This window comes from Exiguobacterium sp. OS-77, assembly GCF_000414195.2.
GTDB classification, from domain to species: domain Bacteria; phylum Bacillota; class Bacilli; order Exiguobacteriales; family Exiguobacteriaceae; genus Exiguobacterium_A; species Exiguobacterium_A indicum.
On sequence record NZ_DF239008.1, the window covers coordinates 459,715 to 690,400 of the forward strand.

General features: G+C 46.9%; 209 protein-coding genes, 3 riboswitches and 1 other annotated feature. Of the genes, 143 read left to right on the plus strand and 66 right to left on the minus strand.

What is annotated here, in order from left to right; genetic code table 11:
• Positions 1-208: 208 nt before the first annotated feature.
• The 4 genes from EXG77_RS02255 (at position 209) to EXG77_RS02270 (ending at position 5,726) form a co-directional block, all read left to right on the plus strand.
• Positions 209-1,924 carry a hypothetical protein gene (locus EXG77_RS02255; RefSeq protein WP_035395978.1) on the plus strand — a complete coding sequence of 572 codons (1,716 nt, stop codon included), beginning with the start codon at positions 209-211 and terminating at the stop codon, positions 1,922-1,924.
• 387 nt (positions 1,925-2,311) lie between these two features.
• Positions 2,312-4,267, plus strand: coding sequence for a DUF1430 domain-containing protein (locus tag EXG77_RS02260; RefSeq protein WP_035395981.1), 1,956 nt, complete (start codon positions 2,312-2,314; stop codon positions 4,265-4,267).
• Positions 4,264-4,875 carry an ABC transporter ATP-binding protein gene (locus EXG77_RS02265; protein ID WP_035395983.1) on the plus strand — a complete coding sequence of 204 codons (612 nt, stop codon included), beginning with the start codon at positions 4,264-4,266 and terminating at the stop codon, positions 4,873-4,875. Before EXG77_RS02260 ends, EXG77_RS02265 begins: the two co-directional genes overlap by 4 nt.
• 311 nt (positions 4,876-5,186) lie before the next feature.
• Positions 5,187-5,726 (plus strand): hypothetical protein, encoded by a 540-nt coding sequence (locus EXG77_RS02270; protein ID WP_035395984.1) that lies wholly within the window; start codon positions 5,187-5,189, stop codon positions 5,724-5,726.
• A gap of 108 nt (positions 5,727-5,834) precedes the next feature.
• Here EXG77_RS02270 and EXG77_RS02275 read toward each other — a convergent pair whose 3' ends face one another.
• Entirely contained in the window at positions 5,835-6,509 is a 675-nt protein-coding gene (locus tag EXG77_RS02275) for a DUF3298 and DUF4163 domain-containing protein (RefSeq protein ID WP_035395986.1), read from the minus strand.
• Between the two features lie 466 nt (positions 6,510-6,975).
• Between EXG77_RS02275 and EXG77_RS02280 the strand changes: the two genes are divergently transcribed.
• Genes EXG77_RS02280 through EXG77_RS02290 form a run of 3 tightly spaced genes read left to right on the plus strand, consistent with a single transcriptional unit; the run spans position 6,976 to position 10,531 of the window.
• Positions 6,976-8,361 (plus strand): hypothetical protein, encoded by a 1,386-nt coding sequence (locus EXG77_RS02280; protein ID WP_035395987.1) that lies wholly within the window; start codon positions 6,976-6,978, stop codon positions 8,359-8,361.
• 20 nt (positions 8,362-8,381) lie between these two features.
• Positions 8,382-8,804, plus strand: a complete 423-nt coding sequence (locus EXG77_RS02285; RefSeq protein ID WP_035395989.1) for a zinc ribbon domain-containing protein — start codon at positions 8,382-8,384, stop codon at positions 8,802-8,804.
• On the plus strand, positions 8,771-10,531 hold the full coding sequence (locus tag EXG77_RS02290) for a zinc ribbon domain-containing protein (RefSeq protein ID WP_081637355.1): 1,761 nt from the start codon (positions 8,771-8,773) through the stop codon (positions 10,529-10,531). Before EXG77_RS02285 ends, EXG77_RS02290 begins: the two co-directional genes overlap by 34 nt.
• 42 nt (positions 10,532-10,573) lie before the next feature.
• On the opposite strand, the gene EXG77_RS02295 is transcribed toward EXG77_RS02290, so the two are convergent.
• A complete protein-coding gene (locus EXG77_RS02295) occupies positions 10,574-11,257 on the minus strand; it encodes a hypothetical protein (RefSeq protein ID WP_035395993.1) in 684 nt (227 codons plus the stop codon).
• Positions 11,254-11,973 (minus strand): LITAF-like zinc ribbon domain-containing protein, encoded by a 720-nt coding sequence (locus EXG77_RS02300; RefSeq protein ID WP_145981724.1) that lies wholly within the window; start codon positions 11,971-11,973, stop codon positions 11,254-11,256. Before EXG77_RS02300 ends, EXG77_RS02295 begins: the two co-directional genes overlap by 4 nt.
• Positions 11,974-12,088: 115 nt before the next feature.
• On the opposite strand from EXG77_RS02300, the gene EXG77_RS02305 reads away from it, so the two are divergent.
• Both EXG77_RS02305 and EXG77_RS02310 read left to right on the plus strand, forming a co-directional pair.
• Positions 12,089-13,321 carry a J domain-containing protein gene (locus EXG77_RS02305; protein WP_035395999.1) on the plus strand — a complete coding sequence of 411 codons (1,233 nt, stop codon included), beginning with the start codon at positions 12,089-12,091 and terminating at the stop codon, positions 13,319-13,321.
• Positions 13,322-13,729: 408 nt separating this feature from the next.
• Complete coding sequence (locus EXG77_RS02310; protein ID WP_035396002.1) at positions 13,730-14,476, plus strand: creatininase family protein; 747 nt, start codon at positions 13,730-13,732, stop codon at positions 14,474-14,476.
• A 6-nt stretch (positions 14,477-14,482) separates the two neighbouring features.
• Here the strand turns inward: EXG77_RS02310 and EXG77_RS02315 are convergent, their stop codons facing one another.
• The gene (locus EXG77_RS02315) at positions 14,483-14,698 is read right to left on the minus strand and encodes a helix-turn-helix domain-containing protein (RefSeq protein ID WP_081637356.1); all 216 of its coding nucleotides are present in this window, start codon (positions 14,696-14,698) and stop codon (positions 14,483-14,485) included.
• Between the two features lie 206 nt (positions 14,699-14,904).
• Entirely contained in the window at positions 14,905-17,220 is a 2,316-nt protein-coding gene (locus EXG77_RS02320) for an EAL domain-containing protein (RefSeq protein WP_238987909.1), read from the minus strand.
• 292 nt (positions 17,221-17,512) lie between these two features.
• Here EXG77_RS02320 and EXG77_RS02325 point away from each other — a divergent pair, with 292 nt between their 5' ends.
• From EXG77_RS02325 to galU, 8 genes are all read left to right on the plus strand, one after another.
• Positions 17,513-18,184 (plus strand): response regulator transcription factor, encoded by a 672-nt coding sequence (locus EXG77_RS02325; protein ID WP_035396004.1) that lies wholly within the window; start codon positions 17,513-17,515, stop codon positions 18,182-18,184.
• Positions 18,181-19,566: a HAMP domain-containing sensor histidine kinase gene (locus tag EXG77_RS02330; RefSeq protein ID WP_035396007.1), complete on the plus strand. Its 1,386-nt coding sequence runs from the start codon at positions 18,181-18,183 to the stop codon at positions 19,564-19,566. The genes EXG77_RS02325 and EXG77_RS02330 overlap by 4 nt, the downstream gene beginning before the upstream one ends.
• Positions 19,567-19,661: 95 nt before the next feature.
• A complete protein-coding gene (locus tag EXG77_RS02335) occupies positions 19,662-20,438 on the plus strand; it encodes a DUF3919 family protein (protein WP_035396010.1) in 777 nt (258 codons plus the stop codon).
• Entirely contained in the window at positions 20,435-21,424 is a 990-nt protein-coding gene (locus tag EXG77_RS02340; protein WP_052017082.1) for an ABC transporter substrate-binding protein, read from the plus strand. Before EXG77_RS02335 ends, EXG77_RS02340 begins: the two co-directional genes overlap by 4 nt.
• Positions 21,425-21,459: 35 nt before the next feature.
• On the plus strand, positions 21,460-22,869 hold the full coding sequence (gene uhpT / locus EXG77_RS02345) for a hexose-6-phosphate:phosphate antiporter (RefSeq protein WP_023469436.1): 1,410 nt from the start codon (positions 21,460-21,462) through the stop codon (positions 22,867-22,869).
• 179 nt (positions 22,870-23,048) lie between these two features.
• A complete protein-coding gene (locus tag EXG77_RS02350) occupies positions 23,049-24,578 on the plus strand; it encodes an FAD-dependent oxidoreductase (protein ID WP_035396013.1) in 1,530 nt (509 codons plus the stop codon).
• Positions 24,579-24,713: 135 nt separating this feature from the next.
• Complete coding sequence (locus EXG77_RS02355; RefSeq protein ID WP_035396016.1) at positions 24,714-26,186, plus strand: glycosyltransferase; 1,473 nt, start codon at positions 24,714-24,716, stop codon at positions 26,184-26,186.
• 17 nt (positions 26,187-26,203) lie between these two features.
• Positions 26,204-27,070 carry a UTP--glucose-1-phosphate uridylyltransferase GalU gene (galU, locus tag EXG77_RS02360; protein ID WP_023469433.1) on the plus strand — a complete coding sequence of 289 codons (867 nt, stop codon included), beginning with the start codon at positions 26,204-26,206 and terminating at the stop codon, positions 27,068-27,070.
• A 124-nt stretch (positions 27,071-27,194) separates the two neighbouring features.
• Here the strand turns inward: galU and EXG77_RS02365 are convergent, their stop codons facing one another.
• Together EXG77_RS02365 and EXG77_RS02370 are read right to left on the minus strand one after the other, a co-directional pair.
• Positions 27,195-28,220 (minus strand): GGDEF domain-containing protein, encoded by a 1,026-nt coding sequence (locus EXG77_RS02365; protein ID WP_052017083.1) that lies wholly within the window; start codon positions 28,218-28,220, stop codon positions 27,195-27,197.
• A gap of 233 nt (positions 28,221-28,453) precedes the next feature.
• Complete coding sequence (locus EXG77_RS02370; protein ID WP_235147602.1) at positions 28,454-29,245, minus strand: endo alpha-1,4 polygalactosaminidase; 792 nt, start codon at positions 29,243-29,245, stop codon at positions 28,454-28,456.
• A 106-nt stretch (positions 29,246-29,351) separates the two neighbouring features.
• A riboswitch (cyclic di-GMP riboswitch) is annotated at positions 29,352-29,436 on the minus strand.
• Between the two features lie 71 nt (positions 29,437-29,507).
• Between EXG77_RS02370 and EXG77_RS02375 the strand changes: the two genes are divergently transcribed.
• Genes EXG77_RS02375 through pelG form a run of 5 tightly spaced genes read left to right on the plus strand, consistent with a single transcriptional unit; the run spans position 29,508 to position 36,327 of the window.
• Positions 29,508-30,734 carry a GAF domain-containing protein gene (locus EXG77_RS02375; RefSeq protein ID WP_023469427.1) on the plus strand — a complete coding sequence of 409 codons (1,227 nt, stop codon included), beginning with the start codon at positions 29,508-29,510 and terminating at the stop codon, positions 30,732-30,734.
• Positions 30,731-31,639, plus strand: coding sequence for a hypothetical protein (locus EXG77_RS02380; protein WP_023469426.1), 909 nt, complete (start codon positions 30,731-30,733; stop codon positions 31,637-31,639). Before EXG77_RS02375 ends, EXG77_RS02380 begins: the two co-directional genes overlap by 4 nt.
• Entirely contained in the window at positions 31,636-33,471 is a 1,836-nt protein-coding gene (locus tag EXG77_RS02385; RefSeq protein ID WP_035396018.1) for a DUF2194 domain-containing protein, read from the plus strand. Before EXG77_RS02380 ends, EXG77_RS02385 begins: the two co-directional genes overlap by 4 nt.
• A complete protein-coding gene (gene pelF, locus EXG77_RS02390; RefSeq protein WP_035396020.1) occupies positions 33,468-34,886 on the plus strand; it encodes a GT4 family glycosyltransferase PelF in 1,419 nt (472 codons plus the stop codon). The genes EXG77_RS02385 and pelF overlap by 4 nt, the downstream gene beginning before the upstream one ends.
• Positions 34,867-36,327 (plus strand): exopolysaccharide Pel transporter PelG, encoded by a 1,461-nt coding sequence (gene pelG / locus EXG77_RS02395; RefSeq protein WP_035396025.1) that lies wholly within the window; start codon positions 34,867-34,869, stop codon positions 36,325-36,327. The genes pelF and pelG overlap by 20 nt, the downstream gene beginning before the upstream one ends.
• Before the next feature lie 128 nt (positions 36,328-36,455).
• Here the strand turns inward: pelG and galE are convergent, their stop codons facing one another.
• Together galE and EXG77_RS02405 are read right to left on the minus strand one after the other, a co-directional pair.
• The gene (gene galE, locus EXG77_RS02400; protein WP_035396028.1) at positions 36,456-37,463 is read right to left on the minus strand and encodes a UDP-glucose 4-epimerase GalE; all 1,008 of its coding nucleotides are present in this window, start codon (positions 37,461-37,463) and stop codon (positions 36,456-36,458) included.
• A 73-nt stretch (positions 37,464-37,536) separates the two neighbouring features.
• Entirely contained in the window at positions 37,537-38,517 is a 981-nt protein-coding gene (locus tag EXG77_RS02405) for a hypothetical protein (RefSeq protein WP_035396030.1), read from the minus strand.
• Positions 38,518-38,621: 104 nt separating this feature from the next.
• On the opposite strand from EXG77_RS02405, the gene EXG77_RS02410 reads away from it, so the two are divergent.
• The 3 genes from EXG77_RS02410 to EXG77_RS02420 all read left to right on the plus strand — a co-directional run bounded on the left by EXG77_RS02410 (position 38,622) and on the right by EXG77_RS02420 (position 42,338).
• Positions 38,622-39,323 carry a tyrosine-protein phosphatase gene (locus EXG77_RS02410; RefSeq protein ID WP_052017084.1) on the plus strand — a complete coding sequence of 234 codons (702 nt, stop codon included), beginning with the start codon at positions 38,622-38,624 and terminating at the stop codon, positions 39,321-39,323.
• Positions 39,324-39,793: 470 nt separating this feature from the next.
• Positions 39,794-40,813: a fatty acid desaturase gene (locus EXG77_RS02415; protein WP_035396031.1), complete on the plus strand. Its 1,020-nt coding sequence runs from the start codon at positions 39,794-39,796 to the stop codon at positions 40,811-40,813.
• A gap of 166 nt (positions 40,814-40,979) precedes the next feature.
• A complete protein-coding gene (locus tag EXG77_RS02420) occupies positions 40,980-42,338 on the plus strand; it encodes an ankyrin repeat domain-containing protein (RefSeq protein ID WP_052017085.1) in 1,359 nt (452 codons plus the stop codon).
• 45 nt (positions 42,339-42,383) lie between these two features.
• On the opposite strand, the gene EXG77_RS02425 is transcribed toward EXG77_RS02420, so the two are convergent.
• Positions 42,384-44,501 (minus strand): 5'-nucleotidase C-terminal domain-containing protein, encoded by a 2,118-nt coding sequence (locus tag EXG77_RS02425; protein ID WP_035396037.1) that lies wholly within the window; start codon positions 44,499-44,501, stop codon positions 42,384-42,386.
• Between the two features lie 784 nt (positions 44,502-45,285).
• On the opposite strand from EXG77_RS02425, the gene EXG77_RS02430 reads away from it, so the two are divergent.
• Both EXG77_RS02430 and EXG77_RS02435 read left to right on the plus strand, forming a co-directional pair.
• Positions 45,286-46,095 carry an ABC transporter permease gene (locus EXG77_RS02430; RefSeq protein ID WP_023469416.1) on the plus strand — a complete coding sequence of 270 codons (810 nt, stop codon included), beginning with the start codon at positions 45,286-45,288 and terminating at the stop codon, positions 46,093-46,095.
• A gap of 15 nt (positions 46,096-46,110) precedes the next feature.
• Complete coding sequence (locus EXG77_RS02435) at positions 46,111-47,064, plus strand: ABC transporter ATP-binding protein (RefSeq protein WP_035396040.1); 954 nt, start codon at positions 46,111-46,113, stop codon at positions 47,062-47,064.
• A 159-nt stretch (positions 47,065-47,223) separates the two neighbouring features.
• Here EXG77_RS02435 and EXG77_RS02440 read toward each other — a convergent pair whose 3' ends face one another.
• Positions 47,224-47,805 (minus strand): TIGR00730 family Rossman fold protein, encoded by a 582-nt coding sequence (locus tag EXG77_RS02440; RefSeq protein WP_035396042.1) that lies wholly within the window; start codon positions 47,803-47,805, stop codon positions 47,224-47,226.
• Positions 47,806-47,877: 72 nt separating this feature from the next.
• Here EXG77_RS02440 and EXG77_RS16395 point away from each other — a divergent pair, with 72 nt between their 5' ends.
• Both EXG77_RS16395 and EXG77_RS02445 read left to right on the plus strand, forming a co-directional pair.
• A complete protein-coding gene (locus EXG77_RS16395) occupies positions 47,878-48,051 on the plus strand; it encodes a hypothetical protein (protein ID WP_023469413.1) in 174 nt (57 codons plus the stop codon).
• Positions 48,052-48,341: 290 nt separating this feature from the next.
• Positions 48,342-48,845, plus strand: coding sequence for a hypothetical protein (locus EXG77_RS02445; RefSeq protein WP_035396044.1), 504 nt, complete (start codon positions 48,342-48,344; stop codon positions 48,843-48,845).
• Here EXG77_RS02445 and EXG77_RS02450 read toward each other — a convergent pair whose 3' ends face one another.
• Positions 48,846-49,739 carry a helix-turn-helix domain-containing protein gene (locus EXG77_RS02450; protein WP_035396046.1) on the minus strand — a complete coding sequence of 298 codons (894 nt, stop codon included), beginning with the start codon at positions 49,737-49,739 and terminating at the stop codon, positions 48,846-48,848.
• Positions 49,740-50,110: 371 nt separating this feature from the next.
• Between EXG77_RS02450 and EXG77_RS02455 the strand changes: the two genes are divergently transcribed.
• From EXG77_RS02455 to EXG77_RS02465, 3 genes are all read left to right on the plus strand, one after another.
• Positions 50,111-51,307 carry a hypothetical protein gene (locus EXG77_RS02455; protein WP_035396048.1) on the plus strand — a complete coding sequence of 399 codons (1,197 nt, stop codon included), beginning with the start codon at positions 50,111-50,113 and terminating at the stop codon, positions 51,305-51,307.
• Positions 51,300-52,037: a hypothetical protein gene (locus tag EXG77_RS02460; protein WP_035396050.1), complete on the plus strand. Its 738-nt coding sequence runs from the start codon at positions 51,300-51,302 to the stop codon at positions 52,035-52,037. The genes EXG77_RS02455 and EXG77_RS02460 overlap by 8 nt, the downstream gene beginning before the upstream one ends.
• A 141-nt stretch (positions 52,038-52,178) precedes the next feature.
• Positions 52,179-52,490 (plus strand): hypothetical protein, encoded by a 312-nt coding sequence (locus tag EXG77_RS02465; RefSeq protein WP_023469407.1) that lies wholly within the window; start codon positions 52,179-52,181, stop codon positions 52,488-52,490.
• A gap of 48 nt (positions 52,491-52,538) precedes the next feature.
• Here EXG77_RS02465 and EXG77_RS02470 read toward each other — a convergent pair whose 3' ends face one another.
• Positions 52,539-52,958, minus strand: a complete 420-nt coding sequence (locus EXG77_RS02470) for a helix-turn-helix domain-containing protein (protein ID WP_023469406.1) — start codon at positions 52,956-52,958, stop codon at positions 52,539-52,541.
• A 203-nt stretch (positions 52,959-53,161) separates the two neighbouring features.
• Here EXG77_RS02470 and EXG77_RS02475 point away from each other — a divergent pair, with 203 nt between their 5' ends.
• Both EXG77_RS02475 and EXG77_RS02480 read left to right on the plus strand, forming a co-directional pair.
• Positions 53,162-53,686 carry a VanZ family protein gene (locus EXG77_RS02475; protein ID WP_035396052.1) on the plus strand — a complete coding sequence of 175 codons (525 nt, stop codon included), beginning with the start codon at positions 53,162-53,164 and terminating at the stop codon, positions 53,684-53,686.
• 16 nt (positions 53,687-53,702) lie between these two features.
• Positions 53,703-54,698: an ATP-grasp domain-containing protein gene (locus EXG77_RS02480; protein ID WP_035396054.1), complete on the plus strand. Its 996-nt coding sequence runs from the start codon at positions 53,703-53,705 to the stop codon at positions 54,696-54,698.
• A gap of 60 nt (positions 54,699-54,758) precedes the next feature.
• On the opposite strand, the gene EXG77_RS02485 is transcribed toward EXG77_RS02480, so the two are convergent.
• Together EXG77_RS02485 and EXG77_RS02490 are read right to left on the minus strand one after the other, a co-directional pair.
• A complete protein-coding gene (locus EXG77_RS02485; protein ID WP_023469403.1) occupies positions 54,759-55,517 on the minus strand; it encodes a homing endonuclease associated repeat-containing protein in 759 nt (252 codons plus the stop codon).
• 28 nt (positions 55,518-55,545) lie between these two features.
• The gene (locus EXG77_RS02490) at positions 55,546-56,814 is read right to left on the minus strand and encodes an O-antigen ligase (protein WP_035396057.1); all 1,269 of its coding nucleotides are present in this window, start codon (positions 56,812-56,814) and stop codon (positions 55,546-55,548) included.
• A gap of 338 nt (positions 56,815-57,152) precedes the next feature.
• On the opposite strand from EXG77_RS02490, the gene EXG77_RS02495 reads away from it, so the two are divergent.
• The 13 genes from EXG77_RS02495 to EXG77_RS02555 are packed head-to-tail and all read left to right on the plus strand — an operon-like array spanning position 57,153 to position 71,596.
• Positions 57,153-57,788, plus strand: coding sequence for a YveK family protein (locus EXG77_RS02495; protein WP_238987910.1), 636 nt, complete (start codon positions 57,153-57,155; stop codon positions 57,786-57,788).
• A 21-nt stretch (positions 57,789-57,809) separates the two neighbouring features.
• Positions 57,810-59,675: a nucleoside-diphosphate sugar epimerase/dehydratase gene (locus tag EXG77_RS02500; RefSeq protein ID WP_023469400.1), complete on the plus strand. Its 1,866-nt coding sequence runs from the start codon at positions 57,810-57,812 to the stop codon at positions 59,673-59,675.
• A 15-nt stretch (positions 59,676-59,690) separates the two neighbouring features.
• Positions 59,691-60,950, plus strand: a complete 1,260-nt coding sequence (locus EXG77_RS02505) for an oligosaccharide flippase family protein (protein WP_035396062.1) — start codon at positions 59,691-59,693, stop codon at positions 60,948-60,950.
• Positions 60,951-60,962: 12 nt separating this feature from the next.
• On the plus strand, positions 60,963-62,249 hold the full coding sequence (locus tag EXG77_RS02510; RefSeq protein ID WP_035396064.1) for a glycosyltransferase family 39 protein: 1,287 nt from the start codon (positions 60,963-60,965) through the stop codon (positions 62,247-62,249).
• Positions 62,239-63,273, plus strand: a complete 1,035-nt coding sequence (locus EXG77_RS02515; protein WP_035396066.1) for an NAD-dependent epimerase — start codon at positions 62,239-62,241, stop codon at positions 63,271-63,273. Before EXG77_RS02510 ends, EXG77_RS02515 begins: the two co-directional genes overlap by 11 nt.
• Positions 63,263-64,612: a phenylacetate--CoA ligase family protein gene (locus EXG77_RS02520; protein ID WP_023469396.1), complete on the plus strand. Its 1,350-nt coding sequence runs from the start codon at positions 63,263-63,265 to the stop codon at positions 64,610-64,612. The genes EXG77_RS02515 and EXG77_RS02520 overlap by 11 nt, the downstream gene beginning before the upstream one ends.
• A 12-nt stretch (positions 64,613-64,624) precedes the next feature.
• Positions 64,625-65,968 carry a nucleotide sugar dehydrogenase gene (locus tag EXG77_RS02525; RefSeq protein ID WP_023469395.1) on the plus strand — a complete coding sequence of 448 codons (1,344 nt, stop codon included), beginning with the start codon at positions 64,625-64,627 and terminating at the stop codon, positions 65,966-65,968.
• Positions 65,956-67,065 (plus strand): glycosyltransferase family 4 protein, encoded by a 1,110-nt coding sequence (locus tag EXG77_RS02530; RefSeq protein WP_035396069.1) that lies wholly within the window; start codon positions 65,956-65,958, stop codon positions 67,063-67,065. Before EXG77_RS02525 ends, EXG77_RS02530 begins: the two co-directional genes overlap by 13 nt.
• 15 nt (positions 67,066-67,080) lie before the next feature.
• Positions 67,081-67,701, plus strand: coding sequence for a sugar transferase (locus EXG77_RS02535; protein WP_035396072.1), 621 nt, complete (start codon positions 67,081-67,083; stop codon positions 67,699-67,701).
• Positions 67,682-68,755, plus strand: coding sequence for a GNAT family N-acetyltransferase (locus tag EXG77_RS02540; protein ID WP_035396075.1), 1,074 nt, complete (start codon positions 67,682-67,684; stop codon positions 68,753-68,755). The genes EXG77_RS02535 and EXG77_RS02540 overlap by 20 nt, the downstream gene beginning before the upstream one ends.
• Positions 68,752-69,903 carry an aminotransferase class I/II-fold pyridoxal phosphate-dependent enzyme gene (locus EXG77_RS02545; protein WP_035396078.1) on the plus strand — a complete coding sequence of 384 codons (1,152 nt, stop codon included), beginning with the start codon at positions 68,752-68,754 and terminating at the stop codon, positions 69,901-69,903. Before EXG77_RS02540 ends, EXG77_RS02545 begins: the two co-directional genes overlap by 4 nt.
• Complete coding sequence (locus EXG77_RS02550; protein ID WP_023469390.1) at positions 69,900-70,670, plus strand: hypothetical protein; 771 nt, start codon at positions 69,900-69,902, stop codon at positions 70,668-70,670. Before EXG77_RS02545 ends, EXG77_RS02550 begins: the two co-directional genes overlap by 4 nt.
• A gap of 29 nt (positions 70,671-70,699) precedes the next feature.
• Complete coding sequence (locus tag EXG77_RS02555) at positions 70,700-71,596, plus strand: LCP family protein (RefSeq protein ID WP_023469389.1); 897 nt, start codon at positions 70,700-70,702, stop codon at positions 71,594-71,596.
• Between the two features lie 239 nt (positions 71,597-71,835).
• Here EXG77_RS02555 and EXG77_RS02560 read toward each other — a convergent pair whose 3' ends face one another.
• Both EXG77_RS02560 and EXG77_RS02565 read right to left on the minus strand, forming a co-directional pair.
• Positions 71,836-72,441 (minus strand): AmiS/UreI family transporter, encoded by a 606-nt coding sequence (locus tag EXG77_RS02560; RefSeq protein ID WP_035396083.1) that lies wholly within the window; start codon positions 72,439-72,441, stop codon positions 71,836-71,838.
• 146 nt (positions 72,442-72,587) lie between these two features.
• Positions 72,588-73,799, minus strand: a complete 1,212-nt coding sequence (locus EXG77_RS02565) for an SH3 domain-containing protein (RefSeq protein WP_238987911.1) — start codon at positions 73,797-73,799, stop codon at positions 72,588-72,590.
• Between the two features lie 163 nt (positions 73,800-73,962).
• On the opposite strand from EXG77_RS02565, the gene EXG77_RS02570 reads away from it, so the two are divergent.
• On the plus strand, positions 73,963-74,868 hold the full coding sequence (locus tag EXG77_RS02570) for a Gfo/Idh/MocA family protein (protein ID WP_035396088.1): 906 nt from the start codon (positions 73,963-73,965) through the stop codon (positions 74,866-74,868).
• A gap of 74 nt (positions 74,869-74,942) precedes the next feature.
• On the opposite strand, the gene EXG77_RS02575 is transcribed toward EXG77_RS02570, so the two are convergent.
• The 3 genes from EXG77_RS02575 to EXG77_RS02585 form a co-directional block, all read right to left on the minus strand.
• The gene (locus EXG77_RS02575) at positions 74,943-75,479 is read right to left on the minus strand and encodes a hypothetical protein (protein ID WP_035396089.1); all 537 of its coding nucleotides are present in this window, start codon (positions 75,477-75,479) and stop codon (positions 74,943-74,945) included.
• 74 nt (positions 75,480-75,553) lie between these two features.
• Positions 75,554-76,237 (minus strand): hypothetical protein, encoded by a 684-nt coding sequence (locus tag EXG77_RS02580; RefSeq protein WP_035396091.1) that lies wholly within the window; start codon positions 76,235-76,237, stop codon positions 75,554-75,556.
• A 152-nt stretch (positions 76,238-76,389) separates the two neighbouring features.
• Complete coding sequence (locus tag EXG77_RS02585; RefSeq protein ID WP_035396093.1) at positions 76,390-79,899, minus strand: CDP-glycerol glycerophosphotransferase family protein; 3,510 nt, start codon at positions 79,897-79,899, stop codon at positions 76,390-76,392.
• 123 nt (positions 79,900-80,022) lie between these two features.
• Here EXG77_RS02585 and EXG77_RS02590 point away from each other — a divergent pair, with 123 nt between their 5' ends.
• A complete protein-coding gene (locus tag EXG77_RS02590; RefSeq protein ID WP_035396094.1) occupies positions 80,023-81,093 on the plus strand; it encodes a glycerate kinase in 1,071 nt (356 codons plus the stop codon).
• A gap of 63 nt (positions 81,094-81,156) precedes the next feature.
• Positions 81,157-81,726 carry a hypothetical protein gene (locus EXG77_RS02595; protein ID WP_035396096.1) on the plus strand — a complete coding sequence of 190 codons (570 nt, stop codon included), beginning with the start codon at positions 81,157-81,159 and terminating at the stop codon, positions 81,724-81,726.
• A 46-nt stretch (positions 81,727-81,772) separates the two neighbouring features.
• On the opposite strand, the gene EXG77_RS02600 is transcribed toward EXG77_RS02595, so the two are convergent.
• Positions 81,773-82,252, minus strand: a complete 480-nt coding sequence (locus EXG77_RS02600; RefSeq protein ID WP_023469380.1) for a glutathione peroxidase — start codon at positions 82,250-82,252, stop codon at positions 81,773-81,775.
• Between the two features lie 170 nt (positions 82,253-82,422).
• Between EXG77_RS02600 and EXG77_RS02605 the strand changes: the two genes are divergently transcribed.
• The 6 genes from EXG77_RS02605 to EXG77_RS02630 all read left to right on the plus strand — a co-directional run bounded on the left by EXG77_RS02605 (position 82,423) and on the right by EXG77_RS02630 (position 88,686).
• Entirely contained in the window at positions 82,423-82,617 is a 195-nt protein-coding gene (locus EXG77_RS02605; protein ID WP_023469379.1) for a hypothetical protein, read from the plus strand.
• Positions 82,618-82,858: 241 nt separating this feature from the next.
• Positions 82,859-83,012: riboswitch (cyclic di-AMP (ydaO/yuaA leader) on the plus strand.
• Positions 83,013-83,233: 221 nt separating this feature from the next.
• A complete protein-coding gene (locus EXG77_RS16655) occupies positions 83,234-83,314 on the plus strand; it encodes a potassium-transporting ATPase subunit F (protein WP_071908832.1) in 81 nt (26 codons plus the stop codon).
• A gap of 23 nt (positions 83,315-83,337) precedes the next feature.
• Positions 83,338-84,978, plus strand: a complete 1,641-nt coding sequence (gene kdpA / locus EXG77_RS02615) for a potassium-transporting ATPase subunit KdpA (protein ID WP_035396098.1) — start codon at positions 83,338-83,340, stop codon at positions 84,976-84,978.
• Between the two features lie 20 nt (positions 84,979-84,998).
• Positions 84,999-87,065, plus strand: a complete 2,067-nt coding sequence (kdpB, locus tag EXG77_RS02620; protein WP_370448376.1) for a potassium-transporting ATPase subunit KdpB — start codon at positions 84,999-85,001, stop codon at positions 87,063-87,065.
• A gap of 14 nt (positions 87,066-87,079) precedes the next feature.
• On the plus strand, positions 87,080-87,601 hold the full coding sequence (gene kdpC, locus EXG77_RS02625; protein WP_023469375.1) for a K(+)-transporting ATPase subunit C: 522 nt from the start codon (positions 87,080-87,082) through the stop codon (positions 87,599-87,601).
• Positions 87,598-88,686 carry a universal stress protein gene (locus EXG77_RS02630; RefSeq protein ID WP_023469374.1) on the plus strand — a complete coding sequence of 363 codons (1,089 nt, stop codon included), beginning with the start codon at positions 87,598-87,600 and terminating at the stop codon, positions 88,684-88,686. Before kdpC ends, EXG77_RS02630 begins: the two co-directional genes overlap by 4 nt.
• A 316-nt stretch (positions 88,687-89,002) precedes the next feature.
• On the opposite strand, the gene EXG77_RS02635 is transcribed toward EXG77_RS02630, so the two are convergent.
• Both EXG77_RS02635 and EXG77_RS02640 read right to left on the minus strand, forming a co-directional pair.
• Positions 89,003-92,374, minus strand: a complete 3,372-nt coding sequence (locus tag EXG77_RS02635) for an SH3 domain-containing protein (RefSeq protein WP_035396105.1) — start codon at positions 92,372-92,374, stop codon at positions 89,003-89,005.
• A 200-nt stretch (positions 92,375-92,574) separates the two neighbouring features.
• Positions 92,575-94,605 (minus strand): thioredoxin domain-containing protein, encoded by a 2,031-nt coding sequence (locus tag EXG77_RS02640; protein WP_035396108.1) that lies wholly within the window; start codon positions 94,603-94,605, stop codon positions 92,575-92,577.
• A 600-nt stretch (positions 94,606-95,205) separates the two neighbouring features.
• Between EXG77_RS02640 and EXG77_RS02645 the strand changes: the two genes are divergently transcribed.
• Positions 95,206-95,385, plus strand: coding sequence for a hypothetical protein (locus tag EXG77_RS02645; protein WP_035396111.1), 180 nt, complete (start codon positions 95,206-95,208; stop codon positions 95,383-95,385).
• A gap of 129 nt (positions 95,386-95,514) precedes the next feature.
• Positions 95,515-98,265, plus strand: coding sequence for an FN3 associated domain-containing protein (locus EXG77_RS02650; protein WP_035396114.1), 2,751 nt, complete (start codon positions 95,515-95,517; stop codon positions 98,263-98,265).
• Between the two features lie 12 nt (positions 98,266-98,277).
• Here the strand turns inward: EXG77_RS02650 and EXG77_RS02655 are convergent, their stop codons facing one another.
• Positions 98,278-98,634 carry a hypothetical protein gene (locus EXG77_RS02655; protein WP_023469370.1) on the minus strand — a complete coding sequence of 119 codons (357 nt, stop codon included), beginning with the start codon at positions 98,632-98,634 and terminating at the stop codon, positions 98,278-98,280.
• A gap of 348 nt (positions 98,635-98,982) precedes the next feature.
• Between EXG77_RS02655 and EXG77_RS02660 the strand changes: the two genes are divergently transcribed.
• Both EXG77_RS02660 and EXG77_RS02665 read left to right on the plus strand, forming a co-directional pair.
• Complete coding sequence (locus tag EXG77_RS02660) at positions 98,983-99,861, plus strand: CAP domain-containing protein (protein WP_023469369.1); 879 nt, start codon at positions 98,983-98,985, stop codon at positions 99,859-99,861.
• Positions 99,862-99,946: 85 nt separating this feature from the next.
• On the plus strand, positions 99,947-100,447 hold the full coding sequence (locus tag EXG77_RS02665) for a GNAT family N-acetyltransferase (protein ID WP_238987912.1): 501 nt from the start codon (positions 99,947-99,949) through the stop codon (positions 100,445-100,447).
• 59 nt (positions 100,448-100,506) lie between these two features.
• Here EXG77_RS02665 and EXG77_RS02670 read toward each other — a convergent pair whose 3' ends face one another.
• From EXG77_RS02670 to EXG77_RS02685, 4 genes are all read right to left on the minus strand, one after another.
• Entirely contained in the window at positions 100,507-101,322 is an 816-nt protein-coding gene (locus EXG77_RS02670) for a MetQ/NlpA family ABC transporter substrate-binding protein (protein WP_023469367.1), read from the minus strand.
• Between the two features lie 27 nt (positions 101,323-101,349).
• A complete protein-coding gene (locus EXG77_RS02675) occupies positions 101,350-102,015 on the minus strand; it encodes a methionine ABC transporter permease (protein ID WP_023469366.1) in 666 nt (221 codons plus the stop codon).
• Positions 102,005-103,018 (minus strand): methionine ABC transporter ATP-binding protein, encoded by a 1,014-nt coding sequence (locus EXG77_RS02680; RefSeq protein WP_035396117.1) that lies wholly within the window; start codon positions 103,016-103,018, stop codon positions 102,005-102,007. Before EXG77_RS02680 ends, EXG77_RS02675 begins: the two co-directional genes overlap by 11 nt.
• Before the next feature lie 84 nt (positions 103,019-103,102).
• Positions 103,103-103,208, minus strand: a riboswitch (SAM riboswitch).
• A gap of 62 nt (positions 103,209-103,270) precedes the next feature.
• Positions 103,271-104,458, minus strand: a complete 1,188-nt coding sequence (locus EXG77_RS02685) for an aminotransferase class I/II-fold pyridoxal phosphate-dependent enzyme (protein WP_035396120.1) — start codon at positions 104,456-104,458, stop codon at positions 103,271-103,273.
• A 148-nt stretch (positions 104,459-104,606) separates the two neighbouring features.
• Between EXG77_RS02685 and EXG77_RS02690 the strand changes: the two genes are divergently transcribed.
• On the plus strand, positions 104,607-106,217 hold the full coding sequence (locus EXG77_RS02690) for an alpha-glucosidase (protein ID WP_035396123.1): 1,611 nt from the start codon (positions 104,607-104,609) through the stop codon (positions 106,215-106,217).
• Positions 106,218-106,481: 264 nt separating this feature from the next.
• Here EXG77_RS02690 and EXG77_RS02695 read toward each other — a convergent pair whose 3' ends face one another.
• Both EXG77_RS02695 and EXG77_RS02700 read right to left on the minus strand, forming a co-directional pair.
• Positions 106,482-107,219, minus strand: coding sequence for an MBL fold metallo-hydrolase (locus EXG77_RS02695; protein ID WP_035396125.1), 738 nt, complete (start codon positions 107,217-107,219; stop codon positions 106,482-106,484).
• 127 nt (positions 107,220-107,346) lie between these two features.
• Positions 107,347-108,153, minus strand: a complete 807-nt coding sequence (locus tag EXG77_RS02700; RefSeq protein WP_023469361.1) for an SMP-30/gluconolactonase/LRE family protein — start codon at positions 108,151-108,153, stop codon at positions 107,347-107,349.
• A 262-nt stretch (positions 108,154-108,415) separates the two neighbouring features.
• Between EXG77_RS02700 and EXG77_RS02705 the strand changes: the two genes are divergently transcribed.
• Positions 108,416-110,536: a phosphodiester glycosidase family protein gene (locus EXG77_RS02705; protein WP_203229905.1), complete on the plus strand. Its 2,121-nt coding sequence runs from the start codon at positions 108,416-108,418 to the stop codon at positions 110,534-110,536.
• A 91-nt stretch (positions 110,537-110,627) separates the two neighbouring features.
• On the opposite strand, the gene EXG77_RS02710 is transcribed toward EXG77_RS02705, so the two are convergent.
• Positions 110,628-110,891, minus strand: a complete 264-nt coding sequence (locus EXG77_RS02710) for a metal-sensitive transcriptional regulator (RefSeq protein ID WP_023469359.1) — start codon at positions 110,889-110,891, stop codon at positions 110,628-110,630.
• Between the two features lie 227 nt (positions 110,892-111,118).
• Between EXG77_RS02710 and EXG77_RS02715 the strand changes: the two genes are divergently transcribed.
• The 3 genes from EXG77_RS02715 (at position 111,119) to EXG77_RS02725 (ending at position 114,631) form a co-directional block, all read left to right on the plus strand.
• A complete protein-coding gene (locus EXG77_RS02715) occupies positions 111,119-111,682 on the plus strand; it encodes an RNA polymerase sigma factor (protein WP_023469358.1) in 564 nt (187 codons plus the stop codon).
• Positions 111,663-112,400: an anti-sigma factor domain-containing protein gene (locus EXG77_RS02720; protein ID WP_035396129.1), complete on the plus strand. Its 738-nt coding sequence runs from the start codon at positions 111,663-111,665 to the stop codon at positions 112,398-112,400. The genes EXG77_RS02715 and EXG77_RS02720 overlap by 20 nt, the downstream gene beginning before the upstream one ends.
• A gap of 188 nt (positions 112,401-112,588) precedes the next feature.
• Positions 112,589-114,631, plus strand: a complete 2,043-nt coding sequence (locus EXG77_RS02725) for a bifunctional diguanylate cyclase/phosphodiesterase (RefSeq protein ID WP_035396131.1) — start codon at positions 112,589-112,591, stop codon at positions 114,629-114,631.
• Between the two features lie 230 nt (positions 114,632-114,861).
• Here the strand turns inward: EXG77_RS02725 and EXG77_RS02730 are convergent, their stop codons facing one another.
• From EXG77_RS02730 to EXG77_RS02740, 3 genes are read right to left on the minus strand one after another with little or no spacing between them, the layout of a single operon-like run.
• A complete protein-coding gene (locus tag EXG77_RS02730) occupies positions 114,862-115,209 on the minus strand; it encodes an iron-sulfur cluster biosynthesis family protein (protein WP_023469355.1) in 348 nt (115 codons plus the stop codon).
• Positions 115,210-115,260: 51 nt separating this feature from the next.
• Positions 115,261-115,992 (minus strand): tryptophan-rich sensory protein, encoded by a 732-nt coding sequence (locus tag EXG77_RS02735; RefSeq protein WP_023469354.1) that lies wholly within the window; start codon positions 115,990-115,992, stop codon positions 115,261-115,263.
• Positions 115,993-116,051: 59 nt separating this feature from the next.
• Entirely contained in the window at positions 116,052-116,897 is an 846-nt protein-coding gene (locus EXG77_RS02740; protein ID WP_023469353.1) for a DegV family protein, read from the minus strand.
• Between the two features lie 169 nt (positions 116,898-117,066).
• Here EXG77_RS02740 and EXG77_RS02745 point away from each other — a divergent pair, with 169 nt between their 5' ends.
• The 6 genes from EXG77_RS02745 (at position 117,067) to EXG77_RS02770 (ending at position 122,093) form a co-directional block, all read left to right on the plus strand.
• Complete coding sequence (locus EXG77_RS02745; protein WP_035396133.1) at positions 117,067-117,630, plus strand: helix-turn-helix domain-containing protein; 564 nt, start codon at positions 117,067-117,069, stop codon at positions 117,628-117,630.
• A gap of 13 nt (positions 117,631-117,643) precedes the next feature.
• Complete coding sequence (locus tag EXG77_RS02750; protein WP_023469351.1) at positions 117,644-118,738, plus strand: ABC transporter ATP-binding protein; 1,095 nt, start codon at positions 117,644-117,646, stop codon at positions 118,736-118,738.
• Complete coding sequence (locus tag EXG77_RS02755) at positions 118,735-119,544, plus strand: ABC transporter permease (protein ID WP_029342588.1); 810 nt, start codon at positions 118,735-118,737, stop codon at positions 119,542-119,544. Before EXG77_RS02750 ends, EXG77_RS02755 begins: the two co-directional genes overlap by 4 nt.
• On the plus strand, positions 119,544-120,344 hold the full coding sequence (locus EXG77_RS02760) for an ABC transporter permease (protein ID WP_029342587.1): 801 nt from the start codon (positions 119,544-119,546) through the stop codon (positions 120,342-120,344). Before EXG77_RS02755 ends, EXG77_RS02760 begins: the two co-directional genes overlap by 1 nt.
• Before the next feature lie 3 nt (positions 120,345-120,347).
• Positions 120,348-121,421 carry a PotD/PotF family extracellular solute-binding protein gene (locus EXG77_RS02765; protein WP_023469348.1) on the plus strand — a complete coding sequence of 358 codons (1,074 nt, stop codon included), beginning with the start codon at positions 120,348-120,350 and terminating at the stop codon, positions 121,419-121,421.
• Positions 121,422-121,583: 162 nt separating this feature from the next.
• On the plus strand, positions 121,584-122,093 hold the full coding sequence (locus EXG77_RS02770) for a hypothetical protein (protein WP_035396136.1): 510 nt from the start codon (positions 121,584-121,586) through the stop codon (positions 122,091-122,093).
• Between the two features lie 30 nt (positions 122,094-122,123).
• On the opposite strand, the gene EXG77_RS02775 is transcribed toward EXG77_RS02770, so the two are convergent.
• The gene (locus EXG77_RS02775) at positions 122,124-122,732 is read right to left on the minus strand and encodes a YktB family protein (RefSeq protein ID WP_035396138.1); all 609 of its coding nucleotides are present in this window, start codon (positions 122,730-122,732) and stop codon (positions 122,124-122,126) included.
• Between the two features lie 133 nt (positions 122,733-122,865).
• Here EXG77_RS02775 and EXG77_RS02780 point away from each other — a divergent pair, with 133 nt between their 5' ends.
• Positions 122,866-124,563 carry a GGDEF domain-containing protein gene (locus EXG77_RS02780; RefSeq protein ID WP_035396140.1) on the plus strand — a complete coding sequence of 566 codons (1,698 nt, stop codon included), beginning with the start codon at positions 122,866-122,868 and terminating at the stop codon, positions 124,561-124,563.
• Between the two features lie 97 nt (positions 124,564-124,660).
• Here the strand turns inward: EXG77_RS02780 and EXG77_RS02785 are convergent, their stop codons facing one another.
• The 4 genes from EXG77_RS02785 to EXG77_RS02800 all read right to left on the minus strand — a co-directional run bounded on the left by EXG77_RS02785 (position 124,661) and on the right by EXG77_RS02800 (position 128,860).
• Entirely contained in the window at positions 124,661-125,311 is a 651-nt protein-coding gene (locus EXG77_RS02785; RefSeq protein WP_023469344.1) for a homing endonuclease associated repeat-containing protein, read from the minus strand.
• A 268-nt stretch (positions 125,312-125,579) separates the two neighbouring features.
• Positions 125,580-127,229, minus strand: a complete 1,650-nt coding sequence (locus EXG77_RS02790; protein WP_023469343.1) for a peptide ABC transporter substrate-binding protein — start codon at positions 127,227-127,229, stop codon at positions 125,580-125,582.
• Between the two features lie 329 nt (positions 127,230-127,558).
• Complete coding sequence (gene bcp, locus EXG77_RS02795; protein WP_023469342.1) at positions 127,559-128,008, minus strand: thioredoxin-dependent thiol peroxidase; 450 nt, start codon at positions 128,006-128,008, stop codon at positions 127,559-127,561.
• 12 nt (positions 128,009-128,020) lie between these two features.
• Positions 128,021-128,860 (minus strand): hypothetical protein, encoded by an 840-nt coding sequence (locus tag EXG77_RS02800; protein ID WP_035396142.1) that lies wholly within the window; start codon positions 128,858-128,860, stop codon positions 128,021-128,023.
• Between the two features lie 122 nt (positions 128,861-128,982).
• Here EXG77_RS02800 and EXG77_RS02805 point away from each other — a divergent pair, with 122 nt between their 5' ends.
• The 9 genes from EXG77_RS02805 to rlmD all read left to right on the plus strand — a co-directional run bounded on the left by EXG77_RS02805 (position 128,983) and on the right by rlmD (position 139,780).
• Positions 128,983-129,270 carry a HesB/YadR/YfhF family protein gene (locus tag EXG77_RS02805; RefSeq protein ID WP_023469340.1) on the plus strand — a complete coding sequence of 96 codons (288 nt, stop codon included), beginning with the start codon at positions 128,983-128,985 and terminating at the stop codon, positions 129,268-129,270.
• Positions 129,271-129,399: 129 nt separating this feature from the next.
• Positions 129,400-130,944 carry an L-glutamate gamma-semialdehyde dehydrogenase gene (gene pruA / locus EXG77_RS02810; protein WP_023469339.1) on the plus strand — a complete coding sequence of 515 codons (1,545 nt, stop codon included), beginning with the start codon at positions 129,400-129,402 and terminating at the stop codon, positions 130,942-130,944.
• Positions 130,945-131,022: 78 nt separating this feature from the next.
• Positions 131,023-132,534 carry a sodium/proline symporter PutP gene (gene putP, locus EXG77_RS02815; RefSeq protein WP_035396144.1) on the plus strand — a complete coding sequence of 504 codons (1,512 nt, stop codon included), beginning with the start codon at positions 131,023-131,025 and terminating at the stop codon, positions 132,532-132,534.
• Between the two features lie 111 nt (positions 132,535-132,645).
• A complete protein-coding gene (locus tag EXG77_RS02820; protein ID WP_074668410.1) occupies positions 132,646-133,890 on the plus strand; it encodes an Nramp family divalent metal transporter in 1,245 nt (414 codons plus the stop codon).
• Positions 133,891-134,089: 199 nt separating this feature from the next.
• Positions 134,090-134,380, plus strand: coding sequence for an Asp-tRNA(Asn)/Glu-tRNA(Gln) amidotransferase subunit GatC (gene gatC / locus EXG77_RS02825; protein ID WP_023469336.1), 291 nt, complete (start codon positions 134,090-134,092; stop codon positions 134,378-134,380).
• Between the two features lie 15 nt (positions 134,381-134,395).
• Positions 134,396-135,838: an Asp-tRNA(Asn)/Glu-tRNA(Gln) amidotransferase subunit GatA gene (gene gatA, locus EXG77_RS02830; protein ID WP_023469335.1), complete on the plus strand. Its 1,443-nt coding sequence runs from the start codon at positions 134,396-134,398 to the stop codon at positions 135,836-135,838.
• A 14-nt stretch (positions 135,839-135,852) separates the two neighbouring features.
• The gene (gene gatB, locus EXG77_RS02835) at positions 135,853-137,286 is read left to right on the plus strand and encodes an Asp-tRNA(Asn)/Glu-tRNA(Gln) amidotransferase subunit GatB (protein WP_035396151.1); all 1,434 of its coding nucleotides are present in this window, start codon (positions 135,853-135,855) and stop codon (positions 137,284-137,286) included.
• Between the two features lie 147 nt (positions 137,287-137,433).
• Positions 137,434-138,396, plus strand: a complete 963-nt coding sequence (locus EXG77_RS02840; RefSeq protein WP_023469333.1) for a diacylglycerol kinase — start codon at positions 137,434-137,436, stop codon at positions 138,394-138,396.
• Between the two features lie 25 nt (positions 138,397-138,421).
• The gene (rlmD, locus tag EXG77_RS02845; RefSeq protein WP_035396153.1) at positions 138,422-139,780 is read left to right on the plus strand and encodes a 23S rRNA (uracil(1939)-C(5))-methyltransferase RlmD; all 1,359 of its coding nucleotides are present in this window, start codon (positions 138,422-138,424) and stop codon (positions 139,778-139,780) included.
• A gap of 48 nt (positions 139,781-139,828) precedes the next feature.
• Here the strand turns inward: rlmD and EXG77_RS02850 are convergent, their stop codons facing one another.
• From EXG77_RS02850 to EXG77_RS02860, 3 genes are all read right to left on the minus strand, one after another.
• A complete protein-coding gene (locus tag EXG77_RS02850; protein ID WP_081637358.1) occupies positions 139,829-141,970 on the minus strand; it encodes a bifunctional glycosyltransferase family 2 protein/CDP-glycerol:glycerophosphate glycerophosphotransferase in 2,142 nt (713 codons plus the stop codon).
• 101 nt (positions 141,971-142,071) lie between these two features.
• Positions 142,072-143,208 (minus strand): helix-turn-helix domain-containing protein, encoded by a 1,137-nt coding sequence (locus tag EXG77_RS02855; RefSeq protein ID WP_235147598.1) that lies wholly within the window; start codon positions 143,206-143,208, stop codon positions 142,072-142,074.
• A gap of 142 nt (positions 143,209-143,350) precedes the next feature.
• Positions 143,351-145,624: a methyl-accepting chemotaxis protein gene (locus tag EXG77_RS02860; protein ID WP_035396155.1), complete on the minus strand. Its 2,274-nt coding sequence runs from the start codon at positions 145,622-145,624 to the stop codon at positions 143,351-143,353.
• A 173-nt stretch (positions 145,625-145,797) separates the two neighbouring features.
• On the opposite strand from EXG77_RS02860, the gene EXG77_RS02865 reads away from it, so the two are divergent.
• Both EXG77_RS02865 and EXG77_RS02870 read left to right on the plus strand, forming a co-directional pair.
• On the plus strand, positions 145,798-146,220 hold the full coding sequence (locus tag EXG77_RS02865; RefSeq protein ID WP_023469329.1) for a CBS domain-containing protein: 423 nt from the start codon (positions 145,798-145,800) through the stop codon (positions 146,218-146,220).
• A gap of 136 nt (positions 146,221-146,356) precedes the next feature.
• Positions 146,357-149,143, plus strand: a complete 2,787-nt coding sequence (locus EXG77_RS02870) for a bifunctional diguanylate cyclase/phosphodiesterase (protein WP_035396158.1) — start codon at positions 146,357-146,359, stop codon at positions 149,141-149,143.
• A 104-nt stretch (positions 149,144-149,247) separates the two neighbouring features.
• Here EXG77_RS02870 and EXG77_RS02875 read toward each other — a convergent pair whose 3' ends face one another.
• A complete protein-coding gene (locus EXG77_RS02875) occupies positions 149,248-150,954 on the minus strand; it encodes a M3 family oligoendopeptidase (protein ID WP_035396159.1) in 1,707 nt (568 codons plus the stop codon).
• A gap of 175 nt (positions 150,955-151,129) precedes the next feature.
• Between EXG77_RS02875 and EXG77_RS02880 the strand changes: the two genes are divergently transcribed.
• The 8 genes from EXG77_RS02880 (at position 151,130) to EXG77_RS02915 (ending at position 159,541) form a co-directional block, all read left to right on the plus strand.
• Complete coding sequence (locus tag EXG77_RS02880) at positions 151,130-151,633, plus strand: PTS glucose transporter subunit IIA (protein ID WP_035396161.1); 504 nt, start codon at positions 151,130-151,132, stop codon at positions 151,631-151,633.
• Between the two features lie 157 nt (positions 151,634-151,790).
• Positions 151,791-152,552, plus strand: coding sequence for an ABC transporter ATP-binding protein (locus EXG77_RS02885; protein ID WP_035396163.1), 762 nt, complete (start codon positions 151,791-151,793; stop codon positions 152,550-152,552).
• Positions 152,539-154,455 (plus strand): ABC transporter permease, encoded by a 1,917-nt coding sequence (locus EXG77_RS02890; protein ID WP_035396165.1) that lies wholly within the window; start codon positions 152,539-152,541, stop codon positions 154,453-154,455. Before EXG77_RS02885 ends, EXG77_RS02890 begins: the two co-directional genes overlap by 14 nt.
• Before the next feature lie 96 nt (positions 154,456-154,551).
• Positions 154,552-155,238: a response regulator transcription factor gene (locus tag EXG77_RS02895; protein ID WP_023469323.1), complete on the plus strand. Its 687-nt coding sequence runs from the start codon at positions 154,552-154,554 to the stop codon at positions 155,236-155,238.
• Positions 155,235-156,227: a HAMP domain-containing sensor histidine kinase gene (locus EXG77_RS02900; protein ID WP_023469322.1), complete on the plus strand. Its 993-nt coding sequence runs from the start codon at positions 155,235-155,237 to the stop codon at positions 156,225-156,227. The genes EXG77_RS02895 and EXG77_RS02900 overlap by 4 nt, the downstream gene beginning before the upstream one ends.
• Positions 156,220-156,984: an ABC transporter ATP-binding protein gene (locus EXG77_RS02905; protein ID WP_023469321.1), complete on the plus strand. Its 765-nt coding sequence runs from the start codon at positions 156,220-156,222 to the stop codon at positions 156,982-156,984. Before EXG77_RS02900 ends, EXG77_RS02905 begins: the two co-directional genes overlap by 8 nt.
• Complete coding sequence (locus EXG77_RS02910; protein WP_035396168.1) at positions 156,950-158,881, plus strand: FtsX-like permease family protein; 1,932 nt, start codon at positions 156,950-156,952, stop codon at positions 158,879-158,881. Before EXG77_RS02905 ends, EXG77_RS02910 begins: the two co-directional genes overlap by 35 nt.
• Before the next feature lie 30 nt (positions 158,882-158,911).
• On the plus strand, positions 158,912-159,541 hold the full coding sequence (locus EXG77_RS02915) for a helix-turn-helix domain-containing protein (protein ID WP_023469319.1): 630 nt from the start codon (positions 158,912-158,914) through the stop codon (positions 159,539-159,541).
• Between the two features lie 45 nt (positions 159,542-159,586).
• Here the strand turns inward: EXG77_RS02915 and EXG77_RS02920 are convergent, their stop codons facing one another.
• The 3 genes from EXG77_RS02920 to EXG77_RS02930 form a co-directional block, all read right to left on the minus strand.
• Complete coding sequence (locus EXG77_RS02920) at positions 159,587-160,024, minus strand: hypothetical protein (RefSeq protein WP_035396170.1); 438 nt, start codon at positions 160,022-160,024, stop codon at positions 159,587-159,589.
• Between the two features lie 66 nt (positions 160,025-160,090).
• Positions 160,091-161,290 (minus strand): ABC transporter permease, encoded by a 1,200-nt coding sequence (locus EXG77_RS02925; protein ID WP_023469317.1) that lies wholly within the window; start codon positions 161,288-161,290, stop codon positions 160,091-160,093.
• Complete coding sequence (locus tag EXG77_RS02930) at positions 161,280-162,173, minus strand: ABC transporter ATP-binding protein (protein ID WP_035396172.1); 894 nt, start codon at positions 162,171-162,173, stop codon at positions 161,280-161,282. Before EXG77_RS02930 ends, EXG77_RS02925 begins: the two co-directional genes overlap by 11 nt.
• A 178-nt stretch (positions 162,174-162,351) precedes the next feature.
• Between EXG77_RS02930 and EXG77_RS02935 the strand changes: the two genes are divergently transcribed.
• Together EXG77_RS02935 and EXG77_RS02940 are read left to right on the plus strand one after the other, a co-directional pair.
• On the plus strand, positions 162,352-163,284 hold the full coding sequence (locus EXG77_RS02935) for a VOC family protein (protein ID WP_035396175.1): 933 nt from the start codon (positions 162,352-162,354) through the stop codon (positions 163,282-163,284).
• Positions 163,281-163,874 (plus strand): alpha/beta hydrolase, encoded by a 594-nt coding sequence (locus EXG77_RS02940; RefSeq protein ID WP_035396177.1) that lies wholly within the window; start codon positions 163,281-163,283, stop codon positions 163,872-163,874. The genes EXG77_RS02935 and EXG77_RS02940 overlap by 4 nt, the downstream gene beginning before the upstream one ends.
• A gap of 64 nt (positions 163,875-163,938) precedes the next feature.
• On the opposite strand, the gene EXG77_RS02945 is transcribed toward EXG77_RS02940, so the two are convergent.
• Together EXG77_RS02945 and EXG77_RS02950 are read right to left on the minus strand one after the other, a co-directional pair.
• A complete protein-coding gene (locus tag EXG77_RS02945; RefSeq protein WP_035396179.1) occupies positions 163,939-164,406 on the minus strand; it encodes a hypothetical protein in 468 nt (155 codons plus the stop codon).
• Positions 164,407-164,750: 344 nt separating this feature from the next.
• Positions 164,751-165,491 carry an SGNH/GDSL hydrolase family protein gene (locus EXG77_RS02950; RefSeq protein WP_023469311.1) on the minus strand — a complete coding sequence of 247 codons (741 nt, stop codon included), beginning with the start codon at positions 165,489-165,491 and terminating at the stop codon, positions 164,751-164,753.
• Positions 165,492-165,533: 42 nt separating this feature from the next.
• Here EXG77_RS02950 and EXG77_RS02955 point away from each other — a divergent pair, with 42 nt between their 5' ends.
• The 3 genes from EXG77_RS02955 (at position 165,534) to pgmB (ending at position 167,831) form a co-directional block, all read left to right on the plus strand.
• Positions 165,534-166,595 carry an acyltransferase family protein gene (locus EXG77_RS02955; protein WP_035396182.1) on the plus strand — a complete coding sequence of 354 codons (1,062 nt, stop codon included), beginning with the start codon at positions 165,534-165,536 and terminating at the stop codon, positions 166,593-166,595.
• 57 nt (positions 166,596-166,652) lie between these two features.
• On the plus strand, positions 166,653-166,985 hold the full coding sequence (locus EXG77_RS02960; RefSeq protein ID WP_035396186.1) for an Asp23/Gls24 family envelope stress response protein: 333 nt from the start codon (positions 166,653-166,655) through the stop codon (positions 166,983-166,985).
• A 183-nt stretch (positions 166,986-167,168) separates the two neighbouring features.
• The gene (pgmB, locus tag EXG77_RS02965) at positions 167,169-167,831 is read left to right on the plus strand and encodes a beta-phosphoglucomutase (protein ID WP_023469308.1); all 663 of its coding nucleotides are present in this window, start codon (positions 167,169-167,171) and stop codon (positions 167,829-167,831) included.
• A gap of 148 nt (positions 167,832-167,979) precedes the next feature.
• Here pgmB and EXG77_RS02970 read toward each other — a convergent pair whose 3' ends face one another.
• On the minus strand, positions 167,980-169,506 hold the full coding sequence (locus EXG77_RS02970; protein ID WP_035396188.1) for an N-acetylmuramoyl-L-alanine amidase: 1,527 nt from the start codon (positions 169,504-169,506) through the stop codon (positions 167,980-167,982).
• A 334-nt stretch (positions 169,507-169,840) separates the two neighbouring features.
• Here EXG77_RS02970 and EXG77_RS02975 point away from each other — a divergent pair, with 334 nt between their 5' ends.
• From EXG77_RS02975 to chrA, 6 genes are all read left to right on the plus strand, one after another.
• Complete coding sequence (locus tag EXG77_RS02975) at positions 169,841-170,209, plus strand: hypothetical protein (protein WP_238987913.1); 369 nt, start codon at positions 169,841-169,843, stop codon at positions 170,207-170,209.
• 212 nt (positions 170,210-170,421) lie between these two features.
• A complete protein-coding gene (gene secA2, locus EXG77_RS02980; RefSeq protein ID WP_035396192.1) occupies positions 170,422-172,797 on the plus strand; it encodes an accessory Sec system translocase SecA2 in 2,376 nt (791 codons plus the stop codon).
• A complete protein-coding gene (locus tag EXG77_RS02985; RefSeq protein WP_052017086.1) occupies positions 172,790-173,599 on the plus strand; it encodes an SLAP domain-containing protein in 810 nt (269 codons plus the stop codon). The genes secA2 and EXG77_RS02985 overlap by 8 nt, the downstream gene beginning before the upstream one ends.
• Positions 173,600-173,684: 85 nt before the next feature.
• Positions 173,685-174,728: a glycosyltransferase family 4 protein gene (locus EXG77_RS02990; RefSeq protein ID WP_023469304.1), complete on the plus strand. Its 1,044-nt coding sequence runs from the start codon at positions 173,685-173,687 to the stop codon at positions 174,726-174,728.
• Between the two features lie 138 nt (positions 174,729-174,866).
• A complete protein-coding gene (locus EXG77_RS02995) occupies positions 174,867-175,889 on the plus strand; it encodes a DUF418 domain-containing protein (protein WP_238987914.1) in 1,023 nt (340 codons plus the stop codon).
• A 52-nt stretch (positions 175,890-175,941) separates the two neighbouring features.
• On the plus strand, positions 175,942-177,093 hold the full coding sequence (chrA, locus tag EXG77_RS03000; RefSeq protein WP_035396197.1) for a chromate efflux transporter: 1,152 nt from the start codon (positions 175,942-175,944) through the stop codon (positions 177,091-177,093).
• A 60-nt stretch (positions 177,094-177,153) separates the two neighbouring features.
• On the opposite strand, the gene EXG77_RS03005 is transcribed toward chrA, so the two are convergent.
• From EXG77_RS03005 to EXG77_RS03015, 3 genes are all read right to left on the minus strand, one after another.
• A complete protein-coding gene (locus EXG77_RS03005; RefSeq protein WP_023469302.1) occupies positions 177,154-177,570 on the minus strand; it encodes a GNAT family N-acetyltransferase in 417 nt (138 codons plus the stop codon).
• A complete protein-coding gene (locus tag EXG77_RS03010) occupies positions 177,545-178,576 on the minus strand; it encodes an LCP family protein (RefSeq protein WP_023469301.1) in 1,032 nt (343 codons plus the stop codon). Before EXG77_RS03010 ends, EXG77_RS03005 begins: the two co-directional genes overlap by 26 nt.
• Positions 178,577-178,643: 67 nt before the next feature.
• Positions 178,644-179,285, minus strand: coding sequence for a YigZ family protein (locus EXG77_RS03015; protein ID WP_023469300.1), 642 nt, complete (start codon positions 179,283-179,285; stop codon positions 178,644-178,646).
• Positions 179,286-179,382: 97 nt separating this feature from the next.
• Here EXG77_RS03015 and EXG77_RS03020 point away from each other — a divergent pair, with 97 nt between their 5' ends.
• The 14 genes from EXG77_RS03020 to EXG77_RS03085 all read left to right on the plus strand — a co-directional run bounded on the left by EXG77_RS03020 (position 179,383) and on the right by EXG77_RS03085 (position 190,328).
• The gene (locus EXG77_RS03020; protein ID WP_023469299.1) at positions 179,383-180,555 is read left to right on the plus strand and encodes a sensor histidine kinase; all 1,173 of its coding nucleotides are present in this window, start codon (positions 179,383-179,385) and stop codon (positions 180,553-180,555) included.
• Positions 180,552-181,247, plus strand: coding sequence for a response regulator transcription factor (locus EXG77_RS03025; protein WP_023469298.1), 696 nt, complete (start codon positions 180,552-180,554; stop codon positions 181,245-181,247). Before EXG77_RS03020 ends, EXG77_RS03025 begins: the two co-directional genes overlap by 4 nt.
• A 130-nt stretch (positions 181,248-181,377) precedes the next feature.
• The gene (locus EXG77_RS03030; RefSeq protein ID WP_023469297.1) at positions 181,378-182,220 is read left to right on the plus strand and encodes a DegV family protein; all 843 of its coding nucleotides are present in this window, start codon (positions 181,378-181,380) and stop codon (positions 182,218-182,220) included.
• Positions 182,221-182,370: 150 nt separating this feature from the next.
• Positions 182,371-183,615, plus strand: coding sequence for a helicase-related protein (locus EXG77_RS03035; protein ID WP_081637359.1), 1,245 nt, complete (start codon positions 182,371-182,373; stop codon positions 183,613-183,615).
• Between the two features lie 86 nt (positions 183,616-183,701).
• Positions 183,702-184,250 (plus strand): ComF family protein, encoded by a 549-nt coding sequence (locus tag EXG77_RS03040; protein ID WP_238987915.1) that lies wholly within the window; start codon positions 183,702-183,704, stop codon positions 184,248-184,250.
• Positions 184,251-184,364: 114 nt separating this feature from the next.
• Positions 184,365-184,673: a hypothetical protein gene (locus EXG77_RS03045; protein ID WP_145981725.1), complete on the plus strand. Its 309-nt coding sequence runs from the start codon at positions 184,365-184,367 to the stop codon at positions 184,671-184,673.
• A 66-nt stretch (positions 184,674-184,739) separates the two neighbouring features.
• On the plus strand, positions 184,740-184,958 hold the full coding sequence (locus tag EXG77_RS03050; protein ID WP_241492300.1) for a flagellar biosynthesis anti-sigma factor FlgM: 219 nt from the start codon (positions 184,740-184,742) through the stop codon (positions 184,956-184,958).
• A 121-nt stretch (positions 184,959-185,079) separates the two neighbouring features.
• Complete coding sequence (locus EXG77_RS03055) at positions 185,080-185,487, plus strand: flagellar protein FlgN (RefSeq protein WP_023469292.1); 408 nt, start codon at positions 185,080-185,082, stop codon at positions 185,485-185,487.
• A 12-nt stretch (positions 185,488-185,499) separates the two neighbouring features.
• Positions 185,500-187,050 carry a flagellar hook-associated protein FlgK gene (gene flgK, locus EXG77_RS03060; protein ID WP_023469291.1) on the plus strand — a complete coding sequence of 517 codons (1,551 nt, stop codon included), beginning with the start codon at positions 185,500-185,502 and terminating at the stop codon, positions 187,048-187,050.
• 18 nt (positions 187,051-187,068) lie between these two features.
• Positions 187,069-188,046, plus strand: coding sequence for a flagellar hook-associated protein FlgL (flgL, locus tag EXG77_RS03065; protein WP_035396201.1), 978 nt, complete (start codon positions 187,069-187,071; stop codon positions 188,044-188,046).
• A gap of 13 nt (positions 188,047-188,059) precedes the next feature.
• Positions 188,060-188,638, plus strand: a complete 579-nt coding sequence (locus tag EXG77_RS03070) for a DUF6470 family protein (protein ID WP_023469289.1) — start codon at positions 188,060-188,062, stop codon at positions 188,636-188,638.
• A gap of 4 nt (positions 188,639-188,642) precedes the next feature.
• Complete coding sequence (gene fliW / locus EXG77_RS03075) at positions 188,643-189,083, plus strand: flagellar assembly protein FliW (RefSeq protein ID WP_035396203.1); 441 nt, start codon at positions 188,643-188,645, stop codon at positions 189,081-189,083.
• Positions 189,083-189,307 (plus strand): carbon storage regulator CsrA, encoded by a 225-nt coding sequence (csrA, locus tag EXG77_RS03080; protein ID WP_023469287.1) that lies wholly within the window; start codon positions 189,083-189,085, stop codon positions 189,305-189,307. Before fliW ends, csrA begins: the two co-directional genes overlap by 1 nt.
• 196 nt (positions 189,308-189,503) lie before the next feature.
• Complete coding sequence (locus tag EXG77_RS03085; protein ID WP_023469286.1) at positions 189,504-190,328, plus strand: squalene/phytoene synthase family protein; 825 nt, start codon at positions 189,504-189,506, stop codon at positions 190,326-190,328.
• Between the two features lie 57 nt (positions 190,329-190,385).
• Here the strand turns inward: EXG77_RS03085 and EXG77_RS16285 are convergent, their stop codons facing one another.
• The 5 genes from EXG77_RS16285 to EXG77_RS03105 all read right to left on the minus strand — a co-directional run bounded on the left by EXG77_RS16285 (position 190,386) and on the right by EXG77_RS03105 (position 196,630).
• Complete coding sequence (locus tag EXG77_RS16285; RefSeq protein ID WP_156357207.1) at positions 190,386-190,553, minus strand: hypothetical protein; 168 nt, start codon at positions 190,551-190,553, stop codon at positions 190,386-190,388.
• Between the two features lie 15 nt (positions 190,554-190,568).
• A complete protein-coding gene (locus EXG77_RS03090; RefSeq protein WP_035396205.1) occupies positions 190,569-191,465 on the minus strand; it encodes an alpha/beta hydrolase in 897 nt (298 codons plus the stop codon).
• 23 nt (positions 191,466-191,488) lie between these two features.
• Positions 191,489-192,370 carry a YitT family protein gene (locus tag EXG77_RS03095; protein ID WP_035396207.1) on the minus strand — a complete coding sequence of 294 codons (882 nt, stop codon included), beginning with the start codon at positions 192,368-192,370 and terminating at the stop codon, positions 191,489-191,491.
• 86 nt (positions 192,371-192,456) lie between these two features.
• The gene (locus EXG77_RS03100) at positions 192,457-195,261 is read right to left on the minus strand and encodes a GGDEF domain-containing phosphodiesterase (protein ID WP_238987916.1); all 2,805 of its coding nucleotides are present in this window, start codon (positions 195,259-195,261) and stop codon (positions 192,457-192,459) included.
• A 217-nt stretch (positions 195,262-195,478) separates the two neighbouring features.
• Complete coding sequence (locus tag EXG77_RS03105; protein ID WP_035396212.1) at positions 195,479-196,630, minus strand: hypothetical protein; 1,152 nt, start codon at positions 196,628-196,630, stop codon at positions 195,479-195,481.
• Between the two features lie 130 nt (positions 196,631-196,760).
• On the opposite strand from EXG77_RS03105, the gene EXG77_RS03110 reads away from it, so the two are divergent.
• On the plus strand, positions 196,761-197,417 hold the full coding sequence (locus EXG77_RS03110) for a response regulator transcription factor (protein ID WP_035396214.1): 657 nt from the start codon (positions 196,761-196,763) through the stop codon (positions 197,415-197,417).
• A complete protein-coding gene (locus EXG77_RS03115; RefSeq protein ID WP_035396217.1) occupies positions 197,414-198,679 on the plus strand; it encodes a HAMP domain-containing sensor histidine kinase in 1,266 nt (421 codons plus the stop codon). Before EXG77_RS03110 ends, EXG77_RS03115 begins: the two co-directional genes overlap by 4 nt.
• A 79-nt stretch (positions 198,680-198,758) precedes the next feature.
• On the opposite strand, the gene EXG77_RS03120 is transcribed toward EXG77_RS03115, so the two are convergent.
• Positions 198,759-199,262 carry a hypothetical protein gene (locus EXG77_RS03120; RefSeq protein WP_023469278.1) on the minus strand — a complete coding sequence of 168 codons (504 nt, stop codon included), beginning with the start codon at positions 199,260-199,262 and terminating at the stop codon, positions 198,759-198,761.
• 136 nt (positions 199,263-199,398) lie between these two features.
• On the opposite strand from EXG77_RS03120, the gene EXG77_RS03125 reads away from it, so the two are divergent.
• The 11 genes from EXG77_RS03125 (at position 199,399) to EXG77_RS16400 (ending at position 209,679) form a co-directional block, all read left to right on the plus strand.
• Positions 199,399-199,881 (plus strand): hypothetical protein, encoded by a 483-nt coding sequence (locus tag EXG77_RS03125; RefSeq protein ID WP_035396220.1) that lies wholly within the window; start codon positions 199,399-199,401, stop codon positions 199,879-199,881.
• A gap of 64 nt (positions 199,882-199,945) precedes the next feature.
• Positions 199,946-200,776 (plus strand): GNAT family N-acetyltransferase, encoded by an 831-nt coding sequence (locus EXG77_RS03130; RefSeq protein WP_035396223.1) that lies wholly within the window; start codon positions 199,946-199,948, stop codon positions 200,774-200,776.
• Between the two features lie 288 nt (positions 200,777-201,064).
• Positions 201,065-201,457: a hypothetical protein gene (locus EXG77_RS03135; protein ID WP_035396226.1), complete on the plus strand. Its 393-nt coding sequence runs from the start codon at positions 201,065-201,067 to the stop codon at positions 201,455-201,457.
• Between the two features lie 62 nt (positions 201,458-201,519).
• Positions 201,520-201,757, plus strand: a binding site (T-box leader).
• A gap of 94 nt (positions 201,758-201,851) precedes the next feature.
• Positions 201,852-203,360 carry a peptide ABC transporter substrate-binding protein gene (locus EXG77_RS03140; protein WP_035396228.1) on the plus strand — a complete coding sequence of 503 codons (1,509 nt, stop codon included), beginning with the start codon at positions 201,852-201,854 and terminating at the stop codon, positions 203,358-203,360.
• Positions 203,361-203,545: 185 nt separating this feature from the next.
• Positions 203,546-204,808: a methyl-accepting chemotaxis protein gene (locus EXG77_RS03145; RefSeq protein WP_235504907.1), complete on the plus strand. Its 1,263-nt coding sequence runs from the start codon at positions 203,546-203,548 to the stop codon at positions 204,806-204,808.
• A 215-nt stretch (positions 204,809-205,023) separates the two neighbouring features.
• Positions 205,024-206,655 (plus strand): flagellin, encoded by a 1,632-nt coding sequence (locus tag EXG77_RS03150; protein ID WP_035396235.1) that lies wholly within the window; start codon positions 205,024-205,026, stop codon positions 206,653-206,655.
• Between the two features lie 151 nt (positions 206,656-206,806).
• Positions 206,807-207,163 carry a flagellar protein FlaG gene (locus EXG77_RS03155; RefSeq protein WP_035396237.1) on the plus strand — a complete coding sequence of 119 codons (357 nt, stop codon included), beginning with the start codon at positions 206,807-206,809 and terminating at the stop codon, positions 207,161-207,163.
• A gap of 20 nt (positions 207,164-207,183) precedes the next feature.
• The gene (fliD, locus tag EXG77_RS03160) at positions 207,184-208,737 is read left to right on the plus strand and encodes a flagellar filament capping protein FliD (RefSeq protein ID WP_035396239.1); all 1,554 of its coding nucleotides are present in this window, start codon (positions 207,184-207,186) and stop codon (positions 208,735-208,737) included.
• Between the two features lie 19 nt (positions 208,738-208,756).
• Positions 208,757-209,125: a flagellar export chaperone FliS gene (gene fliS, locus EXG77_RS03165; protein ID WP_035396241.1), complete on the plus strand. Its 369-nt coding sequence runs from the start codon at positions 208,757-208,759 to the stop codon at positions 209,123-209,125.
• Entirely contained in the window at positions 209,122-209,475 is a 354-nt protein-coding gene (locus EXG77_RS03170) for a flagellar protein FliT (protein ID WP_035396244.1), read from the plus strand. Before fliS (EXG77_RS03165) ends, EXG77_RS03170 begins: the two co-directional genes overlap by 4 nt.
• Before the next feature lie 27 nt (positions 209,476-209,502).
• The gene (locus EXG77_RS16400; RefSeq protein ID WP_200904903.1) at positions 209,503-209,679 is read left to right on the plus strand and encodes a hypothetical protein; all 177 of its coding nucleotides are present in this window, start codon (positions 209,503-209,505) and stop codon (positions 209,677-209,679) included.
• Positions 209,680-209,717: 38 nt separating this feature from the next.
• Here EXG77_RS16400 and EXG77_RS03175 read toward each other — a convergent pair whose 3' ends face one another.
• The 8 genes from EXG77_RS03175 to EXG77_RS03210 form a co-directional block, all read right to left on the minus strand.
• Entirely contained in the window at positions 209,718-211,451 is a 1,734-nt protein-coding gene (locus EXG77_RS03175) for a GGDEF domain-containing protein (RefSeq protein WP_035396245.1), read from the minus strand.
• Between the two features lie 29 nt (positions 211,452-211,480).
• Positions 211,481-212,149 carry a DUF2225 domain-containing protein gene (locus tag EXG77_RS03180; protein WP_035396248.1) on the minus strand — a complete coding sequence of 223 codons (669 nt, stop codon included), beginning with the start codon at positions 212,147-212,149 and terminating at the stop codon, positions 211,481-211,483.
• Positions 212,150-212,173: 24 nt separating this feature from the next.
• Positions 212,174-212,614 carry a YaaR family protein gene (locus EXG77_RS03185; RefSeq protein ID WP_035396250.1) on the minus strand — a complete coding sequence of 147 codons (441 nt, stop codon included), beginning with the start codon at positions 212,612-212,614 and terminating at the stop codon, positions 212,174-212,176.
• 16 nt (positions 212,615-212,630) lie between these two features.
• Entirely contained in the window at positions 212,631-213,518 is an 888-nt protein-coding gene (locus EXG77_RS03190) for a flagellin (protein WP_035396254.1), read from the minus strand.
• A complete protein-coding gene (fliS, locus tag EXG77_RS03195; protein WP_035396256.1) occupies positions 213,515-213,907 on the minus strand; it encodes a flagellar export chaperone FliS in 393 nt (130 codons plus the stop codon). The genes EXG77_RS03190 and fliS (EXG77_RS03195) overlap by 4 nt, the downstream gene beginning before the upstream one ends.
• Positions 213,904-214,194, minus strand: a complete 291-nt coding sequence (locus EXG77_RS03200; protein WP_035396258.1) for an EscU/YscU/HrcU family type III secretion system export apparatus switch protein — start codon at positions 214,192-214,194, stop codon at positions 213,904-213,906. Before EXG77_RS03200 ends, fliS (EXG77_RS03195) begins: the two co-directional genes overlap by 4 nt.
• An 11-nt stretch (positions 214,195-214,205) precedes the next feature.
• Positions 214,206-216,047, minus strand: a complete 1,842-nt coding sequence (locus EXG77_RS03205; RefSeq protein ID WP_035396260.1) for a hypothetical protein — start codon at positions 216,045-216,047, stop codon at positions 214,206-214,208.
• A 94-nt stretch (positions 216,048-216,141) separates the two neighbouring features.
• A complete protein-coding gene (locus EXG77_RS03210; RefSeq protein ID WP_023469249.1) occupies positions 216,142-216,648 on the minus strand; it encodes a competence protein ComK in 507 nt (168 codons plus the stop codon).
• Positions 216,649-216,900: 252 nt separating this feature from the next.
• Between EXG77_RS03210 and EXG77_RS03215 the strand changes: the two genes are divergently transcribed.
• From EXG77_RS03215 to EXG77_RS03275, 14 genes are all read left to right on the plus strand, one after another.
• Positions 216,901-217,101, plus strand: a complete 201-nt coding sequence (locus tag EXG77_RS03215) for a cold shock domain-containing protein (protein WP_023469248.1) — start codon at positions 216,901-216,903, stop codon at positions 217,099-217,101.
• A 281-nt stretch (positions 217,102-217,382) separates the two neighbouring features.
• Entirely contained in the window at positions 217,383-217,946 is a 564-nt protein-coding gene (gene hpf, locus EXG77_RS03220) for a ribosome hibernation-promoting factor, HPF/YfiA family (protein WP_023469247.1), read from the plus strand.
• A gap of 84 nt (positions 217,947-218,030) precedes the next feature.
• Positions 218,031-218,159, plus strand: coding sequence for a hypothetical protein (locus EXG77_RS16600; protein WP_255343755.1), 129 nt, complete (start codon positions 218,031-218,033; stop codon positions 218,157-218,159).
• A 3-nt stretch (positions 218,160-218,162) separates the two neighbouring features.
• The gene (gene secA / locus EXG77_RS03225) at positions 218,163-220,682 is read left to right on the plus strand and encodes a preprotein translocase subunit SecA (RefSeq protein ID WP_035396263.1); all 2,520 of its coding nucleotides are present in this window, start codon (positions 218,163-218,165) and stop codon (positions 220,680-220,682) included.
• A 68-nt stretch (positions 220,683-220,750) separates the two neighbouring features.
• Positions 220,751-221,851, plus strand: coding sequence for a peptide chain release factor 2 (prfB, locus tag EXG77_RS03230; protein ID WP_023469245.1), 1,101 nt, complete (start codon positions 220,751-220,753; stop codon positions 221,849-221,851).
• A gap of 60 nt (positions 221,852-221,911) precedes the next feature.
• Positions 221,912-222,679, plus strand: coding sequence for a bifunctional 2-polyprenyl-6-hydroxyphenol methylase/3-demethylubiquinol 3-O-methyltransferase UbiG (locus EXG77_RS03235; RefSeq protein WP_035396267.1), 768 nt, complete (start codon positions 221,912-221,914; stop codon positions 222,677-222,679).
• Positions 222,679-223,182, plus strand: coding sequence for a GNAT family N-acetyltransferase (locus tag EXG77_RS03240; protein ID WP_035396270.1), 504 nt, complete (start codon positions 222,679-222,681; stop codon positions 223,180-223,182). The genes EXG77_RS03235 and EXG77_RS03240 overlap by 1 nt, the downstream gene beginning before the upstream one ends.
• A 97-nt stretch (positions 223,183-223,279) precedes the next feature.
• Positions 223,280-224,149 carry a YitT family protein gene (locus EXG77_RS03245; protein WP_035396273.1) on the plus strand — a complete coding sequence of 290 codons (870 nt, stop codon included), beginning with the start codon at positions 223,280-223,282 and terminating at the stop codon, positions 224,147-224,149.
• Positions 224,150-224,265: 116 nt separating this feature from the next.
• Positions 224,266-224,637 (plus strand): cytochrome c551, encoded by a 372-nt coding sequence (cccB, locus tag EXG77_RS03250; RefSeq protein WP_119182604.1) that lies wholly within the window; start codon positions 224,266-224,268, stop codon positions 224,635-224,637.
• A 195-nt stretch (positions 224,638-224,832) separates the two neighbouring features.
• Entirely contained in the window at positions 224,833-225,519 is a 687-nt protein-coding gene (ftsE, locus tag EXG77_RS03255) for a cell division ATP-binding protein FtsE (RefSeq protein WP_023469240.1), read from the plus strand.
• Entirely contained in the window at positions 225,509-226,408 is a 900-nt protein-coding gene (gene ftsX, locus EXG77_RS03260; protein WP_023469239.1) for a permease-like cell division protein FtsX, read from the plus strand. The genes ftsE and ftsX overlap by 11 nt, the downstream gene beginning before the upstream one ends.
• Before the next feature lie 40 nt (positions 226,409-226,448).
• Positions 226,449-227,834 carry a M23 family metallopeptidase gene (locus EXG77_RS03265; protein WP_035396277.1) on the plus strand — a complete coding sequence of 462 codons (1,386 nt, stop codon included), beginning with the start codon at positions 226,449-226,451 and terminating at the stop codon, positions 227,832-227,834.
• Between the two features lie 94 nt (positions 227,835-227,928).
• Entirely contained in the window at positions 227,929-229,353 is a 1,425-nt protein-coding gene (locus EXG77_RS03270) for a S41 family peptidase (RefSeq protein WP_035396280.1), read from the plus strand.
• A 22-nt stretch (positions 229,354-229,375) separates the two neighbouring features.
• Positions 229,376-230,539: a PDZ domain-containing protein gene (locus EXG77_RS03275; RefSeq protein WP_035396282.1), complete on the plus strand. Its 1,164-nt coding sequence runs from the start codon at positions 229,376-229,378 to the stop codon at positions 230,537-230,539.
• The last annotated feature ends 147 nt before the right edge of the window (positions 230,540-230,686 follow it).

The following is a 230,686-nucleotide window of genomic DNA, read 5'->3' on the forward strand; positions in this document are numbered from 1 at the left end:
AGGATTTTTTCTGTATTTAAGAGTGAACGTATCGTAAAAGATGAGAAAACCGTTGGCACGATTCAAAAAAGTGACGTTGAAAGCCGAGGATAACTCTACTTATCCTCGAACGTGTTCGAAAAAAGATTTATTTTTGGAAAAAGAAGGCAAATATTGAGAATTTCATTATACTTATGAATAAGACACTACTAAAAAGGAGAAACTACATATGAAAAAATTGATCGTCGGTCTTGCTGCGACCGTATTGTATTCTGCAACGTCGATCCATTCGTCGGCAGAAGTCAAAATTCCGTTCGTCACGTCACTCACTCCGTCATCCGCTTTTCAAGTCGTACCGAATGAGTCACGCGTCTGGCGGTGGGGGACTTATGAAGCACCACGACTCTTCGATTTCGAGCAAGCGCGTGACTTACAGGTACTATCGACTGAAGAAGGAGCACCGATACAAGACTTCACGGTCTCGGACGATCAACAACGATTCGTCTTTGTGAAGGATCAAGTGCTTGAGGTACGTGACGCGACAGGGAACGTGCTGCGCGTCATCGATCAGATCAAGACACCTGCAGGAACGCTCCAGTCGTTCACTCGTGCTCGTTTCTTCCCAGACTCACATCTACTTGCTGTGAGTGCGAAACAAGAGGGGGTCGAGCACACAGCCGTTTACGATTTAGATACAACAACCGTTCGTTTTGTCCAAGAGACGACAGGAGCAAAAGCGATTCGGACGTCGACTGCTTATTTAGCGATCATCCGTGAGACAAGCGTTGACGTCTACGAGAAAGACGGAACGCTCGCGAAACGTCTCACGCATCCATCCGGCTACGCCGCCTATGAGATGGGACGCGAGGGCACACTCGTACTCGCGAAGGCGAATGACCGCCGTCTGTATGTCTATGATGGAGCGCATCAATTCAAGGAAAGCACCTCCTCGCAGTTCATCACGGGGATGACCGGAACGTATAAAGATATCGCGGTCGATGAGAGTGGGACGTTCATCGGTGCCTTGTATACGGGACGGGACGGTTACTTCGCCTTGTTCGAGAAAAACGGTCACCGGATCGAGACATCGCTGGATCGGGATGATTCCGTCAGTTACTCGTCTGTGCTCGGCATGACGAAAGGAGCCCGCTACCTCATCGCGAATGCCGATGGTGGTGAGCGGACGAACATGTACGATGGTCGCCTGTTAGTCGAGCGACCGGTCGCGCTTTCGATCCCGTCTTCCTTCAAGGAAGTGAAGGTCGGATCACCTGAGCCACTTCTTCTCAATGTCACGCAAGCAGACGGCAAGAAAAAACAAGTCACGGCAAAAGTGAAGTGGATTTCGGATCAACCAACGATCGCGAGCGTCTCGTCCGGAAAACTATACGGGAAAAAAGCGGGAGCCTACACGTTACGAGCATCCTACGGAGGCTACACTGCGACACTCAAAGGAAAAGTCATCCCGTTACCGAAGCTTTCGACTGTCTCCGACAGAAGTTGGTTGAAACGTCAAAAGCAGGCGATGCAAGAGAAGCAAGGGTTTGAAGGATCGCCGCGCGTCGGAGCTAGTTATGTCTCGTGGACAGGTACGTCCGGTAGCCTCGTTCAAACAGGAGAAAAGGTCCTCAACGGAAAGTGGAAAGGTCGTCATTTTGTAGCCCGTTATCCGCGTTTCGGCAGTCAAATCGACCGGATTGATCTCGTCACGCTTGCACCAGCGCTTGAGAAACGGACGCTGACGAAAGCAGAAGTCAGCGCCGTGTTCGGGAAACCAACGTTCAAGGAAACGTATGCGACATCTTACTCGCAACGCGTCGTCGAAGGCAAAACGACACGCGCGACATACGCGATCCGCAGCATCTATGAATATCGGATCGGACAAGTGACGTGCCAGTTCGCCTTTGACGCGAAAGGAGTAGCACGTTTGATTCATGTGAATTAATCGAGTGATGCAGTTGAAAAAGCGTGCCTTCTCTTATGCCTAAACGTACAGGCGAAGAGAAGGTATGCTTTTATTTAGTATGGTGTTCAAAGCGTTGGCGTAGACTGTTTTGCTAATCCATAATGTGGAGCATTTAGCTGTAACAAAGGGGCTGCACTCTTTGATTGAACTCTATATGGAGGTAGAAGCTGTTTATATTTCGTAAAGTGATAGTATTGATTTTTGTATCTGCGCATTACATATTAAATCAACATGAAAATAAATTCCAAAAAATGTTTTTTGACAAAAAGGTTATTCCTCATTTTATTGATATGATACATAGAGAAAAAATACGGTGCGCTATTTCAGCTATTCATTTGCAATCCGATGAGGAAAGGAGGAAGCTGAATGAAACGTTTGAAGTTGATGATTCTGACCGTGATGGTGTTTACGAGTCTGTTCATCATCGGAGAAAGCCGGATGTTGACGCTCGAAGGATTCGCGGAGCCGTTCATGTCGACGACAATCTATCCGAATCCAAAAATTTCGGAGCAACAGATGCTAGTGGATATCGAGAGAGCCGCGATGAAACATCAGGTCGATGTCTTCACTTATGAAGAGACGCCGAATCGGACGCTCTCGAGTACGAAGACGATTTACGGGACAACTGGTGTAGAAGCGGCATTTGCATCCCGCTCGATCAAACAAAGGATCTATCAAAGCGTATTTCTCGGTGATATCACATTCCAGTTCAAGCCGTTATCCGAACATCCTGCCATTGCCTATACGCCGAACTTCTACGGGATTGGTTCAGCCGCTGCCATAAAGGCGTTTAAGATGGAATTGATCGATACATACGCGGGGAATCATCCGCAACCTGGTTATAACGAGTCTGCAGAACTTTACCGTATCTTAGGCGTATTCGCACTTGTTGCGATCATCACCGTGTTACTGACCTTCTATGAGCTGGCTGTCGTCAGAAAGGAATTGCTTGTTCGTCTATCGATGGGTGAATCGTTAGCCCGTTGGATGACGCGTTCGATTCTAATGGACTCCGGCATTTTGTCGCTTGCGTTCATCGTCAGCTTTGTGACACTCCGTTCGTTCACACCGATTGATCCATACCTGATGCTGTTCAGTGGCTTGATGGTTGGGGTGATCGTTTTAAACGGACTCGTCTATCTGCGCTTACGACGCTTGACGATCAAAGAAGCCTTCTCGAACGGTCAGCGTTCGAACAGGCTACTTGCCTTTACATATGGCATGAAATTCGCGACGGCCTTCTTGACGATCTTGATGCTCTCGAGCAGCATCACGGTCATCGCCGAAGCCGTGACGATCTACAAACAACGTCCATTCTTTGAAGCGAAGAAAAATTATTCCTATACTTACATCGGTCACAAGGTAACGTCTCCGCGTTACTCGGATGAAAAAAGTTCCGACATCTCGGAACGAATCCAGACGGAATTGTACACACGCTTTTATGAGGACTTTAAAGTGACATTGAGTACCCCGATTAACAGCTTCGCGACGGCAGATCAACCGACCGTCTTGATGAACTGGACGGCATTTGATGAGGTTGCCGAACAATTTGCGAATAGTGCCTCCGTCTTTGCGAATGAGCTGACGTTCTTTGCGCCAGAGGGGATTGCGATTCCAGCGAAGTCGACCATTGATAGTGGTCTTCGTGAACTCGGACTCGCAGCGTATCTTGCAGACTCCTATCCGGTCGTCCGTTATCAGGAAGATTTCGAAACCGTCGCAATTGATCAAAATCTCACTAGCGGCAGTACGCTTATCAATAATCCGTTACTCATCGTCGTCAATGAAGCAAAACAATCGAAAGCACCGAAACAACTGTCCAATGTCTTACTCGCTGACGTCATGTATGACCTGGACCAAGAAGCCTTTCAAGACTATGTGGCGGAGAAACAGATGACGAATGAACTCGTTTTACAGACGAATGCGTGGGAGAAGTATCTCGGTATCTGGGCAGCGGCGAAACGATTGATGAACATGAACCTGATCTTTGCCGTACTGATTCTTAGTCTCGAGTTACTCGTCATCTGGACGGTGCTACGACTCGAGTATCAAGTGAATGCGATCGAGTTATCGGTTCAGAAGGTGATGGGATACAGCATCTGGCAGAAGAATCGACGCCTGATCGTGTCGACGATGGGGATTACGCTTGTCAGTACACTGGCTGTAGCGCTTACTGCTTATATCCTTGAGTTTTCTTCGCCAGGGCTATTGTTAGCTGGCGGAGGACTCTTGCTACTGGCAGAGGGAATTTTACTGATTTGGCTGATTCGAAAGATTGAACGAGCGAACGTCCAGCGTATCTTAAAGGGGGGAAATCTATGATTGAAATCCGAGAACTGACCAAGTCGTTTCAAGGGAAGACTTTATTCGAAAACCTATCGTTAACGATTTCTCAAGGAGACTTCGTCATCTTTTCCGGTCCGAGTGGGTGCGGGAAAACGACGCTACTTAACATGATTGGGGCGCTAGAGCCAATCGATACCGGAACGATCGTCGTCGATGGGAAGGATATCACGAACAAGCGCAATCAACTGGCCTACTTCCGAACGAAGCTTGGTTTCTTATTTCAGAATTTCGCACTCGTCGACCAAAAAACGGTCCGGCAGAATCTTGAGATCGTGCAAAAACGGTATCGTTCTGGTAAGACGATTGAAGAAGTGCTGACTTCTGTTGGACTGAGTGACAAAATCGATCAAAAAGTTTTCATGTTGTCAGGTGGGGAACAGCAACGGGTCGCATTAGCTCGATTGATGCTGAAGAAATGTGACATCATCTTAGCGGATGAACCGACGGGCTCGCTCGATCAAGCGAACGCGGAGCGGGTGATGGCACTTTTGCAAGAATTGAACGACCAAGGAAAAACGGTCATCCTCGTCACACATGACGAAGCGATTAAACGACAAGGTAAAAGGTTAGTGGAGATTCGTTAACGAACAGAACAAGAGACGAACTCTAAATAGGAACAATGGATGGAATCAAAAATGAAGAGAGTGTGTAACTGGCTTCATGATATGAAACATCTATAACTTGTTAAATCAGGCTACTGATACACCGTATATGAATGGTGTCAGGTAGCCTGTATTTTTTTGAGATTTGTTTGTGATGGATGAGATCGAAAGAGGAAATAGTCCATTAAAAAATAGTTCAGCATAAAATTAACTTTATTAGCTTTTTTAATGACTGAAATAATGGTATATTTTTGAATAATCTATCGGTTATATCAACAAGGATGGTGCAAATTTTGAAAAAGAATATGATGAAGTATACGGTGATTGCAATCATCGTACTGTTTGTTGCTGCCATAGCCATTCGTTACATGTATCCGTATAGCACTCTCAGCATCAACAAAAAAGTTGAAGTGGATTCGGACCAAACAACGAGTCGTTATCACAACAACCTTCAAAAGTTGTCTTCACACGTTCCGACTCTGTCGGAAGATGAAGAATACAATGAAAAAATAAAGGCGCAGGTGGAGAACGTCCTCGCTTCTTCTGCATTAAATGAGAAAGATGTACGTAAAGCGGATATACTACAATTATTGAATGACATGAACGGTTTAGTGAAAAGCATAGGACATCACGTCAGATATCAACCAGATTATTTTAATGAAGAGCAGCGATCGTATCTGATTGCATTCAAAAATCATCTTCAAGCGAACTCCTATAATACGAATCAAATCATTGAAGACTCCTTTTCAAGCAACGATGAAATCGTCACTTCAATTCATGAGTTGTACAAAGGGATGAATCAAGACATCGAAGCCTTGTTACAGCTGAGTTGAATCGTTTTTACGTCAAAGCAAAGCATCTGTGTCCATTTTAATCATGAGATTAAATAACTCAAAAACACCTCCACCTTTTAGCCAAGTAGAGGTGGAGGAAACTCAATTTTATTGATATACGGATTTAGGGACATAAATTTCTGGTTGTCCCATGACATAAGGGGCAATCGCATATTCTTGGAAAATCACCTTCATACCGTTTTTAGTAAAGTAGAACTCAGATGTGTTCGATACATCAATATCACTCAAATGATCCACGAAATAATTCTCATTGTTTTTGAGACGATCATAAATGTATCGTTCTACCTTTTTCATTTGTGTGGAAGTTTTTAGTACGGATGTGATCCGTATTTCTTTTCCGGTTTTCAAAGAGTAATTGACACCGAATTTGTAGGTAGATCCATGTGCGCCACCAAGGTAAGTGTGATTTTGCACGGTGAAGCTTAGATAAGAAGCATTATCTCCGACCCGTTTATACGAGCTATCGAAAGTGAAGTTACAAGTGGCGGGTAACTCCTTGCAATAATCCTTCTTTTTTTCTTGTTTTTCAAAGGCTTCTGTATCGAGATATGTTTGATAGAGAAATTTTGAATACCCCGTCAAATCGGCGTTGATCGTCTTTCTTACTGACGTAGTCAATCCTTTAGACACATAAGGGTACTTCAGATTTTTTTTATCGTGGGCATACTTTGTAACGACGGTTGCTTTCGAAGCAGCATCGACAGAAATCGAGGTAGGCAACAAAAGGGATGTCGCAAGAAGTGGAAGAAGCAACTTATTCATAAAAAGCCTCCTAATTAAAATGATTTACAAATTCATCTAAATTATACAATGTTTTTCATTGAAATCCTAATCTATTTAGGATGAATGAAAATTGATGAAGTAAAAATGATTTCATTAAAAAATAGTGAAGTGAATAAATTGGCAAGAATGATATCCGATTGTTATTTTAGAATTCAAGAAAGGATTCAACACGATGACCAGCGCTATACATTAAAAATAATCACTGAGGAAAGATAAGGGTGGCAGATCATCATTCTGCCACCCTTATCTTTGTGTAGCTCGACTTTTGAGTTAATCCTTTTATCCGTACAACTGCATTTGGTAAACAGTTTTTACATTTTTTATTTGATATTAAAATTAGATTCTAAAATATTCTGATGAAATATAGTAAAAAAGTTGAATGCATGTTAGTATTTTCTATGGTTATTTTTTACTATAAATAGATGACGAGTGAGGAGGACATCGAATGGCATGTGTGAACTGTTCGGATGCCGCAAGACGTGGACTGAAATTTTGTCCAAGTTGCGGTGATGCCCTAGAAAAACATGTAGAACACCCAGAACCTGTGAAAACAGAACGGGATGCGAGACCCGCGCGCTCTAAAAAGATGAGCAAGTCTGCGAAAGCAATTCTTCTGTCTGTCGTGTTAGTGGTCGTAGCAGGCGGCGCCTATTATGGACTCGCTACGCAATGGTTCACAGTTGAAGCGACGACGAATGAAGTACGTGACGCGATTCGCTCAGGTGACGCTGCGTTACTTGCTGAGCATACAGAATTTAATGGAAAGCCGATTGACCAAAAAATGGCACAACGCTTTTTAGATGCCTTGAAAGAGACGCCGGAACAAAAGAAATCATTCATGGATTATTTATTGATGGCTGGTGCGTCGATTCAAGCAGAAAACGAAAGTGACGTTCCTGGTCAAATCGTAGCAAACGGTCGTCAGCTCGGTATTTTCAAGGATTACCGACTCCGTCTGGATACGGTCAAAACGGAAGTCGTCAGTAATTTTAAAGGAACAAAGGTCACACTCGTGAATCCGGTCGGGACGGAAAGCAGCAAGGCGTCGGAAGAAGGCATCATGATGGACGGTGTCTATCCGGGATTGACCGATGCGAAGATTGCGTATGACGGTGAATATGGAAAAGAAACGAGTGAGGTCACGATCAACCCGTTGACGCTGGATGCGTCGGATCGCAAATTCGAAATCACGTTAAAAGGGGATGCAATCGAACTGGATCAGACCTATCCGGATGCCTATTTGATCGTTGACGGGAAGTCGACTTCTAAACAAGTGTCGGACTTGAAGAACTACGGACCGATCCCGAAAAACGGAATCAAGCTCTCAGTCGAGAATGACTTCCCGTGGGGAGAAGAAACGTCAGATGAGATTCTCGTCAAACCCGATACGAAAAAAGCGACCTTCACATTCAAACCGTCTGAAGCCGTTTTAAACGAACTTCAGGGAGTCGTCGAAGCGCATGCATCTGACTGGGTCGATGCAGCGATCTATCAGGATACGAGTTACTTCTCGCTCGTTGATGATGCGTCATATCTCGCAAAACAACAAAAGAACTATGACGATTGGAGCCGGAAGGACTTGGAGTGGGACGGTGAATTCATGAACGCATCGATTGATCGTTCTTCAGCGAAGTTCGTCGAATATGGCGATACGGTCGGCATCGAAGTCATGGCGACGACATACATCCGGGGTGAAATGTACACACCGGATAGTGAATCACCAGGAAAATCGACCGCAAAATCCCTCTTCCGTTATCTCTTCACGTATACGAGTGGTGAAGATAGTTATGAAGAAGAGTTCCGAATTCAGCAAGCAACGAACATCAAATGAACATAAGGGAGGCTATACAGATGATGGATTGGCAATCAGTCAAATCACGTTTTCAAGGAATGACAGCAAAAGAATTACAGGAACAGGCCGAGCAAGCACGACGTGAGAAAGGGCGCTTGTTGTATGAAATCGGTGAGCGGCATTACATGAAGCTCCGAAGTGAAGGACGTCGTCAAGAAATCGAGGAGATTCTTGCGCAAGAAGTACTCGTATTCGGTGCCTTGTCACGGATCGACGAGATGGAAGTCGAAGCGGCTCAAAAACAATGCAAGTCATGCCGTACGACGCTTGAGCCAGGCGCGAAGTTCTGCGGGAAATGCGGTACGTCCGTCCCGCGCGAGAACGAACAAGCGAAAGTTGAATGCATGACGTGCCACACGCCACAACGAAGTGAGCAACACTATTGCACATGTTGTGGATCGGAAATGGGGCAACGTCTATGAAATATTGTTCGACCTGTGGACAAGCGCATGCTCCGCACGCCCAGTACTGCGAAGTAGACGGAACACCCTTAGACAAGCAGGGTCGTCCTATCCGTTTTGAACAAGCTGCGCATTTCTGTGTCGGTTGCGGTACACAAATGGATGGTCGTTCGTCCTACTGTCCGAATTGTGGACATTCGCGTCTTGTCGCCGCGACATCGGAAGAATCGCTCGTGGATCGTCTACCGGGCATGCACGATATTCGACAAAAGCTAAAGTCGCAAGATTGGAATGTGAATCTTCCGTGGAAAGAGCGGGGACGAGCATTCTTATCGCGATTCGATCTATCACTCGGGAATCCGAGTCTTGCGATTGGTAGTATCACTGGGGTCATCTTTTTTGCTGCCATCATCGTCTTCTTATTCATCATGCTGGGTCTTCTCAGCGATAATCCGGCACTCGAAGGAGTCAAGACGGTGCAACAAAACATGGGAGACGACTTTAGTACGTTCGGTATGTTCTTCTTCCTCGCATTCGTTGCCCTTGCTGGTCTACAACTGACATCGAGTGAAGACTTGAAGTCGCGCTTTCTGACGGAAGTGACAGGCAACGATACGGAATATTTCTCTGAAATTCAAAAAGCCGTCAATCAGCTTGATTTTCATATTTTCTCAGGGCACTTCTTGTTGTCCTTGCCGGGGTTATTTCTTCTTATCGGAAGTGCCTGGTTACTCGAACGCGGTGGTGTCATCGGAATCAAGGCGACATCGTGGAATGAACGCATTGAACGTGCTGTCGTATTCGCCCTGACGTTATCAGTGATCACGCTGGTCGTCGGATTGTTTGCGACGGACTTCGGAATCTTCGATCTGCATCTGTTCGCTGGGATGATTCGTATTTTCATTCTATCGTTTGCTGGTGTCCTCTTATTCCAATTCATTGGTCAAACGAATCTCGACGGTTCTTGGCAGGTCGGACGGATTGCCGCGACGACGTTGATGAGCATCTACTTGCTCGGTGTCCTTCTGACATCGTTCGGGCAACTGTATTACATTAATCAGATGGATGAACTGGACGAAGTCGAATTCGGTGAATCCGCAAGCCTTGTTCTGTTGAGTGGCGCATCTCCGTTTTACGCGATGTCACAAGCAGGACAAGTCGACTTCAAGATGACTGTCTTGACGGAAGACTTCCATCTAGGTGCTGCCTTATATGGCGAAGACCGCTTAAGTGATCTTCAACGGCCGGTCGAAGAAGCCGGAGAAGCATCGAATCTCGGTCGCATTCAAGGAATCATCTACAATCAGATTGAAAATGGAGAAGAGCCGACACTCGATCCGAAAGTGACACGTTTCGATGAGACCGTGGATGCGGGACTGTTGACACGCTTCGCACAAATGGCAGATGCCTCCACGTCGTTCGAAGAAGAACAACTTGTCAATTCAAGTGTCGCCCCGTACGGCTTGATTGCTTTAATTCTGATGTTCGTCATTCACGTCGGAATCGGTTTCCGCTGGATCCGGACGTTACCTGGTGTTGCAATTTATGCTGGTGTGTTCTTGGTCGGTGGACTTCTTTTGGCTTACTTCACACAAGCGCGACTTGAAATTCAATGGGACAACGATTTATTAGCCGGTATCGTCGTCTCTACGTTGACATGGTGGAATGCGTTCATGCTCTTCCTCTTCCCGTTCCTCGGCGGATTAGCAGGGTATGGATTGAGCCGCTTCAAAGATACAAAAGGATGATTCAAAAAACGCTTGTCTCCGTTTTCGAAGACAAGCGTTTTATCATAAGGATTGTTTGGTCGTCTGTTCAAAGTCGATCGTCGAGTCCTGCTCGATTCCTGTGTCGTGGAATGTCAGACTGCCGTCTTCATTAAACGTGATCTCTAAAGCTGACTCATAAAAGTAGAGCATCAAGCTGTTATCGGAATTAAAACGTCCGCTGTATGAATAGTCATCGAGGGGTTGTCCTTCATAATCACGGGCATCATGAACCGTCAATGTCGCCTCACGATTCGGACGTGTCACGACATCGATCGTCGCATCGGTATAATCTTGCTCGTACTCGCCTTGATTGCTCGTAGAGTAAGTATAGGTTCCTGCCACGTCACGAAACGCCTTCTCTACTTTATTAAGAGTCCGGTGGCGGCGTGCGGCTTCGTTCGCGAGTGCCGGGTCACCAAACGTCTGATTCATGACCCGTTCCGCGTAACGTACAGCATCGGTCGTCTGATTCATGAATAAAGCGGCTTCTAGGTCGTGAAACGCTTTTTGTTGTTGTGTCAGCGCAATCAGACGTTTATCCGTCGCTCCTTCTGCACGAGCTTTCTCACGCCATTGTTGTTCTTCGTAAAGGTCTCCGGAAAGCGTGCTTTGAGCACTTTGCTTTAAGTAAAGATCCGCTGAATCCTTGTTACAGCCACTTAGTACGAGAGCTGTAAAGAGAAGAGGAAGTACACGTGACATCATGAGGTAGCCTCCTTCTTGAACGTTCGTTTAATCGATGTGATGTAATACTGTTCGTCATCGAACGTGATTTCATATTCGACGCTGGCACGATGAGATGGCTGGTTTTCCATATCGAAGTCTCGTCGATCGTATGTTTCGGTCGTCTCGACATGGAAGTGTGTTTCATCAATGGCTTTTATGACGTCGAACGTCATATTCTGTAAGGCGACGTGGCTCGTTGGACTTTCTTCTGAAAAGGCGAGTCGATTGCCGAAGGACTCGCGTTCGTCCTCCGTCAAATCATCGTCTCCATAGAACAAGTCGGCATACGGTATGTATTCATCGAGTGACGAGTCGTAGTATTCCCAGTCACCGCCCGTTTCGTTTCCGATCGAAGGAAGACGCTCGGCATACGTACTCAAAAAGTGGTATAGCGAATCAGGTGATGCCGTATCAAACGTGAGGAAATCCTCAAGTTCGTCATCTGTAAGCTGGTTTCGTTGAGTCGATGAGAAACCTTCCGGCAAGACCTGATCGACATCCGCAGCGGACCGCGTCAGTTCACTTGTTTTAAACAACGGTTGTGCAGCTTGATATTTCAAGTAACCGAACGTACCTCCACCGATACAAAGCATGAGAAGTAACAATCCGATGAACCATGATTTTTTAGATGAACGGGACCGCGTCCGATGATTCTTTTGACCACAGACCGGACAATAGATCATCTGGTCATTCATCGGGGTTTGACAATTCGAACAATGTGACACAAAAAAGCACTCCTTTCTTACCTTTGTCATTATAATGTAAAATAAAGATAAAAAATAACAATATTTTTAAAAAGGAGAGGGAATTATGGATCCATATGAACGATTAGGGATATCGCGTACCTCATCGATGAAAGAATTGGAGCAAGCGTACGCTGAAAAGTTAGAAGCGCATCCAGACGAATCTGAGGAACGGACGGAAATCGAACGAGCATACGTCGTCATCAAGTATGAGAAAAAACAAAAGAATAAGCGGAATAAGCGAACGGTTGGAATCGGAGCGCTCGTTCTTCTGCTCGCTGCCGGTGGAGGGACATATTTCTTCTTGAATCAGGAAGAGACACCTCAAGCGGTCGAGCGTAAAAAACAGAATGCTTCATTCGTCATTGGTGAGGAAGAGAAGAAGAGTGAGGAGAAGACGGATTCGAAATCGTCGCAAGATCCGGAAACACAGCAAAAACCAGACTCGAAGGCAGTATCGGAACAAGACTATAAAGATATCCAAGATATTTCGACACTCTTCTTCCGAGAACTCGAAGATGCATTGACAGACCGAAGTGTCAAAGGACTTTCCGTCAGCACCGATACGTACAATCAGACATTCCAAGGAAGCTTGAATGACTTAGTCACAGGCGGATACATCTTTGACGGAGAGCTCAGCGTCAAGGACATTCCTCAAAACGACATCACGATTAAAGGAGACCAAGCAACGGTCAAAGCGACGGTCGACTATTCCTCTCGGTCGTACCAACCCTATCTACATGAACGTCCGGAATCGAGTACGATCGTCTGGGAATTGAATCTCGTCAAGTCCGGGAAAGACTGGCTCGTCAATCAGCGGAAATCTCTCTCGGATTCAGCGGACGGTAGAGGGATGGAAGTCCGGGAGTCCGTCAAAGGAGATATCATCGATACGGTTCACCAGCATGCGAAGGAATGGGAGCAGGCATATATCGATAAAGACACGTCTGCGTTCACGTTATTCACGTCGGCTGCTTACTTGAACAAACAACAAAGTTATTATGCCAGCATGAACAAACGTGGTGTCTATTGGGAGGGATACCTCGATTCGGTCGAATATTCACCGGCATCGATCACGGTCAGCGAAAAAGCAACGGATTTATCGGCTACGGTCGAAGCACTCTGCTATTACGAGGGTGATTATTATCGAGAAGAGGATGATTCGCTTGAGGAGAGCGACCCAGGAGAAGACATTCCGTTCAAGTATTATCTGAAATATGATGTGAAGAATGAACGCTGGTACATCGTTGATTCACAACCACTGAAATCATTTAGCCAAAACGATACGACGACCTATTAAATCAGAGAAGGACTTCTCTTGAGAAAAATCATAGTAGTATCGACACTTGCTCTTATGCTCAGCTCGAAGACGTAGAACTCCCTAATGCCCTAGCAGCGGTCATCTACAAAGAACATGATGCATCAGGAGCATGGAAATACAAAATGGCAAATGACTACAAATCAATCAGATAAAGTTTGTGAAAACGGTCGGGATCGACCGTTTTTTTCGTGCTTAGCTCTGCAGCAACGGTAACATTGCGAGAAATTGTCATGTCACGAAAGAATGATGATCTTTTATTTAGATATGTAAGAACACCATACTATTTGTATGGCATCGCATTAACAATAAATGGTTTTTTGGTGGTATAGTCGAATTATTCAGTCTTTCTAAATAAGACTTTTATAAAAATCATCAACGGGGGTACGTATGTTAAGTTTTAAAAATTCAACAACAGAAGTGAGTGACAGTGGAACAGATATTGCTATTTTATCAGTTGGAGCGACAGAACAATTTGGACCATACTTGCCAATGCATTTAGATACATTGATCGCAGAAAAATATGCCGAACACTACGGAGAAGTATTAAACGCTTATGTGTTACCAACTATTCCATTTAATACTTCAGAAGAACATGCCAATTGCAAAGGTACTATTACAGTAAGTCCAACAGTTTTGACAACAATGCTAGAAGAAATAATCGTTAATTTGAACAGACAAGGATTCAAAAAGTTCGTCCTTTGTAATGGACACGGAGGTGCATATTGGGAATCTTCATTCGTTAAACATATGAACTACAAATATCCAGAACTACTTGTAATTACTACATATCGTTATTTAGCGTGGGAAGAAGCGTTAGAAGAAGTAAATTTAGAAGGTCACAATGAGATGCACGCAGGGTTATTATCTGTTTGTGCTGCAATGTGGCTATGTCCGGAATTAGTTAAGCTGGAATCTATGGGTTCTGATGTGACTCCAGAAAACAGAAAGTTTGCTGACTATGTGTTTTGGGATAAATTAACCGAAGATGGTTGTTGGGGTAAGTTCGATAAAGAAACATACTCTCCAAATCAACTAGCTGAAATTGGAGAAAAATTTTGGACTTCCTTTATTTCTAAAAGAGGTGAAAACTTGAAAGATATTCTCGAAGAAGCATATCTAAAAAAAATGAATTAAAGATTGCTACCGCACTTCGGTTTCGGTGTTTACGCATTCACTTCGTTTGCTGGCGTACTGAGGAACGTTGATCGCATTGTAGGAAGGATTCCGTTTTAGCTCACGTGAGATCGTAGACGGCTGTCGTCCAAGGTGCTGAGCGATCTTTCTCATTAAAAAACCAATCTCTAGATAAGCTTCTATTTTGACTCTTTCTGATATTGTAAGATGAACATAGCTCATAACGAATCCTCTGTTGAAGTTTGTGTGGTAACTCGATTCTACACGAGGTCGTTATGAGTTTTTTTGTGTTTTCAGCTAGTTGTTACACTTAATATTACAATTCGTCTACGAATAAAGATGCTTTACTTGTTGCGCGAATGAGTACTGGCTATTGATTCATAAGGATCATGGCTATTCTAATGTAACTTCGAGAATCAAAAATATAGTCATGCACTTCCATTCGATCGAAGCATTCTTAAATATCGAAATAAGTCTTCTTCTTTTAGTGGGCGACTAAAGTAATAGCCCTGGAAGTAATCGCAACCTTCTCGAGCGAGCCAGTCTGCGTGTTCGATCGTCTCCACTCCCTCGATCAAAACTTCCATTTCCAAATTATGTCCGAGTTGAATCATCGATTGAACGATTGCTTGTTGATTCTTACCGTCAAATAATGAACTGATGAAAGAACGATCAATTTTTAACAACTGAATCGGTAAAGAACGGAGCTGTTTAAAAGACGAGTAACCGGTACCGAAATCGTCCAGTGAGACACGAATGCCCAGTTCTTGTAGTCGCGCAAGCTTATCATACGTCGTCGTCTCATACGATAAGGCGGCAGACTCCGTAATTTCGAGCTCTAGATACATGGGGTCCATCCCTGTCTCAGCAAGAATTGCCTCAACACGCATTAGAAACTTTTGACTTGCAAACTGTAGAGGTGAAACGTTGACGGCAATCGAGAACGGTCCAGGCGTGACATCTTGCCATGCCACCCATCGAAGGCAGGCAGTCCGTAACACCCAGTCACCGAGGGCATGGATTGCGCCAGTATTTTCAGCGACCGGAATGAATTCTGCTGGCGAGACAAAGCCGAGTTCATCGTGCGTCCATCGTGCTAAAACTTCAACACCTATCATTTGTTCCGTAGCCACCATGATTTTCGGTTGATAGACGAGCTCGAACTCTTCTGTTTCAAGTGCTTCAGTAATGAATTTTTCAATCTGTACGGTCCGTAAAATATCATTTCGATTCTCAATCTTGAACTCCTTAATCGTATGTTGTGCTTCATTGAACGAAGCGTGCATTGCTAGTTTTGCATACTCGATCAACTCTTGTGCGATTGTTGTGTCTTCCGGATAATGGCTAATGCCAGCTCGCATCGTAAGCGTGATGACCGTTCCATCAATATCAAACGGTTGCGATAAGGCGGCGTAACATTTCTCGGCTTTCTGTGTCGCGAGTTGACTCCGTTCGTCGCTGAGGATGACGAGAAATTCGGACGAATCGAGTCGCGCTAGGACATCTTTTTCATGAATCACCGATTGCAGTCGTTCTGCAATTTGAAGTATTAGGCTCTCTACACCTTGATGTCCGAGCATGTCACTGAGGAAACGCCAGCGGTCTACACTGAGTGCCAGACATGAAATCGGAATTGCTTGTTTGATTTGTTCTTCAATGAACAGGGTGACTTTGTCTCGATTCGGTAAATCCGTCAACCGATCGTGAAAGGCGAGATACTCGAGCTGACGCTGAGATGATACTTGATCCGTAATGTTTCGGAAGAACCAAAGCGTCTGATTCAAGTTCTCTCCCTTGAGCGGATGATTGACGACTTCAAGAATACATTTGTCGACGTGTAGTATCTGACGCGTATGATTCGGAACATCGAGACATAGAGCAGAACTATGTTCGGTTAAATACAAATGACGTTCAGGAAAGAAATGATAGAATAGTGAATTTGCATATTGAATCGTTCCATCTGGATTCGTCGTTACGACACCGTCTTCGGTTGATTCAAGAATCGTCGCTTGGACGAGATCCCGCTTGCGTAGCTGGAGATCAAATAAAACAGAAGCGAAGAAGACAATGAACAAAAACAGAGTGACAACCGAAACAAGAGTCAAAAGCATTGTCGGTTCGATCACTTGATCACTCATGAACGATGGAATCATACGAAATTTTAAACCAAGCATACCGACGTGATGCATCCCAAAAATTGCAATTCCCATGACAAAGGCAAAGAAAACTTTTGTCTGAATCATCATCTGTTGCTTCGCATATCGAGAGAAGAAGCCAATCCAGAGCGCAGTCCAAGAAGCTGCAATCGCAATTAAAATCGATAGCAAGACATATCCTAGGTGATATTGAAGCGTCATTCCTTGCAAAGCCGCAATCCCAACATAATGCATCCCTGCGATCGCACTGCCCATTAAAAAGCCACCGAGGACGAATGATTCACGGGACATCTGGCGTGAGACAAGATAAAATCCTAAAATACATCCAATCATCGCGATAATGACGGACAGAAAGACGAGCGGAAAAGAATAAGTGGCATCCTTCAAGGTACCATGTCCAAGCATCGCGACGAAGTGCATCGACCAGATGCCAAGACCTAAAATTGATCCACCGGCAATTAGCCAAACATGTTTTGAACGATTAGTTGCCGTTTTGACGCGACCAGCGAGCTCGATTGCGATGTAAGCGGATGTCGCTGCAATGAGATACGACAACGTGATGAGTAAAAAGTCAGTATGAGAATGCATCGTGTGGGTTGGCATGATGGACGAAGTCACCTCGACAGAGTGGAATGATTAATCGAATTATAAAGGTGTAATCTAGATACCCTTTTTTGAGGGATCGTATACATGTTATGCGTCTTCTAAAAATGTATAAAAAAGTATCAAACTTATGAGGTTTTATCAAGCAATCCTACAGGTGATGAGACGTTGATTATCCAAAGCATATTTATAGTTATGATGAAAGTGAGCTGACCGTGTAAACGATTCCATGATACGCTAGGGGACAGAAAAGATTGTTTAGAAAGAAGGAATTCCTATGCATATTCTTGTCATTGATGATGAGGCGAGCATCCGACATCTCGTCAAACTCCAACTTGAGCTCGATGGTCAGACGGTCGAGACGGCAGCGGACGGGGCAACGGCACTCGCATTGCAAGAGACGCAGACGTTTGATTTGATCGTCCTCGATTTGATGCTCCCGGATACGACCGGCTTCGATTTGATTCCCAAGCTGCGGAAGACGACACCTGATTTACCGATCTTGATGCTGACAGCACGTGATCAAATGAATGATAAGATCATCGGTCTGCAGCTCGGAGCGGATGATTATATGACGAAACCGTTTAATGGAACAGAGCTCGTTTTACGTGTGAAAAATCTGTTGAAACGTGTAAAGACGGTCGCACCACCCATGCCTGTCTTGACGGATCCCTTCTTATCGGTTGATCCGGAAGAACGGGTCATCCGTCTCGATGGTCAACCGTTACCGCTGACGTACCGAGAGTATGCGTTGCTCGCACTCTTCCTGACCCATCCGAAACGGGTCTTCGAGCGTGACGAACTGCTCGAACAGGTCTGGGGCTTTGACTTCTCCGGTCAGACCCGTGCCGTCGATATTATGGTCCAGCGCTTACGGAAGAAACTCGGAACGCAAGGGGAGCGGATCAAGACGATTTACGGTGTCGGCTACAAGTGGGTCGACGCATGAAGCTACGTCAAGTCATCACGGAAAACTTCGTTTTGCTCCTCGTTCCGGCACTGCTCGTTCTCTTCTTGATTCTTTATGCCTTCATCCAATCGAACCTCTATGAGAACGCTGTCGAGTCTGTCCAAAAACTGAGTCGGGAAGCAGAACTCTATACAACAAACTATCTCGCGAGCGAAGAGACGGACTCGCTCGCCGATACGGCTGTCCCAATCGCTTCATACTTAGCAGACCGGTTTGACGCGCGCGTCCAACTGTTCGGACCGAATGCGGAACTACTCGCCGATTCGGAGCGCGATCAATTACCGCTTCTCGCAGGGGACATTGATCAAGCCTTAAAAGGAAAATCGAGTTATCTGTTCCTCAAAGAGACCGATGTTCCTGTACTATTCTTCTCGAGCCCGCTGTATGGTGAGACAGACGTCATCGGTTCAGTCCGCTTTCTCGTCGATCTCCGGACGGAAGCGGAACTGCTTCGACAATTTACCTATGTCTTCACCGGTGTGTTTCTGATGTTGATTGTGATTGCCGTTTGGACGGCCCGTCGAATGGCGAAGACGTTAATCGGACCAATCGACGATTTACGTAGCGTCTCGCATGCCTTGACGAAGGGGCATTATGCAAACGCACTTCCAGCCTATCCATACGAAGAACTGAATCGACTGGCAGCGGACTTTTCGACGCTTGCTGACGCGATTCAGCACAACATCGGACAACTGGAACAACAACGAAACGACCAACAGACGTTCATTGATCACATCACCCATGAACTCCGGACGCCGATGACGGCGATCATGGGCTATGTCGAGTTAATTCCGAAACTACCGCCAGACGAAGCAGCGCACTGTTACCACTACATCGAGATCGAGAGCCAGCGCTTATTGCGACTCGTCTCACACAATCTTGAACAGGCGAAACAACAACGCAACGAACGCCACGCGACGTCGACGATGTTCGCACTCGATGCCTTGCTCGCAGATGCCTTATTCATCATGCAACTTCGACTTGACGGACAAGGGATTCAAGTCGAACAAGATGTTCCTTCTATTTACGTGCTCGGACAACCGGATCAGACGAAGCAAGTCTTGTTAAATCTTCTCGAGAATGCCGTCAAGTACAGTGACGCGATGTCGGTGACGTTCGCAGCAGTCAGTACGGACACGAGCTTACAACTTCTCATGACAGATGACGGAATTGGTATGGATCCAGCCGTCCTTACCGAATGGAAGGAGGAGCAACATAGTCTGACGACGGCGAGCGGGAATGGACTTGGTCTACCGCTTTGTCGGCGTTTGATGCAGGAACAAGGCGGTGATTTTGCACTGGAAAGTGATGCGAGTGGCACACGTATCACACTCACCTTCCGATTAGCCGACCAAACATGATGTAATCGCTTACAAATGATACATTTACGAAACATTTCGACCGGATTTACGAAACAATTGCCCCGTAATCTAAGAATCAAGCAAGGAGAGGAATCATGAAAGCATCGACCATCGCCTATCTCTTCCTGATGGGGGTCTTGTTTGCCCTCGGTCTTCTTTTGCTTCAGCAGACGGTCTTCGGACGCTTACATGTCCTCGATGGACCAAAACGACTGAATGCTTCCGATGACTCGCTGCCGACGGAGTTGACATTACGTCACCGGGCATGGGGGGAGCAGACGGTAGAAGACGGAACGGAAGTCCAGCGCATCACGACGCTATTGAAGCAAATGAAGACGGTGACAAACGGGACCTGTCCGGCGGGTACGGCGACGTTTACCGGAACGCTTCGTTTCTTAAACGGAACGACGTGGACGTTCTCGCTCGGGGAAAGCATGACACTGAATGGACAATGTGTTGCAAAACGTCCCAGCACCCAAACGACGACATTAAAAGCACGGTTCTTAAACGCCTATCACGAACCGGAACAGCTCGCGCGTCAGTTTGCTGAGGCGGAAGTCGTGACATGGTATGCAGCGGGACGGTCGCGTACTCTAACCGCACGCGAGCGTGAAGACGTCAAGCGTCGCCTGGCGCAAGCAGAGCCGATGACGGACTACGAAGAAGTCGGTCAGGCACTTGATGCGAGTCAGCGGCAGCCGCGCATTCTCAAGCTCCAGCGGTTCAAGGGTGAGCAGAATACGCGTGCCAATCTGCTGAATATCACCGTATACGAGACATTGTTTAGCGTCCAGTACATGGATGATGACAATGGAAACACCTTCTATTTAAAAGGACAACTCCTGCCGACCGGGAAGGAGGCAGATCGATGAGAAAAGGAATGCTCTTCTTGCTGAGTATCATTTGTCTCATGAGCATTTGGATCGTCCGCAACAATGAACAGACGAAGCAAGGAACTGCAGCGCGGGAAACCGTCCCGCATTTGACGGCGTATGTCTCCGCGAAAGAGGATATCGGTCGCGCCTTGCTGTCATCATATTGTGAGCAGGCGGGTTGTACGTATGAGTTCGTGCGTCTTTCGACAGAAGAACTCGTCCGGCGTGTGACGAAGGAAGCGGATCACCCGCGCGCCGACGTCATCATCGGCGGAACGTGGGATGCCCACCAGACGCTCAAACAACGCGGCTTGTCGACACCGTTCCCAAGCGACATGGATCAAGCGGAACTGCAGGATCCGGATCGCTACTGGATCGGCTATGAAGTCGAACGCTTAGCGATCGTCATTAATACAGACGTTTGGAACGAGCGGTTCGGGGGAGCAGCTTATCCGAAGACGCTCGCTGACTTGACGGCGAAGCGGTATCAGGACGAGTTGATTTTGCCGGATCCGAACCATTCCGGTACCGGTGCGACGATCTTGCAAGCGGTCTTTGACGGATACGGGACGAAAGCGGAAAACGTCTTACGCCAGCTAATCGAGCGAACGCGACTGTTCACGGCGAACGGCTTTGCACCGACGTCGTATGTCGCAAGTGGGGAAGCGATGCTTGGGGTCAATTTCATCGGGGATCAACAATCGCTGCGCGAAAAGTATTATCCGGTCAAAAGCATTCCACTCGATACGTACTCGATCAACGCGATTTCAAAGCTGAAAGGACGGACGCAACAAAAGCAGGCGAACGCCTTCATGCGTTTCGTGCTTTCAGCAGACGGTCAGGCCATCTTGCGGAAAGTCTCGTTTGGTACGCCGACCTATGCGATCGCGAAGACACAACCGATCCAGCAAAACGTCGGACAGGATATCGTCGCCGATTACCGGGATTATCTCCGTCGATTCAATCAGCTCCAGGACAAATGATGCGAAGACTCTGATTCAGATAGGGGAAATGGAAGATGGGCTTCTTCAGCATCAAAAAATTGCCGAATGCCGGCATACCAATCGAAGTACAACGGAAACAATGGTTACAACAATTCTTAAAGGCCTTCTTAGTCGTCTTCTTCTCATACATGGCGATGTATCTCATCCGGAACAACTTCAAGGCAGCGCAACCGCTCTTGAAAGAGGAACTCGGCTTTACGACGACGGAACTCGGATATATCGGCTTCGCCTTCTCGATTACATACGGAATCGGGAAAACGTTACTCGGTTATTTCGTTGACGGGAAAAACACGAAACGTGTCATCTCGTTCTTATTGATCTTATCTTCTCTAATTGTCACCGCGATGGGACTGTTGATGAGTGCCGGTGGAAGTCCAGTCGGTCTCTTGATGGTTTTATGGGGACTCAGTGGGTTCTTCCAATCGGTTGGGGGACCGTCGTCGTACTCGACGATTGCTCGCTGGACACCGTTTGAAAAACGCGGACGCTACCTCGGCTTCTGGAACGTTTCGCACAACATCGGTGGAGCGATTGCCGGTGGTCTCGCCCTTTGGGGAGCGAACGTCTTCTTTAACGGCAGTGTCGTCGGGATGTTCATCTTCCCAGCTGCGATCGCGCTCGTCATCGGGATCGTCGGTCTGTTCATCGGGAAGGATGATCCGGAGGAACTCGGATGGAATCGGAGTGAAGAAATCTTCGAGGAACCGATCGAACCGGAAAATATTGCTGCAGAAAGCATGACAAAATGGCAAATCTTCAAGACATACGTTATCTCGAACCCCTGGATTTGGACGCTCTGTATCGCGAACGTCTTCGTCTATATCGTCCGGATCGGGATTGATAACTGGGCACCACTCTACGTCACGGAACACTTGCACTTCAGCACGGAGAGTGCCGTCAATACAATCTTCTTCTTTGAAATCGGTGCGTTATGCGGCAGTATGATTTGGGGTTACGTGTCCGATTTACTCAAAGGACGCCGGGCGCTCGTTGCCGCGATCTGTCTTTTGCTGACGGCTGTCGCGGTCCTCGGTTATCGTTACGGTACGAGTGAACTCATGATTTATGCGTCATTGTTCGCACTCGGTGCGCTCATCTACGGCCCGCAGCTCTTGATCGGTGTCTCGGTCATCAGCTTTGCACCAAAACAAGCGACGACAGTCACGAACGGGATGGTCGGAACGTTCGGTTACTTGTTCGGTGATTCGATCGCAAAAGTCGGTCTCGCAAAAATCGCTGATCCGGAAACGAATGGTCTAACGATCGGTTCCGTTACATTGCACGGTTGGAGTGACACGTTTGTCATCTTTAATGCTGCGTTACTGTTCGGTTTGATCGCCCTCGCCATTGTCGCCGTCGTCGAGGAGAAAAAGATTCGCCGCCTCGGACTGCTGGAACGCCAAGCGGACAAACTAAGTTCATGAATATGGACAGCCTCTTGATTAAAAAGGGGCTGTTTTTCGTTGCTCATATTTAAGGTTCAAAAACTTCGGATGACGTTCTTATATAAAAAATATCTTTTGTGCATGTTTTGTCGCAGACAGGGAAGCACTAATACTATCGAAGTTGATCGTTGTGCCTGTTTGAAGAGAGGAGTTTTTGTATGTCTGAATTATCCGGTTTCCCGTCATCGTATTGGAAAGCATCATCTGCTGGTGTATCGTATCCACCCCTTGAGACAGACGCAAAACATGATGTCGTCATCGTTGGAGCTGGCATTGCCGGTTTAGTCACCGCTTTGCAACTCGCAGAACGAGGGTATGACGTGGGTGTTATTGAAGCAGAAGAGGTGGCAGCTGGTACGACTGGATATACGACGGCAAAGGTGTCGTCTCAACACGGTCTCATCTATGATCAATTGATCAAAAGTGTAGGAGAGGACAAAGCACGACTTTATTATCAAGCAAATGAAGAAGCCATTACGTTTCTTCGTCATCAAGTCGAACGTCTTGATCTAGCGTGTGAGCTTGAGACCCAAGACGCGTATCTGTATGTCTCTTCTTCAAAAGAGAATGCGATGGATCGTGAAATCAAAGCGTATGCTCGTCTTGCGATAAACGGTGGCGATGCGACAGATGAAGTACAGAAGAAGTTGCCGTACACCGTGAAGCGGGCGGTCGTTCTGCGCGATCAAGCACAGTTTCATCCCGTCAAGTACTTACAGGGCTTAGCAGAACATTTCGTCCGACAAGGTGGGACGCTGTATGAAAAGTCACGGGCGACGACGATTGAAAGTAATCGAACACCGACGATCGTCCTTGAGAATGGACATCGTATTGAAGCTAAGAAGGTCGTGATCGCAACCCATTTTCCGTTTCATGATTTCAAAGGATTATATTTTTCGAAGCTTGAAGTTCATCGATCGTACATCGTTTCAGGATTCGTCGACGATTCGTTTCCTGACGGTATGTTCATGAGTGCCGATCAACCAAGTCGTTCTTTACGACACACACGTACTTCGGACGGTCGTCGATTAGGACTGTTTGGTGGTGAAAATCATTTATCGGGTCACGAAACGGAAACGATGGCACGTTATCAGCACTTAGCTGATTTTGCGACGAACACCTTTCAAGTGGAAACGTTCGACCGATTTTGGTCGGCGCAGGACTTGATTACACTGGATCACATCCCGTATGTCGGTCAAATGACAGCAGATGACCCGAACGTCTTTGTCGCAACCGGATTTGCAAAATGGGGCATGACGAATGGTATTGCGGCAGGACTGTTACTCAGTGATCTTTTAACTGGGACACCGAATCGGTTTCGACATCTGTTTGATCCGACGCGATCAAAACTTAAAGCAGTCGACGCGACCCAATTCATCAAGAATAACGCGGATGTCGCGATCGAACTCGTAAAAGGGAAAGTATCAAAAGCACATCGTGACGCAAAAGATCTTCAGCCTGACGAAGGAGGACTTGTGCGGCATCATGGAAAGACAGTCGGGGGATATCGTGATCCTGCCGGAAGGCTTCATCTCGTTTCAACGACGTGTACCCATATGGGATGTGATACGAAGTGGAATGCAGCCGAACGCTCATGGGACTGTCCGTGCCATGGTTCGCGCTTTGCACACGACGGGGCAGTGATGGAAGGACCTGCTGTTAAACCGTTAAAAAAGAGGGAAGAGTAAACAATATGCTCGTTGAAGTTTCTGAGAGAGGCAGATCGGAAATAATAAAAGATGCTGAAATATGAAAAAGAAAACAGGCGACTGTCTGTCTTAACAGAGAATAGTTCGGAGAACGGGAAAAAGGAAGTGTGAATCATGCTGTATACGATGACTTCGACATTACCGGCACAACATGGGGGACGCACGAAGTCGCTCCTCAGTCGAATCGCAATGATCGAAAAACACCTTGGCTATGCGACAACGATCCTTACAACCAACTATGATGCAGCATACGATCGTATCGTACAAATCTTTAGAGAAAAGAACATTTTAAGCGAGACGACGCAAATCGAGAATATCTACGAATGGCTCTCCGGAAATCGATTATATGAAGCTACGACACCGTTTGTGACTTCCCGGGAAATCGAAGGATTACGAGCTGTGCAGGTAGACACAGACACAGTCCGGTACTATGACGGGGACACATATGTCTTATACCGGAAGTACCATGAAGCGAGTGATCAGCTGTCATTTGAAGATTTCATGAGTCCTGCATCGAAGAAAAAAGTCGAACGTTGGCAATATAACGATAACGGTCGATTGCATCGCAAGATTCGATACTCACCAAAAACGCATAAAAAAATTCATGAACAGTTCTATGATCAAGAAGGTCATATCTACTGCGAAAAACATTATGAGGAACAAAAACGGAATAAATTGATTTCGATTCAAACCTACCAACTTGGACGTCCTGTCCATACCTTTCAGACTGAAAAGGATTTATTTCTCTACTACTTCAATCATCGTTTGACGGATGGAGATATCGTCTTTAACGATGCGCGACTTCTCGACTGGTCATTGCTCAACTGTCAGGTAAGGACAAAAAATATTCTCGTGTTCCATAATTCTCATTTGGAATTAGATCAGCAACGAATCAAAAAATCTTACCAAACCGCTCTCGAAGGATCGGATCGTGTGGCAAAATATCTCGTCTTGACGACACATCAAAAAGACGAGATTCAAGCGCGTTTTCCGATACCGGATGATCAGTTCGCAGTCATTCCGCACTCGATCAAACCGGTCGAGATCGACCGGACGCATGTAGAGGATCAATTCTGTTTTATCGGACGCTTTGGAAAACAAAAGCAACTCGAGCACTTGCTCCGCAGTTACGCAATCTTCAAACGATCGGGACATCCGACGAAGCTTGCGCTGTATGGCGCGGATGAGGATGGACAACTAGCATTGATGAAGCAGATGATGTATTTACTGAATATCGAGGAAGATGTTCTCATTCACGACTTCACATCGACACCGGACCAAGTCTTCGCTGCGTCCCGTGCGTCGTTATTGACGAGTCGCTTTGAAGGATTCGGATTAACCGTCATGGAAAGCATTAATGTCGGCTGTCCTGTCATTGCTTACGACGTTCGGTACGGACCGCGTGAAATCATCGAAGATGGTCAAAATGGTTACCTCGTCCCTGAAGGAGACGTCACGGGATTCGCAGAAAAGATGGTCGAAATCGTCGAACGACCACTCCCACATGTGCGGACGAAACCTGGGTTATATGAAACACAAGGCATCGAAAATTACCGCAACCTGATGAACTGGCTGCATACTGAATGATCGAAGGAGCGAATGTCATGAAAAAACCAATCAAAAAAGCCATTATTCCAGCTGCGGGGCTCGGCACACGTTTTTTACCGGCAACAAAAGCCATGCCAAAAGAGATGTTACCGATTCTCGATAAACCGACGATCCAATACATCGTTGAAGAAGCCGCTGCCGCAGGAATCGAAGATATCATCATCGTGACCGGGAAACACAAGCGTGCGATCGAGGATCATTTTGATCATCAATATGAACTAGAAGCCGCACTTCAGGCGTCGGGAAAAACGGAGTTACTTGAAAAGGTATGTGCTTCGACGAATCTGGCGAATATCTTTTATGTTCGTCAAAAAGAACAGAAAGGACTCGGTCATGCGATTTGGACGGCTCGTCAATTCATCGGCGACGAACCATTCGCCGTCTTGCTCGGTGATGATATCGTCGAATCGGAGACGCCGGCGATCCGGCAGTTGATGGACGCCTACGAAGAGACCGGTCAGTCCGTCATCGGTGTCCAAGAAGTCGAACCGAAAGAAACACACCGCTACGGAATCATCGATCCGCTCGATAAAGAGGGACGACTTTATCCGGTCCGCCGATTCGTCGAGAAACCGGAGTCCGGGACGGCGCCTTCGAATCTTGCCATCATGGGTCGATACGTCTTGACGGCGGATATCTTTGATTACTTGGAAAACCAGTCGGAAGGCGCTGGGGGCGAGATTCAATTGACCGATGCGATCGAACGGTTGAATGCGGACCAAGCGGTCTATGCGTTTGATTTCGAGGGGAACCGTCATGATGTCGGTGAGAAACTCGGTTTCGTCAAGACGACGATTGAATATGCGATGAAGGATCCTGAAATGCATGAAGAATTAAAAGCGTTCCTGAAACGATTCCAGTGAAGCAGACGTGTACGCCCGAGGGGGTGTACACGTTTTTTGATTAATTATAAACAGCAAAAACTCCACCTTATACGTCGGACGATGTGTCCTCTGTAAGGTGGAGTTCGCGTAAGCGTCGAACTCTTTATAGTAGATGACTTGCAATCCGAACGATGTTTCGTCCCGATCGTTTTGCTTGATAGAGTGCTTGATCCGATAGTTCCATCGAGTGCTGGACAGGGATGCCGCGTTTTCCGGAAGAGAGTCCGATTGATGTCGTGACGTGAATCGAAGAGCCGTCTAGCAAACGGAACGTATGCCGTTCGACTTCCTGACGGATCCGTTCAGCGATGGTAGTCGCTTGTTCTGCCGTCAAATCGGTCAGGAGCACGATGAATTCTTCGCCACCCATCCGGGCGACTAAATCTTCTGGGCGTGTATTGCGCTCTAAAATTTTTGCGAACTGTTCCAACACGGCATCACCATTAGAGTGACCATATTGGTCGTTCACTTGTTTGAACTGATCCAAATCAAGGATGATCAAGTGATAGGTCGAAGATTGACCGGCGAGTGTCTTGGCACGTAATTCCCATGCCCGCCGATTAGCAAGCCCCGTCAACGCATCATACTCCGCTAAATGTTGATAGACCTCGAGCTGTTTTCGGTGGCGTTGCTGCAGCGGCAACAGATAGAGGAATATACCGTACATCAATAACGTGAGACTTACATGAAAGACGATCGTGGAAAGCGTTCGATCCGGTAGAAAGAACAAAATGATACTTCCAATCAGAAGATGGAGCATACCTAAGCGTAAAGCGAGATATGTCTTTTGCCGTAAAAGTAATGATAGAATCACGATTCCTGCTGATGCGAGCAGTACAGCATCGCCATTTGCATGGATCGCTAGATGGATAAGCGTGATGATCGCTACACCGATAAATGACTCTTTTTCTCGGTGATAGGCCAGTATAACAAAAGGAATGACTTGCCAGATCAATGCATATGATAAAAATAAGACGTCGATGACCAACAAGTAACTGCCAAACCAGAGAATCAGGATGACAGTGCCTGCGATTTCACTATTTCTATTACGAATCAGTTGGTATGTGGCTAAAAGGAGATACGTCAGGGCGAATATCATGGACCCTTGAATCATCCAGTTTTGAATCATATATAAGACATCCAATCTATACAAATAGTTTTCTAAAATATATAATTAAAAACAAGTAGTGTCAAATACTGTATATCAGTATTTGACATAATAGATTTCTATCGAGACAAAAAGGACCATTTTCCTCAGATTTTAGAGGGAAATGGTCCTTCATCTTCGAAGTAAAGCATATGCCAGATACTTGACAAGTGATGGGATTCACTGTCATTTTATAAGGTGGTATATGAAAGGGTTTAGAATTTATTGTAATTCAAATCGACGTTTGATTTCATGTGAAGGAATCCATTCTTTTGAGCGAGTGTCGCACTTTTTGTTCCTTGTACAGAAGAAATCGTCAATGTTTTGATGTCTTGAGATTGACTCAATTTTTGGAGGTCTGTCATCCGATCCTTTGACCACTGATCGTTGGCGACCGTTGAATAATTGAAGTTCTCCCACATGATGCCGTCGACATAAGGATACGTATGATATTTCAACGTTCCGAATCCCCAGTTTTGGATCAGTGATAGAGACGCATGTTTTGTTTTTAGTGATTTTAAGAAGTTTGTCATTCCTACCCGTTGTTGTTCAAGAACGGCAGGCTGGTCGGCATGTTCGTTATCGATGTTACCGACTGTATCGAGGAAAACGCCATCTAGTCCTTTTTGGACGATTTGTTTCTCGACTTCTTTCATTAAAACAGCTTGGTAGTGCTTCGATGTAATATCCGTTAAGTACGAATCCCATTCAGCGTAATGAATACGCTGACCATCGCGATGGAAAAAGTCTGACTCGACGAGTTGTCCCATCAAATCCGTATTCCAGTTGTCTGCTTCCATCGTGTTGATGTAGCCGTATACTTTTGTACCGTTTTGTTGGATCTGTTTAATTTGTGCAGCGGAATAAAAGACGGGTTCGATGATCATGACATCGTATTGTTGCATCTTTTTGATTTTCGCTGCTGACGGTGCGTCGTAGTAAACTTTGTACGACTTCGCATTGTCCAATGGATTGGATTTTTCTGCTTTTGCGTCTAGTGACGACATGAAGAACACTCCTAATAAAAGAATGCACAAAATAGACGTCATGCGCTTGAGTGAGATAATACCCATGTTGATAGCCTCCTGATTAATTATCAGAGAGCGGCCGCGGCATTGCAGACTGGCGATCGGTATCCGTAGATCGACGACCCATGTCTTTGCGCCCTTACTTTTCAGTAAGTTTGCCCTTCTCGATATGAAATTGTAGTGTTCCAACGATACATTTCTTCCATCTTCATACCGATAAAAAACAAAAGGAGTGAATAAAATGATATATACTCAGCACCGGCAAGGCATCAAGTGGATTGAGATGATCGTTAGTATTCTTATTATCGGCACTTTAGACTATATGTTTAACCTTTCGATCTTAAAATGGACGATTGATCCGCTTATTTTTTATATTTTACTTTTTTCTCTCCGTTATGGACTCCTCGGAGCATTCGCGAGTTTTCTGTTTACGATGATTTATCACCTGAGTTCTCTCGCCTGGGCGGGAGAAGACGTCTTACTCTTCGTTTATGATCGTGGCGAATTGTCATGGATCATTTTGCACTTCTTAGTCGCGATTTCATGCGGCATGTTCAGTACTTCTTTCCAAGAACGTTATCTATCCTTACGCTTACGACAAGAGGAAGTGACAGAAGAGAACGAACGGTTGCGCGATACGCTCGAAAAATTGCGCGTTGCGCAAGAGGCAATGCGTAACAAAGTGCTTGAATCCAATCACACGTTGACGAACATTTACCGGATCGGAACAGAACTTGATCAATCCGTCGCGGACATCGTACGCGATAAGCTGTTGCAAATCTTACAGGATTCCTTCGATGCGAAGGAAATCGCGATCTATCACGTTGATGCGTCACGTCGTACGCTTCGTTTGCATATTCGTTTTGGTGATAAGGAACTGTTGCCGCAAACGATGTTCATCGATCCGGAACAAGGCATCTATCAACGGATGTTCCAGAAACAGGCGATTGCCATCCGGACAATTGATGAGACAGATGTCCCGTTACTGATTGCACCAATCCGTTATGACGGACGCATCCAGGAAGTCGTCGTCATTCAATCGATCGCCTTCGAACGTTTGACGAACTATGAGATGCACGTCATGCAATTGATCGTCGATTGGACAGGGTCGCGCATCGAGAAAGCGATGCTGATGGAATGGATCGAGACGCGTCATGAATTGATCGAAGGCACGCGCATCTTTAAACGGGAGCACTTCGAGGAGAAAGTGAAGTATCAAGAATATCGACGCGAGCATTATGGTCAGCCATATAGTCTCGTTCAACTTGATATTCGAAATACACCGTTCTCTCTGATTGAACTGGAATTGATCTTGCGACAATCGATGCGTGAAATTGACCTGATCGGTTTTGATGAAAACACGGAGCACCTCCAATTCTTATTACCCGGAACACCTCAAGAACATGCGAACCGATTCCTCGAACGAATCAAGGCTGTGTACGTTCAAAAAGGAGGGCGTGTCCAATGACGGCACTCCTGCTCATTCTTTATGTACTTCATCTTTTACTCATCGTATTGGCTTATCGTGTACTCGTCTTTCGATTGCCAGAGCAAGAGCGAGGGATCTTAACGTTCGTGTGCTTGTTCAGTGCCGTCCTACCACTTCTCGGTGAAGTACTAGGGGGACTGGCTTATCTGATTTCCCGTCGTTTTGCTTCTTCCGATACGTTACTGGATTACGATGAATATGTGCAGTTCGACGTGATGAATCTCGAAGGACTTCAACAGCAAGCTGCAGACAATATGGAGATGGTTCCGATCAAGGAGGCATTGAACATGGATGCGAAACGCCGGAAGCAATCGATGATTCATTTGACGACATCGTCCTTGAAGGAGACTGGGAAGTATTTGCAATACGGACTTGATCATGATGACTCGGAAACCGTCCACTACGCAGCGACGGTCCGAAATTCCTTATTTGACCGTTATGAAGCAAATCTTCGGCTACGGGAACAACAACTCAATCCGGTAGACGTGACGACGTATCATCTGTTCATTCAGGAATGTAAAACCTTCCTCGACAGTGGTCTATTAGATGAAGGCGGTATCGGTCGACTCGATGAGCGACTTCACCTCGTGCTAGAACAAATGCGCGCTCTCTATCCGACGGATCTCGTCCGGATTGAAGCGGAAGCGGAAATGGCGATACGTCAAGGCGAAGAGGAAAAAGCGATTTCCTTCTACGAAGAGATGATTCAGATCCATCCGACGTTGCCAGACGGATATTTAGCGTTGATTCGTTATTACTTTCAACGGCAGGACTGGACTTCGATCGGTCCGGTGCTCCATCAGTTAAGAACAACAGTAGCAGAAGAGGATATTCCAGAAGAGCATCGCTTCATATTGGAACGTTTGGAAGGAGGAGACCAATGAATAAGAAACCTTATGGCTATCTCATTGGATTATTTGTCGTCTTATTCGTGACGATGGGCATCGTACAGCTGTTTCGTCTCGATTATCCACATCGACTGATTCCTTCTGAAAAAACGAAGGTCCGTTCATTCGAGACAGCAAACACGAAAACGACTGAAGCAAAAGGGGAAGCACTTCGTGTCTACCTGCTTCAAAACGATAGCGATCTATCAAAAGGCGCAATCGAAAATTTCTCGTACGCATTGAAATATGCGAAAATCGATCACCAACGGATTCGCACATCAGACATCAAGATGCTTCAACCGAGTGACCGGACCGTACTAGTCTTATCTGGTGAACATACGAAAGAATGGCCGTACGAGACCATTCGGAAATTCGTCCAACAAGGCGGTCGCTTGTACATCGCCGGTCGCTTCATTGATCCGAAATGGGGCGACTTAGTAGGGGTAGAACGCTTTGGTGATTTTAAAGAGAATGTTAACGGGATGACATTCAAAAAAGATTTATTTCCCGGGTATATCGATTTACCGAAGACTTCTACTTTGTTTGTCCATAGTATTGCGGATGTGACGTTAAAAGATGCCGACGTCAAAATCGAGGCTGATGGGAATCCAATTTTATGGACCCATGAATACGGAAAAGGAGAGGTCTTGTTCTGGAATACTTCTTCGTTACTCGAAAAAAACTCGCGTGGTCTACTCGTCCAGTCCCTGTCATTACTGTTTCCGACATTCGTCAGTCAGCAAGTCGCTGTAAAGCTAGCGCACTTCGATGATTTCCCGGCACCCGTACCAGATGCCTCCAATCCAGCGATTCAGAAAAACTATGATTTGACCGTTAAAGATTTCTTTGCAGAAGTCTGGTGGAAAGACATGCAACGGGTCGCGAAGGAACAGGATGTCATTTATTCCGGATTCATCATCGGAAGCTACAAGAATGCGATTTATGATACGGAAAAACAATTGATTGAAAACATTCGTTTTCCGATGCTGAACTTCGGACGCGGATTATTGAAGATGGGTGGAGAACTTGGTTTACATGGATATAACCACCAACCACTCATCATTAACGGGGAAACGATGGATCCGAGTCTCGGATATATCACTTGGGAGAACCGTAAGCAGATGATGAAAGGTATCGAAGAAGTGAAAACGGCACATCAGTATTTCTTCCCGAACGAGCAATTGCGCAGCTATGTACCACCTTCGAACATCATTGGTCCGACCGGTTTATCCGTCTTAAATGAAGCATTTCCGGATGGATTAATTATCGCGTCTCTTTATATTGGAGACCCATCAAAAGGAAGTTACATTCAGGAGTTCGAACCAGATTCGACCTATAAGAATCTCTATAATTTCCCACGGATCACAAGCGGATATAATGAATCGCCTGAAGACATGTTTGTCTTAGCAGATGCGGTCGCGAACTTCGGACTTGTCTCGCACTTCATCCACCCGGATGACGTCCTTGATGAACGACGCTCAAAAGGGCAAGGATGGCCGACGATGGAACGTTCGATAGAAAAGATGTTCAAAACGATCCATACGGATTATCCGTATCTCGAGAGCATGACACAGTACGATGGCTACAAAAAAATGAAGTTGTATCAAGAATCGAAAATCGATGTTCGTTATTCTAAAACAGCGATTGAGATTTCCGGTAGTCAAATGCTCCTTCCTTCGAAGATGGTCGTTCGTGTCAATGAAGGAAAACTAGCGACCGGGTCCTTCGCGTACGGGCAAGTGCGAAAACTTGGAGATGCGGACGATTTATACGAAGTAGAACTCAAGAAGAACTTCGCGCGCATACCGGTACTGGAGGGATCCCAATGAAGATTGGTTTAGTGTTAGAAGGGAGTTACCCTTATGTCAGTGGTGGCGTCGCTAGTTGGGCACATATGCTGATTCAACAAATGACAGAGCATGAGTTCGAGCTGATCACGATCACACCTACACGCATGACGGAAGCAGAGTTCCGTTACACGCTTCCCGCGAACGTCGTTGGTGTGACGAACCTTCCACTCGATCAAACGCATGAGACGCGTCCGCTAAAACAGACGTTGACGCCGGAGCAGGAAGAGGATATCAAACGATGGATGCGATTCCAAGCGACGAACACGTCGATTTTCCCACTCTTCGGTCAGGCGATCGGAACATCGACGCAATTTTTCTCAAGTCGTCTCTTTTTTGATCTCGTCAAGACGAGTTACCGGGAAGAACGACAAGCTGGCTCCTTCATCGATTATTTATGGATGTGGCGTAGCATGTATGCGCCTGTTCTGGAACTGCTCCAAGCCGACTTACCGACCGTCGATTTGATCCATTCCGCGTCGACGGGATATGCGGGACTCGTCGCAGCGGCGATCAAACAACGCCAACACGTCCCGTTCGTCCTAACGGAACACGGGATCTACTCCCGTGAACGAGAAGAGGAGCTCGTCCAAGCGATGTGGATTCCACAAGAATACCGCATGCACTGGGTGCAGTTCTTCCATCACTTATCACGCGAAGCCTACGCTGGGGCGGACAATATCATCACGCTCTTTGACCGAAACGGTGAATTGCAGCGTGAACTTGGAGCACCTGCCGAAAAAATTCGCGTCATCCCGAATGGAATTGATGCGACAGGACTTGCTGCGTTAGGACATACTCCAAAGCAAGATGTACTCCGGATCGGCGCAATCGTCCGCATTGTTCCAATCAAGGACATCAAGACGATGATCCATGCCGCGAAGGTTTTACAGGAAATGCACGTTCCATTTGAAATGACGATCATGGGTCCGCTTGAAGAGGATCCGGAATACGCCCGTGAATGCCAAGACCAAATCGATCTCTTTGAACTATCAGAGAGTGTGAAACTCGTCGGAAAGGTCGATATCCGGAGCTATCTGCCATCATTTGATGTCTGCTTGTTGACGAGTATTTCCGAAGGTCAACCACTGGCTGTCCTAGAAGGCATGGCTGCAGGGATACCGTGGGTCGTCACTGATGTCGGTGCATGTTCCGAGCTGATCAACGGACGTGAGGATGATCCTTACGGGCCGGCTGGATTCGTCGTGCCACCGGTCAATCCTCGCCGGATCGCAGAACGGTGTGCCTGGTTCCAGTCACATCCGGAAGAAGCGATTCGCTTTGGACGAAATGGGAAAGAACGCGCGCTTGCGTATTACCAGACGCACCGCTTCATCTCGGAGTATCAAACATTGTATCAAGAGAGGGGGGTGACGTATGGCGGGCATCGGGTTTAAGCTTCAAAAATTGTTTCAAGAGGACTATTTCTCATCTCGGTTAAAGGCATATGCTTTCGCTGGACTCGTCACGTCCGGTCCATGGCTCATCGTCATCTTGACGATCGCTGTGACCCAGTGGCTGACGACGTTCCTGTCGATTGCTTCTTTTGAAGAACGGACGACCTTCAATCTGGTCGTCTCATACAGCTTCATTTTTTCACAAGTGTTGCTCGGTATTCAGCAACTCGTCGTCACGCGCTATTTGGCGGACTGTTTCTACGAGAAACGATATGAAGATCTGTTTCCTGCATTTCTAGGTATGACGAAGATGACGATGGCGTTAGGCAGTATCGCCTTTCTCATCTTCCTCAGCTTCTCAAAACTTCCGTTCTTGTTGAACGGGCTGATCTTCATATTGTTCATGACGATCAATTTGATCTGGGTGCATTTCCTATTCTTAAGTGCCGCGAAGTTCTATCAGGCTGTCGCATACAGCTTTTTGATTGGCGGTATCGTAGCTGTCGGATCGGTCTTACTGATTGATCGGTATCTGATGGAGTATGTAACGGGTATCGTGACACCAAGTCTTGCCTTAACGGCAGGTTTCACATTCGGCATGATCATCACGTTATTCGGTCTATTCACCTCGATGTTGTTGACGTTCCCGCAACGCGGGACGAAAAATCAGTTTACCTACTTGAGTTATTTTGATCGTTACCCGGCGCTTTTTTGGACAAGTTTTCTCTACAATATCGGGGTGTGGGTCGGGAACTGGGTCATCTGGTTCTCTGACGGCGGTGCTGTTCATCTCGGGACATTCCGTTATCATCCGTTATACGATACGGCAATCTTCTTATCCTATTTGACGGTCATCCCGACGATGACGATCTTCGTCGTTTCCGTCGAGACGCGTTTCTATGAACGGTATCGCATCTTCTATGGATACGCGAACGAGGGCGGAACGCTGGATCAAGTTGAAAAAGCGCGGGACGCGATGTTACTCGTCTTACGACAGGAGTTACAACGACTGTTTCGAAATCAAGGATTGTTTACGCTGTTCACCTTATTGTTCGCCTCGACGTTGCTCGGTTACCTCGCATTACCTGAAGCAACGATTAGCATCTTCCAAATGACGACGATCGGTGCGTTCTCGAATGCGATGGTTCTCGTCTTGACCCTCTTGTTACTGTATTTTGAAGATCAAAAAGGAGCGGCATGGATTTCATGCGTGTTCTTCTTCTCTAATGGGATTTTAGCCTTGTTGATCGCGCCGTTCGGTTTTTCCGGATACGGTCTCAGCTTCGCGATCGGATCGACCTTGACGTTTGCGTTTGCGCTCATGCGACTCATCCATTATGTCTCGGATATTGATTACCATACGTTTTGTCGGATGGTGTTACCGCCACGCTCGATGCGTTTTACGCGATGGAGTGAACGATTGAATCGTTCGTGGATGTGAAGCGATTAAAGGTTCTTTTGAGTAGATCAATAGCATGTAGGCTAATTTGAAAAGGCGATCCATTTCCGAATTCGTATCGGAAGTGGATCGCCCTTTTTAATTGCAGGTAAAACGATTTATCCTACCTATTATTTTTGATACCCGTCTGGATTTTTAGATTGCCAGCGCCAAGCATCCTTACACATATCATACAAGTCTTTCTCCGCTTTCCATCCGAGGAGGCGTTCTGCTTTTGAAGCATCCGCATAACACGATCCGACATCACCCGGACGTCGTGCCGTGATCTTTCGATCGATTTGCAGAGACGTCGCATCTTCGAACGTCGCGACGAGTTCAAGCACACTTGTCCCTTGTCCCGTTCCTAGATTGAATGCCTCGATCCCGGAATGATCATGATAGAGTGCCTTGATATGTCCTTTCGCTAAGTCGACGACATGGATATAATCGCGGACACCCGTACCATCATCCGTATCGTAATCATTTCCGAAAATTTGAAGGGTGTCGAGTTTTCCAGCAGCAACTTGTGTCACATATGGCATCAAGTTGTTCGGAATACCGTTTGGATCCTCACCGATCAAACCGCTCATATCGGCACCAATCGGGTTGAAGTAGCGGAGTAATGTGATATCCCACGTCGGATCAGCGAACGCGATGTCTTCAAGCATCTGCTCGATCATCAGTTTCGTCGCACCATAAGGATTCGTCGCGGAGCGCGGAGCAGATTCGGTGATCGGTGTCGTCTCCGGCACACCGTAGACGGTCGCAGATGAACTAAAGACAAGTTTTTTGACATCATGCCGGTCCATCACTTCGAGTAGGACGAGCGAACTGATCAGGTTGTTTTGATAGTAGAACAACGGGCGTGATACCGATTCACCAACCGCTTTTAAACCGGCAAAATGAATGACAGCATCAATCGAATGGTTTTGGAAGATCCGTTCGAGTGCCGATTCATCCCGCACGTCCGACTCATAGAATGTGACCGTCCGGTCCGCGATGTGTTCGACACGTTCAAGGGCACTCCGATGACTGTTACTTAAATTGTCGACGACGATGACTTCATGACCCTCTCGTAGCAGTTCGAGACAGGTATGGCTGCCGATATAGCCAGCACCTCCTGTTACTAAAATGTTCATAGGATACCCTCCGTTAAATTCCATTATTTATCTAATAATAGCATAAAGAGAGCGGTTTTTTCTTGATTTTGCTTTACATCCGTTTTGTTAGACGAATCAGCTGAATACGCGACTCGGACTCGATGATCTGGAGATGATAATGGGTGCTTATGCGCAGTCGTCCCGCTGTATTCGTTCGCTGGAACGTCCCAAGACGCGCCAACTCTTTTTGGGAAAGGCGTGGGCTCTTCCAATCGATGGCGTATGCGCGATCATCGATGAGGTGTACGGTGAATGACTCATACGTCCATGTTTCATCTACAGCCGTTTTGATTTTTTGTTTCGGCGTTCCGAGACCGACCCATGTCGTAGCGGGATCATCCAATAGATCGGCCGCTCGTGTTTGTTTCGGGAGTGTCATATATGCGTCCGTCCATTTCAACAGCGCCTGATCCGTCATCATGGAACCAATCGTTTTTTCGGATAGGTCGCTCGCTTTCATATAAGCCTGCGTCCGGTCAGGGAGCTGGATACGCGCACGATCCTTGACGATATCGAGGACAGGGAATGCATCACCAAAGTCGGCGGATTGAAGAACGGTCGAGGAATCAGGATGACGATAAATCGGACTCGATTTCGTGGAGACGAAATGATAGATTACGTCTTTCTTCGCCCATGTCTGATATCCCCATGTAGCAAGCGCACCAATACAGAAGCAAGCGAGCGCGAGGAGGACGAGTCGCCAGGACAAGACTTGCTTTTTCGGTACTGCAGTGGGCGTCGTCTGTTCGAGCGGCATCTCGTCTCCTTCATCTAGTAAAGGAACAGATGTAAGGAAACCATAAAAGTCAGCGATGCTCTCGTGTGGATGACCGTCCAAAAATCGTTGCCACTCTTCTGGACGAACCGTATCTTGTTGAAACGGTCGCGAGGGTGCTATCCCTGTCAGATGAAGGCAGGTCGCATGAAGAGAGGAAGAGGTAGATAAGGACAAGTGGATTCGTTCGTGAAGACGTTTGACATCGGTTTCCGTGTGCGAAGTATAGAATTGTAAAGCGGATAAGGCGCGATGCATAAGGCATCCTCCTTCCTTCTAACGTCAGGATATGTATGAATTTTCCGTTTCCTTTTATGATATCATTTTTTATGGAACGACGAATGAGAAAAGGGGGAAGGACGATGATCGATATTCATAATCATCTCTTGCCGTTGATCGATGAGGGAGCGACTCATGTCGAAGAGACAATCCGCATGGCACGGCGTGCTGTTGCGGAAGAGGTGCGCCGAATCATCGCAACACCATATGCGACGCATGCGACAGCAGAAGAAGTCCAATTGGTCGTAGCAGAGCTGAATGTTTTACTGGCCCAGCGACAGATTCCTGTCCTCGTCTATCCGGGACAACAGACGCGTTTGACACTCGGATTGCGTGATGCGGTCAACCAAGGGCACGTCTTGACTTTAGCGGATACCGCCTATCTGTTAATCGATTGCCCCGACGATCCGCTACCGGTCTATACGGAAGAAATCATGACCGGGTTAATCGAAGACGGGTATTTGCCAATCCTTGCGCAACCGGAAGATAACGCAGAACTTCTCGAGCATCCTGAACGTTTGGTCCAGCTAATTGAAAAGGGCGTGCGTTGTCAACTGGCGACACACAGTATTCTCGGTCATCACGGAGAAGAAAAGAAGCTATTTTGTCAGCGTGCCATTCAAAAAGGATGGGTACACTTCATCGCATCCAACGCTAAAAAAGCAACAGACCATCTTCATCTTATGCCGGCGTATCAACAGATTGAACAGTGGTCTGGAGCGAATGTCGTCAATCGATTAAAATGGAACGCTGAACAAATCTTGGTGTCACCGCCAATTGTCTAATACATGACAGTGAGGATGACTCAACAGTCAGTCTCTACAAAGGTAAGGGTGGCAGAGTGATGAGCTGTCACCTTTACCTCATAACAAAAAGAGTGACGCGTCATACGCCACTCCTACAGGAAAATGCGTATGTTTGCGCTATCAGGGACAAACAAGCCCCAATTTCATGCCTGAATAAGGCAGGAAAACTGACTTGAGTCTCGCCTGAGGAAAGGGCGTGAAAAGAAGCGTCATTCTTTTTTGTCAGCCTCATTTTTTAAAAACTTTTCTAATAAATCAAAATCCTGATAAATATATGATATGATATCATTACTTGGTACTAAAAATATTCAAGCGATTAATCAATATGGGCATGATTACGTTCGAATCTCCGAGGACATCGTCACGTACGCCGCTCAATTCTTTCATTTTTTAGGCATCATCATCATTAGCGTCGTGAACGCTGGAACAACCCGAGGAGGAAGTAATACATGAGTAAAGAAAAAATCGCACAGCTGCGCAAACATGTCTCGCCTTTTGAGAAGGCAGACATCAAGGCCAGCATCCGACAGATGATCAATACGATCCTGCCGTTTCTCGTCATTTGGTTTTTGGCGTATCAAGCACTTCACGTGTCAGCCTGGCTCGCAGTACCGCTTGCGATGATCGCTGCGGGATTCGTCGTGCGGATGTTCATCATCTTCCACGATTGTACACATGGTTCGTTTTTCAAAAACAAAAAAGCGAATGCAATCGTAGGAACCATTACAGGTGTGCTAACGCTATTTCCATACGAAAAGTGGAAACGAGAACATGCGATTCATCACGCTTCAAGCGGTAACTTGGACAAGCGGGGCGTCGGTGATATTTGGGTAATGACAATCGAAGAATGCATTGCGTCATCGAAATGGACGCGATTGAAATATCGACTCTATCGGAACCCGCTCGTCATGTTCGGGCTAGGTCCGTTGCTGTTGATTTTGGTGACAAGTCGTTTCAACCGGAAAGACGCACGGAAGAAAGAGCGTCTTAACACATATCTGATTAACGTATCACTGATCGTTTTGTACGGTCTCTTAATTTACTGGATTGGCTGGCAAGCATTCTTGATCATCCAAGGGACGACGATGTTCACAGCGGGCGTACTCGGTATCTGGTTGTTTTATGTCCAACATACATTCGAAGATTCTTATTTTGAAGATGAAAGCGAATGGGATTACGTCAAGGCTGCGATTGAAGGCAGTTCATATTACGAACTCCCTAAAATATTACAGTGGGTGACAGGAAACATCGGTTTCCATCATGTCCATCACCTGAGTCCACGTGTACCGAACTATCATCTAGAGAAGGCACACGTCTCGACGCCACCCCTTCAAAAGGCGACGACGATCGGTTTGTTCTCTAGCTTAAAATCTTTACGCTATAAACTATACGATGCAAAAAATAAGACGTTCGTCACGTTCCAGGACATCAAGCATCTCCTGCGTGAACCGAAACCGTCATCACTTTAAGCCTGTAGCACTTTATCTTTTTTGAGATAAGGTGCTTTTTGCTTTGAAATCACAAGAAGTTGACCGATAAAGAGTAAGGAATGGAAAAATATAGGCACGACAAAATTGAAAATGTTACTCTAAACTAAAGAATAAAGAGAAGAGACACATAGAAAGAAGGACTGGCATGAAAGGAAAAATATACTTCTGGCTTTTGTTTTTAAATGCGATTGCGACAGTAGGGGCACTGGTCTACCTGTCTTTTGAACTGGGCGCTTTGGGCCTTGTCTTAATGGGGCTAACAATTGTCTGGATCGCCTGGAAAATATTACGACTCTTTTCCTCGGTGATCCGATTGCAACAAGAAGGCATTGAGGTAACCGAATATCGTTTTCCGGAACTATATCATGATATCGCGTCGTTATCGGAACGTTTGAATTTAAAGACACCACGCATCTATATCGTCGGAGACGACGTATCGCCGATTAGAGGCGTGAGTCTGTTCCGAACGAACGTGTTTTTTTTACCAGAGAAAGCCATGCGGGAGCGAAATGAGTTCGAACGAGTTCGAGAGTTACTTCGTCTGAAGCATAATGACGAGGAAAAACGCTTCGCATTACTACTAGGCAGTTGGATTCCGTTTTTAAGACCGGCTTATTTACGAACGATATCCTTATACCGAGATCGTCAAGCCATGCATCTTGTAGACGATCCAGATAGTGTCATGCAGAGTATTCTAAAAGAAAACGGGCGGCACCAATTGATCAATGAAATCGATGTAACAGCATATTTAGCTGAAAAGAGGCAGATTACGCTAGCTGAAGTCGTTAGCGAAATGGTCTACACGACACCGACGACAGACAGACGATTGATTGAATTAGGCTGGATGTCACGCGAGACTCCTACTGGGCAGCATGCTGTTCGATTCTTGTTGGTAGCATCGAGTATAGTAGCATTCGTTTTGATTGGCTGGAGTGTCCAGAACGTTTCGTTTTCAAATGAAACCGCAAAAGCTGTCGTCACCTCATCGGATGAATCAAAGGCGAATGGATTGCAGGAAACGAAGTTGATGGCTGCCATTCAAAAAGGTACGTTGGAAGAAGTTCAGAAGGAGTTACCGGACGGTGACATGAAGGCAGTGGACGCGGATGGCGATACGGCACTGCACTATCTGGGATACCGGAAGTCAAGTAAAGGATTAAAGGAAATCTTTGACGCGTTAATCAAGCAAGGAAGTGATGTGGACGCAATCAATGACTTCGGAGAACGTCCATTCATCACAGCAGTATATAGTAACAATAATGAATTAGTAGAACTGTATTTAAAGAACGGTGAAAACATCAATCAGCTTGATGATCAAAAGTACACACCTTTACATCATGCGGTGGAAGGGGAAGGCGTTCAAACCGTGAAAGTATTGCTAGAGCAAGGGGCAGACGTCTCGATTAAGAATAAGGATGGTTTGACGCCTTTGATGTTGGCACAGCAATATGAATTAGACGACATCATTCGATTGTTAAAGCAACATACGTCTCAAACGTTATAAGAAAAATGCTCCTCCCGAAATCGGGAAGGAGCATTTTTTATGAACTTATTTACCTTGAAGAGCTGGATCCACGTTAAGGATACGTCCTTCAATTTTATAATCGATTGTTTTCTTCGAAATCGCGTAGTCGCGGAATGTTTCCCAGTCAGAGAGACCGAGGTCTTTCACACGTCCTGATTTATACGCATCTTCAAATGGTGTCAAGAAGTCGCTTCCTTTAGCAGTGAAAGCGTTTGTAGCAACTGTGTACGTTTTGGCTGGATCAATGGCCTCTTCTACACCGCCATCTTTCGTAATCGTCATTTTCGTAACACGTTGTCCCTTCGCTTTTGAACCATCGTACTCAAGTTTCATACCTGATACTTGTAAGAATCCACCATTTTCAAGTGGTGCAAGTCCAACACTGATTTCAAAGAGATCTTTAAGTTGTGAACCGTTCATTGTCACGAGTGCAAGTGTGTTACCGAATGGTAAAGTAGTTAAGATTTCACCAGTTGTAAGTGGACCTGCATCGATCGCGGCACGAATTCCACCACTGTTTTGAACAGCGATGACGGTTTCTGGGTTAATTGATTTCGCTTTTGCAAGCATACCGTCCGTAATTAAGTTTCCGAGAGCTGTTTCACTATTTCGAACGCTCACTGTGTTAGTGCCACCAGTACGTGGGTTTGGAAGGGCAGATACAATATTAACCCCAACTTCTTGGTTTTTGATTGCTGTAATTTTATCCGCGTAAGGTTTGAGAATAGCAGCGGCTCCAGGATCTGCTGCATACGGTTTTACTTCAATCGTCGAACCACTGTATGATTTGACTTTTCCTTTGTAATCAAACGTTACGTTGACATCTCCAAGGAATTCACTATATTGAGAAGCTTGGGCGATGACTGTAGGCTCTTTTTTCTTTGTTTCTTCACTCGCAGGAATCAGTACTGGTTTAGTAAGATTCGTATGAGTATGACCACCGATAATGACATCGATACCATCAACGTTTTGTGCAAGCAATGGATCGTTATCAATTTCAGAATTATCATCGTAACCGATATGTGTCAACGCAACGATTTTATTGATACCGCGTGCTTTGAACTTATCAACGGTCGCTTGAGCGCTTTTGATATAGTTTGAGAATGCAATCGTACCAGGGCTTGAAATACCAACTGTTTCTTCTGTCGTCAAGCCGAAGAAACCAACTTCTTCACCGTTGATTTTTTTGATGACACCTTGGTAGATCCGTCCATCTTCCGGACCAGACGTTATTGTTTTCTTTTGCATCCCGTTGAAGAGCGGATTTTTACTGAAATCAACGTTTGCTGTAATGAATGGGAAGTCCGCACCAGCAACGAAGGCTTGTAAAGCAGCACCTTGATCTTGGTCACCCAAATCAAATTCATGGTTACCGAACGTCATCATGTCATATTTCATGTAGTTCATGAGTTCGAGATCAGCTTGTCCTTTGAACTCGTTGAAGTAGAGTGATCCTGAGAAGACGTCACCAGCATCAAGAAGAAGCGACGGTGTACCTTCGGCGCGGTAAGCGGCACGACGCTCTTTAATGACAGTCGCACGTTTTGGAGCGTTATCGAGTGCAGCGTGTGTGTCGTTCGTATGGAGCAAGGCAAGGCTGAAATCATCTGTATTGATGTCACGGACGATGATTTTTGCTTTTGTCGTGACCGTCTTGCCTTTATGCGTCAAGCTACCTGTCGCATAGTAAGTACCTGACTCACTCGTATCAACTTTGCTCCATTTGATTTCTTTATCGTAGACTTTGCCGTTAGCGTAAAGAACAGCTAGTTTTTTAGGAAGGACTGGTTTTTGATCGACTGAAATCACTTGTTCCTTAACGGACTCAATGATTTTGATCACATAATTCTCGACGTGAATCTTTACTTCGATTGGGAGCTTTTTCTTACCATATGTGCCATGAACCGTTTGGTAGCGATTGAAGATGTGCTTATTGTATGCACCCCATGAGATTTTTTCTCCCTTGTATGTAGCCGGAAATTTAACAGGCTCACCCTTCGTGAAAGTGAGAGACTTCAATTTGACCGTCTTGACTTTGACATGTGTTGCAGCAGATACGGTCGTTTGTGCAGCCGGCACGATTGCCGATGTCGTCAATGCGACAGCTACTGCTGCCGCGTAAAGCGGTTTTGATTTGTACATAAATAAAAATCCTCCCTCGAGATGATATGAGGTCAACCAGCGATCGGTAACCTCTTCTTCTACTATAAATGCTTAACGGACAATCGTGTCATGAACCTTTTGTAAAATGCGTAAATTCTTAGGTCCGACGACAATACAACTCTTGCAAGTCGTTTGTTTTCTTCTACCTAAAAGAAGAAAAGATAAATGATTGCGCTTACATTATATCTTGTTCCTCCTTCAAAAGAAACGTAGATTATAATAGATTGTAGGAAATTGTCCTCATTTTGAGAGAATCGCGTAGTAAACATTTTCAAAAAAATGTATAATTTACTATATGAAAAATATGCGATGGGGAGGCGGGAGTACGAATGGATGAAAAGATACGTAGGAGTCTACTCGTAGGTATACTTTGTATAATGGGAATCTTGATTATATGGGGGCTCGCCTCTCCACCGACGACAATTGAATTTCCTAACTTTACACATACCTAATCCTGTGAATGGATCGGCAAGGAGTCCTTGTCGATTTTTTTGTTTCAACGGGAAAGCTACAGTTTGGTGTCGGTTCACGCTATACGTTGACACGCTTTTTACGGATGGCTAGAATTGATTAAGTGTACTTCGTGTATACACAATTGAAAGATAAACGAGGAGGGATGGATAATTAGACATGATATATCATGTCGATCGGAGGAATGTTCGTTTGAGGAATCGCGGACAGAACCCGTTTTTTGTTTGAATTTGATCCAGAATTCATTGAATTACAAATACATGCACCATGAAATCGGAAGGAACTTACACTTATGTTGAAAGAAATGAAAAGTATCATCCGGGAACAGGTTGAAAACTTTCCTTTGATTCGCCGGCTCGCGCGATATGAAATTAAGTCCGCACACGCAGAACAACGCCTTGGCCTCTTATGGGAACTCCTCAATCCGGGTCTCCAAATTTTCATCTACTGGTTCGTCTTTGGTGTCGGTCTTCGGGGAAATGAAAATGTCGATGGAAACATTCCATTCATCGTATGGCTTCTCTGTGGGATCGTCGTTTGGTTCTTTATCAACGATGCTTTATTACGTGGATCGAACTCGATCAATAGTCGACTTGCGATGGTGACGAAGATGCGTTTCCCGATGAGTGCCATTCCGTCATACGTTATTTTGTCACGGATGTATCAACACTTCGCAATGCTTGTGATCGTATTCATCGTCATCCTCGCAAATGGGATTCCGATTACATGGAAACTACTTCAGTTGCCTTATTACATGATTGCGACATACATTTTCGTCTACGCATTTTCACTTTGTTTTTCAACGCTCATTACGCTCGTCAAAGATATTCAGCTCTTCTTGCAATCGATGATGCGGATGCTTTTTTATATGACACCGATTCTTTGGAATATTGAGCGGTTCCCGGACGCCCTGCACGGTGTCCTTCGCCTGAATCCGGTCTACTATCTCGTCGAGGGATACCGGGCGAGTCTGCTCGGAGGACATTGGGTCTGGCAGGAATGGCCAACTGGACTGTACTTCTGGAGTGTGACGCTCCTCTTGTTCACAGCCGGAACATTCTTGCATATCAAGTTCCGTAAATCATTCACTGAGCTCGTCTAAGGGAAGGAAATCGCCATGTCTATGATTAAACTCGACCATGTCACGAAACGCTTCGACATGGTCACGACTACTAAAGAAAAATTCAAGCTCTTGTTCAAGAATCAAAGCAAGAGCGTTAAAACATTCACTGCACTGCGAGATATCTCGCTTGAAATCGGCTCGGGTGAAGTCGTTGGACTCGTCGGAATCAACGGTTCCGGTAAATCTACACTCTCGAACTTGATTTCAGGCATCATCTATGCAAACGAAGGAGACGTCGCCATTAATGGTGAAGTCGCGATCATCGCCGTCTCACAAGGATTAAAGAATGTCCTGACAGGGCGAGAGAACATTCGCTTGAAGTGTCTCATGCTTGGGATGGATGATGCGGAAATCGAGCGTCGGATGCCAGGCATCATCGATTTCGCTGATATCGGTGATTTCATCGATCAGCCGATCAAGAAGTACTCGAGTGGGATGAAGTCGCGCCTCGGCTTCGCGATCGCGGTCAACGTCGACGCCGACATTCTGATCGTTGACGAAGCCCTTTCCGTTGGTGACCAAACCTTCTATAATCGTTGTATCGATAAGATGAACGAGTTCAAGGATGAAGGAAAGACGATCATCTTCGTCAGCCACTCATTGTCACAAATCAAGAGTTTTTGTGAACGCGTCATTTGGCTCGAATATGGTCAAGTACGACTCGACGGAACAACCAAAGATGTCTTACCGGAATATAAAAAGTTTCTTGCGGAATATAAAAAATGGTCGAAAGAGGAGCAACATCAATTTCGGCGTGACCGTTTAAAAGCACAAGCTGCTAATGCTCGTTCCGGGAAACAAAATACGGATTCAGAGGAAAACATCAAACATCCGGCATTGATCTTATCTGCGCTAGGTATTCTTGTACTTGCAGCAGGAAGCTTAATGGTCGTTGATGAGACGCCATCTTTGGCGAATTTAAGCGACGCTATCTTAAATTTCTTTTGATTCTCTGCGCCAGGTACCAATCGGTATCTGGCTTTTTATATCATGTAAGTAGGAATTAGTAAAAGGAGTGAAGAATGCTAAAGGAGAGTGGAAAAAGAAGGAATCATCGCAAATCAAGAAATGTAATCAAAAAAAACGGAGTTCAAGACTCCGTTTTCATCAGGTTTGTGAACGATCCATATAGGTTTTGACGCGCGGTGCTTCATACGTTGCAAAACGTTCTAAAAGACGTTCAGCATCTGACTCGACGATCAACATTGTACGGTGTTCGGGAATCAAGAATCCTTGACGTTCCATCGTATCGAATAGGGAAATCAAGGGATCATAGTAGCCATCAATGTTCAGTACACCACATGGCTTTTCATGAAGTCCAAGCTGTGCCCAAGTGAAGACTTCAAAAAATTCTTCCATCGTTCCTGGACCACCCGGGAGAATGATGAATCCATCAGAGAGCTCTGACATTTTGGCTTTTCGCTCATGCATCGAGTGGACGAGATGCAGTTCGGTTAGTCCAGGATGCGCAAGTTCTTTTTCCTGAAGAAAGTGGGGAAGAACACCGATTGCTTGACCTTTAGCAGCGAGCGTAGCATCTGCGACTGCGCCCATCGTTCCAACGCGTGACCCTCCATATACAAGTCCGATGCCGCGCGCGGCGAGCGCTTGACCGAGTTTTCCTGCCGCCTCTCGAAAGAGTGAATCGGCACCATCTTTGGAACCACAAAATACAGCAAGTCTATTCATGAAAGAACCTCCTTCGTTGTTTCCACCATAGCATATTCGACGATGGGAAGGCAGAATGGAAAGGAGATCGATATGCGACCACGTACAATTGTTTGGCTCGTCCTAATCATCGCAGCAATCAATTTAGGACTTGGGATATGGATGCCCGATACATCGACTCGGACGACGATTAGTTCGATACTACTAGGCGTGATTGTAGTACTCGGTATCTTTTACGTCATTGCGTTACGACAATCATCTAAATAAAAATGCTCGTTCGACTCTAATGAGTTGAACGAGCATTTTTTATTTAGATTTGAAGAAATAAAGCGATGAAATATTCAAAAAAGTCTATTTTCATACACAAATTCAACACTTTGATGGATAGTTTGTAAAAAAAGAACAGTATTCAGGACATATGATACGTGTCAAAAGTAATGGTTATAATGAATAATGTGTAAAATAACATAAATATTCGTATTCGAATATTTGGAGGGGGTCTAAGGATATATGATGTTGTTACAAAGCCAGACGAAAAAAATTAGGAGGTTATTTATATGAACTTGAAAAAGAAACTAGGTTTAGCAATTGCTGCTTTATCATTGACTGCTACTTTCGGTGTAAGTGCTGCAAATCAAATTGGACATAAAGACGTAGCTATCGAACGTATCCCACTTGAATATTCGGTCAAACGTGATGTAGCAATCGAACGAATTCCACTTGAGTACTCAGTCAAACGTGACGTAGCAATCGAACGAATTCCACTTGAGTACTCAGTCAAACGTGACGTAGCAATCGAGCGTATCCCACTTGAATACTCAGTCAAACGTGACGTAGCAATCGAGCGTATCCCACTTGAATACTCAGTCAAACGTGACGTAGCAATCGAGCGTATCCCACTTGAATACTCAGTCAAACGTGACGTAGCGATCGAGCGTATCCCACTTGAATACTCAGTCAAACGTGACGTAGCGATCGAGCGTATCCCACTTGAGTACTCAGTCAAACGTGACGTAGCGATCGAACGTATTCCACTTGAATATTCTACAACACGAGCATAATTAACTATTTTGACTAACAATGTTTTTTAAAAAATCACTTCGAATAGAAGAAATGATTTTTTTATACTGATTCATGTTGAGTAGTTCGAACAAAAAATACGCTTTGTCATACGCACCAATAATTTGTTCTTTAGTCGCGCCCAACTTCTCAAGACAATCTCCCTTTTGAGCGTATAACTGTCCTAATACCGACATGTCTTTAAAATTAAGGCTTTCTTCAATTGCTTCATCAATCAATTGCAGAGCTTGTTCATATTTAGAGAAATCTAATAAGATTTTAGAAAAATTATAGGTGATTCTAATTTTTTCTGTTACTAAATCATCGCTATCAAAATTTAATTTGAGGATTTCCTCATAAACATTAATGCTATGCTGATAACTTTTATTTTCAGAGTATAGATTCGCGATAGCTGACTTAATACGAATCAGCATACTGGGTGAATAATGAGAAGTTAGATAATCTGCTGATAAATTTTGAAGCTCAACGATACAGGTTCGATAATCAATTTTTTGAAGCCGATACGAACAAAGGTAATAGTAGTATTTGTACAGTAGTACAAACTCAAAAGAAGAATCATGTTGCTCTAAAATCTTTTGACTCTCTTTATAGATCGACTCAAAGTCTTGATTTCTAAAACGATGTAGTAAGTCTTCATCGATCGTCTTTAATGAATCTTGTTGACGGTTGGGATCTAGAAACGCAGAAATCGGAACTTGTAACCTTCGGGATAGCGCATATAACAATTCGATTGTTGGGGAATGTGTGCCACTCTCAATCTTACTGATTTCTGCTTGACTGCAGATACCGTTTGCTAAATCCTTTTGCGTTAGATTATGTTTTTTTCGGAGACGACGTAACGCTAAACCGATTTGCGGTGACGTGAAATGATCCATTGGATCCTCGTCCTTTCATGAAAATTGAACTGTTACTCAGTATCTATTTCTATTATAGAAGTGATTGCAAAGGGATACCATAGATTTACTTGATTTCATATCAATGTTTCATCGCCCGCCGTATTTGATTCAGAAAGGGGTACACCTATGACACTCATCTTAAAAGAAACGCGACGTAACATGACTTCTTGCGCTTGGTGTCTCAATGCTGCTACCGTCTCAGTCGCCCCCTTGGCTCATCGGGAAATGGATCAAACCATTGCTAAGTCTAAGAAAGATAGAAACAAGACTGCTTGAATCATTCTAAGGACTTCATTCGTATGTGGGATGAAGTCCTTTTTGCATGATTTTCATCAGAAAGGAGTAATCACATGATAGGAATTACGATCGTATCAGAACAGGATGGTTGGTTACAACGCTCACGTCCCTCTTCAGCGATGAGACACTTTTGTGAAACCCATCGTTTTTCTTTAGATGTTTTTGATTACGACATGCATACGTTCGAGGATTTACTGGATTATATGGATTTTCAAGAATATGAACATTATCTCTTTATTCTACAAGGTGAAGGAGAACGTACATTACGACTGGTTGCTTATTTGCAGCAGCAGATGCTTCACGTTCAGTTTCATTTAATTCGAGCGGAAGGTGATATCGTATTTGGACAACCCGATTTTCTAAATGGTTTGGAACTACCTCTCATATTTGAGGATGAAAAGTTAGTACTTCCCATCGTTCAAAACGAGTTATTGTCTTTGATGACGGGCGTTCATCGATATGCTTCACTATTCCAACCGCAACCGTTGCGGCATGTCTATATCGAAGATAGCTCATTGTTGAATCGTATTCCGGCATCTTTTTTCACATCGATGACAGTGAATAGTATCGTGTATTTCGATCATCCGATGCGTCACGATCTACCAATCATTGAATTAATGAGTCGGACGCCAGTCCTTCTTGCTTTCGTTGATACCTTGTCCCCTCCGCTTGAAACACGACTTGATGTTTTATCTCGGGCAGAACTCGCTCGTCAGTTGGAGCGCTGGAAGGATACCGGGTGGATTCAAAACGAACGATTCGCCGGTATATTGGATTATGCGACACAAGCTGGATTGAAAAATTCATATCGTCTTTTTTTCTTTGAAGATGGTATCTATGCGGATCGTCAGAAAACCGATCGGTTGAGTTCGGACATTTCTCTAATGGTTGAGCAAAGAGCAGGGCAGTTAGAGGCAATGGCCACACCAAAGGAACTCGAGTTATTTCCGTTACTCTATCAACTCGCAGGATCATTTTCAGGTGAAAGTCGATTTGTTACACCCTATTCAGATTTAGAATTACCACGAACGATTGGACGCATCGGTCCACTCACGTTGATTGGTATTCAAAACGAAGAGGGGTATTTCGCTTTCGATTTAACATCGATGCAACTATTCGAAACGAACGAAGCATTTTTGTGGATTCTTGAAGCTGATCAAAAAGAACAATTTGATGTATTACCAGAACGACTTGGAGCAGACTATGCAGAAGCGATTCGATACTATAAGGAGTTGATGTATCATGAGTGACGTATTATTTGGTCCATTTTTAAGAAAGGGAAGCTATTCACGTGTTGAAGTACTCGATCACGTTTATGCGGATGAACGTTTTGGGCAACTGTATCAAGAAGCGAAGCAAGTCACAGAAATTGATGAATTGACGTTTTATCGACGCTATCTACAAAAAGAAGAGAAGGTTCTGTTTTACGGCACGTTCGATCCAAAACTCTTTAATCTCTTATCTGATGAAGGATACGATTTATATTTGATCGAGTCAGAAATGATTCGGACACATCAAATCGATACACCGTACCGTCATAAAGTATATGGCTGGAGCCATGATGTGACAGACGTCGTAGGTCCTGAATTCTTTGATCGGATCGTTCTTCCTGGTACGACCATCATGCATTACAACCGTGGGGAACTGCTATTATTCTTTCGGAACATACGTCAACTTTTAGGTGTACATGGAAAACTGCTCGTTTCGTTGCACGATATTCCTTATCTAAGAGAATCAGAGCAGTCCATTTCGACTCGACGGATACATGATACTTTAATGTTCTTTGGTCATCATGTAGATGGCGAACGACTCTTATTTAATGCGTATTTAAAATCAGGTAGCGAAGAAAAAGTAAGCTATGCAATCGATTACTTATACAAACCTGAAACCTTATTTGAATTCGCGAAACTCTCTCGTTATGAAGGTCGATCAATATATGAAGGAAAAACAATTGTCGTTCTTGAATTCAATAAACAATAAGCTTTTGATAGAATAGAAGGAGAATAAATTAAAAATATATCTCCTAGTTTAGTTTGAATAGGTCTAAAGGCAGGGTATTGAGATACAGAAGTTTTGTATTGCGATTCAAAGTACATCATGAGAAAGAGGAGCCGGACCATCATGGAAAATCAGAACGAAACTACCTTTCAAAAAAGCTGTCTATCGTTCATTGAGACTTTGTTTCCAGACGAATCCTTTCACTTCTTAGAAGAATCGAGAGCAATGGATGCTTTCGGACATCACGGTATTCAATTGTTTTTTTCTTCAGAACTTCGAACGCTAAAATTCAGTCTTCTCAAACAGACACATCAACGATATGATCGTGTGTTTGTTTCGGAGAAAACTAAACAAAACACTTTTTTCCGAAGGCTGTTGGAGGCAACATATGAAGAAAATCAATTGTACATCGATCATGTCGTAAAAACCGATTAATCCAAAGAAAAGGCATGGGAGCGATTACGCCCCATGCCTTTTCTCTTTTTAGGCTTCGATCGATGCTGATCCGCGTTTTAACGCATGATCAATCGAAGTCGCCATCTCTTCTCGAACTGTAGTTGAGATCAGTCTACCATCGAAATAAATTTCTTTAGATAAACTCAAGTGAACAAGTAAATCCTCTAATACGAGCTTCAAATCAAGAGGTTTCGTCGGTTCGAGCGCTTGTTGTATGAATTCATTCAGAGATGGGTGCTGAACATGCTTTGGATCAATCAAATCAATGATTGTTGTATTTAAAGCAAGTGCTAAGCGTTCGAGGGATTGGGGAGTTGGCATCCGTTGTCCGCGTTCATATGCGGAAATCGTCGTCGCAGTTTCACCGCATTTTTCGGCTAGATGCTTTTGGGTGTACTTGTGCTGTTTTCGTAGTTGCATGATTTTTTTTCCAAGTGCGCGATTCATAGCGCTTCACTCCTATTCCTCAGGTCATCGTTTATAGTACTAATTAACCACTTATCGTACGGGAGAAACCTTTGAAATGTAAAAAACGTTTGAATAAGGAAATAAAAAGATAGTGAAATACTAAATCTGGCTTTTAAAGCGATAGTCATGCTTAGGTAAATCACATGCTATTCTAAGGTGTATGTGAAAAAAGGAGTGTCTTCATGAAAAAAATTACATGGTCCGGCTACGTCGTCCTTGCCGTTCTCTTAGTCCTCTTTATCTCAAGTTCGATGCCGTACCAGGCACAATCCATCAAACCAGGGTTATCGCGCTTCATTCCGTTAGAATTCGTCGATCATCTGCGTTTCATTTCTTTCTCGTATCACGGAGAAGTCAGTGTTGATGCACTCGGACGGAGTGGCTTCATTGAATTTTTCATTCGAAAAGCCGCGCACGTCTCAACGTTTCTTGTGCTAGGTGTGGGATTGATTGATTTGACGCGTCGTCGCCTAACGACAGGACTGGCCGTCTTGTTTGCCTATTCGTTAGCAATCACGGTAGCGGTCTTTGATGAGTTCCATCAGATTTTGACAGGGGACCGGACAGGACTCATTCAAGATGTCTTACTCGATGGAGTGGGGGCATTAATTGGAATCGGATGTTATCTACTCGTCTATAGGAAAAAAGTACGACGCCAAGCAGGAAGTCTTTCCTTCCAGCACGAAAAGAACAGGCATCACTTTTAACGAAGGAGACTGCCTTATGAAGACTTCCCATTTATTGATGACGAGCGTCGGTCGTCGGACGAAACTGGTCGAGTATTTTGTCCGTGAGATGCCAAACGGTCATGTCAGTACCGCGGACTGTAGTCCACTCGCACCGGGTCTCTATATGACGGAACGCCACCATCTCGTTCCTCGCATCGATGCACCGGATTATATCGATCACTTACTAGAATTGTGTCAGCGCGAACAGGTGACAGCATTATTGTCATTGATTGATCCTGAACTGGAATTGCTGGCAGCGGCGACGGAACGGTTTGAAGCCATCGGTGTCACAGTCCTCGTCTCACCGATGGATGCCTGTCGTCTCTGTTTCGACAAGTACGCGATGTATACGTATTGTGTCGCGGAAGGAATCGCGCATGCGCGGACATACGTGACGCTCGAAGCATTCCGGAGCGCACTTGCGCAAGGGGAGGTCCAGTTCCCAGTCTTCGTCAAACCACGCAATGGGAGTGCCAGTCTCCATGTCCAGGCGGTTTCTTCACTTGAGGTCGTCGAAGGATTATTCGCTACCTATCCAGATTTATTGATTCAAGAATACTTAAGAGGACAAGAGCTCGGTGTCGATGTCTATGTCGACTGGCTGACGCATGAAGTGACCGATATCTTCATCAAGGAGAAACTCGTCATGCGTGCAGGAGAAACTGACAAGAGTCGTTCCGTTAAACGCGATGATGTCTTTGAACTGGTCGAGCACGTCTTAGATGGAACCGGTCTTATCGGTCCGCTTGATTTTGACCTGTTCGATGTGGACGGAACGCTCTACCTATCAGAGATCAATCCGCGATTCGGTGGGGGGTACCCGCATGCGTATGAATGTGGCGTCAATTTTCCGAAAGCGATTCAAAACAATCTCCACGGGCAACGTAATCCCCGACGCATCGGAGCGTATGTGGAAGACATCTATTTATTGAAGCACGATACGGTGACGCTACTGCCTGCCTCGCTGCTTGAGCAAATCAAAAAATCATAGGCACGAAAAAGGAGTGATCCGGTCGAGACCGGATCACTCCTTTTAGGTAGAAGAGCAGAATCAGGAAAGAGAGACGCGTGCACGCTTGAGGCATTGCACGGCGGAGGTCCAGCTACCGAAGAGAGCATTGATCGTTGAGGTGCTCGGAACCGAGCGACCTTCTGCCCATTTCCGGTAATGAATGATGCTGAGCGAAGGTAACTCTTCTTGTGCCTGCCGTAGTGCTTCAAGGACATCTTCTTCGACCCATTTCCGGCGAGGCGGTGCGATGTCGAGGCAAGCGAGGGCATCTGCCCATGAACCGTATTTACGGGCAATCGTCGCGACTGTCGGATGTCCGTTTTCTTGTGCCCAAATCGCATACGTCTGTGTCGTCAGACGTGGAAGGACATCTGAAGCTTCGAGCAGTGCCGTGATAATACGTTCTTCTGTCATCGAGATAGAACGTGTCATTTCAATGTGTGCTTCTTCGAGTGCACGTGACCAAGAACCGAAGCGTAAGTTGATCAATGTCAAGGAGGGGCCATGTTTCGCCTTTGCCCATTCCCGGTAGCTGTTGCTATGGAACGGGTGTAAGCGTGTCGATGCTTCCTTGATGAAAGCAAGAATCTCTTCATCTGAAAAGTACGGACGGATTGATGAGAGACCAGCCGCTTGGAGTGCTTCACGCCAAGAGCCAAATACATTGATGATCGTCGTGATCGATGGAATGTCTTTTCCGACCGACCAGCGCGCATACGTCTTTGCGTCGAGAGCGGGATATTCGATACTAGCTTCGATTAGGCTATCGATGACTTGTTGTTCTGTCCATTTCTTCATGATGTCATACCCCTTTCATGTAGGTGCTCTAGGTGTGGGTACTGTCGTGAGGTGGAAGTCGACGAAGCGACGTATAAGCGAGAAGGCTGAGCCAAATAAAATAAAATCCACTCGGTCTAACGAGAATGCTTTCCGTGAATTGAAGTAGTCCGAGCCAGCTTGCAAGCAACAGTGCGAGAAACGCGAGATCCGTTGTCTGAATCCGAAACAGTCGATAGAACAGATACAGAAAGACTGCGCCGTACAGCAAACAACCGATGAGTCCAAATTCATAGAGATAAGTGATCGGTGTACTGTGGAACGTATAGAGAACTTGTTCGTTCAGTTGTTCCTCCAGTCCGCGTGGGGCACTTCCGATCCCGTGCCCGAACCAAAGCGAATCAGCGGAAGCGCGCCATCCGGCTTGCCAGAGCGTCAATCGTCCGTTGAGACTGAGCAAACGGGGAAGCAGTCCTTGAAACGTAAAGACGGCTAGGAGGATCAAGCTACCCGTTACGTAACACGCTGTCACCTGCACCCGCTGTCTCGTTCCCGGAACCATTCGAATACTCGTCAGCAGGGCAAGGAGGAGAAAAGAATAGATTCCTGTCTGCGAACCGCTTCTGAGTAATGCGATGATGATGAGAAGGAGGAGGACGGCGTGCAGAAAGCTTTGCCGACGCGGGAACTGTTTGAGCAAGTAGAACCAAGCAAACAGTCCGCCTGGAACGAGCCACGCTGCAAGCGTATTCGGATTGTTCATCAGACCAGCGAGGCGAAGGAATGAACCTTGTTCGCCGACGTACAGTTGAGGAAATGACAAAGGACCGATCCGAAGCCATTGCAGGTTTTCGACCGGAACATACTCTGAACCAAATGAGACGATGAGGGCATAGGAAGCGAGAAATACGGCTTGTCCATAAAGAAAGTGACACAACAGCCGTTGCCATTGTTCGATTGATGTACGCGAGAGCGAAGAGACGATGCCAACGAACAGCCAAGTCGAGATGAGGTAAAGCGAAGCAAGAATACGATCCGTATTCGCGTTAAAAAAGAAAAAGACGAGATGAAATGTTAGATAAATCAGAAAAATTAGCGCGATTTGATGTCCTCTTGCCCGATTGGCGCGATAGAACGGTCTTAAGATCATCCAACAGACGCTGAACAGAACGATGTAGACAGGAAGCAACCAAAGAGACCACTGTTTCGGCAACACTTCGTCCGTGAAGGATAAGGGACGAATCCAAGCATCGAGCATGATCCAAGCGACTAGGATGGATAAGGCAAACGATGTGGGTATATTGGCTGATTTTAACATGATTTCTAAAGACTATCCACCCTTCATATAGGACTTATTACCGATTTGAACACTTTTTAATCATCAAATTGGTATTTACCCTTATCTTTCAAAACATCATGCAGATAAATGAAAAAAGATTAAGAAAAACGTGATCATTTTTTCGTGAATCGCGTTTTTTTCGTGACATGAATTCATACGGTGAACTAGTGTTGCGCAAGCGAGATAGCTACCGAAAAAAATATAATCATTTCCACCAAGCTCTAATTGTTTTGGGATTCGATTGGAAATAAGGTGTAGATATAACCAATGTCCATCCATTCGGTCAAGTTAGAAAGAGGTGAACAACAGTGAGCTCGATGCATCAAAGAAAAACCTTCGGAGATCATTTGACGACGCTCCGACGCGGCTGGTGGCTACTCGCACTCTTCATGATTCTCTTCGCGGGTGCTGGATATGCACTCAGCATGTATGTCATTCCAAAGACATACGAGGCGACGGCCTACATCCTCGTCGTTCCTCAAGCGAACGCTGAGGCGACATCGACGCCGACACTCGTCAGTACCTATCAAGATATCTTACGAAGCCCAGAGGTCGTCGATCAGGTCGCCCAAAAGATGAACGTTACCGACAAGCGGTTATTCGATTTGACGGATCGTCTGACGGTCTCGAGCAATCTCGATTCGCAAGTCATCGCCTTATCCATCACAGATCGTTCGGCGGAGCAGGCAGCGATTCAAGCGAATACGATGACGGAAGTCTTCCAGGACTATCTCCCGCAACTGATTAACACGAGTAAGACGGAAGTGTTCTCGAGTGCACGGATTCCAACGAACCCCGTATCACCGAACATTCTGATGAATACAGGGATAGGTGGCGTCCTTGGTCTGATGCTCGGACTCCTGATCGTCTATTCTCGCTCGTTAAGCAAAAAGGAAGCGACACGTGAATCCACTGATAGTTATCCGAAAGCAATTCCCCGCACCCATTCATGAGAGAGGAGAGGAGACACCGTCATGCAGCATTCCCCGCTCACCCCGTACCGTCGGCAGTTGAAGATCGGACTCCTTCGCCTGATCGACGCCGGAATCATCGCACTCGCGACTGTCGTTACGTTCTACTTCTTTAATCCGCTCCATCTCACCGTCAACTTCGAGTTGCAGGATGCACTCGAAATCGCTCTCATCCAGTGGGTCGCCCTCACGTTCGTCGCACACTGGATGCGCTTCTATCAAATCATCTGGCGTTACGCAAGCCTTCGTGATCTCGCCGTTCTCCTCGTCGTCGTCCTCGCCAGCAGCTTCGTCTTACTAGGACTTGAGTACGCATTGTTCGACTTCGCGGTCGAACGAGCGATCTTCCTGCAGACCGGACTCGTTTTAAACGGTATCTTATTCGTCCGGTTGTTGATTCGCGGACGTAGCTTAAGACTCGTTCCTGACAATAAGACGCTCGGCAAACGAACGCTGATCATCGGTGCCGGTGCCTCCGGTCAGATGATCACAAAAGAACTGAAACAAAAGAAATCGCATATCTTAAACGTCGTTGGATTACTGGATGATTCGCTTGAACTACGCGGGATGCGGATTCACGGTGTTCCCGTCATCGGAGCAATCGACCAACTCGAATGCATCATCGAGGAACAAAAGATTGAAGCAGTCGTTCTCGCGATCCCATCGTTACCGTATCCGCAGCGGGTTGAATTGCTGAACCGGATTAAACAAACCCAAGTCGAAGCGCATACGTTACCGATGCTCGTCGAACTGGCGTCCGGAAAGGTCTCGATCAAACAAATTCGTGAAGTCTCGATCGCCGATTTACTCGGTCGAGAACCGGTCGAACTCGATATTACGGAAATCGAACGAAGCGTTCATAGCGCGACCGTCCTCGTCACCGGTGCTGGTGGTTCGATTGGTTCCGAGATTTGCAGGCAACTGATTCGCTTCCGTCCTGAACGGCTCATCCTTCTCGGACACGGCGAAAATAGCATCTATCTGATCCGCCGGGAACTCGAGTGTCTCAGTCGGGACATCCAGTTCGAATCCGTCATCGCCGATGTGCAAGACAGTGATCGGATGCTTGAAGTCATGCGACGGTTCGAGCCGGATCTCGTCTATCACGCGGCAGCCCACAAGCACGTGCCGCTAATGGAGGATAACCCAAGCGAAGCCGTCAAGAACAACATCTATGGAACACGCAACGTCGCTCGAGCGGCGGAAGCGGCTGGTGTCAAACGCTTCGTCATGATTTCGACCGATAAGGCCGTCAATCCGACGAGTGTGATGGGGGCGACGAAACGAATCGCCGAGATGGTCATCCAGCAGATGGCACGTAACAGCGAGACGACGTTCGCCGTCGTCCGGTTCGGAAACGTCCTCGGGAGCCGCGGTTCCGTCATTCCACTGTTCAAGGAACAAATCGCGAAAGGCGGACCGATCACGATCACCGATCCCCGGATGACACGCTACTTCATGACAATCCCGGAAGCGAGTCGTCTCGTCATTCAAGCGAGTGTCCTCGCAAAAGGTGGCGAAGTGTTCGTCCTCGATATGGGTGAACCGGTCCACATCACGACACTCGCGAAGAACTTGATTCACTTGAGTGGATTCACGGAAGAGCAGATCCCAATCGTCTACAGCGGCATTCGAAAAGGCGAGAAACTCTACGAGGAACTGCTCGCTCGTGATGAAGTGCATGACGAACTCGTTTTCGACAAGATCCTTGTCGGTAAGACACGACCTTTTGGATCCGTCGACCCGTACTTGCGTGAGATCGCCCAAGCGCTCGGTCAGGACGAGGTACTCCGCCAGTATTTGTTAGACGTCACGAACGAAACCGATGCCGACCCGGTAGCACCGACGATGCGGATCGCTCGCAAATAGAGAGGAGGGGAAACGATGAAAACGGCCCGGCTGTCCCGCTTCAATCTCATCTTCATTGCCGATACGGCGTATTCGCTTCATCAATGGATGATTTTGACGCTCCTGATCAAATGGAGTACACCGCTCAACATCGGTTATTTCAACTACGCCCTTGCCATCACCGCACCGATCGTCATGTTCTGTTGGCTGAACGCCAGTACGATCCTGACGGCAGAACGGGCTGGATTGACGAACTTCTGGCTCTTCATCAAGACTCGTTTTTCACTCCTCTCGGCAGGTGTGTTCGTCCTCCTTGGGGTCTATTATTTCTTCGGTGAAGCGGACATTTTACTCCTGACACTGCTTGTCTACCTGAATAAGTACATGGAGTCGTTCGCCGATCTCGCTTACGGTTTCTTGCAAGGACACACTGCCTTCAAGGAAGTCGCCGTCTCGAAAATCTTCCGGAGTCTCTTGAACGTCTCGGGCGCAGCACTCGTCCTCTTTACGACCCATTCAATCCACGGCTTCGTACTCGCCTTGATCGCTGGAAACTTGATCATGCTACTCGCATACGATTTACCGACAATTCGCCGCATTGGTCGCGGCTTTGACAATCAAGCGCTTGACTTACGGTACCGGTCAGGCAAGGAGCTGTTCCTTAAAGCGATGCCACTCGGCTTCGTCGCTCTTCTGATCGCCTTGAACGCAAACATTCCACGATTGTTCGTCGGTCACGCAATCGGAACGGAAGAGCTCGGTTACTACGCTAGCATCGCCTATCTACTCGTACTTGGCAGTCTGTTCATCCACTCCTTGATCGCCGTCTTACTACCGAACTTCTCGTCTGAGACGGGTGAACGTCAAAGTTTACCGGAACTGCGCAAGCTGACCCGCTCGATGTTACTGATGACGAACGTCGTCGGCATCCTGTTGATTGTCGGAGCGATCTTCTTCGGCAAGTGGGGCTTGACGATTTTCTATAACGCGTCGTTCGTTCAATACCATCTGATTTTCGTCTTGATGATGGTCGCCTCACTCTTTTTCTACAACTCGACCGTCATTCAGGCACTCTTGACCGGCTTCCAGCAATTTCGGATCCAGACGATCTCGATCTTCGGTAGTGTCGTCGTCAACCTGATCGCCTGCAGCCTGTTGATTCCGCTGTATGGTCTATACGGTGCGACGATCGCTTACACCCTCTGCGCCGTTACTCAGATCGTCCTATTGTTACCAGCACTGTATCGATCCTTGTATCCACGGGACATCACGCTCGTCGTCGAACAAAGCAGCTAAGGAGGGAAGAAGATGCGACCAATCCTACTACTCATCGTCATCGAAGCGCTCGTTTGTCAATTCGCCCGGTCGCTCTTCCCGGACACCTACGTGACCGCCTTGCTGCTCATCAACTCGGTGTTGTTTCTCTATTATCTACTCCGTCAGGCAGAGACGACGCCACTCTTTCTCGTCTTCATCACCGCTTTCTTCGTCCGGCTGGTCCTGATGTTCATCGATCTCGAGCTGTTCCGTTTACCGCCACACAGTGGGGACGATACGGAAGCTTTTCATCTCGAAGGTGTCCAAATCTTCACCGATCCGTCGACCTTCAATGATGTCGTTCGTGGCACCTATTCCAAGTTTCTCGGAATCTTCTACCTGATGTTCGGTCCGGAACGAATCCTCGCTCAGTTCTTGAACGTTATCCTCGGTGTTGTCGCTGTCGTCATCCTAGCGAAGACGCTACAACGGTTACGCTTACCGGAACGATACGTGTTCGCAGCTACACTGATCTTCGCATTTTTCCCACAAGGATTGTTGCTCTCACCGATTCTCTTGCGTGACCAGATCGTCGCTCTGGGCATCGTCTACACACTTTACTACATGGTGCGCTGGACGGAAGAGAAGTCCGGATGGTATATGACGCTCGCGTATCTCGGCTACTTCGTTAGTACAATGTTCCACTCCGGACTTGCTGTCGGGATCATCGTCTTACTCGTCTATTTCTCGTTTTATAGCCATGAGACACGACGAATGGATTTTGAACCGACGAAGGTGCGGCGACTAATCTTTCAAGTACTGATCGTCGGCTTCATCGTCTACAGCTTCCAGGATGTCTTGTTTGCAAAGTTCACCCACGTCTCAGAAAACGGTCAGTTGTTCAGCGGGATGAGTTACGACCGTGGCGGCTCCGCTTATCTGAACGGATTGACGGTGACAGGTCCAGCTGACATGATTCTCTACTCGCCGATTCGAACGATTTACTTCCTGTTCTCACCGTTCCCGTGGCAATGGTCGAGCGTCATGAACATTCTGATTTTCTTCCTTGACGCCGTCTTCTACTTCATCGCCTGTTTTGCGATCGTCCGGTCCTTTAAACTGATCCGTCAGCATCCGTTCGGCAGCGTCCTCTTCTTCTTTTTCCTTCTCTTTGCACTTAACGCCGTCATCTTCGGTCTTGGAACCGGCAATGTCGGAACGGCCATCCGACACCGGTATAAGTTGTTCCCGATGTTACTCATCGTCTACACATCCGTTCACTACATGCGTTGGCAAGCGCGCCACTACTTCGAGGAGGTCGAACACCGTGCCGAATAAAACGATCTTAATTACAGGTATCGCAGGCTTCATTGGATTTCACGCCGCACGTCGTTTCATCCGGGAGGGTTACCGGGTCATCGGACTCGATGAAGTGAACGACTATTACGACCCAACGTTAAAAGAAGCCCGGCTCACTGAACTTGGAACGGACTACACGTTTTACCGGGTCTCACTCGAAGAGACAGCAGCCGTCGCGCGGATCTTCGAACAGGAATCGATCGATCTCGTTCTCCATCTGGCAGCACAAGCTGGGGTACGGTATAGCATCGATCGACCGGACGTCTACATGACGTCAAACATCGTCGGCTTTCTCTCGATTCTTGAGGCGTGTCGGCATTACCCAGTCGAACAACTGATTTACGCTTCCTCAAGTTCCGTCTACGGATCGAATACGAAGATGCCGTTTGCGACGACGGATGCCGTCGATCATCCGCTAAGTCTTTACGCCGCTTCAAAGAAAGCGAATGAACTGATGGCACATACCTACAGTAGCCTTTACGGGATAAAGACGACAGGCCTTCGCTTCTTCAGCGTCTATGGTCCTTGGGGACGCCCGGATATGGCACTGTTCAAGTTCACGGAAGCAATCGCGAAAGGCAAACCAATCGACCTCTACAACTACGGTGAGATGGGGCGGGACTTCACTTACGTCGACGACATCATCGAAAGCATCTACCGCCTGTTCCAGACTGAACCGGAAGTCGATGAATCGTTCGATGCCTCAAATCCCTTACCGGACCGCAGCAACGTTCCGTATCGTGTCTATAACATCGGCAGTCACAGCCCGATTCGTCTCAATGAATTCGTTGCTTTGATTGAGCGGCGCCTTGGCAAGACGGCAATCCAAAACGGGATGCCGCTTCAACCAGGCGATGTTCCAGAAAGCTTTGCTGACGTCTCATCACTGTTCGAGACGATCGGCTACCGTCCACAGACGACGGTCGAAGCGGGCGTCAATGCATTCATCGACTGGTACGAGAGTCACTACTTGCTGAAGGAGGAAATTCAAGATGGCGCTTAAAGAGGAATTCTACTATCGGTCTCCAATCTTCATCCAAAATTGGCTGACCTCCTTATACGGTCGGAAGTTAATGCAAGAACGATACGGTCCCCTCTATGAACAGAAGATGAAGGAACTCCGAAAAAAAGATCGGACGCAAGATTATAAAGCGGAACAACTCGATCGCTTGAATGCCTTTCTCATTTTTGTTGCAACGCATACGCCATACTACGCGCAACTCTTTCACGAACATGATATCCAATTACCGTTCACGTCACTCGAGCAACTGAAGACAATTCCAATCCTTGAAAAAGAAACACTTCGTCAAAACAATGACGCCTTCATGTCCCGCGTCGATGCGCCGGTTCGAGGGCGGACGGGGGGGACGAGCGGGAAGTCACTTCAAGTGGCGTTCATGCGCGAGGATGTCCAGGAACGGATGGCACATCTCGATTACTTCAAAGAACGTCATGGTTTCCACGCCGGAATGCGCCGAGCGAGTTTCACCGGACGGACGCTGACAGCTGTCGATCAAAAGAAACCAATCTTCTGGCGGATGAACCGACCACTCAATCAGTTGCTCGTCTCGATCTTTCACATGAAGGAAGAGAATTTCCCGGCCTACATCGAGGAGCTGAATCGATTCCAGCCGCAAGCACTTGACGGCACACCGACAGCGATGGTCGAAATCGCCCGCTATATGCTGAAGCATCATATAAAGCTGGATATCCCGCTGATCGCCATCTTCCCGACATCGGAAACGGTGACGGAGGAGATGCGCTCGGTTCTCGAGGAAGCCTTCAACGCACCGGTCTTCGATCAATATGGTTCTTCAGAAGGCGCACCAATCATCTCAGAATGCAGTCATCGAAAACTTCATCTCCATCATGAGACGGGCATCATCGAACCATATGGAGAGGACGGCGAAGTCGTCGTCACGTGTTTTACGACACGCGGCACACCACTGATTCGTTACCGGATCGGTGACCGGATGACACTCAGTGACGAGACCTGTAGCTGTGGACTAAACGGACCAGTCATCGCTTCGATCGATGGACGGGGAACGAGTTATATCGTCAGCGAAAAGCGGGGCAAGGTGTTCGAAGGGGATATCACGACGATTGCCCGAGAACTTCCGAACTCCGTCTTGCGACTCCAAGTCGAGCAGCACGCGCTCAATCACGTGACACTTCGGTATATTCCAGATGCGAAGCGTTTCCGTCCAAAACACGAGCAGATCCTCTTAAACGAGATGCGCAAGTTGCTCGGATCCGAGATGAAAATCGTCCTTGAGCCGGTCGAACAAGTCAAACAGGAACCGAACGGAAAAACGTTGATCGTCAAACAGTCGATGAAATAGGAGGAACCCACCATGAACAAGGCAGTCAAACACATCGTAGATACGACAGCAGCCCAAACTGGTTCACTTCCCATTGCCAACCGTTCGATTGCCGTCGTTGGACTCGGATACGTCGGTCTTCCCGTCGCTGTCGCCTTCGGCGAAAAAACAGCCGTTGTCGGCTTTGACATCAAGGAACAACGCGTTCAAGAACTGCAAGAAGGGATCGACGCGACACTCGAACTGAGTCCGTTCACGTTGAAGAACGCAACCGTCGACTACGTCTCGGATCCATCAGCACTGCAAGCGAGTGACTTCATCATCATCGCCGTTCCGACACCGATCAATGCGCAGAATCAACCAGACTTGACGCCGCTCTTACGCGCCTCACACCTCGTTGGTCGCCAGCTCAATAAAGGCGATATCGTCGTCTATGAGTCGACGGTCTACCCAGGAGCGACGGAAGAAGATTGTATCCCGGTCCTTGAAGAAGCATCCGGCTTACGCGCTGGTGTCGACTTCTTCGTCGGCTACTCACCGGAGCGGATCAATCCGGGTGACCACGAGCACACGTTCAAGACGATCAAAAAAATCGTCTCGGCTCAGGATGAACAGACACTCGATATCGTCGCGGAAGTTTACGAAGCGGTCGTCGAAGCCGGTGTCCACCGGGCTTCGTCGATTAAGGTTGCAGAAGCCGCAAAAATCATCGAAAACACACAGCGCGACCTCAACATCGCCTTGATGAACGAACTGGCAATCATTTTCGACCGGATGGACATTGATACGCTCGAAGTCCTCGAAGCAGCCGGTACGAAATGGAACTTCCTTCCGTTCCGCCCGGGTCTCGTCGGTGGTCACTGTATCGGTGTCGATCCATTCTATCTAACGATGAAAGCCGAGTCGCTCGGCTATCACCCGGAAGTCATCCTCGCCGGACGTCGGATCAACGATACGATGGGACGCTTCATCGCAACAGCGCTCGTCAAGAATCTGATTAAACAGAACATGCCGGTCCTCGGTGCTCGTGTCACGATCCTCGGCTTATCATTCAAGGAGAACGTCAGCGATATCCGGAACTCGAAAGTCGCGAACCTCGTCCGCGAAATCGAAGAGTTCGGCATTGACGTCCAAGTGACAGATCGACTCGTCGAAAAGAGTGAGGCGAAACGCGAGTACGGCATCGACTTGCTCGAGATGAGCGAACTCAAACCAGCCGACGTCGTCATCTTCGCCGTCTCACACGAAGAATACGTCGAAGGCGGTTGGAATCTAGCGCAACACTTACTGAAGGTCGGACGCGGAATCGTCGTCGACATCAAAGGCATGTTGCCACGGTCAGAACAGCCAGAGGGGGTCCACGTATGGCGCCTTTAAAAATTCTTCAGGTCTGTGCCCTTGATACGACGGCAGAGACGATGTTACAGCCGCTCTTACTCGCTTTACAAAACGCCGGGCACGACGTCGGCATTGCTTGTGCCGACACCGGTGCCTCGGTGAAACTGGCTGCAAAGGGATTCCGGATGCACGACATCCCGATCGAGCGCCGGATCGACTGGACGAGTAACTGGCGGACGATCCAAGAAATCACACGAATCTTGAAGGAGGACGGCTACGACGCCGTCCATGTCCACACACCAGTCGCTGCCGCCCTCGGACGCGTCGCCGCAAAACGGGCCGGAACGAAGCATATCGTCTACACGGCACACGGCTTTTACTTCCACGAGAAGATGGGGCGGGTGACGTACCAGCTGACGTATTCCGTTGAAAAGTGGCTAGCTCGTTTCGCGACCGATTACCTTCTCCTCCAAAGCGAAGAAGATTATCAACTCGCTCAGCGCAAACGCTTTAAGGCGAATACCCGCCTGATGCACCTTGGAAATGGGATTGACTTGACCCGCTTCTACCCACGACCACGTGAAGCCGGAGCGCCGTTTACGTTCCTCTTCATCGGTCGGATCGTCGAAGAAAAGGGGATTCTCGAACTGCTCGATGCGTTCGAGGACGTCGTCTATCGCCACCCAGAAGCCCGTCTCGTCATCGCTGGTGAGATGATGGCAAGCGAGCGGGATCAGACGACGAAACACTTATTCTTACGACGGATTCGCGAGATTCCGAATGTCGATTACCTTGGGTTCGTCGAAGACGTACCGAGCTTGTTTCAACAAGTCGATGCCTTCGTCTTACCATCGCATCGCGAAGGCGTCCCACGTTCGATCATCGAAGCGATGGCGAGCGCAAAGCCCGTCATTGCAACAAACATCCGCGGCTGCCGCGAAGAGGTCGTCGAGGGGAAAACGGGGTATCTCGTTGAAGTCCACGACATCGCGAAGCTCGCCAAACGGATGAATACCCTCGTCGAACATCCTGACCGTGCCAACGAGATGGGACGGAATGGATTTGACCGTGCCATGAAACATTTCAACGAAGCCGACGTCATCAAACGACAACTTGATCTTTTTTCAGCTATGTAAAAGGAGGACGTCATCATGAAACGCACATTCGACTTCACGGTTAGTCTGATCGCCATCCTCATCTTGATTCCTGTCTACGCCGTCGTCGCCTTAGTCATCTACACGAAGCTTGGACGACCGATCTTCTTCAATCAAGTCCGCCCTGGTTATAAGGGAGAATTGTTCAAGATCTATAAGTTCCGCACAATGACGAATGAAACGGATGCCGAAGGGAAACTCCTTCCGGATGCGGACCGGATTCCGGCATCGCTCGAGTGGATTCGTCGCTTGAGCCTTGATGAGATCCCGCAGTTCTTAAACATCCTCCGCGGACAGATGAGTTTCGTCGGACCGCGTCCGTTACTCGTCAGCTATCTGAACCATTATACGAAGGAGCAGATGGCACGACACGATGTCTTACCTGGTCTGACAGGCTGGGCACAGATTCACGGTCGTAACGCAACGACGTGGCAGCAACGCCTCGAGCAAGATCAATGGTATGCAGCCAATCATACATTCCGACTGGATCTCTACATCCTATTCAAGACGTTCAAAATGGTCATCTCGTCAGAAGGGAACTCGACGGCTCACCAGACCGGCATGGGTGAGTTCAAGGGTCTCGACGGAGGTGTTCCCCATGATGTCGCTAAGCGATGAACGATTGATTCGGGATCCACACGAATGGGACGCACTCGTCGCGACCTATCAACTCGATTGTTATTACGAACATGCTTACTTCGAACTTGCGAAGGGGCCCGATGAGATTCCTGAATTATTTTATTATCCGACGGAGTTTGGGACGTTGATCTATCCGTACTTGCGGCGACCGATTCCAGGCACACGCTTTGAGGACATCACGACGCCGTACGGCTATGGTGGTCCTTATTTCATGGGTATCTGGTCACTTGATCAGATTCGCGAAGCCCGCGCGCGATTCGAACAGTACTGTCGTGAAACCGGAATCGTCACCGAGACGGTTCGTTTCCACCCTTTGCTACACAATCAGGAACTCGGTCAACACTGGTGCCATCAAACGGATATCTTGCAGCCGACGGTGACACTTGAGCTGACGGATCCGTTCGAGACAATCGAAGGTGGATTCTCGCAAATGACGCGACGTAACATCCGGAAAGCACGCCGCGAAGGCGTCACGATTCGCCTCGGACGTCCGGAAGAGTACTGCGACTTCGCCCGTCTCTATCAGATGACGATGGATAAACATCAAGCCGATGCGCGGTATTACTTTGATCAGACCTACTTCGATCACTTCGCTGAAGGACGGATCAAAAATGTCCTGTTGCTTGCCGAACAAGCGGGGCGGATCATCGCTGGGTGCATCGTCCTGACGGGTCGCCAGTTCGCACATTATCATCTCGGTGCTTCAGATCCTGCCTACTTGTCGCTTCGCCCGAATCATCTATTATTCGCGGAGATGATTCGCTGGGCAAAACAAGCTGGTCTTCAAGCGTTACATCTCGGTGGCGGAACGACACGATCCGATGCAGATAGCTTACTCGCCTACAAACGATCCTTTGGTGAAGCGAATCGAACATTTTTTGGACTCGGGACATCGATTCTTGATCCGACGATTTATGACCGGCTCGCGCGACAAATCAAACAACAACATCCGGAAATCGAGACAGGACAGTGGTTCCCGATCTACCGGACGCCGCTCCGTCAGCTGTCACCTCGAAGGGAGGAAACATCATGAAACACATCCCGCTCTCCATCCCGCACTTAAGTGGTCAAGAAGCACGTTACGTCACGGAAGCACTCGAGACGAACTGGGTCGCACCGCTTGGACCGAACGTCGACGCCTTCGAACGAGAGATGCAAGCCTACACGGGAGCTCGCGCAATGCTTGCGACGAGCAGTGGTACGGCAGCCATTCACTTGGCACTCGCGACGCTTGGTGTCACGACGGGGGATGACGTCTTCTGTCAGTCCTTGACGTTCATCGCTTCGACGAATCCGATTCGTTACGTCGGTGCTCGTCCCGTCCTGATCGATTCGGAAGAGGAGACATGGAACATGTCACCCGTCGCACTCCGACGCGCGTTGATCCAGGCGGCAACGCGAGGAAAACTTCCGAAAGCCGTCATCGTCGTTCATCTATACGGAGTCGCGGCACAAATCGAGGAGATCGCTGCGCTCTGTGAAGAGTACGATGTTCCGTTGATCGAAGACGCGGCAGAGTCACTTGGAACACGCGTCAACGGGCGGATGACGGGGACATTCGGGACGTTCGGGATCTACTCCTTCAACGGCAACAAGATCATCACGACGTCAGGTGGTGGAATGCTCGTCGCAAATGATCCAGCCTTGATCGAACGTGCCTTCTATCTCGGGACACAGGCGAGACAACCGGTACTCCATTACGAGCATACGGAAGTCGGCTACAACTACCGGATGAGCAACGTCGCTGCTGGGATCGGACGCGGTCAACTCGAAGTCATCGATCAACGCGTCGATGCGCGGCGGAAGATCTTTGATCGTTATGAACGTGCCTTTGCACCGGGCGGCGTCACGTCGCAAGTCGAGCAGACCGGAACATTCGCCAACCGTTGGCTCAGTGCTTTTCTCTTACCAGGTGGTCAAGTGCAACGCGATGCGATGATCCAGACGCTACAACAGGTGAATGCCGAGTCCCGTCCGGTCTGGAAACCGATGCACTTGCAGCCCGTCTATCGCGACGTACCATTCATCACAGCAGAAGGGATGGATGTCAGCCGTCGTCTGTTTGAAGACGGAATCTGCCTCCCGTCTGCTTCACAAATGACGTTCACCGAACAAGCCGTCGTCATCCGAAACGTTCGTCATACCTTACAGACGAACGTACGCCGGAACGTCCAGTCATGAATATATGGGAAGGGGACATCGTCATGCGCGATATGGAGGAAGCGATCCACGCACTCCGTCTCGCTGCGAACGGGAAGAATGAATTGACGGCCAATACCTATTTCCGCTGGCAATTGAACACCACTCATCCAAGCGTCGCGGAAATCCTGATGCTGTTTGGGTCGTGGCAGATCGCCTTGGAACGAGCTGGCATCGGACAAGCCCGCTTGACGTTCACGAAATCGGAAATCATTGACGCCTTGCGTCAGGCACGGGAGGAACTCGATCCTTTCACGAGCGCGACGTACCGCGAATGGGCGCAACAAAAGCAAGCACCTAGCCTGACGGATATCGTCCATCAATTCAACTCGTGGCAGCAGGCATTGTCAGAAGCGGATATCTTAAAGGAACGCATCCAGGAAATGGAACAACGGATCATCGAGTCATTACTTGAAGCGCAAGGTGCCTTGCCGGTCTTGACGAGCCAGACCTACACGAAGTGGGCGGCTGGTCAAAATCGTCCGACCGTCGCAACGATTGCTCGCCGGTACGGCTCTTGGTCAAACGCCCTTGAAATCATCGGCATCGAATTTCCGCGAAAACGCTGGCGGGAAGAGGAGGTACTCGACGTGCTCGCCGCAGCTGCAAAAGAAACGGAACATCTGACGATCGCAAGTTACCAACGGTTCAGCATCGGACGTGATGCGCCAAGCATCGGCGTCATCACCGCTTTGTTCGGTAGCTGGCGCAATGCGTTGCTCGTACTTGAAGCGCAGAGACCGTCCTGAATTCAGATCGAAGAAAAGGGGAATGGATGATGAAGAAGTGGAAATGGATCGTGTTGACACTGACGGGGATATGCCTGCTCCTTCTCTTCGGTTCAGGCGGGTATGTGTACCATAAAGCGAGCCAGACGATGAAAGAAGTTCAAGTCCAAGTGCCAGTCAAGGCGAGCGTCGAGACAGAGAAAGCCGTCGAACAGAAAAAAGGGCTCTCCTTTTTATTACTCGGCGTCGATCAACGAAAAAACGAGACAGGACGCAGTGATACGATCATCGTCGTAACGATTGATCCGAAGACGAATAAGAGCCAAATGATCAGTATCCCGCGTGATTTGAAAACAGAAATCATCGGCAATGGATCGAACGATAAGATCAATCATGCGTATGCCTTCGGTGGTCCACAGATGGCACTCGACACGGTTAGTCATCTGCTGGATATCCGACTCGACTATTTCGCAGAAATCAATTTAGAAGGGTTCACGGATCTCGTTAATGCCGTCGATGGTGTCACCGTCGAGAACGATATCAATTTCTCATATTATGAGATGCAATTTCCAAAAGGGGAACTGTCGCTGAACGGGAAAGAAGCACTTGCCTATGCGCGGATGCGCTATGATGATCCACGCGGTGACTTTGGACGACAGATCCGTCAACGGCAAGTCGTTCAGGCGGTCACCGATAAGATGACGGAGGACTTCTCGATTCGTCGCTTCAATGCTGTCCTCGACGCACTCGGGAAAAACGTCAAGACGAACGTACCATTTTCCGTTGCCCGGACCGTCGCGACGGATTACCGGGATGCCTTACGAAATGTCGAGACCTTATCACTCGACGGGAAAGGGGGAATCGAATCGGACGGAATCTACTACTGGCATCCGACGGATAAGTCGTTGAAAGAAGTTCAAGCTCAACTAAAGGAAGCATTGGAATGACATGAGGCAAGAACGAGCGTATGCTTTGTTCGTCTCGCATCGTTTTCCTGGGACAAGCATCGTGCCGCTTCGCTTCACTGCAGGGTCACTCTTGCTTGTTTTTCCCTAGGAAGCGATGTCGAGCGAACAAATTATTTTGCTTTTCGTTTGACGTATACTACAAATAAAACAAAAAAAGATGTCCACCTCCGATTCATAACCGAAAATGGACATCTTTTTTTGATGAATCGATGAGCGTATCACGACGACCGGATCGTCCGAAGCATCGAGAATTTCATCATCGTATAGAGGAAATAGACGGTAGTCAGAAGGGCAGCACCGCTCCATAACCATTGATACGCTGAACTGAAGTAGCCGAATCGAAGCCCGATCAGTGCCGGTACGATTAATGTCAACCAGCTCAAGACGAGGGCGACACGGGCAGTGATTGCATCAATCGGGCGATTCATTCCCATTCCGAGAAAGAACAGGCTCCAGAGCAACGCCCAGAACAACCACGTCACACCACCGATGATGTCATTCGTCGTGAAACTGACGAACGCATAAAACAAGGCGGCAATCGCAACGAACAAGGAAAACCAACCGACCCCGCTCCCGTCGAGATTAAACAAGAACGTGATCCCGACGTAAACGTACGTAAAGGCAAACAGATAGATGCTCGCGTATCCGAACGTCAACGCTGGATCGCCAGCGGCACCGATGACGAGATAGGTTGCGATGAACGTCTGCAATAAACCGGTGATGAGACTGAAGACACCCGCGCTACGGAGATCGACTTTTCCGAACAAGGTCAAACTATTTAAAAAGAGCGCGACGCCCCCAAATAACAAACTGACATTTCCCACGTAAAACTCTCCTTCATTAAGACGTCAGACGTCTGATTCTAAACTTAACTCTAAGATGAATTCGTTTTCAGCGCAAGCATAATTTTAGAGACAAAATGAAAAACAACCTGACTCCCGGAAAGGGAATCAGGTTGTTGATTGAGCAATTATTGTTTTAAGACAGAGCGGAGTGTCGTTTCCGTTTGAGTGGGAGTACCTTTGAGTGTGACCAATCCATAACGGACATTCCCCTTTTTAAGGAAAAAGACGCGCGTATTGTTCGCTTCAGGAGTATATCCCGTTTTACTCGCATAAATACGAGGTTCCTTAGGTAAGGTTTTATCCGTGTGATACCACTTTAACGTCCGAGCGTAAGGTCCTTTGATGCTTGCTTTATATGATTTTCGACCGCTTACTGTAATCAGGTAGCTATAATTCGCGTATGTGTTCGCGAGTTTTTGCATATCGGCAGCTGTCGTATAGTGATTCCATTCATGAAAACCATGTGGATTAGAAAAATGACTTGCTGTCATGCCGAGTGCTTGAGCACGACTATTCATTAACGAAACGAACTTTGATTCAGAACCCGCGGTCCGAACGGCAATCGCTTTAGCGGCATCATTACCCGAGCGAATCAACATGCCATTCAAGAGTTGGCGCATCGTGACACGATCTCCCGAGCGTAAACTCGCCACACTGCTACCATACGGTACTGAAATCATGGAATACGTGAGCGTAAAAGGTTGATCCAGTGTACCGTTTCGAGCGGCTACTTCGTATCCGACGATGGCAGTCAACAACTTGGTCGTACTTGCCGGATACCGTCGGACATTACTTTGTTTCGTCGTAATATAGGAAGTAGAACCGAGTTGAAAATAGCGTAAAGAGGCAACCGGGTATTTACTAGCTGCTGTTTTCTTTCGGACGACTTGATTGGAAACGTAGCGTGTCTTTCCTCCGTCTTTAATCTTATACCATCCTTTGGAATAGGAGACTGCTTGTAGCACACTCTTGTAAGCAGCACGCCGAACGATCGTCTTACTAGAGGACGTGCTTGGTTTGGAGCGAATGTTCGCGCCAGACTTAGAGGTGACGACGAGAGCATATGTACTCGGATCGGTTACTTTTTTTGCGACTTGATTGGACAGATAACGGTAGGTGCCGCCATCTTTGATTTTGTACCAACCGTTCGAATACGATACTGCTGTGAATTTCGATTGATACGCAGCGAGGCGAACGATAGTTGCAGAGGAACTCGTACTTGGTTTAGAACGAATATTTCCTCCGGATTTGGATGTGACGACGACTTGATAACTGGCAGCTTGCGCCGGTAAAGCTGGTAGGAAAAGTGTAAACAGGATCAGGAGTATCAGACTCATTCGAAAAAATGGCTTCATAAAAAATCATTCCCTCCTTTTTGAAAATATAGATTCATCATAAAACAAAAAAAGGAAATTCACTTGTTTTCAAAAAAATTGATGCATCCGAATATAATAGTGATGAAAAGGGAATAATGGAGCAGATGAATGGAGGAGATAGTAGATGAAATTAGCCGTAGTAGGTATCGGAGATATCGCACAAAAAGCATACTTACCTGTATATGCCGCAAGAGAAGACGTGGACATTCATTTGATTTCGCGCGAAGAGAAAAAAGCGAAAAAATGGCAATCGATGTATCGTTTTTCAGGTACGTTTCCGACTTTAGAAGCGGCGTTGTCAGAGGGAATGGATGCTGTCATGATTCATTCCGCAACAAAAGCGCATGCAACACAAGCGAAGCAAGCACTTGAAGCAGGGGTGCCTGTATTCGTCGATAAGCCGATTTCGATGAACATCGAGGAAATTCGGGAGCTGGTTCAATTGGCAGAGGAAAAGAAGGTCCCGTTCATTACAGGATTCAATCGACGATTCGCGTCCGCACATCGTCGCCTGTTAGAAGTTGAATCCCCGAATATGATCATCATGCAAAAAAATCGAACGCCTTCTGTTGAGGGCGCGCAACCTTTTTTGTTTGATGATTTCATCCATGTTGCGGATACGCTGCGCTATTTGACGGGACGTGGAAAAATCGAAAACCTGCATATCCGGAGTAAGCAGGATACGAGTGGGTTGCATCACGTTACGATTCAATTCGAATCAAATGGAATTACTGCCATCGGAGTGATGAACCGGAACAATGGTGTCACGGAAGAGCGGGTAGAAGTGATGGGACCGCATGAAAAGCGGATCGCTACAGACGTGACGATGCACGAACGACAAACGAGTGAAGGAACGCTTGTCTATCCGCTAGATAACTGGGAATCGACATTGAGTCGAAGAGGATTCATTGCCTTGATTGATGCATTCTTGAAAACGATAGCGGGTGATCCGTCTGCGTCCGTCACGGCTTCAGATAGTTTAGAAACTCATGAACTCTGTCATCACATCTATCAACATGTGATGAGATGAACGAAAGCCGTACTCTGGAATCAAGAAGAGTACGGCTTTTCTATAGATGGAATCGAGGAATGGGTCTTCTACCATCACGTCACCTCATAAAGCTGATACGTCTTTTTTCCGCCTGGTCCTTCGAAGGTCAGACGAAGCGAGGAACGAACGAATCGATAGGTCACACTTCCTTCTGAAAAGAAAAGGCGAGCTGAAAGGTCAGGCTCGAATCGAATGACCTCTGTATCGTTTCGAAAAGATCCAGCTGTTCCGAAGTGATCGAATTGAAGGGATGCGACAAAGGTATTTCGTGAATCAAACGAAACGTGGATACGACCGCTCCCTTCAAACGGTTCATTTTCGAAAGTACTTCGCTCCACTTCATACGTTCCTTCAAACTGCCGGACTTGCTTGATTTTCTCTTGAGCGGTTTGTTCAATCAACTGAGCCCGTTCACGAATCGGGTGATCCGGCGCTAAATCAGACTGTTCAATCGTACGGGCAGTTCGGATTACTTCTTTGAAATGATAGCTAGCGAACTGTTGCTCCAACTTCACCATCGTTTGAGCCGCTTGACTATCCTGCTCAGTTGTCGCGCGCTCGACGACTTGAGTGTAGGCATCGTTCTCCATTTCCCTTTGAACGTTAGAGGGTGTCTCTTTACAACCTGATAAAATCAAACAGAAAAGAAGCATCCATGTATATCTCATGTTTTCACCTCAGTTCGTGTAGTGTGCGTGATTTGGAGATGATCCGTATGCAGTTGAATACGATACTGCACGCGATAGGTGACAAATGAAGGCTCGTTTCCTTGTGTCGTTTGATACGTTTCTAGCGTACGAAGTTCATAGATGGAACCATCGGATGAAAAATCCTGGAATTCAACTGTGTGAATGCGGGGTGGTGCAGCAGAAGTTGCTTTTTGGCGTAGAGCGGTCAGTGCCTGAAGTTCAGATTTGAATGCGCGAGAAGACATATATTGAATCGAAGAGAATGTCTCGATCGAATCATAACGTGTTGAAAAGGTGATGAGTTCAGGGACGGTTCCTGTATACTGACGGACGAAACGTAATACATCATACGATGTAGGCGGTTTATTTTTCGAATAGGTTTGATTATAGGCAACCTGTTCATCTGACCATTCCGAGAGACTCCATGTCTGGACTGGAGAAGGTACGACCTCTGAAGAAGAGGCATCTTTCGTCATATACCAAAATAAACTCGAGGTCATTAAGACGAAAAAAATGATTATGCATAGTAGAACAGGACGAAATGCAGATGAAGTCGGTTCCGTTTCAGGACGCTTCCGTGCGATGACGGGATGCTGGCAATAGGAGCACGCGTCATCCTCGTAGCCTAGAGGTGTTCCGCAAAGTGAACAACGTTCCATAAGACAAGTCCTCCTAAGTGTATGAAATTCAATTTCTTGTCGGTATCTTATTTATTGAAATCATTTCCATCTTATCATTAATTGAAAACGTAATCAAAGCATGAAAAAGAACTCATCCAGCTTGATAATGGATGAGTTCTTTACTGTTTCATTTACGTACTTTTCAACGGATCCGTTACGAAGATTCCTTCCGCTGTCTCGGACGCTTCGAGTGGAGCATCATCCAAGAAGTAGGTGCGTACTACGCGATTAGCGGCAAGCCCATCCTCTTTCGCACAGAACGTTTCCCGAAAATGATCGAGCTTTATTTGATAATCCTTCGACCAAGACGGAATCGTCGCCAGCGCCTCGTAAAAGGACAGTTCCTCTTCAATGATCGGACCAGGTAAGTCCTTTTGATAGTCCAAGTAGAAACCGCGCAACGTATCGCGATAGAGCTCTAGGTCATAAGCGTAGAACAGGACCGGACGATTCAGATTGGCGAAATCAAAAAAGACGGATGAATAGTCAGTGATCAATAAATCAGTTAATAAATAGAGTTCTTGGATGTCGGGATAGTTGGTGACATCGAGGAACTGTTCTCGATACTCACTTGGAATTTTCGGTTTTTTCGTCACGAGTACATGGGTCCGAATGAGGAATACATAGTCATCCCCTAGTGCTTCAGCGACACGACTGAATTCGAACGGGTAATCAAAGAAAAATTTTCCGTTTCCTAATGCATGATGATCCCGGAACGTAGGAGCATATAAGATGACTTTTTTATCCGGCGAAATGTTCAGTTGTGCACGCAAGTCGTCGACTTTTTTCGTAGCATCTGCAAAAAATAAGTCATTACGTGGATAGCCGGATTCAAGGATTGTTCCTTCATACTGGAAAGCACTTTTAAAAATCGCTGTCGCATAACTACTCGGCGAGAGAAGCACGCTCCATTGTTGGATCGAGCGAGTGACACGGTCGACATAACCGGCGTCTCGACCATGAATTTCCTCTAAATCGAATAACATCTTTTTCAGTGGTGTGCCGTGCCATGTTTGAATATAGGTCGTTTCTTTACGTCGGGTCATGTAATGAGGGAAGTTTTGATTGTTCACCCAGTACTTGGCCGTCGCTAAATGATAAAAGTAGCGAGGTGACAGACGTTTGATGACGTTAACATGATCATCCCCGAGATAGAGTCGTTTATTGTGTACCCAGACGACTTGATGGGTGCTACCGAGGCGACGCAATTCTTCATAGATATAACGGGGACTATCACCGTACTGTTTACCGAGCCCGCTCTCGAACACGATTTTATTTTCTTGTACCGGTAATTTTTTCATCAAGCGATAGCTGATTTTCATGATCGGAAAATAGAAGCGACTCCGACGGAAAAGTCGGAATAACACGAGTGATGCTTCTTTTGTTTGTATCGTTTCCCAAACATGGCGCTGCTGTTTGTAATCAAGAATCGTTTGGTAGATATCTTCGGAATAAGACTGTTCTGTTGGTTTTAAGAAGACCGCAGCCCGCTCCTTGTAAGACGGAAGCATCGCAAAATCACGTGAGGCCGTCGCTTCGAGGTCAGCGATTAAATCATCGACTGTAGTCGAGATGGGACCGGGTAACTCTTTCGCTAAATCAAGGTGCGAACCGACCGGACCGATGAATCTGCGAGCATCGAATTGGAAATAGTGAACCGGTCGTCCTAAGAAACTAAAATCAAAGGCGACGCTCGAGTAGTCTGTAATGAGTAAGAGACTCTCCTTCAACAAACTTTGGACATCCCGTTCGCCTTGATAGATGACGGTCACTGGGAAACGCTCGAAATGGCTCGCGTACTGTTGCATATTCGGATGTAGACAGAACAGAATCTCCAAATCATGGTCGTGTGCGAGTTCATGGAGGCGCGGGTGTTCTAAAAGAGCGGAGTACTGTGCGAAATAGTCCGATTCCAAGAACTGAATAGGTGTTTGCAACCACGAACGCCACGTCGGAATGATCAAGATTTGCCGTTTGACGGGCGTGTCACCGTTCAAGAGGGCGTCGAAGCGTGAGAGCCCCGTAATTCGAATCTCGTCTTGACGATAGCCCATATCCTGCATGACCAATCGACGTTCCCGTTCAGAACTCACTAAAAAGAGATCGGTATCGAACGATAATGCGAATTTGCCGTACTGATTCTCCATATTTTTAGCGCCCAGTACTCCATGTTGAATGAAGATCCGGTCGGCTTTCATTTTTCGCTTGAATCGCGGTGAGCGAAGGGGATAAAGATAGTCGGCATGATGGGTTCCAACGAATTTACTTGCCATGAACGAATGATAAATATGTTCTTTCGAACGGAAAGGCAAGGTATTTCCAAGAATCGCGACCTTATCATACTCAGGTGAATTTGGATCAATCACGTAGTAAGCAGGATGTTCTGCATGTTGCTCGCGCATGAACCGGAAAAAGTGATACCCGTTATCTTGTGCTTTATAAGGTCTTTCCCCGATCAACCATGTTTTTCGGTCAGCAAAGAGACGATAGAGAGGGGCAAACGTCATCATATGCTCAAGGTAACGATAATTTTCGTTCGTGAACGCACTTAATTCAAACGAGAGATTCCGATGACCGACAGTGAAATAAGGTGTGACATGCATCGTATGTGTCGCGTTGCGCCCAGTGAGTTCCGTTGTGAGATGACGTGTGATGTAACGAGCTCTTCCGAGTCGGACGAGGCGAGGGATCAGACGATGGTAGTAGGTCAGTTCCATGAAGCTATCGTAGATGCCTTCATGGAGAAGACGTTCCGATTGTAAGGCGGACCAATCAATCTGTGTGCGATACGTATAGCGATATAGACCAAACCGACGTTGACTTGCCTCTTGATCATAGAACCAATCAACAGGCAGTGCGATCCGATCTCCGGTTTCACGATGGACGAGGATGAGCTGTCCTTTCTTTAAAAAAGAATGACGTGAAAAAAGTTTCCCTTCGATATGTGTTTCGTGAGAGTGTTTTTTATCGATCCGATCAATCTGAAGCCGTGACTTAATGACGGGTTCCTTGTTGAGCAATAATCGGATGTTTCCTTTCAAGTCTGTGTATAAAAAGACGCGATGTTGCTTCGCTTCATCAAAAAGAGGCGAGAGTGGTGAAGGAATAGTAGTACGTAAGAAACGACCTAATGTAATTTCTCGTACATATGACTCATTAGTAATGGTCGATCGCGAAGGAAGACCGCTCTCTTGCCACTTCTCAAGTGTTTCCGGTGGAATGGCCGCAAGCGGTTTACGATATTTGAGATATAGGGAAAATCGACCATGAGGCAGTAACGTCTCAGGTGTAAGAGCTGATTCTTCTAAAAAATCTTCTTGTTCTAGGTGAGTGTCTTGATGCTGAATGAGGTGGTCGATCAGAAGGTGAATATGGGATGGATTGAATTCGAATCGGAAAAAGGTTGAACGTGCTTGATGATTCACGAGCTCCGTGACGAGGAGCTGATTCCGGTCATAAATACAAAGGGACTCGACGACTAAATCCGGATCGGTCAGATGACCCGATAAGGATAAAGCATGTTCATCTGACATAAGAGAGATCTGCTGTTTGCTAGTCTTCCGTTCTTTAGAAGAAGAGCGTTTCGGTAAGATCGTTTTACCGGACCGTGCCATTCTCAAAAACAGATGTGATACATTCATAACAAAACCTCCTAAGATGTAAAAAGAAGTAAATGGTATTTTCGACACACAATAACATACCATAAAAGTAAATGTAAGTGGTTACAGAAAAAGTCGGATTAACTTATAAAGAAGGTGTGAAGAATGCGTCATTTGATTTTAATGGACACGTTCAAAGGAAGCCTCGCTTCGAAAGAAGCGGCAGAGGCGGTCGCTGCAGGTATTCTTCAACAGGATCCATCCGCGATCATCGATCAATCGCCTGTTGCTGATGGAGGAGAAGGAACACTAGCTGTGTATGCGGCAGGTGGCTATGAGATACGGACGGAGTGGACGGTGGATTTAGCCGGACGCCCTTGTGAAGTGATGTATGCGCAACATGAACAGGAAGCCGTCATTGAAGTCGCACAGATATGCGGACTATCGATGAGACATGAAACAGACGATCCATTTTTGTTACACACGAAAGGAGTCGGTCATCTCGTCCAGACGTTACGCCGAAAAGGCATGACAAAGATTCGAGTCGCTCTTGGAGGAACAGGAACGACAGATGGCGGGCTTGGTTTTTTACATGAAATGGGATGTTCTTTACGAGATGCGGAAGATCGTCCGATTCGGTTTCACACGAATCCGCTAGTCGAGACGCAACGGCTGACATGTATAGACGCTTCATTTTCGTTGGAGGCATTGGTCGATGTTCGTTCCCATTACTCTGGTCAAGACGGTCCAGCATATCTATTTGGACCCCAAAAAGGGTTGCGACGAAATGAGATTGAATATTTAGATCAACGATTGAAAGAAATGGAAACGATTCTTAAGCTAGAAAATATTCAAGGTGCAGGAGCCGCAGGTGGACTGGGTGGTGCGATTCATGCTGTCGGGGGAACGATCGTATCCGGTGCCCAGTCCATCCTCACGTATATAGGATTCGAAGAACGATTACGGAAAGCAGATTATGTCTGGACTGGTGAAGGGAAAGTCGATCACCAAAGTCAATTAGGGAAAATAACAGGAGAAATCGTGCGATCTGCTGGAGTTGCTCAAGTTCCATGTCTTATTCTTGCTGGTATCGTCGAAGAAAAGATACCCGGTGCGCTGGATTGTCGATCGATTCATGTCAACCGACCCGTTACTTTAGACAAAGAGCAGACGTTTGCTCGCTTAAAAGAGCAGGCCTCGATCTGGCTAAAAGAACTTTCACGGGAACAGGGATGAAGTCGGAAAAGTTTGGGTAAATAACTGTATATTGCCATACTTTTAGAGAAGGTAGGTCATCGTATGATCAATCAATCGATTCAATTATCGTTTCGCCAAGTCCGAGCACTGGTCGAACATACTCTGCTGTTGTTCAAAGAGCTCGATCAACAATTAGCAAACCGTGGATACGAACCGGTTCTCCCGGAAGTCGTCCAAACGGAGCATGGTCTGAGCATCCATCAAACAAAGGAGAGTGCGGAGTCACTCGTGCCGCACTTTTTAACACGGACGTATGTCCGGCAACAAGAAAAAACGAATCAACATGGATTGCTGATCTCTGTTCAATATACGCATCCGCTCCACGAACGATTCGATCCGGTCGTCCTCGTCGGCGATGTTTCGTTCAAGCAAGCGAAACATGCGCAAAAGATCTTAAGTGAAAAGCCGTGGCTCCTAAAATATGCTGCCTTTGAATCCACAATTGCGCAAGAGTTCGTTGCCAATGGTACACGCTATACGACGCAACCGATTGAAGAAATCGAAGAGCTGATCGTCTGGGGGCATCCGTTCACGGAAATGCGCGATATCGATGACGTCAAACGATTGGCGGAAGAGATGATCAGTCGTCATCTCGAGCCGGGGACAACATGAAAATAAGCTTCCGTTCCTTCAAGATAGAAGGAGGGAAGCTTATTTTTTAGACTTGAACGAGCAATCGTTCGATCGCTGCCGTCAAATCAGTTGGATTCGTTTTTGGAGAGAACCGCGTCACTTCTCCATCACGGGTCACGAGGAATTTCGTGAAATTCCACTCGATGTCTGTTGCACCGTCCGTCGTTGGTGCTTGTGCTTTCAGTTCTTCGAATAACGGATGTGCTTGCTCACCGTTGACATCGATTTTTGAAAAGACGGGGAACGTCACGCCGTAGTTGACTTGGCAGAAAGACTGAATCTCCTCGTCCGTTCCCGGATCTTGGTTCGCGAACTGATTACATGGGAAACCAAGTACGGTCAATCCTTGTGAACGGTAATCTTGATGCAATTGCTCGAGTCCTTCGAACTGTGGCGTCAAGCCACATTTGCTGGCTGTATTGACGATCAGCCATGCTTGAGCTGGGTAGTCACTTAAGGATGCCGATGTTCCGTCGACGCGTTGAAATGAATGATCTTGTAACATATCGATTCCCCCTTTTTAAGTACTTCTCCAGTGTAACAAATCCGTTTTCCCGTCGTCTTCTATCGCTACTTGCGAGATGACAGAAACATCACAATCGGGTGTCAGCGACGCTTTTTCGACGAATCTTTGTTACGATGAAAAGGAATATGGAAGGAAAGGAGAGATGCCACATGAGAAAAATGTTGAAACAATCGCGGTTCGTCATGATCGCGACGCTTTGTCTCGTCCTCGTCGGAAGTTGTATTACCTTACTGACGCTTGGATTCGAACGCGATATTGTGATTCTTGTTTCTGGAGTGGTTGCCCTATGGGTGACGATGCTAGCTCCTTTGACGGTCCATGCCAAAATGAATCAGCAATCATAATCATTGTTTGTTCATGAAACCGCGGAACGATTCTCGCTAAAATGGAGCTCCTCCATTTTAGATGAAGGAATCGATTTCTGCGGTTTTTTTTCTTCTATAGCATAGGGACGAAAAACACTATTTTTCAAAAGTAAGTCATTAAAAAATCAGACTATTTTTTTTTCAACTTTTCTATTTACAACCTTAAAAAATCGGAGTAATATCCATCTCATCAACGAACACTAACATGTTAATGCTTCGATCTCAAAGTACGCCGAATTCATGATTGAAGCGGGGGACCCAACCGTCACGACACGTGACACGGGGTGAATCCTTTCCGAACGGGAAAGGTAGGGCGAAATCCTAGGTATGCCCGAATCCGACAGCTAACCTCGCAGGCGTTTTTAGGAGGGAACGACTCTTTTTCAGTATGCCAAGGTATAAAGGCGATGCTGGGGCCGTTTTTCGCCTCACATCGTCTTTTTGTCGTGTTTAATTGTAAAAATATTGAATAATATGGAGGTAATTTCATAATGGGAGAGCTGTGGAGTATTTTACTACTTGCCTTCTTCTTCGGCACGACGTTCGGGATGATTCATCTGATCGAACGCGTCCAGTGGAGAGCAGGTGACCGCAAATGACATGGTTTTTACTAGCGACGGGCTGCCTCGTCTTCTTGTATCTCGGTTATTGTCTGATGTATCCAGAAAAATTCTAATCGCATAGGGAGAAAAGAAAAACATGTGGACTCAATTCATGATCCAATTTTGGATCCTACTCGTCATCGCACTTTGTGCGGCGGTCTTACTTGGTCGCTACATCGGAGTATACTTCGCACCTGTCGCAGAGCGCCGGGTCGATAAAATTGGTAAGGTCGAACGACGACTGTTGTTATTACTCGGTGTCGATGAAAAGAAACACGATCAATCGTGGGTCGGCTATTCGAAGAGCCTCTTGCTCGTTAACCTATTATTTTTCATCGGTGGATATTTGTTACTTCGCTTCCAAGGTAGTCTACCCCTGAATCCGAACGATGCTGTGAATCTCGACTGGTCGACGGCGCTCCATACGACGATCAGCTTTATGACGAACACCGATCAACAACACTATTCAGGCGAGGCACTCTCATATCTCTCGCAAACGTTCGTCCTCGGAACGATGTTATTCGTCGCTCCAACGATGGCATTCACGGTCTGTATCGCTGTCATCCGTGGACTTGCGAATAAATCACTCGGTAACTTCTATGCCGACTTCTTCCGCTTCATCTTCCGAATTCTCTTACCGATTTCGTTCGTCTTCGGTTTAGCGATGATCGTACTCGGTGTACCGCAGACATTCGGAGGAGCAGTCAGCGTCACGACGCTCGAAGGAGCGAAGCAGTTGATTTACCGCGGACCGGTCGCTGCTTTTGAAGTCATCAAACAGCTTGGTAACAACGGTGGCGGTTTCTTTGGTGCCAACGGAGCGCATCCGTTTGAAAACCCGAACCAGTTCGTCAACTTCATCCAGATGTTCTTGATGCTACTGATTCCGATGTCACTTCCGATCGCTTACGGAAAAATCATCGGTTCAGCGAAACAAGGTCGACTATTCCTTGGTGTCATGACGCTTCTTTTCATCATGATGACGGTCGGAATGGCAGGGAGCTTACTTTCGAATCCAACGGCACATGGTCAGGAATTACGATTTGGTCAAATCGGAACGGCGCTCTACAGTTCGATCACGACGGCAGCTGAAACCGGTGCGGTCAACGCGATGCACGACTCACTGCATCCACTTGCTGGATTGATCCAGCTCGGTAATATGATGCTCAATGTCGTTTACGGTGGAGCAGGTGCAGGATTCTTGAACGTCTTGCTTTATGCCTTCGTCGCGGTCTTCTTGACAGGTCTCTTGATCGGTCGGACACCGACGTTCCTCGGGAAGAAAATCGAGACGTTCGAAGTGAAGATGATTGCGATTGCGCTACTCGTACCGCCCTTCCTGATTCTCGTCGGAACGGCGATCTCGATGTACGTTGCACCAGGTGTCGCTGGCATCTCGAATCCAGGCTATCACGGTCTATCGCAAGTCTTGTACGAGTTTACTTCAGCGACAGCAAATAATGGTTCCGGTTTTGAAGGACTCGGCGACGCAAATGTCTACTGGAACGTCTCGACATCATTCGCGTTGTTCTTCGGACGCTACATCCCATTGATCTTGATGCTTGCAATCGTGGGTTCGCTTAAAGCGAAGCAATCGGTTCCACAAGATGAATTTTCGTTTAAAACAGACACACCACTCTTCGGAACAGTCTTCCTCGGTACGGTCGTACTCGTCGGTGCATTGACATTCTTGCCAGTGCTCGTACTTGGACCAGTCGCGGATTGGCTGACGATGTGAACAGGAGATAAAAGCATATGATGGAACGAATCATGCATCCGACGCCCGAGGAACACCAACCGAACGGGGAGCCGGAACACCAATCCAAATCAGCAATCAGTGGCTCGATCGCGCGTCAAGCGACGATCGATGCCTTTAAAAAGTTAAATCCCGTCAATATGGTCAAACAACCAATCATGTTCGTCGTCTGGATCGGCTGCTTGCTCGCAATCGGCTATACGATCTTCATTGATGAGATGCGTGGCTTTAACTTGACGGTCAGTATCATCCTCTTCCTGACGGTCTTGTTCGCGAACTTCGCGGAATCGATCGCGGAAGGACGCGGGAAAGCACAAGCGGACTCACTGAAAGCGTCAAAAGCGGATGTCATGGCACGTAAACGTGTCGGGCAACTGATTCAAAGCGTTTCGTCCGCGACCCTTCGTAAGGGCGATATAGTCTTCGTCCGAGCAGGGGAGTATGTACCGGGTGACGGTGAAATCATCAAAGGACTTGCTTCGATCGATGAATCGGCGATCACGGGTGAATCCGCACCCGTCATCAAGGAAGCGGGCGGTGACTTCTCCTCGGTCATCGGTGGAACGCTCGTCGTCAGTGACGAGATCGAAGTCCGGATCACAAGTAATCCGGGTGAATCATTCCTCGATCAGATGATTGCCCTCGTCGAAGGCGCAAGTCGTCAAAAGACACCGAACGAACTCGCGTTATCAACGCTCTTGACGAGCTTGACATTGATTTTCTTACTTGTCGTCATGACATTACCGGTCTTTACGAACTACCTTGGATTTGATCTATCAGGTCCGATCTTGATCGCCTTACTCGTCTGTTTGATCCCGACGACGATCGGTGGCTTACTGTCAGCAATCGGAATCGCCGGAATGGACCGTGTTACCCGCTTCAACGTCATCGCGATGAGCGGGAAGGCGGTCGAAGCAGCAGGCGATATCCAGACGATCATCCTGGACAAAACAGGGACGATCACGTTCGGTAACCGGATGGCGTCGGAGATCACGCCAGTCGGTGGACGCACTGCTGAGCAGGCGTTTGAGGGGGCAATCCTCGCCTCACTCGCTGATGAGACACCAGAAGGACGTTCCGTTCTTGAACTCGCTGAACTTCGCGCGATGCCGGTGGAACAACACTGGTTAGATGGAGCAGAGATCGTACCGTTCCGCGCAGAGACACGGATGTCCGGACTCGACTTAAGAGATGGTCGCCGTGTACGGAAAGGGGCGGGGCAAGCGATTCAAGAATGGGTCAAGGAACAAGGTGGAACCATTCCGAATGATTTGCAAGAGAAAGTAGATGCAGTTTCTCGTCTTGGTGGCACACCACTCGTCGTAGCGATCGACGCAACGATCCTTGGCGTCATCTATTTGAAGGATACGGTGAAACCGGGCATGCGTGAACGATTCGATCGGTTGCGTGAGATGGGGATCAAGACGGTCATGTGTACGGGTGACAACCCGTTGACGGCAGCAACGATCGCCCGCGAAGCAGGCGTTGATGATTTCGTCGCGGAATGTAAGCCGGAAGATAAAATTCGTGTCATCCAGCAGGAACAAGCAGCTGGTCACCTCGTCGCAATGACAGGAGACGGAACGAATGATGCACCGGCACTCGCTCAAGCCGATGTCGGACTCGCGATGAACAGTGGGACACAAGCCGCAAAAGAAGCGGCGAACATGATCGATCTTGATTCGAACCCGACGAAGATCATCGAAGTCGTCGAAATCGGGAAACAGCTCTTGATGACACGGGGTGCCTTGACGACGTTCTCGATCGCAAACGATGTCGCGAAATATTTTGCGATCATCCCGGCAATGTTCATGGTCGCAATCCCGCAGATGGAAGTACTCAATATCATGCGTCTTGATTCCCCGACGAGCGCGATCTTGTCTGCCTTGATCTTCAATGCGATCATCATTCCGATGTTGATTCCGCTTGCGATGCGAGGGGTTACCTACAAACCGATGACGGCGGATCAATTACTCGGTCGTAACTTACTGATCTACGGTCTTGGCGGTGTCGTCGTTCCATTCATTGGGATTAAAATCATCGATGTCTTGCTTGCAAGCATCCTCTAAGGAGAAAACGAATCATGAAACAAGCCATTCGTGTGACGGTCTTCGTCACGGCGTTATGCGGGATCGTCTTTCCCGCTTTATTGACCCTGTTCGGTCAACTACTCGTACCGGATAAAGCTGAAGGTTCTTTAGTACAAGAAAACGGAAAATTCATCGGATCGGAATTGATTGCCCAGCCGTTCACGTCGAAACAGTATTTTCACGGACGTCCATCAGCGGTCGATCAATTAGCGGGAGCGTCTGCTGGGGATAACCTAGCAGCGTCGAACCCGGAGCTTGGCACGAAGATGGCGGAATTACAGAAACAGAACCAAGTGGACGGCGCTTCGCTTCCGGACGATGCCCTCGTGACATCCGGTTCTGGCTTCGATCCGCACATCTCAGTCGATTATGCTTTGGTTCAGGCGAAGCGTATCGCAACCGCGCGCGACCTGTCGCGTGAAGAAGTACGGAAGTTGATCACGAAGGAAGCAGGAACACATGATTACGTCAACGTCCTGCGCTTGAACTTAGCCCTTGATCGGAGTAAATCATGACACGAGGAAAGCTGAAGCTGTACATCGGCTCAGCTCCTGGTGTCGGAAAGACGTATAAGATGCTTGCCGATGCACGAACATTGACGCTTGAGGGTAAGGATGTCGTCATCGGTCTGATTGAGACACACGGTCGAAAAGAGACGGCGGAGATGGTCGGGCAACTCGAACAAGTCCCGCTACTTGAAGTCGTCTACAAGGACAAGACATTCCCCGAGGTGAACGTGGACGCGATCATTGCCCGTCGCCCGGATATCGTACTGATCGATGAACTGGCGCATACGAATGCGCCAGGATCGGTACGAAAGAAACGCTATCAAGATGTCGCAGCACTTCTTGAAGCAGGAATTAATGTCTATTCGGCCGTCAACATCCAGCATTTCGAAAGCTTGCTCTTTAAAGTCAAGGAAGTGACGGGTGTCGAAGTGCGGGAACGCATCCCGGATCCGTTTCTCGGGGAAGCCGATGAGATTCTACTCGTCGATGTCACACCACAGACGTTACGGGAACGACTCGAGCAAGGAAAGATCTACAAAAAAGAAAAGATTGAACAGAGCTTGAATTCGTTCTTCTCGCTTCAGAATCTTGCGAGCTTACGTGAGCTATCGCTGCGTCAGGTCGCGGACGAAGTCGACGATCAAGTCTATCAATCACGTTTGCTGATCGAAAAAGATCCGGCGTCGCTACAAGAACGAATTCTCGTCTGTATCCAGCTCAACGACAACGCGCGGAAGTTGATCTATCGCGGCTTTCGCATGGCAAGTCGATTGAAGGCAGAACTGTATGTCCTAACGATTTTACCGGCAGCAGAAAATCAATTGAATGCGAAACAAAAAGAAGTGCTTGCGATGGTACGCGAGAGTGGTTCCTTGTTCGGAGCAGAAGTTCTAATCCGAATCCAAGGCGAGCGCTCGATCGCCCAAGCGATCACGGCAGCTGCCAAGCATCATCGCATCACTCAAATCGTCCTCGGTCAATCCGCACGGACCCGTTGGCAGGAAATTCGGCGCGGATCAATCATCAATGAAATCATGCGTCATGTCCGCGGGATTGATATTCAAATCGTTGCCGATGACATGGAACGCTAGGGGAGCCCTTCCGCGTAAATGCAGGGGTTCTCTTCGAAGTTTGTCGTTTCACAAGACGAACGAGTCGGTCATTCTCCCTGTCCTCAGGGCGGGAGGTAAGCCGCGGCATCCCTGCATTTGATGCGGTCTGCCGGGTCTTACCTAACCCTGACGAAAGCGCCGAGCGCGCTTTTTTATCCTGTAGGAGTGGAGGATGACATTTTTCGTTCTACATCAATCAAAAAGGAAAGACCGTTCCAGTGAAGTCACCAGAACGGTCTTTCCTTTTTTTGTTGGAATCATTTCAATGATTTAAAGACTCGGCTTCATCGTTTCCTCAACGAGCGAAGACTGGAATATCGAAGACAGCTGTATAGCTATCCATTTGTTGATATAAATCATAGATGCGAGTTGTTTGTTTCGCTGCCCATCCCATGTCTGTCGCATATTGATGACGACCAGGATTCATTGGGTTCCAGCGCATTTTATAGAGTGTGTTTTGATTGTATGCATGGTGAATATATTGGGTTCCAATAAATTCGGCTCCACCCATGATGGCTGCTTCCGGTGTGAACCATCCTTTTTCGTAAGCTGTTCTTGCTCCACCGTTGATTGGATCTGAATCGATAGCACCGATGCCGTACATGTTGTAGACCATTTTTCCATTCCACATGACTCCATTCGCTAAAGTTGACGTTCCATTTCCTGTCTCAAGTAGCGCGTGGGAGATCAAGTAGATTTCGTTGACGGAAAAGGCTGTACCAGCGTCGATGAATGCTTGTCCACAGCTTCCAGTCGTACATTTACCAAAGATGCCTTTTGTACTGATGATCTTATCTAATGTTGCGGCAGATGCGCCTGTCGTCTTCGATAAATCAAGGAATTGGAAGAATTCCTTTGAAGAGCGGCTGACTTTTAATGGGTCAGCGACGTTCCGGACATCGGACTCGAGTGCATTCAACCAACCGAGTGTCCAGTATCCAGTGGAAGACGTGTAAACACGCGGATACGTCGTATAGAAATCACCGATTCGTTGATAGACCTTAATCATCTGTTTCGGCTGGAATTGTCCATAAATATGGCTATCCGTCGCCGCACCCGATCGGATGTTGAGTGGTGTCGTTGACGATACGGTCGCGAGTGTACCATTGACTGGGTCTTCTGATCCACCGAATCGAACATACATCGAGCTGACATACATCATCTTATTTTTATACAAATCGGTTTGAGGTGAAGGATTTAACTTCATTTGAGTGCTGATGAAGTTATCAAATGTATACGGTGTCGCAATGGAGTTGTAGACATTTAGTTTTGAAGATGTCGTTACAAGTGTTCCATTATACGCATAGCCTGATTTACCTTGATAGGAAATCTTATACCATTGGCCGATTTGTCCGGTGACGTTGACGACGACGTTCGAAGGAATCGTCGTCACGACTTGATAGGAACTTCCGACATACGAGCGAAGTGGAGTAGGACTTGTAGCTCGGACGTATAACGAATCTTTCGATACATAGTCAATCTTACTTGTAGATGCGTTCGTATCGACATACCCTGTTTTTCCATTGATCGTTACTTTATGCCACTGTTTATTCGTATGTGACGTAATCAGTGAAGTCGTGTAGTAGACGTTTCCTTTAGCTAGTGTCGTAAGTGCTGTTGCTTCTTCTAAAGATGAATTTCGAATGATTAAGTTCTCGTTCGCGAGGAAACGAGCGCCACTAATCTTTTTCGTTTCTGTATAAGGTGTTAAAAGAGCGCCATCGATATACCCTGTTTTTCCATTAACACTTACGTTCATCCATGTCCCGATTGAACCATTCACTTGTACGACTGTTCCTTTCGTAAGCGATGAGACTTCGCTGTATGTCGGACCAGCATATGACTTCAGAGAAGTCGTTTGTACCGTCTTATAGCGATGGGCTGAAATCTTACGGTATGAAATCGGACTTCCTTGATTCGCTCGGATGTATCCTGTTTTCCCGTCTACTGAAATACGATGCCACGACTGACCGTGACCGTTCGTGACAAGGCGCGTCGTGTAATAGACATCTCCGCTTTTTAGCGTCTTCCATGTATCGGCATCCGCCTGATACGTCGTTTTGACGTCGATGGATGTATTTAATACATAACGCGCTGCTGAGATCGTAGACGTTACGATATATTCGTTCAAATCATCCTGATGAACATATCCGATTTTTCCTGCATACGTCACACGGTACCACTCATTGATAGACCCTGTTACGGATACCTTCGTACCGCTTGGGATAGACTTGATGGAAGCGTAAGATACGCCAGCATAAGACTTTAATCCTGTAGCGTCGGTTGTTTTCATCGTCACGGCATCCGCTTGATAGGAGACTTTTTCTCCTGTTCCGTAAGCGATGTAACCGGTCTTTCCGTCTTTTTTGATCTGATACCATTTTTTAGAACCAAGTGTGACGAGACGTGTCGTGTAATAGATATCACCCTCTTGAAGCGTAGCGATTTTAAACGCATCTGCTTCAGGAGCGACTAAGATATCGGTGGATGATGTGACGGCGAAACGTGTACCTGAAATGGTTTGGACGAGGGCTGCTGTCTTAAACGTCGAAGCCGACGCATATCCTGTTACACCATCGTACGTGACACGATACCATGTACCGATTCGACCAGAGACGAGCGGTTTTGCACCGGCCGGAATCGACTTGATTCCTGCATACGAACTGCCTGCATAAGAGCGAAGTGTCGTTTTAGCTGTTGTGACGAAAGAGACGTTCTTCAGGCTTTCATAATTCACGATCGTTCCTTGATTCGCTAAAAGATAACCGGTTTGACCGTCTTTTTTAATTTTGTGCCACGTGCTACCTCGAGAATCCGTTGCAAGTGTCGTCGTGTAATACGCATCGCCTGTTTTTAAAGAAGCAATCGTTTTACTCGTCGAAGAGGCAGATGATTTGATTTCGACGGATTTCTTCAAGAGAACACGTGTAGTAGGAATCGTTTTGACACTTTGTTTAGAGACTTGTAAAAAAGCGTCACGGTGCATGTATCCACTATTTTTGCCGTGACGAACGCTATACCAGCCGTCGATTTTTCCGACTACTTCAACGTTTGTCCCAACTGGAATCGATTCGACTTTTGGATAACCCGTTCCTGCATAAGTATGTAGCGTGTAGGTATCCGTCGTACGTGATGTTTCGTTCGCAATCTTCTGATAGGAAACAGGAGTGGCACCAGATAGGACATATCCTGTTTTTCCTGCGTAGTTCAGGCGATACCACGTTTTGCCGTATGGATCGGTAATCCGTTGTGTCGTATAATACACATCTTTACTTTGCAAGGTACCAATTGTCGTTGCTGTCGTGCGTGCCGCATTTTTAATCGCCGTATTCGTAGAGACGATATAGCGTTGTCCAGAGATCGTTTGCTTTTTCTCATACAACACTAAATATTTTGAAGCGACATATCCCGTTTTTCCGCCATATGTTACTTTTTTGTAGCTTCCGGCATCATATGCGGATGAAACGACCGTTCCGGTCTTGATCGTCAACAAGCGTTTCCGTGAAGATGTCGTCTTATCATACAGATCCGTATCTGCCGATAGACGATAAGCCGTTACTTTCGTTGTTGCTGCGTTCACTATCGGTAGAGATGATAGAATGATGCTAAACACGATAAGAAGACTCGCGAACACCTTCAAAGGTTTCGAGATGGATGTCGTATTCAAAGTATCTTTCCTCCTAGTAGATATTCGTCCAAGCGGACGGAATCGGCTTCTAGGATGTCTGGTCTAAGGTGTACGTACTTATGCCTATTCCTACTATCGACCATATCGGATTTTTATGAAGAAAATATTGGGTTTTTTTGAAAAAAGGGATTTAGTTTTTTGAAAAAACCTCCTGTTTGTTTAAACAAGAGGGAATAGGATCAGATAGTGAGACGTGCGAGGATTTCTGTTAAATTCGTCGTCGGGCGTTCACAAGTAAAATCATGACAGAGATACGCCGTTGGCTCTTCTGGTTCTGGATAATCCGCGAGCAAAGAGACGTGCGGCAAAAGGTCACGCTTCGTACCAATTAACAACGCAACTTCCGGTAAGCGTAACTGTTGCAGTTGCTCGATTTCGACCGGGATGTCTACGTCTTCTGGAATCAAGATAATCAATTCCTTGGGTTCCATCTGCCGGTAGGTGAAGGTACTGACAAGTGAGGCAAATCCGGTCGGTTGTTGCTCGACTTCTTCGATTAAAGCTGTGAGCGCCCGTTCGGCACTTTCCTGATAAACGAGACGCCCGGTCAGACGACTAAGCGTGAAGAAAGCGTTCAAGGCAATACTATTTCCGGCAGGTGTGACGCCATCATACAGATCGAGTGGGCGAACGAGTAGCTCATCGGAGCGTGACGAAGTCAGATAAAAATAACCATCTGCTGTTTGAAACTGGTCCTGCAGCACATCTGCGAATGCTAAAGCTTCCTTTAGATGAAGCGCCCGTCGTGTTGATTGGAATAGTTCAAGATGTGCATCGATCAAATATGCATAGTCATCGAGGAATCCGTGTCCGGTTGCTTGTCCGTCTCGGTAATGAACAGCAAGTTTATTCTCCGTGCGGACGAATTGCTCGAGTGATGTCATCGCACGCGTGGCGACACGTGTATAATGCGGTTCACCAAAGACACGACCGGCTTTAGCGAACGTCGAGATCATCATCGCGTTCCACGATGTCAGGCGCTTATCATCACAAAATGGTCGCGGGCGTTCACTTCGCGCACGAAGAAGAATTTGTCGCTCGCGTTCGAGTTGCGCCGCTGTCTCAGCAGGTGACAAGTGCATTTCACGTGCGAACATCTCGAGTGTTTGTCCTGTCCGGTAAAAGACGTTCCTTCCTTCGAAGTTCCCGGACTGGGAGGCATGGTAAAAGCGCGGGAACAGCGCGTCTGGTCCGAGTAAGTCGGTCAGTTCAGAAGCCGTGAACGTATAATAATGTCCTTCGCCTCCTTCACTATCCGCATCCAAGGCGGCGTAGAAGGTGCCGTCCGGTGCAGACAACTCACGCTCTACGAATGTCAGTACTTCTTCCGCGTAACGTCGGAAGCGTATTTGTCCGGTCACTTGGTACGTCTCGATACATAGGGTTGCAAACCAAGAATTGTCGTACAGCATCTTCTCGAAATGAGGAATTTCCCATTTGGCATCGACCGTATAACGGAACAGACCGTAGCCGACTTGATCCGTCATCCCGCCGTCACGCATCGCAATCAGTGACCGCATGACCATATGGAGCGCCGTCTCGTCTTCCGCGTATTGATAATAATCAAGCAAGAAACGAAGCAGGGCAGGCGACGGAAACTTCGGTGCCTCGCCGAATCCACCGTGTTGACGGTCGAATTGACGCATCGCCTGATCAAAGGTGTCATGAATGATTGATTCATCCCAAGTACTGAAAGACGTCGCTGGTCGTAACACGTCGCGAAGTGTCTGCGACATGTTCTGACCGACTTGTGCGATTTTTTCTGGTGAACGGCGGAATTGCTCACTGAGCTGAAGCGTCACCTGACGAAAACTCGGACGATTGAACTGAGGTGTCTCCGGAAAATACGTGCCGATGTAAAATGGTTGCTGGTCCGCTGTCATGAAGACGCTCAGTGGCCAGCCACCTTGTCCGTTCATGACTTGAGCCGCCGTCATGTAGACATGGTCGATGTCAGGACGTTCTTCCCGGTCGACCTTGATTGCGATGTAGCGTTCGTTCAAGAGTCGTGCCGTTTCTTCATCTTCGAAGCTCTCATGAGACAGCACATGGCACCAATGGCACGTCGAATAACCAATCGATAAAAAGATCGGCTTGCCGCTTTCTCGAGCGGCAGTGAAGGCGTCTTCGCCCCACGGGTACCAATCGACAGGCTGGTGAGCATGTTGCAATAGGTAGGGACTCGTTTCATGGATAAGTCGATTCGACATGATGGATTTCCCTCGTTTCTTCTATAGTAATGAGTCCTCTTCACGATACTCGGCTTTTACGGCAGGTGCAACTTCAATTCTGAGACAGAAGAAAACGATTTTTTAAAAGAAAGATTGACTTTATAAAAGAAAGTGTGATAGATTAATACAAGTCATGAATCGGGGATGATCACTCATGTGAGAATCTTCAATCCATATCATACAATTAAATCGACAGGTCAGGATTTTTAGACCGCTACTGACAAATGAGTCAGACATAAGTCATCGCTTTTATTTTGTCCTTCTTCATACTACGAGGAGAAGTTGACCCAGCAAGATAAACCTTCCAATCGATACTTTTCCGCTCATTCCCGAGCTATTTCTAAAAATCCCAGTATCATGCGTCCGTTGCAGACGCATCACGATTCTTGCTAAAATGCTTGATTCAGCTGGCGCGGCCAAGGAGCCGTAACAACGAAAGAGAGGTAGGGCTTTCGTCGTTTCAGGTGTTTTGATCACCTGTAATCCTCGATTCTCATGACAACCAAAAACAACGACACGCTGATGAGGCGTTTTTTTTGTGCCTTTTTTCGGGTAATGCTGAAAGAAGGGGGTGACGACATGCCATGGAATGAGAACGACTATCCGGAGTCATTCAAGAACTTTGATCCGCCACTTCGAAAAAAAGCGATCGAGATCGCGAACGCGTTATTAAAAGACGGCTATGAAGAGGGACGCGCCATTCCAATCGCGACATCGCAAGCTGAAAAATGGTACGAAAGTCACAAAGACGAACAATAAAAATTTGTAAGCGATACCATTCCTTTCATTTACGAAGGATGGTATCTTTTTTTACGAAAAATATACACTATTGAGAATATAATCTGATATTATGAAGAAGTGTCAGAAAATTCAATAGGGGGTCTCATCATGAAATACGGCAGTACGTTTGGAAAGTGGGCATTGGCCGGAGTATTAACAGCAGGAATCCTTCCACAAGCGGGTCTTGTCGGGGCAGAAGGCGAAGGCGTCATCTTGTCTGAATACATAGAAGGAACAAGTAATAATAAGGCAATCGAGCTATACAATGGGTCGGGGCAAATCATTGATTTAGCAGACTATACACTCGTTCAATATACGAACGGTGGACCGTCAGAAGCGAAAATCACACTATCGGGGAAAGTGGATCCAGGGAAGACGTTCGTCATCGCGAATTCGAGTGCGAATGCGGACATCAAAGCAAAAGCACAATTGACGACGGGATCATTGAACTTTAACGGAAATGATCCCATCGCACTGAAAAAGGGTGATGTTGTTCTTGATATCATCGGACCACTCGGTTCATCAACGGATTTCGCAAAAGATACGACACTCGTCCGGAATGCCGGCGTCACGTCTGGTGCTAAAACGTACGAACCATCACAGTGGACGAGCTTCCCGGTCGATACACTGACGAATCTCGGCAGTCATCAGACAGAAGCGGGCGACGTTCTTGCAGCACCTACAGCTTCTCCAGTCGGTGAAGTTGAACGTGGAGATCAAGTGACATTATCAGGTGAAGGAACGATTCATTATACGGTCGATGGCACGACACCAACTGTCGACAGTCCGGTGTACACGTCACCGATTACAATCAACGATGAAGTGACGATTCAAGCAGTTGCCGTCAAGGACGGTAAAACGTCAGCGGTTTCGACATTCAAGTACTATATCGCACCACCAATCACGAAAATCAGCAACATCCAAGGTATTGCGCATACGTCGCCTTACGCAGATCAACTCGTCCGAACGACAGGTGTCGTCACGTACGTCGTCGATGCGAACAACTTCTACATGCAAGATCCGAATCCGGATCATGACAGCCGGACATCGGAAGGGATTCTCGTCTATGCGAAAAACCATGGTGCTGCTGTTGGACAACAGATCGCGACGACAGGATATGTCAAAGAGTGGTTACTTGGCGGATACAGCGATAAAGCAGATACAGACCTTGCTGTCACGGAAATCAGTACGGTCAATCTCGTGAAGGGGGCGCTTAATGAAGGCTTACCAGCAAGTATCGTTCTTGGTGATAAAGGGGTCTTGATTCCGACGCAAGTCGTCGACAATGATTCCTTCGCGCAGTTTGATCCAAAAGAAGATGCGATCGATTTATACGAAAGCTTAGAAGGTATGCGTGTCGCTTTACCGAACGCAATCGTCACAGGGCCGCAAGCAAACCGAACAATCCCAGTTCGGACACAAACAGACGCAAACAAGGTCTACACAAAACGTGGCACACCAATCCTGACGAAGGATAATGTCAACCCAGAACGTCTATTTGTCGAGATGGGCAGCTCGTCGTACCGTGCGAAAGCTGGTGATACATTCGATGGAACAATCGAAGGCGTCATGAGCTATAACTATTCGGCTTATAAAGTACTCGCCAAAGCAGCGGACCTTCCGAAACTCGTCACGAGCGAAGTGGAGCGTCAACCGACGAACATCAAGACGGGGGAATCACGCTTGACGGTTGCTTCGTACAACGTCGAGAATTTCGCCTCAACGGCAGACGCTGGAAAAGTCGATCGTGTCTCAGAAGGCATCGCGACATTCCTGAAGACGCCGGATATCGTCGGTTTGACAGAGATGCAGGATAATGATGGTGCGACGGATAGCGGAACAGTCGACGCATCAAAATCATTCGAGACATTGATTGCAGCAATCGAAGCAAAAACAGGTGTCCGCTATGCCTATACGGACATCGCGCCTGAAGATAAGAAAGACGGTGGACAGCCGGGTGGAAACATCCGTGTCGGATTCCTTTACAACCCGGCGCGTGTATCGCTCGCATCAGGTGAAAAAGGTGGTGCAACGGAAGCTGTTGCGGTGGAAAACGGCAAGCTGACGAAAAACCCGGGTCGCATCCAACCGACGGATCCGAACTTCGCCAGTTCACGAAAACCACTCGTCGCGGAATTCCTCTTCAACGGTGATTCGTATCACGTCATCGTCAACCACTTCAACTCAAAAGGTGGCGACGGAGCTGACTTCGGTAAGAACCAACCGGTCGTACGTAAGAGTGAAGTCCAGCGTCATGCGATCGCGAACATCGTCCAAGATTTCGTCTCTGAATTGAAAACGGAAGTCAAAGACTCGAACGTCGTCGTTCTCGGTGACTTGAACGACTTCCAGTTCTCAGAAACGCTAAATATCCTGAAAGGGAAAAACCTCTGGAATACAGTCGATGATCTTCCAGAATCCGAGCGATACTCTTACGTCTATAACGGAAATGCTCAAGTGCTCGATCACATCTTGATTTCGAACAACTTAAAACGTTATACGTCTTCTGATATCGTCAACATCAACTCGGAGTATATGGAAGCAGACGGTAGCGCGAGTGACCACGATCCGGCGATCATCTCGATTCAAGGTGCAGAGACAGCCGTTCCGGTCAAAGGCATCGCAGAAATCGGAAAATGGCGTGCCGTTCAAAAAGGAAAACATATCTTCCTCGAATGGAAATTAGGTCGTCATTGGTTAAAAGCGAGCGGAACAACTGGAGAGCAACAAGGTGAGTTGCTCGCACTGCGTGTATCGCAAGATCGACCATATATTCAAGTGAAGACGAAAAAAGGAAAAACGATTTGGTTAGAACTTTCTCATTTCTATCGTTTGAAAGAAACAACGAAATATCAATGATGAAAAGCGGACTTAACGGTCCGCTTTTTTGCGTGACGAGAAAAAGAGAGAAAGAAAAGAAAGTGTGCTAATCGAAAGTGTCGAGATTAACGCGACAGGAAGAGGGATGACGCGGAACATATACGTGAAGTGTACCATGATCAAAAATAGGATAATGGCGAGACCAGGAATGAATTGTTTGCAAAGCAACATACCAGAACCAGGAACGAGTAACTCAAAACCGAGTCGTTGATTCAATCGTACATCTTCGTGTGCATTCGCTAAACTGAATGAAACCGTCAACACGACGAGAATCATCCATCCAGAAAATAAATATTGCTGAATCGGTAAAAAGGCGATGGACTCATAAATGAAATACAGTAAAACCATAGGTCAACTCCTTCATTTCATTATGTTATTTGGAAAAGCATTGAAAGTTTGGCTTACGAATTCTAATGATACCGAGTAAGAATTCCGAGAGCAATCAAAAATCTCGAATGATGAAATAAAAGAATGTTCACACATTTTAAGAAAAGGGAAAGATGGTTTAGTATATGTACTAAATACTTTTAAGAATCCTCTTAACGAAAGCATTTTAATAATATGAGAACGTTCTCATAAAACGTGTCTAATTTGTGAACGGAAAATGTGATTTAGACAATTAAGAGCCAATGACTGTTCGAAAGAATCATTTTCTTTTAAAATAAAGGTAATGATTAAAGGAGGCGAAACGAAGATATGAAAAAATGGTTGATCGTCGGAGTAGCAGCAGTAGCTTTTTTCGGCTACGAGAACATTCCAATGGAACAGGCAGAAGCCGATTATCCGAAAAGTGGCGGCAAGCTGATTGATCGATATAGCAGTGAATATCCAGGTTACGACTGGGAAGTCAGGCGGACGTCCAGCGAAGAATTCGTATCGTTGACGAAGGACGGTAAGGAATACGGAAAGTACCGATTTAAAAATGGTATAACAACGCAAGGGGCAGTCTTGAACAAGGATACGGAATCATCGCTGAAGAAAAAAGGATGGACCGCAGTGAAGTCCTACCGTAAAGGCAACACGAACTACATGTTGAACCTGGATCATGCAGCCGTCTATGAGAAGAAGGGGAATTACGTCACCTATTTCTTCGACCAACATGATGGGAATAAGGTGAAAGCGACACTGTCGATTCCGAAAGACGTCGAAGCGAAGAAAAAGGGTTTCTATGGTACGGCTTCGAATGCGTTACGAACGACGGATGAGAAGCTGATGCTACGATTGATGAACTGGGAACGGGCTGACTACAAGTTAAATCCGTTGGCTCCGTATACGGCACTGAAGCCAGTGACACGCGGTCATAGCGAAAATATGGCGAAGAATAATTTCTTCGCACATACGGATCCGCAAGGGCGTGATCCGTTCGACCGGATGAAGCGTGAAGGAATCAGGTTCAGCTATGCTGGTGAAAATCTATCAATGGGCTATCCGAATGTCTTTGCATCACATTGGGGCTTAATGAATTCAAAAGGGCATCGAGAAAATATTTTGAAAAAAGAGTACAAACAAGCTGACATCGGTGTGGCTTTCCGGAGTAACGCGCCATACTTCACGATTAATTTCCGAACACCTTAAAATAGAAAAATGGAGGACGATATTTCACGATGTCGTCCTCTTTTTCATGAAGCGATGTGTTTTACACTAAAGGCAGGAGGTGGGGATGTTGGAAATCCGTCGATTGAATCCAGAAGATGCAGTACTCTATAAAGCGTTTCGATTAGAAGCCTTACGAAACCATCCTGAGGCATTTGGCTCTGATTATGAATCAGAAAAAGATCGATCCGTCGAACGGTACGCAACTCGTCTTGAAAGCGAACAGTCGATGACGTTTGGTGCGTTTCATGAAAATGAACTCGTCGGTGTCGTCACTATCGTCTGCTCCGAGCCGTTCAAGATGCGACATCGAGCGAATGTATTTGCGATGTACGTCACGCCACGCGCCCGAAAACAACAGGTCGGACGACACCTTGTAGAAGAGGCATTACGTACATTAAAGCAGCATCCTGTAATTGAGCAAGTCCATCTCTCGGTCGTCCGGACGAACGAAGCTGCTAAAGCGTTGTATCGGTCGCTTGGTTTTGAATCATACGCGATTGAACCACGGGCGCTGAAAATCGATGATACCTATCATGATGAAGAACTGATGTGGTATCGGTTCTAACACCAAACGACCGGAATTCAAAGAGATGATCTCTCCTTGAATTCCGGTCGTTTTTTACATCAGTTTGCCCATTCAGGCTTGCTGAAGCCTTTGAATGATTTTTCGATAACTTCATTGAAGGCGTCCGATTCGACGGCTGCTTTTAAGTCTTTTGCGACTTGTTTGTCAGCATCTTTCGTTTGGACAGCGACGAGGTTCCGGTATTGTTCGTCCATCGTCTCAAGTGCTAACGCATCAAGTAAGTCGAATTTCGCAGCAAGTGCGAAGTTCCCTGGAACGGCTGAGATATCGACACTTTCGACAGCGCGTGGCAGTTGAGCCGCTTCGAGTGGTTTGATGACGAGTTTCTTCGGATTCTTGACGATATCTTTTTCTGAAACGGTCAGAGGATCAGCATCCGGCTTGAGTTCAATCCACCCTTGTTCCGCAAGCAAGTTCAGTGCCCGTGCTTGGTTCGTCGGATCATTCGGCGTCGCGACTTCAGCACCTGTCTTGACGTCGTCAAGTGTCTTCGCTGTTTTACTGTATAGTCCCATCGGTGCTGTCGGAACCGTGATCAGTCCTTTTAAGTCGAGATTCTTTTCTTTAGAAAACGTTTTTAGATAGATCGAGTGTTGGAACAAGTTGGCGTCGATATTGCCGCTACCGAGGGCGATGTTCGGTTGAATGTAATCGCTGAACTCGACGATTTCGACTTTATAGCCTTTCTTTTCGAGTTGTGGCTGAATCGCTTGTTTGACCATGTCGCTATACGGACCGCTCGTCGCCCCGATCTTGATCGTCTTGTTTTTTTCATCAGCGCTGCTGTCTCCACATCCTGCGAGGACTCCTGCACCGAGTAAGGCTGTTGCTAAAAAGGCATATCGTTTTTTCATGATTCCACTCTCCCTTTGTATGTGTGATTAGCGTTTATCTGTTTTTCGCGCCAGTTGATTGCCAAGTGCTTGAATACTTTGAACGATGACGATGAGCACGACGATCGTCACGATCATGATGAGATTATCGTAGCGATAGTAACCGAAACGGATCGCGAGGTCACCGACACCACCGCCGCCGACGATACCAGCCATCGCTGAGAAGCCAATCAAGCTGATCGTCGTTAATGTGATGCCCTGAATGATGCCAGGGAGTGCTTCCGGTAAGAGGACACTGACGATGATCCGCAATGGTTTCGCCCCACAGGCTTCCGCTGCTTCGATTAGACCAGGCGGAATTTCACGGAGTGATGTTTCGACGAGTCGCGCGAGAAATGGAATCGCTGCGACACTGAGACTGACAGATGCTGCCGTCGGACCGATCGTATTGTCGAGTAAGAACTTCGTCAACGGAATGAGGGCGACCAACAAGATAATGAACGGTAGCGACCGGACGATGTTGACGACGAAGTCAAGAACACGGCGGACGGCAAGGTTTTGAAAAAATAATCCGCGGTCGGTGACAAACAAGAGAATTCCGAGCGGAATCCCGACGACCAATGCGAAAGCAAGTGAAATTCCGACCATCCATGCTGTCTCGCCGAGTGCCTTCAAGAGCTCAGGTAACATCGTTTGAATACGATCAAGCCACATCCTGAATCACCTCGAGTGCATGAAGTTCCGTCGCGAGCCAGTCGAGGGCAAGAGCGATTTGATCGGATGATCCCGTCAAGCTGACAATGAGGACACCGAAGGCGACGTCTTGAATGTAGTCGACCTTGCCGTGCAAGATGCTGACTGAGATATCGTAACGGCGGATCGCTTCTGATAACGTACTCTCACCGGTCTTTTCGCCCGTGAACTGCAAGCGGATGATCTTGCCTGGGGTTGCCTGTAAGATGCGTTCCGGCAATTCGATTTGTAGTGCCGTATCGACATAATGTTGCGTCACCGGATGCTTAGCTTGACTGAACAAGTCATAGGTTGAGGCGACTTCAACGACTTCACCTTGTGACATGACCGCGACACGATGGCAAATCTGTTTGACGACATCAATCTCATGCGTGATGAGGACGATCGTCAACCCGAGTCGTTCATTCAAATCCTTCAGCAGTTCAAGGATCTGTAGTGTCGTAACGGGGTCAAGAGCGGATGTCGCTTCATCACATAACAAGACGGTCGGATTGTTTGCGAGTGCCCGGGCAATCCCGACGCGCTGTTTCTGCCCACCGCTTAATTGACTCGGGAAGTTCGTCTCAAATCCTTCAAGTCCGACGAGCGAGACGAGTTCGCGAATCCGCTCCGGGAAATCTGCTCGTTTGACGCCAGCGGCCTTGAGCGCAAAAGCGATGTTATCTGCGACGTTGCGCGACTGAATCAATTGGAAATGTTGAAAGATCATTCCTGTCCGCAAGCGAAGTTGACGCAAATCTGCTTTTGACATCCCGCCGAGCGAGACACCGTCGACCTTGACGGTTCCTTGTGTCGGATGCTCGAGCCCGTTGATTAGGCGAAGCAACGTACTTTTACCGGCACCGGACTCACCGATGATTCCGAAGATTTCTCCTTTTTGGATCGTCAAATCGACATCCCGTAAGGCAAAAATCGGGGTCCGATCTCGGACGAACCGTTTTGTAATGTGTTTGAATTCAATCATCCGCTCATCTCCTCATACAAAAAAAGTCGCTTTTTCCTAGTAGCGGAGCAACCAGAAAAAAGCGACGAAAGTGTAAGATTTCGTAACTTATCTCTCAGAATGAAAATCATTCTGTAGGATGTGGCACCGTTCCTTACAGGTGGTTGCCGGACGTCGTTGGGCCTAATCCCTCGGTCGCTCTCGATAAGTAGTTATGCTGTTGGGACTTACTTTAACGGAAATGATTCCCATCTGTCAAATGTTTTTTCAGAATTATTCCGCAACAGGTGTCCGGAATAGGTTGAGCGTTCCGATTCGATCGACGGCTTCTTCTAGACGTTCGACGTCAGCAATCAAGCTGATCCGGACGTAGCCTTCACCGTGTTCGCCGAAGAAGGATCCAGGGGTCACAGCGACGTGCGCTTCGTCAAGGAGATGATCGGTGAAGCTCTGGGACGTGTAACCTTCCGGAACAGGAAGCCAGACGAAGAAGGAACCGCCCGGGCGTGGTCCACTCCAGCCGATTGCATCAAGTTTTGCGAACAACGCATCGCGTCGTGTTTCATACAAGCGACTTAACTCACGGACGCACGTCTGGTCACTCGTGAGGGCGACGGTCGCCGCATGCTGAATCGGTGTGAAGGCACTGACGTAGAGATGTTCTTGGTACGTTTCGATGCTTGAGATGACGGACGGATTTCCGATGGCAAAGGCAATCCGGAAGCCGGACATGTTGAAGCGTTTTGAGAGTGAGAATAGCTCGATTCCGACGTCTTTCGCCCCTTCCGTCTGCAAGAAACTTCGCGTCGGACCATCGAAACTGATACCGCCGTATGCTAAGTCATGAACGACACAGATATCATGGGCATCGGCGAAAGCGACTGTCTGTTCGAAGGCTTCTGCCGTCGCGGTCGCACCCGTCGGATTACTCGGGTAGTTGAGGAACAACATCCGGGCACGCTCAACGTCCGTCGTATCAAGTAAGTCATAATCCGGCAAGAAATCATTTTTCTCGAGCAACGGAAGCGTAATCGGGTAAGCGCCAGCAAGTGCTGCACCAGACAGGTAATCCGGGTATCCTGGATCCGGGACGATGACACCTTCTCCAGGGTTGACGATCGTCTGCGGTAAGGCGACGATTCCGGCTTTACTGCCGAGGAGAATCGCGACTTCCGTTGCCGGATCGATCGTGACACCGAATTCAGTCGCGTAAAAGTTTGAGACAGCTTGTTTTAGAAAATCATGTCCACGAAATGGTGGATATTGAAGGTTCGTTGGCTCGTCGATAGCTTGTTTTAAGGCATCGAGAATATGTACAGGCGTCGTTTGGTCGGGTGTTCCTTGACCAAGTGTGATGACATCATGTCCGGCAGCTTTTACAGCACCGATTCGGTTCGCAAGTTCAGCGAAGACGGGAGCAGGAAGCCGATCAATGGCGATGGATGGAGCGAAATGTTTCATGGATGAATGCCTCCTTCGTGGTATTGTCGTCAAGGATAACGAATATTCAGTCAAAAGAAAAGAACTTTTTCGAAATTTAAAAAAATTGTCGGATAAACAGGTACAGATAAGTGGAGCGGGAATAAAGAGTAGGGAGAGGAGTGGGAAGATGAAGCGAGCTAACTGGAAAGAGGCAGTCGTCTATCAAGTCTACTGGCGTAGCTTTAAAGATTCGAACGGGGATGGGATCGGTGATTTAAGAGGTGTCATCGAGAAGCTTGATTACATCGCTTCACTTGGTGTCGATGTCGTGTGGTTGAATCCGTGTTATCGTTCCCCGGACGTCGATAACGGCTATGATATTGCCGATTATTACGAGATCATGGAAAAAGCGGGAACGATGGGGGATCTACAGGAGTTGATCACGGCCGCTCATGCCCGTGGATTGAAGGTCATTCTCGATTTAGTCGTGAACCATACGAGTGACCAGCATGACTGGTTCCGTCAGTCATGTGAGCGGATCAACGATAAGGATGACTGGTACATCTGGCAGGATGGCACGAAAGAGACGCCTCCGAACAACTGGCGCTCGTACTTTGCGCCAAGTCCGTGGACGTGGAGTGAAGAGCGCGGGCAGTATTATTTTCATTCCTTCGCCAAAGAACAACCGGACTTGAACTGGGAGCACCCAGCTGTGAGGCAAGCAATCTACGATATGATGAACTGGTGGATTGCTCAAGGGATCGACGGCTTCCGGATGGATGTCATCAACTTGATCAAAAAACGGTCGTTCGAGGATGTCGCCAATCCGTTTGATCTCTCGTACCTTGGGAATCAGCCAGGTGTGCATGACTTCTTGCAGGAGATGCATGCGAATGTTCTCGCTGGTAAAGACTTGTTTACAGTCGGTGAGATTCCGTTCGTCGGTCCAGAAGATGGACTGTTATATGTCAGTGACGAACGAAAAGAACTCCGGACACTGTTTCACTTCGAAATCGCGGACGACATGGAAGCGATGGATCTCTTACGATTCAAGGAGATTCAAAAACGCTGGTACGACGTCTTATACCCATTAGGTGTCAATTCACAGTTCCTCAACAACCATGATCATACACGACAAGTGACGCGCTTCGGCAGTGAACGATACCGGGTTGAGAGTGCGAAACTACTCGGTTTGATGTTGCATACGTTACCGGGCATTCCATACGTGTATCAAGGAGAAGAGATCGGGATGACGGGGATTCGCTTCTCGGATCCGTCGCTTTATCAGGACGTCGCCTTTCGAAATCGATACGCGGAGCGCATCGCTGGCGGAGAGGACCCAGAGGTCATGCTCTCATCGATGCAGTTACTCGCGCGCGATAATTCCCGTACACCGATGCAGTGGGACGATACACATGCAGCTGGCTTTACGAGTGGTAAACCATGGTTAGCGGTCAATCCGAATTATACGGACATCAATGTCGCGCAAGCAGAAGCCGATCCATCGTCCGTGCTTGCTTTTTACAAGTCGCTGATTCAGATGCGAAAGGATCATCCGATTATGGTCTACGGTACATACCGAGACTTAGCGCTTCATGATCCGTATCTCTATATCTATGAGCGGGAATTAGAGGGAGAAGTCTGGCGGATCGTCCTCAACGTACATGATGAACCGATGCAGACCGCCCTCGTCTTACCACCGGAAAAGTTGCTCATGTCAAACTATCCGGGTAGCCCGGATATCTTGCGTCCTTACGAAGCACGCGTCTATCGTTATTCTGTTGCAGAACAGAATTGAACCACTGGACGAAAAAATGGGGGTAACTCAAAAAAAGAATGACGCGTCTTTTCACGCCCTTTCCTCAGGCGAGACACAAGCCAGTTTTCCTGCTTCATTCAAGCAGGAAAACGGGTCTTGTTTGTCTCTGACAGCGCATAAATGCGCTTATTCCTGTAGGAGTTGCGTGTGACGCGTCATTCTTTTTGTTATGAGATAAGGGTGGCAGATTTTCATTCTGCCACCCTTATCTTTGGAAAGACTGACTCATGATACAGTCCCGTTTTAAGTGTGTGATTTGAATGGAGATGATTTTTTCGTCTGCAAGACCTGAGTGAATCGATCGACGGCTTGTCGCATCTCGTAACTCGGTCCAAGGATTAGTGGACCATGTCCGACGGCAAGAATATCCGGAGACAGTTCCGTCAGTTGATCAGCCGAGCGAAGGGCGACGTCCGGATCCCATGTTGCGAGTGCAGGGAACGGGAATTGCCAGCGGACGTCACCGGAGACGGCGAGTCCTCCTTGCGTCTGAAAAGCATCTCCGGCGATCAACGTCCGGCTTCCTTCATGCCAAAGTGAGATCGAACCAGGTGTATGACCGGGTGAGGCGATGACACTGAGACTTCCGACTTGTTGACCACTCTCGAGCAAGCGATCCGGACGTGTTTTGATGTTTTTCGGAATACCACCTTTTAAAGGTGTCGTTTCGCCTTCGCGTAGCGTCTCGTCCCCACTGAGCAATGCAGCATCGCGATAACTGATACAGACTTGAGCGAGAGGAAAGGCGTTCGCAAGGAAATCAAGCGAACCGACATGATCGGCATGCGCATGAGTCAGGATGATTGCACCAAGCGGTTTCTCTTGCTTTCGAATATAGTGATAGAGCGCCTTTGCGTTGATCCCGAGGCCGGCATCAATCAATGTCAAACTGTCTGCTTCTTCAAACAGGTAGCAGTTGACCGGGAAAAAGGATGGGGTCGTCTGCAGTTGGTGTAAACGTTCGATTGTCGTGACACGCATCGGCTTCACTCCTTCAAAAAAATGAATAGTCTTCTTCTTTAGTATCGTCTGTTTTTTTAGATGCGTCTAGACGCATTATGTGGAAAAAGAGGCATCACCTGTAAAAAGATGATCCCTCTTCTATGAATCATTCAAATGTCACAGCGAAGACGGCACCGGCATGTGGTGCATCATCTCCGTCGGCAGCCGTCGTGACGAGCAATCGATCTTCATAGAAAATCGGGCACGTCGGATTCGAAACAGGGAAGTCGACATGATCGAGTTTTTCACCAGTCGCAAGATTCCAACGGGTGATGCATGATCCAGCATAATGCGCGATCCAAGCATGACCTTCCGCGTCCTTCGTCATACCATCCGGGAACCCTTCTTCTTCTTCAAGGTCAACGGCGACACGTTTATTGGAAAGTGGTGCGTCCGGAGCGTAGTCAAAGGCATAGACTTTTTTTGTCGGTGTATCGATGTGATAGAGCGTCTTGCCATCTTCTGACCAGACGAGTCCATTCGAGTTCGTCAAGTCTTCGTGCAAGACATCGATGGAACCGTCATGACGCAGACGGAACAATCCAGCAGTCTTACCGTCTTCTTCATTAATGCTACCAGCGACATATTGTCCAGTCGGATCGAGCTTTCCGTCATTCATTCGGTCAGAATCGGGCAGTGACAGTTGATGCTCAAGAGACAGATGACCTTCCTTGAGATCAAACGTCCCAAATCCGTGTTCAGCCGTGACACGTAATAAGTCTGGAGCGTCCGTCAAGGCAATTGATGTGATGGCGCTTGGTAACGTGTACGGCTTGAGTGCTTCTGTGGCAAGGTCATATGAAAAAAGAAGTTGATTCGGAATGTCGACAAAATAAAAGCGTTTTGTTTTCGCATCGTAGACAGGAGATTCACCTGTCTTACACGCGACATCAATAAATACAGATACACTCATGAAAAGGCCTCCTACATCATGTATGAATAGATTCATATGTTGATTGCAACATATGTGGCTTAAAAGGAATCAGTTAACTACTTTCTATACCTGTTATGAATAAAAATAAACCTCTCCTAAATTAATTATGTCATTTATTTACTAAAAAAGGCATAATATATAACGGAGGTGTGTTATGTTCAAGAAAATTTGTATTTTATTAACAACTTTTTGTCTTTTTCAATCTGTCTCTACCACTCAGGCAGAAACGATTTCAAAAGGTGTGACCTATACGACAAAATCAGAAACACTTTCGGGTACACCACAGTTATTTCGACATATAACGGTTCAGCCCGATACCGGTAACTACTTTATGACGACGAAAGGACGAGATCGTGTATTAGCAACAGAATCTTTACCTTCTCAAGTTAGTCGCGTGACAGCGAGCGGGGGGCGTGTCGTAACAGCGATCAATGCCGATATGTATCGAGTAGCTTCGGGGTTACCGATTGGACTTCAAATTCAGCAAAATCAAGTACTGGTTAGTCATAGTGTAAAAGATTCTGCGACAAAATTCCCATCATTCATGATCAACGGACAAGGGAAACCAGAGATCGGGTCGTTCGGTATCATCGGATCTGCGACGACTGATACGAAGCGGGTAACGATCCACTCAGTTAACCGTAACGAGAACTTAGCGAATCGAATCGGTATCTTTAGTTCAGCTCATCATGCTTCAAAAATGCTGAAGCTAATTGAGCCGTCAGAAGCGATGAAAAAAGAAATTGCTATCGTCTATTTAAAAGGAACAGCGACATCGGCGTTTACACTCGGGAAGAACTATCAATGGACCGTTGAATCGGTAGATACGACATTCCGTAAAGAAATTCGCTTACCCGATGCTGGAGTTGTCCTCGTTGGTCTCGGAAAACAAAAAGCGGCACTACTCTCACTTGTGAAAGCAGCAGAAGAAAAATCAAATGGTCTGTTATCAACACAATTAAATCTAGTTCAATTATCGAATCTTCAAATGCGTAACGATATTCAAGAAGCTGTATCTGGATATAACTGGTTGATTCAAAATGGAGTTGGATATAGTTTAGACAGCCTAGCATTGAACCATGACCGCTTTTTGATGCTCGCTCGTAAGGCGCGGACACTTATCGGTACAACATCAAACGGGACAGTTCAAATCATTACGGTGGATCAAGCTCGTCTTGATTCAAAAGGGATTACGATGCTTGAGGCAGTGGAGCAAATGAAGCGTTTAGGTGTAACGTCGGCCCTCGCATTTGATGGTGGGGGATCGACAGAGATAATGGTCAGACGCGCTGGAGAGTTTTTACCTAAAACAGCGAATGTACCGGCAGATGGAAGAAGTCGCTCTATTACGAACGGTTTAATATTAGCCACTCATTATGTTCCATCGAATGTAGCGACGACGATTTTATTGACTGCCCCTAAAGAATTATATGTAGGTGAAAAAGGTGGATTTGGATTAAAGCTGACGGATGCAAATGGACAGCCTGTAGATGCAACGAAGAAATCGATTATTTGGAAAGGGACAGGTGTCAAAGGCTTACAAGTCACGGCACCGCTGACTCCTGGAAAATGGACAGGTACGATGCAAGTTGATCGTGCTAAACGAACCGTATCGATTCCAGTCACGAATCGCTTGACCGGTCTTACAGTCAATGGAGGGCGTCCGATCTTGTTAAAAGTAGGACAACGCCTCGCGATTTCATCAGAAGGATGGCTAAACGGACGACGTGTCGTAATCCCTGCTTCGCAACTCAATTACCAGGTTGCAAACGGAGCGACCGCATCGATTACAAAAGGGAATATTCTTGCAAAGAAAATCGGGAAGACAGAACTAACTGTCTCATCTGGAGGGAAGACGGTTCGACTATCGGTCACCGTCTCTGCTATGAAAAAAGAGGAAGTCATCGATTCCTTCGAACAGGGAGTCTACGAAGCGAAATCTCCTTATGTTTCGAGTTATGCTGTCCGTCTCAGTTCCTTACAGAAATCCAGTGGCAAACAATCGCTTGAAATGACATATGATTATTCAGGATGGAAGAAACAAAACGGAGCCATGTACATTAAAAAAGCATCCTGGATCATTCCTTCTCCTGCTCGTGGATTGACGATGGATGTGTATGGAGATGGACGCGCGCCTTGGCTTCGCTCAGAAGTCAAAGATGCTGCAGGAAATCGACATGTCGTGGATTTCGTCAAGAAGGTAGATTGGAAAGGATTTAAAACGGTACAAGCGACACTCGATCCGACGTGGCCAACACCTCTTAAAATCGAATCGTTGTATTTTGTTGAAACGGATACATCGAAAAAAGGAACAACCATTAAGAGTAAGGTGTACTTGGATCAACTCAAAGTTTTATACTAAACCTAAAAAAACAGGGAATCGGATTTCAATGAAATCTTGACCCTGTTTTTTTAATCAGATAAAAATTACTCTGACGGATGGTCTATAGTAATTAGCGACTTTTGACAAGAAGATTTACAGCTTCCTTCACAAGCTCTTCTGTCTGACCGTCACCATTTTGTTCGGCGTCTTTTACGCACTCAATTAAATTGGAGCTTACGACGACACCAATCGTACGATCAATCGCGGAGCGAGCAGCGGAAAGTTGAGTAATGACATCTCGACAGTCTTGCCCTTCTTCCATCATACGAAGGATACCACGTAATTGCCCTTCGATTCGGCTGACGCGATTTTTCATTTTGCGATCATAATCCATATATGTTCCTCCGTTTCATAGTAGAACTAACGTCTGAGTAATACCTTTATGCTATGCCCATAACGGTATTACTGTCAATTCTATCGAATTTTAAGATATACTTTTCTTGAAATCAGGGAATATGGATGTGGTGAGGAATTTACTTAGAAAATTGATGAAAACTAAAACGATTTGGTGTTAGCTCTCGTATACTATATGATGAAGCTGATATCAGGAGGAGGAAAAGGATGCATACTCAATCCGATGAATCGCTTTATCATCTGATGCGTAGCGGTGATGAACAGGCACTCGAGACTTTGTATGAGAAGTACGAGCGATTGTTATTTTCATTCGCCTATCGCTTTACGAATAATGATCGATTGTCTGAAGAAGTCATTCAAGAAGTATGGATGAAAATTTGGAATGGTCGTGTTGATTTTGATACACAAAAAGGAAAGTTTTCATCTTGGATTTTGACGATCACGCGTAATGCGGCTCTTGATTGTTTACGTCGTGAAAAACGACAACCGACGATTGAAGTTGAAGAACGAGATGGCGGATATGATGAACCTGTTGAGCGGACCGTCATGCAACGCGAAACTGCAGCGGAAGTGCGGGGCGCCGTAAGTGAACTAAAATCAGAACAACAGGATTTGATCGAACTAGTCTATTTTCAGGGACTAACTCAACAACAAATCGCAGATCAACTTGACTTACCACTCGGAACAGTCAAAACACGTATCAGAAGTGCGATTCAAGCATTAAGAAAACGATTAGATGGGAGGGAACGAGATGGAAGAACGTTGTCATGACTTGATCAATTACTTCAATGGAACACTCTCTTCAGCAGATCGCGACGCGTTCGAAGCGCATCTTGCGACGTGCGAAGAATGTCGCGAAGCACTTTTAGAAATGGAAGAACTCATGCTTCCCATCGCTGAATCGCTTCCGGAGCGTCCTGTTCCTGTAGGAATGAAAGCACGTATTCTTGGAGAAGTTCTTGGTTCAACAGAGACGGAGTCTCCTAAAGAAGAACCGATGACTACTCCAGTAGACATTAAACAAGCACGTCAGCAACAAACGAAGAAAAAGAGTGTCCCACTTGGCTGGTTGATGAGCATTGCTGCCGCCCTTATTCTTTCACTTGGTGCGAATGCCTACTTTTTGTCACAGGAAGAAAGTACAGATACACCGGAAACACTGGCGATGGATGAAATTAAAGGAATGGGAAACTTTGAAAGCAACGAGTCGATCAAGGGATCAAGCATGGTATTTACACAAAACGATAAGTCGTATATGCTCGTTCAATTGAAAGATCTGCCTCCATTGAAAAAAGGAGAATTGTATCAATTATGGACCATCAAAGGTGAGACACCGACTGCGAACGGTATTATTGAAAAAGACGGCGAAGCAGCAGCGGTATTTCAACTCAAAGGTAATGGTGACGTCGATGCTGTAGCAATCACTGTCGAACCCGAGCCGGATTTAGCGAAACCTACGGGAGAAATCGTGGCCTCAGTTGCACTTTAACTTAAAAAATACGAACGGATTCGTCTACGACGAATTCGTTTTTTTTGTGCGTTTTACATTAAGAAAAAAAGACTAAAAAGTAGAAAATATCAATTAAATCGCATGAAATGCAAGTTTCGACTGAAAATATACTTCATAACCGTCGATACTAAGAAGAAAGTCAGTTCTATAAGGAGAGGCCACATACAATGAATGAATGGATTATTTTAACAAAGCACTATGAAGTGGGCTTAGTTGTACTGTCGGTACTCGTCGCGATCATTGGATCGTATGGATCGCTTGAATTAAATCGACGTTTGGCTAAGGCGACTTCTTTGAAAAAACGAGCGTTATTCTTATCTTCTTTGACGATGGGACTATCGATTTGGGGGATGCATTTCGTCGGTATGGGTGCTTTCGCTTTACCCGTTACGGTTCGTTATGACTGGATTTTAATGTTCTTATCCGTCATTCCAGCTATTTTAGCTGCCTTCATCGCCTTTTATCTACTCTACTCATCAGCGATTACACGAAACAAAGTCATTTTAGCAGGTTCTTTGATGGGCGTAGGTATTGCGATGATGCATTATCTTGGGATGATGGCAATGGATTTTGGTGGCGCGATTCGTTATGAAACAGGGTTGTTCGCTCTATCCATCCTAATTGCGATCACTGTAGCATATGTTGCCTTGTTACTCTTACATCGTCTACGACATGTTGATAAGAAAAGAATTCTTATTCCCATTGCGATTGTAATGGGCTTTGCTATCTCTTCCATGCATTATGTAGGTATGTTAGGAACATCTTTTTGTATCCCGATTGATCAAGCAGGACGTATTGGTGATGGTCCTATTACATCGAATATTTTAAACGATGTAGCCATTCCGGTATTTTTGATTTTGATCTTAATCGCTGGACTCTATATTCATTTAGAACGACGTGCCTTACAGATGATGGCATATACTGATCATTTGACCGGTTTGCATAATCGTAGATGGTTAGATCACCATATGATAAAAGTAGATGCGCATTACGGAAAGTCTAAAGACGAGATGGCGATGGCTATACTTGACCTGGACGGGTACAAATGGGTCAATGATACGTTTGGTTTTGATAAAGGAGATGCCGTCATTCGTGAGTTTGCAGATCGGATGCGTGCGTCCTTATCGGAAGATGAAGCATGTATTCGTTATAATGGAACGCAGTTTTTTCTTATCAAAAAAGTACCTACTGATGCATTACTTCGTACTTTCGAACAAATTTTAGAAGATATTCGACAACCGATTCACTTAGATGATCAACCAATCCACTTGACAGCAACGATGGGTGTCATCTTACCGGATATGGGAGAAACGTTAGAAATGCGAATTGGTCAAATGGAAAGTGCTCTCCGGGTCGGCAAAAACGAAGGAAGAGATCGATTCATCGTGTACGATGATTCCCTGCATTCCGACAAAAGAGAGCAATTGATCGTCGGTTCCTTACGCCGGGCGATGACGGATTTCAAGGAGTTCGCTCTCGTCTACCAACCGAAGATCGCACTCGCGACAGGCAAGGTGGATCAGGCGGAAGTTCTAATTCGCTGGAATCATCCGAAGTTCGGTTTCATCTCACCGGCGGAATTCATTCCACTTGCTGAAAAGTATAGTTTAATTCATCGTTTGACCGAGTGGGTGTTGAAGGAGACCGTTGCACAGATGGAGATTTGGAAGAAAGAAGATTATTTCATTCGCCAAGTCTCGGTGAACTTATCCGCGATGCATTTCCGATCGGAGTCGCATAATCTGATGATTAAAGAAATCGTTCATCATTCCTTGAAGAACGGAAGTGAATTGCAACTACAACTCGAAATCACGGAAACGTCCGTTATGGAGAATCTGGACCGGGCGATGACAATGCTTGGTGAATTGAAACAGCTTAGTCTGACAATCGCTCTCGATGATTTTGGAACGGGTCTATCGTCGCTAACGCACTTGAAGCATTTGCCGATCGATATCTTAAAAATCGACAAGTCGTTCATCGATGAAGTCCCACATGACGAACGGGGAACAGCGATTACGGAAATGATCATCCAGCTTGCGAAGAGTCTTGGGATCGAAGTCGTCGCAGAAGGTGTCGAAACGCTCGAACAGCATCTCTTCTTGAAACGCCTCGGTTGTGATTATGGACAAGGCTACTACTATAGTAGACCGATGCATGTGAAGGATTTAAATCAGCAAGCGATCGAAGAGACCGTTCTAAATGTCGGATAAGGCAATCCAAACATGAATTTCGTTCGTATACTAGATAAGCATGCGAGGATGATGCATGCGACGTCTGGGGGGACGCAAAGCGCTGGGATATTACCAGCTCGTGCACGACGCAGACAGACATCTAGTACATTCAATCATACTCAGACCATCTAGCTTTCGACGCAGCACCTGTCTGTTCGAACACAAACAAAGGCAACTTCCACGACGGAAGTTGCCTTTTTCATTTGCGCTTATGAACGAACCGTCAGGACGCAGCCTGTTTGATCCGTCACGAGCACATTCGTATTGAAGTATTGGCCATCACTTTTTAGGATGAGCGCTTTTTTCTCCGCGTTGTAATCGAGTGTCATTTCTTGATCGAGGAAATGACTCGACCACCGCTTGACGAGAACGGGACCGACGTTTGAATCAATCGTCATGTCTTCGGATGTCGCTTCATCGACGATGCGAATACTGAAAATACCAGAGTTTCCGCAACCACAACCCTCTGTATCGTAATAGAGATGCAGTAGACCGGATACTTCACCGCGTAATTGGCGGATTCGCTCCTGAGCAGACGGTGTAAATGTAATGTTCATGGTCATTCACTCCTTTCCTTTATTATACGCCGTTTGAACGAGAAAGGAACGTCACTTGCTCACGCTGACTTGGCGGCGCATCCGAACGAGAAGGAAGATATAACCAGCTAACAATAAGACGACGCTACCGAGAACCGTCGTATCGACGAGACCATTATCGGACTCGAAATTAATCGCGATATACGCCCAGACGAAGACAAGCGGATAAATCGGATCACGGTTCGCAAACATGAAGAGAAGAGCGATGATGACTCCGACGACGAGTATGATCATCGTCCAACCCGCATCTCCAATTCCAAGCCAAGATGTTACACCTTCTGCATTGATCGTCAGGAAGATGTCGGCAATCGTCGCGACCGATACCCAGCCGAGGTAAAGCGAGAACGGTAGCTTAAAGCGTAATCCTTTCGTCTCACGGTCAATTTTTGAGTAGATGACGATCAAGGACAACAAGAGACCAACGATGACGACAACGGAGACAACGAACAGTTCAAACGTGAAGGAAACGATCCAGCCAGCATTAAACAGACAGCTGATCAAGAACCACGGTCCGATTTTCTTCGCCAGTTCGTGTTCCTTGAACTTCGGAATCGATTGTAAAATCAACCAGATGAGTAGAATCGTATAAATTAATCCCCAAATCGAGAACGCATACCCAGCCGGTTTGAACAATGTGATGATCGAATCAGAGATTCGTCCTGTCTTTCCACCATCAAGGGCGTTCACGGCAATCGTGAAGATGAAGCCGACCCAGTTGAGCCAAATCCATTTATTATTTTTCAAACAAAAAACCTCCTTTATTCTCTAAAGAAGGTTTACCCAAAAATCAAATTCATTAGTCATCACGGTCGGCGCGTCGGGTTCAAAAAGGACATCCCGATCGCTGGATTTCCTGTATGCGAACCGAGAACCGGTGTCAAGTCATCGATCCGGACACGCACATCGTATTGCGATTCGAGGCGTTGTTTCCACTCGAGTGCCAGGTCATACGCTGTCGCGTGGAATAGTGAAATATCCGTGACCTGTCCCCGTTCAATGATTGCGACAAGGTGATCAAAAATCTTCGAATGCGCTTTTTTGAACGTCCGGACGGTTTGATAAGGAACGATCTTTCCTTCCTCGAAGTGGAACAACGGACGAAGTTGCAACAAGTTACCGACGAATGCCTTCGTCGAAGAGATCCGTCCACCTGCTTGTAATTGATCGAGGTTTGCGACCGTGAATTCAATGTGATGATCGAAACGACGCTCGAGAATGATCTGTTCGACGGATTCGATCGAGTGTCCCGCTTCGACGAGTTCGATCGCTTCTGCTAGGAGTTGACCAGCCGGGTAAATGCCACAACGGGAATCAATCGCAATCAGACGAAAGCCAGCAATCTCTGCCCCTTGAACGGAAGCGTTGTACGTTCCGCTCAGTTCGCTCGATAAGTGAACAGCGAAGCCGACGTCGTAATCCTCTTTCAACCGTTCATAATGCTCGGTGAAGCTTCCGATTGAAGGTTGGCTCGTCGTTACCTTGTGTTTTGAGTCAATCCAGCTATAGACGGTCTCCGCATCAACGTCGACACCATCGACGAAACTTTCTCCATCCTTCATGACAAGTAAAGGGACGACCGAAAGATCATCGCGCTGAGCGATCGTATCCGGTAAAATCGTTGTACTATCAGTGATCCAAGCGATCCGCATAACAAGTTCCTCCTTAAATTAGTACCTGATATTAATTGTAGGTGTAAGCGTTCTCGCTGTCAAATGAACATTAAAAAATATCGAACGTTTTAGTTGATTAAATAATGAAATACGCTATAATCGGTACGTGATTAGTAAACTTTTAGTCATCTTATACTAAACTAAGCCGATGAGAGGAGGACGTCGATTGTACTCAATCGGTCAAAAAATCAAGAACCTCCGTCTTCAAAAGGGATTGACGCAAGAGGAACTAGGGGAAAGAACAGACCTGAGTAAAGGGTACATCTCGCAACTCGAACGGGAAATCAGTTCACCGTCGATCGAGACGCTGTTTCATCTCCTCGAAGTCCTTGGCATCTCACCGAAGGATTTCTTTGATGAGGATACACTCAATCAAAAAGTCGTCTATGGGGAAGAGGATGTCACGACATATGCCGATGAGGAACAGGGGTATCATGTCACGTGGCTCATTCCGGAATCGAATGAAAAAGAGATGGAACCGGTCCTGCTCACACTCGCGCCAGGGGGAGCATTCAAGACGTATGAACCATCAGGTGCCGAGACGTTCGTCTATGTGCTCGCAGGAAACGTCACGCTGACGCTCGGACGTCAGTCTTTTGTAGCGAAACAAGGAGAGACACTTTACTATAAGGCTTCAGAAATCCATCAACTACGCAATGAGTCAACACAAGAGACGAAGGTCCTCGTGACTGCGACTGACTCATACTTATAAAGGAGGAACTAGATTGGCAGATACTACGATCATTCAATTCAAGGACGTTACGAAACGATACGACGATCAGACCGTCCTCGACCAAGTCAGCTTCGAAATCGAACGCGGGAAGTTCTATACGTTACTCGGACCATCGGGTTGTGGGAAAACGACGATCTTACGACTGATTGCTGGCTTTTCGGAAGCAACAGAAGGGGACATCATCTTCAACGGAAAACGGATCAACGATGTACCGGCGAACAAACGTCAAGTCAATACGGTTTTCCAAGACTATGCACTCTTCCCGCACTTGAACGTTTTCGAGAACATCGCCTTCGGTCTTCGCATCAAGAAGGTGAAAGAAGCAGAAATCGCTAAACGTGTGACGGACGCGTTGAAGTTCGTCAACTTGTCCGGTTATGAGAAACGAGAAATCACCGAGATGTCAGGTGGACAGCGGCAACGTGTCGCGATTGCTCGGGCAATCGTCAATGAGCCGGAAGTCATCTTGCTCGATGAGCCACTGTCAGCGCTCGACTTGAAATTACGGACAGAGATGCAGTATGAGCTCCGCGACTTGCAACGTCGTCTTGGCATCACGTTCATCTTCGTCACGCACGACCAAGAAGAGGCACTGGCGATGTCAGATGAAATCTTCGTCCTCAATCACGGTGTCATTCAACAATCGGGCACACCGACGGATATCTATGATGAACCGATCAACCGCTTCGTCGCGGACTTCATCGGTGAGTCGAACATCATTCCAGGGCGCATGGTGGAAGACTATCGGGTCTGGTTCGCAGAAAAGGAATTCGAATGTGTCGACCGTGGTCTTGAATTGAACGAACCGGTCGAGATCGTCATCCGTCCGGAGGATCTCGAAATCACGAACGTGACCCAAGGGAAACTACAAGTCACCGTCGATTCGCAACTTTTCCGTGGCGTGCATTACGAGATCGCTTGTATGGATGAAGTCGGTAACGAATGGCTCGTCCACAGTACGAAAAAAGCGACGGTTGGTGAGCAGATCGGACTGACATTTGATCCGGAAGCGATTCACGTCATGCGACTGAACGAGACGGAAGAAGAATTCGATAAGCGTCTGGAATCCTACGACGGGGTGTTATGATGCAAAAATCACGTAACTGGTATCTTATCCCGTATCTATTCTGGATTGCCTTGTTCGTCATCGCACCGATCGTACTCGTCGTCTACTATTCATTCCTTGATTTGGACGGCAACTTCTCATTTGAGAACTACCAGAACTTCTTTACGTCGACCTATTTGACGATGACACTCAGCTCGTTCTGGTATGCCTTTTTGATTACAGTGTTTTCGCTCTTGATCGGTTATCCGACCGCTTACTTGTTGACGAAAACGAAGCATAAACAGCTGTGGCTACTTTTGATCATCTTACCGACGTGGATCAACTTGTTGTTGAAAGCTTATGCCTTCATCGGGTTATTCAGTACGTATGGTCTTGCGAACCAAACGCTTGAAGCGATTGGAATTGGACGACAACAGATTCTCTTTACCGATTTTAGTTTCGTCTTCGTCTCGGTGTACATCTTCATTCCGTTCATGATCCTGCCGATCTTCAATGCGATTGAAAAACTGAGTCCGTCACTCGTCTTCGCTGCACGTGATCTTGGGGCGTCGAACTTCACGACGTTTCGGCGTGTCGTCTTCCCGCTGACGCTCGATGGTGTGAAGTCAGGCTGTCAGCTCGTCTTCATTCCGGCGTTATCGCTGTTCATGATTACGCGTCTGATTGCCGGGAACCGCGTCATCACGCTCGGTACAGCGATTGAACAGCAGTTCCTCGTGACACAGAACTGGGGCATGGGAGCGACGATCGCTGTCTTCCTCATCATCGCGATGGCGATCATCCTTGCCTTGACGAGTACGAAACGGAAGAAAGGAGCGACGACTTGATGAAACGTCTGAAACTAGCAAATCTTTATCTGATCGGAGTCTTCATCATTTTGTATGCTCCGATATTCTACTTGGCATTCTATTCGTTCAACAGTGCTGACAACATGACGAACTTCGATTCGTTCACGTGGGATTGGTACAAGGAAGTCTTCCAAGATTCACGTTTGTTGATCATCGTATTGAACACACTCGTCATCGCCTTGTTATCAGCTGCAATCTCGACGATTCTTGGCGTATTCGGAGCGATTGGGATTCAAGCCGTCCGTAAGAAACGGGTCGAGACGTCGTTGTTGACGCTCAACAGCATCTTGATCGTCAGTCCGGATGTTATCATTGGGGCATCGTTCTTGATCTTCTTCACGCTACTTGGCATCCAACTCGGCTTTACGTCAGTCCTACTGTCCCACATCGCGTTTTCGGTACCGATCGTCGTCATTCTCGTCCTGCCGAAGTTGCAGGAGATGAGTCCAACGCTCGTTGATGCAGCGCGCGACTTAGGCGCAAGCCGTTGGGATGTTTTGACGAAAGTCATCTTGCCGTATATCACACCAGGGATCTTCGCTGGCTTCTTTACGGCATTGACGTACTCACTGGATGATTTTGCGGTGACGTTCTTCGTGACAGGAAACGGCTTTACGACGTTGTCCGTTGAGATCTACTCACTTGCCCGTCAAGGGATTTCGATGAAGATCAACGCCTTGTCGACCGTCATCTTCTTGTTTACGTTCTTACTCGTCATCGGCTACTACTTCTTGAACCAACGAGCTGCTACGAAGCTTTCGCGACCGGAGGTGAAATGACCGTTGAAAAAATTGATTCAATTATTTGCCGCGATTTTCCTGATCTCGGGTGTCATTTTATTCACCTTGAATCAGTTAAATGAGACACAAGGGTATTCAGGGAAAAATGTCCTGAACATCTACAACTGGGGCGATTACATCGACCCAGCACTGATCAAACAGTTTGAGAAGGAGAGCGGCATCAAAGTCGTCTATCAGACGTTCGATTCAAACGAAGCAATGCTGACGAAGATCGAACAGGGAGGAACGACGTACGATATCGCTGTTCCGTCCGACTATGCGATTGCGAAGATGATCGATGAGAAGCTCGTCGTTCCGATCGATCATCAAAAAATCCCGAATCTCAAAAACATCGATTCGCGCTTTTTAGATTTATCGTTCGATCCGAACAACAAGTACTCGATTCCGTATTTCTGGGGAACGGTCGGTATCGTCTACAATAAAGACTTGATTGATGGGAAGAAACCGACGAGCTGGAAGGATCTCTGGGATCCGAAGCTAAAGAATCAGATTCTACTCGCTGACGGTGCCCGTGAAGTGATGGGGATGAGCTTGAATAGTCTCGGTTATTCGTTAAATGAAACGGATGAGTCGAAACTACAGGAAGCAAAAGCGAACTTGATGCGCCTGACACCAAACGTCAAGGCAATCGTCGGAGACGAGATTAAGTTATTGCTCGCGAATGAAGAAGCGGGGCTCGGTGTCGTCTGGTCAGGTGATGCAAACGAGATCATGAGCGAGAATGAAAATCTTGACTACGTCATTCCAAAAGAAGGATCAAACGTCTGGTTCGATAATGTCGTCATTCCGAAGACCGCGAAAAACGTCGAGGGGGCACATGAGTTCATCAACTTCATGCTGCGTCCAGATGTTTCAGCGAAAAATGCGGATTACGTCGGTTATTCGACACCAAACAAAGAAGGCTTAAAACTGCTCGACAAATCGGTTCGGACCGATGAGCGATTCTATCCTGATAAACAAGTCACAGATACACTTGAAGTTTATGAGAACCTCGGGAAGAAGATGCTCGCACATTACAATGAGTTGTTCCTAGAGTTTAAGATGCATAAGAAATGAGGAAGAACCTAGTGTCCCGCCGACACTAGGTTCTTTTTGTTTGCATGTATAAAAAATAAAAATAAACTTCCATAAAAAAACTATAAAAACTGAATAATTTTTTGAAATAGGGGAATCAGTTTATTATCAACGCTTTATATAGGCGCCGAGGAGGACATTAGCATGAAACAAGTCTTAGGAATCATCTTAACTGCCGCACTCACTGTCAGCATCGTGTCAGGCACTTCATATAATCAATCGGTCGAAGCAACAAAACAAACTGATGTAAAATGGCTTCAAGAAATTCAGACGCAAGCAAAACAAGCACATTCCCTCGATGGAAAAGTTGTTCTTGAAAAAACGACACTTACGCAAGTACATAAAGCGTACAAAGGCGAAAAGAGCTCGAACTGGTGTCAAAGTGGAAATGGTCTTGCTTCAGCAGATCGTGCCCTTCACTACTGTTCAACGTATGGTGTGAAGGATGCAAAAGCGAAAGTCAGTGCCATCGTTTATGATCCGAAACAAGTCAAACGGACGGTTACAGTCAAGGAAGTCAAACAAGCCTATCCGACAGCAAAACTCGATAAAACGTTCAATGTCATGACCGTTTCCTCAAAACAGGTCAACATTTATCTAAATTTAAACTCTGACCGTACACAAGTCATGTCAATTCTAGTAAAATATAACTAATGAAAAGGATGACCGATTCGGCCATCCTTTTTATTTAATCGTTTTATAGAGTGGTACGAGATGCGAATAGGTATTTCGAATCACATCTAATAACTCCTCGCGTGTCAATTCGCTCACTTGTTGTGCTGAAATGTGACGACCGACGAGGAATTCTGCTTTTTTGACATCATGGAAGCGTTCTAACCCTGAATGGATGTCGGTCTCGTGTACGGGAACAGCATCTTTTTTCATATGATCATATGAAATGACGAAGTCTTCAGGGAGTGTGGTTAGTAAATCCGTATGATTTAGTAATTGTGAGGCATAGTGTTGTTTGTTCGGCAACTCATAGATATAGGCGAGCCAAATGAACAGATGGTCATCAAACAGTCCGACTTGGAAGTGAGGATGCTTTTTATAGCCGCGTCTATCTGGTGAAAAAGCCATCCATGTATCCTGTGGCGGATTTACTTTGCGTCTAGCATGTTGTGCGATATGGACGTGCATGTCCTCTTCGATCGCGACGGTCAAGTCGGGCGTGATTTCTTGTCCGATATCGCGAAAAATCGGTTGGATGCGCTCGCGAATGGCATGCATTCGTGAATCAAGACCATCAATGTGAAACGTGTCAAAAGCATATTGAGTAAACGTATTTGTCATGAAAGATCACCTCTTTAATGAGTGTATCAAATGAAACGATTCAAGTTCGACATTTTGCTCAAAAAATTGAATAATAGAATTAACAATTTATTACAATTTTAAAAAATAGATTAAACAGGAAGGGGAAGTTCGAGTGCGCCGTTTTCAACAATATCTCCTTCGAAGCTGGGTCGTATTTTTCTTAATCGTGATTGGCATCGATCTTTTTGCGAAGTCTAAGGATTATAGCCTCAGCGTCGACTTGTTCACGTTTTTATTGATTGCCGCATTATCCACTATTTTTGTCGTCGATCCGGTTCGCCGACGACATATGAGCTTCACGTTTCATTTTGGTTTTGTATTGTTCACATTTTTAACGTATGGCATGCTTTCTGCTATTTGTGTAGGACAGGTCACCATGTTGATTTATCAATTACGTACGATTCATACACCAGTCGGAAGACGACGGATGCTACATAACTATCCGTTTAATGTGGCGCTAGAACTTTTCTTAATCGTACCAGCAGGTCTAGCTTATAATCTCTTAGGTGGGACGCATGGTGATGCCTTTCAATTAACTGACAACATCATCCCGTTGCTTGCGATGGTCGTTATTTTATGGATTGTCTTATTGCTGCAATACCAACTTTCACGATTTCTTTTGGGTGAAAATATTCCAAGTGATGTCATGTTTCAGCTGCTACGCTTCGAAGCAGTCGTCATCACGGCAGAACTACTCTATGGTATTTTCAGTACACTTGTCGTGCAAGGAAACGGGAATAGCGGGCTTGTAATGGCAGCGTTTGCACTTTTCATCATCAAGCGTTCTCTCGGTAGTTCGGTCCAAGCATCGGACCGAATTGAGCATTGGGAACAAATTGAACGTTTAAAAGAAGCGGCGTGGAAAGACGGTGACGCGCAATTTATCATCGAACGATACCTGCGACAACTCAATCAATTCGTCAAACCGGATATTGCATGGATTAAATTCGATTTCGAAGAGGGACAACAAAGTGTCTATTATTCCTTAAAGGATGGGCGTAAATTAAAGGCGGACCATGTAGAAGGGAAGGTCATAGAGGAAATCATTGAAAAAGAGGAAGTTTTACTCTATGGTATGCAACAGGAGTGGGATATTCGATTGTATGATTGTTTACCAGAGGAAATTCAATCCGTCTTATTCATACAGCCTGAAGCAACGGAGACGATCAATTGCTCACTCTTACTTGCCTCTGAAGCCAGTGGAGAGTTTACGAAAGACTTTGGGTACGAGTTGTATCGCGCGTTGCGTGTCCTGTCATGGGCTGTAGAGCGCGCACATGAACGAGAGCGATTGCTGATTGATAGCCGGACGGATGCGATGACGAAATTACCCAATTATCGCGCGTTACAAGAGTGGGGGGATCGTCGAATCAAACAACGCGATCTGTATCCTTTCTCCGCATTGATGATCGATCTCGATCACTTTAAGCAAATCAATGATACGTACGGTCATGAAATCGGCGATGTCGTCCTATTTGAAGTAGCTAAGTTGCTGATGCAAGCGACGCGAATCACGGATCTCGTGGCTCGGTATGGTGGGGAAGAATTCGTCATCTTGCTTCCGAATACGGATCTAGAGTCCGCCCGCATCGTGGCAGAACGAATTCGTGAGACGTTGCATGCTAATCCGATAGTAGTCGAGGGTCATACTCTTGAGATTACAGCGAGCATAGGGGTAGATACGCTGAAGGAACTGGGCGATCTAGCCAGTTTGATCCGAAACGCGGACCGTGCGATGTATGTCGGTGCGAAGTTCCAAGGACGCGATCGTGTCGCAGCGTATCATGAATGGAAAGAGAAAGTCATTTGAATCACACCAAAAAAAGATGGCGGAAACGTCATCTTTTTTTTGGTGAAAAAAAGCCTTTCCGTCTCGAAGATCGGAAAGGACTGAAGAATGGATGAGTTCATTGAGCTTGTTGTTTGTTGAGACGGATCTCATTTTCAATCGCATGAATCGCAGCCGACCAAGAGCCGTATCGGTGTAATAGAGCTTTCGTCGAGGGTTTATTGTTCCGTTTCGCCCATTCTCGATAGGCTTCAAATGAAAGAGAAAATCCGACTTCTTCGATGGCTTGACGAAGCGATGCAGCGAGCTCTGCTTTAGAGTAGGTCACGCTGGCTTCAAGACCTGCTGCCGTACAGGCATCATGCCATGATCCGAACATCTTAACGATGTGATAGTGACTCGGCGCGTGGTGAACGGATTTTCGCCACATTTGATACTTTTTCAAGGTGATTGTCGATCCGACATCCTGCGCATAGCGATGAAACGATTTTAAGATCTCATCTTTTGTATACTTCGGCGCCCGCTCGAGTTCTTCGGGTTGCTGATCTACATTCCATTCGTAACCTGCTGCAGATAAAGCTTCAGGCCAAGACCCGAATTGACGAACGATATTCTCTGGCTGTGGCCAGTCATTGACGAGCGCATAACGACGGTAGACTGTACGCCTTGGACGATCCTGGATGAGTTCACCGACTGCGCGAATCGCTTCGATCATCTCGAGTTGTTCTTCCGTATAACTCTTTTGATTTGTAAGTACGCGTTGCTTCATGAGTGAGTCCTCCTTCCTAGTGAAGTAGAGTATTGAGGCAAAAGTCCTCTGTGGTAAATATATCGGTTCATTTCCATTAATTATGAATAATTTTAATGAATTATTGTAAATATAGTGAATCGGATTCTTTGATAGTATAAAACGAAGATATAAAAATGAAAACAGAATGACACGAAATTTTAATGCTATTCAGAAAAATAGGACAAATGACACAGGTGGAAAAAAAGACCAGACACGCTCGTCAGCGAATCTGGTCTTTTGGTGTAACTTATTTTCCTTCGATTGATGCCCATTTGTATGAAGTATCGGCACCTACTTTATGGTTGACGATTCCTTTGACATACGGCTTACGTAAGAAGGAAGCTCCGCGCTGATACATAACAGAGATTGCTTGATCGTCCTCAAGGAGAGTTTTCTCAGCGTCTTTCAGTGCCTGCCAACGTTTCTCAGCATCTACTTCTTTTTGAGCTGATTTGATGAGTGAATCATATTTATCGCTTGAGTACTTACCACGGTTGTATGGTCCACCTGTTACCCACATATCGAGGAACGTCATCGGATCCTGGTAGTCAGGTCCCCATCCTGCGAATGATAGTTCGAACTCACCTTTTGATTCTAGCTCAAGTTTGTTCTTGAACGGCTGTTGTTTGATCGTGACTTCAAGACCTGGAAGGTTTTTCTCCCACTCGCCTTTAAGGTATTCAGAGATTTTCTTCGAGTTATCATCATCGTATGAAAGAAGCTCGAGTTTGACTGATTTTTTACCGATATCTTTCAATCCTTTTTCGAACGATGCTTTTGCAGAAGAAGCATCGTATGAACCGAAGCCTTCGTTACCATCACGGAAGTCTTTACCGTCTGGACCTTTTGCGAATTCTTTCGGGACATAGTAATAAGCTGGGATTGAACCGTTGTTTAAGAGAACTTTTGCCATCTGCTCTTTATCGTACCCAGAGTCGATTGCTTTACGGATGTCTTTATTTTTCAAGAGTTCATTCTTGAAGTTCATTTGGATATAGTACATCGATGCATCAAGGCGTGTATCGAAGTCTTCGTTATCTTTGTACTGATCCACGAATTCGCTTGTCAGACCAACTTGGTCGATATCACCTTTTTCGTAAAGGTTAACTGCAGTCGATGTTTCCTTAACGACTTTGTAGTTGATCTCTTCGAGTTTAACGTTATCTTTATCCCAGTACTGATCGTTTTTCTTGTAGCTCCAACCGACTTCTGTTTTCCAGTCTGATAGGACGAATGGTCCGTTGTAAAGGAATGTATCTGGTTTCGTCGCGAAGTTTTTCCCTTGTTTTTCGACGAACTCTTGTTTCAGTGGCATGAATGAACCGAAACCAGTTAATGATTTGAAGTATTCAGCCGGTTGTGTCAGCTTAACTTCGAGCGTTTTGTCGTCAACAGCTTTGACTGCAACATCGTCAGCTTTTCCTTTTCCTGTGTTATACGCTTCTGCGCCATCGATGAGATACATGATATACGCATATTGCGAACCACTTTTCGGATCAAGAACACGTTTCCATGCATACTCGAAGTCTTTTGCTGTGACATCACTGCCATCCGACCATTTCGAATCACGAAGCTTGAACGTGTATGTAAGTCCATCTTCCGAAACATCAACACTTTCAGCAACACCAGGTGTAGCTTCTTGTTTGTCATCAAGACGGAATAGACCTTCTTGGACGTTGTTTAACACTGTGAAGGAAACAGAGTCTGTTGCGACGGTTGGGCTAAGTGCTGGAATATCTGAAGCACTCGTTAAATTTAAGATTTGTTTGTCTGAAGATTTCTCTCCAGATGTCGAACCGCTTTCTTTTTTACCTTCATCTGTCGTCGAACATGCCGCAAGACTTGATCCAGCGATTGTCAGTGCTCCAACGAGTGCAAGTGCCTTTTTCTTCTTCATAAAGTAAATCCCTCCCAAAAGAAATAGATATATCTGGTGAAACGATAAGAACCGATAGGATAGCGATCCGGTGTCCGACTAAAAATAAGAGGGGTCATCGCCTTTTATTCTTAAGCTGTGGAAAGCACCGGATCAACTTGTTATCAATAATAAATACAATATTCAGAAAAATCAATAGAATATTTTCAGATTATTTCAAAATCATTAAATTTGTGTGTAATACCAATGGTTTTTTTATTAAATTATTTTTTTTGAAGGATAAAATTAGGAGTTTTTAAAAGGGTTTAATACAAAAAGAACCAGTTGTATAAAACAACTGGTTCTTGAACTCATTTCTGCTCTTGGACGTACTGAAGTGCTTCTGCGACGTGATCTTTTACTTTCACACTGCGCCATTCCTTGACGATTTCACCAGACTCATCAATTAGGAAAGTTGAACGAACAATTCCAAAATATTCCTTACCGTAGTTCTTTTTCAGTTGCCAGACGCCATATTGCTCACACACTTCATGCTCGATATCTGATAACAATTGGAACGGTAATTCGTATTTTGCGATAAAGTTTTGATGCCGTTTCTGACTATCAGCAGAAACACCGAGAATGACGGTGTTATTTTCTTCGAACGCTTGCGTCGCATCACGGAAATCACATGCCTCGGTCGTACAACCAGGCGTTGAATCCTTCGGATAGAAATAGAGTACGACTTTTTTTCCGCGATAATCCTCGAGGGAAATCGGTTCTCCTTGTGCGTTCGGAAGGGTGAATGTTGGTGCTTGCATGAAAATTCCTCCTTATCCTAATTCCATGTTTAATTGATCCGCATATTTCTCAAGCTTCTTTTGAAGACTCTCTTTTAATGGATCGAGGGCAATCAAGTACTTCTCATAATCCGAACCGGCTTTCGCTGTCTTCATGAGGAGTGACTGTTCTTCTTCATACCAGTCTGCGTAGTCTTGATAGTAATCAACGAGCGTTTCAGGATTTCCTTCGTTCTTGAGCGCCTCACCGTAAATCATCAGGATGTTACTGTTCATCTCAAGCGCCATATAATCGGTTTGCGCATTGACACGAGAGAAGACGGCATCCTGCTCTTTTTCATCGGTTTTTCCGATCTCATCAGCCGCCTTCGCATTGACACCATATTCATCAGCGTTAAATCCAGTGAACATATCGCCAAGCGTCGAGAAGACGGACGGATCGAATGTCGTCGGTGTCAGGACGATTTTCCACTCATCGTCTTTCTTCAATAACAGTTTCGATCCCCGGTTTGGGAGAATCGATCCTTTCGCATCCTTGAATTCGTGGATGATATAGGCGACGTCGCCCTTTTGGAACGACTTGACGACCTTACCGGGAACGACATTCAAGTTCTTCGCACCAACGGCAAGCGGTTCAAGTTGTTTTGCGTCAGCCGTATATTCAATCGATGCGAGATCCTTCGCATCTGCTCGTCCGGATTGACCGAGCGTTTTTTCGTATGTTTGATAGACGTCAAGAACGGCTTGTTCAGCCTTCTGTTGTTTCGTTTCCGTCGTCTTCGGGGATTTGGTATCTGTAGAAGACGGGGAATCGTTTCCGCAACCGACGAGTACGAGACTGGTCGCAAGCAGCACTACGAGCGATCGTTTCATTCGAATTCCTCCTAAGATGAATGTTTCATGGTGCTTCCATAGCTAATCTTGTCTCTACCATACAGGAAATTCGCTTTTTTGAGTAGGATATCGGTACACTAAACGAAAGGGGAGTGATAGATATGAAAATTCATATTACAGATGAGGCATTACAATACTTCAAAGATGAGATGGAAGCAAAATCAGGCGATACGATTCGCTTCTTCGCAAAATATGGTGGCTCAACGGATTTAACACAAGGTTTCTCGGTTGGTGTTCATATGGAAGAAGTCGAGCGGGCAGCGGTCGAAGAGGTCGTCGACGGCATCCACTTCGTCGTCTCGGATCAAGATGATTGGTTATTCCAAGGGCAAGACGTCAAAGTTTCAATTGAACACGAAGAGATCGTCTTTTCACAAGCGAAGGAATAAATAGAGACGAGGAGAGATCAATTTGGTCGCTCCTCTATTTTTTTGACTAGAATAATTGTAAGCGGACTCATGCTTCTGTACAATGGAGAATGTAAGCGATTTAAAGTAGAGACTAAAGGGGGAATAGAGATGATTCCGTACAAACACGAACCATTCACGGACTTCTCACAAGAAGCAAACAAGAAAGCGTTCGAAGAGGCACTTGCACTCGTCACGCAAGAACTCGGCAAAGATTATCCGCTCGTCATCGGTGGAAAACATGTGACGACGGAAGATAAAATCGTCTCCGTCAATCCGGCTAACAAAGAAGAGATCGTCGGACGTGTCTCGAAAGCGACACAGGAACATGCAGAAGAAGCGATGCAAGCAGCAGTCACAGCTTTCGAAACATGGAAATTCGTCAATCCGTCTATACGTGCGGACGTCCTATTCAAAGCAGCGAACATCATCCGCAAGCGGAAGCATGAGTTCTCTGCCTACCTCGTTAAAGAAGCAGGGAAGCCTTGGAATGAAGCGGATGCTGATACAGCAGAAGCGATCGACTTCCTCGAATACTACGCACGTCAGATGCTCGTCTTAAAAGACGGTAAAAAAGTCGAGAGTCGTCCAGGCGAATACAACCGTTACGATTACATCCCACTCGGTGTTGGTGTCATCATCTCACCATGGAACTTCCCACTCGCGATCATGGCTGGAACAGCTGTCGCAGCAATCGTGGCAGGGAACCCGATCCTCTTGAAACCCGCATCGACGACACCGGTCGTCGCAGCGAAATTCGTCGAAGTAATGGAGCAGGCTGGCCTTCCAGCTGGTGTCTTGAACTTCGTACCAGGTTCAGGGGCAGAAGTTGGTGACTACCTCGTCGATCACCCGAAAACACGTTTCATCAGCTTCACGGGATCACGTGATGTCGGTCTTCGCATCAACGAGCGGGCATCGAAACTAAACGAAGGTCAAATCTGGCTCAAACGCGTCATCGCGGAAATGGGCGGAAAAGATACGATGGTCATCGATGAGTCGGCCGACCTCGATTACGCAGCGGACATGATCACGAAAGCGGCATTCGGATTCTCGGGTCAAAAATGTTCAGCTTGTTCACGTGTCGTCGCACTCGACTCTGTCTATGACGAGTTGCTCGAAAAAGTCGTCGCGAACACGAACAAACTCAGCATCGGTAACCCGACGGATGTCTCAAACAACGTCGGACCAGTCATCGACGCAGCAGCATTCAAGAAAATCACGTCGTACTTCGACGTCGCAAAAGAAGAAGGACGCATCGTCGCAGGTGGTACGGCAGATGATTCAACAGGATTCTTCGTCTCACCGACAGTCGTCGCGGACGTTCAACCAACGGATCGTTTGATGCAAGAAGAGATCTTTGGACCAGTCGTCGCCTTCACGAAAGCGAAAGATTTCAAAGAAGCAATCGACATCGCGAACAACACGGAATACGGATTGACAGGTGCTGTCATCACGCAAGACCGGACGAACCAAGAGTACGCGCGTGCGAACTTCCACGTCGGTAACCTCTACTTCAACCGTGGGTGCACAGGCGCAATCGTTGGCTACCAACCATTTGGTGGATTCAACATGTCTGGAACGGATTCGAAAGCGGGCGGACCAGATTACTTGACTTTACATCTTCAAGCAAAAACAACTTCAGAAATGTTCTGAAATGGTGTTTAATAGATGAAACGGGTGTGCGACCTGCATGCCCGTTTTTCTTATATCATGGAAAAAGGGGGAGCAAGGATGAACGGAATGTGGTTTGCGATTTTGTTGTATCTCGGACTGATGGTCGCACTTGGCGTCATTGCGTATTATCGGACGAAGAACATGAATGACTACATGCTTGGGGGACGTACGATTGGTCCAGTCGTCACGGCGCTCTCTGCTGGAGCAAGTGACATGAGTGGCTGGCTGTTGATGGGATTACCGGGTGCGATGTATGCAACTGGTCTGTCCAGTGGGTGGATCGTCGTTGGATTGTTACTTGGCGCATACGCCAACTGGTTACTCGTCGCGCCGCGTCTGCGTGCGTATACGGCACATGCAGGGGATGCGATCACGATTCCCGATTACTTCGAAAAACGATTCCACGATAAAAGTGGTGTCTTGCGTACTGTTTCAGCTGGAGTTATCTTAATATTCTTTATAATGTACGCATCAAGTGGCTTTGTCGCGGGTGGTCGTTTGTTCGAAGCAGTCTTTGGTCTCGAGTACACGACAGGTCTTTGGATTCTAGCGGGCGTCGTCATTGCATACGTCTTCCTCGGTGGTTTCCTTGCCGTCAGTTGGACAGACGTCGTCCAAGGGATGATCATGGTGATCGCGTTGCTGATCGTACCAGGCGTTGCCCTCGCTTTAAGCGGTGGGATCAACGAGACGCTCGAAACGATTCGGTCGACGGACGGTTCAAAGCTCGAGTTATTCAAAGGTACGACGGTCATTGGAATCGTCTCGCTACTCGCATGGGGACTCGGCTACTTTGGTCAGCCGCATATCATCGTTCGTTTCATGGCGATTCGGAACTTACACGAGATGAAGTCAGCACGTCGCGTCGGGATGATCTGGATGACGTTCTCAATCTTTGGAGCGATGGTGACAGGTTTGATCGGATATGCCTACTTCACGCAACAAAATAGTCCTTTAGGAGAACCAGAGAATGTCTTCATTCAATTATCACGCGATCTCTTCCCTGGTTTCATTACGGGACTGTTGCTTGCAGCCTTACTTGCTGCCATCATGTCGACGATCTCGACACAGCTACTCGTCTCTTCGAGTGCGGCAACGAATGATTTCTATCAACGTTTCTTCAAGCGTGATGCTTCGGATCGTGAATTGATGGTCATGGGGCGCGTGATGGTCCTTGTCGTCGCTGCTCTAGCGATTCTCTTATCGTTCGGTGCACAGAAGTCGATCTTGACTCTCGTTGGTTATGCGTGGGCTGGTTTCGGTGCCGCGTTCGGACCAGTCGTTCTGTTCAGCTTGCTTTGGCGCCGGATGAACAAGACAGGAGCACTTGCTTCGATGATTACGGGATCTGTCGTCGTCATCGCCTGGATTCTCATCAAACAAAATGTCGAAGGGTTGCCATTCTACATTTCTGAGATGTACGAGATGATTCCAGCCTTCTTCGCTTCGACTGTTGCGCTCGTCGTCGGTAGTCTCGTGACGAAGGAACCGAGTCAAGCGATCTATGATGAATTCGATCAAGTGCAAGCGCAGCTAAAAGGTGCGGAGCCTGAGCGGAAGATCGTCTAATTAACAAAAAGGGGTGTTTCCTGATTACAGGAGACATCCCTTTTTAATTCACTTCATACGTTGTTATTTACCATAAACATATTTGTTGCTCTTGTGCAAAATGAGCGTATAATGAAAACAAAAAGTGAGGTGAACGAGATGGCGACACAGCCACTTACACAAGATTTACCAAGAAAACGGACATATCTCGGACCGGCGTTCGTTGCTGCCGTCGCGTATCTCGATCCGGGAAACTTCGCGACGAACATGACGGCAGGCGCCCAGTACGGATATTTGTTGCTCTGGGTCATCGTTGCCTCGAACTTGATGGCGGTCGTCATTCAGTTCCTGTCAGCCAAGCTTGGAATCGTCAGCAATCTCAGTTTAGCGGAAGTAATCCGGGAGGAGTTATCGCCGGTCACGCGCTTCTTCTACTGGGTACAAGCGGAGCTCGTCGCGATGGCAACCGATCTCGCAGAGTTCGTCGGGGCCGCACTCGGATTTCATTTACTGTTTGCAATCGATTTACGGATGGCAGCATTATTGACGGCAGTCTTGTCGTTCGTCATCCTCGGCTTCGAGCAGAAGGGACTCCGGCATTTCGAAGCTGTCATCGCCGTACTCGTCTTAATCATCGCCGCTGCTTTTGCGATTGAAGTATTTGAAGTTCATCCGGTCTTTCGTGATCTATCGGCAGGATTGTTACCGGGATTTGAAGGTACGTCGAGCATCGTCCTCGCTGCCGGGATGCTCGGAGCGACCGTCATGCCGCATGCGATCTATCTCCATTCCGATTTAACGAAACGCCGGATGGGACACGTTGCGAATAAATTGTCGATGTTACGGATTCAGCGTTTCGACATTTGGGGAGCGATGTTGATTGCTGGAGCGGTCAACGGAGCGATGCTCGTCATCGCCGCCAGTGTGTTTTACGGCACGACGTATCAAGCGGGTTCGCTTGAAGCGATCTACGAGGGACTTCATGTCACGCTCGGTGGTAGCGCACCGTATCTGTTTGCGATTGCTTTACTTGTCTCGGGTCTCGCTTCTTCAAGCGTCGGGACGATGTCAGGGGACGCGATCATGCGCGGCTTTCTTCATCTTCAACTGCCACTGTTCGTTCGCCGGACCGTGACGATGTTGCCGGCAATTTTGTTGCTGTTCTCCGGTTTTGATCCGACACGAGCACTTGTCCTTAGTCAGGTCGCCTTATCGTTCGGGATTCCGTTCGCCTTGATTCCCTTGATTCGGGCGACAGCGAGTGAACAGTACATGGGGGAACATCGGAACAGTCGGTTCATGAACACGTTGGCCTGGATCATCGTCTCGATCGTCATCGTCTTTAATGTCTATCTGCTCTTCGATGTATTAGTATGAATATTCAGTATTTTTGTTTCGTCTGATTTAAAGCGGGTATTTCATAACTAGAAGCTTTCCGCCCGGAAGCTTTGCTACCCCTATAGGACGATGGTGCGGACCTCCCCCCGATGCACCATCGTCTTTTTTGTCTGGACGAAAAGTGCTATGATTAGAAATAGTGTAAAATATATCGCAAAAGTTCCGGAGGTGGAATGACATGGCAAAGATTAATGAGGAGCAAGTCCGCCACGTGGCGCATTTGGCACGCCTTGCCGTGACAGATGAAGAAGTAGCACAATTCACAGGACAACTCGAGAAGATTCTTGGGTTCGCTGAACAATTAAATGAACTCGATACGACAGGCGTCGAACCGACGACTCATGTCCTCGATTTAAAGAACGTCCTACGTAAGGACGAAGTACGTCCATCACTTCCTCGTACGGAAGTAGAACGACTCGCACCCGATTGGGAAGACGGACAAGTCCGCGTCCCAGCGGTGTTCGAATAAGGAGGAAATGACCCGATGTCACTTTTTGAACATGGTGTCAAAACACTACACACACTCATTCAGGATGGCGAAGTCAAAGTTTCTGAACTCGTCCAAGAATCCTTTGATCAAATCGACCGCGTCGATGGAAAAATCGGTGCGTTTCTTTCATTGAACGAAGAAGCATTCGAGCAAGCAAAACGAATGGATGATGTCGCGAAACACGAAGCGAATCCATTGTTTGGTCTTCCAATCGGTGTCAAGGATAACATCGTCACAAAAGGGATGACGACGACATGTGGTTCGAAATTCCTCGAGAACTTCGTACCAGCGCATGACGCGACGGTCGTCGAGCGTCTGCATGAAGCAGGGGCGGTCACGATCGGGAAATTGAACATGGATGAGTTCGCGATGGGTTCTTCAAACGAGAACTCAGCGTACAAACCGGTTCGCAATCCATGGAATACGAAACACGTTCCAGGTGGTTCTTCAGGTGGTTCAGCAGCAGCTGTCGCAGCAGGCGAAGTCTTGTTCAGCCTTGGTTCGGATACAGGTGGTTCGATTCGTCAACCGGCTGCCTATTGTGGTGTCGTCGGGTTGAAACCGACATACGGTCTCGTCTCACGCTTCGGTCTTGTGGCGTTCGCGTCGTCGCTTGACCAAATCGGTCCGTTGACACGAACAGTCGAAGACAACGCGTATCTCTTGAGCGCGATCGCAGGACACTGTGAGATGGATTCGACGTCTGCGAATGTCGCCGCAACAGATTACACACAAGCGTTGACAGGTGATATCAAAGGGTTGAAGATCGCTGTTCCGAAAGAATACTTCGGTGAGGGTGTCAGTGAAGGTGTCAAAGCTAACATCCGTGAAGCAATCCAAAAACTCGAAGCACTCGGTGCGACGGTTGATGAAGTATCACTTCCGAACTCGAAATATGCGCTTGCGACTTACTACTTACTCGCTTCATCCGAAGCATCATCGAACCTCGCGCGCTTTGACGGTATTCGTTATGGAGTTCGTGCGGAAGCGGACGCACTTGAAGATGTCTTCAAGTATTCTCGCTCACAAGGATTCGGAGACGAAGTCAAACGCCGGATCATGCTCGGAACGTATGCGCTCAGCTCAGGTTACTACGATGCCTACTATAAAAAAGCACAACAAGCTCGAACGTTGATCAAAAAGGACTTCGACGATGTCCTCGCGAACTATGACGTCATCATCGGACCAACAGCGCCGACACCAGCATTCGAACTCGGTGCACAACTCGATGATCCCGTCACGATGTATGCGAATGACATTCTGACGATTCCAATCAACTTAGCAGGTGTCCCAGCCATCTCGGTTCCAGCTGGATTCGTCGACGGTCTTCCGGTCGGCTTACAAATCATTGGAAAACATTTCGATGAGGCGACGATCTACCGCGCTGCGCATGCGTTTGAGCTTGCGACAGGTGGATTCGCGCTTCCGAAGTTATAAGGAGCGAATGTATCATGAACTTTGAAACGATCATCGGGATCGAAGTCCACGCCGAGCTGAGCACGAACACGAAGATGTTCTGTGGTTGTGCGCGGGAATACGGCGCGGAGACGAACACGAAAACGTGTCCGATTTGTCTTGGACATCCGGGCGTCTTGCCGAAAATCAACGAAAAAGCCGTTGAGCTCGCTGTGCGTGCAGCTATGGCACTCAACTGCCAAGTGGCCGATCAAACGAAATTCGACCGGAAGAACTATTTCTATCCAGATACGCCAAAAGCGTATCAAATCTCACAGTTCGATCAACCGATCGGCTTCGATGGCTACATTGATGCGGAAGTCGATGGCGAAACGAAACGTTTCCGAATCGAACGTGTCCATCTGGAAGAAGATGCTGGTAAGATGAACCACACGGGTGCGAATCACTCAGTCGTCGACTTCAACCGGACAGGTGCACCGCTCATCGAAATCGTCAGTGAAGCGGACATGCGTTCACCGAAAGATGCAGTCGCCTACCTCGAACGTCTTAAGGAAGTCTTGCAATATGCAGGCGTCTCAGACGTCAAGATGGAAGAAGGATCACTTCGTTGTGACTGTAACATCTCCGTTCGCCCATACGGACAAGAAAAGTTCGGTACGAAAACAGAACTTAAAAACTTGAACTCATTCGGAAACGTCTTAAAAGGTCTTGAGTTCGAAGAAGATCGTCACCGCAAACTATTGCTTGCGGGTGGTGTAATGCGCCAAGAAACACTCCGTTTCGATGAGACAAAAAAACAAACCGTCCTCATGCGTGTCAAAGAAGGGGCGTCGGATTACCGTTACTTCCCAGAGCCTGATCTCGTCAAGCTCGTGCTGGATCACGATTGGAAAGAAGCGATCCGTGCCGGTATTCCGGAACTTCCAGATGCACGTCGCGTGCGTTACCAAGAAGAACTTGGTCTTTCAGCGTATGATGCGAAACAACTGACGGTCACACGTGAGATGGCAGAGTACTTCGAAGCGACTCTCGCAGCAGGCGCAGAACCAAAAGCAGCAGCCAACTGGACGATCGGTGAGATCCAAGGTCATTTGAATAAATCGACGGAAACGTTTGAAACAGTCAAGATGACACCAGCTCGTCTGGCAGAGATGATCGACTTGATCGCAAGCGGCACGATTTCTTCGAAAATCGCCAAACAAGTCTTCACGGCCGTTATCGAAGAAGGTGTCGAGCCACGTGCATACGTCGAAGCAAACGGTCTTGCACAAATTTCAGACGAAGGATTGCTACGTGGTCTGATCGTCGAGATGTTCGAAGCGAACCCAGCCGTCGTCGAGGAATTACTCGGTGGACGTGACCGGAAGAAAGGCTTCGTCATCGGTCAAATCATGAAGAAAACAAAAGGAATGGCGAACCCTGCCCTCCTGGATCAACTCTTCTATGAAGAGCTTGAAAAATTAAAATAAGTAGCTGATCGAACAGCGTCCGTTCCTCCTTTACTTCTGCGAGGAAACGGACGCTGTCTTTTTTGGCTTTGTAATGTCTCGAGAGTTCATGTAAAATAAAACAGTTATGTATCAAATGAACGGTTGAGTCAAAAAGGAGAAAATCTTATGAGACCTAGAGCGCGCGTGATTTATAACCCGACTTCCGGGAAAGAGATGGTTAAACGAAATTTACCGTATATCCTCGACCGACTCGAAGCAGCGGGTTATGAGACATCTGTCTACTCGACGAAAGCGGTCGGCGATGCGACGTATGAAGCAGCACGAGCATGCGAAGCAGACTTTGATCTCGTCGTCGCAGCAGGCGGCGATGGTACGTTGAACGAAGTGATCAGCGGAATGGCTGCCTACAACAAACGTCCGAAGCTTGGTGTATTACCTGTTGGAACGACGAATGATTTTGGTCGGGCGATGCGTATTCCATTGACGATCGAAGGGGCGATGGATGTCATTTGTACGGGACATACGATGCCGGTCGATATCGGTAAGATTGAAGGATCGGCAGGCGTCCATTACTTCATCAACATCGCTGGTGGTGGCATCATGACAGAACTGTCGTACGAAGTGCCTTCGAAGCTGAAGACGGCACTCGGACAGCTCGCGTACTACGTCAAAGGGATGGAGAAACTTCCACAAATCCGACCGACATATGTCGAACTGGAGCATGAAAAGGGTATATTCAAAGGAGAAGTCATGCTGTTCTTGACATCGAACACGAACTCCGTCGGTGGGTTCGAGAAGCTGTCACCGAACGCGTCACTCAATGATGGTCGGTTCGATCTCTTCATTCTCAAGAAATGTAACCTCGTCGAACTGATTCGTGTCATGCGTCTTGCCTTAAAAGGGGATCATTTCTCGGACCCTTGCATCGAGCATGTCACGACCTCATTCGTCCGCATGAAGAATACATCAGAGATGAGTTTGAACATCGATGGTGAGTTTGGCGGCATTTGCGAAGGCGAGATGACGAATCTTCGCTCTCATTTCGAAGTCATGACACCAAAGTTCCGGATCGAAGAGATGGAACAAATCAATACACAACTACAAGAAGCAGAAACGAACCTCGCGTGAAGCGAGGTTTTTAAGGAGGATATTCATGATTCCAGTACAAAAGAACGATGAACACGTCGTCGAGATCGTCGACCTGACACATGAAGGATCAGGGGTCGCGCGCATCGATGGCTATACGGTCTTCATCCCGGGCGCATTGCCGACGGAGCAGGTCAAGATCAAGATCACGAAAACGACGAAGTCTTACGGGTTCGGTCGTATCATCCGTCAAAAGACGAAGAGTGTCGATCGTGTCGAGCCACCTTGTCCGGTTTACAACCAGTGTGGCGGTTGCCAATTGCAACACTTGTCATACGATGCAGAACTCAAGTTCAAGCACAACCGTGTCCGTGACGCTTTCGCGCGCCTAGCAGGTCTTGAAATTCCCGTCCACGAGACGATCGGGATGGAAGATCCTTGGGGTTACCGCAACAAAGCACAAGTACCGGTCGCCTTCCAATCGAACAAATTGATGGCTGGCTTCTATCAAAAACGGAGTCACCGGATCATCGATATGGACTACTGCTTGATCCAAAACAAAGAAAACGACGAAGCCGTCCAAGCGGTTCGTAAAGTCCTCGCTGATTTGAAAGTCCCAGCGTACGACGAGAAGAAAAAAGCAGGTGTCATCCGTCATATCATGGCACGTCATGGGTATCACACGAACGAGTTGATGGTCGTGCTCGTCACGAAGGTCAAACAATTGCGTGGGATCGATAAGATCGTTGAAGGCATCTTAAAGGCGTTACCAAACGTCACGTCGATCCAGCACAACATCAACCCGGATGATACGAACGTCATTCTCGGGAAAAAGAACGTCGTCTTATATGGACCGTCCGTCATCCGCGATCAAATCGCTGGATTGACGTATGAGATCTCACCGCATTCGTTCTTCCAAGTCAATCCGCTGCAAACAGAGAAACTCTACGCGAAAGCGCTCGAGTACGCTCAGTTGACAGGCGATGAGACTGTCGTCGATGCTTACTGTGGGATCGGTTCGATTTCCTTGTCACTCGCTAAACAAGCGAAGCACGTCTACGGTATCGAAATCGTACCGCAAGCAATCGATGATGCACGCCGGAACGCACAAGCGAACGGCATCGAGAACGTGACGTTCGAGTACGGTGCAGCCGAGAAGGTCATGCCGGATCTCGTTAAAGCCGGTATCCAACCGGACGTCATCGTCGTCGACCCACCCCGTAAAGGCTGTGACGAAGAGTTCTTACGTGCTGCTGCAGATGTCGCACCGAAGCGGATCGTCTACGTCTCTTGTAACGCGTCGACACAAGCGCGTGACGCGAAGTTGTTGACAGAACTCGGGTATACACTCGTCGAAGTGACACCGGTCGATATGTTCCCGCATACGACACACGTCGAAAGCGTTGCCTTGTTCGTCCGTAACTAAATTAAAAGTGCCTCTTTCCAGTTAAGGAAGGAGGCACTTTTTGATTTATCATTCCGTTTCTGTTGATTCGTCCTCGACCGTCGATTGTGCTGTACTTGGGAACAATTCAGCAAGAACGCGTTCACTCGCCGTACCATCATCTAAGCTACAGAACCGTTCGAGGAAGCGATCGTATTTTTCTTGGTAAGCGACGGACTTCGTATCGATTTGTTCGATATAATCGATGACTTGATCTGTTTCCTTCAGAAGTGGTCCAGGGACGACTTCTTCGAAATCGAAGTAGAATCCGCGCAACGTTGAAGCATACTTCTCTAGATCGTACGTAAAGAAGATCATTGGACGTTGCAAGTGTGCATAGTCGAAGAACACAGATGAGTAGTCCGTGATCAGGATGTCACTAATCAGATAGAGTTCTGCGATATCACCGTATGAAGAGACATCGTAAGCGAATCCTTCGTGTCCACTGATATCCATGTTTTGAGCAATCAAGTAGTGCATCCGTAAAAGGACGACGTACTCGTCACCGAGGCGTGCTTGCATCTCATTTAAATTCAATTGCAAGTCGAATCGGTATTTTCCTCGCGCGATGAACTCATCATCTCGCCATGTCGGTGCATAAAGGACGATCTTTTTATCAGCCGGAATATTTAAGCGTGTTTTGATTTCACTGATGAGACCCGCTTGATTATCGGCATATAAGAGATCGTTACGAGGATAGCCCGTTTCAAGCATCGTATTTTGGAACCCGAATGCGCTCTTGAAGATTTCGCTCGAGTACGCGTTTGGCGAAATCAGATAGTTCCATTCTTGCGCTTGGTTATAGAAATTCTTTTTATAGCGAATCGCATTCGTTCCAGCCATATGCACATCTTCCATATCAAGACCGAGTCGTTTTAATGGCGTACCGTGCCATGTTTGAAGATAGATAGTTTCTTCGCGTTTTTTCAAGCTGAGCGGCTGACGCGTGTTGAAAATCCAGTATTTCGCACGAGCCATGTATTGATAGTACGTAAAGCTGTTTCGAAGTATCCAATTCGGACATGCTTCCTTCACTTCATCAGAAGGTTCTTGAGCGAAAATCCAAACAAGTTCTAGTTCCGGATGTTTTTCTTTTAGGTGAAGGTAAAGTGCCTTCGGATTGTCAGAGTAACTCCGCCCTAAGAAACTTTCGAATAAGACGAGATTGTCTTTGATCGGCATCTTCTGGAATAGTCGATATAGCATAAGACCGTTTTTAATTTTTTTACGACGCGCCGTACGTAAGGAACGTTTTGTTTTGACAGCAGTAATGTACAGCTTGAACATCGCGTACGATCCCGTTGACCAAGCTTGTAGATATTTACTCTTTGATGGCATCCGCTTTAAGTCGTAAGCGACATGGTTGAAGACTTCTGCTTGTTGAGTATTAGATGAACTCCGTTCGAGTAATGTACGTCCACGTTTTGAAATGAACCGTTTATACCACGTATTTAAGAATTTTTGGACTTCTTCATCTTTTGTCTCTGCTGATAATATGCCATAAATTCGAGAAATATCTGAGAGTGTCGTAATGTCACGTAGTTGGAAGAGCGATTGACCATCCAGTGGTGTACTTCTTGAATTCCGTCCGTACACGATGTAGTTGACGGAAGTAATGTTCGTTAACTGCGAAATGACAGTATGGGCGATGAGCGTATCCGCAAACCATGTCGTTTCGAAGCTAGGCAATGTCTGAAGCAATTCTTTTTTGATCATCCATCCATGGATCGTCGTCAAGTGACGCGAATTAAACTTCGTGCGCGAGTAAAAGAAGTAACGATCGTCATCGATCGGCATCAGCCATTTCTTCTTATTATAGACAGGGGAGATCTTACCGATGATGACTTCCCCACGAGACTTCTCGTATGCCTTGATATATGTGTAAAGCGCACGGGGAGCAAGAATATCATCACTATCTAAAAAGATGACATAGTCTCCTGAAGCAGCTTGAACTCCATTACGTCGAGCCGCATACACACCTTGATGTGATTGTTCGATGATGGTACACGTTGGATATAGTGCACGAATATCATCGACATAAGAACTTGGTCCATCAAAGACAACGACGATTTCTACAGGAATCGAAACGTGTTGGTCGAGAACGGATTGAATCGCAGCTTTTGCTTGAGATTCGGTTTGATAGACTGGAATGATCACACTAATTGAATTCATGTTGACTCTCCTTTTGATGAAAGAATCGAAAAAGATTCGATTCGGCAAAATTGTATTCTGTTGAATAGGATATCACAAATCTGAAAAAGGTAGCAGTGTTCCTAAAAATCTGTCTTTTGTCTGTAATGAGTAGGCGTCTCGCCCGTGATTTGTTTAAAGGCCTGACTGAAATGACTTTGACTTGAAAAGTGCAGTCGGTTTGAAATCGTCAATAGCGAGTCGTCAGATGAACGTAGCAATCTTTTCGCTTCGCGAATCCGTTCACGAATGACGTAACGAGCCAGCGGTAAACCCGTTTCATCTTTAAATAAAACGGATAAATAGTTGGAGGATACGTGAATCGCCTGACTGATGGACGAGACCGATAAAGGATCATAGAGATGCTGCTGAATGTATCGAATGGCAGCTAAGACGTGTGGCGAATGACGCAACGCTTGTATTTCTTTGACGGCTTCCGCAAAAGATACCGTGATCCGAACGTGACGATTTCGCAATTCTGCAATACTCGTCGCAGCTTCGATCGTCTCAATCATCCGATCACTGAGCGAAAAGGCTTCGTCTGGTTCGAGTCCCCCACGAATAGCGGCACGTGCGCTTAGAAGAACCGTTCCTAGAAGTAGATTCTTTTCTGCTCGGAGTGGTTGATGACGTGCGAGTGTTCCGAACTCACCGTATGCGGGAAGAGAATAGGTCGTCGCCAACCGTTCGCTCTGTCCGGATGAGATCCAGTCGATGATTTGTTGCTCGCGTTGCCAAGCTTTTCGATAGGCGGTCACACCTGTGTGCGAAGGGGCTTCAGACACTAAAGGAATTTCCTCTTCCTGTATATCTGAAACATGATCGATGTCACGAGAGGACAATCCTTCACCATGTAGAAGGCGATAGAGCAAATGGGCACAGTCGATCAGACGATTTTCCGTCGTTCGGGGTAGAACTTTATAAAATTGATGATAGGTCTCATCTTGAATATGAGCCCGAAAAAGTGCTGACTGTAAGAGAACGGGACCGATCCGGTACATGCCTTGGTCAGGAACGTCTACGAACAGATAAGCCGTTCCGTCTTTTAAGGTATGAAGTAGAGGGCGATGATTTTTTAAAGTAGGCCACGTATCTTCAATCAATAGATTAGCCGGATGCTTGGGTGCGGAAGGACGTAACTCGATTGAGACATGCTCTTGATCTTGATAGGAAATAAAAAAACCAGTCATCCCAAACAAATGTTCCGCGATTTGTGTCAAGTCTGAGGGGCTTAAGGGATTCATGAAGCGACTCCTTTCGAATGATGCATCGATTGTATCTAGTGTATGTGCTCGGCAATCGATAGTCGAGTAGGGAATGAAAAAATCCGAAGTCTTTCTTCAAGACTCCGGATCGATAGGCTTATGGATTCGTAGGAGACGGAGAGGACTCAGGTGTTGGATCCTCCTCGTGCCCCGTCTCGACTTCAAGATCATTCGTTTCGATATCGTGCTCCGTCAATTCTGTGCTTGCGACTTCCGCGTAGGCATCGTCAGCAGAATGGCTTGTGTCGGGTTCTGATGAAAGGACGTCTTCTTGTTCTTCGACCGAATGTTCGTCAGATACGGTTTCGTCTAACTGGAATTCCAATGTGAGCGCATGGAGATCACCTGCGATGTGAGCGAGGTGAGCCGCTGCCGTCGTCACGGATTCAAGTGTTGCGTTCGTTTCTTGAATACTTGCAGCGCTTGTCTCAAGACCTGCTGCATTCTCTTCCGTTAAAGCAAGAATGGTTCCCATGGCATCGGATACTTCTTCCGTAGCAAGCGTCAGCGCCTCGATGTCACCAGTCAATACTTCTGTTCGATTCGAGACATGATGTACGGATCCTGCGATGCGCTCGAAGTCATCGCCTGTCGTTTTGACAGACTCAAGAGACAGCTTCAAATCACTCATGACATGGTGCATCGCACTCATGGCAGTATGTGTTTCTTGTTGAATATTATCGAGGAGCTGTTTGATTTGTTTAGCGGATTCGTCGCTCTCCTCGGCCAGTTTTCTTACCTCACTCGCGACGACAGCAAATCCACGTCCTTGTTCACCGACACGTGCGGCTTCGATTGCTGCGTTGAGGGCGAGTAAATTCGTCTGACTCGAGATGGCTTGCAGCGTTCCAAGAATCTTTCCGATCTCATCAGAACGTTTGCCTAAGAAATCAGAAGTGTTCTCGATTTCTTTTTCCAATGAGTCCGAATGGCTCAATAGATCAGAAATCGTCTGTTTCGTCACGTCACTTCCTCGTGTCGCAGCGGAAGCGACGGAAGCGACTTCAGAAAGTGTCGTGGACGCGACCTGTTGCATTGCTGTAGAACGTTCCTTGACACCGTATACAGCATGGGAAGAACGTTCGGCTTGTTTCGTTTGAGTTTCACCAGCAGCAGCGATTTCTTCCATTGTCTGTCCGATATGACGTGAAGCCTTTTGTACATGAGTCGCATTGTTTGAGAGCTCTTCTGACGCATCGCGAACGGTCGTAGCGGATGTAGTCATCGCTAGAATCGTTTGTCGCAGGCGCGCGCGCATCGCGTCGAAGTTTGCACTGAGGTCTGTTAATTCATCCCGGATGAATCGTTTAGGACGATGCTGTGTTCGCAAATCACCTGATGCGATTGCTAATGCTTCACGACGGAGCATCGACAGCGGGCGATTGATCGAACGCCCGATCAACCAAGCGATCAATGTCGCGAGGGCGATCGCAACGACGAAATTGATCAATGACTGATTGAGCATGGCTTCTTTAGGCGCATACAAGGAAGCGTAATCCAGTACGACGGCTAGTTTGAATCCTGTTTTCGAAGAAGTTTGCCAAATGACGACCGATTTTTTTCCGGCGACGTCCATGATCTTCGTACCGGATTCTTGCTCTAACATGGACTTTGGAGCAGAGAAATATGCTTTTCCGTCTTCACGTAGTTGATTGATTTTTTTGAAGAAATAATTTCGGTTCGGGTGCGTGACGACCTTACCGTCTTGTGTGTAGCTGAAAACAAATCCTTTTTGTCCGATTTCAATCCGTTTCATATCTTCAGCAAGACGATTGATGCTTTTATAAACAGACAATACACCTTTGATGTTCGCTTGAGCATCTAGTGTCGCCTTAGAGAAACCGATGATGGATAATTTCGTCGCGCTATCATAGTAAGGCTCGCTCATGGCGACAGTGCTTGAATTCTCCAGCGCTTGTTTATACCAAATCTCTTTTCGAGGATCGTATCCAGGTGCGACGTCTTGTTTTGGCCAGTTAAGATAGCCGCCTTTCGTATCAGCGTATTGGATAAATGAATTTTCGATTTTTGAGGAGCCATATTTCTCAAGGACATTATAGATATCTGTTGCTTTTTGAGAAGGAGCCTCCGAAGCATCGGGTTGTTTGGTTGTATCTATGTAGTTCGGTAGAGTACCGTCTTCACGGTTGGAAGGGAGTCCGGCAAGGAGTGTTGTATCTTTTTTAGTATCATCGATGATGCGGGAAAACGATTGTTCGAGTTGCTTTAAAGCAGTTTGGGATGTCGAGTCGACCAGTTGATCGACAGTTCGGCTTGTTTGGTCATACGAAAACCAAGTGGAAACACCGAGAGTAAGAGCAGGCAACAAAATAAGCCCGATGAACAAACGACGGGTGATCGGGAGGCGCATGATGAATTCTCCTATCCTAAATAGTCTTTAAAATCTGTCTATTCTGACTATCGGAAGGGTACGGATAAATATGAAGGAATTATGTAGAGATTTTCATCATTTGAGAAATGAATCCAGTGAGGCTTCGTGATAAAATGAAGAAGGTGTCACAGAGTGGCTAGGGAGGAACAGAAATGAACATTGCTTTTTTCTTACTACCAAAAGATGAGGTGAAATATTTAGATCCTGAATCGACGGTCAGACAGGCATTAGAAAAGATGAAACATCATCGATTTACGTCCGTTCCGCTCGTCGATAATAAAGGTAAATACGCAGGGACATTAACGGAAGGGGATGTCTTGTGGGCGCTCGAGGCTAATCTAGAGCATGCAGACTACGATCACGTCTTGCAAACACGGTTAACGGATATTAAACAACGTGTTCGTTATAAACCAGTCTCGATTACTGCGCAAATGGAAGAGATGATTGAGGTCATCACGGACCAAAACTTCGTTCCTGTCATCGATGATGGAAAGCACTTTATCGGAATCATTCGTCGTCGGGATATCATCGATTATTTCGCGAAAAAAGTAGCGCGCGAAAATGTCAGTTACTAAAAAATATAAAACTAGTAAAGAAAGCACTTATTTTCACGAAATGTGAGAAGAAGTGCTTTTTATTGACTTAAATCGACTTCAACATACAGCAAAAAGAGACGATATAGAAGCATAATGACATTTTAGGGAGGACGATGTGTTGCGACGTTTATCACCAGTCTTCATCGAAGAAGCTTTTCGAAGACGATCCTACTATAAAACGTTCTCGTGGATGATTGCAGTCATCGGTCTACTTGCGATTATCGTTGCGTTACACCAATTGAACAAAACACTCGAAGAAGGAAAACGTTTCGAAGAGGCGGCAAAAGCGATTGACATCGTGATCCCAGCAAATCATGCAACTCAAGATTTAACGTCTTATTATCTTGCTTCCTTAGAGAAACAGGTTGAGGAACCACAAGTAACAAAACAAGCAGAGACCTCTCTCTTCCACTTATATGAACAGCTAAAGGAAGAGCAAGCGATTGGCCCAGCACGTAAAGAGTTGTTGGAGGAACTCACGAAATTAGAGCGTCAAGGATACGAGTCCAATCATCGCTTTTTCACAGCCTCTACGAATTTTAAAAGTGAAGTGATTTTTAATCAACTCGTCTTAAGTAAAGAGACTGGTTCATACTACGATGTGTTCTCGCATCTTATCATGATGGAAGAGCAACTTGGAAAATCGGCACAGATTCTACGAGAAGCACGTCGGGACAACGAAATCAGTTCGATTGATCGATTACGCATCCAACAAATGCGGATCGACTTGCCCATTCGACAACAATCGCTCATGAATGCCTTGTATGAGGTAGTTTCGTTACAAGACGACACAGGGCGCCAAGAAATTGCAAACATGAGAAGTCAGATGCGAAATTACACAGAAACGCTAGATGAACTGTTGAGTACATCAAACGATCAAAACTATGCGAAACTAGCTAATCAGTCTAAACAATATGAAACAAGCATGTACCAGATATATGATCAAAAGTTAAAACAGGTACAACAAGAAATGCAGCACCGAGGATCGCAGATCATTCAAAATGCTTGGCTGCTATTTGCAACAATCATTCTTGTCATTGCGGCATTATTAATATTGAATTGGTTATTATTACGTGCTTTTCGAAAAGATATTTCCTTACTACAAAGCGAAGCGAATACGTTTGCTGAGGATCGACGGCAATCTGGGTATCATGTACACGAAAGAAATGACTTCAAGCCAGTCGTTCAAGCCTTCCGGACGATGACAGCAATCATAGCTGGATTACTCGATCATAGTGATGCGAATACAAAAGAGATTAAGCAGAAGAAAGCCGAAATCGAATCTCTCTTTTCTCAAAATACAGATCCAATTCTTGCTTTATCGTCGGACTATACGATTTTAAATGGAAATGATCGTTTTCGACAGTTAACGCATGCCACTTCGGGTTGGACGATTGAAGAATTGGTGCATCCAGCTGATTTGAATCGAATGCGACGAGCACTTCAACAAGCCATCGAAGGGAACAGTCAGACGATTCGCTGTAAAATGTTATTTGACGAAGATATTTTAAATATGTTCGTCAACATCATTCACGTTCCGAACAAAGAGGATGAAACAGGTGTTGCCTTATATCTCTCTTGTCATGATGAGACAGATCAGTTTCGGCGAGAAGAACGCATTACACAACTTGCGCTTTTTGATATGTTGACGGGGTTACTGAATCGAAATGGATTTGAACAAAAGATGCAGGATGCACTGAGAGCACCACAAACAGGCGAGCTCGTCACTATCAGCATTCGTCAATTCCGCCGAATCAATGATATTTACGGTCATAGGGCAGGAGATCAGATTTTAAAGGATCTCGCGAATCGACTGAAGCATCATTTCATCGGAACGGGACAAGCAGCACGTATTGGTGGAGATGAATTCGCTGTATTAGTCGCGCAACAGGATATCGTTGATTACGAGAAATTAAAGCAAGTCATCGAACATGTTTATGAAATTAACGGAGAATTCGTGAACGTCAGCATCAGTATGAGTATGGTCCGCTATCCGGACGATGCAGTAGCTGTCACTTCGTTATTATCCTCTGTCGATATCGCGATGCAGCATGCGAAACAACAGACAGAAGGTGGACCGGTCTGGTTCGAACCATGGATGAGTGCGGAATATCTGGAATCGGTCGTATTGGAAGGGGAGTTACGGGATGCGATTGAAAAGAACGAGTTACAATTGTTCTACCAACCGCAAATCAACCTTGCGACACGGCAGGTGGACGGTTGTGAGGCGCTCTTGCGCTGGTTCCATCCAGAACGTGGCATGATCAGTCCAGCAGTCTTCATTCCAATTGCCGAGCGATCGATGCTCATCGAAGAAATTGGGATGTGGGTCGTCGCTGAAACGGTTCGCCAAGTAGAGGCGTGGAAAGAAACGGAGCTCGGATCGCTTCGCGTCTCAGCGAACTTATCCGTAAAAGAGCTCGTCTCTGGTCGGATTGTGGATTACCTGACGGGCGTCCGAGAAATTCATCCTGGAATTGAAGACCGGATGGAACTCGAAATCACGGAATCTTTCGGTGTCTTTTCGGACGGACGTGTCTTTGAGGCGCTTCAGACGTTACACCAAATGGGTTATCGTCTGGCGATCGATGACTTTGGTACTGGTTATTCGTCTTTGTCCTACTTGAGTCGATTGCCTATTCAGCGACTGAAAATCGATCGCTCGTTCATCAGCGGTCCGGATGCCTGTTCGAACGCACCGCTCATCGAGACGATCATTAAACTGGCGCATACATTGAAATATGATGTTGTCGCCGAAGGCATCGAGGAACTGGAGCAGGCGAATCATCTGCAACAGCTGGATTGCGAGTATGCACAAGGTTTTTATTATTCAAGACCAATCCCGGCAGACGAGTTCCGCGTTTGGTACGGAAAGTATCATGAAACGCTTTTATCTGAATGAATCATTAGTTACAATTTAAAGATTGAGATCTCTTAAAATAGAAAAGGTGAGTTTCCGTCCGGAAACTCACCTTTTTCATTGGATAAATTGAGGAAAACGAATAATTAGACGCGATCGAGTACGAGGTCGTCTGCTTGTTCGAGATACGCTTTGACCGGTGCGACTGCTGCCTCAACCGTACCTGGTGCGAACGGAGACTTCAATCCAGCACGTTCGACGAGCGTAAGGAAGCTTTCCGAGCCGCCGGCACGACAGAGGTCGAGATACGACTTCCAAGCCGCTTCCCGGTCTTGTTCCATCCAAGCATAGAACTGGAAGGCACAAACTTGAGCGAGCGTGTAATCGATATAGTAGAACGGACTGCCGAAGACGTGTCCTTGTTGATGCCACCATGCACCTGAATCGAGATAATCGTTCGCTTCGTAATCACGATGCGGCAGGTATTTCTTCTCAATCGTCCGCCATGCTTCGCGACGCTCAGCTGGTGTCAATTCCGGTTGGTTGTAGATGACGTGTTGGAACTCGTCAATCGCAACGCCGTACGGAAGGAATGTGACGCTTCCTGCGAGGTGATTGAACTTGTATTTCGCTGTCTCTTCACCGAAGAACTCTTCCATCCACGGATAAGCGAAGAATTCCATCGACATCGAGTGAATCTCACACGCTTCATACGTTGGGAAAGCACTCTCTGGAGCTGTCAGGTGACGGCTCTCATAGACTTGGAAGGCGTGTCCGACTTCGTGCGTCAGGACATCGATGTCGCCTGCCGTTCCATTGAAGTTCGAGAAGATGAACGGGAGTTTTTCGTCTGCGATGTAGGTACAATACCCACCGCCGGCTTTCCCAGGTTTCGCCGTTAAATCGAGTGCTTCCCGGTCGAGCATGTAGTTGAAGAACTCGTTCGTCTCCGGTGACATCTCTGCATACATCTTTTTGCCGCCTTCGATGATGAACGACTCTTCGCCTTTCGGTGTCGCATTACCAGACTTGAAGGCAAATCCTTCATCGTAGTAATACAACTGATCGACGCCGATCCGTCGTTGCTGGCGTTCTTTGAGTTGTGTCGCGAGCGGAACAATCGTTTCACGGATTTGTTCGCGGTACTGTTCGACCATCGATTGGTTATAATCGACGCGGAGCATCCGTGCGTATCCGAGCTCGACGAACGATGGGAAACCGAGTGTCTTCGCGATCTCGGTCCGGATGCGAACGAGTTTGTCGTAGATCGTATCGATTGCTTCGCCTTGTTCTTTTAAATAGCCGTAGCGTGCCTCTGAAGCTGCTTTACGGACATCACGATCAGGTGATTGAAGATAGGGGCCGAACTGTGATAAGTTGAGCGTCTTGCCATCGAACTCGATTTGAGCAGAAGACATCAGTTTCGTATATTCACTCGAGAGACGGTTCTCTTCTTGGAGTTTCGGAATGATCTCTTCTGAGAACGTCTTCAGGCTCGCTTCAGCAATCAGGAATAACTGTTTGCCTTGCGTCTGTTCGAGTTCACTGCGGAGTGGATGCGTCGTCAACGCTTGATAATAGCTTGAGACATATCCTTGATAGATCGCACTCGCTTCATCAAAGAATCCTTGTTCCGTCTCATAGAACGTATCGCGTGTATCGATCGTGTGGCGGATCTCGACGAGCTGGCTTGCCGTTTCAAATTGATTTCTGAGGGTATTAATCTCAGTGATGGCTGCGTTTGCTTCATCTACCTGTGTGGCTTCCGTCAGTCGAGCGATCGCTTGATTCATGGATGTTTCAAGCAAGGCAAGGTCAGGACGGACATATGTAATTTCTGAAAATGGTAACATGTAAGCGCCTCCTTATGATTTCTAACTATTATCACACAAAAATACTTGCAAAACCAGAGGGACAAACGTATGCTTTTTGTGAGAACGTGAGCGAGCTGTCTGACAGCTTACTCCTATAAAAAATCGAAACTTCCATTCGGAAGAAAAACGATCGAGAAAGTAGAGGGATAGTATCATGGGATTCTTAAAAAAATTGTTTGGTGGTAACGACGCAGGAAACGCGAAAATCGCTTCTGCACTTACAGGTAAAATCGTCAACATCGAGAACGTACCCGATCAAGTTTTCTCTCAAAAAATGATGGGCGACGGTGTCGCGATCGAGCCAACTGAAGGTAAAGTCGTCTCGCCGATCAACGCAACGGTTGAAACGATCTTCCCAACAAAACATGCAATCGGTCTAAAAGGTGAAGATGGTCTTGAACTGTTGATCCACGTTGGTCTTGATACAGTTAACCTTAAAGGTGAAGGCTTCACGGCTCACGTCCAGTCAGGTGACAAAGTCAAAGCAGGAGACGTCCTCGTCGAGTTCGACCTTGACTACATCCGTGCGAACGCACCATCGACGATCACACCGATCATCGTGACGAACCACGATCAATTCACGCTTTCAGCTGTACCAGCGGAAGGAACTTCTGTTGTCGCAGGCGATACAGAGCTCTTCAAAGCAACACACAAATAAGATACGATACGCCTCCATTCCTTGCGGATGGGGGCTTTTTTGTCGTCTCCTCCCGTGTCTTACCGTTTTGTAAGAGAAGTGAAAGCAAAGTCCATTTTGAGAAAAGCAGGGAAGGGCTAGACTGAGTGTAACGAATCAAACACAGGAGGCATTACAGATGAAAGCAATCTTACAAGCAGAACAGATTTCAAAAACGTATCAAACGAAAACAGCGCGCCACGAAGCACTGCGTCCGACGACGCTCCGTGTCCACGAAGGAGAGTTCGTCAGTATCATGGGTCCATCCGGTGCCGGGAAATCGACATTACTTAACCTGCTGTCGACGATTGATCAGCCAACGGACGGCTCGATTTTAATCAATGGAGCAGACGTGACGGCGATGAAGGAAAAACAATTGGCTCGTTTCCGCCGGGAACAACTCGGCTTCATCTTCCAGGATTTCAATCTCCTCGATACGATGACGGTCCGGGAAAACATCGCCTTACCGCTCTCACTCGCGAACGTCGATAAAAAGATGATCTTAGAACGTGTCGATCGTGTGGCACGTCAACTCGGTATCTATGACTTACTCGATAAACGTCCCGTTGAACTATCGGGCGGACAAAAACAACGGACAGCTGCCGCTCGCGCCATCATTCATGATCCGTCGCTCATTTTAGCCGACGAGCCGACCGGTGCGCTGGATTCGAAGTCAGCGACCGGGTTACTCGAAGCGATGCAGTCGCTCAACAACGAAGGCGCAACGATTTTAATGGTAACGCATGATCCGATGACAGCGTCTTATGCGGAACGAATTTTGTTCGTCAAGGACGGAGAGCTGTTCAAGGAAGTCCATCGCTTTGGTTCGCAGAAGGAATTCTTCGAACAGATCATGGAAGTTCAGCGTGAACTCGGAGGTGCCGTCCGTGAGCTTGTCTAAACTGGCGTTTCAAAATTTGAAGAACATCCGTCAAAACGTGATGTACCTCGGTGCGGTCACGTTTGCGATTCTGATTTATTACACGTTCCTCGCGATTCGATCGAATGAAGCGATGCTTCAGGCGAACGAATTGTACGGCAAACTGGGAACGGTCTTTACCGGAGCAAGTGTCATTCTAGCGCTTTTCTCTGCTATCTTCATCTGGTATTCAAGTGACTTCTTCTTACGTCGTCGTAAGAAGGAAATCGGGCTTTATGCATTACTCGGTTTAGAACGAGGGCAGATTGCTCGCCTGATTTTCCTTGAGACGATGGGGTACGGAGTGATTGGTCTGATCCTCGGAATTGCGATCGGTACCGTCGCTTCGAAATACTTCGTGCAGTTGCTCGCTTCCGTCATGGCGATGCAAGTCGATGCGACCTTTACGATCAGCGGAGCTTCCGTCCTGCAGACGATCGGTGTTTTCCTTTTAATCTTTCTGATCATCGCTTTACGTTCGGCTCGAACGATTTATCGTTTTACATTAATCGAACTGTTCAAGGCAGAACAACAAGCGGAATCGCTTCCGAAAGTCCATCCGATCCTAGCCGTGCTTTCGGTCGTCTTGATCGGTGTTGGGTACTATTTGACCGGACAACCGTTGATGGATCACTTTACGATCGTTGCCCCACTCTTGATGCTCTGCGTCATTCTCGGAACGTTCGGAACGATGAGTTACTTCACGATCTTCTTATTGCGCGTCTTAAGTAATCAAGCGCGACACTTCAAAGGAACGAATTTGATTTTGCACGGGCAATTGTTGTCACGAATCAAATCGAATGCCGTCATGCTGTCGACGATCACGGTCATCACTGCCGTCACATTGACAACGGTCGGTACAGCGACATCGATTTATTATTTCATCGATCAGACCGTCGAGGAACAAGTTCCGTACAGTCTATCGATTGCGAGTAAACAATCTGAAGCAGAACAACTGATTGCAAAGTCTGACCAGAAAATCGACAGCCGGACGATGGTCAACGTCAAGAACGTCGACCATCAGATGACCGATCTGCCGAACCCGCTGACGTTCACACGCTACTACGCGACGTATGCGTATGAAGACCAGCCGGGACAATTCAGCTACGTCAACTATTCGGACTACGTCAAGCTCGCGAAAGCGAACGGGAAAACGGTCATCAAAGAACCGAAACAAGGCGAAGCGATTGTCCTTGAGACATTCAAAGGAAACGATTTGTTGAAGATGAAAGTCAAATCGCCGGTCGGTGTTGAAATCAAGGACGTTCATGAGTCCTTTCGCATCACCGCTGCGACGAATCTACCGATCGCTCAACTTTATGAGAAACAGCGGCTCGCCTTCGTCGTAAACGATGATGCGTTCGCGAAGATGCCGGAAAAAGGCTTCACGCTGACGAATTATCAGTTCTCAGATGAACGTCATGACGATGGATTGATGAAACAGTTGACGCAACTATATGGAAAACAAGCGGACACGGAGATGGCGGCGTATTATCCTGTCTACGCGATGACGACGGCAACGACAGGCTTACTCGCGTTTGCTGCCGGCTTCCTCGGACTCGTCTTCTTGCTTGCGACGGGTTCAATCATCTACTTCAAGATGCTCGCGGAAGCAGAAGAATCGAAACAACGGTTTGCCATCATCCAGAAGATTGGTGTTGATGAGAAGGAACAGACGGGTATCATCCGTCGTCTTGTCGGATTCGTCTTCTCCTTACCGTACGTGCTTGGACTCGTTCATAGTTTAGTTGCGATGCAAGTCTTGCAGAAACTGTTGAACTACAACATCGTTCGTCCGACATTACTTGCGATTGTTTGTTATACGATCGTCTATCTGATCTACTATATCGTCACGGTTCGTGCGTATCGCCGCATCGTCACGTGATGAACTAAATAGAGTACACAGAACTGGAAACGGAATAATCGTTTCCAGTCCTTTTTGAGTTCGTTATGATAAAGGGAGAAGGAGTTGATAGGAACGATGCATACGATTTTATTAGTCGAAGATGACATGAAGATTGCTACATTATTGAAAGAACTACTTGAACGCTATGATTTTAGAGTCGTCGTTGAAGATGGGCGAGGAGATGTCGTTGCGGTCTTTGAAGAGACGAATCCGGACGTCATTCTATTAGATGTCAATTTACCGAAGTTTGACGGTTTCTATTGGTGTCGACAATTGCGGATGAAGACACGGGCACCCATCCTGTTCATCTCAGCACGGGTCGGGGAGATGGATCAAGTCATGGCGCTTGAATACGGAGCGGATGATTACATCGTCAAGCCGTTCCAAGGAGCGGTCGTCATCGCGAAGATTAAAAGTCAGATTCGCCGGGCCTATGGCACGCTTTCAAACGAGACGGATGAGCGGACGGTGACGAAAGAAGGGGTCACGCTGTACTTAGACCGTTATATCGTCGAGTACGGGGAACAGTCGATCGAGCTGTCAAAAAAAGAGGGACTGATCCTTGAGATGTTACTGACGGCAAGTCCACGAATCGTCAGTCGGGGCGATCTACTTGAACGGATTTGGGATGACGAAGCATTCGTCGATGAGAATACGTTGAACGTCAATATCACGCGTGTCCGCAAACGGCTTGCCGAAATCGGTGTCGCTGGACTTGAGACGGTGCGAGGTGTCGGTTATAAACTGGTTCTTGAACCATGAAGCTCTTTTTACGGCACGCGATACCAGGTATCATCTTCTTTACTGGACAAATGCTGATTTTATATGCCGTCTTATGGCTCTACGATCTTTATCGCCCAGCAGCCTTCTTTTATATCGTGCTCTTGAACAGTATCGGTCTCTTGATTTATCTCAGTTATCGTTTCTTCAGCATGCTTCCGTTGCTGCGACGGATGCAACAGCCGGTCCAATCGGTCGCAGAACCGATTCGCAGTGATAGTGAAGAACCGATTTCCGTCGCTGTCGAACAATTTTTAGAACGGCAACAGACCTTGTTTCGAAACAGTCTGTTTGCTGAGCGACGGAAGGAAAAAGAGCGGCATCGGTATGTCGACCAGTGGATTCATCAAATGAAGACGCCGTTATCCGTCATCGAACTGATTCTCGAACATCCGGGGGAGCACTATCAAGCTGATTTGCGCCAAGAGGTCGATCGGCTGCGCAGTGGACTCGACCAGATGCTCTATTCGTCACGTCTAGAAGCGATCGAGACGGATCTGAAGGCAGAGCAGTTATCCTTAAAGCCACTTATTACCGGCATCATTAATCAGGAAAAACGACTATTCGTCAAAAATCAGGTTTTTCCGAAACTCGATATCGCGGAGGATATGTACGTCTATACGGATGCGAAGTGGTTTCGATTCCTCGTCTTACAGCTTGTGACGAATGCGATTAAATATACGACAGGTCACGGACGAGAAGTCGTCTTGAAGGCGGAGGAGATAAATGGGCAGGTCGTTTTGTCGATTCGAGACGACGGCGTCGGGATTCCAAGACGAGATGTCCCACGCGTCTTTAATGCGTTCTTTACCGGTGAGAATGGGCGACGTTACGGGGAATCGACCGGAATGGGACTGTATTTCGTCCAGCAGGTCTCGATGAAACTCGGACACGAGATTGAACTTGAGAGTGAGGAAGGCATCGGGACGACATGTCGGATTCGTTTAGTAGGAGGTCGCGCACATGATTGAGGTGAAACAATTAGGAAAGGTCTATCCCGGAAAGGTGACGGAACAGCCGTTGACGGATGTGAACTTCCGAGTTGAAGAAGGCGAGATGGTCGCAGTCATGGGACCGTCCGGTAGTGGCAAATCGACACTGATCAACTTGCTTGCGACACTCGACGAGCCAAGTTGGGGATCGATTCTGATTGATGGCGTCGATACAGCGACGTTTAAGCGAAAAGAGATGACACGCTTCCGACGCGAGACACTTGGGATCATCTTTCAGGAATTCAACTTACTCGACTCCTTGACGCTCGGTGAGAACATGCTCGTTCCATTGATGTTGTCTGGGAAAAAAGCAAAACTGGCGCGTGAAGAGATGGAGCAGTTGGCTCGTCGCCTTCAGATTGATGATTTGCTCGATAAGCAGGTGGACGAAGTAAGTGGTGGACAACGGCAGCGAACAGCGATCGGTCGCGCCTTGATTCATACGCCGCGTCTGATACTTGCGGACGAACCGACCGGAGCGCTTGATTTTCAAGCGACAAAACATGTCATGGATGTATTAGCAGAACTGAACGCGACGGGGATGACGATGGTCATCGTGACGCATGATCCGCAAGTCGCTTCGTATTGTAATCATGTCTTGTTTTTAAAGGACGGTAGCGTGCAAACCGAGTTATTCCGTGATGAGCCACGACGGATCTTCTTTCAACGTGTCATTGAGTCGTTATCGTTGTTAGGAGGGGATGAGCATCAATTATCTGCAATACGCCCTACGTAATATCCGGCGCTACCAGCGGTTGTACTATGGGTATGCCTTGACGATCATCATCGCGATGACGATCGTGACGAGTTACTGGAACTTGCTGACGAACGGATCGTTTCAAAACGTCGCCAAGATACTCAGCCAATTGAACCAAGTCATCGAGATGACGATCTTGTTCGTCTTCATCGCAGAACTGATCATCCTATTTTTTAGTATCCTGTTCATCTATTCGACGACATACACGATGCTTGAGCACCGGAAGAACGATCTCCGGACGATGCGGACGCTCGGTAGTGGATTATCGCACTTCTTGAAGTATTTTTTGATTGAGGTTCTGATCGTTGGCGGATTAGCGATCACGGCAGGGATGATACTTGGAAATGTCTTGACGAAGATGCTGTTACTTTCTGTCGTCAAAATTATGTTCTTGCCACCGATCGAGTTTGAGCTGTCGTTTTATGCGATTCTTGCCTTGATTGGTGGCGCCTTCCTTGTTTTACTGATCGCGACCGTTCTGGCGATTTACCGTTTTCGTCCGGATCGACCGGTCCGTTCCCGTTCACTTTTTCGAAGAAGAGTTTGGATTCTGACACAAGTCCTCGCTTTATTGCTCTTGATTTACGGATATGTCCTCGCGTTCGTTCGAATGTATGGATTTTATATGTTATTCCCGCTTGTCATCTTCATCGGTTCCTTTTTCATTTGCCGCTATATCTTACCGTGGTTGATCCAGCTATATCGTCCATGTCGGTTGTCTCTTCGGAAACTGATCGTTTCGGAGATCGCCAATCAGTTACGAACGAATAGTACGCTGATTGCCCTCGGGACGATCTTGACGTCATGTGCGCTGACGGCAGTCGGACTTGTCTTCTTGTTTCAATTGATCGGACTCGATCTCTCGTCCCAAAATCAATTTGGTCTCGTCTATTATGAAGAATCCGCTCAGCCGACGAAGCGATTGAAGGATATTAAACAGACGATGACGGACGCATTTCCGGATCGCTATCAGCAAGATATTGAAGTGAAGGCAGAAGGGAAGCGTATCTTTTTACCGATTTCTGCCTACAACAAGATGATGCGTCAATTGCACCTTGAGGAGCGGAAGGCGACCGGTCGACAGAGTTTCTTCGTACCCGCGCGACCGGTGCAACTCGAAGAGAATACACCAACGATGAAAAAGGCGGAACAGGCGATGAAACGAGAAGGGTTTAAGCTGCTCTCGCCGTCTTCCCATGATTTAGTGTTCGGCTATAACTATCAGATCGAAACGATATTCGTCGTCAGCGACGCGATCTTCCCGACACTTAAACAACCTGTTCGGCAAATCGTCGTCTTCGATACGCCAGCCTACCATGATTATGGAACGAGGGACTGGAAGCAGTGGATGAAGATCGTTCGCAATATTCAATCCGCAGCCAAGCTGGATGAGAAGCAGCCGGTTCCCTATCAGTTGATCAATGAGACGGAAGATGAGATCGACGGGATCCGGATCGTACGACTCGTCACGTTCGTCGTCATCCTTCTGACGATCTGGTTGTTCGTCATCAATGCGAGTTTCCTGCATGTATGGATGCAGATGACGGCGGAACAGGAACAAAAACGGATGAAGACATTGTTTGCGCTCGGATTTGGATCCGGAAACATTCGTCGTTACTTGCTCATGAAGTATGGTGCGGTCTTACTCATTCCCTATCTGATTTCTGTTTTTCATGCCTTTTTGTTGTTCCAAGTCGTCGTGACACAGGCTGGACTTGAAATGAAACCTTTTCTTAATCTCGCTATGTTTTGGATCAGTATCGTCACCGTTGGATACTTCTTAAGTGTCTTACCGATTTGGCTACGGTACCCGCGCCATCTGTTCCGGAAATCATCCGAAAGTTCGATGTATCCAACACCGAATTCAAGGGTATGATGATACCATAGGAATAAGGGAGGGAAACGTATGCTAGACCATTCACCATATCGAGGCTACGGTGACCGAATTCGTATTTTACGAGAGCGTGCCGGGGTTACGATCGAGCAGCTGGCAGAACGACTCGGTGTCGCACCGTACTTCATTCGTCGAACGGAACTCAGCGAAGTCTATCCAACAAAAGCGTACATCGAGGCACTGGCTGAAGCTTTGAACATCGATGCGAGTTACTTGGCTCGTCACATCTGGACAGGAGAATCATTGAAGTTCATCATGCAACAGAAGACGCCACTTGAAGAGATGAAACTTGCTTATGAGCAGACGCTCGGACAAGACGGGACATGGGTCGAAGAGCAGCTTGAAGAGCGAATGCGCCTGTTTGACCTGATGTACGACGAAGATGTCAAACGGATCGAGCAGACGATGAGCGCAACCGAGCAACGCATCTTTCATGAACTGGTCGATGCTGTGATGGAAGCAGGAGAGTTACAACGGGATCAAGCAGAAGAGACGTTTGAACTGTTTGAGGATAAACTTCCAGCCATGATGCAACTCGACGAATATCTCGACCGAATGACAGAAGGTGTATCGTTAGCTCGTTCGACATATTACACGGATTATAGTGACCGGAAAAGCCGTTCACGTTATCATCGCAAATAAAAAGTCGCTGTCTTCTGATTGACGTTCAGAAGACAGCGACTTTTTTTAACGTGTATTGTTTTGTGACATCTGACGTAAACGTGGATTCTTAATACGTGTCCGACCGATGATGAATCCAATGATTGCATTCGCGATGACGAGTACCCAACCGACATAGCCGAAATTGAGGGTTAAGCTACCGAGCATCGCTTGCCATTTGAAAATCATCATCATATCACCACGCAAGACGAAGCGTGCGATACAGACAAGTAAAACCGTCAATCCAGCGATGAAGACACCAACCCAACTTCCGTATAAGCGAGAAGATTGACGGCGCACCGCGACGAAGGACCAGCAAAATAGACTGGCGACGAACGTCATCCCACCGTAAGCAAGGACGAGTTCCCATGTCGCACTCGCCTGCGGAAATTTCGTGAACATGACAAGTGACGAGACCATGGCAGCAGCTGTGAAAAGAATCGCTGCCCAAAAACGAGACCGCATAACGTAGTTCCTCCTAAAGGCTTTTTCTCACCTAACGATAGCGGAAACGATTCGTCTTGTAAACTGTTACCGGCGACCGCTTAAGATCCGGCGCAACTGTTTGAGTGGATTCGATCCATAGAACAGAACACCACCCCGGTAGAATTTCGTTCCGACGAATAAGGCAAGCGAGATGCTGATCAGCATCAAAATGAGCGAAATCGACACTTGCCATAGCGGTACATCGGTCAACATGACGCGCAGGAACATGACCATCGGTGTAAAGAACGGCACGAACGACAGGACGACGACAGCTTGGTTCGTCGGTGCATTCAGACTAAACATCGAAATCATGAAAGCTGCGACGATCAACAAGATGACTGGTAATGTCACTTGCTGCGCATCCTCGACCCGACTGACGAGCGAACCGAGTGCCGCGAGAAGCGTCGCATACAGGAAGTATCCGAGCAGGAAGAAGACGAACAGATAAATGATCGTTCGAGCACTCAAGGAATCGAGTGATAACTGATCGAATAAACTGCTGTTTTGAGCACTGTAGTAGCCGACACCGACGAGAATCGATAATTGTACGAGACTGACCGTAGCGATCGAGAGGATCTTCGCCAGCATATGTTGAATCGGACTCGCTGCTGAAATCAGCAATTCCATGACACGGGATGACTTTTCGTTCGCGATTTCCGTGACGATCATCCCACCGTAAATCGCAATCGTGAAGTACATCAAGAATAGCAACACATAGACGAGCGCCGAGGCAGCAAAGAGTTCATCCTCACTTTTCCCACCCGTCGACGTCAACTCCTGTTTGACAGGAACAGGTTCAGCGAGTGAGGCGAGGACGTTCGGATCGATTTCAGCATCCGTGATGACGGCTTGGTCACGGACTTGTTTGACGACCGTTGCGACCTGTGTCTGTAATTCAGACTCAGGACTAGCACTGACGAGTGTCACGTCATACGAATCCTGAACGATTGCCACGGCATCGAATGTACCGCGGTCGACGGCCTTTCGTGCTTGTGCGACTGTATATTCCTTCGTCGTGATGTCTGAAGTGACACCAGCCTTCTTCAAGGCCGGACGAAGATCGGTCGATAGTTCGCTGACGAGAGCAACTTTCGGATCGTCACCAGAAAACCAGTCGAGAATCCGTTCGATATTGCCAAAGCCAACAAGGAACAGGACCATCAGGACCGTCGAAATCAAAAAGCTTTTAGCACGTAATTTTTGAAGTAGATTGAAGCGATATAAAGTCAGAAATTTACGGTTCATAACGTTTGCCGACCTCCTCGATGAAGATATCCTGCAGCGATAACTGATCCCAGACGAAACGATCGACATGGTGTCCTTGACTGACGATATGTTGGAGAAGTTGATCAGCCGTTTCTTTTGAAGAGACTTGGACGATATGACCATTATGGTCTGACTCGACTTGTAGGACACCCGGTAAGCTATCCCATAGGAGTGGTGGGGCATCTGTCGTCAAAAGGACACGTGTTTTTCCGTATCCCGCCTTGATGTCAGGGAGATAGCCAGCAACGACGGGTTTTCCGTGATCGAGGATTGCGACGTGTTCGCAGAGTTCTTCGACGTGATCCATCCGGTGACTCGAGAAGACGATCGTCGTTCCGTCGACGGTTAACTTTTTGACTGCACGTTTTAATTGTTCAGCGTTGACCGGATCGAGTCCGCTAAATGGTTCATCTAAAATCAGCAGTTCAGGTTTATGTAGGACGGCAGAGATCAACTGAATCTTTTGTTGATTTCCTTTTGAGAGTTGTTCGACGCGCATTTTTTCATACTGCGGAATTTGGAAATATTCGAGCCATTCCGTCAGCGCTCGTTTCGCATCTTTTCGCTTCATATCGCGGAGTTCTGCGAGGAACAAAAGTTGTTCATCGACGCGGACTTTTGGATACAGCCCTCGTTCTTCCGGAAGGTATCCGATCTTTGAAGTCGGGATGCGCTCCCCGTTCCAGGTGATCGATCCTTCAGTTGGTTGCAGTAGACCGAGCAGCATCCGGAAGGTCGTTGTCTTCCCGGCACCGTTTGCACCAAGCAAACCAAAGATTTGCCCCCGTGGTACCTCGATCGTCAGAGCATCTACGGCCGTAAAATCGCCGAAACGCTTCGTGATGTGTTTGATTTCTAACATATGAACCTCCTTTAAAGACGTCTGTTGCACGACAAGTGTACCATTGTTACCTAGTGTCCTACGGTCTAAATTGGATAAAGGTTCCAGAAAAGAACGAGGAAAGGCTTATTAGTTTACTTTTTGTTCTTTAGTTACTATTATTGTGTTAATAGATACGACTGAAGGAGGAACGCATCATATGAAAACGCAAGGCATTCATCATATTTCAGCAATGGTCGGCGATCCACAAGAAAATCTCGATTTTTACGGAACCATTCTCGGACTACGATTCGTCAAAAAAACGGTCAACTTCGATGATCCAGGAACATACCACTTCTATTTTGGAAACGAATCTGGGGCACCGGGAACGATCATCACGTTCTTTCCGTTTAAAGGCATGGCAAAAGGGAAAGTCGGTGCCGGACAAGTCGGAACGACAGCTTACGCGATTCCGGTCGGTGCAGCAGATTTTTGGAAAGCGCGGTTGACAGAAAAAAATGTCTTGTTTGAAGAGGCGGTTCGTTTCGGAGAGCAGCAGATCGCCTTCGAAGATCCACATGGTCTCCAAATTGAACTCGTCGAACGCGAGGCGGGATCAGACAGTCGCTATGAAATCGATGGCATCACGCGTGAGGTTGCGATCAAAGGATTCGCCGGAGCGACGTTACTGTCGCGGGATCCATCAGACACAGCAAAATTACTGACAGACACATTCGGGCTGACACTTAGCAAACGGACGGAAACCGTTGACCGGTACATCGCAGAAGGCGAGTTCGGGAATGTCGTTGATGTCGTTCATGGTCAAATGCCAGTTGGTCGTCCGGGAACGGTTCACCATATCGCGTGGCGGGCAACGAATCAAAAGGAACAAATCGACTGGATGAACGCCATCAACGCGTTCGGTTTACTGACGACTGAAGTGAAGGACCGCCATTACTTCACATCGATCTATTTCCATGACCGCGGTCGGATTCTCCATGAAATTGCGACCGACAATCCAGGATTCGCAATCGATGAAGCGTTCGAGATGCTCGGAGAAGACTTGAAGTTACCGGAACAATTCGAAGCACATCGCAGTGCGATCACAAATCATGTAACACCTATTACTGTACCGAAGGGGAGACTCGTATGATTCATTTATACCAAGCACCAAAAACAGCAGACGCACCGATCTTTTTATTCTTACATGGCACAGGTGGAACGGAACAAGATCTCGTCGGGCTCGTCTCGTTGCTCGATTCGGAAGCGGGCTACTTGTCCGTCCGCGGAGAAGTCTCGGAAAACGGGATGCCACGATTCTTCAAACGACTCGCAGAAGGCGTCTTCGATGAAGAAGACCTCGCTTTACGGACAGCACGTTTAATTCAGTTTTTACGTGATCAAGCAGCAGAGCGTAGTTTTGATCTCGATCGTCTAATTCCGGTCGGATACTCGAACGGGGCGAACATCGCGGCGAACATGTTGTTCGAAGAAGCTTTGTTCAAACAAGCGATTCTGTTGCATCCGATGGTACCACGTCGTGGTGTGACGTTACCTGACCTATCGGATGTGCGCGTCTTCATCGGTGCCGGAAGCAATGATCCGATCTGTCCGGCTCAGGAAACGGAAGAGTTATCAGCGCTCTTGAAACAAGCTGGTGCATCAGTCGACGTCACGTGGTCGAATTATGGTCACCAACTCGTCATGCCAACGATTGAAGCAGCAACGGATTGGCTGAAATAGTAAAAAAAAGGGCTGTCCCATCTTCTTCTTTCATAGAAGATGATGGGGCAGTCCTCTTTTCGTTTCAAGCAGGATGATCACTTTTTGGTCGAGAATAGACGATGAGCACACCACGTTCGACGAGCTGGAGGGCGAGCGTCTGTTTCACTTCTTCCGATGCTTTCGTCTTGGTAAGTTGTCGGTAGAGCAAGCGAAGTTCACGGCGCATCGTCTTACGGATCAGCCACATGCTATCAATCGTCGTACACCAACCGGTCACGGTCTCGTGTCCGATGTAATACTGGGTCTGACGTTCGAGATAACGAATCCACCACTCGTCACGCGCCATTTTTAGTACGACACCTGTGAGGCCAAATACAAGGATGGCGAGGGGAATGCTTTCATATAAAGGAAGACGACTAATAACGGTACCAACATTCGTGACGAGGGCAAGCATCCCCCATCCTATGCATCCGATGACAAGCCAATATCCAAAGTTGAGAGTACTTCGATGTCGTAACGTCACTTTCGGCGTAAGCAATGAAGTGGCCATCAGAAACACCTCCTTGTTAAATAATCGAATTTTCTGACAATTTGTAGTTGTCCTTCTACTATAGTTACTTTTTCCCGAATCGTCTAGTCATTAGACATGGAAAATGTGTTTCTTTCTTGACGAAATTCGTGTACGCTAAATGTAGAAGTGAGCGGTTACATAAAGGGGGATATAAAGAAATGATGGATCAAGTGATTTGGATTGCTGTCGGTATCGTTGCCGTTGCGGTTTTCTCAGCATCGAGTGTCGCAGCGTACATGGGTGTCAAGAACCAAGAAGATTAAGAATCGAAAAACGGCTCATCCTGATCATCGGGATGAGCCGTTTTTTTGATGTGCCATCGATTATTTGTTTGCTGTTATATCTGCTTGCAATGCATAAGGTTTCAGGGCATCGCTCCAGCGTAGATAACCGCCACCGACGAGATGTAATCCATCATACGTCAAGCGATTCTGAAGATATCCTTGTTTATTCGTCAAGACAGGTCGTAAGTCGACGAATGGAACCTTAAGCGATTGAGCGAGATTTTGTAAATTCCGGTTCAACGCTTCGACATCACGGTTGATTCGGACGGAGTCTGAATACTTCGGTGCCACAGGAACGGTTGACTGAACGACGACGTCAATGTTATTTTTTCGAAGTGTCGTCACGATCGTCGTCATGTTCTCGGTAATTTGTGGAATCGGCGTATAGTGACGGATATCATTAATACCACCCATCAGGAAGACGCGTTTTGGTTTCATCTCGAGAATCAGGTCGAGACGAGTCAAAAAGCCTTCTGTCGTATCGCCAGGAATCCCGAAATTAATAATTGTCGGATCATCCATCAAGATGCGCCAATCGGCAAAATTCGTCATCGAGTCACCTAACATGACAGCGTTCGCTGATTTTGGGTATTGATAAGTATGGAATAGACTATTCAAACGGACATAGTTCGGATTCTTATCGTATTGGAATGTCGTGACTGGAGTCGTACTCGTTGCAGGTAAGACGCTTTCGAACAGTTCGAGCGGTTTACGTCCCAGTAACAAAGCAAGGAGAACGACGTTCAAGACGATGGATAGAATCAGGAGTGTCTTTTTCATAAACATTCGTTCCTTTCGAGGGAGTATAAGGGGTAGTGTAACATGAATCGGAATCCGTGGTTTGATAATATTAAAGGTTTTCTTGTCATTTTCGTCGTCATCGGTCACATGCTGACAGATTTACGGTTTGATTATGATGGAAAATTACTCGAAACGGTCTATCTATTGATTTATTCGTTTCATATGCCATTATTCATTATTTTAAGCGGTTATTTCTTCCGCGAAAACAAGTATTTACGTGTCATCCAGCTTTTCGCGGTGTATTGTGTCTGGCAGATCTTGATCGGATCTTGGGCGACACTCGGGGAAGGAAACCCGATTTTCTCAGGAGAAAACATTGGAACGCATCTATTACGGCCATACTGGGCACTTTGGTATTTATTCGTCATGGTCGTCTGGTATATCGTGACGCCTTATGTCGTCCATTTACGCGGCTACGTCTGGTTCGGTCTCGCGTTCGCTCTATTATATGGTTTTGAGCTTGAGAATACAGGCTTCTTAGCACTTCGTAAGTTGATCATGTTCTATCCGTACTTCTTACTCGGAAACTATTTATCAGAACACGAATTCATCCGGATCTTTGAAATGCCGAAAAACTTTAAACGACGGATGAACGTCCGCTTAATCGGTGGGATCACATTTGTGGCCGTCATGGGCTTTTTGTTATTTGAAGCGTGGCGTGACACACCACAAGAGATCGTTGATTTCGCGAATGCCTTCAAGCATCGTTTCCCTTATGTTGATCAATACGATAGCGATGCCTGGTTAGGTGTCATCAAACATAGTGTCATTTATTTCTTGTCAATTGCGGCTTCCCTTGGTTTCATGATGTTGATTCCGATGCGTCGCCTTCCGCTCATCACACGGGCGGGGGAACTCAGCCTCTATGTCTATTTGCTTCACGTCTTTTTCGTCATGGCGTGGCGCCAGTATGTGACGGAAGCATTCGTACCGCAACCGTGGCTAGCGTTACTGATCATGATTGGCGTTGCCTTGCTGATCGTCGGTATCATCATACACCCGCTCGTCGTTCGTGTCCTCCGTCCTTTGATTGAGATTGATATTCGTCCAATCGTCGAGAAACGGGAAGACCTTTCAAAATAAGACGGAATGCTTTACACTTTAAGATAGATGGATTACAAGACGAAGGGCGTGGAAGGAATGTCATATAATTTAAATAACGCAGACGGTGTCGTGAACGTCTCGCAACAAGTCATCGAGGTCATCGCAGGCGTAGCCGTTCAAGAAACGGAAGGGATCGCCTTCACAGCAGATGATTCAAAACTGCAAGAGAAACAGATGGTTAAACTCGTGAAGGTCGAGGATGTCGGCGGCGAGATTACGATCAGTTTGTCTGTTCATATCAAGTACGGAATGTCGATCATCAAGACGGCGGGGAAAGTGCAGGAACGGATTGCGCAAGACATGGAGAACATGCTCGCGTTCCAACCGAAAGCAATCAACGTCCGAGTGATTGGTCTCTTAAAAGGATAACAGGACGAAAAACACTTTGCTGAAATCGCAAGGTGTTTTTCTTTTTAAGTAAAACATTTGATAACGCTTGCAAAGAGATGAGAGAATTAGTAAAATTGTTTGTGAGGCAAGTGCAATCGTTTGCACAACGTGTCATTCGATTTCTTGCCTTTCATGGACGATGTATGAAAGGATGGATGTCGGATGGCACCAACGATCGAAGCGGTCATTTTTGATTTAGACGGCGTAATCACGGATACAGCAGAGTATCACTACTTAGCGTGGAAACAATTAGGAGAGGATTTGGATATCCCGTTCGACCGGGAATTCAATGAGACATTAAAAGGTGTCAGCCGGATGGATTCACTCGAGCGTATCCTTGCGCTTGGTGGAAAACAGGATGCTTTTTCGGAAGACGAGAAGCTAGCACTCGCTGCGAAGAAGAACGAACACTATGTCACATTGATCCAGCACATCTCTGAACAGGATCTTCTTCCTGGAATCACTGCATTCCTTGATGAAATCCGAAACGCTGGGCTGAAAATCGGGATGGCGTCCGCTTCTAAAAATGCGCTGATGGTCGTCGAGGCATTAAAGGTTCGACATTACTTCGATGACATCGTAGATGCTGCAACTGTTGCACAATCGAAACCACACCCTGAAGTGTTTCTCCGTGCTGCGGAAGCGCTCGACGTCGAACCAAGCCGTTGCATCGGTGTAGAAGATGCGACAGCGGGCATCACTGCCATCCACGCTGCCGGTATGTATGCCGTCGGCGTAGGACCGGAGTCGGCGCTCCATGAGGCAGACTATCGTGTCGATTCGACAGATTTGCTTTCCCTTGAGCAAATCCTCGCTAGTCGCTAACTGAGATTCATTCATTCCCTGATGATTGAATCGCAATCAACCTCTCTTTTCTTTTATGTGTCAGAAAAAGAAGTGATTTCCCTGAATCTCTTCTTTTTCAAAAAAAATAACGCTCAGCCGTATGATTCGGCTGAGCGTTATTTTTTGGTTAGAGGGAAGAAAGAATCGCGTTTGCTACTGCATCAGCATAGCGTTGCTGATAAGAAGGAGAAACGAGTTTCGCCCGGTCATTAGCATTGGATAGGAAACCAAGTTCCGTTAATGTAGCGGGTGCATTCGTACCGCGAAGAACAGCGAGGTTCCCGAATTTAATACCACGATCACGTAATCCAATCGAGTTAACAAGATTGTTTTGGAGATTTCGTGATAGACCAACAGATGCATTACCTCTGTAATAGAAGTTTTCAGCGCCATAAGCACTTGTTGAAGATGCAGCATTAATATGGATACTGACGAAGATGTTTGTCTTATGGGCGTTCGAGATGACGCTACGATCTGTTAACGAAGGATAGTAATCATTCGTATAACGTGTCAACTTCACATCGACTGTTTTAGATAGGCGCTCGGCTACGAGTTTAGCGACTGACATGACGATATCACGTTCATAAATACCGTATCGTGCGGCACCAACATCATGTCCACCATGCCCAGGATCTAAGACGACGAGTGGACGAGCAGACATAGAAGGCTGGAAGAGCGAGAGATACGTCGCTTCGACATATCCATAACGTCCATCAGATGTTTTGACAGCGACGAATCCTTTTGTCTTATGTAAAGCATTCGTTACCGTAACAACGGAACCACGTGGCAGTGTACCGATAGAAGGGCTGATCGAACTTGCACCAGACCGTAATGTCAATGAATCATTAAAAGGAACGAGAACATACATTGTCGTACCTGAATAATCAGCTGCAGATCCGACAGGTGGTAAAGAAGCAGAAGAAGACGTCGTTTTCTTCAAGTAACTTCCTGAGACATAGCCTTTTTTACTACCGTAAGACACTTGGTACCAGTTATCCTTCCGATACGAAGAGGTAACGATCTTTCCTTTAGGAATCGTTAGTAGTTTAGCTGAGGTAGCAGAATTCGATGTACGTAAATTCAAAGCGTCCAACGTAATGTAGTTCGTTTTCGCGAATGTCGTACCGGTAGCACTTGCTGTGACGACCGCTTTCTTTTTCAAGTAAGAACCAGCAACATAACCGGTTTTTGATTTGTAAGATACTTTATACCAGCTTCCCTTCTTGTAAGAAGAGGAAAGTGTTGTTCCTTTAGGAATCGTCAATAATTTAGTCGAAGCAGCAGAATCAGACTTACGAAGGCTCAACGAATCCGTCGTCGTGTAGTTCGTCTTCGTAAAGGATGTACCGACAGTACTAGCTTTAACGGCCGCTTTCTTCTTCAAGTAACTTCCTGAGACATAACCCGTCTTAGAACTGTAAGAGACTTTGTACCAGTTTCCTGTTTTATACGAAGAAACGACTGATTTTCCTTTAGGAATCGTCAACAATTTTTTAGAGGAAGTAGTAGCAGAAGCGCGAAGATTTAGTGCATCTGTTGTTTGATAAGTAGCTTTCGTGATAGAAGCAGCAGATGCTTCGGGTGTTGGGGCGGCTACCGTGAAAAGTACGGCCGAAGCAATACTTGCGATCAAGACGGAAGTTTTAGTAGGCATAGTGTGCTCTCCTTTTAAATTTAGTATTGTAAAACAGGATATAAAAATGACAAAATGAAGAAAGATTTAAAATTATATATTAAAAACAATAATTTTATGTTCTAGGTTCGCTCCTTTCTGTTAAGATAAAAATGGAAATCAGCAACAGATAAAAAATTGCCAATATTACAAAAAAATTAAAATAACATAGAAATTATATAACAAAAAGGTAAATAAATGGTAATATTATTTCAAAAAACATACAATTGAAACATAATTGAAATATTATTGTGTCATCAATACAAGAAAGAAGGTAAAAAGTATGGATCCGAATGAACATATTTACAGAGAGCTGATGGAAATCGAAGAAGAATATCGCCGTCTTCAACGAAGAGCAGAGTACTTAGTAGCTGAATTAAGTCGAACGAATCAAGATCATGCACAGGAAATTTCTGTTGCACTAGAGCGTCCATTGAAACAACGAAGAGTGAATCAGCGATATCCACTGGAAGTTTACGTACACCAAATCAGTGATTTGATGCGCGAACGCGAGTCGATGTCAGCACGAGATATTCAGATGGAACTCGAACTTCGTTATCGTCACCAAATCAGTAACATTTATCAGCTTATGGCGAAAGTTGAACAGGCAAACCCGGCGATTCAAAAAGTGGGTCGTGGAATCTATACATATGATTCATCGGCAGAAGTTCCGATTTTTATGTAGTTTTTTCAAAAAACGTCGTTTCTTTTTTAAAGAAAGGCGTTTTTTTTGTTGAATGAATTCCAAAATAAAGATTTATTTTTAAAATAAGTAAATGATTTTCTTGAAAATGGTTTTTATCTCTTCTGTTCCATTTTTTAACTGATATAATGGATACGTAGATGAAAAAATTGTCGGACCTGACGTCACGTGGACGTGGGGAGAGGAGAAAAACAGTGCTTCAACTCGTAAAAAATACATTCAACGAACAGTCTAAGCGACTGAAGAACTATATGAAAATCGTAAAAGAAATCAATGCGTTAGAAAGTCGTTATCAAGCGATGACGGATGATGAATTAAAAAATCAAACAATCCACCTAAAGGAACGCATCGAAGCCGGTGAGACGATTGATCAACTAAAGACGGAGGCATTTGCTCTTGTCCGAGAGGCAAGTGTTCGTACGTTAGGCATGCGTCATTACGATGTTCAATTGATTGGTGGTCTTGCGTTACTAGACGGTCATATCGCAGAAATGGCGACGGGGGAAGGAAAAACATTAGTCGCGTCGTTACCGAGTTTTACAAATGCCTTAAGTGGTAAAGGGGTTCATGTCATCACCGTCAATGACTACTTGGCACGACGAGACGTGGATCAGATTGGAGAAATTCACCGTTTTCTTGGTTTAACAGTCGGACTAAATGTTCCCGATCTGTCACCTGATGAGAAACGTGCTGCCTATGGCGCAGATATTACATATGGAGTCGGTACAGAATTTGGCTTCGACTACTTGCGCGATCATCTCGTCAATCGGAAGGAAGACCGTGTACAACGAAAACATCACTTTGCCATCATCGATGAAGTCGATAGTATTTTAATCGACGAAGCGAAAACACCACTCATCATGGCAGGTAAGGGCTCGGTGCATGAAGGATTACAAACCGTCGCGAAGCTGATCGTATCAAAGTTTCCTGCGGATGCATACGAATACGACGAAGAGATCAAAGCAGTTTCGCTTACGGATAAAGGAATTTCGATCATCGAAGAGAACTTCGCCATCGATAATCTTTTCGCAGCTGAGCATCAAGTACTTTATCATTACATGGTTCAAGCCTTGCGTGCTCACATCGTCATGAAACGAGACGTTGATTACATCGTAAAAGATGGGAAAATCGAGTTGGTTGATTTATTTACAGGACGCATCATGGAAGGACGAAGTTTGTCGGATGGGCTCCATCAAGCCATTGAAGCAAAAGAAGGCATTGACATCACGGAAGAAAATAAAACGACGGCCCAAGTTACGATCCAACATTATTTCCGGATGTACGAGCTCGTTTCAGGCATGACAGGTACGGCACAAACTTCACGACAAGAGCTTCTAAAGACATACGGAATGGATGTCGTACAAGTCCCGACCAATCGCCCGAAACTCCGTGAAGATTCTTCTGACATCATTTACGCAACGAAAGAGGAGAAATATGAAGCTGTGGCGCGTGCGACGAAGGAAGCACATGCAAGACGGCAACCCGTATTGATCGGAACGACGTCCATCGAACAATCATTTGCTGTAGCTGAAGCTTTAGATACACATCAGTTACCGTATCAAATCCTGAATGCAAAGACGGTCGACCAAGAAACTGACATCATTTGTGAAGCCGGACAACACGGACGCATCACGATCGCGACGAACATGGCAGGACGAGGAACAGATATTACGTTAGATGAGATTGCGAAAGAAGCAGGTGGGTTGTTTGTCATCGGTACCGAGCGTCATGAGTCGGTTCGGATCGATAACCAGCTAAGAGGACGTTCAGGACGTCAAGGAGATCCAGGTAAAAGTCAATTCATCGTATCACTCGAAGATGACCTCGTCCGGCGTTTTGCAAAGGATCGACTCGAGAAAGTCTTGAAAAAAGTGAAGACGAGTCAGCATGAACCGGTTACGTTAAAAGAAGCACAAGCGTTATTGAGCTATGCGCAAGAAACATGCGAGGGGACAGGTTATTCGATTCGAGAGGAACTTGTTAAACTCGATGACGTCCTTCATCAGCACCGTCTTGTCATCTATGCGATCCGTAACCAAGTACTAGATGCGGAAGACATTCAAGATATGGTACTACCAATGGTCGAGCGGACGGTCGAACGTATCGTGGATCGTTATCTATCTGCAGAACTCGTACCGGAAGAGTGGCCAAAGGAAGAGTTCCAGTTCGCGATGGACGAATTACTAAACGACGAAGTACCACTTCCAGATGATTTAGAACAGCCGGAAGAGGTCAAAGCGTATTATGTGAACATTGTTTCCGCTCGTCGTGAAAAATGGATAGAGGAACTAAAGAATCCTGCAGTAGACGAGCTGATCCGAGATCAGCTATTGGCATCGATCGAAGAGCACTGGACGGAACATTTGACGACGATGAATACGCTAAAAGAAGGCATTCATCTTCGGAGTTACGGTCAAGAACAGCCTGTTCGGATGTACGAAAAGGAAGGCTTTGAAATCTTCAACTACACGATTGCTGAAATCGAGTATCCCGTTGCCTATGTCTTACAACGATTGTCCGAATATATCATGCTAGATGAAGAAATCGAGGAGATGGAGTTAGATGTTTAATCGCAGAAAACAAATCATTTTAGAAGCAGAGACACCAGAAAATACAGGACTGTATAAGCCTCGATTGATTTTTACAGAAGATATGTTGATCGAGAAAGAAGATGAATATCTTTTCCGTTACCATGCTAATCAATTGCCAGACTTGGAGTTAAATCAACTGTCCGTCGAAGCGCTGCAAGTGGACCTATCCTCCTCGCCGATTTCAATCGTCGCGTTGTTTCGAAATACATTAGAAAATAGTTTTCATGTAGATGGTCTTCCATTACTCGTGTTAGACGAAGCCAATCGTCTGATTGGCAGAAAGGTTTTGACGACGGAAGATATTCCGGAGTTCGTACCGATGAGTAGTATGCCATGTTGGCTTGATTTTTCCGAGGAAGAACTTTTCTTAACGGATGAAGAAAATTTCCCGGAAAAGATTCGTCTCTTATTTAGTTTAGAAGAGACGCATGATCTCGAGATTCCATCGGACTTCCTTGATGCTGAAGCGCGACGTGTACGTCAGACATTCTATTCAACCCCGACGTTGAAGAATGAAGAAGTCAATGTCATGAATGTTTGGAACGAGAAGAACGAAAATAGGATGACAGGATTGTTTTTGATTCGAAACGGATATGAACGGGCGATTCAACTCGGAACGCTTCCGTTACAACTTATGAACGGGGAACAAATCTTGCAGACATTGCAGGTAGCGTTAACGTCCCCAATCGAAGCTAAAACGACCCTTGCAATCAAAGTCGTCTTAGACGTGACGGAGTGGCAAGACCAAGACGTGTTGCAATTCCGAGTCGCACAAGCATAAGCCTATGCTTTTTGTTTACAGAATGGGAACGAACGATTTTTGGAAGAAGAATGTGGTATAATTCGCGCAGGAGCGTGATGTTATTATGTTATGGACAGCGTCCATTGTCTGTTTCATCGCTGCATTGCTGATTACCCCCGTTGTCAAACGTTTTGCCATTGCAGTGGGCGCGGTGGATAGTCCGGATGCACGAAAAGTACATGTTCGAATCATGCCACGTCTAGGTGGGCTTGCGATTTATATCTCATTCATGATCGGATACTTTATCTTACAACCATCGAGTCCATATGCGACTCATATATTAGTCGGTAGTTTCGTGATCATCATGACCGGTATGTTAGATGATCGTTTTCAACTGAATGCTAGGCTGAAGTTAATGGGACAAATCGTAGCGGCAGTCATTGTTTTAAATGGTGGGATTCGAATCGAATTCATCAATTTGCCGTTTGATCAACAGCTGTATCTCGGGTGGTGGAGTGTGCCATTGACCTTCCTGTGGGTCATCGGTATCACGAATGCCGTCAATTTGATTGATGGTTTAGACGGACTAGCTGCTGGCGTATCGAGTATCGTCTTGTTGACGCTAATTAGTTTAGCTGTGATTCAAGGGAACGTCTACGTGACGATCGTTGCGATCCTCTTGCTTATGAGTACGCTCGGTTTTCTGTTTCATAATTTTTATCCGGCAAAAATTTTCATGGGAGACACGGGTTCGCTGTATCTTGGATATATGCTGGCCGTACTTTCCCTACTTGGATTCAAAAATGTAACTTTATTCTCACTTGCTGTACCAGTCATTTTGCTCGGGATTCCGATTTCAGACACGCTGTTCGCTATCGTGCGTCGTATGTTACAAGGGAGACCGCCGTTCGCACCCGATAAAGAGCACTTGCATCACCGCTTACTCGATTTAGGATTTACGATGAGACAAGCCGTTTTAGTGATTTATGGACTTTGTGGTGTGTTCGGAATGACGGCAATCCTCTTTTCGCAAACGAATTCGCTCGGTGCTTTTATTTCTCTCGTTATCTTATTGATCGTACTAGATATTTTAGTCGAATCATTGGGTTTGTTAGGGGATAAATATCGACCGATTCTCAAACTATTAGAACGTCTTACAACGAAATGATTTAAAAAGATCGCTCATCTCAATGTGCGGTCTTTTTTTAAGGGAGATGAGAAAATGCAAGAAATAAATAAAAATGAACGCATTCAGTACTTGGATATTTTGAGGGGATTTGCTTTATGTGGCATTCTATTTGTCAACATGCCAAGTTTTCTTGGAGATCGACCGAATGCGATGATGGGAGACGTCGATCAAGCGATTCGTTTGGTGTTTGACCTCTTCATCCAGACAAAATTCTATACGCTGTTTAGTGTCTTGTTTGGAGCAGGTTTTTATCTGTTCATCCAGCGTTTGCAGCAAAAAGGATTACCGAAGACAATTTTTGCACGACGTCTCGGGATTCTTCTCGTCATTGGACTACTACACTTATGTATTTGGCAGGGAGATATTTTACATACGTATGCGTTGACCGGTTTTATCTTATTGTTATTTATAAAAACAAAGCCGATCACGAAGCTTTTGTTTGCGGCAGCATTTCAAATCTATGCCCTTTTGCTCTACCTACTTATTTTCTTTGGGGCTCGTCAATTGGGCGACACTCCCGTCGTCGAGCTAGATAAGACACTTCAGTCGTTCGTCGCATCGCGCGATCTCCTCGGATTTTTATCACATCACGCGACAGTTCAATTACCGGAAGCCCTCATGAATTCTGGTGTCATTTGGCCAGAAATTTTATCCCTGTTCTTGATTGGAGCCTATTTGATGGAACGCTTCAGCACAGCGCCACCGACGAATCGTTTCCTGTGGTGGACGCTTGGAATTAGTTTACTCCTGACACTTCCATCATTTGCAGGAATCATACAGGCGCATGCTGATGTACCAGACGGATCCATCAATCTATTTTACGTCTGGCTCTCAGGACGCACGCTTGCGATCACCTATGCTTGTGCCGTTGCGCTACTCGTTCGTGCTGGACGCATGCAATGGTTTGCTGGACTGGGACGGATGGCATTGACGAATTATTTGATACATACAGTCGTCTTTACCGTGTTCGTCTTCTTCAGTGGACAACATGGAACGACACCGTTATGGCAAGGACTGTTACTCGTTTTCCTGCTTTTGATCGCACAAGGTGTTGCTTCAAACAGATATCTCCAGTTTCATCCACAAGGTCCCATGGAGAAATTGTGGCGAAAAGGGACTTATGGAAAGAAAAACCGTTGAAGTTCACAAGAACTTAACATCTTTTATGTAGAATGAAGGATGGAGGTGAAACATGCATCGTTTAATTGAAATCTTTCTTGTATCGTTCAAGCTCGGACTGACGTCGTTCGGAGGTCCGGTCGCCCATCTCGGGTATTTTTATGAAGAATATGTCAAACGGAAAAAATGGATTGATGAGAAAGCATATGCTGACTTAGTTGCGCTCTGTCAATTCCTCCCGGGTCCCGCTTCGAGTCAGGTCGGAATGGGAATCGGTTTGATCCGTGGAGGCGTAGCAGGGGCGATCATTTCCTTTATCGGCTTTACGTTACCGTCGAGTATCGCCTTGATTCTGTTCGCGATTCTTGCGACACAGTTCGATGTCGCAGAAGCCGGATTCATTCATGGCTTGAAACTCGTTGCGGTTGCAATCGTTGCTGACGCCGTCCTGGGCATGGGAATGAAACTTGCGACAGGCGTCAAACGGATGACGTTGATGCTACTGGCGCTAGCAGGCGTACTCTTGATCGCACATCCACTGGCACAAGTCGGTGTCTTGTTGCTCGCAGGTCTTCTTGCGTTCTTCTGGTTTAAAGAAGAGACGGAGACGGGTGGGTCCTTGTCGATTCGCGTACCACGCCTACTTAGCATCACGGCACTCGTCTTATTCTTCGTCTTACTTGCCGTCACACCGTTTCTCGCTCAAGCAACGACGGGAACCGTCCAACTGACGAGTATTATGTACAGTGCCGGTGCCCTCGTCTTTGGTGGCGGACATGTCGTCCTGCCATTCCTTGAGCAGACACTCGTACCTGGATTGATGAACACGGATACGTTCCTTGCTGGTTACGCCGCTGCACAAGCGGTACCAGGACCACTCTTTACGTTCGCGACGTATCTCGGTACGATCGTTTCTGGTGTTTCTGGAGGAATTCTTGCGACGCTCGCGATCTTCCTACCAGGATTCCTACTCGTCATCGGTGTTTTACCGTACTGGGATCGTATTCGGAAGAATCAATCGGTCGGTCGGATCTTGATTGGCGTCAATGCTGCCGTCGTTGGTATCTTGCTTGCCGCTCTTTATGATCCAATCTTTACGTCAAGCATCAAGAGTGGTCTTGATTTCTTGATTGCCTTCGGTTTGTTCTGTTTACTTCGTTTTTATAAACAGTCGCCGTTACGAATCGTGTTGATTGGAGCCGTTCTCGGACTCCTATTCTTTTAAAACGCACAAAGAAGCAGTAGACAGGCGTCTGCTGCTTCTTTGTTTTCGCTTAATGAAGCTTTAAATTCGAGTCAAAAAGACAAGTTCGATATCGTGGCGCCACTCACGTTGGACTTCCGTAAAGCCAAAACGAGCGTAGAGCGTAAGGGCAGGAAGATTACGCGCACCTGTCATGACATGCTTCACGTGATCATGCTGAAGCAGGTGGTGCAGTAAGGATTGGGCGATGCCTTGGCGAAAATATTCCGGATTCACAACGAGGCGCGTGATCGTTCCATCAACATATGTGATCGCACCGACTACGCTATCATGCAAGAGATAAACGAACCCGTTCGGTTGCTCCGCTTCGATGTCATCGATCGTTTCCGATAAAGGTGGAAAGTCTACTGTTTCCAGTAGACGCGCTTCGATTCGATAAGCAAGACGTTGAAGTTCTAGCAAAGCTGCATGATCAGTTGATCGTAGTCGTCGTATCATCCGTCGCCTCTTCTGATGTCGTCATGTCAGTAGCGTCATCAGCAGGTAAATTGAGCTGTTCTTTTAATGTTGTTTTAGCTTCGGCAAGTGAAAGGGGATCGATTTGATAGTAATAGACGCCATTGATTTTCGTATCTGATCCCGTTAAATCAATACGATTAATGGATCCGAGTGATTTGACGAACGGTTGTAGCTGGAAGGCTTCCGTTAGTGACATATTCGTTTTGAAGTTATCGCCTGTAGCATCCATCAAGTCATTGAGTTTCGTGATCGAACCGAAGGAAGTCGACTGTTCGATAATCGCTTGTACGATTTGTTGCTGGCGTTTTGTACGTCCGATATCACCCTCAGGGTCTTCATAACGCATTCTGGCGTAGGCCAACGCTTCTTCCCCATTGAGTGTCTGCTGACCAGGTTCGAGTTTGATACTGTTTCGTTTATCGGAAGAGTCGAGTGTGTCGATCGGTAGTTTGACGTCGACATCAATACCGCCAAGCGCATCGACGATAGCAACGACACCATTAAAGTTGATGGAGGCGTAATAGTCTACAGGAATATCAAACAACGTTTCGACTGTCTCAATCGTTGAATCAATTCCTCCATAAGCATACGAATGGTTGATTTTATCTTCATATCCGACAGAAGGGATTTGGACGAGAGAATCTCGAGGGATGCTGACCATGTCTACGGTTTGATCTGTTTTATTGAATGTGGCGATGATCATCGTATCAGCGCGAGAGGATGTGTCTCCGGGACGTTCATCCGTTCCGACAAGCAAGACGGAGAAATGGTCCTTCGTCAAGTCGACTGCCGCTTCACGTTTTTCTGACTTGTCTCCACGTGCTAAGTCGACTTTTGTCTCATTAGCCGTTTGAAGAGTCTTGTTGGCGACGTAAGCGAATGCTGCACCGCCAGTTACTAAAATGATCAAAAATAAAAAAACAAGACGCTTGAACCAAGAACGCTTCTTTTTTTTCTTTGACCGTGATCGTATCGGTTCATCCATTTCAAGTACTCCTTACTTAACAGAATTATTAAAAAACTTTCGGAATCTTTACAATCAGTATAGCAGGTCAGGAAAGAATGTCACGTTCGAGGTAGCGAAAAGCACCTTCTTGGAAGTGGGCTTGCGCATTCGTCAGATCTGTCATCCATTCAATAAAGGTAGGAACATCTGCAGTTTTGACTAAGACATCGACTTGAACTTGATCCAAATAATGAATCTGATCAATCGGATGAATGCTTGATCGAAGTTCATTCTCAATTTTTCCAAGCCACGTATAGTCAATGTGCACTTCTACCACTTGATGCTGAATCCGTTCAACGACGCCGATTGCATTCAATGCTTCCGAGACGCTTGAGCCATAGGCACGAATTAATCCACCGCCACCAAGCTTAATGCCGCCAAAATAACGTGTGACCACAACAACGGTATCGCGTAAATCTCTTTTTTTCAGTACTTCAAGCATCGGGACGCCTGCTGTTCCGCTAGGTTCACCATCATCACTCGCTTTTTGGATTTGATTTTGTTCCCCGATGACATACGCAGAACAGTTATGATTTGCATCATGATGCTTCTTTTTAATCTGCGCAATGAAGTCTTGTGCCTCTGTTTCGGAAGAAATGCGAGAAATATATGTAATGAATCGAGACTTTTGAATAATGATTTCGTGGAAACCGTTTTCTTTTACTGTATAATAATGAGATAATGTCATACTATTAATGTCCTCCTCGTTGACTAGTTCTTTCTAGCATAACGACGTTCAGAGAGAGAGACAACCATTTGAGTGGTAAGGACCGGAGGGAGTCACGATGACGCATGAAATGAAGGAGCGACTGTCGTTGAATGATATCGTACAAAACATCATTGGTGTCGTAGAGGAAAGTCGCGAAGAAATCGTTCGGATCACGGAGGATTCGAGAGAGCAATATGCTGAAATCCAGCAAGAATTGCGCGACTTGAAAGTTCGTGTCCATGATTATATAAAAGAAGCAGAGCGGCTAGAACGTCATATTAAGGATGCCAAGACACGACTAGTCATCGTCAGCAAAAATTTCGAAAACTATTCGGAGCAAGATGTTCGGAAAGCCTATGAAACAGCGAACTCACTACAACTGGAGTCGTTTATCAATCAACGGGATGAGATGAATTGCCGGAAGCGGCGTGATGAGTTGGAACGTCGTCTCATTCAGTTAGACGAAACAATCGAACGAGCGGATATGCTGATTGGACGTGTATCCGTTGTCTTGAATTTTTTGACGGACGATATGCAAGTCATGAATGAGAAGTACGAAAAAGCGATGCAAAAACAGGAAATGGGCTTAAAAGTTTTTCAATCTGCTGAAAACGAACGACGGCGGTTATCTCGCGAAATGCATGATGGTCCAGCGCAGACATTGGCGCACGTATTAATTCGGGCGGATCTGATTGAAAAAATTCATCAACACAATGGAGCAGAAGCTGCTTTTGAGGAAATTCATCGTCTTCGTGTCTTGATTCGAGACGGATTAGCGGACATTCGTCGCATTATTTATGATCTCCGTCCAATGACGTTGGACGATCTTGGTTTCGTCCCGACGCTTGAGCGGTATTTACGACATATGCAAGAAATTTCGAATATTGAGATTCAATTTAAATATCTAGGCGGTGGCGAACGGATTGACTCCACCTATGAGGTCGCGGTCTTCCGGATCGTTCAAGAAGCTGTCCAAAATGCCGTGAAGCATTCCAATGCAAAGGACATTCGTATTATCATAGAACAATATCAACATTCCATTCGCATTCACGTAAAGGATAACGGAGTCGGATTCGACTTCGACTCGATCGTCGACTCACATGACGAGTCGTTTGGATTGATCGGGATGCGTGAACGCATTGAATTGATCGATGGAGAATTCGAGGTCGAAACGTACCCTGGGGGCGGGACGGTCATCAAGGTAAAGATTCCGATCGAGGAATCCGAAGCGAGAGGGGAAACACTGTGAACAACGAGCAAGTGAAAGTAGTCATCATTGACGATCATCAGTTATTCCGTGAGGGAGTAAAACGAATTCTTGACTTCGAGGAAGAGTTCGTAGTCGTAGCGGAAGGAGAGAGCGGCGTAGATGTCATTCCTCTCGTCGAAGCACACCAACCAGACATCGTATTGATGGATATCAATATGCCACAAGTCAACGGTGTCGATGCAACGAAACGTTTAATGGAAGTACACCCGGAAGTTCGGGTCATCATCTTATCGATCCATGATGATGAGACATATGTCATGCACGCCTTAGGAGCGGGAGCCGTCGGATATTTATTGAAGGAGATGGCGACGGATGAACTCGTCAACGCGATTCGTTCCGTCTATCGTGAAGGTGGATATGTACACCCGAAAGTGACACCAAATCTACTTCAGGAATACAGACGTCTCATGAAGATGAAACAAACGATGGCGTCACAACCCGTTGAACGTCAGGTGGCTGAAGCACCACTGCACGTATTGACACGGCGTGAATGTGAAGTTTTGCAGCTACTGGCAGATGGATTCTCGAACCGTGCGATTAGCGATACATTATATATCAGTGAAAAGACAGTTAAAAACCACGTATCTTCGATTCTTCGGAAAATGAACGTTCCAGACCGCACCGGTGCGGTCGTCGAAGCGATTCGCCGTGGATGGGTCGTCGTCGTATGAACGGATAGGAAGACGGGAGCAGGACTCCCATCTTCCTTTTTTTATCCACTCAGAAGTGCTACACTTATAAACGATTGTGACGTATGAAAGTATACGTCACGACGGAACTATAAAAGCGAGGAAATCACGGATGAGTCAGATTGTGATCGTAACGGATAGCACTGCCTATCTGCCAACAACGTATTGTGAAGAACATCAAGTGCACGTCGCACCGCTTAGCGTCATCTTTGAAGGGGAGGCTTATCGGGAAGGATTTGATATCTCGGTTGCTGATTTTTATGAACGGATTCGGACGGGTAGCCTTCCGACAACTTCACAGCCGAATATTGGAGATCTCGTTGCGACGTTTGAACAACTGCCAGAAGGAACGGATATCATTGGCATCACCCTTTCAAGCGGGATCAGTGGGACATATCAAGCGTTGCACACGATCAATATGATGATTGATCATGTGAACGTCCATCCTATCGACTCACGTATTTCCTGTATGCCGCAAGCGTTTCTCGTCCAAGAAGCGGTTCGTTTGCGAGATGCAGGAGCCACGGCGGAAACGATCGTCCATCATTTAGAGGAACTAAAAGAGCGCATTCGTGCGTATTTTGTCGTGGATGATCTCGAACACCTCCAACGCGGAGGTCGTCTCAGTGTCGCGCAAGCATTCGTCGGTTCGTTCTTAAAGATTAAACCCGTTCTTCATTTCGTTGACGGAAAAATCGTTCCGTTCGAAAAAATTCGAACGTTCAAGCGAGCCGTCAACCGAATCGAAGAGATGATGCACGAAGATATCGAGGGAGACGGAACCGGGTATACGATCGGCGTCATTCATGCAGAAGATTCTACGAAAGCAGAACAGGAGATTGCGTCCTTACAGACGAAGTTTCCAAATGCGCAAATCGAGATGAGTGTATTTGGTCCAGTCATCGGTACACACCTCGGACCGGGTGCGATCGGTATCACATGGTACAAAAAATAAGATGAAAACACATTGACGGACTCTATCGTCAATGTGTTTTTTCTTGTCCAGATATATGAGATAGCAAAACTATTTTTTGAGAAACCGCGTATTCCATCCATACATCTCTTATACAGCATACGTTGTCGATTTTCCCATTCGTCCGTCAAGATGAAGCAAATGGGAAACGAAGGAAGTGAAGCAATGGATATACGCGGGAGATGGATTTCAGCAAAACAGATGGAAACCCGATTGCCGACGCATCAACTCATTCCAGCCGTGACGTTTACGTGTCAGCGGTGTGGAGCCTTTCCGGTCAAAGGCCCTTGCACGTGCGGAAAACGTTGCTATTATTGTCGACGATGCATTGCTTATGGGAAGTTGCGCACATGTGATCAGCTCATTACGGATACCCGTCCGCTCGATCCGGTACATCCAGCACAGCATCAACCGATTCGTTTGACACCTGCTCAAACGACTGTCGCGCGGACAATTGAACAGACGATTCTCCGTGGTGGAAGGTTGCTAGTTCACGCGGTTTGTGGAGCAGGGAAGACACCGATGTTCTTCCCCGGTATCGAAAGAGCATTGGCGAACGGAAAGCGTGTTCTTGTGACGGCGCCAAGTGCGGATGTCGTCCGTGAATTGACGCATCATATCAAACAGGCATTTCCGACTGCTCACGTCGTATCTTTATATGGTGGATCAGCGGATCGTCTTCTCTTAGGTGAAATCACGGTCAGCACGACACATCAACTGATTCATTACCGGTCTTGTTTTGATGTCGTCTTATTAGATGAAGTCGATGCCTTTCCGTTTCATATGAACTGGACGCTACATCGATACGTCAAACGGGCGATGACGCAAAAAGCAGCGTTGATTTTATTAAGTGCGACGCCATCGATGTGGCATCGTCGCTATCCGACAGTACGATTAATGCGGCGTTATCATGGACATCCTTTACCGGTTCCCCGATTGAAGTCACCGTTTACGATGCAGTCGATCGTCGAGTGGTTGCGTCAGTATGAACAGCAACCGCGTCTCGTGTTCGTCCCCCGAATCGCAGCGCTCGAAGCATGGCAAACACGATTGAAAGAAGTCGGTATTGATGTGACGACCGTCCACGCGGAAGATCCGGACCGCATTGAGAAAATCCAAGCATTTCGTACGACGAACGGTATTTTGCTCACGACGACGATTTTAGAGCGTGGCGTGACGATCTCTAACGTACAAGTGGCCGTCCTGGATGCTGATCAAGGGTTTAGTACGAAAGCCTTGATTCAAATCAGTGGTCGTGTCGGACGAGATGCGGCTTACCCGGACGGGGATATTTCATTTTTCGCCAATGATCGGTCGGATGCCCTATTTTATGCCATCCATCAGATTCAAAAAGCGAATCGATGGACGACTTCATGAAGTGTTTATGCTGTCAGCATGACTTTATACCTAACTGGGAACTGAGTAATATGTGGACTAGCCAAAACATTTGTAATCCCTGTAAAATGAAATTTGTAAAAAGTGGTGGATGTGTGGACTGTGGCAAACCAGGTATCGAGCTCTGTCAGGACTGTCGACGATGGCAAAATCTCGGCTTACCACTTCATACCCGTACGATGTATCTTTACAATGAGGAAGCGAAGACATTCATGCATCGTTATAAATTTTTAGGAGATACTGTCCTAATTCGGATGTTTACCGACGAGTTGAAGAAGGTAAAAATGAGAAGAGGATGGATCGTTCCGATTCCGCTTAGCCGTGACCGCTTGTCTGAACGAAAATTCAATCAAGCAGAAGAGATCGCTAGACGAATGAATGGGAAGGTCACCTTAGCATTAAAGCGCGACGAAGGGACACCGCAGAGTAGGAAATCAAGAGAAGAACGTCTTAAACGATCGAATCCATTTCATGTCACGAAAGAAGTTGCAGGGAAAAATATCTTGCTGGTCGACGATGTCTACACAACAGGAATAACACTCCGGCAAGCGATGGTGCGTCTCAAGGAAGCGGGCGCAAGTGAAATTTCTGCAGTAACTTTATTTCGGAGTATTTAATATTTCATCATTCCTGCCGATACTCTGAATGAGGTGAAGGAAATGGATGTAGTAAACTGCAAATCTTGCGGGAAAATTTTTGTAAAACAATCTTCTGATCTTTGTCCGACGTGTATGCGTCAAGATCATCTGAATTTCGAAAAGGTACGCGAATTCTTGCGAGAGCGGCGAAAAGTCCGAACTTCACCGAATGATGTCGAGATGCAAACAGGAGTCAAACGCGAAACCGTCTTTCGTTATATCAAGGAAGGGCGCTTGTTGATTTCTGAGATTTCTCAAATGGAAATCACGTGTGAGAGTTGCGGAAAACCCTCTCATGAAGGGACGATTTGTGCTGACTGTCGTGATAAATTGCGACGTGACCTCGCCCAAGCGATGCAAGATTCTGTGGACCCTTCGAAACCGAGAACGTATCGAACTTAAATCAAGAATCTCGTAATCTAGAAAGCAGGTGTTCACATGCGAATTGATTCGACTAAATGGGTGAACATGCCCAAGACGTATGAAAGAAATCAACCCGTAGAAGGAACCGAAACAAAACGAATGAATCGAACAGACGAAGTGACGATTTCAAAAGAAGCACGCGTGCGCTTCGAAGGAACGACTTCATCGCGGGCAGATAAAATTGCCTCCCTTAAACAAGCCATTCAGGATGGAACCTATAAACCGGATGCGAACAAAATCGCGGAACGTTTCTTGAACTTGTAATAAGGTGAATGAAACTGACATTAGAAGCGACTCGGGGCACGGATGCGCGGGTCGCTTTTTATATGAAACGATAGCAAGGTAGTAAAGTAGTCGGACTCATGATAAAAGGAGCAAACACGATATGGAAATCATCCGACAGTTGACGGAGGCGCATGAAGCATTATTAGCGCTCGCCTTTTCGAAAAAAGAGGCATTGATTCAAAACGACATGAGTCGCCTTTCGAAAATCGTCAAGGAAGAACCCGTTTTGCTAAAACGCATCGCGACATTAGAGCAAGAGCGCATCGAATCCATGGGAACCGTGACGATGACGGAGTGGATCGCGTCGCACCCTGAAGATGTCGAAACGCTTCGAGCTCTCTTATCGACGATGGGGCAACTGCGAAAAGCGAACGCGCTGAACGCAGAGTTATTAGAACAATCGTTACATTACATCGAATGGCATTTGCAATTGCTCGTACCGGAAGCGGATGACTTTACATATGGTCAATCGACGTTTGACCGGACACACTTCAATCGAAATGCATAAGGAGGAAGTCGAATGGGTTCAACATTCATGGGGCTTGAAACGGGACGTCGTGCGCTGACGACGAGTCAATGGGCGTTACAAGCGACAGGAAATAACGTATCAAATGCCGGAACAGCAGGATTTTCAAGACAGCGTCTCGTCCAAGCGACAACGGAACAACTTTCGGTCTCCCTAGGCGGCGGAAAAAACGTTCAATTCGGAACCGGTGTCCGTGGAGAACTCGTCGAGCGATTACGTGACGTAATGGTCGATAAACAATATCGCGATGAATCGACGAAGTATGCGTACTATTCAACGAAAGCAGCAGCATTCGGGCGAATGGAAGATATCATCAACGAACCGTCTGAAACGGGGCTTGCGAAAACACTCGATAGTTTTTGGGCATCGTTACAAGGATTGTCAAAGAACCCGCAAGACTCGGGAGCGCGAAGCGTCGTTCGGCAGCAAGCGGATACCGTGTCAAAGACATTCAACTACTTAGCGACTTCTTTGACGAAGGTACAAGGGGACTTAAAGAATGAACTAGACGTCTCGACGAAAAAAGTAAATGATCTCCTTCAGAAAATCTATAACGTCAATACACAAATTCACGAAATTGAACCGATTGGCGTCTTGCCAAACGACTTATACGATGAACGTGATCGTTACTTCGATGAATTATCGACATATGTGGATTTTAAAAAAGTGCCGATTGATGCAACTGCTATTACAAGTGGAGGCATGGGGAATGCTTCAAAGATTGCTGAAGGACGTATGGATGTGGAAATCATCGTTCCGGGAGGTTCGTCATTACATGCGGTTGATATGTCAATCACACAAGCACGTTCTCTTACATTCACGGAGGATCCTACGACAAAAGCAATCACTGGATACAACACTACAACAGGACCAGTTTTATTCACAGCATCAAATAGCTTTTCAAACGGTAAACTTTGGGCTTTATTACAAATGCACGGTTACCAAAGAGATGGTGAAACGACACTGACAGGTGAATATCCTAAGATGCTCGATAATCTAGATAAGATGGCTGCTGCTTTTGCGAAGGAATTTAATGATGCTCATTCAAAAAACTTCATTAAATCCAAGGATGCTTCTGGAACTGTCAGCAATACGTATGGGACAAATGAATTTTTTGTTGCTTCAGATGGTGGAACGGTCAAGGCCGGAACGATTTCAGTCGGAGATACGATTTGGAAAGACCTTTCGAACATTATGAGTTCACGAGACGGAAATATCGGGGATGGTTCTGGGGCATTGATCTTAGCCAACATCAAAACAACATCATTGAGTGATTTAAGTGCTCCGATCGGTTCGTTCTATCAATCGATCATCGGTGACATGGGGGTAGCGACAAGCCAAACGATTGACCTAGGAAAAAATGCTAGTGTTTTGATGGAGAATGCCGATCAACGCCGAATGTCAGTCTCAGCAGTCTCACTCGACGAAGAGATGACGATGATGATTCAGTACCAGCATGCATATAACGCAGCGGCGCGAAACATCACGACGGTCGATGAAATGCTCGATAAAATCATTAACGGTATGGGATTAGTCGGTCGCTGATAAGGAAGGAATGAGGACATGCGGGTCACACAAACGATGCTGACGAAGACGAATATTGGTCATTTATCTTCGAGTTACCAAAAACTAAGTACGTTACAAGAACAACTAATTAGCGGTAAAAAAATTCAAAAGCCGTCTCAAGATCCAGTCGTTGCAATGCAGGGGATCCGGTACCGGACAGAAGTCCGGGAAGTCGATCAGTTCAAGAAAAATGTCGATGAAGCGACAGGCTGGATGGACCTAACCGATTCTGCTTTAGATGAAGTGACGTCTGCCATGCGTCGGATCAACGAATTGACGACACAAGCAGCAAACGATACGTATGATGGCACACAGCGGAAAGCCATCCAAAGCGAAGTTGGACAGTTGATTGAACATATCGGAACACTGGCGAATACAAAATATAACGAAAAGCAAATCTTTAACGGTACACAAACGGATCAACCGTTCATCAATATGGAAGAACTGAAAGCATTTTTAAAAGACACTGTAAATACCGCAGACGTTGATAAGATTTTCACAGAAACCCTCGGAACAAGTGACGGAAAGATCGAGTATGAAGTGTCTTCAGGGATCAAGGTACAAGTCAACGTCACACCTACAGATGGTGGTGACGGTGGTGTGTTTGGAAAAGATACGTTCACGACGCTAAAGAAGTTATTTAATGCACTTGGTGGTACAAAAGCAGATGGAAGTCCTGGTAGTAGCACAAATAACGGAACTGAATTATCCGGCATGTTGAAAGACTTAACAGCGATGTTGAACAAAACGGTCGAAGTACGTTCGGATTTAGGGGCACGCGTGAATCGACTAGAACTAAATGCGTCGCGCTTAGAAGATCAAGAAATTATCGCAAAAACCGTCATGTCTGATAACGAAGACATCGAAACCGAACAGGTCATCATGGAACTGAAGTCACACGAAACGTTGCACCGTGCTGCACTCAGTGCCGGAGCACGCATCATCCAACCATCGTTACTTGATTTTCTTCGATAAGGGGTGAACCGGGATGAATCTTCCTCACTTAGAGATGCGACAGACCTCTGCTAAAATCGGTATGCAGACGACACCACTTGAGATGCGGCAAACGCAACGTCCGGCTGATCTTTCGATTGAACAACCGCAAGGGGAGCTAACGATTGAAACTGTAGCGGCTCGTCTCGAAATCGATTCGTCGCAAGCTTGGATCGAGATGGGACGAATCCCAGCATTCGAATCCGTCAGACGGTATGCGGATCTTGGTCAACAAATGGTACGTGAAGGAACGGGACGCGTCGCGAGTGAAGGAGATCAATTGATGCGGATCGAGCAAAAAGGCGAGGTCATCGCGCGGATTGCGAAGATGAACGATACGCCTCCAGCAGAAGTGACGACGATGGGCTTCATTCCTCGGAGTTTGGACCGGGTCAAAATTAATTTCACACCGGCTGAAGTGAATGTTCGTTACACTGCTCGTAAGCCGGTCATCGATGTCACGACGCATCGTCCGGAATTAGAGGTCACGGAAGGGAAAACAGACATTTTCCTCCGAGAACGAAATCAGCTAGATATGTGGCCAGTGGGTGGCATATACGACGAGAAAGGATAATATTATGCAAATCGAAACAGATTTTTTTGGTGCGATTACGATCGAGCCAAGTGAGATCATTACCTTCGCTTCTGAATTACCGGGGTTTCCGGATGCCAAACAATTCGTCTTGTTGCCGTTTGGAGAAGGGGTACCGTTTTGGTCCTTCCAATCCATTGATCAGCCGGAATGCGCATTCATCGTCACGAATCCGTTTTGGATCGATCCGGACTATGTCTTTGAATTAACGGATTCTGCAAAAGAACAGTTGAGTATCGAAGAAACAGCGCAAGTCGCTGTATACACGACGGTGACGTTACGTGAGCCTTTCCAGGAATCGACGACAAATTTACGTGCACCATTCGTTATGGAAACGAAACAGCGGCTCGCGAAACAAATCATCTTAGAAGATACATATCCGAATCGTCAAAAGATTGGAAGTCTGACAGAAGTAGGTGGACGCTGATGCTCGTATTAAAACGAAAGAACGGCGAAGCGATTCAAATCGGAGACGATATCGAACTGACGATTCTTGCAATTGAAGGAGATCAAGTTAAGCTCGGAATCCGTGCTCCGCGACAAGTCGACATCCATCGGAAGGAAGTCTATTTAGCCATCCAAGAAGAGAATACAGAAGCATCACGGAGTACAGGGTTGATCGGACAACTCTTGAAACAACAAGAAAAGTAAGGTCAAGTGAATGCCAGTGTATCCTCTCGTGATTCAGGCATTCTCTGGAAAAAAGAATACAAATCGACTCCCTGCACGTATCATACGAGTGCAGGGAGTCTTTCTTATCATGAAATAAATGCTCAAACGCGTTGAATCGTGTATAGTAAATGGAGAAGAAAAGAAACCTTTTGAATCAAAGAGGGAGTTGTCAGGAATGAATGAGACGAAGCAGCTGAAAAAAGACGCGAACCGTGTACTAAAAGCGACGAGTCGCACCTTCTATATCCCGATTAGTCGACTATCGCAAGACTTACAGGAAGCGGTCGGTGCTGCTTATCTATGCATGCGTGCCATCGATGAGATCGAAGACCATGAAGAACTAGCGACGGACATCAAGACGACGTTACTACGTGAGACGGCATTGATGATGCGTGGCACGTTCTCCGCTACGGCCTATCTCGAGTTGATCGCGCCTTACACGGCGCATCTGCCGGAAGTGACACTCCGTCTACCGGAGTGGATCGCCTATTGTCCGGCCGCAATTCGTCCGAAGGTCCTCGATTCGACGGCGGAGATGGCAGAAGGAATGGCGGTCTGGGCAGAGCGCGACTGGACTGTCAAAACAGAAGCGGATCTCGATGAGTACACGTATTATGTCGCTGGACTTGTCGGTGTGATGCTGTCAGACATTTGGTACTGGAAAGCAGGCATTGTCACGGATAAGCAACAAGCGATTGGATTTGGTCGTGGTTTACAAGCCGTCAACATTCTGCGTAACCAACAGGAGGATGCGGAGCGTGGTGTCGGTTACTTCCCACCTGGTTGGACGACGGATACGATGTTTGCTTATGCGCGTGAGAATCTCGCAGAAGCCGACGCCTACCTTGCGTCCATTCCGAAGGAGACGACGATTTATGAATTCTGTCACATTCCACTTGCACTCGCGCATGGAACGCTGGATGCCCTTGCAAGAGGGAAGGAGAAACTCAGTCGTCCGGAAGTCTTGAAGATCGTCGGAGCTGCTGTACTAAAACGATAAGCACAAACGAACAAGCCGCCCGTTTCCATAGAGGAAGCGGGCGGCTGTTTTTGTCTGTCATCGTAAGATATACATCGTCAATCCAATGAGTGCGGAACCGATCCAAATGAGAAGAACCGCTCGTCCGTAAGGGAACCGATACCCGGCGCGACGCGAAACGAGTAAACCGATCCCCATGACCGTCAGTGCGATGAAAAACGTCAAGAACACGGAGAGTTGCTGCATTCCGATTTCCTCCTATCAGTGCAAGTCAGCTAAATACGCGAGCACCTTCTCTTCATAAGCTTTTCGGTCGTGGGCATACGACTGGACATGACCGCCGTTCTCTGTCACATAAAGTTCCGATCGTGGCGCTGCCTTTTGAATCTTCATACTTTCCGTCACTGGAATCGCATCGTCATCTTTCCCGTGGATCAACAGGATCGGGTAATCAATCCGTCGGACGGATTCGACCGGTTTGACGCGTTCGGGATTGAGTCCTGTCAACGGAGGTGTGATTTCTAGAATGATCGGTGTAAACGGAAAATTCGGTAGCCCGCTCCAAACCGGAAGATTCGTGGCGAGATAGTTTTCTAAATCACTGAATGGACTATCGGCGATGACACCGACGACATCGGCATTCGGAGCGGTGACGAGCGAAGTCGCCGCACCCATCGAGATACCATAGAGCACGACCGGATTCGCCGAACGTGACTTCGCGTACCGCACAGCCGTCAACAAGTCGTCTTGTTCCTTGGCTCCGACGGTGACGCGTTTGCCGTCTGATTCACCGGAACCTCGGAAATCAAACGTCAACACATTGTAGCCAGCATCATGAAACTTCTTGAAGAGCGGCAGGACCGGAACGTCTTCTTGCTCCCGGTTCTTCCCGTATCCATGCGCAAAGACGATTGTTAACTTTGCATCCTCACTCGGCATCCACCAGCCGGATAAGCGGGTCCGATCTTTATAGGACCGGAATGTCACGTCCTCATAGTCCAGATTTTCTGCCTTCTTCGGATTTGTCGTCAATGCCTCGCGCTCCGGTTGTGTCAAGGATGAGCCGACGTAACCGGAAATACCGACGATGATGACGACGACTAAGGTGACGATGATGATGATGGTAGCGATGATTTTTTTACGATGTTTTTTCCACACCCGCGTTCCTTCCTTTCGTTCGGTTAATGGATATCTTTTTTCTTGAAGCGACCGCCATGGACATCATGGATGTTGCCGATCGCAATAAAGGCTTGTTCATCAAAGTCACGAACGATGTCCTTCAACTTTGATTCTTCCAAGCGACTGATGACACAAAAAATTACTTTCTTCCCATCACCCGTAAAGGCACCTTCTCCATTTAAGTATGTCATGCTTCGTCCGAGACGATCCATGATCGCAAGACCAATCTCTTCGTAGTTCTCGGAAATGATCCAGACGCTTTTCGATTGATCGAGTCCATCGATGACGACGTCGATCGTCTTGAAAGCGACGAAATATGTAATCAAGGAATACATAGCCCGGTCCCATCCAAAGACAAAACCAGCGGCTCCTAAAATGAAAACGTTGAAGAACATGACGATCTCTCCGACTGAAAACGGTGTCGATCGGCTAAACGAGACAGCAAGAATCTCCGTTCCATCGAGTGATCCACTCGAACGGATGACGATGCCAACACCGATTCCGAGAATCAATCCACCAAAGACGGTCGCGAGTAAGTCGACGCTTGTCAACGGACCGATGTGTTCGAGGAGTTTCGTTGCGATCGCCATGATGAAGATCGCGTATAACGTCGATAGGGCGAACGTCTTCCCGATCTGTTTGTAGCCGAAGAAGATAAACGGGATATTCAGGAAGAATAACCAAAAGGCGAGGGTCGTGTCCGTGACTTTCGAGCCGATGATCGAAATTCCGACGATTCCGCCATCGATGATGTTATTCGGAACTAAGAATCCTTTCAGACCGATTGCAAAGATGATGGCACCGATCGTTAGCATGAGGAGACGTCGAAAGAGTTGACCTTTCGTCGAACGACGATGATGTTTTATCGGTAGTGGGGACTGCATGTCATTCCTCCCATCTAGAGTAAATTACTTTAAGATTACTATAACAAAAAAGCACGAAGACGTCTGTGAACGTCTTCGTGAGTGAGTCAAGGGGTGTAACGTAACGATTGGAAGAAGCGCATGATCTGTTCGGCTTCCGTTTCGTTCGTATATTCCCCCATATATTGTCCGTCTTGCTGACCGATGATCGTGACAGTACAGGTGACGAGTTGCAGCCCTTCGTTTAATCGAATCTCACATGTTGCGGCATGTGAAGGAAGGGGCGTTTCAGTCGAGAAATACAAGACCTTCGTACTCGTCTGGTGTGCCTGTAAGTCAGAAAAAGCGAGCGTGAAGGACTCCGTATGATGCGTCAGCATCCGGATCTTTCCGGGAACGGAAAACCGTGGAACCGTATCACTCGACAGGGCACAAGCCTCGATCGGATAGAGAATTTCTCGAATTAAAAATCCTTCCATCACATCACTCGGAACCGGTCGACTGAAGAGATATCCTTGGATGCGTGGACATTCGAGCATCCGAAACGTATCGAGCTGCTGAATCGTCTCGATGCCTTCTGCTACGACATATAGGTTAAATTCGTTCGCCATGTACAAGATACTTTTAACGATCGCTTGCGCTTTCGCATCATCGTAAATGTGCGTCGCGAACTGACGATCGATTTTGATGACGTCGATCGGATAACGTTGCAAATAGACCATCGAAGAGTAACCTTTACCGAAATCATCTAAGGCGATCCGGACACCCAGGGCACTGACCGATTCAAGTGTCCGACTCGTCATCGGATCATCCATGATGAGGGCCGCTTCTGTGATCTCAAGTTCAAGCAGGGCCGGGTCGAGCGCATATCGTGTTAAGGTCTGTTCGATTTGATGCTCGAATCCTGGAATCAACAGCCGCTTTGGTGAGACATTGATCGAGATCGGGACGAGTGAGGCACCGGTCTTGGACCACTCGTTCATCTGACGGCAGGCTGCTTCGAGGACCCAGTCCCCGATGTCGATATGCAGCGCACTTTCTTCTGAAAGCGGAATGAAGTCGTTCGGCGGGATTCGTCCCCATTCCGGATGTTGCCAGCGGATCAAGGCTTCCATTCCAACGATCTTTCCCGTCCAGCTATCGACCTTTGGTTGGTACTCGAGGAATAACTGATCACGTTCGATGGCATAATGCAAGTCTTGCTCCAAACGATAGCGCCGATAATAGTCAATATCGAGATTCGAAGCATAATGATGAAACGCACTGTGATCGTCGCGTCGTGAGCGGCGTAGTGCTGTGTAAGAATGCTTTAATAACTCAACGGCGTCCGTGCTGTCTTGAGGATAGCGACTGATACCGATCGAAACCCGAGCGAACAAGGCGTAGGGTTCAATTGAAATCGGTTGTGTCGAGATCGCAAGCAGTTTTTCCGCACACGGCGTGACATCTTGTTCATAGTCGGTCGAGACGAGCAGTGCATATTCATCCCCACCGAGATGACCGAGGAAGACCTCGTTCGGTTTGACATCGTTTAAGCGGGCAGCTGTCGCTTGGAGCCACTGATCGCCGGAACCGTGACCGAACGCGTTATTGATCTCCGTAATGCGGTTGAAAGAAACCGAGAGAACGAAAAAAGGAACAGTGCGTGCTTGCCACGATTCAATCGTCTCAATCAGTGCTTGGCGATTCGGAAGACCGGTCACGACGTCCCGGAGAGCGAGTTGCCGTAACTGTTCTTCGTACGCTTTTTGTAACGTGATATCATGCAAGATGCTGTTAGAATACGCAATTGATCCGTCAGAGTGAAAGATTGGAATTTGTTGATCCTCGACCCATTTGATCCGTCCATCGGGAAAACGGAGACGGTACTGAAGTGTTCCGGCATGCCCTTGTAACAATCGTTGCATGAACTTTCGCATCGCATCGTGATCTCGAGGATCGATTCGCGACAATAACCACGTATCATTTAAAATCAAATTTTTTGGTAACTCCTCGTAGATGTGCAAAAAACCTTGCGAATGAAATAAAATCCGTCCGGTCGTCAAATCAATTTGTGAGATCGCCGCGTTCACAGCCTCATAAATGTCACGGGCTTGTGCGCGTTCCATCTTCAATTGTTGACGGGCCGCATCGATTTCTGATAAGTCATACAAGACGATTGAAGCCTGATGCGCATGCCCTGCGCGACGTACTGCCTTCAAGCGCAACAATTGATACGAACCGTCTGACGTCAGCAAGGACAGTTCTTGTTCGAACTGGTCCTGCTTTCCGGCTGCCATGCGCTCGATCTCAAAGCGGAGTGGGTCAAAATCCCAAGGATGAATCCGTTCGAGTAACCGTTGTTGCTCAATTGATGACTGATCTTCCCTTAGCCCGAGAAACTTGAGAAGTGACGGTGAAGGCTCGATTTGATGCGACCGTAAGTCATAATAGAATAAGACTAACTCAGGCACTTGCTCGGTCAGCTCCAGTTGGGAGCGAATTTCCGAGACGTCTTCTTCGAGTTGTTTTTCGCGTGTCACATCACGTGCGACGCCATAGACACCGATGACATGTCCTTCCTGTTCAATCGGCATATTCGTAATCTTTAAGGTGACGAGATGTTGGTCTGCGTGCAACCCTCTTGCTGTATAATGAACCGTTTCCCCTTGTAACGCACGCTGGAAAAATTGCGAGACCGCCTCCATTTGATCCGGAGGATTAAACACGGAAAAGTGCTCGTATAAGGTATGTTCCGAGTATCCTAGGATTTCTGGAAGATGTTCATTGAAATAGATGATCGTACCAGCAGCATCAAAGACAAAAATCGCATCGGTTTGATGATGGAAAAAGGCTTCTGATTGTTCAAGACGAGATACTTCAAGCCCACCGATATGAATCGGTGCCGTATCTGATCGTCGGATTGTTTTCATGGCCTCAAAAAACGCCATCTCTTCACCTCCATACGTAGTAACGCTTCAGTCTTACTATCGGATGAAGGGGAGAATCGTTGCAATGATTCCTTAAACAATAGACTATTATTTCAAAAAAATGAATGGAAAGTTAGAAAACGATGCAATTTTATTTCGAAATTAAGAGGTCAAGTACGACAAAAAACGAAGCTCAACGGTATGAGCTTCGTTTTATATGTTAAATCGCTAAATCGACCGAAGTGTCACTGGCGTTCGGATCCGCATCTGCTCCTTGATCCGGTGCGCCCGGCATGTCACCATCCGGACCATGTCCGTGTCCTGGACCATGACCATCGCGTGCTGGACCTTTTTTGAGGTCAGCGTAGCTTGAGACATCATCTGCGCGGGACTGGATGTGTTCCTTGATCTGTTTCGCTTGTTTTTCTGTCAGCTTGCCATCTTTGACTTGTTGATCAATCGCAGCAGTTTGTGCTGTCAGGACGGCTTTCTCAAAATCGGCGTAAGCAATCTTGTTTGCTTCCGCGAATTCAGGTAAGGGTTGATTCGCTTCCTTGAACTTCGCTTCATCGAGTCCAAGTGCTTTTAGAATCGCTGACGTCGAGTCGCCGAAGACACCACCTGGTCCATGGTCACCACGCTTGCCGTGTTCGCCGCGCTCCGGAAGATCGTCGTAGCTCTTCGCGTCCTTATATTCCTCAGTCAGACGAGACTTGATTTCCGTTGCTTGTTTTTTTGTCATCTTTCCGTCTTTGACGAGTTGACTGAGTTCACTTGTCTGTGCCGCAAGTAATGCTTTTTTGTAGTCGGCGAACTTGATCGACTGTGCCTTCGCATAAGCAGCGAGCGATTGATTCGCTGCGTCGAATTTCGACTGGCTCAGTCCAAGTGCCTTCAGGACGTCGGCGATCAATGATTCATTGAAGAAACCTGGTCCACCGTGGCGACCCATCGGCATCTTGTCTTTGAGTTCATCGTAGCTCTTGACGCCACTGAACCGTTCCGTTTGACGCTTCAGCATGTCGTCTGCTTGCGTTTGCGTTAAGTCGCCTGATTTGACGAGACTTGCCAGTTGTTCTTTCGCTGCTGCGAGTTCCGCCTTCTTGTAATTAGCGAACGAAATCCCTTTTGCTTTCGCGAGATCGGCGATCGATTGTCCTTTCTCGCGGGCAGTGTCTGCCTCAGCTTGTGTCAGGTTTAATTTTTTCAACAGTAACGTCATGTCGTGTTTTTTCATACCTTCGAAGTGGTGCCCGTGTTTCGCTTGTTTTGTCGTGCTCGAGTCGTCGTTCGTCGCAGCATATGCGGATGCGCCTCCGACTGTTAATGCGCTAATTGTCAATGCAGTGATCCATTGTTTTTTGAATGTCATGGGATGATCACTCCTTTCACCTTTTATGGTAGAGGGTCAGGAAAGAGAAGTTGTGAGGAAGTTGCAAAGAAACTGCGAAGAAAGGCAAATGAAGGCAAAAAGGCGCTACACTAAGAGTGGAGGGATGATGATGAACGTACTATTGATTGAAGATGAACAAAAATTAGCGCAGGTGACGGCACGTTTCCTTCGGCACCATGCGTATGACGTAACGATTGCTGGTTCGTTAGCAGAGGCGAAACAGTACCTGACGAGAGCGTTTGATGCCGTCTTGATCGACGTCCGCTTACCAGACGGTGACGGTTGGTCACTCGTGCCAGGCATCAAATCACAAGTTCAACCGCCGGTCGTCTTCATGATGACATCGCGTGGAGAGGCGGATGATCGCGTCTTCGGACTTGAACTCGGTGCTGATGACTATCTCGTCAAACCGGTCGTCCTGAAGGAATTGACGATCCGGCTTGAACGGGCATTAAAAGTCCGTCCGGTCGCTCGCCATGCATTTGGTGACTTAACGATCGATGAAAAGGGACGCCAAGTCAAAACCGGTGAGCGGGCGGTCAGTCTCGCGAAGATGGAGTTCGAACTGTTACTCTATTTCATTGAACATCTCGGGGAGGCACTCAGTCGGGATCAGATTCTTGACGATGTCTGGGGGTATGCATTCGGTGGTGATACCCGGACCGTCGATACACACGTCAAACAATTGCGGGATAAGTTGCCTATCATTAAACGACAATTGAAGACGGTCCACCGGGTCGGCTATCGATTGGAGGCGATCGAATGAAACGACGTTCTTTGATGCGTAAGTTTTTATACGCTGTCGTTGGTCCGTTGCTCGTGATGGGGATCCTCAGTTTCATCTTGACGGCGTTCCTCGTCAATCGGTTCGCAGAAGGTGAACGGTACGATCAACTCGCCCGGGAAGCGAACATCATCAAACAAGCGCTTGAAGCCGACACACCAATTCCGCGTGACATCCAAGGATTTTTGACGACCGATGGATTAACGCAACGGATCGGTGCGCGCGGACCGGCCGGACGGTTACCACTTCTCGACGGTCTTAAGAAGGAAGACGTCATCGAAGTACAAGACGAACGATTGCTGACGTATCAGCTGACCGTTGACGGAACGCGCATCACGACGGTTCGACAAGCACCACTGGCAAGTAGCGCCCTCGACGGTGTCTATATCGCGATTGGACTCGCGTTACTCGTGACGTTGCTGCTCGCATCACTGCTTGCTTACTATATGGGACGGCACCTGACGCGACCGATCGTGACGCTTCGGTCTGTTGCTCAAAAGATTGGTGCCGGCGAGACAGATGTCGTCTTACCGGCGCGACCGAAGGATGAAGTCGGAGAGTTGATTGACGCGGTCGACGAGATGCAGACACAACTGAAACAAAAGGATCATCTGCAAAAGACGTTCATCGCCGGGATCACCCACGACTTGCGGACGCCGCTCGCGATCATTCGAAACGAGACGGAGGCACTTGCGGCAGGTGTCATTCCCGTCACCGAACTGCCCGACGTGACGACGAGCATCATCGAGGAGACGGATCGACTCGGTCATCTGATTGATGAGACATTACTCTATTCGAAGCTTGCTGGTGGACGGATGCCGCTTGAAAAGACGGATGTGGCACTCGATGAACTCGTATCGATTACGGTTGAACGATTAAGGGGAACGTTCACGCAAGCAGGACTTACACTGGCGACAGAGCTGCAACCGGTTAGGCAGTCCCTTGATCCACGGATGTTCGAACGTGTTTTAATCAACTTCTTGATGAATGCCCGTTTTGCTTCACCCGTCGGCGGGACGGTCACGGTTCGCTTAACGCATGACGAATTGACGGTCGAGGATGAAGGAGCGGGAGTCCGAGCAGAAGACCGGGCGACGATTTGGGACGTCTACGTCAAACAAGAAGGCAGTGCCGGTCATGGACTTGGTCTTGCGATCAGTCGGATGATCCTTGATAGTCATCAATTTGATTATGGTGTTCGAGACCGAAGTGGTGGGGGAGCGGTGTTCTACGTTCGGTTTTGATTGGACCAATTCGTTATACAAAAAGAGAGGTCAGTTCTCGGAAAGCTTTCCGGAACTGACCTCTCTTGAATTTCAACGATTATTCGCCTTCGTTCGCATGAACGAGACTTGGTTTAACGAGAGTATAGAACTCATCGCTCATCCCGACACGACTGCCCATCTGGCAAGCGAGTTCGAGTGTTTCTTTATAGAAGTTCGCGACGAGATCGTGGTTCTTGATATGCTCGTCTTGCATCGCTTTTTTGACCCCGAGGACGACTTTATCGATTTGCTCATCGGCATCATTACGGACCGGTACGACGTTTTCCGGAAGATCGACTTCCTTATCGTGTCCGTTGAAGCGGAACGAGGCACCGAATCCGAGGTGTTCGAGGAAGAAGTGTGGTAACAGTTTACTCGCGAAGAACTGATGCCATTCCGTCTCTTTCATCGCTTCCATGTCACGCTTGAACGACGTCGTTGCGAGTGCATAGCGATCGTGTGTATCCTTCATGAACTTCTCGAGGATCGGAACCTGCATTGCAAACGCATTCTTGAGCAAGTTATCGAGCTGTTCTTGCGTTAATTGTTCTTGTTCAGTCATCGCTTTAACCCCATTTCGTTTCGTTATCCCTATCGTAAGAAATTTAGACAATTCCGTCAAATCTTTTTCGAGAATAGAGTTTACCTATTTCACAAAAGGGAATCCATTACTATCAATCATTTTAGGGGGAGTCAGCATGAAACGAATCGCAATGACAGGGGTCTTACTCGGAGCATGTCTGACTCCGGTGACGGGATTTGCCGCAAGTAACGTGACATATAGCAAAGGAGTCGTCGAAAACAAGACATTCGGCTATACCGTCAAGACGACGGACACGTTGAAAAAGGCGATCCAACAAGACAAAGTCGAGCTCGTCAAGAACAAGACAGTCAAATCGAAATACGGTGTCATCACTCGGAGCGGTACGTTCGCGTTGTACTATAAAGTTAAAGGAGCGGATCAACTGCTCGTTAACTTGAACTATGAGCCGAAGAAGCTCTCCAAAAAACAGTTCGACCGTGAAATCGGATATGGTACATATCTCGGGACGAAAGGGAGTAAAACGTACTACTACGTCTTACCGACGGAAGCCGTCAAAGGCGCTGTCGGCAAGAAAGCGATCGAGAACTTGATCGCAAAGGACGTTCCGCAGATGATGAAGACATTCAAACTGCAATGAGCACTAGCTTTTGCTAGTGCTTCTTTTATTCGTTCGGTATAGTTAAAAATGAGGTGAGTGAATTATGGAATGGAACGTCACAGACGTCAAACAGACAACAGATGTGTTACAACTCGAAAAATGTGTCAACGATCATGATGGCATTGAATTAAAAGTCGCAGCCGATTGGGTTGGCGAGAACGATTTCGCAATCTATGATGGCGAGCAATTGATTGGATATTTACAAGCGTTCGCGTACTTACCGACGGAATGGGAACTAAACGTCTTCGTTGATCCGGATTACCGGAAACAAGGAATCTTCACGGCACTCGTTGAAGCGGCACGAGCGCGGGCAACGGAAGCAGGCGTTGAAGCCTTCACGTTCGTTATTGACGATGCAAGTGAGTCAGGTCAAGCCGTCCTTGAAGGGTTAGGTGCTGAGTACCGGATGACCGAGTACAATATGATTTTGAAGAAGGCGCAGTTGTTCTTAAAAGCCGATCCGGATTTCGAATTACGCGAAGCGACAGCAGACGACCGTCCGTTCATCGTCGAGACGCTTGGTAAATCGTTCGGGAACACGGATGAAGAAGCAGAGTCGATCTATCAAGCAATCGAATCTGATGACCGCATCACGTTCATCGGTGTCGCAAGCGGCAAACCGGTCGGCGTCATCCGTGCCTACCTTGCTTCCGATACGCAAGCGAGCATCCATGCGTTCGCGGTTCGTCCAGAAGCACAAGGCAACGGCTATGGTAAAAAGATGCTGAAGTTGATGGTCCAAGCGTTGTTCCGGACAGGTCGGACGCAACTTGAACTCGATGTCGAGACGGATAATGATCGTGCACTCGATCTTTACAAAGAGGCAGGATTCGTTGTCCATCGTGGTTATCAGTTCCATGTGTTGGCGGTTTAAAATAATGAGCGATTGACGGATCTTCCAGTGCATGCTGGATGCTCAAGGCGCTCCACTCCTACAGGAAAAAGCGCAGTTGCGCTGTCAGAGACAAACAAGCCGCGGCTCTTCGCTTGAAGCGAAAGAGTCGCGGCTTGTGTCTCACCTGAGGAAAGGGAGCAAAACTTGAGTACATTCGTCGATTGCTTTTTTTATGGTTATTATTACAGAAACTAAACAAAAAACCTTGGAACCTTTTCTGTAATCCGTCGTATACTAGACATATGGAAAAAAAGAGGAGGCGACGTCATGGAGAGTCGACAGGATTCATTGCGGACGTTGAAGTGGGTATCAGGTGGAATGGAAGCGGTGCTTGGGATTCCGCTCTTAGGTGGTTCAATCGTCATTTTCTCCGGTTACAATGCCCTGTGGTTAATGCTCGCGTTTCATATCGTCGTCGTCGTATTGACGGCACGTGCCGGGAATGTCTCAAAAGGGAACATCGTCGGGATCGTCGCATCAACGGTCGGGGTCATTCCGGTCGTCGGGATGTTCTTACACATGGCAGCAGCGATTACGATCTTACTTGACGCAGCACTCAGTAACCGAATCGTTACGCGAACACATGTCAAACACGTCGAACCGATTCGACCACGTCCGGTCCGTCGCGAGCAAGAAAAACAAGAAGACCATCCGTTCTGAGTTTTTTTCGTTGACAGCGAAAAACAAGCCGTGTAAAGTAAACAACAAGTTAAGCCATATTAATTACATCGACGACGCGGAGTAAGTATCGTCAACACTGCCGACCAAGCGAGTCAGGAATGGTGAGAGCCTGACACGGTAAGCTGAACGAGAATGGACCGCTGAGAGCCTGTTGAACCTTCGAGTAGACAGGACGGTTGCCCCCGTTACCGGGCTAGCTGGTTGTTGGACCAGCGACAAGTGGAGACGATTCTTCGTTTCAATCAGAGGTGGCACCGCGCGGATACAGGCGTCCTCTATGCATTAGCTAATAGCTATGCGTAGAGGGCGTCTTTTTTGTACGTCACATGCCGAATCATCCAACGCTCATCATATTTCTCAGGAGGCACTACACATGAAAAAAACATTGATCGCAGCGGCGAGCACGGCAGTCCTACTCGCAGGATGTGCAACGACAGAACCAGCAGAAGAGAAAAAAGCAGATAAGAAGGTCTTGCATACGATGGAGAGCTATGATCTCCTGTCGGTTGATCCGGCAGATGCTATCACGTCAAACATTTTTAACCAAATCTACGAAGGACTCTATCGCTTTGACGCGAACAACGAACTCGTTCCGGCAGCAGCGAAATCACATAGTGTGTCTGAAGACGGAAAAGTCTATACGTTCAAGCTTGACCCAAATGCCAAATGGTCGGATGGAAAACCCGTCACAGCAGAGAACTTCCGTTATGCGTTCGAGCGTGTCGTCAAAACGAACTCACCGTTCGCGTATTTGCTTGAGCCGGTTGAAAAAACGACAGCCGTCGACGACGAGACACTCCGGATCGAACTGAAACGTCCGACACCGTACTTCCTCAGCATGACGACGTTCGGCACCTATATGCCAGTCCGGGAAGATATCGTCAAAGCAGAAGGTGACCAGTTTGGAACGGATCCAAAGACAAACGTCTACAACGGACCGTTCACGTTCAAGAAATATCATGCGGAACAAGGCTATACGCTCGCGAAGAATGCTGAGTACGCAGACCGGAAGAACGTCAAGATCGACGAAGTTGACGTCAAAATCATCAAGGATCCGATGCTTGCGATCAACTTGTTCGAGTCAGGTGAGCTCGATGTCGCGCCACTCAATTCGGAGAACGTCGTCACGTACAAAGGTAAAAAAGAGTACAACACGTTCAGCGATTCGCGGATGTTCTTCATTCGGATGAACGAAAAGACGGATGCGTTAAAAGACAAACAGACACGTCAAGCAATCGACGCGGCGTACGATAAAAAGGCGTTGACGGAGACGTTACTCGGAAACGGATCACTGCCGGCGGATTACATCGTGCCGCAAGAACTCGATCCGAAGTATGACAATGCGCGCCAAATTGAATCGTCGTATGATGCAGCAGCTGCGAACAAGGTACTCGCCAAACAAAACCTTGAATTGACGATGTTGATTGAAGACGATGATGTCTCAAAAAAAATCGGCGAGTATATTCAAGGGGCGTTGAAGAAACAGAACGTCGACGTTAAACTGTTGTCACTGCCGAAGAAAGAACGTCTGGCTCGTGAAGGACGAGGGGATTATGATCTGTCACTCGCAAGCTGGGCACCGGATTATCAGGACGCGACGACCTACTTGAATTTGTTCACGACAGGGAATCCATTCAACATGATGGACTACTCGAATAAACAGTATGATCGTCTCTTGAAACAAGCTGAAAGTGAACTCGATCAAGACAAACGCCTCGCGTTACTCAGTAAAGCCGAAAGCGTATTACTCGACGATCAAGCAATCTCACCGGTCTACCAACGAAAGAATGCCTTCTTACAAAATACAGAAGTGAAGAATCTCGCGCGACACAATGTCGGAACGGATATTTCCTATAAATACGTCGAAATCACCCGTAACTGACACCCGTATCCTCTTTTCCTGATGACACATGGAAAAGAGGATTTTTTGTATGGGAGGGATTTGGTAATTTTATTCTGAAATCAGGTCAATTCACTAAAACCGCTTTCATCATTAGCCGATAGAGAGAACGGTGAAAAGAAGAACCAAGAAGGGAAGTCGCAGTTATGAAAAGATTTCGAAGAAACTTGAAGTTACGATTGTTCTTTTGGGTATTGGTGATCTCAGCCGTCACAAGTGGTATCTCAGCACAACTCGTCTTATATCTACACCGTGGGCTTGATGTCGCGGATACGAATGCAATCTGGGTTGGGGCGGGTATCGGTCTTCTCCTCTCCTTGATCGGAACGACGTTGACACAACTCATTCTCCGTCAGCCGATCAAAGCGATCGAAAAGGCGACTGAGACAGCACGCGAAGTCGCAAACGGCAACTTCGACGTTGATTTTGAAGAAGCAAAACGTGGAGATGAAGTCGATCAGCTCATGCATGAGCTCGAAGTAATGGTTTTACATATCCGCAAACAAGCAACGCAAATGGGGAGCTCAAGCGATAAATTGACAGCTTCGGCGCAAGAAATCGCAGCCGCTGTTCAAGAAGGGAACGCGTCTGGCGAAAGCATTCGTTCAGCGATGGCAGAACTATCCGCAAAAATGAACGAAAACGTTGATCAAGCCTATCTATCAATGGACGCACTGGGTGCGGTCAAGCGGACGATGGATGAAGTCGCAGCTGAGATGAACGAAGCGTTGAAATCAGCGACAGTCATGCAGACGGAAGCGCAGAACGGGAAAACGCTCGCGACGGATTCGGTCGAAGCGATGCATATGATTTCGAAGAAGATGGAGCAGTCAGCGACGCTCAACGGTCGATTGACGGACATGACAGGAGAAATCTCACGCATCACGGACGTGATCAGTGATATTTCTGCTCAGACGAACTTACTCAGTTTGAATGCTTCGATCGAAGCGGCACGTGCAGGCGAAGCCGGGCGTGGCTTTGCTGTCGTTGCAGCAGAAGTTAAGAAGCTCGCAGAACAAACTGCAACATCAGCAAAAGAGATCACGGATTTGATTTCAGGTGTCAAACGTCTCGTCAATGATACGGCGAACGCAATGACGGATGTCCAAAATGAAGTGGCTACAGGTGTTGGTCTTGTCGAACAAGCCGGTTCGTCATTTGAAGAGATCCATCATTCGACGGAGCATGTCTACTCACGCGTGAAATCGGTCGACCAACTCGTCGTCAAATCGGATCAAGAGATTGATCAAGTCGGTCTGACGACAGCGAACATCCTCGCGATGGTCGAAGAGGCATCCAAACACGCGGAGCAAGTCTTACAAGCGTCAAGCCATCAGGCCGCTTCACTCGGTGAAGTCAACGGGGCGATGGAAGAACTGGTTGCAGTAGCGGAGCAATTACAGGAAGAGACAGGAGCAACGCGTCTTTAAGTAATGAGAAATCGTACATCCTAAAACAGGATGTATGATTTTTTTTGGATTTTTTTGAAAAAAGCATTAAACATTTCGAAGGGACGACGATATATAGGGTGGAAGCAGTCATCGACTAATTCTACCGTGTCACCCTTGGGCCGGCCAGGGGGCACATCTCGGAGAAGACGGATCTTCGAAGAGACAAAAAATTAATCCTATGGAGGGAAATTACAATGATTATCAATCACAACATTACAGCGCTCAACACGCACAGTAAGTTATCTTCTGCTTCTGCTGCACAAAGCAAATCAATGGAAAAATTAGCTTCAGGTCTTCGTATCAACCGTGCGGGCGACGATGCAGCTGGTCTTGCAATCTCTGAAAAAATGCGTGCTCAGGTTCGTGGACTTGACCAAGCTTCGCGTAACGCACAAGATGGGATTTCATTGATTCAAACAGCTGAGGGTGCATTGAACGAGACACACGATATTCTTCAACGTGTTCGTGAACTCGCAGACCAATCAGCAAACGGTACAATTACGAACGATGATCGTAAAGCAATCCAAGATGAAGTCAAGCAATTAAAAGAAGAAGTAGATCGTATCGGTAACACGACTGAGTTCAACACACAAAAATTGTTGAATGGCGCTTTGAAATCAGCTGGTGCTACTGTAGGCAGTGATAGCACAATCGGATCGAACGTGTTAAATCAAACAGCTGCTAAATTAACTGGAGTTACGGACTTCTCTGCTGTAGATGCATCAGGAGTAACTTTAACAACAAAAGATAAAATCAAAGTCGATAATGTTGATATTGAAGTTGATTGGGATAAAGGTCTTACTGATGCTGAAAAGACACTGTTCAAAGCTGATTACTCAGGAACAGCAATGACTGATTCTCAAAAATCAGACATTAAAAATGCTATTGGTCGTGTATTAAATGATGCGATCTCATCACACAATGCTGCAAATGGAACGAGTGTAGCTCCTGTTAAAGTATATGAAGCAGGCGGAAAATTAGTTTTAGAAAGTGGTTCAAATGGACAAACTTCTAAATTAGATCGATCAGGTGCTGCAGTACTATCTACATTTGTTGATCCAGTAGCAACAACTAATTCTGGACAAGACCAATTAGCAAAAGCAGTAACAGCTGAAAAGCTCTCATTTGAAGTTGGTGGTGTTAAACTACAAACTGCAGCATTAACAGCGGCAGCTGCTAACAGTGATGCAACAACTGTAGCAACAGATATTCAAACAAAAATGCGTGCAGCAATCGACACATACAATACAGGTGCTGGATTATCAAAAGGACAAGAAGGGTTCATTGATAAAGATGCAGTATTCGTAGAAGCAAAAGGTGGTCACTTCACGGTTTCTTCTTCAAACGGACCTGTATCATTTAATGAGTCTGAAGGATCTTCACTTGTTAAAGATCTTGGATTGACTCAAGCTCAAACAGAAGCATCAGGAAATGGTGGAATGACATTCCAAATCGGTGCTAACAAAGGTCAAACAATTACATTCGGAGTAAACGACATGCGTTCATCAGCTCTTGGTATTGCTAACGTAGACGTTTCTTCACAATCAGGAGCTTCACAATCACTTACTGCTCTTGATAAAGCAATCAAAACGGTTTCTTCTGAACGCGGAAAACTTGGTGCTGTTCAAAACCGTCTTGAGCACACAATCAATAACTTGAAAACATCTTCTGAAAACATTACAGCGGCTGAATCACGTATTCGTGACGTTGATATGGCGAAAGAAATGATGAACCAAACAAAGAACTCGATTCTTGCACAGGCTGCTCAAGCAATGTTAGCTCAAGCTAACCAACAGCCACAAGGTGTTCTTCAATTACTCCGTTAATCGGATTTATAGATTACTTAAAGTCATGGGCTCGTTCCATGGCTTTTTTTATTGGTTTAATTGAATGATAGGTTTTATAAATCAAATAGTATTAAGAATTAAGCTAATAGACCGATACATTACATAGAGAATAAATAAGGAGTGACAGACAATGAATTCCATCAATACGGAAATCCGGCTTCACCTGCCTTCGAACGTTTTACCATATGAAGCGACGAAAAATGTCTTCGTCGAAGCAAACCAAGCAGAGTTGGAGGAAGATGGCGTCATTGTCTTGCCGACTCCTCAACACGTCCAAAAACTCGAAGTGGCGATTGAACAAGCGAATGTGAAACTTGAATTGCAACGGACAGGATTGAAGTTCGTCAAACATGAAAAATTAAACGAGTATTATATTCAGGTTGTTGATACGAACGATAATGTCGTACAAGAGATTCCAAGTAAAAAGGAACTTGATTTCTTTGCGGCATTTCTTGAATTCAACCAATTGATTGATAAACGGATTTAATAAGAGAAGGGACTGATTCGATGGCAGGAATCCGACTCAGCGGACTAGCGAGCGGCATCGACACCGAAACAATGATCAAACAATTAATGCAGGCGGAGCGCGCTCCCGTCGATCGCTTATCGCAAAAGAAACAGACGATGACGTGGCAACGCGATGCGTATCGTGAAATGAATCGAGCGTTGCTTGATTTACGTTCTGCTGCGAGTGACATGTTATTTTCTAAAAACTACTCAGCTAAAACGGTGTCTAGTTCTTCGTCTGCTATCCTAGTAACAGCAAGTACAAGTGCGACAGAGGGTAGTTTGACGATTGATAAGGTAAAACAATTAGCAACGGCATCGGCAGTCACATTAAAGACTGATAACGGAAAATCAAGTGACACAGTATTAAAAGATACAGCCTGGTTTGATTCATCAAGTGGAAAAGTTAAAGTACAGATTAATACATTTGACGCGGCAGGAACATCTGTCTCGGAAACGCTAGAACTGGATGCTACGCAAAAAATTTCTGATTTGACAGCTGCAATCAATGCAAAGACTAGTTTAGGAATGAATGCTGTTTATAATGAACTGACAGGTAAACTAGTCCTAACCAAAACAAGTAGTGGTGACTTGGGTTCAGGAGACGACATCGTCATTCGTGACGCCACAATTAGTACTGATGTTGCGAAAACTTCGACTGCCGGAGTAGAAGGTAAAAATGCAATTTACGTTATTGGTGGACAAGAACTCGAACAAAAGTCAAATACCTTTACGCAAAACGGATTAACAATTACTTTGAACAGTGCGACAGACACTTCAACGACAATCAATACTAAACTTGACACACAGGCGAACTTTGATTCGATTAAGAAGTTCGTCGATAAGTATAATGACATGATCGATAAGATGAATAAGAAAGTTCGAGAAGAGAAGTATCGAGATTATCAACCGTTGACTGACGCCCAGCGAAAAGAACTAAGCGAAGACGAAGTCAAGAAGTGGGAAGAAAAAGCGATGAGTGGTGTCTTGAAAAATGATCCTTACTTGCGTGATGGCATGAATGACTTCCGCAGTACGTTGTCAGCGAAGATTGATACCGGCTACACGATTCCTTCTTCTTCAGGTCCTGTCGTGCTAAGTTCACTGTCACAAATCGGGATTACGTCGACGAGTGATTTCCGTGATGGTGGGAAAATCAAACTCGACGAAACAAAATTAAAAGAGATGCTCGAAAAACATCCGGATGGTGTCTATCGTCTCTTTACGGCAGATGCACCCGCTAAAATCAAGCAAGCTGATGGAACGGAAATCGATAACCCGAATGGATTAAGTGGGTTCGTTCGCCAAATTCAAACTTTTACGACGAATTTGCGTGATAAAATTTCGAACGTCGCTGGGCGTGATGGATCTGTCGCGACAACGTACCGACTTGGTAAGTCGCTTGCAGATATCGATAAAAGCATGCTGTCTTGGGAAGATAAGCTCAAACGTAAAGAAGACAGCTACTATCGTCGATTCGCAGCGATGGAACAAGCGATGAACCAAGCGAACAGTCAGTCGGCTACACTTGCAGGCTATCTCGGTCAAGGATAATAATGAAGGAGGCAACGTAATGAATCCTTATGCTACGTATCAGACAAATTCAGTCACAACAGCATTACCACAAGATTTGACGCTCATGCTGTATGAAGGATTGATCAAATTTGCGATGCTCGCGAAACGATCGATTGAACAAGGATTGATCGAACAAAAGAATACAAACATCCAAAAAGCACAAGCAATCATCAGTGAACTGCAACTGACACTCAATCAGTCGATTGCATTATCAAAAGACTTGAATGCATTGTATGATTACATGCAAGTGCGGTTGATGGATGCGAACATCAAGAATGATGTCGTCGCGATCGAGGAAGTGATCGGCTTTGCGGAAGAGTTCCGTGAGACGTGGAAAGAAGCGATGAAGCTCGCGAAGCAACGATGAGTCCGCTTGATCCGCTTCGCCTCAAGACGAAACGGTTGATGGAATTACTTGATCAGACGCCGAGCGAAGAGACGTATGATGATTGGATTGAAAAAATTCAGCATCTGCTGAATGAACGGGAAGCGTTCATTGCGGCACATTCCAATTTACTAGCCGGTGCAAATCAAGCGGTCATTCAGGAGTTGGTAGCAGATAGCCGACAAATCGACTTGAAATTATCAGCGGAAACGGCTAAATTAGGGGTACAAATTAGTCAGTTGCGTCAAACGCAGTCGAGCCGGAAGTCATATGTCGACCCGTACGAGGATGTCGACAATAGCTTTTCGCCGTATTTTGATTCGCGTCAGTAATGTTTTTGCGTGAGGGAGGAATCTTTCGTGAAGAAACAAGAGCAGAGTAAACGCCGTGTCCCACAAACCTATTTTCAATCGGACGGTTCGTATGATCAGTTCATCGAACCGGATGTCGAGACGGAATCGTGGGAAGCGCTCGAACGTCCAATCTCGGAACAACCGGATGCGTATGAGGAAGAAAAGTATCGCCGTGAATCATGACACGATAAAAAGAACGGAGTCTGCGGATTCCGTTCTTTTTATTTGAAGCGATAGGCATTTTTGTCTGCTTGTTTAACGGTGTACATCGCTTCGTCAGCACGAATCAGTAGAAGACTCGTCGTCGTTCCATCTTCCGGGTAACGTGAGATCCCGATTGAAGGCGTGACGTGCATCGTCTGCGCTTGATAAAGGAATACCTCATTCAGATGCTTGAGAATACTTTCTGCGTAATGGATCGTGCCCGCTCGATTCCGATGCAAGAAGACGATGAATTCGTCACCGCCAAGCCGTGCTGCCATCTCCGCTTCCTGTAGGTCCGCTTCTAGCCGTCTTGCCGTCTCTTGTAGAACGAAGTCCCCCGCGTCATGACCGAACTGATCATTGATGTCTTTAAAGCCATCTAAGTCGATGAACAGTAACGATCCTTCTTGCCAATGTGGTAATTCATTTGATAGAACTTCCTCGAAGTAACGACGATTCGGTAATCCAGTGAGCGCGTCCTGGTATCCGAGCGAACGTAGCATCCGTTCTTCCGTCAAAGCATGTGTTCGGTCCGCTAAGATGATGTAGAAGTCATGCTCGCGCGGAATCGAAATGACGGTCACTTCGAAAGCGCGCCCGTCGTCGAGCTGCATCAATTGATGTTCAATCGGTTTTCCTTGCCAACTGATTGGTACGATCTGTTCCATTAGTTGATCTGGAAGTTGTCCGGCAGGAAAGTTGTGTTCTGCGATCGGATTCATCGCTTTTTCATGGCCATTGGCGTCCATCCGAACGATCGGATACGGATGATTCAAAAATAGCCGTCGATACTCTTCCTTTCGCAGTTCGAGGCGCTCCGTTTTTTCACTGACGCGTTGCAATAACTCATTTTCCGAGAGGCCTAACTCACGCAAGAGTCGTGTGTTTTGACGTTCGGAGAAAAATTGGCGTACGAAAAAGAGCGAGAAGAGACCAATGAGACTACTCCAGTAGATTGTATTTGGGATCGGTACGTACGAGATTCCACCGACGACGATTAATAGACTCAGATACGGAAGATAAGAGATCGTCCATCGTTCAGAGGCTTCCGGCGAGTGCGTTTTTCGATAATACCGCAAGAGACCGTATAAGCTGACCGGATACAACGGGAAGAACCAACTGGCGATGTCGAACTGATTCCGGATGAAGAACGTATAGTAACCGAAAATCGCAAAGATGAACACCAGCATCGATCGAATCAGTAACCGATGCGATTTATTGTGTAAGCCGGTCGTATAAAGTAAGAAGAAAAAGAACAGTTGTGCAATGAAGCTAAGTGCAAAACCGCTCATCCCAACGAGTTCGATTGAAGAACGAGCAATATCCGGTATATACCGCAAGATAATTGTATAACCGAAGACGAATGTCATACCGAAGAGTAAAATCCCGTCGACGTAAAGAAGTGGCAAACGCCGGACTGTCGTCCAATTGATTTGTTTCGCGAATGTTCGCGCCGTCAGGATAAAAAAACCGGTGATCGTCAAGTTGACGACGGTATCGAGCTCCGGTGGATGCCAGGCAACTGGTAAGAAGCTAAAGGCAAAGTTCAAGATGATGCCGATCGTGAACCATTCGAGTGCTCGCCGGATGATTGGTAACGTGCCGGACGAACGAGCTACCCATGAGCAATAGAGAAGTCCGGCAATCGTACTGAAGACAGAAAAAATCGGACCAGCATGAAACCAGCTTGATCCGAGAATGGCAATGTACGTAATGATGACATACCACTGGACGCGAGACATGTGTCGCATGCGTGATCCTCCTTTTTTATGTAGTTTCGTTAGACGTTATGTGTTTCACGATACAATTCCCAATGTTCCCGTGCTTCTTTTTTTGTCCGGTCCGACACGGTCTTACTTTGGAAGATGAGACCATACCATTGTTTCGCATCATCCGTCCGTTTTAAGACAGCATATAGGTCGCTGATCCGCAGTAAGAGAACATCGTGAGGGATACCGGTACGAACAGCATCGGTATAATTCAGATACAGGGCTTCGTACTTCGTGACGGACCGTTCCATCCACTGCAATTCTTGTACTTCGTCTCCGAGCATCCGGTACATCCAGGCAATCCGGACACCGAGCATGGCAAGAATCGCCTCTTTTTGTCCGGTCACTTGCGCTGTATAGAGAGCTAATTTATACAATTGTAAGGCTTGTTCAATCGTTCGTTCAGTTGCTGCGAACGGTAACACCGGAAGCGTCGGCAAGATTTGTTCTTCGAGCGTCTGACGCACGTCAGTACGCAACTTTTCAAACGACTCATGAAAGACGAAGCGACAGTGGGAACATTGAATCGGTTCATACAGGTAGGGGTTCGATCCTTGGTAATGAACAAAACCATCAAAATCCGTTCGCTCAACCCGGATATGACGCGACAAGACACGCTTCGTCTCTGTTTCTTTTAAGCAATAGGTACACTTACATTTTTTTAAATACAACTCAGGCATGGATAATCTCCTCGTGTTGTCGGATTAGACAAAGACGTTGACGAGCATGCCTTTGATTTCACCGACTTGATCTAAAATATCAAGTCGTCTTGATTCTCCGGATAAGACGGTGTCCGTCAATTGCAGTAGTTTCGTATCGACTTGTTCGACGACTTTATAGATTTTCGTCCGTCCGCGGCGATTGAAGCCGCGTTTCTCTTCTAGTTGTTGCGACTGATCCAGTGCATCCTTTAGAAAGTCCTTGATTTTTTCTTTGTAGCTCTCTAAATTTTCAATCGTATGACTCTCAGCGAGGAGTTGACCGTGCTCTTCGACGAGCAGTAACTTTTGTTGGAGACGTTCATAGCCTTTATGTTCTCGTTTATCCTGCATTAAGGCAGAGAAGGTCGTCGATGCCTCGACTTCCCGAGGACCGGACCGAACTGCCTGAAGCCGTTGTGTTTCTTGAATGCGGCGAATGTCCATAGCTGACACTTCCTTCTTAGTTGAGTAGTTGCAAGACGCCTTGCGGTAATGCGTTCGCTTGGGCAATCATGGCCATGCCGGATTGGTTAAGGATGTTGTACTTCGCATACTCCATCATCTCCCGTGCCATATCGGTATCGCGAATCCGTGACTCGGACGCCGTCAAGTTCTCACGGCTAATACCGAGGACGGAATTTGTTGCTTCGAAGCGGTTTTGGATTGCACCAAGCTTCGCACGTTGATTTGACACGCTATCAATTGCCTTTGTATAGAGAGAAACAGCAGCATCTGCACTGTTACTTGTCATGACGCTCAAAGCATATTCGTTCGTGCCACTCGTTTCCGTCATGGCAACACTACTCGACGTTGGGGCTGTCGTAGTACTAATACCAAGTGCTAAAGAACGCATATCCTCTACATTAATGGAAATTCCCTCGTTAGCACCAGTATTTGTTTGAATGAAGAGAGTACTTTTCCCTTCACTAAAATCGCCCGTCAGGATATCTTTGCCGTTGAACTGGGTCGTCTTTGCGATCCGTGTCACTTCATTCGTCAATTGATCAATCTCTGATTGGATCGAAGAGCGATCTTCAGGAGCAAGCGTTCCGTTACCTGCTTGGACAGCGAGTTCACGCATCCGTTGTAAGAGACTATGCGTTTCATTCATGCCGCCTTCTAAGGTTTGTACCATCGAGATACCGTCCAGAACGTTTTGTTCTGCTTTATCGAGTGCTTGCAAGCGATTCCGCATCTTCTCAGAGATGGCGAGACCGGCTGCATCATCCGCAGCGCGGTTAATCTTTTGACCGCTTGAGAGTTTATCCATCGTTGTCTTGACATTTAATTGATTCGCCGTCAGGTTGCGATACGCCTTTAGTGCTTGGACATTGTTTGAGATTTTCATTCGTATGCCATCCTTTCATATCCTGCATGATGGGCTGCCCGAGCGAGCGGGCGCTTATTTGTACTTGCTGCTTGCCATGTAACCAGTAGTTCTTCAGCAAGGAAAAGTGCTTCTGTGAGCAAGTGATGTTCTGTATAGGCACGCAGCGTCTGATGACCGAGATAGAAGTACAACGCTTCGAGTTGGGACGTGATGATCCCGCCGTCGTCATGCAGTCCTTCGGAGAGCTTCGTCAGTAGCGCGTAGGCTTTTTGCAGACGTTCATTCATGTGATCAAATGCTTTTGCTTCAATCGCCATCATTGCCTGTTCGTACTGAAATACAAGTCCTTGAAACATTTTTTCCGTCAATTGTTGTGGGGTCATCTGATACAGTTCTTGTTCTGTCATGTCTGTCGTCCTTTCGCGTGGTCCAGTTCTTCGATCAATAAGAGGAGTTCTGCCATGACGTCGTAGAGTTGTGGTGGAATCGCGGTCCCAAGGTCGAGATCGAGCAGATGACCGAGTAACGAGGTATCGTGTTCGACAGTGATTCCGTTGGCGCGTGCTTCCTGTAAGATCCGGTCTGCCGCTTGTCCTGTTGCGCGAGCAACAACGACGGGTGCTTGTCCGGACGCTTCATCGTAACGCAGAACGGCAGCAGATTTCCGGTGCTTCAAATCGATTTTCTGGTACATGGCTTCCTCCTTTAAATCCGGTAATCATACCCGTTTGGTGTCTCATCCTTTTGTTTGGCGACGTCTTGTCGTTCTTCCTTCGTGAACGGTCGGAACTGAATCCGGACATCTTGATAACCGGTCGCTTCTAAGGCGTCCGTCGTCCGTTCAAGGAACGGTGCAGCGAGTCGCTCGAGAATCGGCAGATCGTTTTCAATTGTGATTTGCATCTTCCGGTTGACGGTTTCGACACGTACGCCAATATCCCCGAGGCGTTTCGTATTCAGCTGGACGTACAACGTATTGTTTTCCCAGTCGATTACTTCATCCGGTCGCTTGTTTTGAAGGTGAACATGAAGACCGGCCGTCGCTTCGACGATCTGGACCGGAAGCGATAATAGAATCTGATTCAACTGATGTTGATTGTCAGGCTTATTGATTTGCTGTTGCGTCGTCAAGAATGACTGAAGTTTCGAAGCTTCCGGATTGAGAGTCGGAGCAGCGAGCTTCAACTCGGCACTTTGTAGCTGCAGTGCTTTTTGAACCGTTTCTTGTAAGACCCGCGGACTGTTTTGTTTCGGCTCATACGGTACGAGCTTTGCCGGTGCATCGCTTGGCGTTCGTGTGCTTGGTGCGTTCCATTCTGGTAAATAGGTCGGACGGACGTTCGCTGGCGCGTAGCGGAAGGCTTCAAAGCCCGTGCGGACTTCTTGCAGCAGTGCCTTCGCTTCTGTTCCCCGACCAAGGGAAGCGAGTTCAGCACCGCGTTCGAGCTTCGATAAAAAGTGGATCAACTGTTTTTCATCCCGCATCGTCGTATGCAACATCGCGTCCGTTTGCTGGAACATCTGCTTCAAGCGATGTGCTGTACTTTCGATGACAGCGACCATTTGCACCGGGCGGGACTCGACGAGTGGTTCGATTTGTCGCAGTTGTGACACGATCGTTCGCTGTTGGCTCTTGAAGTCGTTCGTCACCTCCGCTAAGCGAGGTGTCACCTCTCGGACGAGGGTCAGAGCTGAACGCGTCGCAGTTGCGGGCTCGAACGGACTTGCGGCACGCGCCGTCAGACCGATCAATTGCTCACGGACACTCGTCTTCGGCTCGAGTGGAGCTTGCGGGAAGTGAGGTGTCAGTTGTTTACGGACCGTTTCGACGTCTCCTTGCTCAAGCGCCGTAATGAGTGCGGAGCGTTCCTTCGCTGGTAAATGTTCAATGTACTGACGCATATGCAATGGTGTTGCGTCTTCGATATCACGCTGCGTCGGTAAGGTGACGCGGGCGACGTCAAGCGCAACGGCTTTTTCGAATGTCGGTTGGTTGCGTAAGGCGTCGCGTTCCGGAAGGACATCGACAAAGTCTTCGGTCGTCGCTAACAGACTATCGATCAAGAGTTCCGCTTCTGGTGGAAGGGCGTTATCAGGACGCGAGACGAGTTCAAGGACAAGATCCTTGTAGCTGCCTTGTAGAGCCGTGACCAGTTGGGCGACGACTTCCGGTGTTTGAGGTAACTGACCGCTCGCAAGGAGTTTTGCGACAGCCGGTTTCAGTTCTGCTGGCACGCCTTCGAGTAAAGCGGGATCGACGTTTGACGGAATCGAGACAGTGGACGGTGTTTCAGCGTCAGGTCCTGAGACAGCCGGTAGCTGTTCAATCAGATAACCTTCTGCCGTTTGACCTTTTACTTTAAACTGGAAATCACCTGTCGGAACATCTCCAGTGAATGTCATCTCGATTTTATCCCGTCCGACCTGAACGAGCGCCGTATGCGGTCCGGTTTGTTCCAAGACGGTTCCTTTATATGTCTTCGTCTCCGAAAGAGCGGTTTGTCCGGCAGGTACCGTCGAACGAGCTGGATTCAACTGGATATTCATCAAACGTCCTCCTTTTTTCAAAATACATCATCTTATTATATATCGGCAGAAACGAAAAAGGGTTGAGCGAAAATATCGCCCAACCTTCGTTTTTTCAAGATTTGATTGCATTAAAGCGTTCCTCTAATGTCATCGCGTTCAATTGTTGATAGCGAGCCATAAGCTCACCTGTTGCTTTCATTTGGTTGCGGACGATGTAAGGAGAGGCGTTCACGGGAAGGATCATGCCATTGCGGGTCTTCAGCTTAGTCTGTCCATCCTCTTCGAGGACATCAATCATATGACTCCAAGCGTACCATTCGCAATCATCACGTTTCGGTGATTTGGTAGGGAAAAAGACGAGGCCGAGTGACGGTTCGATGACAATCGGGACTTTTCCTTTCACGGATGCGACACGTTTTGCGGTGACGATCCGTTCCTCAATAGAACTATTGTACTGCCTGCACGATAATTGCAACAGTTGATACGGTCGAAGTGGCGTCATGATGGTAGAACCATCTTCTAGCACGATGATGGACTGCTTCATCATGTCGTAGCAAGGTAAGATTGCTACGGTCCGCTTCGTGATTCGATACTTTTCATCATTATGGAATGGTCGCATGTCGACTACATCCTCCTCAAATGGGACAATGGATAAAACAGGTAATTACTAACGATATAATACAATATTACAAATGTAATGACAATGTAATTTTTTGAAATATAGAACAATGTCTTGGTGGAAATTGATAATTACGTGGTAATGGTTTCTAAATAATCAGAATTTTTAATTGTCAATAATTCCTTCTTTTGATAAACTAATTCGTGAGAGCTTGCTCTCGTACTCTGGTTTGCGAAGGGAACGTGAATTCGAATGGAACAAGGTAAAGTCAAATGGTTTAATGCTGAAAAGGGTTATGGATTCATCGAAACGTCTGACGCGAAAGACGTCTTCGTACACTTCTCAGCGATTCAAGTCGATGGCTACAAATCACTTGAAGAAGGCGAAGAAGTGGAATTTGAAATCGTTGAAGGCGATCGTGGTCCACAAGCTGCGAACGTTTCAAAGATCTAATCCAATAGCAGCCGCCACCGTTTTTAGGCCATCCGCCTAAAAGCGGTTTTTTGTTTTGAATCTATTTGAAACGGGTATATACGTTAACATCAACATGCTTCAATATTATCGTACGCTAAGAATCGGAGTGAACGTTCATGAGAATGTCATCGTTTTCATGGTCTTCCTTCACTTATCGTGCTATAATAAAAACGAACCAAAAGAATTTCGAATATTCAGAAGGAAACGACTGGATTATCTCGAATTCATAGGTTCAACCGGTTACTTAAGGAGGAGTTTACATGATCTACAACATTCGCGGTGAAAACTTGGACGTCACAGATGCTCTCAAGGATTACGTCGAGAAAAAGCTTGAAAAGTTAACTCGTTATTTTACAACTCCTACGGAAGCGCAAACGGCTTATGTCAATCTCAAAGTCAACAATGAGAAGCAAAAAGTCGAAGTGACGATTCCAATGCCAAACCTCTTGCTCCGCGCAGAGGATATCAATGGCGATATGTATGCAGCCATCGACCTCGTCGTCGATAAGCTCGAACGTCAAATCCGGAAACACAAAACGAAGTTGAACCGGAGAGGACGCGCTAAAGAAGGCGGCATCGGAGAGTACTTCAAAACGCTCGAAGGACCGGAAGCGGAAGCGCCAGTCTATGAAGAGGACGAGGCAGAACTCGAACTCGTTCGGACGAAGCGTTTCACACTCAAACCAATGGATACGGAAGAAGCGATTCTTCAGATGGACATGCTCGGGCACGCATTCTTCGTCTTCTCAGACGCAGAAACGGGCAACACGAACGTCGTCTACCGTCGTAAGGATGGTCGTTACGGTTTGATTGAACCAGAATAATGAATGCAACAGGGACTCGCGCTTACGGGCGAGTCCCTTTTTGATATGATGGAAAACTATTTTTAAACACGATACGTTTGCTCTATGACGAAAGACCGAGACCGCTACTCGGTCCGCTTGTTGAAATTTGACGTCGTATTCGGTACACTGAATAAAGGAAAAATCTCGGAATTCTGTTCGTTCAAAGAATCGTTCGAAGTAAGGGGACTGTAAGGCATGGCTAATTTTCTAAAAGAATTATTTGCACCAACGAAACGTGTCCTGAAGAAAGCCGAAAAAGCAGCAGACGCTGTGGAAGCGCTCGAGACACAAATCGGTGCGTTATCGGATCAAGAACTCGAAGGAAAAGTCGTTGAATTCCGTGAGCGTCTCGCTAACGGAGAAGACTTAGATGATATTTTACCGGAAGCTTTCGCGGTCTGTCGCGAAGTGTCAACACGCGTTCTCGGCATGCGCCACTACCGCGTTCAGTTGATCGGTGGATATGTCCTACACAACGGGGACATCGCCGAAATGAAGACCGGGGAAGGTAAGACACTCGTCGCAACACTCCCTGTTTATTTGAATGCCCTCGCTGGCAACGGCGTTCACGTCGTTACCGTCAACGAATATCTCGCAAAACGTGACCGTGACATCATGGAACCTCTTTATGCGGCACTTGGTTTATCAGTCGGCTTGAATCTCTCAAGCATGTCGCGTCAGGAAAAACAAGCAGCCTACAGCTGTGACATCACGTACGGAACGAACAACGAGTTCGGTTTCGACTATTTGCGTGACAACATGGTCCTGTATAAAGAAGACCGTGTCCAACGACCGCTCCATTACGCTGTCGTCGATGAAGTCGACTCGATCCTCGTCGATGAAGCGCGGACACCACTCATCATTTCAGGGTCTGCCGAGAAATCGACAGCGCTCTATTCGCAAGCGGATACGTTTGCGAAAATCATGAAAGCAGATGAAGACTACACAGTCGACATCAAAACGAAGAGTGTCCTATTGACAGAGCAAGGGATCGACCGGGCTGAGAAGTATTTCGGCATCGATAACCTGTTCGGTCTCGAGCACGTCTCACTTAACCATCACTTGAGCCTCGCACTGCGAGCAAACGCCGTCATGCATCGCGACGTCGACTATATGGTGCGTGAAGACGAAGTCATGATCATCGACCAGTTCACAGGTCGTGTCATGGAAGGGCGTCGTTACTCAGAAGGTCTGCACCAAGCGATCGAAGCGAAGGAAGGCGTCGAGATTCAACGCGAATCGATGACACTTGCGACGATCACGTACCAAAACTTCTTCCGGATGTATACGAAGCTTGCCGGGATGACGGGTACAGCGAAGACGGAGGAAGAAGAATTCCGTAACATCTACAACATGCACGTCGTACCGGTTCCGACGAACAAACCCGTCGTCCGAAACGATATGCCGGACTTGATCTTCAAGACGATGAACGGGAAGTTCGCTGCCGTCGCAGACGAAATCGAACGCGCCCACCGCGAAGGACAGCCTGTCCTCGTCGGTACGGTTGCCGTTGAGACGTCGGAGTTACTCAGTAACATCCTCAAGAAACGTGGCATTCGTCACGAAGTCTTGAACGCGAAAAACCACGCACGTGAAGCGGAAATCATCGAGAACGCCGGTCAAGCGAACTCGGTCACGATCGCAACGAACATGGCCGGTCGTGGTACCGACATCAAGCTTGGTGAAGGTGTCTTAGATAAAGGTGGTCTCTTCATCCTCGGGACAGAACGTCACGAATCACGCCGGATTGATAACCAGCTCCGTGGTCGTGCTGGTCGTCAAGGAGATCCAGGGGCATCACAATTCTATCTGTCACTTGAAGATGAATTGATGCGTCGTTTCGGTTCCGATTCGTTGCAATCGATGATGGATCGTCTCGGAATGGATGATTCGCAACCAATCGAGAGCCGGATGGTGTCTCGTGCCGTTGAATCGGCTCAAAAACGCGTCGAAGGCAACAACTTTGATGCGCGGAAACAAGTCCTCGGCTACGATAACGTCATGGCAGACCAACGGAAAGTCATGTACGCGGACCGGGCAGCGATTCTTGATGCGGGTTCCGTGTCAGATATCGTCCGTCCGATGATCGAGCAGACGATCGAAGCAGGCGTCCATCAGTACACGCCGGTCGAGTTCGTCCCGGAAGAGTGGAGCATCGGTGCGCTTGCAGAATGGGCGAACCAGACGCTTGCGATCGAAGAGAAGGTCACGGAAAGCGACCTCTTCGGAAAAGAACGCGAAGAAATCATCGAGTTGCTCAAAGAGCGGACATTCGCACACTACGAGCACAAACGGTCAGAAGTACCAGCCGAAGCATTCGATGAGTTCGAAAAAGTCATCGTCCTTCGTGCCGTTGACCAACACTGGATGAACCATATCGATCAGATGGATCAACTCCGTGAAGGGATTCACCTCCGGGCATATGGTCAAAACGACCCGCTCCGTGAATACCAATCGGAAGGTTCGATGATGTTTGATGCGATGAACGCTGCGATCGCTGAAGAAGTGACACAATTCGTCCTTCGGGCAGATCTCGATCCAAACCTCAAACGCGAAAAAGTCGTCCAAGACGAAGTCGCGGTTTCGGGTAAGGAAGATAAAGCGGTCAAGAAAAAGCCGGTCCGGAAAAATCCAAACGATCAAATCGGACGCAACGATCCGTGCTGGTGTGGATCCGGTAAGAAATATAAGAACTGTCACGGCCGTCAGGCATAAGTGATGAATCGACTGAAAGAGAGGCAGGAGATTCCTGCCTCTTTTCACGGAAAGAGAAGGTGGAACACATGGAATTAGCAGAAATTCGCAACACCGCCGAGTGGATGGAAAAGAAACTCGACGAATATAAGGCATCACTCGACCTCGAGTCGAAGATTGCCCGGATCGAAGAACTTGAAAACGAGATGACGTACCCAGACTTCTGGAACAACCAAGAATCGGCACAAAAAGTCATCGATGAGTCGAACGGCTTAAAAGCGATGGTCGACAAATACAAAGAACTCGAAGCAGGTCACGAGAACGTCGCTTTGACGTACGAATTGATCAAGGAAGAGCCGGATGCGGATCTTCAAGAAGAGCTCGAGTCAGAACTTGGCGACCTTAAGAAGAAGTTCGAAGACTTCGAACTCCAAATCCTCTTGAACGGCGAATATGACGCGAACAACGCGATCCTCGAGCTACACCCAGGTGCAGGTGGTACCGAGTCGCAAGACTGGGCATCGATGCTTCTCCGTATGTACCAACGTTTCTGCGACAAGCAAGGCTGGAAAGTCGAAACGATGGACTACCAACCGGGTGATGAAGCGGGTGTCAAATCGGTCACGCTCCGTATTCAAGGGCACAATGCCTATGGATACTTAAAAGCCGAAAAAGGGATCCATCGTCTCGTCCGGATCTCACCGTTTGACTCGTCAGGTCGCCGTCATACATCGTTCGTCTCGTGTGATGTCATGCCGGAATTCAACGATGACATCGACATCGAAGTCCGTACGGAAGATTTACGGATCGATACGTACCGTGCCTCTGGTGCCGGTGGTCAGCACATCAATACGACAGACTCGGCTGTCCGGATCACACACGTTCCAACAGGCGTTGTCGTCTCATGTCAACAAGAACGGTCGCAGATTAAAAACCGTGAAGCGGCGATGAAGATGTTGAAAGCGAAACTTTACCAACGCGAAATCGAAGAGCAACAAAAGAAACTCGACGAAATCCGTGGTGAAAAATCGGATATCGCATGGGGTAGCCAAATTCGTTCGTACGTCTTCCACCCATACAGCATGGTCAAGGATCACCGGACGAACTATGAAGTCGGGAACACGCAAGGAGCAATGGATGGTGACATCATGGGCTTCATCGATGCGTACCTCCGTCTGATGAATATGTAAGACAATCAACCAGTCGGACGATGTTCGACTGGTTTTTTGACCGTCAAAGGGGGAACAGTCATGCAGGAGCAAAGTCGGATCAACAAACAGGCGTGGGAGTACCGGGCGTATGAGTTTTGGGAGAAACGCGACGGAACACCGGCAGAATATGCTGCGATCATCAAACAAGATCCAGCCGCATGTTTGAAGAAACATCGTCGTCATTTCGAAGACGTCGCCGGGAAGACGATCGCGAACATCTGTGGTTCGAACGGACGCAAGGCGGTGCCGTTAGCGTTACTCGGGGCGGACGTCACGGTGTTCGATATCTCAGAGGAGAATGCCAAGTATGCGCTTGAACTGGCGCACTATGCTGAGACATCAATCCACTATGTCGTCTGCGATCTCTACGCGATTGACCTTGAACGATATCGCGATACGTTTGATCTCCTTTACTTAGAAGGTGGCATTTTGCATTATTTTGCGGATCTCGAGCGTTTTCTGCAGATTCTGTTTACGATCTTGCGGCCTGGCGGTCAGCTGATCCTTAGCGATTTTCATCCGGTCGGACGCTGGATTGATGCGGATTTGACGTATCGACCGCGTTATTTCGATCAAGCGTTGCAATCAGGCGATTTGGCGTATAAGACACACTTTACGGACGCGGAACAAACCGATTTTCCGGACGTCTCCGTCCGTTACTTTACGCTGAGTGAGATTTTAAACGGCGTCATCGCAACACGTTTCACATTAGAACGATTCGACGAGCATCGTGGCTGGAACGGTGAGAACATCCCGTCCGAGTTCACGCTACTCGCAACGAAACCACTCGAAGGGAGCAATAGCTGATGATTATCCGTAAAGAAGGCTTCAAGGATGCAGCGGGAATTCGGCTTGTCCATGAAGCAGCGTTCGAACAACCGAACGAAGCGAACCTCGTGGATGCGTTACGCGAGGATGAAGCGGCGCAACCGGTCTTCGGTCGCGTCGCCGTGACCGACAAAGGGGAGATCGTCGGTCATGTTCTCTTGAGCCGAATCCATATCGGTGACATTTCGTCGCTTGCCTTAGCACCGGTCGGTGTGTTGCCGGCTTGGCAACGAAAGGGGATCGGTTCTGAGTTGATCCGCCAGGTGATCGAGGATGCACGAGACGCCGGTGAATCACACATTGTCGTACTTGGTCACGACAGCTACTATCCACAGTTTGGTTTCGAACGGGCGATCGACTACGGTATTGAGCCACCGTTCCCCGTTCCGCCAGAAGTCTTTCTCGTCCTTGCCCTCGAACGGAATGGGTTGCGTGGCGTCAGCGGCATCGTCCGCTACAGTCCGCCCTTTAGTGCGGTATAAAGGGAACACTGTGAGTTGTTCCGCCTCTCTAGTCGTTGTCTGACTTTTCCGCTAAAATGAAACACGAGAATCAATCGATAAGGGGAAATGGAATGTCATGACATCGACACGTCAGGAAGTCGTGCGCGATTATGCGTATTTGTTAATCGGGTCCTTGTTCGTCGCAAGTGCCTTTAGTTTATTTTTAGCACCGAATCAACTCGCTTCAGGAGGCGTTAGTGGCTTATCGATCGTCTTGAACGATCTGTTCGGGATCTCACCCGGCTTGTTCCAACTTGTCGCGAACGTCGTCTTGCTCGCGATCGGGTGGATGATCCTCGGGATGGGTTTTGGCGTCAAATCACTTGTCGGGTCGATCTTTTTACCGGTCGTCATCCTTGTCTACGAGCGGTTCGATGTTCCGGCTGCGACGATGAATCCGATGCTTGCTGCGATCTTCGGTGGTGCCGGTGTCGGGATCGGACTCGGTCTGATCTTCCGGGGACGTGCCTCGACCGGGGGAATGGATTTGATTGCGCAAATTTTGCACCGTTTCACAAAATTGCCACTCCATCTCTGTATCGCCTTGCTCGACGGAACGATCGTCATCAGTGCAGCGACAATCTTCTCGCTTGAGATCGGACTGTACGCGCTCGTCGCCTTGTTCATCACGATCAAGATGATCGACGTCGTCCAACTCGGGATCACGAACGACAAGCTCGCCTATATCATTTCCGATCAACGGGAAGCGTTAGTGAAGGAAATCTTTGAGACTCTCGATCGCGGAGCGACGGAGATCGAGGCAGCGGGTGCGTTTACGCGGGCACGGAAACCGATGCTGATGGTCGTCGTCCGCCAAGGAGAGATCACAACGCTTAAAGAGATCGTCAAACACATCGACCCGTCGGCGTTCCTTGTCGTCAGTGAAGCGCATGAAGTTCTCGGACTCGGTTTTACGGACGACAAACGCTACCGGAATGTGCCGTAATTGTTCCAAACTCGTGAAGTTTTTGTGAAATCATGCTTAACTCTTCTGCATAACGGTTATACTCTAACTAGGATCAGAAGCGTTTACTTAGATACTTACAAGAGGGGGATATCCGGATGAAGCTGAAAAACTTGTTACTCACGTTAGGGTTAGGCACGACGCTTGCACTCGCAGCATGTGGTGGTAGTGACGACTCCAGCTCTAGCGATTCGTCAAGTACGAAGGAAGAGTCGACGATGAACGATGATTCGTCGAAGACGGAAACAGCTGTTGATGCGGAAAAAATCTTCGCGAACAACTGTGCATCGTGTCACGGGAACAACCTTGAAGGAAATGTCGGACCAAATCTGACGAAGGTCGGCTCGAAATACTCTTCAGAAGAGATTCAAGAGATCATCAAGAACGGGAAAGGGCAAATGCCGGCTGGAATCCTCAAAGAGGATGAAGAAATCGTTGCCGTTGCTGACTGGCTCGCGGATAAAAAGTAATTATGGGATATGATGGGGTATGAGATGACAGACACGACATGTGTTCGTCATCTCGTACCTCTTTTTTATGGTATCATCGCTTGAAATGACATTTGATTGTAATGTGCGTTCAATTTCGTCCCTGTTATAATGGTGGTCGGTAGGTTTTTAGACCTATCCATTCAGCATCAGTAAATAAGTAAGGATGTGAAGTACGTGATCAAGATGCAACGAATCAGTAAGATTTATCCGAACGGCGTCACGGCACTCCGTGAGGTCGATTTGACGATTGATCAAGGCGAATTCGTCTATATCGTCGGTCCGTCGGGTGCGGGTAAGTCAACATTCATGAAAATGATGTACCGCGAAGAGAAACCAACGAGCGGTTCATTTTTATTTAAAGGAATCGAAGTCGGTAAGTTGAAGAACCGTCAAATCCCCGAACTTCGTCGCCAAATCGGCGTCATCTTCCAAGATTTCAAACTACTCCCGTCATTGACGGTTTATGAAAATGTCGCCTTCGCATTAGAGGTCGTAGGAGAAGACAAGTCACAAATCCGCCAGAAGGTGCTCGAGGTACTCGATCTCGTCAAGCTCAAGCATAAGGAACGGAACTATCCGGATGAATTATCTGGGGGCGAACAACAACGAATCTCGATCGCGAGAGCCATCGTCAACCGTCCGTCACTCGTCATCGCCGATGAACCGACAGGAAACTTGGACCCGGATACTGCATGGGAGATCATGGAAGTGTTCGAAGAGATCTATCGCCGTGGGACAACGGTCGTAATGGCGACACACAACCGAGACATCGTCAACAAGATGCGTCATCGTGTCTTAGCGATCGACGGTGGAAAAATCGTCCGAGACGAAGAGAAAGGAATGTACGGCTATGAAGTTTAATGGATTCCGTCATTTACGGGAAGGGGCAAAAGGTCTCGTCCGGAACGGCTGGATGACATTCGCTTCAGTCAGTGCCGTTACCGTCACACTACTTCTCGTAGGAATATTCGCAATGCTCATGTTCAACGTCAACAAGATTTCTGATAACGTCGAAAAAGATGTCGAAATCCAAGTCTTTGTTGAACGGGAAGCAGACCAAGCAAAAATTGATTCAGTTGGCGATTCATTGAAGCAATTACCGGGTGTCGCCTCTGTCCGTTATAGTTCGAAAGAAGAAGAACTGGACCGCTTCAAGGAGCAACTTGGCGAAGGTTCACAAGCGTATCGGTCTGTTGAAAAAGATAACCCGCTTCACGATCGATACATCGTCAAAGCTACCTCACCAAAAGAGACAGAAACACTTGCAAATTCCATCAATAAAATGGAAAATATAGATAGTGTCGAATATGGTAAGGACTATGTTAAAAAGATGTTTAACTTCCTTGAAGGAGTTCGGATCGGTGGAATCATCCTGATCGTCGGTTTGACGTTCATGGCGATGTTCCTCATTTCGAATACGATCAAAGTCACGATCTTCTCCCGTCGTCGGGAAATCGAGATCATGCGTCTCGTAGGAGCGAAAAACGGATTCATCCGTGCACCGTTCTTCGTTGAAGGGTTGTTGATGGGGATATTGGGTGCGATCATCCCAATTGTCGTTGTCTACTTTGGTTATGAAGCCTCGTATAATGTGATTCAACCTCAACTGGCAACGATTAACGAAGGAATCTTCTCACTGATTCCGCCAGGACAATTATCACTAGAGGTCGTCTTAATCTTACTCGGTCTCGGTGCATTTATCGGTGTCTGGGGATCGACAACGTCACTCGGTCGTTTCTTGAAGATTTAATCGATTCATTTAAAAATAAAATAGAGGAGAGATGCTTCTCATGAAAGTCCGATTCTATTCTGTCGTCCTGAGCTTAGCTTTGATTGGAACTAGCGTGTCCGTTCATGCCACGTCGAAAGAAGATTTGTTGAAGGAACAACAGGAGGTCGAAAGCCGTCTAAAAGAGACGGAACGATCACAGAATCAGACATCAGAGAAGTTGATCTTGACGAAACAGCAGCGCAAGGAAGCCCGTGCGCAACTGGATGAAGTCAACAGCCGTTTGGATGATTTAGCGCGTAAGATAGCCGATCAACAAGCGGCTGTTGTTGCATCTAAGGAACGATTACGTCTGACGGAAGAAGCCATTTCCGAAACGTTGAAGGAATTACATCAACAAGAAGATTTACTAGGAAGTCGCTTACGTGCCGTCCAGCAAAAAGGAGACGTTACCTACATCGAGGTCTTGCTTGACGCGAAAGACTTCGGTGATTTGATTTCGCGCTTCAGCACAGTCAGTGAGATCATGAAGCAAGATGATGATGTCCTGCAAACATATAAGGCGAACGTCATTCAGTTGAACGAACAGCGATCCGATCAAGCGTTGTTGCTCGAAAGTCTGAAGCGGGAGCAACGGAAATTACTTGTCCTTCAGACGCAAATCATCTCAGAATCGGAGTTGAAGCGAAAGCTGGTCGTCCAGTTGAACACGAAGGTAAAAGCGTTGCAACAAGAGCAGTTCTCAAAAGCTGAAGAAGCAGAAATTCTCGCTGATCAGCGACAGTTGATTCAAAATGAACTGGCTGCACTGAAAGAAGCAGAACGAAAAGCAAAAGAAGAAGCAAAGCGACGGGCAATCGAGGCAGCACGTCAAGCCGAAGCGAAGCGAGTAGCGGAAGCCAAACGGCAAGCAGAAGCTGCGCGTGCTGCTGCAGCGAAACAACAGGAAGCGGATGCTGAGAAAACGAAGCCACCCGTCCCTGAAGTCGAAGTACCTTCTGAAACACCTGATACACCAGCAGACGTCGATTCGAATCGCCCATTTCATTTACCGGTGCAAGGCTATGTCTCATCACCGTTCGGTCCACGAAACAATCCGTTGACTGGAAAGCCGGAGATCCATAAGGGAATCGATCTCGTCAATGCGAAAGGGACACCGATTCATGTGGCAGCCGGAGGAATTGTTTTGCGTGCAGGCAGTGCGACGGGGTACGGCAATGTCGTCATGGTAACTCATTTAATTGATGATCAGGTCTATACGACCGTTTATGCCCACCTGGAGTCAATCGATGTCAAAGCCGGTCAAACGGTCATGCCGGGTCAAACCGTCGGCACACTTGGATCAACCGGCTGGTCGACAGGACCGCATCTGCATTTCGAATTGCATAAGGGAGAGTGGGCTGCCGGTCAACCGAATGCAGTCGACCCGGCACCGTACATCTTTTGACATCCCATAGAATACTGAAAAGATAGGGTAACCTATCTTTTTTTGCTATACTGAAAAAAATAATGCGTTTTTTAACGGAAGTGGGGAATCAAGCGTGAAAAAATCTACAACAGCAGTCATCGCGGTCAGTACCTTCGGGCTTGGTTTAGGGGCAGGCGCCGTCGGAATGTTAGCGGCTGGCGGAACGGATTCTGTCTCGACGTCATCGTCGTCTGCGAATGCGACGGGTGATTGGAAAAAAATTGATCAGGTCCGTCAAATGATCGAACAGAACTATCTAGAAGACGTAACGGATAAAGAACTGCTGGACGGTGCGTTATCCGGTATGGCGGAAGTGCTTGACGATCCGTATTCCGTCTATATGGATGAGTCGGAAACAGCATCGTTCAATACGAATCTATCGTCTTCGTTCGAAGGAATCGGTGCGACGCTTGAACAAAAAGGCGAGTCGATTGTCATCGTCTCACCAATCAAAGGATCACCCGCTGAAAAAGCTGGCATCAAACCGGGTGACGTCATCTTAGAAATCGACGGCAAGTCGACGAAAGGGCAAAAGACGGATCAAGCCGTCAAGAAAATCCGTGGTGAAAAAGGAACGAATGTCGTCCTGACGATTCAACGCAGTGGACAAGACGCGATGGACATCACGATCAAACGGGATACGATTCCGATCGAGACGGTCTATACGTCGACCGAAGACGTCAACGGGAAGAAGATTGGTGTCTTGCAAGTGACGCAGTTCTCAGAACCGACGGCTAAAGAGTTCGAGAAGGGGCTCGCGAAACTCGAGAGTCAGAATATCGATGGACTCGTCATCGACGTTCGCGGAAATCCGGGTGGTCTTTTGACGGCTGTCTCAAGCATGATTGCACCGTTCATTCCGAAGGACGTTCCGATTTATCAAGTCGAGAACAATAAAGGGGAGCGGCAGCAGGAATTCGGGAAGGCAGACGAGAAGAAACCGTATAACATCGTCGTGCTCGAAGACGGCGGATCAGCGTCTGCATCCGAGATTTTGGCAGCAGGTCTGAAGGAAGGTGCCGGGGCTGAGGTCGTCGGTACGAAATCGTTCGGTAAAGGTATCGTCCAAAGTGCCTATGACTTGAAGGACGGTAGCGATTTGAAGTTAACGACGAACAAGTGGCTGACACCGGACGGCAACTGGATTCATAAAAAAGGCGTTAAGCCGACGATTGAAGTCAAGCAACCGGCGTACTTCAACGTCACGAAGATCCTGACTGATCAAAAGTCACTCGCAGTCGGCGATTATGGAAAATCAGTCGAAAATGCTCACCTCGTCCTCGAAGCAATCGGTTACGAGCCAAAAGGACAAAATGGGTATTTCGGTGACACGATGAAGCAAGCCGTCGAAGCCTTGCAAAAGGATGCGAAACTCGACGTCACTGGAAAAATCGATCAGCAGACAGCGGGTGAGATGGAGACGCGTCTCCTGAAGAAACTCGAGGACGATAAGAATGACGTCCAGCGGAAAAAAGCACTCGAGGTCGCTGCTCAATAATAAGGAATGGAAAGAGGTCTGAATGCGCGTGGAATTACTCGATGAAATTGGTTGGACCGCGATTAGTCTCATCGCCAGTCCGACCTTGTGGTTAGCACTCCTTGTCAGTTGGGTCATCGGCATCCGGCGTGTTAAACGGGAACGTGGACTGTTTCGCTCCCGGACACACGGTAAACGAAGCGATGTCCTCGAAACACTTTTACCCGGGTTACTAATTGGTCTCGTCCTGTCTGTCGTCAGTGGCTGGCTCGGATTGACGCTGACGCCGCAATACGCTCTGTTGTTACTCGGACTCTCGAGCGTCTTGCTGTTGGTCGGTATCGTTCGCTTGAACGTACCGCTTTGGCCGATCGTCTTGCTTGGACTTGCCGGTTGGTTCCTAATGGATGCACGTCTTGATCCGGTTCGAGCGGTTGAGCCGAAAATGATTTTATTGCTTGCGACGTTAACGCTCGTCGCGGAATGTCTCCTCGTCTGGTGGCGCGGGCAACGACGCCTGTCACCGTCACTCGTCGTCTCGAAGCGTGGTCGCTTCATCGGTGGGCTGTCAGCGAATAAACTTTGGCTATTGCCTTTGCTCGTCTTTGTTCCGGGCGACGTGCTTGAAGCCTGGTGGCCACGTTACAGCTTCCCAGAGCTCGTTCCGATCGTGCTTTGGTTACCAATCGGCTTCAGCTTCCTCTTTACGGGTAAGTTGCCGAAAGAATTGATGCGTCCGCTCGTTCAAGGACGTTTGATCACGAGTCTCGTCGCGATTCTACTGACGGTTCTTGCATACGTCACCGGACAAGCTGAATGGTTGTACGGAATCGTCTTGTTGCTCATCCTGCATATCTTATTGCATCAGCGGGTCAAACGCTTGAACCGGGCACAGACACCATTGTTCCTCAATGGAACGCGTGGTGCCGTCATTCTCGGAACGCTACCTGATAAACCGGCTGCTGAGATGGGCTTGATTCCGGGTGAAGCCATCTACAAGGTCAACGGCGAAAAAGTCGATTCGGAAGCATCGTTCTACGAAGCGATCCAAAAACACAAACCGTATCTGCGTCTTGAAGTCATGAACCATAACGGCGACATCCGGTTTGCGCAACGTGCCTTCTATGAACAAGATCATCATGAACTTGGTATCCTGTTCGTCAACGAGCCGGTCCATGGTCGCACTAAAGTGCGGTCCTTGCATTAACGAGTAAATCCCTGTCACGGAACAGCCGTGACGGGGATTTTTTTGTCGGCAGAAAAACCGAGGATCAACACTCGAAGCAAAAAGAAACTTTTGCATTTTCGAAAAAAAGGGTAACTTCCTAAAAGGAGTACTTCATAATCGAATGTT

What these genes read in the sequence shown, in the direction of transcription:
- EXG77_RS02380 (WP_023469426.1), top strand. Translation starts at nt 30,731, where the DNA reads ATGACGGCACTCCTGCTCATTCTTTATGTACTTCATCTTTTACTCATC.
- EXG77_RS02945 (WP_035396179.1), bottom strand. Translation starts at nt 164,406, where the DNA reads ATGGCCACTTCATTGCTTACGCCGAAAGTGACGTTACGACATCGAAGT.
- EXG77_RS02590 (WP_035396094.1), top strand. Translation starts at nt 80,023, where the DNA reads ATGCGTCATTTGATTTTAATGGACACGTTCAAAGGAAGCCTCGCTTCG.
- EXG77_RS02370 (WP_235147602.1), bottom strand. Translation starts at nt 29,245, where the DNA reads ATGTCGTCACTAGACGCAAAAGCAGAAAAATCCAATCCATTGGACAAT.
- secA (WP_035396263.1), top strand. Translation starts at nt 218,163, where the DNA reads ATGGCTAATTTTCTAAAAGAATTATTTGCACCAACGAAACGTGTCCTG.
- EXG77_RS02365 (WP_052017083.1), bottom strand. Translation starts at nt 28,220, where the DNA reads ATGATTCAAAACTGGATGATTCAAGGGTCCATGATATTCGCCCTGACG.
- EXG77_RS02310 (WP_035396002.1), top strand. Translation starts at nt 13,730, where the DNA reads ATGTTAAGTTTTAAAAATTCAACAACAGAAGTGAGTGACAGTGGAACA.
- flgK (WP_023469291.1), top strand. Translation starts at nt 185,500, where the DNA reads ATGGGTTCAACATTCATGGGGCTTGAAACGGGACGTCGTGCGCTGACG.
- EXG77_RS02555 (WP_023469389.1), top strand. Translation starts at nt 70,700, where the DNA reads ATGAAGAAGTGGAAATGGATCGTGTTGACACTGACGGGGATATGCCTG.
- cccB (WP_119182604.1), top strand. Translation starts at nt 224,266, where the DNA reads ATGAAGCTGAAAAACTTGTTACTCACGTTAGGGTTAGGCACGACGCTT.
- EXG77_RS02330 (WP_035396007.1), top strand. Translation starts at nt 18,181, where the DNA reads ATGAAGCTACGTCAAGTCATCACGGAAAACTTCGTTTTGCTCCTCGTT.
- EXG77_RS02740 (WP_023469353.1), bottom strand. Translation starts at nt 116,897, where the DNA reads ATGCGGATCGCTTGGATCACTGATAGTACAACGATTTTACCGGATACG.
- EXG77_RS03105 (WP_035396212.1), bottom strand. Translation starts at nt 196,630, where the DNA reads ATGACATTCAAAAAACAATGGATCACTGCATTGACAATTAGCGCATTA.
- EXG77_RS03100 (WP_238987916.1), bottom strand. Translation starts at nt 195,261, where the DNA reads ATGAAAACAATCCGACGATCAGATACGGCACCGATTCATATCGGTGGG.
- EXG77_RS02425 (WP_035396037.1), bottom strand. Translation starts at nt 44,501, where the DNA reads ATGTACAAATCAAAACCGCTTTACGCGGCAGCAGTAGCTGTCGCATTG.
- EXG77_RS03150 (WP_035396235.1), top strand. Translation starts at nt 205,024, where the DNA reads ATGATTATCAATCACAACATTACAGCGCTCAACACGCACAGTAAGTTA.
- EXG77_RS02840 (WP_023469333.1), top strand. Translation starts at nt 137,434, where the DNA reads ATGAGACCTAGAGCGCGCGTGATTTATAACCCGACTTCCGGGAAAGAG.
- EXG77_RS02290 (WP_081637355.1), top strand. Translation starts at nt 8,771, where the DNA reads ATGTTGTGGATCGGAAATGGGGCAACGTCTATGAAATATTGTTCGACC.
- EXG77_RS02695 (WP_035396125.1), bottom strand. Translation starts at nt 107,219, where the DNA reads ATGCGTGTCACGACAATCGAACGTTTACACCAACTGCAGACGACCCCA.
- EXG77_RS03005 (WP_023469302.1), bottom strand. Translation starts at nt 177,570, where the DNA reads ATGATACGACGACTACGATCAACTGATCATGCAGCTTTGCTAGAACTT.
- EXG77_RS02935 (WP_035396175.1), top strand. Translation starts at nt 162,352, where the DNA reads ATGAAAACGCAAGGCATTCATCATATTTCAGCAATGGTCGGCGATCCA.
- EXG77_RS03120 (WP_023469278.1), bottom strand. Translation starts at nt 199,262, where the DNA reads ATGACTGAACAAGAACAATTAACGCAAGAACAGCTCGATAACTTGCTC.
- EXG77_RS03110 (WP_035396214.1), top strand. Translation starts at nt 196,761, where the DNA reads ATGAACGTACTATTGATTGAAGATGAACAAAAATTAGCGCAGGTGACG.
- EXG77_RS03095 (WP_035396207.1), bottom strand. Translation starts at nt 192,370, where the DNA reads ATGCAGTCCCCACTACCGATAAAACATCATCGTCGTTCGACGAAAGGT.
- EXG77_RS03015 (WP_023469300.1), bottom strand. Translation starts at nt 179,285, where the DNA reads ATGACATTATCTCATTATTATACAGTAAAAGAAAACGGTTTCCACGAA.
- EXG77_RS02520 (WP_023469396.1), top strand. Translation starts at nt 63,263, where the DNA reads ATGGCGCTTAAAGAGGAATTCTACTATCGGTCTCCAATCTTCATCCAA.
- EXG77_RS02440 (WP_035396042.1), bottom strand. Translation starts at nt 47,805, where the DNA reads ATGAATAGACTTGCTGTATTTTGTGGTTCCAAAGATGGTGCCGATTCA.
- EXG77_RS02775 (WP_035396138.1), bottom strand. Translation starts at nt 122,732, where the DNA reads ATGACAAATACGTTTACTCAATATGCTTTTGACACGTTTCACATTGAT.
- EXG77_RS02580 (WP_035396091.1), bottom strand. Translation starts at nt 76,237, where the DNA reads ATGGAACGTTGTTCACTTTGCGGAACACCTCTAGGCTACGAGGATGAC.
- EXG77_RS02355 (WP_035396016.1), top strand. Translation starts at nt 24,714, where the DNA reads ATGCTGTATACGATGACTTCGACATTACCGGCACAACATGGGGGACGC.
- EXG77_RS03205 (WP_035396260.1), bottom strand. Translation starts at nt 216,047, where the DNA reads ATGAATATCCAGTTGAATCCAGCTCGTTCGACGGTACCTGCCGGACAA.
- EXG77_RS02490 (WP_035396057.1), bottom strand. Translation starts at nt 56,814, where the DNA reads ATGTTAAAATCAGCCAATATACCCACATCGTTTGCCTTATCCATCCTA.
- EXG77_RS02480 (WP_035396054.1), top strand. Translation starts at nt 53,703, where the DNA reads ATGAAGACTTCCCATTTATTGATGACGAGCGTCGGTCGTCGGACGAAA.
- bcp (WP_023469342.1), bottom strand. Translation starts at nt 128,008, where the DNA reads ATGCAAGCACCAACATTCACCCTTCCGAACGCACAAGGAGAACCGATT.
- EXG77_RS02535 (WP_035396072.1), top strand. Translation starts at nt 67,081, where the DNA reads ATGAAACGCACATTCGACTTCACGGTTAGTCTGATCGCCATCCTCATC.
- EXG77_RS02715 (WP_023469358.1), top strand. Translation starts at nt 111,119, where the DNA reads ATGCATACTCAATCCGATGAATCGCTTTATCATCTGATGCGTAGCGGT.
- EXG77_RS02745 (WP_035396133.1), top strand. Translation starts at nt 117,067, where the DNA reads ATGAGAGGAGGACGTCGATTGTACTCAATCGGTCAAAAAATCAAGAAC.
- EXG77_RS02645 (WP_035396111.1), top strand. Translation starts at nt 95,206, where the DNA reads ATGCCATGGAATGAGAACGACTATCCGGAGTCATTCAAGAACTTTGAT.
- EXG77_RS03035 (WP_081637359.1), top strand. Translation starts at nt 182,371, where the DNA reads ATGAAGCAAATGGGAAACGAAGGAAGTGAAGCAATGGATATACGCGGG.
- EXG77_RS02925 (WP_023469317.1), bottom strand. Translation starts at nt 161,290, where the DNA reads ATGAACCGTAAATTTCTGACTTTATATCGCTTCAATCTACTTCAAAAA.
- EXG77_RS02670 (WP_023469367.1), bottom strand. Translation starts at nt 101,322, where the DNA reads ATGAAAAAACGATATGCCTTTTTAGCAACAGCCTTACTCGGTGCAGGA.
- EXG77_RS02335 (WP_035396010.1), top strand. Translation starts at nt 19,662, where the DNA reads ATGAAAGCATCGACCATCGCCTATCTCTTCCTGATGGGGGTCTTGTTT.
- hpf (WP_023469247.1), top strand. Translation starts at nt 217,383, where the DNA reads ATGATCTACAACATTCGCGGTGAAAACTTGGACGTCACAGATGCTCTC.
- EXG77_RS02280 (WP_035395987.1), top strand. Translation starts at nt 6,976, where the DNA reads ATGGCATGTGTGAACTGTTCGGATGCCGCAAGACGTGGACTGAAATTT.
- kdpA (WP_035396098.1), top strand. Translation starts at nt 83,338, where the DNA reads ATGTGGACTCAATTCATGATCCAATTTTGGATCCTACTCGTCATCGCA.
- EXG77_RS03050 (WP_241492300.1), top strand. Translation starts at nt 184,740, where the DNA reads ATGCCCAAGACGTATGAAAGAAATCAACCCGTAGAAGGAACCGAAACA.
- EXG77_RS02495 (WP_238987910.1), top strand. Translation starts at nt 57,153, where the DNA reads ATGCATCAAAGAAAAACCTTCGGAGATCATTTGACGACGCTCCGACGC.
- EXG77_RS02430 (WP_023469416.1), top strand. Translation starts at nt 45,286, where the DNA reads ATGTTGAAAGAAATGAAAAGTATCATCCGGGAACAGGTTGAAAACTTT.
- EXG77_RS02700 (WP_023469361.1), bottom strand. Translation starts at nt 108,153, where the DNA reads ATGAGTGTATCTGTATTTATTGATGTCGCGTGTAAGACAGGTGAATCT.
- EXG77_RS02960 (WP_035396186.1), top strand. Translation starts at nt 166,653, where the DNA reads ATGTCATATAATTTAAATAACGCAGACGGTGTCGTGAACGTCTCGCAA.
- EXG77_RS02500 (WP_023469400.1), top strand. Translation starts at nt 57,810, where the DNA reads ATGCAGCATTCCCCGCTCACCCCGTACCGTCGGCAGTTGAAGATCGGA.
- EXG77_RS02455 (WP_035396048.1), top strand. Translation starts at nt 50,111, where the DNA reads ATGATAGGAATTACGATCGTATCAGAACAGGATGGTTGGTTACAACGC.
- EXG77_RS02550 (WP_023469390.1), top strand. Translation starts at nt 69,900, where the DNA reads ATGAATATATGGGAAGGGGACATCGTCATGCGCGATATGGAGGAAGCG.
- EXG77_RS02530 (WP_035396069.1), top strand. Translation starts at nt 65,956, where the DNA reads ATGGCGCCTTTAAAAATTCTTCAGGTCTGTGCCCTTGATACGACGGCA.
- EXG77_RS02995 (WP_238987914.1), top strand. Translation starts at nt 174,867, where the DNA reads ATGCCAAGTTTTCTTGGAGATCGACCGAATGCGATGATGGGAGACGTC.
- EXG77_RS02755 (WP_029342588.1), top strand. Translation starts at nt 118,735, where the DNA reads ATGATGCAAAAATCACGTAACTGGTATCTTATCCCGTATCTATTCTGG.
- EXG77_RS02470 (WP_023469406.1), bottom strand. Translation starts at nt 52,958, where the DNA reads ATGAATCGCGCACTTGGAAAAAAAATCATGCAACTACGAAAACAGCAC.
- EXG77_RS02585 (WP_035396093.1), bottom strand. Translation starts at nt 79,899, where the DNA reads ATGAATGTATCACATCTGTTTTTGAGAATGGCACGGTCCGGTAAAACG.
- ftsX (WP_023469239.1), top strand. Translation starts at nt 225,509, where the DNA reads ATGAAGTTTAATGGATTCCGTCATTTACGGGAAGGGGCAAAAGGTCTC.
- fliS (WP_035396241.1), top strand. Translation starts at nt 208,757, where the DNA reads ATGAATCCTTATGCTACGTATCAGACAAATTCAGTCACAACAGCATTA.
- EXG77_RS03115 (WP_035396217.1), top strand. Translation starts at nt 197,414, where the DNA reads ATGAAACGACGTTCTTTGATGCGTAAGTTTTTATACGCTGTCGTTGGT.
- EXG77_RS02865 (WP_023469329.1), top strand. Translation starts at nt 145,798, where the DNA reads ATGAACATTGCTTTTTTCTTACTACCAAAAGATGAGGTGAAATATTTA.
- EXG77_RS02860 (WP_035396155.1), bottom strand. Translation starts at nt 145,624, where the DNA reads ATGCGCCTCCCGATCACCCGTCGTTTGTTCATCGGGCTTATTTTGTTG.
- EXG77_RS02955 (WP_035396182.1), top strand. Translation starts at nt 165,534, where the DNA reads ATGAATCGGAATCCGTGGTTTGATAATATTAAAGGTTTTCTTGTCATT.
- EXG77_RS02885 (WP_035396163.1), top strand. Translation starts at nt 151,791, where the DNA reads ATGAAAGCAATCTTACAAGCAGAACAGATTTCAAAAACGTATCAAACG.
- EXG77_RS16655 (WP_071908832.1), top strand. Translation starts at nt 83,234, where the DNA reads ATGACATGGTTTTTACTAGCGACGGGCTGCCTCGTCTTCTTGTATCTC.
- EXG77_RS02785 (WP_023469344.1), bottom strand. Translation starts at nt 125,311, where the DNA reads ATGAAGCAACGCGTACTTACAAATCAAAAGAGTTATACGGAAGAACAA.
- gatC (WP_023469336.1), top strand. Translation starts at nt 134,090, where the DNA reads ATGGCAAAGATTAATGAGGAGCAAGTCCGCCACGTGGCGCATTTGGCA.
- EXG77_RS02420 (WP_052017085.1), top strand. Translation starts at nt 40,980, where the DNA reads ATGAAAGGAAAAATATACTTCTGGCTTTTGTTTTTAAATGCGATTGCG.
- galU (WP_023469433.1), top strand. Translation starts at nt 26,204, where the DNA reads ATGAAAAAACCAATCAAAAAAGCCATTATTCCAGCTGCGGGGCTCGGC.
- EXG77_RS02630 (WP_023469374.1), top strand. Translation starts at nt 87,598, where the DNA reads ATGACACGAGGAAAGCTGAAGCTGTACATCGGCTCAGCTCCTGGTGTC.
- EXG77_RS03070 (WP_023469289.1), top strand. Translation starts at nt 188,060, where the DNA reads ATGAATCTTCCTCACTTAGAGATGCGACAGACCTCTGCTAAAATCGGT.
- EXG77_RS02940 (WP_035396177.1), top strand. Translation starts at nt 163,281, where the DNA reads ATGATTCATTTATACCAAGCACCAAAAACAGCAGACGCACCGATCTTT.
- EXG77_RS02475 (WP_035396052.1), top strand. Translation starts at nt 53,162, where the DNA reads ATGAAAAAAATTACATGGTCCGGCTACGTCGTCCTTGCCGTTCTCTTA.
- EXG77_RS02910 (WP_035396168.1), top strand. Translation starts at nt 156,950, where the DNA reads ATGAGCATCAATTATCTGCAATACGCCCTACGTAATATCCGGCGCTAC.
- EXG77_RS02385 (WP_035396018.1), top strand. Translation starts at nt 31,636, where the DNA reads ATGAATAAGAAACCTTATGGCTATCTCATTGGATTATTTGTCGTCTTA.
- EXG77_RS02915 (WP_023469319.1), top strand. Translation starts at nt 158,912, where the DNA reads ATGCTAGACCATTCACCATATCGAGGCTACGGTGACCGAATTCGTATT.
- EXG77_RS02665 (WP_238987912.1), top strand. Translation starts at nt 99,947, where the DNA reads ATGTTGGAAATCCGTCGATTGAATCCAGAAGATGCAGTACTCTATAAA.
- EXG77_RS02450 (WP_035396046.1), bottom strand. Translation starts at nt 49,739, where the DNA reads ATGGATCATTTCACGTCACCGCAAATCGGTTTAGCGTTACGTCGTCTC.
- EXG77_RS02655 (WP_023469370.1), bottom strand. Translation starts at nt 98,634, where the DNA reads ATGGTTTTACTGTATTTCATTTATGAGTCCATCGCCTTTTTACCGATT.
- EXG77_RS03020 (WP_023469299.1), top strand. Translation starts at nt 179,383, where the DNA reads ATGACGCATGAAATGAAGGAGCGACTGTCGTTGAATGATATCGTACAA.
- EXG77_RS16285 (WP_156357207.1), bottom strand. Translation starts at nt 190,553, where the DNA reads ATGCAGCAACTCTCCGTGTTCTTGACGTTTTTCATCGCACTGACGGTC.
- EXG77_RS03045 (WP_145981725.1), top strand. Translation starts at nt 184,365, where the DNA reads ATGCGTCAAGATCATCTGAATTTCGAAAAGGTACGCGAATTCTTGCGA.
- EXG77_RS02510 (WP_035396064.1), top strand. Translation starts at nt 60,963, where the DNA reads ATGCGACCAATCCTACTACTCATCGTCATCGAAGCGCTCGTTTGTCAA.
- fliD (WP_035396239.1), top strand. Translation starts at nt 207,184, where the DNA reads ATGGCAGGAATCCGACTCAGCGGACTAGCGAGCGGCATCGACACCGAA.
- EXG77_RS02985 (WP_052017086.1), top strand. Translation starts at nt 172,790, where the DNA reads ATGTTTAATCGCAGAAAACAAATCATTTTAGAAGCAGAGACACCAGAA.
- EXG77_RS03140 (WP_035396228.1), top strand. Translation starts at nt 201,852, where the DNA reads ATGAAAAAAACATTGATCGCAGCGGCGAGCACGGCAGTCCTACTCGCA.
- EXG77_RS02930 (WP_035396172.1), bottom strand. Translation starts at nt 162,173, where the DNA reads ATGTTAGAAATCAAACACATCACGAAGCGTTTCGGCGATTTTACGGCC.
- uhpT (WP_023469436.1), top strand. Translation starts at nt 21,460, where the DNA reads ATGGGCTTCTTCAGCATCAAAAAATTGCCGAATGCCGGCATACCAATC.
- EXG77_RS03030 (WP_023469297.1), top strand. Translation starts at nt 181,378, where the DNA reads ATGAGTCAGATTGTGATCGTAACGGATAGCACTGCCTATCTGCCAACA.
- EXG77_RS03040 (WP_238987915.1), top strand. Translation starts at nt 183,702, where the DNA reads ATGAAATTTGTAAAAAGTGGTGGATGTGTGGACTGTGGCAAACCAGGT.
- EXG77_RS02990 (WP_023469304.1), top strand. Translation starts at nt 173,685, where the DNA reads ATGTTATGGACAGCGTCCATTGTCTGTTTCATCGCTGCATTGCTGATT.
- EXG77_RS03085 (WP_023469286.1), top strand. Translation starts at nt 189,504, where the DNA reads ATGAATGAGACGAAGCAGCTGAAAAAAGACGCGAACCGTGTACTAAAA.
- EXG77_RS02895 (WP_023469323.1), top strand. Translation starts at nt 154,552, where the DNA reads ATGCATACGATTTTATTAGTCGAAGATGACATGAAGATTGCTACATTA.
- EXG77_RS03215 (WP_023469248.1), top strand. Translation starts at nt 216,901, where the DNA reads ATGGAACAAGGTAAAGTCAAATGGTTTAATGCTGAAAAGGGTTATGGA.
- EXG77_RS03010 (WP_023469301.1), bottom strand. Translation starts at nt 178,576, where the DNA reads ATGGATGAACCGATACGATCACGGTCAAAGAAAAAAAAGAAGCGTTCT.
- EXG77_RS02415 (WP_035396031.1), top strand. Translation starts at nt 39,794, where the DNA reads ATGAGTAAAGAAAAAATCGCACAGCTGCGCAAACATGTCTCGCCTTTT.
- EXG77_RS03125 (WP_035396220.1), top strand. Translation starts at nt 199,399, where the DNA reads ATGAAACGAATCGCAATGACAGGGGTCTTACTCGGAGCATGTCTGACT.
- EXG77_RS03210 (WP_023469249.1), bottom strand. Translation starts at nt 216,648, where the DNA reads ATGCGACCATTCCATAATGATGAAAAGTATCGAATCACGAAGCGGACC.
- EXG77_RS02320 (WP_238987909.1), bottom strand. Translation starts at nt 17,220, where the DNA reads ATGCATTCTCATACTGACTTTTTACTCATCACGTTGTCGTATCTCATT.
- EXG77_RS02760 (WP_029342587.1), top strand. Translation starts at nt 119,544, where the DNA reads ATGAAACGTCTGAAACTAGCAAATCTTTATCTGATCGGAGTCTTCATC.
- EXG77_RS03235 (WP_035396267.1), top strand. Translation starts at nt 221,912, where the DNA reads ATGCAGGAGCAAAGTCGGATCAACAAACAGGCGTGGGAGTACCGGGCG.
- EXG77_RS02805 (WP_023469340.1), top strand. Translation starts at nt 128,983, where the DNA reads ATGAAAATTCATATTACAGATGAGGCATTACAATACTTCAAAGATGAG.
- EXG77_RS02565 (WP_238987911.1), bottom strand. Translation starts at nt 73,799, where the DNA reads ATGAGTCTGATACTCCTGATCCTGTTTACACTTTTCCTACCAGCTTTA.
- csrA (WP_023469287.1), top strand. Translation starts at nt 189,083, where the DNA reads ATGCTCGTATTAAAACGAAAGAACGGCGAAGCGATTCAAATCGGAGAC.
- EXG77_RS02485 (WP_023469403.1), bottom strand. Translation starts at nt 55,517, where the DNA reads ATGAAGAAATGGACAGAACAACAAGTCATCGATAGCCTAATCGAAGCT.
- EXG77_RS02850 (WP_081637358.1), bottom strand. Translation starts at nt 141,970, where the DNA reads ATGAATTCAATTAGTGTGATCATTCCAGTCTATCAAACCGAATCTCAA.
- rlmD (WP_035396153.1), top strand. Translation starts at nt 138,422, where the DNA reads ATGATTCCAGTACAAAAGAACGATGAACACGTCGTCGAGATCGTCGAC.
- EXG77_RS02800 (WP_035396142.1), bottom strand. Translation starts at nt 128,860, where the DNA reads ATGAAACGATCGCTCGTAGTGCTGCTTGCGACCAGTCTCGTACTCGTC.
- EXG77_RS02650 (WP_035396114.1), top strand. Translation starts at nt 95,515, where the DNA reads ATGAAATACGGCAGTACGTTTGGAAAGTGGGCATTGGCCGGAGTATTA.
- EXG77_RS03190 (WP_035396254.1), bottom strand. Translation starts at nt 213,518, where the DNA reads ATGAAAATCTCAAACAATGTCCAAGCACTAAAGGCGTATCGCAACCTG.
- EXG77_RS03265 (WP_035396277.1), top strand. Translation starts at nt 226,449, where the DNA reads ATGAAAGTCCGATTCTATTCTGTCGTCCTGAGCTTAGCTTTGATTGGA.
- EXG77_RS02525 (WP_023469395.1), top strand. Translation starts at nt 64,625, where the DNA reads ATGAACAAGGCAGTCAAACACATCGTAGATACGACAGCAGCCCAAACT.
- EXG77_RS03275 (WP_035396282.1), top strand. Translation starts at nt 229,376, where the DNA reads ATGCGCGTGGAATTACTCGATGAAATTGGTTGGACCGCGATTAGTCTC.
- kdpC (WP_023469375.1), top strand. Translation starts at nt 87,080, where the DNA reads ATGAAACAAGCCATTCGTGTGACGGTCTTCGTCACGGCGTTATGCGGG.
- EXG77_RS02375 (WP_023469427.1), top strand. Translation starts at nt 29,508, where the DNA reads ATGATATATACTCAGCACCGGCAAGGCATCAAGTGGATTGAGATGATC.
- EXG77_RS02820 (WP_074668410.1), top strand. Translation starts at nt 132,646, where the DNA reads ATGAAAACAAAAAGTGAGGTGAACGAGATGGCGACACAGCCACTTACA.
- EXG77_RS02405 (WP_035396030.1), bottom strand. Translation starts at nt 38,517, where the DNA reads ATGCATCGCGCCTTATCCGCTTTACAATTCTATACTTCGCACACGGAA.
- EXG77_RS02605 (WP_023469379.1), top strand. Translation starts at nt 82,423, where the DNA reads ATGAGAAAAATGTTGAAACAATCGCGGTTCGTCATGATCGCGACGCTT.
- EXG77_RS16395 (WP_023469413.1), top strand. Translation starts at nt 47,878, where the DNA reads ATGCGACCACGTACAATTGTTTGGCTCGTCCTAATCATCGCAGCAATC.
- EXG77_RS02570 (WP_035396088.1), top strand. Translation starts at nt 73,963, where the DNA reads ATGAAATTAGCCGTAGTAGGTATCGGAGATATCGCACAAAAAGCATAC.
- EXG77_RS03155 (WP_035396237.1), top strand. Translation starts at nt 206,807, where the DNA reads ATGAATTCCATCAATACGGAAATCCGGCTTCACCTGCCTTCGAACGTT.
- EXG77_RS02640 (WP_035396108.1), bottom strand. Translation starts at nt 94,605, where the DNA reads ATGTCGAATCGACTTATCCATGAAACGAGTCCCTACCTATTGCAACAT.
- EXG77_RS02325 (WP_035396004.1), top strand. Translation starts at nt 17,513, where the DNA reads ATGCATATTCTTGTCATTGATGATGAGGCGAGCATCCGACATCTCGTC.
- chrA (WP_035396197.1), top strand. Translation starts at nt 175,942, where the DNA reads ATGCATCGTTTAATTGAAATCTTTCTTGTATCGTTCAAGCTCGGACTG.
- gatA (WP_023469335.1), top strand. Translation starts at nt 134,396, where the DNA reads ATGTCACTTTTTGAACATGGTGTCAAAACACTACACACACTCATTCAG.
- EXG77_RS03200 (WP_035396258.1), bottom strand. Translation starts at nt 214,194, where the DNA reads ATGTACCAGAAAATCGATTTGAAGCACCGGAAATCTGCTGCCGTTCTG.
- pruA (WP_023469339.1), top strand. Translation starts at nt 129,400, where the DNA reads ATGATTCCGTACAAACACGAACCATTCACGGACTTCTCACAAGAAGCA.
- EXG77_RS02410 (WP_052017084.1), top strand. Translation starts at nt 38,622, where the DNA reads ATGATCGATATTCATAATCATCTCTTGCCGTTGATCGATGAGGGAGCG.
- EXG77_RS02675 (WP_023469366.1), bottom strand. Translation starts at nt 102,015, where the DNA reads ATGTGGCTTGATCGTATTCAAACGATGTTACCTGAGCTCTTGAAGGCA.
- EXG77_RS02465 (WP_023469407.1), top strand. Translation starts at nt 52,179, where the DNA reads ATGGAAAATCAGAACGAAACTACCTTTCAAAAAAGCTGTCTATCGTTC.
- EXG77_RS02685 (WP_035396120.1), bottom strand. Translation starts at nt 104,458, where the DNA reads ATGAAACATTTCGCTCCATCCATCGCCATTGATCGGCTTCCTGCTCCC.
- EXG77_RS02265 (WP_035395983.1), top strand. Translation starts at nt 4,264, where the DNA reads ATGATTGAAATCCGAGAACTGACCAAGTCGTTTCAAGGGAAGACTTTA.
- fliS (WP_035396256.1), bottom strand. Translation starts at nt 213,907, where the DNA reads ATGACAGAACAAGAACTGTATCAGATGACCCCACAACAATTGACGGAA.
- EXG77_RS02460 (WP_035396050.1), top strand. Translation starts at nt 51,300, where the DNA reads ATGAGTGACGTATTATTTGGTCCATTTTTAAGAAAGGGAAGCTATTCA.
- EXG77_RS02920 (WP_035396170.1), bottom strand. Translation starts at nt 160,024, where the DNA reads ATGCGGTCTCGTTTTTGGGCAGCGATTCTTTTCACAGCTGCTGCCATG.
- EXG77_RS02435 (WP_035396040.1), top strand. Translation starts at nt 46,111, where the DNA reads ATGTCTATGATTAAACTCGACCATGTCACGAAACGCTTCGACATGGTC.
- EXG77_RS02255 (WP_035395978.1), top strand. Translation starts at nt 209, where the DNA reads ATGAAAAAATTGATCGTCGGTCTTGCTGCGACCGTATTGTATTCTGCA.
- EXG77_RS03180 (WP_035396248.1), bottom strand. Translation starts at nt 212,149, where the DNA reads ATGCCTGAGTTGTATTTAAAAAAATGTAAGTGTACCTATTGCTTAAAA.
- EXG77_RS02305 (WP_035395999.1), top strand. Translation starts at nt 12,089, where the DNA reads ATGGATCCATATGAACGATTAGGGATATCGCGTACCTCATCGATGAAA.
- EXG77_RS02600 (WP_023469380.1), bottom strand. Translation starts at nt 82,252, where the DNA reads ATGTTACAAGATCATTCATTTCAACGCGTCGACGGAACATCGGCATCC.
- EXG77_RS03175 (WP_035396245.1), bottom strand. Translation starts at nt 211,451, where the DNA reads ATGCGACACATGTCTCGCGTCCAGTGGTATGTCATCATTACGTACATT.
- EXG77_RS02680 (WP_035396117.1), bottom strand. Translation starts at nt 103,018, where the DNA reads ATGATTGAATTCAAACACATTACAAAACGGTTCGTCCGAGATCGGACC.
- EXG77_RS02540 (WP_035396075.1), top strand. Translation starts at nt 67,682, where the DNA reads ATGATGTCGCTAAGCGATGAACGATTGATTCGGGATCCACACGAATGG.
- EXG77_RS02905 (WP_023469321.1), top strand. Translation starts at nt 156,220, where the DNA reads ATGATTGAGGTGAAACAATTAGGAAAGGTCTATCCCGGAAAGGTGACG.
- EXG77_RS02880 (WP_035396161.1), top strand. Translation starts at nt 151,130, where the DNA reads ATGGGATTCTTAAAAAAATTGTTTGGTGGTAACGACGCAGGAAACGCG.
- pelF (WP_035396020.1), top strand. Translation starts at nt 33,468, where the DNA reads ATGAAGATTGGTTTAGTGTTAGAAGGGAGTTACCCTTATGTCAGTGGT.
- EXG77_RS02900 (WP_023469322.1), top strand. Translation starts at nt 155,235, where the DNA reads ATGAAGCTCTTTTTACGGCACGCGATACCAGGTATCATCTTCTTTACT.
- EXG77_RS03130 (WP_035396223.1), top strand. Translation starts at nt 199,946, where the DNA reads ATGGAATGGAACGTCACAGACGTCAAACAGACAACAGATGTGTTACAA.
- EXG77_RS02875 (WP_035396159.1), bottom strand. Translation starts at nt 150,954, where the DNA reads ATGTTACCATTTTCAGAAATTACATATGTCCGTCCTGACCTTGCCTTG.
- flgL (WP_035396201.1), top strand. Translation starts at nt 187,069, where the DNA reads ATGCGGGTCACACAAACGATGCTGACGAAGACGAATATTGGTCATTTA.
- EXG77_RS02300 (WP_145981724.1), bottom strand. Translation starts at nt 11,973, where the DNA reads ATGAATGACCAGATGATCTATTGTCCGGTCTGTGGTCAAAAGAATCAT.
- prfB (WP_023469245.1), top strand. Translation starts at nt 220,751, where the DNA reads ATGGAATTAGCAGAAATTCGCAACACCGCCGAGTGGATGGAAAAGAAA.
- EXG77_RS16600 (WP_255343755.1), top strand. Translation starts at nt 218,031, where the DNA reads ATGACGAAAGACCGAGACCGCTACTCGGTCCGCTTGTTGAAATTTGAC.
- EXG77_RS02660 (WP_023469369.1), top strand. Translation starts at nt 98,983, where the DNA reads ATGAAAAAATGGTTGATCGTCGGAGTAGCAGCAGTAGCTTTTTTCGGC.
- EXG77_RS02340 (WP_052017082.1), top strand. Translation starts at nt 20,435, where the DNA reads ATGAGAAAAGGAATGCTCTTCTTGCTGAGTATCATTTGTCTCATGAGC.
- EXG77_RS02970 (WP_035396188.1), bottom strand. Translation starts at nt 169,506, where the DNA reads ATGCCTACTAAAACTTCCGTCTTGATCGCAAGTATTGCTTCGGCCGTA.
- EXG77_RS03185 (WP_035396250.1), bottom strand. Translation starts at nt 212,614, where the DNA reads ATGGACATTCGCCGCATTCAAGAAACACAACGGCTTCAGGCAGTTCGG.
- EXG77_RS02260 (WP_035395981.1), top strand. Translation starts at nt 2,312, where the DNA reads ATGAAACGTTTGAAGTTGATGATTCTGACCGTGATGGTGTTTACGAGT.
- EXG77_RS02725 (WP_035396131.1), top strand. Translation starts at nt 112,589, where the DNA reads ATGAATGAATGGATTATTTTAACAAAGCACTATGAAGTGGGCTTAGTT.
- EXG77_RS02275 (WP_035395986.1), bottom strand. Translation starts at nt 6,509, where the DNA reads ATGAATAAGTTGCTTCTTCCACTTCTTGCGACATCCCTTTTGTTGCCT.
- EXG77_RS02730 (WP_023469355.1), bottom strand. Translation starts at nt 115,209, where the DNA reads ATGAACATTACATTTACACCGTCTGCTCAGGAGCGAATCCGCCAATTA.
- EXG77_RS03055 (WP_023469292.1), top strand. Translation starts at nt 185,080, where the DNA reads ATGGAAATCATCCGACAGTTGACGGAGGCGCATGAAGCATTATTAGCG.
- EXG77_RS03135 (WP_035396226.1), top strand. Translation starts at nt 201,065, where the DNA reads ATGGAGAGTCGACAGGATTCATTGCGGACGTTGAAGTGGGTATCAGGT.
- pelG (WP_035396025.1), top strand. Translation starts at nt 34,867, where the DNA reads ATGGCGGGCATCGGGTTTAAGCTTCAAAAATTGTTTCAAGAGGACTAT.
- EXG77_RS02720 (WP_035396129.1), top strand. Translation starts at nt 111,663, where the DNA reads ATGGAAGAACGTTGTCATGACTTGATCAATTACTTCAATGGAACACTC.
- EXG77_RS02950 (WP_023469311.1), bottom strand. Translation starts at nt 165,491, where the DNA reads ATGAAAAAGACACTCCTGATTCTATCCATCGTCTTGAACGTCGTTCTC.
- EXG77_RS02595 (WP_035396096.1), top strand. Translation starts at nt 81,157, where the DNA reads ATGATCAATCAATCGATTCAATTATCGTTTCGCCAAGTCCGAGCACTG.
- EXG77_RS02295 (WP_035395993.1), bottom strand. Translation starts at nt 11,257, where the DNA reads ATGATGTCACGTGTACTTCCTCTTCTCTTTACAGCTCTCGTACTAAGT.
- gatB (WP_035396151.1), top strand. Translation starts at nt 135,853, where the DNA reads ATGAACTTTGAAACGATCATCGGGATCGAAGTCCACGCCGAGCTGAGC.
- fliW (WP_035396203.1), top strand. Translation starts at nt 188,643, where the DNA reads ATGCAAATCGAAACAGATTTTTTTGGTGCGATTACGATCGAGCCAAGT.
- EXG77_RS02285 (WP_035395989.1), top strand. Translation starts at nt 8,382, where the DNA reads ATGATGGATTGGCAATCAGTCAAATCACGTTTTCAAGGAATGACAGCA.
- putP (WP_035396144.1), top strand. Translation starts at nt 131,023, where the DNA reads ATGAACGGAATGTGGTTTGCGATTTTGTTGTATCTCGGACTGATGGTC.
- EXG77_RS03245 (WP_035396273.1), top strand. Translation starts at nt 223,280, where the DNA reads ATGACATCGACACGTCAGGAAGTCGTGCGCGATTATGCGTATTTGTTA.
- pgmB (WP_023469308.1), top strand. Translation starts at nt 167,169, where the DNA reads ATGGCACCAACGATCGAAGCGGTCATTTTTGATTTAGACGGCGTAATC.
- EXG77_RS03170 (WP_035396244.1), top strand. Translation starts at nt 209,122, where the DNA reads ATGAGTCCGCTTGATCCGCTTCGCCTCAAGACGAAACGGTTGATGGAA.
- EXG77_RS02545 (WP_035396078.1), top strand. Translation starts at nt 68,752, where the DNA reads ATGAAACACATCCCGCTCTCCATCCCGCACTTAAGTGGTCAAGAAGCA.
- EXG77_RS02710 (WP_023469359.1), bottom strand. Translation starts at nt 110,891, where the DNA reads ATGGATTATGATCGCAAAATGAAAAATCGCGTCAGCCGAATCGAAGGG.
- EXG77_RS02575 (WP_035396089.1), bottom strand. Translation starts at nt 75,479, where the DNA reads ATGGAGAACGATGCCTACACTCAAGTCGTCGAGCGCGCGACAACTGAG.
- EXG77_RS02505 (WP_035396062.1), top strand. Translation starts at nt 59,691, where the DNA reads ATGAAAACGGCCCGGCTGTCCCGCTTCAATCTCATCTTCATTGCCGAT.
- EXG77_RS02790 (WP_023469343.1), bottom strand. Translation starts at nt 127,229, where the DNA reads ATGAAGAAGAAAAAGGCACTTGCACTCGTTGGAGCACTGACAATCGCT.
- galE (WP_035396028.1), bottom strand. Translation starts at nt 37,463, where the DNA reads ATGAACATTTTAGTAACAGGAGGTGCTGGCTATATCGGCAGCCATACC.
- EXG77_RS02315 (WP_081637356.1), bottom strand. Translation starts at nt 14,698, where the DNA reads ATGAGCTATGTTCATCTTACAATATCAGAAAGAGTCAAAATAGAAGCT.
- EXG77_RS02690 (WP_035396123.1), top strand. Translation starts at nt 104,607, where the DNA reads ATGAAGCGAGCTAACTGGAAAGAGGCAGTCGTCTATCAAGTCTACTGG.
- EXG77_RS02975 (WP_238987913.1), top strand. Translation starts at nt 169,841, where the DNA reads ATGGAAATCGAAGAAGAATATCGCCGTCTTCAACGAAGAGCAGAGTAC.
- EXG77_RS02445 (WP_035396044.1), top strand. Translation starts at nt 48,342, where the DNA reads ATGAACTTGAAAAAGAAACTAGGTTTAGCAATTGCTGCTTTATCATTG.
- kdpB (WP_370448376.1), top strand. Translation starts at nt 84,999, where the DNA reads ATGGAACGAATCATGCATCCGACGCCCGAGGAACACCAACCGAACGGG.
- EXG77_RS02770 (WP_035396136.1), top strand. Translation starts at nt 121,584, where the DNA reads ATGAAACAAGTCTTAGGAATCATCTTAACTGCCGCACTCACTGTCAGC.
- EXG77_RS02350 (WP_035396013.1), top strand. Translation starts at nt 23,049, where the DNA reads ATGTCTGAATTATCCGGTTTCCCGTCATCGTATTGGAAAGCATCATCT.
- EXG77_RS03240 (WP_035396270.1), top strand. Translation starts at nt 222,679, where the DNA reads ATGATTATCCGTAAAGAAGGCTTCAAGGATGCAGCGGGAATTCGGCTT.